The organism is Pseudomonas extremorientalis, assembly GCF_001870465.1.
GTDB classification, from domain to species: Bacteria; Pseudomonadota; Gammaproteobacteria; order Pseudomonadales; family Pseudomonadaceae; genus Aquipseudomonas; species Aquipseudomonas extremorientalis.
In genome coordinates this window covers 57048-242088 of record NZ_MDGK01000047.1, presented here as the reverse complement: position 1 = coordinate 242088, position 185041 = coordinate 57048, and the positions used below count along the sequence as shown (strand labels likewise).

Sequence of the window (185041 nt, the reverse complement as noted above, 5' to 3'; positions counted from 1 at the left end):
ACTCATTGTTTACCAAGGAGTTTTCCGTTTCGACTGCGCCGGAAGTGGGGCGAATTATAGACGTCCAGAATCTGCCGTCAACCCTTAATTTTGCTTTTCTATCAATTAGTTAGAGTTGATTAAAAAACCACCAATAAAGCGCCGCTAATGCTCTCTATATAGAAGACAGAATTCAGATGACGCCCGCAGCCTTCAATGCGACCACATTCGCCACCCCCAGCCCCAATACTTCCTGAAGCACCTTGGCCGTATGCTCTCCCAGCAGAGGAGGCGCACTACGATACTCCACCGGCGTCTTGGACAACCTTATCGGGCTGGCAACCTGAGGCACCATCCCTGCCAACGAATGAGGCAGCGCCATCGCCAGCCCACGCGCCTTCACCTGAGGATCGGCAAACACCTGCGCCAGGTCATTGATAGGTCCACAAGGCACACCCACCCGCTCCAGCTGCGACACCCACTCCGCCGTCGTCTTGAACACCGTAGCCTGACGTATCAGAGGAATCAGCTGTGCCCGATTGGCCACGCGCACCTTATTAGTAGAAAAGCGTGGATCATCTGCCCACTGTGGCTGCCCAGCCACTTCAGCAAACTTGCGGAACTGCCCGTCATTACCCACCGTCAGGATGAAGTCGCCATCGGCCGTGGGAAAGTCCTGATAAGGCACGATATTCGGATGGGCGTTACCCAGGCGCTTTGGTGGCACACCTGTCGTCAGGTAATTCATCGCCTGGTTGGCCAGGCATGCCACCTGTACATCCAGCAATGCCATATCGATATGTTGCCCGCCACCGTCATGATCCCGATGAGCCAGTGCCGCCAGTATCGCCACGGTCGAGTAGAGCCCCGTGAGAATGTCCGTCAGCGCTACGCCAACCTTCACCGGCCCAGCCCCCTCTTCTCCCTCTGGACGGCCAGTCAGACTCATAAGCCCGCCCAAACCCTGAATCATGAAGTCATAACCAGCACGCGCCGCATAGGGCCCTGTTTGCCCAAACCCCGTAATCGAGCAGTAGATCAGCTCCGGGTTGATCTCCTTGAGCGATTCATAGTCCAGCCCGTAAGCCGCGAGACCACCCACCTTGAAGTTCTCGATCAGGATGTCCGACTTGGCCGCCAGCTCACGCACCAGCGCCTGACCCTCCGGCCGCGTGAAGTCAATTGTCACCGACTCCTTATTGCGATTGGCCGACAGGTAATACGCCGCCTCACTGGTGTTCTCACCATAGGCATCCTTGAGGAAGGGTGGCCCCCAGGCGCGCGTATCGTCGCCGCTGCCCGGCCGCTCGACCTTGATCACCTCAGCCCCAAGGTCCGCAAGGATCTGCCCAGCCCAGGGGCCCGCCAGTACTCGAGATAAATCCAGCACCCGCAGGTGCGAAAGCGCGCCCATGCCGTGCTCCTATTAATAGAACGCCTGAAGACCGGTTTGCGCACGCCCCAGAATCAAGGCATGCACGTCATGAGTGCCCTCGTAGGTATTGACCACCTCAAGGTTGACCAGATGACGCGCCACTCCGAACTCGTCGGAAATCCCATTGCCACCCAACATGTCCCGGGCCATGCGTGCGATGTCCAGGGATTTGCCGCACGAGTTACGCTTCATGATCGAAGTGATCTCAACCGCCGCCGTGCCTTCATCCTTCATGCGCCCCAGACGCAGGCAACCCTGCAGAGCCAGAGTAATCTCGGTTTGCATGTCTGCCAGCTTCTTCTGGATCAACTGAGTTGCCGCCAGTGGACGGCCGAACTGATGGCGATCAAGCGTGTATTGGCGAGCGGTATGCCAGCAAAACTCGGCAGCCCCCAACGCCCCCCAGGAGATGCCATAGCGTGCAGAGTTCAAGCATGTGAAAGGCCCCTTCAAGCCACGCACATCCGGAAAGATGTTCTCTTCCGGCACGAACACGTTGTCCATCACGATTTCACCGGTGATGGAGGCGCGCAGCCCGACCTTGCCGTGAATCGCCGGAGCGCTCAAACCCTTCCAGCCTTTCTCCAGGACAAAGCCACGGATATCGCCGGCATCGTCCTTGCCCCACACAACAAACACATCCGCGATCGGGCTATTGGTGATCCACATCTTTGCGCCCGTCAGGCTGTAGCCACCTTCCACCTTGCGGGCGCGAGTAATCATCGCCCCCGGGTCGGAACCGTGGTTAGGCTCTGTCAGACCAAAACAACCGATCCACTCGCCAGAGGCCAACTTGGGCAGGTACTTCTGCTTCTGCGCCTCAGTGCCGAATTCATTGATCGGCACCATGACCAGTGACGACTGCACACTCATCATCGAACGATAGCCCGAGTCAACACGTTCCACTTCGCGTGCGATCAACCCATAGCTGACGTAATTCAAGCCACTGCCACCGTACTGCTCGGGAATCATCGCGCCGAGCAGGCCCGTCTCGCCCATCTCGCGGAAAATCGCAGGGTCTGTCTTTTCATGGCGGAAGGCCTCGAGCACACGCGGCGCCAACTTGTCCTGAGCAAATTGCTCAGCACTGTCGCGCACCATGCGCTCTTCTTCGGTGAGCTGCTGATCCAGCAGCAGTGGATCGATCCAGTTGAAGCTTGCCTTGCCAGCCATGAATAAGCCCTCGCGGAAGAAAACGGAAGTCGTGGAGCCAGCGTAGGCCCGCCATGCGCGTAGGGCAAACGAGGTTTCCGCATAGGGTTGTGCTAATTTCTCACTTCGAAGCAGCCAAAAATGGCGTATATGCGCCCTAGCAAGTGAGGACACGGTATATGCGCAGGAAAATCCCCAGTACCACCGCTTTGGTCAGTTTTGAAGCGGCAGCCCGCCACGAGAGCTTCACCAAGGCTGCGCAGGAGCTTTCGATCACTCAAGGCGCTATCTGTCGACAGATCGCCAGTCTCGAGGAGTTTTTAAGTGTCGAGCTGTTTCGCCGTTCACGGCGCGGGGTAAAGCTGACAGAGGCGGGTCTGTCGTATAGCCGTCGCGTGGCGACGCAACTGGATGCGGTGGAGCGCGATACGCTTTCCGTCATGGGCCAGCAGGGCGCCAACACCATCGAACTGGCCGTAGTCCCGACGTTCGGCACTCAATGGTTGATTCCTCGCCTCAAGGATTTCCAACGCCAGCACCCCGAGGTCACGGTCAACCTCACGAATCGAACGCGACCTTTCCTGTTTGCCGACACAGAGTTCGACGCCGCCATCTACTTCGGCGACGCCGACTGGTCCGGTACCGAATCCCACCGGCTGATGGGCGAAAATCCTGTACCCGTATGCAGCCCTCGGCTATTGGGTGACCGTGCGCAGTTCAGCGCCCAGGCGATTGCAGAACTGCCGCTCCTGCAGCAAACCACACGACCCTATGCCTGGCGCCAATGGTTCAACGCCCAACATTTGAACATCCCACGCGACATGACAGGCCCCCGTTACGAGCTATTCTCGATGTTGTCCCAAGCGGCCATGCATGACATGGGGATCGCGCTGATCCCCCCGTTCCTTATCCAGCGCGAACTGAACGATGGCCAATTGGTGATCGCAAGCCCCGAGGCGCTGAGCAGCACGAAGGCTTATTACCTGATGATTCCCGACAGAAAAGTCGAATCCGCTTCGTTGCACGCGTTCAGAGACTGGCTCATCGACCAGTCGCAACGCTACAGCTCCAATGTTTAAAGGCTAAAACCGCATTACTGACTTTGTAGTCAATCAACCTACAGTCCTACAGATGTATATATATGTCGCATTTAAACAGAGCGTATCTCAAAGGTAAAAATACAGCTGAAAGCCATTAATTACGTGGCTTAGAGCGACTATTGCAAGCCAATGACCGACCATTCACACCAACCATGCAAAAATATTGGAAAAGCGTGCAAAACCCTTTAAGCCTATGTATTTGAACAGCTTAATTCAGTGCATTGCGACAATCAGTCACAGGGTGACTTGTAGTTAATTTTTCGTCACCCGTCATAATCCCTTGAAGGCCGTAAAGTTCGCCTGCAAAATGCCGCGCCCCGCTGTCATTTCAGCGGGATCGTGCTGATCGGCCGCCCCAGTTGCGCCACTCGCGGTGCACTGGCCTTTTTACAAAAAGATCAAAAGCAAAAAGATCATGCAGGAGATTTGACGTGCACATTGGTGTTCCTCTCGAAACCCAGACCGGTGAAACGCGGGTGGCTGCCACCCCGGAAACCATCAAGAAGCTGATCGGCCAGGGCCATAAGGTCACTGTACAAAGCGGAGCAGGCATCAAGGCCAGCATCGTCGACAGTGCGTATGAAACGGCAGGCGCGACCATTGGCAGTGCCAACGATGCGTTTGGCGCAGAGCTGATTCTCAAGGTGGTAGCCCCCAGCGACAGCGAGCTGACGCTGATCAAAAGTGGCACCGTGTTGGTCGGCATGCTCAATCCGTTCAGCAACGAAACCATTGCCAAGTTGGCCGAGCGCGGTATTACAGCCTTCGCCCTGGAAGCTGCACCGCGCACCTCGCGGGCCCAGAGCCTGGACGTGCTGTCCTCCCAGGCCAACATCGCCGGCTATAAGGCGGTACTGCTCGCCGCTCATCACTATCCGCGCTTCATGCCGATGCTGATGACCGCCGCGGGCACCGTCAAGGCTGCTCGCGTGCTGATCCTCGGCGCCGGTGTGGCGGGCTTGCAGGCCATCGCCACAGCGAAACGCCTGGGTGCCGTCATCGAAGCGTCCGACGTACGCCCGGCCGTAAAAGAGCAGATCGAGTCTCTCGGTGCCAAGTTCGTCGACGTGCCTTACGAAACCGACGAAGAACGCGAATGCGCCGTCGGCGTCGGCGGTTACGCTCGCCCGATGCCCACCAGTTGGATGCAACGCCAGGCCATGGCTGTGCACGAACGCGCCAAGCAAGCTGACATCGTCATCACCACCGCCCTCATCCCAGGCCGTAAAGCTCCGACGTTGCTCAGCGCTGAAACCGTGGCACAGATGAAACCCGGCTCCGTGGTGATCGATCTCGCGGCAGCCCAAGGCGGCAACTGCCCGCTGACCGTCGCCGACCAAGTGGTAGTGGAAAATGGCGTGATCATCTGCGGCCCGACCAACCTGGCCGGTGCCGTCGCTGCCGACGCGTCAGCTTTGTATGCGCGCAACCTGCTGGACTTCCTGAAGCTGGTCTTCACCAAGGAAGGGCAGTTTGAAATCAACCTCGAAGACGACATCGTCGCCGCGTGCCTGATGTGCCGCGACGGCCAAGTCATCCGTAAAAACGCCTAGGCAGGGATTCAGACGATGGAAGAGCTTATCTCCCCCGGTATCTACAACCTGATCATCTTTGTGCTGGCGATTTATGTCGGTTACCACGTGGTCTGGAACGTCACACCCGCACTGCACACGCCGCTGATGGCGGTAACCAACGCGATTTCGGCGATTGTGATCGTCGGCGCCATGCTCGCCGCCGCACTCACCGTGACGCCCCTGGGCAAGACCATGGGCACCCTGGCCGTGGCCTTGGCAGCAGTGAACGTGTTCGGCGGTTTCCTGGTGACGCGCCGCATGCTCGAGATGTTCAAGAAGAAAGCCCCGAAAGCAAAAGAAGAGGCGCCTAAGTAATGAGCATGAATCTGGTTACGACGCTCTACTTGATCGCGTCGATCTGCTTTATCCAGGCCCTTAAAGGCCTGTCACACCCGACCACTTCGCGACGCGGCAACCTGTTCGGCATGCTCGGCATGGCGCTGGCGGTACTCACGACTGTGGGCCTCATCTATAAGCTCGGCGCTGAACTCGCCACTGCTGGTATCGGCTACGTGATTGTCGGCCTGCTGATCGGCGGCACCGCCGGTTCGATCATGGCCAAGCGCGTGGAAATGACCAAGATGCCGGAACTGGTCGCCTTCATGCACAGCATGATCGGCCTGGCTGCAGTGTTCATCGCCATTGCCGCCGTAGTCGAGCCGCAATCACTGGGCATCGTCAAACACCTGGGCGATTCGATCCCTGCCGGTAACCGCCTGGAACTGTTTCTTGGCGCAGCCATCGGTGCCATCACCTTCTCCGGTTCGGTGATTGCGTTCGGCAAGCTGTCGGGCAAGTACAAGTTCCGCCTGTTCCAGGGTGCACCGGTACAGTTCGGCGGCCAACACAAGTTGAACCTGGTGCTCGGCCTGCTGACACTGGGCTTGGGCCTGGCGTTTATGTTCACCGGCAACCTCACCGCCTTCGCGTTGATGCTGGCCCTGGCCTTCGTGCTCGGCGTGCTGATCATCATCCCGATTGGCGGCGCGGACATGCCCGTGGTTGTCTCGATGCTCAACAGCTACTCCGGCTGGGCGGCGGCGGGCATCGGTTTCTCGCTGAACAACTCGATGCTGATCATAGCCGGCTCTCTGGTGGGCTCCAGCGGCGCGATCCTGTCTTACATCATGTGCAAGGCGATGAACCGTTCCTTCTTTAATGTACTGCTCGGCGGTTTCGGCAATGCGCCGGATGCGGGTGCAGCAACGGGCTCAAAAGAAGCACGTCCGGTTAAGTCCGGCTCTGCGGACGATGCAACCTTCCTGCTGACCAACGCCGACACCGTGATCATCGTCCCGGGCTATGGCCTGGCGGTGGCGCGGGCGCAACACGCACTCAAAGAACTGACCGAGAAGCTGACCCACCACGGCGTCACCGTTAAATATGCGATCCACCCAGTGGCAGGCCGCATGCCTGGACACATGAACGTCCTGTTGGCGGAGGCCGAAGTGCCTTACGACCAGGTGTTCGAGATGGAAGACATCAACTCCGAGTTCGGCCAAGCCGACGTGGTGCTGGTGCTGGGCGCGAACGACGTGGTCAACCCGGCCGCCAAGAACGACCCGAACTCGCCGATTGCCGGCATGCCGATCCTCGAAGCGTTCAAAGCCAAGACCATCATCGTCAACAAGCGCTCGATGGCCAGTGGTTATGCTGGGCTGGATAACGAACTGTTCTACCTGGACAAGACCATGATGGTCTTCGGTGATGCCAAGAAGGTCATCGAAGACATGGTCAAAGCCGTCGAGTAACACTGCCTCAGCGCAATACTCGAAACCCCGGCCTGCGATAGGCTGGGGTTTTTTATTGCTGCATGAAACCCGACCAAAGGCTCTAAATCGCTGCCTGGCATTCGACCATGGTAGCGGGCCGAAATTTTTTGAAATCACTAAACTGCGCACCTTGCTTCCGTAGCCTGAGATAAGAATCCATGTACCGTGATCGCATCCGCTTGCCTTCGTTGTTGAACAAGGTCATGAGCGCGGCAGACGCCGCCGCACTGATCGAGGACGGCATGACCGTCGGCATGAGTGGCTTCACCCGTGCGGGTGAAGCCAAGGCCGTCCCTCACGCCCTGGCCGAACGCGCCAAGACGTCGCCGCTGAAAATCACCCTGATGACCGGCGCCAGCCTGGGCAATGACCTGGACAAGCAACTGACCGAAGCGGGCGTACTGTCACGACGCATGCCTTTCCAGGTCGACAGCACCCTGCGTAAGGCAATCAACGCCGGCGAAGTGATGTTCATCGACCAGCACTTGTCGGAAACCGTCGAACAACTGCGCAACAACCAACTCAAGTTGCCGGACATCGCGGTGATTGAAGCGGTGGCGATCACTGAACAAGGGCATATCGTGCCCACCACGTCTGTGGGCAACTCGGCCAGCTTCGCGATTTTTGCCAAACAGGTGATCGTCGAGATCAACCTGGCGCACAATCCGAACCTGGAAGGGTTGCACGACATCTATATCCCAACCTACCGGCCGACGCGCACGCCGATCCCGCTGGTCAAAGTTGATGACCGTATCGGCAGCACCGCGATCCCGATTCCACCGGAAAAGATCGTCGCCATCGTGATCACCCACCAGGCCGACTCCGCCTCCACGGTGACGCCGCCCGACAGCGACACCCAAGGCATCGCCAATCACCTGATCAACTTCCTCAAGCAGGAAGTCGACGCTGGCCGCATGACCAACAAGCTCGGCCCGCTGCAGGCCGGTATCGGCAACATTGCCAACGCGGTGATGTGCGGCTTGATCGAGTCGCCGTTCGAAGACCTGACCATGTATTCGGAAGTGTTGCAGGATTCGACCTTCGACCTGATCGACGCCGGCAAGCTCAGTTTCGCCTCGGGCAGCTCGATCACCTTGTCGGAGCGACGCAACGCCGACGTGTTCGGCAACCTGGAACACTATAAGGACAAGCTGGTACTGCGCCCGCAGGAGATCTCCAACCACCCTGAAGTGGTGCGGCGCCTGGGCATTATCGGCATCAACACCGCGCTGGAGTTCGATATCTACGGCAACGTCAATTCCACCCATGTCTGCGGCACACGGATGATGAACGGCATTGGTGGCTCCGGGGACTTCGCGCGCAATGCGCACTTGGCGATCTTCGTCACCAAGTCGATTGCCAAGGGCGGCGCAATTTCCAGCGTGGTGCCAATGGTCAGCCACGTGGACCACACCGAGCATGACGTCGACATCCTGGTGACCGAGATTGGCCTGGCCGACCTGCGTGGCCTGGCGCCACGGGAACGGGCTAGGGTAATCATCGACAACTGCGTGCACCCGGCCTACCGAGATGCCCTCAACAGTTACTTCGATGCCGCCTGCGCCATCGGCGGGCATACCCCGCACATCCTGCGCGAAGCACTGAGCTGGCACATCAACCTGGAAGAAACCGGGCACATGCTCAAGGCGTGATTGATACAGATCCGAGCTGATGCAAATACAGTTTCATCAGCTCGATGGATTCGCCCCCACTTAATGATAAAACTGTACTACTGTACCGGTCATTTCCTACCGAAATATCCTACGAACCTCACCAAAAATACCTATTTCGCACTATTTCAGTGCGGACAGGTACAGTTGCCCCATTTACGTACAGTACAGCAGCTATAAACAGTTAACTGGCCCCTCACAATACAGGTGAACTGTATCTAGAGAGTGTTGCGCCGGAAGAGGATCATTGGCATCAGTTAAACCACTACCTAATCCCGCCACAAGCGGAAGGATGTCATCATGGAACGTACACTCAGTTCCGAACTGTTCTTCGAAGAAAAAGCTGTTAACACCCAGGCCTCCCTGCCTCTGCGCGTTATCGCCAACCTGATGTTGTGGCAGCGCCGCATCTCCAGCCGCCACCAACTGGCTCGTCTGGATTCGCGTCTGCTGGCTGACGCAGGCATCAGCGAAGCTCAACGCTACGAAGAGCTGAGCAAGCCGTTCTGGCGCTGATTCAGCGCTCGCTGGCCCTGACCTGACGGGTCCACTGCCAGCAACCTGATTTGTCAAAACAAAGCCCGCCCCGGGAAACCGGAGGCGGGCTTTGTTGTTTCCAGGATTCGGATTTTTAACGGAAAACAGAAGCCTAGCGCAGCAATAGGTACAGTTAAAAATATATAACAGTTAAGCGGTACAATTTAACATTGGTGTATCTGTATCGGTCGGAAGCCGCCACCCAACATGGTGTTCCAAGACCTCATGAAAGGTACTCGCCATGAATACGTCACCCCCCCTTTATAAGCGACTGTCACTCCAGGCAGCCTCCATTCTGGCCAAGTGGCTACGCCACGCTTATGAACGACGCCAATTGTCGCAGCTTGATACCCGGGAGCTCTCCGACGTCGGCATCAGTCAGGGCGACCGAATGGCCGAGCTGTCCAAGCCGTTCTGGCGTGACTAGGCAGTCAAGGCGCTTCCCGAACGGATAAGCGGCGGCTTAATATCCATTCACAATGTGGCAAACCGCGCAGTACAGGCGTCTGATCCCCAATGGCTGCCCTGCGCCACCTTATCCGTTCATCTACTGGAGTCATCCCATGTCCCGTCTTCGCCTGCTGAGTGCTGCCACCCTGTTGGCCCTGGCTGCCAACGCCAACGCGAGCAGCTTCATCGTGACTACCGACTCCATCGTCGGCGCGCTGAAGGCCACTTCCGACGCCACCTCCGATGCCACGTCCTCCCTACGTGACAACAAGGTCGTGCGTGCAGCCCGTGACGACGCCGCCAGCTTTGTCGCCAGCGAAGGCGCCATCCGTGGCGTGAAACTGGAAAGCGCCCTGGCCCAGATCCGCCAGCAAGCGCCGCAATTGAACACTGCCACTGATGCACAACTGGCCCAAGCCATCCTGGCCATCTGACGACAAGGCGGACGCCCGGGCGCTGGCTCTCGCCCGGGCATTGCGCTAGCCTTGGCGCTCGTTTTCAGTTGTCGAGTGCCATGGTTTTTTCATACCGCCTTTTAATCGTCCCTGTGATGTTTTCGTTCGCTTGGTCGCCGATGGCTTCAGCCTTTGACCTCACCACCCAGAACACCGTCGTGAGCGCGTATGTCACCAGCAAGGTGACCTCCGCACCCTTCGACAGAAAAGTGATAATGGCCGCCCAGGATGACGCCGCTGCGTTTATCGCCACTGACGGCCAATGGCGGGGCGCGCGGCTGGAGTCGGCATTGGATTATCTGCGCCGTAGCCAACCAAAACTTAACGCCAGCGACCTTGAACTGGCGCAGGCAATTCTCGTCCAATAATCATCCTTATTTTTTGGAGTCATTCCATGCGTAGCCCGCTGATTGCTGCCACCCTGGGCCTGCTGTTGTTGGCCGACATCGCCCAGGCGCATACGCTGGTGGCCACCAGTAACATCATTGTTCGCGCCTCCGGCCGCACCATTGATTTCACCTCGGACACCACCACCTCCATCCGCGACTCCAAGGTCGTGCGCGAAGCCCACGATGACGCCGCCAGTTTCGTCGCCAGCAATGGCGAGATCCGTGGCGCCCACCTTGAGGCCGCCTTCGACGCCCTGCGCACACGCCTGCCGGAAGCCCGCGACGCCAGTGACCAGACCCTCGCCGAAGCCATCCTCGCACTGTGAGGCGAATCGTCGCCTGGCTCCTGGCCGGGGCAGTGCTGCTGTGCGCCAGCGCAGCCCAGGCCAGCCTGCAGCTGCGACTCAAGACCGAAGGTCTGAGCCCGGCTGAACAACAGGCCAGCCAGGCGTTGCTCGACGAAGCGATGCGCTCCCTGCCGCCACGCTTTGTCGAGCAGTTGGACCGGCGCATTGATGTCGGCTGGACCGACAAGATGCCCGAGAACGCCTACGGGCAAGCCTCGCTCGTGTCCGAGCTGGACCTCAACAGCAACCTGCTGGCCAGCCTGACCGACGGTAGCGCCGCCACCCAGAAAACCAATCGCCCCCACGGCACTGTGCGCCGGGAAATGCTCGCCACGGTGCTGCATGAACTGACCCACATCTATGACCGTGCGCGCCTGTGGTCCAAAGAAGACCGCACGCTGATCAATCGCTGCAGCCGCCAGAACAACCTCACCGGCCTGATCGGCCTGCCTGATCAATGCCGTGGCCAGAATGGCCGGCGCTTTACCCTGAGCGATGATCCACGCCTGCTGGACCTGGCCGGTTGGCCGCAATACGTCGGGCGCCGTGGCGAGCGTGAGCAGCACAACCATCAGGTGGCTCGCAGCCCGGACATTTACGAAACCACCAGCCCGCTGGAGTTCGTCGCGGTCAACATGGAGTATTTCCTCCTCGACCCTGGCTACGCCTGCCGCCGTCCCGCGCTGTTCCGCTATTACAAGGAACACTTCGGCTGGGCCCCGCCGCAACAAGACACCTGCGCCAGCACCTACGCGTTCCTCAATGCCGGTAACGATTTTGCCAAGACACCGCTGGGCCATGTGGACCCGGAGCGCGTCTACGAGATCGACTACCTGCTGGCCGAAGCCAACCAGAACCTGGTCAGCCGCTGGGGCCACAGCATGCTGCGCCTGGTGATCTGCGCACCGGGCCGCCCGCGTGGACCGGATTGCCGGCTGGACCTGGACCAGCATCTGGTTCTTTCCTATCGCGCGTTCGTCGGTGACGTACAGCTGTCGAGTTGGGATGGCCTGGTCGGCAAATACCCCTCGCGGCTGTTCGTGCTGCCGCTGGCGCAAGTGATCGATGAATACACCAAGACCGAGCTGCGCGGCCTGGCCTCGGTGCCGTTGAAACTGACCCGCCAGGAAATCAACGATACCGTCGAGCATGCCGCCGAAATGCATTGGAGCTACGACGGCAACTACTTCTTCATCTCCAACAACTGCGCGGTGGAAAGCCTGAAACTGCTACGCAGCGGCAGCGCCAACCCGCAATTGACCGGCCTGGACAACATCACCCCCAATGGCTTGCTCGAGGTGCTGAGCGCACGCGGCCTGGCCGACACCAGTGTGCTGCATGACAAACGCAGGGCATTGCGCCTGGGTTATCACTTCGACTCCTTCCGCGAACGCTACCAAGCCATGTTCGATGTGCTGCGCAAACACCTGCCGATCAAACAGACCCAGGTCGAAGACTGGCTATCCCTGAGCGCCGAGGAGCGTCGCCAGTGGTTCGACCAGGCCGATCTGCGCACCAGCGCCGCGTTGCTGCTGCTGGAGCAGGCGAGCTTTCGCAAGCAGTTGATGCTGGCCCAGGACGAAGTCAAACAACGCTACCTCGGCGCCCGCGAGCTGAAAAACGGTGGCATGGAGAAAGCCAACGCCACGCTGCAACAAATCCTCGCCAACAGCGGCTTCCTCAGTCGCCCGGCTGAACTGCTGGGCAGCGGCGGCTATGGCCTGCCGCAACCTTCGGAAGCCACACGCCTGGAATCGGAAAGCGCCGAACGCCAGAAGCAGCTGCAATCGCTGACCGGCGAATTGGACAAGGAGGTGAGGGCGCTGCTGGAGCCTTCCCGTTCAGCCGAGATAGCCGCCTGTGAAGCCAACCTCAAGCTGGTGGGCGAACACTTGCGCAAGCTGCACAAAGCCGCCGGCGGCCTCGAACTGCCCTAAAAACCTCAAGCAAAATATAGACAAATGTGGGAGGGGGCTTGCCCCCGATAGCGGTGTGTCAGCCTGCGCATGCAGTGACTGGCACCCTGTTATCGGGGGCAAGTCCCCTCCCACATGTTGATCTACATAAATCCAGAGACTGCGTGCATTCCCTTCGTCACCCGTTTACTCAGCGAAAGCTGGCTGAAAGCTTACCCGTCTAGGATCGCCCCCACTGCCGGCAACAGACCGGCTGTTAACAACAACAATGGTGATTCCCGATGTCCGCCCGTACCCGCCTGTTCGCCCCAACTCCACCCGTACGCCTCGTGCCTTTCGTTCTGCGCTGACCGCCACCCGGTTCGCCATTCCCTAGCCGCGCTACGCCTGGAGTATTCCTATGCTGACTTTCCTTGGCTTTGCCATGGTCATCACGTTCATGTTCCTGATCATGACCAAGCGCCTGTCCGCGCTGATCGCCCTGATCATCGTGCCGATCCTGTTCGCGCTGTTCGGTGGCTTCGCACCCGAGATCGGCCCAATGATGCTGGCCGGTATCACCAAGCTTGCGCCCACCGGCGTGATGCTGATGTTCGCCATTCTGTACTTCGCCCTGATGATTGACTCCGGCCTGTTCGACCCGGCCGTGCGCAAGATCCTCAAGATGGTCAAGGGCGACCCGCTGAAAGTCTCGGTCGGCACCGCTGTACTGGCCCTGGTCGTGTCCCTGGACGGTGACGGCGCCACCACCTACATGATCTGCGTGGCCGCCATGTTGCCGCTGTACCAGCGCATCGGCATGAGCCCCCGGATCATGGCCGGCCTGATCATTCTCGCCGGTGGCGTGATGAACATGACCCCTTGGGGTGGCCCGACCGCTCGTGCCGCCAGTGCATTGCATGTGGACCCTTCGGACATTTTCGTACCGATGATCCCGGCGATGGCCGCCGGTGTGGTCGCGATCCTGGCGATCGCCTACCTGTACGGCAAGCGCGAGCGCGCACGTCTGGGCGAACTGCACCTGCAAGGCGATGAGATCGACCACAGCGAGATCAGCGTCTCCCAATACCCGGACGCCCGTCGCCCGAAACTGATCTGGTTCAACGGCGCGCTGACCTTCGCCCTGATGTGCGCGCTGATCGCCGGCCTGCTGCCGCTGCCGGTGCTGTTCATGGTGGCGTTCAGTATCGCGATGATCGTCAACTACCCGTGCCTGCAGATGCAGAAAGACCGCGTCGCCGCCCACTCCGGCAGCGTACTGGCGGTGGTTGGGCTGATCTTCGCGGCCGGTATCTTCACTGGTATCCTGTCGGGTACCGGCATGGTCGATGCCATGTCCAAGAGCCTGCTGGCGGTCATCCCTGATGCATTGGGCCCTTACCTGGCGGTGATCACTGCACTGGTGAGCATGCCGTTCACCTTCTTCATGTCCAACGACGCGTTCTACTATGGCGTACTGCCCGTACTCGCCGAAGCCGCCAGCCACTACGGCATCACGGCTGCAGAAATGGGACGTGCGTCGATCGTCGGACAACCCGTGCACCTGTTGAGCCCACTGGTACCCTCGACCTACCTGTTGGTCGCTTTGGCAGGTATCGAATTTGGCGATCACCAGCGCTTCACCCTCAAGTGGGCAGTGCTGGTATGCCTGTGCATAATGGTCGCCGCTTTGCTGATGGGGATTATTCCGCTTTTCAGCACTCTATAATCCCAAACACCCAACCGCGCGGCGCTGCAGCTTGCGCGGTTTAACACTCGCTTAAAGGAATACACATGGAATGGCTGACCAATCCGGAAATCTGGATTGCCTTCTTCACCCTGACGGCCCTCGAGATCGTCCTGGGCATCGATAACATCATCATGATTTCGATCCTGGTCAGCCGCATGCCCAAGCACATGCAGGCACGCACCCGGATCTTCGGCCTGGCCCTGGCCATGGTCACGCGCATCCTGTTGCTGTTGTCGATCACCTGGGTGATGCAACTGACCGCCGACCTGTTCGTGGTCTTCGGCCAAGGCATCTCCGGTCGCGACCTGATCCTGTTCTTCGGTGGCCTGTTCCTGCTCTGGAAAAGCTCCCAGGAGATGTACCACGCGCTGGAAGGTGAAGACGAAACCCACGACGAGCCGAAGGGCGCCGGTGGCAAGTTCATCTACACCATCATCCAGATCGCGATCATCGACATCGTGTTCTCCCTGGACTCGGTGATCACTGCGGTCGGCATGGTCTCCCATGTACCGGTGATGGTCGCGGCGATTGTCGTGGCGGTATTGGTGATGATGCTGGCAGCCGGCACCATCAGCGAATTCATCGACAAGCACCCGTCGTTGAAGATGCTCGCGCTGTCGTTCCTGCTGGTAGTCGGTACCGTGCTGATCGCCGAATCCTTCGACGTGCACGTGCCAAAAGGCTACGTCTACTTCGCCATGGCGTTCTCGCTGGCGGTGGAAGCGGTGAACATCAAGATGCGCACCGCGATCGCGAAAAAGAAGAAACAGCAGGATCCTGTGAAACTGCGCAAAGACATTCCGGGTCAATAAACCCGAGCCAGACAATTAAGGGGCCTGCACAGGCCCCTTATTTTTATCCGCAAAAAGCTGATTTCATGACAGTTTTATTTCAATCCCCACTTTAGCTATGCGATGCTGGCGCAGAGCGCATTCGCCAACTACAGCTTAAGTACAAGACGTAGAGCGGCACGCGGCAACTTTCCTTCGCTCATTTTCGAGCGCACCCACACGGGGGGCCGAGCATGCTGACCTTGCTCAATCTGCTTTCCGCCGTGACCCTGCTTATCTGGGGCACGCATATCGTCCGTACCGGCATCCTGCGGGTCTACGGTTCCAACTTGCGCCAAGTCATCGGGCAGAACATGTCCAAGCGCTGGCTGGCGTTTATCGCCGGTATCCTGGTGACAGCCATGGTGCAGAGCAGCAACGCCACGGCAATGCTGGTCACGTCCTTTGTCGGCCAGGGCCTGATGGGGCTGATGCCCGCCCTGGCGACCATGCTCGGCGCCGACGTCGGTACCGCGCTGATGGCGCGGGTGCTGACGTTTGATTTGTCTTGGCTGTCGCCGCTGCTGATTTTTCTCGGGGTGATCTTCTTCCTGTCACGCAAACAGACGCGGGCAGGGCAGTTGGGCCGGGTGGGTATCGGTCTCGGGCTGATCATCCTCGCACTGCAATTGATTGTGGAAGCGGCCGGGCCGATTACCCATGCCCAGGGCGTCAAAGTCATCTTCGCGTCGTTGACCGGCGATATCCTGCTCGACGCCCTGGTCGGCGCCTTGTTCGCGATGATTTCCTATTCCAGCCTGGCCGCCGTCCTGCTGACGGCCACCCTGGCCGGCGCCGGTGTGATCGGCCTGCACGTGGCCATCGGCCTGGTGATCGGCGCCAACATCGGCAGCGGCGTGCTGGCGTTCCTCAGCACCAGCATGCAGAACGCTGCCGGACGCCAGGTAGCCTTGGGCAGCCTGTTGTACAAATTGATCGGCCTGCTGCTGATCATCCCGGTGCTCGACCCGCTCGTACGCTGGATGGATGGCCTGGACTACAGCGCGCAAGGCATGGTCATCACCTTCCACCTGCTCTACAACGTCAGCCGTTGCCTGATCCTGTTGCCGACCATTGGCCCGATGGCCCGCTTGTGTGCCTGGTTGCTGCCTGAGCGCGAAGAGGTGAACGGCAAGGCCAAACCACGCCATCTGGACCTGGCCGCCCTGGCCACACCCAGCCTGGCACTGGCCAACGCTGCCCGCGAGACCCTGCGCCTGGGGGACCTGATCGACAATATGCTCACCGCCATGCTCGAAGTGCTGCGCGGCAAGCAGACCGCCATCACCCAGGAAATGCGCAGCCTCAGCGATGATGTCGAAGCGCTGTACAGCGCGATCAAACTCTACCTGGCACAAATGCCCCGGGAAGATCTCAGTGAACACGACAATCGGCGCTGGGCCGAGATCATCGAACTGTCGATCAACCTTAAACTGGCCGGCGACCTGATCGAACGCATGCTGCGCAAAGTCCAGCAGCAGAAAACCTCCCAGCGTCGTCAGTTCTCCGAAGTGGGCCTGGAAGAACTCACCGGCCTGCACAGCCAGTTGATCGCCAACCTGCGCCTGGGGTTGTCGGTGTTCCTCAGCGCCGACCCGGAAAGCGCCCGCCAGTTGCTGCGCGAGAAGCGCCGCTTCCGCGCCCAGGAACGGCGCCTGGCCCACGCCCATGTCAGCCGCCTTCAGCGCAAGATCGTCCAGAGCCTGGAGACCAGCTCTCTGCACCTGGAACTGATTGCCGATATGAAACGCCTGAACTCGTTGTTTTGCAGCAGTGCTTATGTAGTGTTGGAAACGTCTGACACCGGCGCGCTCTCCGCCGAAGATATTGCCGACATCACACATTCGCCCTGAACGTACGGTGGCCCGTGAAGTCAGTTAAAAAATGACCTCACTCGCCAGGAAGCTTGTTATGCGTCGCCTGTTGTTCGCTTGCCTGCTCATGGGATCTGCCCACGCCTTTGCCTTTGACCGCCTGCAAGTCGAGGGCTACACCTTGCCCAACGGCCTGCAATTGTTGCTCAAACCCGGCACCGAACGCGGGCATGTAGCGATCCGCCTGGTGGTCGGTGTAGGCCTGGATGACTTCAACTGCGCAGACAAAGAGCTGCCGCACCTGCTCGAACACTTGCTGTTCAGCGGCATCGACGGCGGTGGCGAAGCCGAGCTGGAAGACCGTATGCAAGCCCTGGGCGGCGAGTGGAATGCCTACACCAGCAACGCCGATACCACCTTTGTGATCGAGGCGCCCGCGCAAAACCAGCGCAAAGTGCTGGACCTGCTGCTGGCGATCATCACCCGCACCGAACTGACCGACGCCAATATCAACGCCGCCAAGCGGGTAGTGGAGCGCGAAGACGGCGGCCACTACTCACACTTGCAACGCCTGTTGGACCGCCAAGACCTGGGCCACACCGCCAGCAACCAATTGGCCGTCGAACTGGGGCTCAAATGCGCCGAGCGCGCCGAAGTCGATCACCTGACCCGCGACCAGCTGGAGAACCTGCGCGCACGCTGGTACGCCCCCAACAACATGACCCTGATTATCGTCGGCGACCTCGACAAACTGCTGCCCGCCTACCTGGAACGCACCTACGGCCAACTCGATCCGGTCGACCCCACTGAGCATCCGGCGCTGCCGGAAATACAACACGCCGCTGCCAGCCATCGCGAGTTGATCCACGGCTGGGTCGGCAACAGCGCCAAATTGCACTGGTTATTTCCCGAACCGGTGCTGGACGAGGGGCATGATGAAACCTACGACCTGCTCAAGGATTACCTCGACTGGGCGCTGTACCGCCAACTGCGTCTCAAGCACGGTTTGTCCTACGGCCCCTGGAGCGAGCGCGAAGTACTCGGCGGTGTCGGGTTCCTCAGCCTGAATGCCGACTTAGAGCGGGAAAATCTTCCCGAAGCGGAACACGTACTCCAGGACCTCAAGGCCCGACTGCTCAAGGACGGCCTCGACCCAGCGGTATTTGCGCGCCTGCAACAAGCTGCCATTGCGCGCCAGGCGTGGGCCGTGCAAGGCAACAGCGCCTTGGCCGACTACTACTGGAGCGCGTCCGGCGATTACAACAACGGCCACTTCAGTGACCCGGCCAAGCGCATCAAGGCCGTGAGCCTGGACCAGACCAACCAGGCCATGCGTGAAGTGTTCAAGCAGCCCGGTTACTGGCGTATCGAAAAACCGCTGCTCAGCTACGACATGCTGAGCTGGATCGGCGCCGCAGTGCTGGGACTGATCGCCTTTGTGCTGATCGGCGTGCGGCTTTATCGCAAACGGATTGCGCAATGAGGCACCGGACAACGGCCTAAGACGTTATTCTGTCTGGGATTTTTTCCTACAAGACTGTGAACCGCCGAATGCCAAACCTGACCCACTTAATCCAGCGCATCCTCGAGCTGATCAAGCGCTACCCAGGGGTGATTGCACTCGGCGGTTTTATCTCAGGCGTGGGCAGCTTCATTCTGGTGGATCGCCAGCAGGGCATGGCCAGCTGGATTGCGGTGATCATGCTGGTGAGCTGGCTGTGGCTGATGCTGGAAAACAGCTTCACCCAGCTGTTCACCAGGATTTTCAAGCGCGAAATCCCCGAACCGCTGTTGCGCTACGCGACCCAGATGATCCACCAGGAAAGTCTGTTTTTCGTGCTGCCGTTCTTTTTCGTCACCACCGCGTGGAACAGTGGCCAATCGGTATTCACGGGCTTGCTTGGCGCCGCGGCGCTGATCTCGATCACCGACCCGCTTTACTACAAGTGGCTGGCGCCCAAGCGCTCGCTGTTCCTTGCACTGCACACCTTTACGCTGTTCGCGGCGCTGCTCACCGCGTTGCCGATCATCCTGCACCTGACCACCGCCGAGAGTTACAAACTGGCCCTCGGCGTGGCCATGGCACTGTCGATCCCCAGCCTGGCGGTAAGCCTGCCGCTGCGTAGCGTCAAAGGCTGGGCGATGCTGCTCGGGGTGACCGCCGCCATCGGCTGCGCCGGGTGGTTCCTGCGCAGTTGGGTGCCTCCGGCCACCTTGTGGATGACCGAAGTGGCCATCAGCACCCAACTGCAGGACCGCACGCCAGGCGACGACCTCAAGGAAGTCACTGCCGCCCAACTGCGCAGCGGTGGGCTGTACGCCTATACCGCGATCAATGCGCCGCGTGGACTGGATGAACGCATTTACCACGTGTGGAAATTCAATGGCCAAGAGGTCGACCGCATCGCCCTGGATATCCACGGCGGGCGCAAAGAGGGTTACCGCGCGTGGACCCACAAGCAGAACTTCCCGGCCGACGCCGTGGGCCGCTGGCAGGTACGGGTGCTGACCGAAGACGGGCAGGTGATCGGTGTGCTGCGCTTCAAGGTGACGGACTCAGCACAAACGGACAACCCAAAGTAGGCCGTATCGTGCTATTACGTAGGAATTGTGGATAGCCAAACAAGCTCGGAGCTTATGACCCCCCCTACAACGGCCGGCGCAGCCCACCTCGATACGTCCACCACCCCGCCACAACTGCGGATTACGGGGGACTGGACGCTTGCCCACTATGCCAGTCTGAAAAAGCTGTCGGACAAGCTCGACGGCCAATACGACGCCGGCGCGCGCATCGACCTCAACGGCCTCGGCGCCCTGGATACCGCGGGCGCCTCGTTGCTGGTGGAACTGCTGGGACCGACCCGCATCGAGCAGTCCGCCGAGCAGACCGATTGCAGCTTGTCTGCCGCCGACCGCGCGCTGCTCAAGACCGTCTACCGTTCCCTGAATGATTTTTGCGTGCCGGAAAAAGCCCCGGAAGAAGCGGCGGGCATTCAGGTTCTGGCACGTATCGGCCGTGCGGTGGACACGGTCTGGCAGGACACCAAGAAACTCCTGGGTTTCGTCGGCCTGATTCTCGAAACCTTCGCCCGTAGCATCTTGCGCCCCAAGCGCTGGCGCGTGACGCCCATGGTTGCGCACCTCGAACAGGTCGGACTGGATGCCGCGCCCATCGTGGCTTTGCTGACGTTCCTGGTGGGTGCGGTGGTGGCCTTCCTCGGCGCCACGGTGCTCAAGAGCTTCGGTGCGACGATCTTCACGGTAGACCTGGTGGCGTTCTCTTTCCTACGGGAATTCGGCGTCTTGCTCACCGCGATCCTGATCGCCGGCCGCACCGCCAGTGCCTTTACCGCACAGATCGGCTCGATGAAGGCCAACGAAGAAATCGACGCGATCCGCACCCTGGGCCTGGACCCGATGGAACTGCTGGTACTGCCCCGCGTGCTGGCGCTGCTGGTGGCGCTGCCGATGCTGACGTTCCTGGCAATGCTCTCAGGCATCATCGGCGGCGGCGTGGTGTGCGCGGTGGCCCTGGATATTTCGCCGGCGATGTTCCTCTCGCTGCTGCAATCGGACATCGGCGTGCAGCACTTCCTCGTGGGTATGGTGAAAGCGCCGATCTTTGCGTTCCTGATCGCTGCGATTGGTTGCCTGGAAGGCTTCAAGGTCAGCGGCAGCGCCGAATCGGTCGGTGCCCACACCACCTCCAGCGTGGTGCAATCGATCTTTGTGGTGATCGTGATGGATGCCGTGGCCGCGCTGTTTTTCATGGAGATGGGCTGGTGAGTCGTCTACACCGAGCGCCCAGTGAGGCGGTGATTGAAGTGCGCGGCCTGTGCAATCGCTTTGGCAGCCAGAGCGTGCATGAAAACCTCGACCTGGATTTGTACAAGGGCGAGATCCTCGCAGTGGTTGGCGGCTCCGGCAGCGGCAAGTCGGTGCTGTTGCGCAGCATTGTCGGCCTGCGTCGTCCCAGCGAAGGTGAGGTGCGGGTGTTCGGCAAGAACCTGCCAAGCCTGCCGGAGCACGAACGCTCTTTGGTGGAACGACGCTTTGGCGTGCTATTCCAGAAGGGCGCGTTGTTTTCCTCGCTGACCGTTACCGAAAACGTCGCGCTGCCCTTGATCGAACACGCCGGCCTCAGCCGCCGCGACGCCGAGCACTTGGCCGCCGTCAAGCTGGCCCTGGCCGGGCTGCCATTGTCGGCGGCGGACAAATATCCGGCCTCGCTGTCCGGCGGCATGATCAAGCGCGCCGCCCTGGCCCGCGCATTGGCGCTGGACCCGGACATTCTGTTCCTCGACGAACCCACGGCGGGCCTCGACCCCATCGGTGCGGCGCAATTCGACCAACTGATCCTGACCCTGCGCGATGCGCTGGGCCTGAGCGTATTCCTGGTCACCCACGACCTGGACACGCTGTACACCATTACCGACCGCGTGGCGGTGCTGGCACAGAAGAAAGTGCTGGTGGCCGATGCCATCGATGTTGTCTCGGAAACCGACGACGCGTGGATCCACGAATATTTCCACGGCCCCCGTGGCCGCGCGGCATTGGATGCCGCTCAATCGCTCAACGAGGTATGACATGGAAACCCGAGCCCATCATGTGATGATCGGTCTGTTCAGTGTGATCGTGGTGGTCGGCGCGATGCTGTTCGGCCTGTGGCTGGCCAAGTCCAGCGTCGACAGCGCCTTCCAGGACTACGAAGTGATCTTCAACGAGGCGGTCAGCGGCCTGTCCCAGGGCAGCTCGGTGCAGTACAGCGGGATCAAGGTGGGCGACGTGATCAGCCTGAGCCTGGACCCCAAGGACCCGCGCCGCGTGCTCGCGCGCATCCGCCTGGCCGGGCAGACGCCGATCAAGGAAGACACCCAGGCCAAGCTCGCCCTGACCGGTATCACCGGCACCTCGATCATCCAGCTCAGTGGCGGCACCCCGCAGAGTCCCGAGCTCAAGGGCAAGGACGGCAACCTGCCGCAGATCATAGCCTCGCCATCGCCCATCGCGCGCTTACTGAACAACAGCAACGACCTGATGACCAGCGTCAACCTGCTGTTGCACAACGCCAATCACATGTTCTCCCGCGAGAACGTCGAGCGCTTGAGCAACACCCTGGAGAACCTGCAGCAAACCACCGGCGCGATTGCCGACCAGCGCGGCGATATCAAGGTGGTGATGCAGCAACTGATGCTGGTGAGCAAGCAGGCGACTGCGGCGCTGGAACAGACCACCGTGCTCATGCGCAACGCCAATGGCTTGCTCAACGAACAAGGCAAGCAGGCCTTCGGCAGCGCCGAGCAGGCCATGAAATCCCTTGAACAAAGCACCGCGACCATCAACACCTTGTTGACCAACAACAAGGACTCGGTGAACAGCGGCATGCAAGGCCTTAACGAACTGGCGCCGGCCGTGCGCGAGCTGCGCGAAACCCTGGGTTCGCTGCGCGCCATCTCCCGCCGCCTGGAAGCCAACCCCAGCGGTTACCTGCTGGGCAGCGACAAGAACAAGGAGTTCACGCCATGAAGCGTGCTTACACAATGATCGCCCCTTTGGCCCTGGCACTGGTGAGCGCGTGTTCGATCCTGCCCAAGGCCGACCCTTCGGATGTGTATCGCCTGGCCGCGGCGCAGACCGCCAGCCAGGGCGCGCCGGTCAGCTGGTCACTGCGTGTGAACAAGCCGCAGACCAGCGAGTTTCTCGACAGCCCGCGCATTGCCGTGGTGCCCACTGGCGACCTGATCAGCAGCTATGCGAACTCGCGCTGGAGCGATCCGGCGCCGGTGCTGTTGCGCAACCGCTTCATGGACGGCTTCCAGCGTGATGGCCGGGTGACGCTGCTGAGCACCGATGACACCAACCTGCAGTCCGACTACGAACTGGGTGGGCAATTGCAGGCGTTCCAGAGTGAATATCACGGCGGTGCGGTAGAGGTGGTGATTCGCCTGGATGCGCGGCTGGTACGCGGCAGTGATCAACGGATCGTGGCCAGCCGACGGTTTGAGGTGAGGCAGCCGGTGAGCGACACCAAGGTGCCGGCAGTGGTTGCCGGGTTTGGGCAGGCGGGGGATCAATTGAATAAGCAGGTGGTAGGGTGGGTTGTTCAGCAAGGCAATAGTGCAGCTAAACACTGAGGGCCTCATCGGGGGCAAGCCCCCTCCCACAGGTTGATCTGTGAACACATTCAAATGTGGGAGGGGGCTTGCCCCCGATAGCAATCCGAGCCTTAACCAAAGAACCAATAGCACACCGCAATCGCCGCAACGACGCCGGCCAACTCCGCCAGCAACGCACAGCCCACGGCGTGCCGCGCGCGCTGGATACCCACCGAACCGAAGTACACCGCCAACACATAGAAAGTGGTCTCGGTACTGCCCTGGATCGTCGCCGCGACCAGCGCCGGGAAGCTGTCCACGCCCTGCGTCTGCATGGTCTCGATCAACATCGCCCGCGCGGCGCTGCCGGAAAACGGCTTGACCATCGCGGTCGGCAAGGCATCGACAAAGCGCGTGTCCATGCCCGTCCAGGCGACCACATGGCGTATGCCTTCAAGGCCGAAGTCCAACGCGCCCGACGCTCGCAACACCCCCACGGCGCAGAGCATCGCCACCAGGTACGGCAGCAGGTTCTTCGCCACGTCGAAGCCTTCCTTGGCGCCTTCGACAAACGCCTCGTAGACCTTGACCTTGCGCAGCGCACCGATCACCAGGAACAGCATGATCAGGCCGAACAAGGTGAGGTTGCCAAGGATCGAGGACAGCCCGGCCAGCGCCGTGGCGGAGAGGGTCGCCAACAACGCCATGAAACCACCCAAGACCAGCGCACCGGGAACCAGGTACGCCAGCACCACCGGGTCCCACAGCCGCAGGCGCTGCATGATTGCCACCGAGAGCAGCCCCACCAGCGTGGATGCACTGGTTGCGAGCAGGATCGGCAGGAACACCAGCGTCGGGTCCGCCGCGCCTTGCTGGGCGCGGTACATGAAGATGGTTACCGGCAACAGCGTCAATGAAGACGCGTTGAGCACCAGGAACAGGATCTGCGCGTTACTGGCGGTGTTGGGGATGGGGTTGAGTTCCTGCAAGGCCTTCATCGCCTTGAGCCCGATGGGGGTGGCGGCGTTATCCAGGCCCAGGCCGTTGGCGGCAAAGTTGAGGGTGATCAAGCCGATGGCCGGGTGGCCGGCGGGCACTTCCGGCATCAAACGGCGGAACAGCGGGCCGAGGGCCTTGGCCAGCCAATCGACGATCCCGGCTTTCTCTGCGATGCGCAGAAAACCCAGCCACAGCGTCAGGGTGCCGAACAACAGCACCATGACTTCCACCGACAATTTGGCCATGGCGAAAATGCTTTCGACCATTGCCGCGAATATCCCGGCGTTACCGCCGACCAGCCATTGCGCCAGTGCCGACACCATTGCCACGACAAAGAAGCCAAGCCACAGGCCATTGAGCATCAGTTGAATCCCCCGAAGAATGGGACGAATGATAGCGGGGCCGGCAGAAACGACAAACCCCGGAATTTTCCGGGGTTTGTCTTTAAGCCGTCACGCTATCAGCTGCGGGTGGCCTGGGCGACCGGTGCGGCGGTCTTGGTGCGCCAATGCGGCAGCGAGTTCCAGTAGCGCTCGCCCTTGGCGTCGTCGTACATGCCTTCCCAACGGGAGATCACCAGCACGGCCAAGGCATTGCCGATCACGTTCAGGGCAGTACGCGCCATGTCCATGATGCGGTCGACACCGGCGATGAACGCCAGGCCTTCCAGCGGAATGCCCACGCTGCCCAGGGTGGCCAGCAGCACCACGAAGGACACACCCGGCACGCCAGCGATGCCTTTGGAGGTGACCATCAGGGTCAGCACCAGCATCAGTTGCTGGCCGATCGACAGGTCGATGCCATACAGCTGGGCAATGAAGATCGCCGCGATGCTCTGGTACAGGGTCGAACCGTCGAGGTTGAACGAGTAACCGGTCGGCACCACGAAACTGCAGATGGCTTTCGGCGCGCCGTAGGCTTCCATCTTCTCGATCACACGCGGCAGCACGGTCTCGGAACTGGCGGTGGAGTAGGCCAGTACCAGCTCATCCTTGAAGATGCGCATCAGCTTGATCACCGAGAAGCCGAACAGGCGGGCAATCAGGCCGAGGATCACGAACGCGAAGAACAGGATGGCGACGTAAACCAGGATCACCAGCTTGGCCAGCGGTAGCAGCGAGGCAAAGCCGAAGTTGGCAACGGTCACCGCGATCAGTGCGAAGACCCCGATAGGGGCGTACTTCATGATCATGTGAGTGACTTTGAACATGCTCTCGGACACGCCCTGGAACATGGTGACCAGCGGCTCACGCAGCTCAGGCTTGAGGCTCGACAAGCCAAGGCCGAACAGCACCGAGAAGAAGATGATCGGCAGCATCTCGCCACGGGCGACGGCGGCAAAGATGTTCGACGGGATCAGGTTGAGGATGGTCTGGATGAACGCATGCTCATGCTGCACTTCGGCAGCAGTGGCGGTGTACTTGGAGATGTCGACGGTACCCAGGGTACTCATGTCGATACCCGCGCCCGGGTGGAACAGGTTGGCCAGCAGCAGGCCGACCACGATAGCGATGGTGGTGACGATTTCGAAGTAAAGGATGGTTTTGACGCCGATGCGCCCGAGTTTCTTCGCATCACCCACACCGGCAATGCCGACGATCAGCGAGGAAATCACAATCGGGATCACGATCATCTTGATCAGGCGGATAAAGATATCGCCCGCTGGCTGCAATACGTTGCTGATCCACCAGGCTTTTTCAGCACTGAAATGGTTAAGCACTGCACCGATTGCGATCCCCAGCACCAAACCGATGAGGATCTGCCAGGCGAGGCTTAGCTTTGCCTTCTTCATGTCATTACCCTTACTTCAAGTGAACTTAAGGCAAATGCGCCAGCCGCAACGCTCGAGAGCGAAAAAGTGTGTGCATCTGCCTCCATGGAAGGTCACCGCAGCATGGCCGAAATGGCTTACTGGCAGGCGAAAAAAGGCGCAACTATTCCCATGCAAGGGTTCGACGTCTAATGCCGTAAACGCCTACCCTATGCCGAATCGGCATGAGATTTTTTAATAATAACTGTCCGAACGGTCAGTTCAAATGTGACATTTTGTCCGACAAAAATGCCGTGAACCGGCCAAACCCGGCTCGCTCAGAGATTCGGGACGTCCTCGGGGACCTGGCGGAAATGCCTGAGAATTCCATCATTTAGTGTCGGAAATGTCCTATGGCACCCACCAAAATTTATCGATAGATGGTCTACCCGACACACTAAGTAATGTTTGGAGATGAGCAGAAAGGTGATTGGCGACTAAGGGCGGCATGAACAGCGAAAAAAGGAGCGTTAAAGCCCGCCGCAAGTTCAGCAAGCCGATGGCTTGTGAACCTGCGTCGCAGCTTTTCGCCTGACCCGGCCCTTGCGCAGGCACTCCCTGTACCCGTAGGTCGCGCCGATCGTAGGTGATCAGAGCAACCCGGCCCCTTGGTCATGCACCGCCCTTGGCAAGCGGTGCAAACAGAAAGAAGCAAGGGCTTCCTTCTATGGACGCCGGCCCCGCAGACAACACGCGTGTCAGACGGAACCTAGTACCAATTCGGATCTTTCTTCAGCTGCTCCATCAGCAGCTTCTGCATGCCTTCATCCGGTTTACCGATAAAACGGTAATCGGCGTGCCGTGTTGGAGACTTGTCCTTCGGCAGACCGGCCGGGACTTCCACCAACATGGCGTAGGCATCTTCCTTGTCGAGGCTGAAGGCAACGATCAGGCGTTTGTTCAGGCAGGTGTCCGCGGTTTCGCAGAGCGGCCCGACCAGGTACTTGTCGCCATCTTCTTCCACGGCATTCATTTGCTCAGCGGTGCCGGACAGGTTTATCACCCATTCCGGCAGGCGCTCTTCTTTCTTCACCACGCCTTGCCAGGTCTCACGGTATTGCGGGTCCGCGCTGAGCAATTCGTTGGCTCGGGACTGGCCGTCGTTGGCGGCCATCGCCAAGCCGCTGCCGCCCAGTAGCAGGGCGGCAGTAATGGCTTTGAAGGACAAAGTGGTCATTTTCAGCCTCGGCCGCGACGACCAAAGAAGAAGGAAGCGATGAACATCACCAGAAACACCACAAACAGAATTTTTGCGATACCCGTGGCAGTGCCCGCGATACCACCGAAGCCCAGGACTGCAGCCACAATGGCGATGATCAGAAATGTGATTGCCCAACTCAACATGGTGATTCTCCTTATGCTTCTTTATAGAGGTAACAGCGGTAGTGCTTTGCGGCCACGAAAGTGGCCTTTTGGTGCCTAGAACACCCAACGCTCCTGGGATGGCAGCTCACTCAGGGAAGACTCCTGGTCAACCATCCGCAGTTGCGGGGCTGTTGCATCGGCAGCAACACTGCCAACGGAACGGAAATGGGTTTGGGTCATGGACGGACGTTCAAACTGGGGGATCTGCTGCTGACTCTGCTGCCAATGTTGCAACTGCTGGCCACCGATCAGCGTGACCATCAGGGCCAAGCTGGCAAACAGACCTTGCTGCAAGCGCAGTGGCGATACACGCAGTTGGCTGAGGCTTTGGCGAGTCATGCTGTTGTTCTCCCGCATTTTGATTATTCGTTGGAAGAGCTATTGCAGAGCGCGTGCCAGTTTTTTTACAAAATAAAACTCAATAAAATCATATAGTTATGAACTAAAGACTCATGCACCCTCCAGCATCCTGCACGATGCCTCCGTGTATGCCGTGCGAAATGCACGATGGCCAGCGGTCGGGTCGAGGGATAGAAAACGAAGAGGGTGTTGCCGAAGTGGCAAGACGGCATGAAAACGCCATCAGACGGGGCTTTGTAGGAAGTGATGCAGCTACCTGCACGAGACTGCTATTTATCCATCAGAATAAACCATGCAACTTGCCCGATTATTCCGGGACTAAACACCATCATTCATAGTTTAAGGAGCGCGGGACAGATGGAATCAGCCAAGGAACTTCAAGGCCGCATTCTTTTAGTGGACGATGAGTCCGCGATCCTCCGCACCTTCCGTTATTGCCTGGAAGATGAAGGCTACACCGTCGCCACTGCGAACAGCGCGGCCCAGGCCGACGCCTTGATGCAACGCCAGGTATTCGACCTGTGCTTCCTGGACTTGCGCCTGGGCGAAGACAATGGCCTGGATGTGCTGGCCCAGATGCGAATCCAGGCGCCCTGGATGCGCGTGGTGATCGTCACCGCCCATTCGGCAGTCGATACCGCCGTCGATGCTATCCAGGCCGGCGCCGCTGACTACCTGGTAAAACCCTGCAGCCCCGATCAACTGCGCCTGGCCACCGCCAAGCAGTTGGAAGTGCGCCAACTGTCTGCGCGGCTCGAAGCCCTGGAGGGCGAAGTGCGCCAGCCGAAAGACGGCCTCGACTCTCACAGCCCATCAATGATGGTGGTGCTGGAAACGGCGCGCCAGGTGGCTGGGACAGATGCGAACATCCTGATCCTTGGCGAGTCCGGCACGGGTAAAGGCGAACTGGCCCGCGCAATTCACGGCTGGAGCAAGCGTTCGAAGAAATCCTGCGTGACCATCAACTGCCCCTCTTTGACGGCAGAACTGATGGAAAGCGAGCTGTTCGGCCATAGTCGAGGGGCGTTTACCGGCGCCAGTGAAAGCACCCTGGGCCGCGTCAACCAAGCGGACGGCGGCACGCTGTTTCTCGACGAGATCGGCGACTTTCCCCTCACCTTGCAACCCAAGTTACTGAGGTTCATCCAGGACAAGGAGTACGAGCGCGTGGGCGACCCTGTCACCCGCCGTGCCGATGTGCGCATCCTCGCCGCCACCAACCTGAACCTGGAAGACATGGTGCGTGACGGCCGCTTCCGTGAAGACTTGCTGTACCGCCTCAATGTAATCACCTTGCATCTGCCACCGTTGCGCGAGCGCAGTGAAGACATCCTGACCCTGGCCGACCGGTTCCTGGCGCGCTTCGTCAAGGAATATGCCCGACCAGCACGCGGTTTCAGCGATGAAGCGCGCGAAGCGCTGCTCAACTACCGCTGGCCGGGCAACATTCGCGAACTGCGTAACGTGGTGGAGCGCGCCAGCATCATTTGCCCGCAGGAGAAGGTGGAAATCAGCCACCTGGGCATGGCCGAACAACCTAGCAACAATGCTCCACGCATTGGCGCGGCACTCAGTCTGGACCAGTTGGAGAAAGCCCACATCGGCGCAGTGCTTGCCACCAGCGATACCCTGGACCAGGCGGCCCGCACCCTCGGCATCGACGCGTCGACCCTGTACCGCAAACGCAAACAGTACAACCTGTGAGCTGTACTCTATGAAGTTAGCGATGAAGTTGCGCACTCGATTATTCCTGAGCATCTCAGCGCTGATTACCGTTGCCCTGCTGGGTTTGATCCTGGGCCTGGTAAGTGTCATGCAAATGGCCAAGACCCAGGAGTCCCTGATTCGCAGCAATTTCGTCACTCTGGACCTGGGCCTCAAGCTACGCCAGAGCCTGGGCGATCAATTGATCATGATGCTGGAAGACCGGCCGGACCCCGAGGCGCTGCAATCCTCGGAACGGCGCTACTTCGACCTGCTGGATCAAGGCATTGCCCATGAACAGCGCGACGGTCGCGGGACGGGATTCAGCCAGGCCCGAGGCCAATATCAGGCGCTGCTGGAGGCCTTTGATGAATCCCAGCAACCGACGCCGCCGCCCGGCGCCAAGGACAAACTCACCGACACTTTCAACACGCTGCGCAATGGCCTGATCGCCGAACACAAGCAGGCTTTGGAAAACATCAGCAACAGCGAGCACAAGTCCCGCGAACGCGCGTTATTGGTCGCCGGATTACTGGGGTTGGTGGGGCTTGCCGTGCTGATCATCGGGTTTGTGACAGCCCATGGCATCGCGCGGCGTTTTGGCGGACCGATCGAAGCGCTGGCCAAAGCGGCAGACAAGATCGGACAAGGGGATTTCGAGGTGACGCTGCCAATCTCCTCGGCAGCAGAAATGAACCAGCTGACCCGCCGCTTCGGCATCATGGCCGAAGCTCTGCGCCAGCATCAGGCGACCAATGTGGATGAACTGCTGGCCGGCCAACAGCGCTTGCAGGCTGTGCTCGACAGCATCGACGATGGCTTGCTGATGATTGACCGCCAAGGCCGCCTGGAGCATCTCAACCCCGTGGCTCAGCGCCAACTGGGCTGGGACGAGGAGCGCCTCGGCCAAGGCCTGGGCGAAGCCTTGTCGCGTCCGGAGCTGGATGAGCAACTGCACCTGGTGCTGCGCGGCGGCAACCTGGAGCGGGCGCCGGAGGATCTGGAAGTGGAGGTCGAGGGCGAACTGCGCCTGCTGACCTACAGCCTGACCCCGGTCAGCCATACCCAGGGACATATTCTCGGCGCAGTGATGGTGCTGCATGACGTGACTGAACAACGCGCCTTCGAGCGGGTGCGCAGCGAGTTCGTACTGCGCGCTTCCCATGAACTGCGTACGCCGGTGACCGGCATGCATATGGCCTTCGGACTCTTCCGCGAACGTGCGAAGTTCCCGGCGGAGTCCCGCGAAGCGGACTTGCTGGATACCGTCAATGAAGAGATGCAGCGCCTGATGCAGTTGATCAACGACCTGCTCAACTTCTCACGCTACCAGAACGGCCTGCAAAAACTCACGCTGGGGCCGTGCGACGTCACCGATCTGCTCGAGCACGCCCGAGCACGCTTCGCCGAGCCCGCCAACGCGCAAAATATCGAACTGCTGGTGGAAGCCCAATCCGACCTGCCTCGGCTGTATGCAGACCAGATCCAACTGGAGCGTGTGCTCGACAATCTACTGGGCAACGCGCTGCGCCACACTCCCGCGGGCGGGCAGATACGCCTGCAGGCACGGCGCCATGGCGAGCGGGTGATCGTCAGCGTCGAGGATAACGGCGAGGGCATCGCCTACGGGCAGCAGGGGCGGATCTTCGAACCCTTTGTCCAGGTGGGCCGCAAGAAAGGCGGCGCCGGCCTGGGGCTGGCGCTGTGCAAGGAAATCGTGCAATTGCACGGTGGCCGCATGGGCGTGTACTCGCGACCGGGGCAGGGCACTCAGTTCTATATGGCGCTGCCGCTCTAGCTTCGGTTCAACGCACGCAGAATGGCTGCACTTTCTGCATCCGGCGTGCCATCGAACAGCGACGGCCGGAAATGCATCTGGAACGCCGCGATCACATGGCGCGTGGCGACATCCAACTCGCCGGTCTGGGGCGTCTGGTAGCCCAGGCGGGCCAGCTCTTCCTGGAACCAGGTGATGCTTGGCAGCTCGGCGGCGTATTGCACCTGAAACCGCGCAACGGCCTGCGCATCCGGCCAAACGCCCAACCCTTCGGCGGCCAGCCGCTTCCAGGGGAACATCGGGCCTGGGTCGAGCTTGCGCAACGGCGCGATATCGCTGTGACCAATAATATTCTTGGGGTCGATACCGTTGCGCTTGCTGATGTCCTTGAGCAACACCACCAGGGACTTCACCTGCGCCTCTGAGTAGGGGTACCACAAGCGGCCCGTAGGTGTGTCCTTGTAGCCTGGGTTCACGATCTCGATGCCAATGGAGCTGGAGTTGAGCCAGGTGCGGCCCATCCACTCGCTTTCCCCCGCGTGCCAGGCGCGCTGGCTCTCGTCCACCAGCTTGTAGATGGTGGCCGAGGCGTCGTCGCCGATCAGGTAATGGCTGCTGACCTGACCATGGGTGAGCAATGCCAGCGAGCGTTCAAGGTTGGTCGAGGTGTAATGCACGATCACGAACTGCACGCGGTTGTCGTGGTTCACCGAGGGGTGGTTGGTGTTTAGGCGAGGGCCGCTGGCACAGCCTGCGAGCACAAGGAACACAAAAGCGAAGTACAAGGATTTCATGGCGGTAGACGGTACGCAGAAGACAATAATGCAACAGTGTAACGTACCGATCGCAAGCCAGCGGTCAAATCACAAAATGGAACATCTTTCAGGCAGCCTGCACCTGGTTGCGCCCCGCGGCCTTGGCCCGATACAACGCTTCATCGGCACGCTTGAGCGCAAGATCACTGCGCTCTCCCGGCTGGAACTGCGCCACACCCATGGACACGGTGATCGTCACCGGCTCGCCCTTGAAGTGAAACGGGCACGCTTCAATCGCCGCACGCAACACCTCGCCCACGGCCAGGGCATCCGCCAGGGATGAGTCGGGCATCAGCAAGACAAACTCTTCACCACCAAAGCGCGCGATAAAGTCGGTCGGGCGCAGGCGCTTGCGCAGCACGTTGGCGATGATCTTCAGCACCTTGTCGCCGGCGAGGTGGCCGTAGCCATCGTTGATACGCTTGAAGTGATCCAGGTCCAGCATCGCCAACGACAGGTTGTTGCCGTGCTGGTGCCAGGTGTTCACCTCATAATCGAGGCGCTCGCTCCAGGCGGCACGATTGGGCAGGCCCGTGAGCGGATCGATCAACGCCTTCTGGCGCTGCACCTCCAGGTGCTCGCGATAGCCCTGGGCTTCCTGCTCCATGTTGGCAACCCGCTCAGCCAGGCCTTTGAGGCGCGCCGCCGTCTCCTGCTCGCGCAGGTCGCGCTGCTGCTGATGCTCATCCATGGTGCCGAGCAGCCCCTCAAGGTGGCTTTCCAGCACGTGCTTGAGGCTGTCCAGGTCGGCAGCTTCCTGCACGCTGCTTTGCAGGCCATCGACCTGTTCGCGGATCTGTGTGTCCAGCTCACGGGCGGCGGAGCGGCTGTCGGCATGCCCCTCGCTGGCGACTTGCAAGTGGCCCTGAAACGCCTCGAGCCGTTCGTTGAGCTGCTTGAGGTAAGCCTCGAACTCATGCTGGCCGCTGTCGGTGATCGCCAGCATCAAGACTGCCAGATCGTCGAGGATCGGCAGCAGTTCGTACCAGTTCAAACCATGGGCCAGGCGCTCGCGCATGGCCTCGGCCTGGGGTCGGTGACGTTCGGGCAACGAGAGTTCTTCGAGCAGGCCGAGCAGAGTGTCTTCGATGTGCTTGGCCACGGAGCTGTAGGACGGTTCTGGCGAGTCGGGCAGGGCATAGGTTCCATCCTCTTGCAACTCGTCAGGATCAGGCTCTTCTAGCACCGGTGGAAGCGACAAGCTGCCAATGGTGGTCTCATCCGGGGTCTCGACCTGAACTTCAGGCGTTTCGATAAAGGCGGCGAGGGCGCTCTCCGGTGCGGGTTCTTCGACTTGAGGCTTGGGCTCGACACGTGCTTCGGGTGTTTCAATAGCGGCGGCTTGAGGCGGGGCTTCATAGACGAAGGTTTCGCTGGAGGGCTCGGCCACCTGGGCGGGGGCTACGGGCTCGATGACCGGAGCGACGTTTTCTTGAGGCTGCGGCGCAAAGGCACGCAACGCTTGCGTCAGTTCCTCGGATTGCTCGGACGGCTGTGGCTCGACAGCGACTGGCTTGGTCGCCGCAGGCTGCGGGGCCGGTCGGAGGGTCGATTCGTCCGCCACCGTTTCGTTCGCAACGTCCTTGGCGCCGAACAGGCGCTGCAAAAGCCCAGGGCCTGGTCGCGCGGTTTCGCCGTCCGGCTCCAGGTTGTTCAGTGCCTGGCCCTGCAGGCCGCTCAACTCGCTGAGCAACAGCGGGATCTCTCGCGCCTGGCCGACGCGGCCGTCCAACTGCTTGGCGAACGTCTTCAGCGGCCGAGCCACCTCACGGGGCAATGGAAGTTTCTGTAGTTGCGTGACCAGGGACGTCAGCGCGGTGCTGATCTGGTCGACCCGGGTTTCGCGGCGCTGCTCCGAATCCAGCACGGCTTTTTCCAGGCGCGGCAGCAAGGCGGCGAGGGCGGCGTCCATATCATCGGTACGGACGACGTCGCGCATTTCCTTCATGCATTGGTCGACGGCGCGGTCAGTGCCCTCAGCCGCCAGCGTGCTGCGCACCAGTCCACGGCGCAGCAGGTCGAGGCGAGCGGCCCAGCGGCGTTCGAGTTTTTCCTGTTGCTCGATGCTCTTGAGGTATTTCTCTTTCCAGCGCTGGGCGTCGTCGCTCATGAAAGGGGTCCGCGGGGGCCAGGGCTCAACGCGGGTAATGCATCAGCCGTGAGCGAACCCGGCAGACGAATCTCTACCGCGACCGGCAGGTGATCGGAGATGGGCTGCGCCAGCACCTGCACACTCTCGAGTGTGAGGGTAGGACTGAGCAGGATATGGTCAAGGCAGCGTTGCGGGCGCCAACTGGGGAACGTGGCTTCGGCTTGCGGCGCCAGTAGGCCGAGGTCGCGCAACGGAGAATTCTGCAACAGGTCGCTGGCGTGGGTATTCATGTCCCCCATCAGCACCTGGTGCTTGTAATTGCCAATCAGCTCGCGGATGTAAGCCAGTTGCATCGTGCGAGTGCGGGCGCCCAGTGCCAGGTGCATCATCACGACCACCAAGGCCTCCGGGCCTTCGCCAAAGCGCACGAGGATCGCACCCCGCCCCTTGGGTCCGGGTAACGGGTGATCTTCGATGACTGAGGGCTTCAAGCGACTGAGCACACCATTGCTGTGCTGCGCCAGGCGCCCGAGGTTACGGTTGAGCTGCTGATACCAATAGGGGAAGGCACCCAGCTGGGCCAAGTGTTCCACCTGGTTTATATAGCCGGAGCGCATGCTGCCGCCATCAGCTTCCTGCAGGGCGACAAGGTCGAAGTCGTTCAGCAGGTTGCCGATCTTTTGCAGGTTGCCGGCACGTCCGTTATGGGGCAGCAGGTGCTGCCAGCCACGGGTGAGGTAGTGCCGGTACTTCTCGGTACTGATGCCTACCTGGATATTGAAGCTGAGCAGGCGCAGGCGGCTGTCTGCCGGCAGGCCCGTGGACTCCAGGTGATGTTCATTGACCTGCGGATCATGCAGGCCAACCACACGTTCGGTACCCCAGCGGCGCATGACGGGCCCCTTACTTGGCTGCGCGCTCTTTGGCGATCAGTTGGTCGGCAACATTGAGGGTCTGCTCAGGACCACCGGAAGTGCCCAGGTCGAAACGGTATTTGCCGTTGACGATCATGGTCGGTACGCCTTGCACGCCATACTTCTGCGCCAGCTCCTTGGCCTGCTTGATCTGGCCCTGGATAGCGAAGGAGTTGAAGGTGGCCAGGAACTTGTCCTTGTCGACACCTTGGGTGGCCACGAAGTCAGCCATTTCGTCCGGCTTGGTCAGGCGCTTGCCTTGCTTCTGGATCGCGTCGAATACCGCGTTGTGGACCTTGTGCTCCACACCCATGGCTTCCAGGGTCAGGAACAGTTGGCCGTGGGCATCCCATGGGCCGCCGAACATGGCTGGAATGCGCTTGAAGTTCACGTCCTTGGGCAGTTTTTCAACCCATGGGTTGATGGTCGGTTCAAAAGCGTAGCAATGCGGGCAGCCGTACCAGAACAACTCCACCACTTCGATCTTGCCGGGTTCGGAAACCGGAACCGGATTGGCCAATTCAACGTAGGTCTTACCGGCTTCAAGCGGCACGTCGGCGGCTTGTGCGGTCATGCCGAAGAGGCTGGCAGTGACGAGAGCGGCGCTGAGGATCAGATTACGCATGCTTTACTCCTGGACAAATAAAGTCGCCTCACGCGACCTTTGTTGTGACAGGCCTGCGCGGGCATGAGTTCGTTAGTGTAACGGCACCGGCCACAAAAAAGGGCGGCCTGGGCCACCCTTTTTATGCTTGCATCGCGGGATTAATCGAGTGTTAACGTTGCGTGCACCTCAGTGCAGGCCCTGGATGTAGCTGGAGACCGCCGCAATGTCCTCGTCACTCAGCTTGCGGGCGATGGTGCGCATGATCGCCGCGTCGCCATCGTTGGTGCGCCCGGCCTCTTCCTTACGGAAATCGGTCAGCTGTTTGGCAATGTAGGTGGCGTGCTGGCCACTCAAGTGCGGGAAGCCGGCGGCGGCAATGCCCGCGCCATTGGGCGAATGGCAACCGGTGCAGGCCGGCAGGCCTTTATCCAGGTCGCCACCGCGGAACAGTTTCTCGCCGCGGGCCACCAGTTTCGGATCAGCAGCTCCCACACTGCCTTTCTGGCTGGCAAAATACGCCGCGATGTCTGCCAGGTCCTGATCGCTGAGGTTGGTCAACAAGCCGGTCATTTCCAGGACCGTGCGCTTGCCGGACTTGATATCCTGCATCTGCTTGGTCAGGTAACGCTCGCCCTGGCCGGCCAGTTTGGGGAAGTTCGGTGCCGGGCTGTTACCATCCGGTCCATGGCAAGCACCACATACGGCGGCTTTCGCCTGGCCCGCTGTAGCGTCGCCTGCAGCATGGGCAACACCGGTGATGCCCAAGGTCAACAGCAGACTCACGATCAGTTTGTTCATCAGCTAATCCAACTACGGCTAAGGGGTTTAAGAGTTATCTACCGGGTTTACTCACCATCAATTCAATGATGGCCTGGTAATCCTCAGTACTGCAGTCCATGCACAAACCACGCGGCGGCATTGCCTTGAAACCCTGGGTCACGTGTAGCACCAGCGTGTCCATGCCCTGCGCCAGTCTTGGCGCCCAGGCTGCCTGGTCACCCCGTCTGGGGGCGCTGGGCAACTGGCCGGCATGGCAAGCCACGCAAACTCGGTTGTACACCGCTTCCGGATCCTGTGTAGCCTGAGCGCCGTAAAGCGGGACCAGGGCACCGATAGCGAGCAACCACTTGGTCATACGTCGACCATTACAGGGTTTGAGAGCGTTTTGCGTTCTAATGCGCAATAAAGGTCTATCGCTCCCGTGAACTTCATCCTTCGCTGGGACAAAGCACACACAAAATCTGCGGCATTATATACTGGCGCTACTGAAACGGAAACGACACCGCTTGCCGCACCCTTTCTCGGCACCGCCCACATCGGAAATCTCATGCAACTCAAGAATCCCATCCTCGGCCTGTGCCAACAGTCCACGTTCATGCTCAGCGCCGCCAAAGTTGACCAATGCCCCGATGACGAAGGCTTTGAAGTCGCCTTTGCCGGTCGTTCCAACGCCGGTAAATCCAGCGCGCTGAACACCCTGACTCACGCCAGCCTGGCGCGCACCTCGAAAACCCCGGGCCGTACGCAACTCCTCAATTTCTTCAAGCTAGACGATGATCGGCGTCTGGTCGACCTGCCGGGTTACGGTTATGCAAAAGTACCTATCCCGCTGAAGTTGCACTGGCAGCGTCACCTGGAGGCTTACCTGGGTGGCCGGGAGAGTTTGAAAGGCTTGATTCTGATGATGGACATCCGCCATCCGATGACCGATTTCGACCTGTTGATGCTCGATTGGGCAGTCGCCAGCGGCATGCCGATGCATATCCTGCTGACCAAGGCCGACAAGCTCACCTACGGCGCGGCCAAGAACACCTTGCTCAAAGTGCAGTCCGAAATCCGTAAGGGCTGGGGCGACGCGATCACGATCCAGCTGTTCTCGGCACCAAAGCGCATGGGCCTGGAAGAGGCTTACACCGTGCTGGCCGGTTGGATGGAATTGGCGGACAAAGGCGCGGAACTCGCGGAATAACTTTTCTGCGGGCAAAAAAAACCCCGGACTTCGTATGGGGAGGGGAAGTTCGGGGTTCAAGTTCCGGACCGCTAGGGCGGGGTCCAGATATCTGCCAACACTTAACACAACATAGGAGCATTGAAGGGCTTCACCACCCATTCAGTAACTCTGAGTAGCAGTTCACGGGTTAAGTTCCGACAAGTCAGAAAAACTATTTGAAATAACCAACGGCGATTTCCGCACTAAAGCACTCTGCCACCGCACAACGCGGTGGCAGCGCCCGCGCGTCAGTGCGCTTCATCCCAGTTATTGCCGACGCCCACTTCCACCAGCAGCGGCACGTCCAGCTTCGCGGCAGCACTCATATGCTCGCGAATCTTTTCGCTGACCTGCGCCACCTGATCCTCACGCACTTCCAGTACCAATTCATCGTGCACCTGCAGGATCACCTTGGCATCCAGGCCCGAATCGGTCAGCCAGTTGTCCACCAGCACCATGGCTTTCTTGATGATGTCGGCCGCCGTGCCCTGCATCGGCGCGTTGATCGCGGTGCGTTCAGCGGCCGCGCGCTCCTGGGGCTTGTTGGAGTTGATGTCGGGCAAGTACAGGCGACGGCCGAAGAAGGTTTCCACGTAGCCCTGATCAGCGGCTTGGGCGCGGGTGCGCTCCATGTACTCGCGAACCCCGGGATAACGGGCGAAATACACATCGATGTAGGCCTTGGCCGTCTTGGTATCGACACCGATGTCCTTGCCCAGCTTCTGCGCGCCCATGCCGTAGATCAGACCAAAGTTGATCGCCTTGGCACTGCGGCGCTGGTCGGAGGTGACCTCGCCCAGCTCAACCTTGAACACCTCGGCCGCCGTGGCGGTGTGCACATCCAGGTTGTGACGGAAGGCGTTCATCAAGCCTTCGTCCTTGGAAAGGTGCGCCATGATCCGCAGCTCGATCTGCGAATAGTCCGCCGCCAGCAGCTTGTAGCCCTTGGGTGCAACAAACGCCTGGCGAATCCGCCGCCCTTCGGCGGTACGCACCGGGATGTTCTGCAGGTTCGGATCACTGGAAGACAAGCGCCCGGTTGCCGCCACCGCCTGGTGATAGGAGGTATGGATACGTCCGGTACGCGGGTTGATCTGTTCCGGCAGGCGATCGGTGTAGGTGCTTTTCAGCTTGCTCATGCTGCGGTACTGCATCAGCACCTTGGGCAGCGGATAGTCATCCTCAGCCAGCTTGGCCAGCACTTCTTCGGCCGTCGACGCCTGGCCCTTGCCGGTTTTCTTCAGCACCGGCAGGCCGAGTTTTTCATAAAGAATCGCGCCGAGCTGCTTGGGCGAGCCCAGGTTGAACGCCTCGCCGGCGATCTCGAAGGCCTGGCGCTCCAGTTCGATCATCTTGTTGCCCAGCTCGATGCTCTGGATACCCAGCAGGTCCTTGTCCACCAGTGCACCCTGGCGCTCGATACGGGCCAGCACGGGCACCAATGGAATCTCGATATCCGTGAGCACGCTCGCCAGGCTCGGGATGGCGGACAATTGTGCAAACAGCGCCTGGTGCAGACGCAGGGTCACATCGGCATCTTCCGCCGCATAAGGGCCGGCCTGCTCCAGGGCGATCTGATCGAAGGTCAGCTGCTTGGCGCCCTTGCCGGCGATGTCCTGGAAAGCAACAGTGTCGTAGTCCAGGTACTTCTTGGCCAGGCTGTCCATGTCGTGACGGGTTGCCGTGGAGTTCAGCACATAGGACTCAAGCATGGTGTCGAACGCAATGCCACGCACGGTAATGCCCTGCGCCGGGTCGCCGCCGATAGCGCAGTTGGCCAGGATGTTCATATCGAACTTGGCGTGCTGGCCAACTTTGAGCTTGGTCGGGTCTTCCAGCAGCGGTTTCAGGGCCAGCAGCACGGTGTCGCGGTCCAACTGCTCCGGCGCGCCGATGTAGGAATGGGTCAACGGGATGTAGGCCGCTTCATGGGGCTGCACGGCGAAGGAGACGCCGACCAGCTGCGCCTGCTGGGCATCGATACCGGTGGTTTCGGTGTCGAAGGCAAACAACTTCGCATCGTTGAGCTTCTTCAGCCAAAGGTCGAACGTCGCCTGGTCGAGGATGGTGGTGTAGGTGGCCTCTGCCGGCGCTACTGCCTCGACGACTTGCTCGGCAACCGGCGCAGCCTTGAGTTCCACGCGTTTGGCATCGCGCTGGACCTCATCAATCCAGCTCTTGAACTCCAGCAGCGTGTACAACTCCAGCAGCTTCTCGCGATCCGGCTCGATCAGGTGCAAGTCATCCAGACCGATATCCAACGGTACATCGCACTTGATCGTCGCCAACCGGTAGGAAAGAAAAGCACTCTCCCGATGTTCTTCCAGCTTGGCCGGCAACGTCTTGGCGCCTCGGATAGGCAAGGTCGGCACAATATCCAACTGCTCATAAAGCTCTTTGATGCCGCCGTTCACGCCGACCAGCAAGCCGGAAGCGGTCTTCGGACCGATACCCGGAACACCCGGAATGTTGTCAGACGAATCGCCCATCAGCGCCAGATAGTCGATGATCTGCTCGGGAGCGACACCGAATTTCTCCTTCACGCCCTCGATGTCCATCGCGCTACCGGTCATGGTGTTGACCAAGGTAATGTGCCCGTCGACCAACTGCGCCATGTCCTTGTCACCGGTGGAGATCACCACGGGGCGGGCAGCCGCCGCACTGCTGCGCGCCAGGGTGCCGATCACATCGTCGGCCTCGACGCCTTCGACGCACAGCAACGGGAAGCCCAGCGCGATCACGCTCTGGTGCAACGGCTCGATTTGCACGCGCATGTCATCCGGCATGCTCGGGCGGTTGGCCTTGTATTCGGCGTACATGTCATCGCGAAAGGTCCCACCCTTGGCGTCGAACACCACCGCGAACGGGCTGTCCGGGTACTGCTTGCGCAGGCTCTTGAGCATGTTCAACACGCCCTTGACCGCGCCGGTGGGCAGGCCTTTGGAAGTGGTCAGCGGTGGCAATGCGTGGAAGGCACGGTACAGATACGAAGAACCGTCCACCAGGACGAGGGGTGCTTGGCTCATGAGCAGAATCAACCTTTTCGGCGGGTCAGGCGCTAGAATAGCCGGACCAATGACGACAAAGGGACAAGGTTATCATGCGTACATTCAATCGCCTGCTGTTGACTGGCTTGATTGCACTCGCTCCGATGGCTGCCGTGGCGGCAGACGATGCGCCTGGGGGCGATCCGGAAGTGACCATTCGCACGGAAGGCGACAAGACCATTCAGGAGTACCGCCAGAACGGTTTCCTGTACGCAATCAAGGTCATCCCGAAGGGCGCACCTCCTTATTTCCTGGTGCGCGCGGACGGAACCGATGCGAACTTCATCCGTTCTGACCAGCCGGATATGCTGATCCCGTCATGGAAGATCTTCGAATGGAAATGATTTCTTAACTTCAATTGGCGCCGCGCACCGCGGCGCCCGTACTGGCAGTTTTAACCATGTCTGTGTTCACCCCCCTGGCTCGGCCCGAGCTGGAAACCTTTCTCGCCCCTTACGGCCTCGGCCGCCTGATCGACTTCCAGGGGATTGCCGCCGGTAGCGAAAACACCAATTTCTTTATCAGCCTGGAGCAGGGTGAGTTTGTCCTGACCCTGGTCGAGCGTGGCCCGGTTGCGCAAATGCCGTTCTTCATCGAACTGCTCGACGTACTCCACGACGCCGACCTGCCGGTGCCCTACGCCCTGCGCACCACCGACGGCGTGGCCTTGCGTGAACTCAAAGGCAAACCGGCGCTGCTGCAGCCGCGCCTGGCCGGTAAGCACGTCAAGGACGCCAACGCCCAGCACTGCGCCCAGGTCGGTGACCTGCTGGGCCATCTGCACCTGGCGACGCAGGGCGAGAGAGTCCTCGAGCGCAAGACCGATCGAGGCCTGGACTGGATGCTCAGTGAAGGCGCGCAACTGATTTCGCACCTGAACGCCGCACAGCAACGCCTGTTGCAGGATGCTCTGACCGAGATCGCAGCGCACAAGGCCGAGATCCTCGCCCTGCCACGCGCCAACGTGCACGCCGACCTGTTCCGCGACAACGCGATGTTCGAAGGCACGCACCTCACCGGCCTGATCGACTTCTACAACGCTTGCTCCGGCCCGATGCTGTACGACGTGGCGATCGCCCTGAATGACTGGTGCTCGGACGCCGATGGCGTGCTTGATGGGCAACGCGCCAGGGCCTTGCTGGGAGCGTATGCAGGGCTGCGGCCGTTTACCGCGAAGGAAGCCGAGCTGTGGCCGACGATGTTGCGCGTGGCCTGTGTGCGGTTCTGGCTGTCACGCCTGATCGCGGCTGAATCCTTTGCGGGACAGGATGTGCTGATCCACGACCCGGCGGAGTTCGAGCATCGACTGGTGCAGCGTCAGCGGGTCACCGTGCAACTGCCATTTGCCCTCTAAAAGACCTGCGAGATCAAAAAGTGTGGGAGGGGGCTTGCCCCCTCCCACATTTGGTCGTCGTTTGCTGTCAGAGCGATTCCAGGCAACCCGCCAAGTCGTTGCCCAACTTATCCAGCACTTGCTCGTAGCCTTGAGCGGTAGCCGGGGTATAACCACCCAGCGCATCCAACTCCGCCAACTTCACCGGCAACCCGGCCACCAGGGTTTCAGCCAGGCGCGGACGCAACGGCGGTTCACTGAACACGCACGTCTTGCCCACTTCCTGCAAACGGGTGCGCATCGCCGCCACATGTTGGGCACCCGGCTGGACTTCAGCGGCCACGCTGAACACGCCGGCATGCTTGAGCCCATAAGCGTCTTCGAAGTAATCGAAGGCTTCATGGAACACGAAGTAGGGCTTGCCATCGATCGGCGCAAGACGGGCTTTCAGGCGAGCATCCAGGGCATCCAGGCGCTCGTCGAAGGCCTTCACGTTGCTCTGGTAACGCGAGGCATTAGCCGGATCGGCAGCAGCCAGATCAGTGGCCATGCGTGCAGCAATAACCCGTGCGTTGATCGTGGACAGCCACAAGTGCGCGTCCAGGCTGCCTGGACGGTGATCGTGGTCATGTTCGTCGGCTTCATCGGCGTGGGAGTGGCTATCTTCGGCAAAACGGCGCAGCTTCATGCCCGGCAGGTCCTGCACTGCTACCGTTGTTGCCGTACGACCTTTCAACACGCGCGGCAGGAAACTCTCCATGTCCGGGCCGATCCAGTACAGCAGGTCCACCGACTGCACACGCCGTACGTCGGATGGTCGCAACGCATAGTTATGCGGCGACGCGCCCGGTGGCAACAACACCTCCGGAACCGCCACGCCGTCCTGCACCGCCGCAGCAATCAACTGCAGTGGCTTGATGCTGGTTAACACCTTGACGTCGGCCTGAGCGGCGCCAGCCATGAACAAACTGGTGACAAATACGACAAAAACGGGAAAAAGTCGGGACACGATGACCACTCAATGGCGTAGGAACGGGTAACATAATAACGTCTCTATCAAATATCTGTCGCCGCTCATGCCTAAAACACCGCTTGCCAGCCGTCCCCACGACCACTCTCACTGCGTGCATACCGCGCTGTCGGAAGCCGACACCCTGTGCACACAGAAGGGTCTGCGCCTGACCGCACTGCGCCGCCGCGTGCTGGAATTGGTGTGGCAGAGCCACAAGCCGCTGGGCGCCTACGACATTCTCGGCGTGCTCAGCGAGCAGGACGGCCGCCGCGCCGCGCCGCCCACCGTGTACCGCGCACTGGACTTCCTGCTGGAAAACGGCCTGGTGCACCGCATCGCCTCGCTGAACGCCTTCGTCGGCTGCAGCCACCCGGAACACGCGCACCAGGGCCAGTTCCTGATCTGCCGCGAGTGCCACGCCGCCATCGAGCTTGAACAAAAAAGCATCAGCGACGCCATCATCAAGAGTTCTGCCGAGGTCGGCTTCCGGGTCGAAGGGCAAACGGTCGAAGTGGTCGGCCTGTGCTCGGGCTGCCAGGGGGCTTGATGAGCAACGCGTTAATCCGCCTGGAGCAGGTCGGGGTCACGTTCGCCGGGCAAAACGTGCTGGATAACATCGCACTGAGCGTGGAGCCGGGGCAGATCGTTACCCTGATCGGCCCCAACGGCGCCGGCAAGACCACCCTGGTGCGTGCCGTGCTGGGCCTGCTCAAGCCCGACACCGGCAGTGTGTGGCGCAAGCCCAAGCTGCGCGTCGGCTACATGCCGCAGAAGCTGCATGTCGATCCAACCTTGCCATTGTCAGTCCTGCGCTTCCTGCGCCTGGTACCCGGCGTAGACCGTGCCCGCGCCCAGGCGGCGCTCAGGGAAGTCGGCGCCGAACAGGTGATCGACAGCCCGGTGCAAAGCATTTCCGGCGGCGAAATGCAGCGCGTGCTGCTGGCCCGCGCCCTGTTGCGCGAGCCGGAACTGCTGGTGCTGGATGAGCCCGTGCAGGGCGTCGACGTCGCCGGCCAGGCCGAGCTGTACAGCTTGATTACCCGTCTGCGCGACCGCCATGGCTGCGGCGTATTGATGGTGTCCCACGATTTGCACCTGGTGATGAGCACCACCGACCAGGTGGTGTGCCTCAACCGCCACGTGTGCTGCTCGGGCCATCCGGAACAGGTCAGCGGCGACCCGGCGTTCGTCGAGCTGTTCGGCAAGAACGCCCAGAGCCTGGCGATCTACCACCACCATCACGACCACGCCCACGACCTGCATGGCGCCGTCGTCGATGACCCCGCCACCCCCCATACCCACGTTCATGGAGATAGCTGCAAGCATGGCTGATTTTCTGCTCTACGCCCTGCTGGCAGGCTTGGCTTTGGCGTTGGTGGCGGGCCCGTTGGGCTCGTTCGTGGTCTGGCGGCGCATGGCCTATTTTGGCGACACCTTGTCGCACGCCGCGCTGCTGGGCGTGGCCCTGGGCTTTCTGTTGGATGTGAGCCCGACCATCGCCGTGACCGTTGGGTGCCTGCTATTAGCGGTACTGCTGGTGACCCTGCAACAGCGCCAGCCCCTGGCCTCCGACACCCTATTGGGCATCCTGGCACCCAGCACCCTGTCCCTGGGCCTGGTGGTGCTGAGCTTCATGCATGAAGTGCGCATCGACTTGATGGCCTACTTGTTCGGCGACCTGCTGGCGATCAGCCCCGGCGACCTTGCGTGGATCCTCGGCGGCAGCGCGGCCGTACTGGCGCTGCTGGTCGCACTGTGGCGCCCGCTGCTGGCGATTACCGTGCACGAAGAGCTGGCCACGGTAGAAGGCTTGCCCGTGCCGGCCCTGCGCATGGCCCTGATGTTATTGATCGCCGTGGTGATCGCTGTCGCGATGAAGATTGTCGGCGTATTGTTGATCACGTCGCTGCTGATCATTCCCGCGGCCGCTGCCCAGCGCCACGCCCGCTCACCGGAGCAGATGGCGGTGGGCGCCAGCCTGCTGGGGATGCTCGCTGTGTGCGGGGGCCTGGCGTTGTCCTGGTTCAAGGACACGCCGGCCGGGCCGTCGATTGTGGTCACGGCCGCCGCCCTGTTTCTGCTGAGTTTTGTCCTGCCCCGTCGAGGGGTGTAGACTTGCTCGCTTTTTGCGCAAATAGAGAGTCGCAGGAATGAAGCCGTTCACCTCCCGTTATCTGCTCCTTGCCGCATTTTCCCTGCTGCTGGGCGCCTGTCAAAGCACACCGCCCGCCGTCCCCGAGGCCCCGGACGCACGCGCTGCGGCCATCGCACAGCTGGAACAAAACCTGGCCAGCAGCGAACTGGCCACCGCAGAAGACCAGCTAGCGGCGCTGCAAGCCCAGTCGCCCAACGACCCGGCGCTGGAAACCTACCAGCGGCAGTTGGCTGAAGCCTACTTGCAACGCAGCCAGATCGTGCTGCAAAAGGGTGATGTAAACGCCGCCGCGACCGCCCTGAGCCGTGCCCGCGCCCTGATGCCCAAGGCACCCGCGCTGACCGGTGGCGTCAACAGCGCCATCAGCCATGCGCGCAAGGCCGAACTGGACAAAGCCGAAGCCGACCTGAAAGCCGCCGAGGCCAAGCCCGCCGCCAAGGTCATCGACCCCACGGCGCCCAGCACCACCGTGGCGTTGAACCTCACCAACATCGAAGAACTGCGCCATCAGCTGGATGCGATTGCCACCGACGTGGTGAATTACCAATGCGATGTGAGCATCCAGGCGCCGCGCACAGAGGATTACCCGTGGCTGGCCACGTTGCTGACCAAACGGGTGAAGCGAATTGATTCGGGGTATGACCTGAAGATTCACCGGCAGATTCTGAAGAAGATTCCGGCGCAGGTTGTGCTGATTCCGCGCAAGGCGGAATAAAACCATCGGCGGCAAGCCCCCTCCCGCACTTTGAATGTATTCACAGCTCAAAATGTGGGAGGAGGCTTGCCCCCGATGACGATCTAACAAACAACCAAAGACTTAAGCCGGAATCGCCTTGGCCTTAGGCTCACGATCCCAGACCCGGTGCTGGGCAATCGCGGCAAAGAATGCCTTGAACGCCTTGGCATCCGAGCCGACGATCAGTCCCGCATCCGCCTCAAGCTTCAACAGATCCAGCAATGACTTAGCGTCGTTGGCGACGGTAATCGCCTTCAAGTGCTTGTACGCTTCCAACAGGAAGTGCAACGCCACGCCATCACCACTCAAGGCTTTAACAGAGTCTTTCCCGCCAGGGACAAATACCGCATCGAACGCAATCGATGGCATACCTTCCATCGAGGCATCCACCTTCAGGCTTTTACCATCAGCCGTTTTTACCGGTGCCGAGGTTGGCCCCAGCAGCTTGGCATGTGCGCCCTCGGCTTCCAGTGCCTTCTTCAACGCATCAATTGCAGCACCATCAACGCCGTTCGCGGCAAGAATCGCCACTTTTCGCGTTTTGATATCACCCGGCAGCAGGTTTGCCTGGCTCAATGCCGGCGAACGTTCCGGCTGGGTTTTACGGACAGGCACCGTGCCTTGGGTCGGCGCGGGCAGCCCCAGGTTCTGCGCCACGCGCTTGGCCAGTTCCAGGTCGATGTTGGCCAGGATCTCGTTGACCTGACGCGCGCGGATAAACTCGCGCTCGACCTTGCCCAGCTCAAAGCTGTAGGCCGCAATGATGTGCTCCTGTTCGTGCTTGCTCATGCTGTGGAAGAACAGACGCGCCTGGGAGAAGTGATCGCCGAACGACTCGCTGCGCTCACGGATCTTGTGGGCGTCGATGCGCTCAGGGTAGGACTCAAAACCACCATCCTGCGCAGCCGGTGGCGTTTCTTTCGGCCAGCCGCCATCGATTGAGTTCGGCTCATAAGAGGCTCGCCCTTTATCGATGGTGCTGCGGTGCATGGCATCGCGCTGGTTGTTATGCAGCGGCGTGACCGGCTGATTGATCGGCAACTGATGAAAGTTCGGCCCGCCGAGTCGGCTGATCTGCGTGTCGGTGTAGGAAAACAGCCGACCTTGCAGCAGTGGATCGTTGGAGAAGTCGATACCCGGCACGATATGGCCTGGGCAGAACGCGACCTGCTCGACCTCAGCGAAGAAGTTGTCCGGGTTGCGGTTGAGCACCATCTTGCCCAGCGGCGTGATCGGCACCAGCTCCTCAGGGATCAGCTTGGTCGGGTCGAGGATATCGAAGTCGAACGCATGCTCCTTGTCCTCGGGAATCACCTGCACGCCCAATTCCCACTCAGGGTAGTCGCCCATCTCAATGGCTTCCCAAAGGTCGCGGCGGTGGTAGTCGGTATCTTTACCGGCCAGCTTTTGCGCTTCGTCCCACACCAGCGAGCAAGTACCCGCCGTAGGACGCCAGTGGAATTTGACGAAGTTGGATTTCCCCTCGGCGTTCACCAGGCGGAAGGTGTGCACGCCAAAACCCTGCATGCTGCGCAGGCTCTTTGGAATGGCACGGTCAGACATCGCCCAGATCACCATGTGCGCCGATTCAGGCTGCAACGAGACGAAGTCCCAGAAGGTATCGTGCGCCGACCCGCCTGTAGGAATTTCATTGTGCGGCTCGGGCTTCACGGCGTGTACGAAGTCAGGAAACTTGATCGCGTCCTGAATGAAAAACACCGGCATGTTGTTGCCCACCAGGTCGAAGTTGCCTTCTTCGGTGAAAAACTTCACGGCAAAACCGCGCACATCACGCACCGTGTCACCCGAACCACGCGGGCCCTGCACAGTGGAAAAGCGGGTGAAGACCGGCGTTTTATGCCCAGGGTCACGCAGGAAACCAGCCTTGGTCAGCGCCGAATGGTTCTCGTAGGTCTGGAAATAGCCATGGGCACCGGTGCCACGGGCATGCACGATGCGCTCCGGGATACGCTCATGGTCAAAGTGCGTGATTTTTTCACGCATGATGAAATCTTCCAGCAGCGATGGGCCACGGGAGCCCACTTTCAGGGTGTTCTGGTTGTCGGAAATCTTGACGCCCTGATTGGTACGCAGGGCCTGACCGGTCGCATCGGAGCGGAAGGCCTCCAGGGCCTGCAGCTTGGCGTTGGTGTTACCACGATCCAGGGTGTCGGTGCCCGCTAGCTCGCTCTTTGGCTTTTTGCTACTCATCAGTCAAAACTCCTTATTCAAAGTGGCCAGAGCGGTCCCCGGCTCGTTTGAGCAAAACCCCAGGCACGGCACCTGGGAAATCGAGTTGCTTAAGTAGTGACTGACGCGGTTTTGTACCGTTCCTTTTTTATGACCTTTGATCGCGTTATTGCCAAATCGCTGGTTGAATACGAAATAAATGCTAAGAAACGCTATACAGACAGGCTAAAATGCGCGCCCGGCTAACCGCTGATCCCTTTTCCATGCGCCCCACAAGGTTCGCTACGTGATCGAGTTTCAAAACGTCCATAAAACCTACCGCGTCGCCGGTAGGGATATTCCCGCGCTGCACGCCACCAGTCTGAGTGTCGAAAACGGCCAGGTGTTCGGCCTGATCGGCCACTCCGGCGCGGGTAAAAGCACCCTGCTGCGCCTGATCAACCGCCTCGAAGAACCGAGCAGCGGCATCATCAGGGTAGATGGCGAAGAAGTCACCGCCCTGGACGCCAACGGCCTGCGCCGTTTCCGCCAGCAGGTCGGGATGATCTTCCAGCACTTCAACCTGCTGGCGTCCAAGACCGTCGCCGACAACGTGGCGCTGCCACTGACCCTGGCCGGCGAACTGTCGCGCAAGGACATCGACCTGCGCGTCGCAGAACTGCTCGCGCGCGTCGGCCTGTCGGACCACGCCAAAAAGTACCCGGCGCAGTTGTCCGGCGGCCAGAAACAACGCGTCGGCATCGCCCGCGCCCTGGCGACCAAGCCAAAGATCCTGCTGTGCGACGAAGCCACCAGCGCCCTCGACCCGCAGACCACCGCGTCGGTGCTGCAACTGTTGGCCGAGATCAACCGCGAGCTGAAGCTGACCATCGTGCTGATCACCCATGAAATGGACGTGATCCGCCGTGTCTGCGACCAGGTGGCCGTAATGGACGCCGGCGTGATCGTCGAGCAAGGCTCGGTGGCCGATGTATTCCTGCACCCCAAGCACCCAACCACGAAGCGTTTCGTGCAAGAGTCCGAGCAGGTCGACGAAAACGAGCAACGCGATGACTTCGCTCACGTACCCGGCCGCATCGTGCGCCTGACGTTCCAGGGCGAAGCGACCTACGCGCCGCTGCTGGGCACCGTCGCACGCGAAACGGGCGTGGACTACAGCATCCTCGCCGGTCGTATCGACCGCATCAAAGACATCCCTTACGGGCAATTGACCCTCGCCGTCACCGGTGGCGACATGGACGCTGCGTTTGCGCGCTTCACCGCTGCTGACGTCCACATGGAGATCCTGCGCTAATGGACGTCCTGTTGAGTTTCTTCGCCAATATTGACTGGTCCGAAATCTGGCTCGCCACCGGCGACACCATGACCATGCTGTTCGGCTCACTGTTCTTCACCGTGGTGCTGGGCCTGCCCCTGGGCGTGCTGCTGTTCCTCACCAGCCCGCGCCAACTGTTCGAACAGAAGGGCCTGTACGCGCTGCTGTCGCTGATCGTGAACATCCTGCGTTCGCTGCCGTTCATCATCCTGCTGATCGTGATGATCCCGTTCACTGTATTGATCACCGGCACTTCGCTGGGTGTGGCTGGTGCGATTCCGCCGTTGGTGGTGGGCGCGACGCCGTTCTTCGCACGCCTGGTGGAAACCGCGCTGCGTGAAGTGGACCGCGGCATTATCGAAGCCACGCAATCGATGGGCGCCAGCACGCGCCAGATCATCACCAACGCCTTGCTGCCCGAAGCGCGCCCAGGCATTTTCGCGGCGATTACGGTGACCGCGATTACACTGGTGTCCTACACGGCCATGGCCGGTGTGGTGGGTGCCGGCGGCCTGGGTGACCTGGCGATCCGTTTCGGTTACCAGCGTTTCCAGACTGACGTGATGGTGGTCACGGTGGTGATGCTGCTGATCCTGGTGCAAATTCTGCAAACCGTCGGCGACAAGCTGGTGGTGCACTTTTCTCGAAAATAACGGCCATTGCCGGTGATAAGCCGGCACATGCCCGAACAAGGAGCTTGTTGGATGAAGAAACTACTGGTTGCTTTCGCCGCCGTTGCCGCGTTTTCCGCCCACGCCGAGACCATCACGGTCGCGGCTTCGCCGGTCCCACACGCGGAAATCCTCGAATTCGTGAAACCTGCCCTCGCCAAAGAAGGCGTGGACCTGCAGGTCAAAGTCTTCACCGACTACGTGCAGCCGAACGTACAAGTCGCGGAAAAGCGCCTGGACGCCAACTTCTTCCAACACCAACCGTACCTGGATGAATTCAACAAAGCCAAGGGCACCCACCTGGTGAGCGTCGGCGCGGTGCACCTGGAACCCCTGGGCGCCTACTCCAGCAAGTACAAGAAGCTGGACGAACTGCCAAGCGGCGCCAATGTGGTGATCCCCAACGACGCCACCAACGGCGGCCGGGCCCTGTTGCTGCTGGCCAAGAACGGCCTGATCACCCTGAAGGACCCGACCAACATCCTGTCGACCATCAAGGACATCACCGCCAACCCGAAAAGCCTGAAATTCCGCGAACTGGAAGCCGCCACCTTGCCGCGCGTACTGACCCAGGTCGACCTGGCGCTGATCAACACCAACTACGCGCTGGAAGCCAAGCTGGACCCGTCCAAGGATGCGCTGGTGATCGAGGGCAGCGATTCGCCTTACGTGAACATCCTGGTGACCCGCGAAGACAACAAGGACTCGGACGCCGTGAAGAAGCTGGTTGCAGCCCTGCACACGCCTGAAGTGAAGCAATTCATCGAAGAGAAGTACAAAGGCGCGATCAAGCCGGCGTTCTGATCTGATTCGATCTCCAACACGCTGAAGATCAAAAAATGTGGGAGGGGGCTACACCCCGATTGCTGAGTGTCAGTCACTGCATCTGGTGGCAGACCCACTGCTATCGGGGGCAAGCCCCCTCCCACATTTGTTATGTGTCGCCTGTTACTGACGCTTCAACAACCCCGGCAACTGCGCCACCAGCTTCTGGTTGTTCAACGGCGCACGGATGAACCCGCGCTGAGTCCCATCCGGCCCGATCAATGCCAGGTTGCCGCTGTGGTCGACGGTGTAGTTGGGCTTGCTGGTATCCGCCGGAATGAACGGAATGCTCACCGCATTCGAGACCTTCTGCACCTCCTCCACATTCGCGCCCGTCAGGCCCTGGAACTGCGGGTCGAAGTAGCCCAGGTACTGTTTGAGCTGGGTCGACGTATCGCGGTTCGGGTCCACACTGACCAAAATCACCTGCAACTTATCCACAGCCTCTTTAGGCAGCTCGCTCTTGATCTGGCGCAGCTGGGCGAGGGTAGTCGGGCAGATGTCCGGGCAGAAGGTGTAGCCGAAGAACAACAGGCTCCACTTGCCTTTCAATTCGTTGACCAGCACCGGCTGGCCGTCCTGGTTGGTCATGGTCACCGGCGGCAACTGACGGCTTTGCGGCAACAGGATGATACCTGCGTCGATCAGCGCGGTAGGGTCGCCCTGGCCCTTGCCCGAGAGCACTTTGTTAACGGTCAGGCCCATGATCAATGCCACCAGGGCCACCAGGATGAAGACAGTCTTTTGAGTTCGAGTCATAGGTTCAACAGTAAGTAGTGGTCTACGAGCAGGGCGATAAACAGCAGCAGCAAGTACCAGATAGAGTACTTGAAGGTGTTGATCGCCGCGTGCGGCCGACCGCCACGGTACAACACCCAGGCCCATTGCAGAAAGCGCCCGCCCAATACCAGGGCGCAGCCGAGGTACAGCAGGCCGCTCATGTGGATCACATAGGGCATCAGGCTCACCGCCAGCAGGGCAAAGGTGTAGAGCAGGATATGCACCTTGGTGTAGTGCTCGCCGTGGGTTACCGGCAGCATCGGGATATCGGCCTTGGCGTATTCTTCCTTGCGATGGATGGCCAAGGCCCAGAAGTGTGGCGGAGTCCAGGCAAAGATGATCAACACAAGCAGCAGGGGCTCGGCGCTGACATGCCCGGTGACGGCGACCCAACCCAGCAAGGGCGGCGCTGCACCGGCCAAGCCGCCGATAACAATATTCTGTGGCGTCGCACGCTTGAGAAAACCGGTGTAGATCACCGCATAACCGAGCAGCGAGGCCAGCGTCAGCCAGGCTGCGAGCGGATTGGTGAATGCCAGCAGCAGGGCCAAGCCGGCAACAGCCAGAAACAAAGCAAAGGCCAACGCCGCCAGCGGTGACACCCGGCCCTCCGCCAACGGCCGCTTGTGAGTGCGCGCCATTACCGCGTCGATGCGTCGGTCCACCACATGGTTGACCGCCGCCGCGCCGCCTGCACACAGGGCAATCCCCAGGTTGCCAAACACCAGCACGGTCCACGGCACACCAGCGCGAGTCGCCAGGAACATCCCCACCAGCGAGGTGATGAGCATCAGCACCACCACCTTCGGCTTGGTCAGCTCCAGATAATCACGCCAGATGGCCTGGCCGTGACGCGCGCCGATCAAGGTCGCCATGGCATCTCTCCTTTAAGGGTAACGAGGCCCGATACGTGTTTGCGCGGAATAAAGCGCCAGCCGAACGGCAACTGGTTGCGCACCCGGACCAGACTGGTGCGCGCGTGATAGTTGACCAGTACCAGCGTCAGTAATAACGCCGCACCGCCCGCGTTATGCCCTACCGCAACCGGCAGCGGCAGGTGGAAATACACATTGCTCAGGCCCAGGCAGATTTGCGCCGCCAGGGCGATCAACAGCAAGCCGGCCAACCGCGTCATGCCGACTGCGCGCAACTGCCAGGCCAGGCCCAGCAGCACCAGGCTGACGATGACGGCGCCGATGCGGTGGGTCAGGTGGATGGCGGTGCGCGCCTCGCTGTCCAACTGCCCACCGAGGTAATTGGGGCCGATGTGTTGAGTCAGGTGGAAGCCGTTGGCAAAGTCCGCTGCCGGCCACCACTGCCCATGGCACGTTGGCAAATCGATACAGGCCACCGCCGCGTAGTTGGAACTGACCCAACCGCCCAGGGCAATCTGGCCGATCACCACCACCAGGCCTGCCGTCGCCCAATATTGCAGGCGCTTGGGCACGATCAGCGCGGGCAATACGCCGGACAAACGCAGGGTCAGCAGGAACAGCAGGCTCAAGGTCGCAAAGCCACCCAACAGATGCCCCGTCACCACCTGCGGCCACAGCTTCAATGTCACCGTCCACATGCCAAATGCCGCTTGGGCGAACACCACCGCCAGTACAAACAGCGGCAGCTTCACCGGCTGGCCCGGATCGCGCCGATGGCTCCACGAGCGCGCCGCCAGCAACACAATCAGCAAGCCCAGGGTGCCGGCGAAGTAGCGATGGGTCATCTCGGCCCAGCCCTTGTCCGCCTCCACCGGCGTATCGGGGAAGTGCAGCTCGGCGTGGGCCAGTTGGGCTTCGGTGTTGGGCACGCCGATGAAGCCATAGCAGCCGGGCCAGTCCGGGCAGCCCAGACCCGCATGGGTCAGGCGGGTATAAGCGCCGAGCAGCACAACGATCAGCGCCAGCAAGGTGGCAAACAACGCGAGGCGAAATCCAGGTTTGGCCATGACGATGCCCCTATCCGATGTTCGACAGTTTCAGCAGGTGGCGCAGGTCGTTGAGCAAGTCCTTGCCTTTGACCTTGGTGTCATAGCGCAGCACCAGGTTGCCGTGGGGGTCGACGATCCACAGCTGAGCATCCCCCGGTGCAGCGGCGTTTTTACTGAAGGTCGACAGGTCCAGCGGGTAGCGTTGCAGTTGCGGGTACTCGGCCTTGAGCTTGGCGTCATAGTCGCTGTCCAGCGGCTGCGCACTGGCCAAGGCATGGCTGGCGCGGGAGGCATCGCGCCCCAGGCCGATCTGCAATTGACGCGCGAGGTAGACCAGTTGCTGGCAATCGGCGGCGCAGGCGGCGGGCGCGGTGACCAGCAGTTGCCAGCGCTGCTCATCGGCCTGCACGCCAATGTCGGCGCGGGTCTGGCCGTTGCCGATCATCTCGCCGTGGTAGCTGCGGCTTTGCGGCACCCAGAACTGCAGCTTGTACATGAAAGTGGCCAGCGCCATCGGGCCGATCACCATCATCAGGATCAGAATCAGTTGCCAACGGCCTTTGCGCCGATCAGGCACCTCAGACATGTTGGGTGGATTCATGGCCGCTCCCATGGGGCTTCTCCTTTTTGTTGTGCCATCCGAGGTAGAGGTAAAGCGCCAGCAACGCCAGCGACATGGCGAACCACTGCACGGCATACGCCAGGTGTTTTTCCGGCCCCATGGCCACGATGGGCCAGCTGGTTTCGTAAGTGCCGGGGCCGGGCTCGGCACGTAGCTCATAGGCGAAACCGCTGCGGCCCAATTGCGCCCACAACGCGGCAGGGTGCAGCGCCGTCAGCAGGCGTGGCCATTGCGCACTGGCGGGGTCGGCGTGCAATTGGAAGGTTTCGCCAGGGGCGACGTAGACCCAGGCATCCAGATTCAAGAGCTGCTCCGGGGTACTGAATACCGGTGGCGTGCGCCGGTCCGGCCAGGGTAGCCAGCCGCGATTCAGCAACAGCCACAGGCCGCTGGCCTGATCGTGGAAGGGTTGCAGCAGCTCTACGCCGGCCTTGCCGTCGCGCATGCGGTTATCGAGAAACACGCTGTGCCCGGCATCCAACTGCCCGCGCAAGCGCACGCGGCGAAAGGCCGGGTCGGCCATGTCATTGAGTTGCGCACTGCTGATCGGCTCCGCTGCGCGCCGCTCGGCATAACTGTCCACCAGCAGCTGCTTTTCATGGCCGCGCGACAGTTGCCAGAACCCCAACCCCACCATCAGGGGCAGCAGTACCAGCACCACTAAGGTGGGTGCGATCCCTGGACGAAAGCGTTTTGCGGCGCTGGCTATACTTGTTTTCATTGCCCGCCCATCCCCGTGGAGCCCGACCATGCTCAAAGCTGCTATTGCCCTGATGCTGATCGCGACCGTCGTGAGCCTGTTCAGTGGCTTGTTCTTCCTGGTCAAGGACGAGGGCAACTCCAACCGCCTCGTCAACGCCCTGACCGTGCGTGTCGTGCTGGCCGTGATCACACTGGCCTTGATCACCTGGGGCTTTTTCAGCGGCCAACTGGTTTCTCATGCGCCGTGGTAAGTCGCCTCACAGCACGTAAACGAAGAAAAACAGCCCGATCCACACCACGTCCACAAAGTGCCAATACCAACTGGCCGCCTCGAAGCCGAACTGGTGCTCGGCATTGAAATGCCCCTTGAGGATGCGCATCAGCATCACGAACAGAATGAGGGTGCCGATGGTCACGTGGGCGCCATGGAAGCCGGTGAGCATAAAGAACGTCGCGCCATACACGCCGGAGCCCAGCGTCAGGCCCAGCTCTTTATAGGCGTGGATGTACTCCTCGGCCTGGAACCCCAGGAACGCCAGCCCCAACAGCACCGTGATCGCCAACCAGATCTTCAACGCACCGCGATGACCTTTGCGCAGGGCATGGTGGGCAATGGTAATGGTCACGCTGGAGCTCACTAGCAGGATGGTATTGACCAGCGGCAGACCCCAAGGGCTGATGGTGCCTTCAGGCGCGGGATACATTTTGGGGTCAGGGTTGTTGAGCAACGGCCAGGCAAACTCGAAGTTCGGCCACAGCATGTGCGCAATGCCCTTGTGACCCTCACCGCCCAACCACGGGCCGGACATGTGCCGCACATAAAACAGCGCACCGAAGAACGCGATAAAGAACATCACTTCGGAAAAGATGAACCAGGTCATGCCCCAACGGAACGATCGGTCCATCTGCGAACTGTACAAACCGGCGCGGCTTTCCTTGATGACCGCACCGAACCAACCGAACAGCATGTAAGCCAGCAGCAGCCCACCGACAAAAAAGATCCACGGGCCGTGGGATTCCGGGCGTGCCGCCTTGAGGTCGTTGAACCACACAGCCAGTCCATACACGGTGACCAGCATGCCAATCGTGGCAATTATCGGCCATTTGCTTTGCGCTGGTACGTAGTACGTATCATGAGTCGACATGTATTCGCTCTCCTGATTGAGGGGGCAAACAGTAGCTAGCCGCCGGTATGCACAGCCACCGGCGGTTGGCGCGCAGTGATATCGAACAGCGTGTACGCCAGAGTCAGATGCTTCACATCCTTGGGCATGTCGCGGTCGACGATGAAGCGCACCGGCATCTCGATCCGCTGGCCCGGCTGCAGCACTTGCTGGGTGAAGCAAAAGCATTCGGTCTTGTGGAAATACATCGCCGCTTCGGCCGGGGAAATGCTCGGTACGGCCTGGGCAGTCATCGGCTTGTCGGTCGGGTTGTGGGCCACGAACAGCATCTCGGTCACCGCGCCTGGGTTGACCACCACTTCGTCCGCCTTGGCATAGAAATCCCAGACCATATCGATGGCATTGGTAGACAGGAACTGCACGCGCACCTGGCGCGTCGGGTCGACAACCTGCTCGCCCTCATACTGCCCTGCGGTCTTGCCGTTGATGCCGAACGCCTTGCACATCACGTCGTAGATCGGCACCAGCGCAAAGCCGAAGGCGAACATCGCCACCACCAGGATCAGCAGCCGTGTGACCAGGCGCTTGATCGGCAAGTATTCAGCCATGACGCCCACCCAATGTGAATGAGGCCATTGTGGGAGGGGGCTTGCCCCCGATAGCTGTTTTACAGCCAATCATGATGTCGGCTGACACACCGCTATCGGGGGCAAGCCCCCTCCCACATTGGCCGTGTAAGCAGTGCCAAGGCGTGTTCATTTGACCTCCGGCGGCGTGGTGAAGGTGTGGTATGGCGCCGGCGAAGGGATGCTCCACTCCAGGCCTTCAGCGCCATCCCAGGGCTTGGCCGGCGCCAGCGGGCCGCCACGGATGCACTTGATCACGATAAACAGGAAGAAGATCTGCGTGGCGCCGAACATGAACGCGCCGATCGACGAAACCATGTTGAAGTCAGCGAACTGCAGGTTGTAGTCCGGCACCCGGCGCGGCATGCCCGCCAGCCCGACAAAATGCATCGGGAAAAACGCCATGTTCATGCCCACGAAAGACAACCAGAAGTGCAGCTTGCCCAGGGTTTCGTCGTACATGTGGCCGGTCCATTTCGGCAGCCAGTAGTAGGCCGAGGCGAAGATGCCGAAGATCGCACCGGGCACCAGTACGTAATGGAAGTGCGCCACCACGAAATAGGTGTCGTGGTACTGGAAGTCCGCCGGGGCAATCGCCAGCATCAGCCCGGAGAAACCGCCAATGGTGAACAGGATCACGAAGGCCACGGCGAACAGCATCGGCGTTTCGAAGGTCAGCGAGCCCTGCCACATGGTGCTGACCCAGTTGAACACCTTCACCCCGGTGGGCACGGCAATCAGCAGGGTGGCGTACATGAAGAACAACTCGCCCACCAGCGGGATGCCCACCACGAACATGTGGTGCGCCCACACGATGAACGACAGGAATGCAATGCTCGCCGTGGCGTAGACCATCGAGGTGTAGCCGAACAACGGCTTGCGCGAAAAGGTCGGGATGATCGAGCTGACGGCGCCGAAGGCCGGCAGGATCATGATGTACACCTCGGGGTGGCCGAAAAACCAGAACACGTGCTGGAACAGCACCGGGTCACCGCCGCCGGCCGCGCTGAAGAAGCTGGTACCGAAGTGGATGTCCATCAGCATCATGGTCACACACCCGGCCAGCACCGGCATGACCGCGATCAGCAGGAACGCGGTGATCAGCCAGGTCCACACGAACAGCGGCATTTTCATCAAGGTCATGCCCGGGGCACGCAGGTTGAGGATGGTGGCGACCACGTTGATCGCGCCCATGATCGAGCTGATACCCATCAGATGAATGGCGAAGATAAAGAACGTCACGCTTTCCGGTGCGTAGGTGGTGGAGAGCGGCGCGTAGAAGGTCCAGCCGAAGTTCGGCCCGCCTCCTGGCGTGAACAGCGTCGAGACCAGCAGCAGGAAGGCGGCCGGCAACAGCCAGAAACTGAAGTTGTTCATGCGCGGCAGGGCCATGTCGGGCGCGCCGATCATCAGCGGGATCATCCAGTTGGCCAGGCCGACAAACGCCGGCATTACCGCGCCGAACACCATGATCAGACCGTGCATGGTGGTCATCTGGTTGAAGAACGCCGGCTGCACGATCTGCAGGCCGGGCTGGAACAGCTCGGCCCGGATCACCATGGCGAACGAGCCGCCGAGCAAGAACATGGCAAAGGCGAACCACAGGTACATGGTGCCGATGTCTTTGTGGTTGGTGGTCAGCACCCAGCGCATCAGGCCCTTGGCGGGGCCGTGGGCATGGTCGGCGTGACCATGGTCGTCGATCACAGCGCTCATGGTCGTTCTCCTGCAAGCGAGTGGGCGGGGCGGGTCGCGGTCAATGCCATGAGAGAGGTCATTTGCTTTCCGCCTGCTTGATGGCCAGCACGTCTTTAGGCGTGACCATGTCGCCTTTGTTGTTACCCCAGGCATTACGCTCGTAGGTCACCACGGCGGCGATATCCACTTCCGAGAGCTGCTTGCCGAACGCCGCCATCGCGGTGCCGGGCTTGCCGTGGTACACGAGGCTCAGGTGATCGGCGGCGGGACCGGTGGCGATCTTGGAACCCTTGAGCGCCGGGAACATGGGTGGCAGGCCCTGGCCTTCGGCCTGGTGACAGGCCACGCAGGTGGTGTGGTAGACCTTGTCGCCACGGGCCACCAGCTCGTCCAGGGTCCACTCTTTGGAGGTCAGCTCCTTGAGCTTGGCGGCCTCTGCCTTGCGCTCGCCAAGCCAGGTGTCGTAGTCGGCCTTGGACTTGACCTCGACGACGATGGGCATGAAGCCGTGGTCCTTGCCGCACAGCTCGGCGCACTGGCCACGGTAGATGCCGGGCTTCTCGACACGGGTCCAGGCCTCGTTGACGAAGCCGGGAATTGCGTCGCGCTTGACCGCAAACGCCGGCACCCACCAGGAGTGGATCACATCGGCGGCGGTCACCAGGAAGCGCACCTTGGCCCCCACCGGCAACACCAGCGGCTGGTCGACTTCCAGCAGATAGTGTTCGCCCTTGGTCGCCTGGTTGTGGATCTGTTCGGCGGGCGTGGCCAGGTTGCTGAAGAACTCCACATCCTGGCCCAGGTATTTGTAATGCCATTTCCACTGGTAGCCGGTGACCTGGATATCGATATCCGACTCACTGCTGTCGTAGATATTGATCAGGGTCTTGGTGGCCGGAATGGCCATCGCGATCAGGATCAGCAAGGGCACTACGGTCCAGAGGATCTCCACGGTAGTGCTCTCGTGGAACTTGGCCGCGACCTGGCCCGTAGACCGGCGATGAACGATCATCGACCAGAACATCGCGCCAAACACGATGATGCCGATCACCACACAGATCCAGAATATGGTCATGTGCAGGTCGAACACAGCGTGACTGACTTCTGTCGCCCCTGGCGCCATATTCGTTGTCCAGGCGGCATGTGCCTGGCCGAATACCGACCACAACAGGAGGCCCATCCAAACATGTGGATGTCGCATCATTGCGGGTTCCCCTTATCGTTCTTGTTATCCCGCCGGTTTGCACCTGCGTCGAAGGGAGCGGCTTCCATACTGCTTACAACCGCCTGGCCTTGCCTGCTTATGCAGTCTGGCGTCATCAGCTAATCGCGTACAAATCCGAGTATAGACAGGCTCTGCAACCCCGCAATGTGTAGGGGCAAATGAGTAGAAATGACTGGCTGGAGTCAATAAAACCGGGCACGGAATCGTTTATCCGACGAACGATGGCAATTCGATATAACGCGGGCGCATAACCATGAAATAATTATGACAAATGCGTCTGAGGCGCTCGTATAAACGAGCTACCTTATCTTCTCCCTTTTCCTACGCCTGCATCACTGGAGCTTTCATGAACACCGCCGCATTGCGCGAGCAGATTTCCCGTGCCCATCAACACGAAGCCAGCACTGGCCAGCTTGCCCTGCAACTGGAAAAACAATTGCCGCACCTGCATTCGGCCATCTCCCTGGCTGACGGTGATCGCAACATTGTCATGACCCGCTTTGTCACCGCCTACATCGACTTGGTCCCGGACTTGCTGGACGCCGCCAACGACGTGGCCCGCGAGGCCGGTATCGAAAGCCAGATCAAACCGGTACTGAAAATCGCCGAGCACTTCTTCCTGCAACCACCTGCCATCCTGGCCGGCCATGAAGGTCTCGATGGCCTGCTGGATGAGGCCTACCTGGCTCATCGCCTGGTCGAAGAGGTCAACGATTTGTATATCAAGCACTTTGGCCAGCCGTTGATTCCGGCCGATACCACGGTGGCCAATGTCATTGCCCATCAGTTGATCGGCGAAACCTTCGCCAACCTGCTGGATGAAGCGGTACACCACGCAGTGGATGAAATGCTCAACGAAGAAAGCTTTGCGCTGGAGTCCGTGGAGGCTTATCGCGAACAGCTCAAGAGCCCCGACACGGAAGCCGCGTGGAAGCGCTGGCCATGCCTGTCGCGACAGCTGGGGGTTGAGTTGGCGCTGGATCAGCCGGCCTGATCCCGCCTTGTAGGAGCTGGCTTGCCGGCTCCTACAAGGCGTTGTTTTGCTGTTCAGGCTGGCGCGGAGCCTATCCCCGTCGTCGTCCTCACCCGGCCTTCCAGCCGACGCTTCAACCCGCGCGCCTCGATCACCAACGTCGAGCCCTTGGCCGCATTGGCCCGCCCCCATTCCTCCAGCAATTCCAGGCAGGAATGGTCGATGTAACTCAGGTTGCTCAGCGGAACATGCACGGTCGTCCCGGCAGGCACCGTCGACAAGACTTGAGTCAACGCGGGCACTTTCAGAAAGGTCGCCGCACCGGTCAGGCGCAGTTCCATCTCACCGTCCTGAGGCAGGTCGATCAGGCTGACCTTCAACCGCGAAGCCTTGAACGCCAGCTTGACCAACGTCAGCCCGAAGCCCACCAATACGCCGGTCAGCAGGTCGGTAAAGATGATCGCCAGCGCCGTGGCCGCGTAGGTAAACATCGGCATCCGCCCATAGCGCCCCAGTGCCTTGAAGGCCTTGATGTCGACCAGCTTGATACCGGTGTACACCAGCACACCCGCCAGGCTCGCCACCGGGATGCTTTGCAGCACACTCGACAGCAACAGCACGAACGCCAGCAGCCACAGGCCATGGAACATCGCCGACAAGCGCGTGGTTGCACCGGCCTGCACGTTGGCCGAGCTGCGCACAATCACGCCGGTCATCGGCAAGGCGCCGACCAGGCCGCAGAGCATGTTGCCCACCCCTTGAGCAGACAACTCCTTGTCGAAATCCGAACGCTGACCGCTGTGCATGCGGTCGACCGCCGCCGCAGACAGCAGCGTTTCAGCGCTCGCGATAAACGCCACGGCAAATGCGGCGATCAACAGTTGGGGATCGGCAAGGTTCAACAGGTCACTGGGGCGTAGCCAGTCGATGGCATCAGCAAGGTTTTCCGGGACTTCGACACGCTTGACCTGCAACGCCAGCACCAGGCTGACAACCGTGGCCAGGCCCACGCCCAGCAAAGCACCGGGCACAAAGCGCAGCTGCTGCGGGCGCAATTTGTCCCAGGCGTACATCACCAGCATCGTCGACAAACCGAGCAACCCGGCCTGCCAGCCCAGGCCACCGCCCAGGGTCGGGATTGCGTCGGCCAGCGCCGCCGGGAAGCCTGCCAGATTGTCGAGCCCCGAAGGCTTGGGCGCGCCGTCGAGCATCACGTGGATCTGCGACAGCACAATCAGCACGCCAATCCCCGCCAACATGCCGTACACCACCGCCGGTGCCGTGACGCGAAACCAGCAGCCCAGGCGCAAACGCCCGGCAACCAGTTGCAGGAATCCCGCCAGCAGCAGGATCGGCCCGAGCATCAGCATGCCGTGCTGGCGCACCAACTCGAACACCAGCACCGCCAGGCCCGCCGCCGGGCCACTGACTTGCAACGGCGAGCCCGCCAACCAGCCCACCACCAAGCCTCCGATAATCCCGGTAATCAGGCCTTTGGCCGGCGGCATGCCAGAGGCGATCGCAATCCCCATGCACAAGGGCAGGGCGACCAGAAACACAACCACGGAAGCGAGCAGCTCCCTTGGCAATACAGCTTTCAATTGAGCAGCACGCATGATGACTCTCCCGAGGCATTCGCCGGGCGCGGTAAAGCCTGGCTGCGTCCATGGCAGCCACCGCTTTACCCGGCAGGGAAGTGTGTTAGAAGCGCGCTTTAGGCGTCGCGCAAGGGATCGGTCCGTCGCCGCTCAACGGTCGGAACGTCGACTGGTCGGCATCGTAGGCGCGGATTTCGCTGGTCTCGATGTTGTAGATCCAACCGTGGATAAACAAATGACCATTGGCCATGCGCGAAGCCACGGAGGGGTGAGTGCGCAAATGTTGCAGTTGGGCGATGACGTTTTCTTCGGTGAGCACTTTCATGCTCTCGCCTTCATTGGCGCAGTCGCAGTTGTCATGCACCATGGTCTTGGCAACCTCGGCATGCCGCAGCCAGGCCTTGACCGTCGGCATCTTCTCCAGGCTGTCAGGGTTGAGCACCGCGCGCATGGCGCCACAATCGGAGTGCCCGCAGACGATGATGTGCTGCACGCCAAGGGCGAGTACCGCGTACTCGATGGCCGTGGAAACACCGCCGTTCATCTGGCCGTAAGGCGGTACGACGTTGCCGACGTTACGGGTCACGAACAGATCGCCAGGAGAGCTCTGGGTGATCAGCTCAGGCACGATGCGCGAGTCGGCGCAGGTAATGAACATCGCACGTGGGCTCTGGGCCGTGGCGAGTTTCTTGAAGAGTTCTTCCTGCTGGGGGAAGACGTCGTGATGGAAATGCAAAAAGCCGTCAACGATATGCTTTAGCGCTGCATCGGCGGTTTCAGCCACCTGAGGGGCAGAAGCCGACGCAGCCAACGGCTGTTTATCCTTGTCACTCATGGTTCATCCTCTTGATTAATGCAGGGGAGTTTTCAAGTCAGTTGGACGCTTGGCCAGTGGATTAGTTGTAAAACGCCAGGGGCCACAGTGCCGACTCATCAGTCACTCGCTGAACAAGGTAACCGCCGAAACTTAACTCAAACTGAATGAACCGCTCTAGATCGAGGGTTTCAGTGATGTCAAAACGCGACCACTCCTACGGGAACGGTGCGTTCTGCCCTGTCAGTCTACAACAATGCCATCTGTCTGCCCGGAGGACAGAACGCCGTGCAATCCAGGTCAAACCCTTCCCGCCGGTTGAGCCCCAGCCGCTTGATGGCTTTACTGAAGCGCTGCGCCAGCAAGTCGGCAAACGGCCCTTCGCCACGCATGCGTACGCCGAAGCGGCTGTCATACACCTCGCCGCCACGCACCTGGCGCACCAGGCTCATCACATGGGCCGCACGCTGTGGGTAATGCGCCGCCAGCCACTCCTCAAACAACGGCGCCACCTCCAGCGGCAGGCGCAGCATCATGTACGCCGCACTTTGCGCGCCCGCAGCGTGAGCTTCGGTCAGCAGGCTTTCCAGCTCACTGTCATTGATCATCGGAATCATCGGCGAGCACAGCACGCCCACCGGGATCCCAGCCTCACGCATCACCCGGATCGCGCGCAGGCGCGCCTTGGGCGCCGCCGTGCGTGGCTCCAGGATACGCTTGAGTTCGTCGTCCAGGCTGGTGAGGCTGATCATCACGGCGACCAGCCGCTGGCGCGCCAACTCGGTGAGCACGTCCAGATCGCGCAATATCAGCGAGCCCTTGGTGATGATGGTCACCGGATGGCGATAGCGCAGCAGCACTTGCAGGGTTTGCCGGGTGATCTTGTACTCGCGCTCGATCGGTTGGTACGGGTCGGTGTTGGACCCAAGGTTGATCGGCGCGCACACGTAACCCGGTTTCGACAACTGCTGTTCCAGCACATCGGCGGCGTTGGTCTTGGCGATCAGTCTGGTTTCGAAATCCAGCCCCGGCGACATGTCCCAATAGGCATGGCTCGGCCGTGCGTAGCAGTAGATACAGCCGTGCTCACAGCCACGGTAGGGGTTGATCGAACGATCGAACGGCAAGTCCGGCGAGTTGTTGCGGGTGATGATGGTCTTGGCCGTTTCGATGCGCACTTCAGTGCCCTGGGTCGGCGGCACTTCCTGGAACCAGCCGTCATCCTCGACCACGCTGACAGTCGGTGCGAAGCGGTTGTGCAGGTTGGTGGCCGTGCCCCGGCCACGGGGCGGCAACGGAGTAGACATGAAAACGCCTCGATACTGTTTTTATATACAGTATCGAGGCGCAGGGCTTCTGACCAGTGCCGTTTGGCGGTCAGCCAGGGATCAGTGCCGTTGCGTGACCTGGCCCAGGTCATCGCCCGAGGTGGTGCGCATATCGTTCTTGCGCAGGTCCGCCACTTCGTTGGCCTTCACCGGCGCACCTTTATTGCCCCAACTGCCCCGAATGAAACTGACCACATCCGCCACTTCCTGATCCGACAGACGCCAGGCGAACGCCGGCATGGTGAAGGTCGAGGGCGCCGCGTGGGTAGCCGGCAAGGTGCCGCCATTCAACACGATGTTGATCAACGACGTGGCATCCGCCGTCTGCACTACCGGGTTACCCGCCAGCGCCGGGAACACCCGCGTGTAGCCATGCCCGTCGGTACGGTGGCAGGCCGCGCAGTTGTCGATATATACCGACGCGCCCGGCTTGCGGTCATCGCCTTTCCACAGCGCCTCGGCCACCTGCTTGTCGTACTGATGCGCTTGGTCCTTGGGGTCTACCGCCGGCAAGCTCTTGAGGTAACGGGCGATAGCCGTCAGGTCATCCTCCGACATGTACTGCATGCTGTGGACGACAACGTCGCTCATGCCACCAAACACCGCGCTGCGATCACTGCGCCCGGTCTTGAGGAATTGCACCAACTGCTCCTCACTCCAACTGCCGAGGCCGTCCTTGTGGTCACCGCGCAGGCTTTTGGCGATCCAGCCCTCCAGCGGCGCACTGCCGGACAGGAAGGCGTTGCCGTCAGAGGCACTCAGGGCTTTTTCCTGCATGGTCAGGGCCCGTGGCGTGTGACATGCGCCGCAATGGCCAAGGCCTTCCACCAGGTAGGCGCCACGGCTGACCACCGGGTCGGCGGCGGCTTGCGCCTGATGCGCTTCGACAGCCGGCGCAAACATCCAACGCCACGCCGCCAGCGGCCAGCGCATGCTCAAGGGCCACGGAATATCGCTGTCCTTGTTCTGCTGAGCGACCGGTTCGACACCCTTCATGAAATACGCATACAACGCCTGCATATCGCTGTCGCTGACACGCGCATAAGACGGGTAGGGCATCGCCGGGTAAAGCGTACTACCGCTCTTGGCGACGCCATGGCGCACGGCCTTGTCGAAGTCTTCGAAGCTGTAGTCGCCCAGGCCGGTCTTGTCCGGGGTGATGTTGGTGGAATAGATCACGCCTATCGGCGTTTCCATCGGCAGGCCGCCGGCGAAGGGCTTGCCGCCTTTGGCGGTGTGGCAGGCCACGCAATCACCGGCGCGGGCCAGGTATTCACCCTGCTTGATCAAATCGGTTTCAGCCGCACTGACAGAGCAACTGCTGAACAGGGCGAAGGTGGCGATAACAAGTGCTTTCATGGTCGTCGCTCCTTATGCCTGAACCAGTGGGCCGGGATTTTTCAGGTATTGCTCGCGAATGGCCCGCGCCGACCAGTAGGTCAGCGCCGCCACCAGGCCGGTAGGGTTGTAGCCCAGGCCTTGTGGGAAAGCGGACGCACCTGGGACAAACACGTTGTGCACATCCCAGCACTGCAGGTAGCGGTTCAACGCGCTGGTTTTCGGGTCGGTGCCCATGATCGCGCCGCCATTGAGGTGGGTGGTCTGGTAGGACGCCGTGTCGAAATGCTCACCGACCTTTTTGCCGAGCAGGGCAATCGCCTTGGGGTTCATCGCCTCGGCGACCTTGCTCATTTTCTCGACCATGAAGCGGTTCATCTTGATGTCGTTTTCCTGCCAGTCGAACGTCATCCGCAGCAGCGGCAGGCCGTAGGCATCGCGATAAACAGGGTCCAGATCCAGGTAGTTGCCCCGGTAGGATTGATGGGCACCGTGGGCATCCATCGACACCTGGTGGGTGTAGTAATCGGCGGTGGCGCGTTTCCACGCGCTGCCCCAGGCCGGTGTGCCTGGCGGGTTGGACGTACCGGCAATCGGCCGGCTGCCGGCCTGGTTGACCCACATCGGCGAGCCCCCCACGAAGCCATGGGGGCCATGGTCGAAGTTGTCGGCGTTGAAGTCATCGATGGCCACGCCATTGCCGCCTGCACCGATGAAGTTGTTGGTATGAGTGTCTTTGTCGAAGAAGGCCTTGATGGTGGCCATGTTCTGGTAGGCGAAGTTCCTGCCCACCACGCCCTCATTGGTTATCGGGTCGTAGGGCTTGCCGATGCCCGACAACAGCATCAAACGCACGTTGTGGAACTGGAAGGCGCCGAGAATCACCAGATCTGCCGGCTGTTCGCATTCCCGGCCCTGGGCGTCGATGTAGGTCACGCCGGTGGCCTTGCTCTTGGTGCTGTCGAGGTTGACCTTGAGTACGTGGGAATTGGGCCGCAGCTCAAAGTTCGGTACCTGGCGCAACGCCGGCAGGATGTTCACGTTCGGCGAGGCCTTGGAATACATGTAGCAGACATAGCCGCTGCAGAAACCGCAGAAGTTGCACGGCCCCATCTGCGCACCGTAGGGGTTGGTATAGGGCCCCGAGGTATTGGCGGACGGCAGGTTGTAGGGTTTGTAACCCACCTCGGCAGCCGCTTTCTGAAACAGCTGTGCGGAGACCGTATTCTTCTGCGCTTCCAACGGGAACGGATTGGAACGGTCCGGTGCATACGGGTTGCCGCCACGGCCTTCGCCTACCAGCTGACCTTTTACGGTCCAGGCCTGGCCGGAGGTGCCGAAGACTTTTTCCGCGTAGTCGAAAAACGGCTCCAGCTCTTCATAGCTCACGCCGAAGTCCTGGATGGTCATGTCCTTGGGGATGAAGTTTTTGCCGTAGCGCTCCTCATAGTGGCTGCGCATGCGCAGCTCGATCGGGTCGACACGGAAATGCACCCCCGACCAATGCAGGCCCGCGCCGCCCACACCGTTGCCCGGCAGGAACGCGCCCAACTGACGGTTGGGCAGGGCGACGTCATTCACGCTATGGCGAATGGTCACGGTCTCTTTGGAAATGTCCTGGAAGAGTTTTTTACGCACGCTGTAGGTCAGTTCGTCGATGACCTGGGGATAGTTGCCGTCCGGGTAGGTGTCCTGCATCGGGCCACGCTCCAGCGCAACCACGTTGAGGCCTGCTTCCGTCAGCTCCTTGGCCATGATCGCGCCGGTCCAGCCGAAGCCTACGATCACTGCATCCACTTTCTTCATGATGGTCGCCACGTTTATGCCCTCTCACCGCGGATGGAAACTGCCGGAAAGGGGTATTGCTCGTTGCGTTCAACCCAGTCCATGAAATCGGCGCGAGCGCCGGGGAAGCCGATCATGGTCCAGCCGACCATGCCTTTGTTGCCACCGTGGATGGGGTCGCAAAAGAACCCTTCCTTGGTGTTTTGCAGCAACAGGTTGAAGAACATCTTGGGCGGCACCGCTTCAAAATGCGCCGTCACTTCACTGCCGCCAGCCTCCAGACGACGCAACATATCGTCTCGGGTAGCGCTGTCTTGCGCAGCAAAAGCTTTACCGTTGAAGGCTTTCGACCAGGCATCCGTCGCGGCAATGCCCAGGCGATAGATGTCCTTGGGCACCAGTTTGGACTGCCAGCCCATCTCTGGAGCGGCATCCGCGTTGAACGGCCCTTGCATGAACCACAGGGCGCCGCTGGCGTACGGGGTGTTCATCTGACGGTCGATATATTCCGGCGCACCGGCTTCCAGGGCGCCCGGGCCTTGCTCATCGGCGGGAATCAGGCGCTCGACGGCGGCGTTGATAAACGCCCACTCCTCAGCCGTGAAGTAAGTAGGCTCGTAGGCCTTTTCACTTACCGCAGGCTTGGCGGGAGCGGCCTGCGCCGGTTCAGGCGTTGCCATCAACATCGAGCCGCCAAGGCCAGTGCTGGCAACCGTGACCACCGGGATCAAGGTCAAGGATTTGCGCAAAAAGTCACGCCGGGGGTTGTCTTGATCTTGATCAGACATGGTGGCACCTCATCATGTGGTCACGGGAATATCGGCCGGCTTCTAGTGAGCGGCTTGGCCTTTTAGGCAATCAATAGTTACAAATGATAGCAGGCTATGAATTCACAGAACCGTTTCAGCGACTAAAGACTGAGGATTCACGATTCTTTGACGGCCTCCTCACGCCTCATTGACCCCCTCTGGACGAACCTGAGCACCACCCACTCCTTGCTCGGTTATGTCACCCATGCTCAAGAATCAATGGTTGTCGGGCCTCGGCCTCGCGATCATCGCGATGTTCACCTGCGCTTACGCTCAAGCCGACGACACCGTCTCAATCCGTTCACCGGAGTGGGCCCAACCTGTGGGTAATCAATACAACCTGCACCAGATGACGCCCACCCTCTACCGCAGCGCACTACCGGATCGCAACGCCGGGCCGCTGTTGGAACAGCTGAAGATCGGCACCGTGATCAACTTCCTGCCGGAGTCGGATGCCGACTGGCTCAAATCGCCTGGCATCCGTCAGGTTCAACTGACGTATCGCACCAACCATGTAGATGATACGGACGTGTTGGCGGCGCTGAGGGCCATCCGGGAAGCCGAAGCCAACGGCCCGGTGCTGATGCATTGCAAGCACGGCTCTGACCGCACTGGCCTGATGGCGGCGATGTATCGAGTCGTGATTCAGGGATGGAGCAAGGAAGACGCGCTGAACGAAATGACCTTGGGCGGGTTTGGCACCAGCAATGGCTTCAAGGACGGCGTTCGCTACATGATGAGGGCCGATATCGACAAGTTACGCACGGCCTTGGCGAATGGCGATTGCAGCACCAGCGCGTTCGCGTTGTGCTCGATGAAGGATTGGATCACGACGACGGGAAAAGACGAGAAATAACTGTAGGAGCCCGGCTGGCCGAACTCCTACAGAGGGCCGCCCGTCAGTCTTTTTTCAACTTCGGATTAGGAAAGAACTGCACCGCCTGCACCTTCGGATCCGCCGGTGCTTTCAACGCCGTGGTATTGACCCGCGTACCCAATTCCTTGGGCACCGACAACCCTTGATCATTCAGCGTGTCGGTATAGCCGCAGGCCACGCACTCACGGTGCGGGACGTTGTCCTCGGTCCACATCTTCAGCTTGTCCGGCTCACTGCATGCCGGGCAGACCGCCCCGGCGATAAATTGCTTTTTGGTAATCACAGGCCCTTCACTCATGCTGCCGCGTCCTCACTCAGGCCGCTGTGGCGCAAGAGTGCGTCAATCGACGGCGCACGTCCGCGGAAGTCGACGAACAGCACCATCGGCTCCTGGGAGCCGCCACGCGCCAGGATCGCTTCGCGGAAGGCACGGCCGGTCTCGGCGTTGAGCACGCCGTCTTCTTCGAACTTGGAGAAGGCATCCGCCGACAACACTTCGGCCCACTTGTAGCTGTAGTAACCCGCCGCATAACCGCCCGCGAAGATGTGCGCAAAGCTGTTGGGGAAGCGGTTGTAGGCCGGCGGACGCATCACCGACACTTCATCGCGCACTCCTTCCAGCACCTGCGCCACGCTGCGACCATCGCCGTGGGTGGCGTGCAATTCAAAGTCGAACAGCGAGAACTCCAGTTGGCGCACCATCATCAGGCCGGACTGGAAATTCTTCGCCGCGAGCATTTTTTCCAGCAGGTCCTGGGGCAACGGCTCGCCGGTTTCATAGTGGCCGGAGATCAGCGCCAGGCCTTCCGGCTCCCAGCACCAGTTCTCCATGAACTGGCTCGGCAGTTCCACCGCATCCCAGGCCACGCCATTGATGCCGGACACGCCTGCGTGTTCTACGCGGGTCAGCAGGTGATGCAAGCCGTGGCCGAATTCGTGGAACAACGTGGTGACTTCATCGTGGGTCAGCAGGGCAGGCTTGCCGCTGTCGGCCGGGGTGAAGTTGCACACCAGGTTGGCCACCGGGCTTTGCAGCACACCGTCGATGGTGCGGCGACGGTCGCGGGCACCGTCCATCCAGGCACCGCCGCGCTTGTTGGCGCGGGCATACAGGTCAAAGAAGAAGCGGCCCACGTGTTGCCCGTTTTCCTTGATTTCGAACAGGCGGACATCCGGGTGCCAGGTGTCGAAGCCTTTCTGCTCGGCGATCTCGATGCCGTACAGGCGCTGCACGATGGCGAACAGGCCGCCCAGCACTTTGTCGATCGGGAAGTAGGCGCGCAGGGCTTCCTGGGACACGCTGTAGCGCTGCTCGCGGAGTTTTTCGCCGTAGAAACCGCTGTCCCAGCTTTGCAGGTCGGCGCAGCCTTGTTCGGCGGCGTAGGCCTTGAGCTGTTGCAGGTCCTGGGCGGCAAACGGCTTGCTGCGCTTGGCCAGGTCACGCAGGAAGCTCAGCACCTGGTCACTGGACTCGGCCATCTTGGTGGCCAGGCTCAGTTCGGAGAAAGACGCATAACCCAGCAACTGGGCCAGTTCCTGGCGCAGGTCGAGGATCTGTTCCATCACCGGGCCGTTATCGTTCTGACCGGCATTCGGGCCTTGGTCCGACGCGCGGGTGCAGTAGGCCGCGTAGACTTCTTCACGCAGGGCACGGTCCTGAGCGTAAGTCATGACGGCGTAGTAGCTAGGGAATTCGAGGGTGATCAGCCAGCCGTCGAGGCCTTTGGCCTGGGCGGCGGCGGCCATTTGCGCCTTGGCCGAGTCGGTCAGCCCGGCGAGGGTGGCTTCATCGGTGACGTGCCTGGTCCAGGCCTGGGTGGCGTCCAGCAACTGGTTGGAGAACTTGCTGCCCAGCTCCGACAGCTTGCTCTGCACTTCGGCGTAGCGTTTTTGCTGCTCCGGCGGCAGGTCGATGCCCGACAGGCGGAAGTCACGCAGGGAGTGTTCCAGGATGGTTTTCTGCGCCACGTCGAAACCGGCGGCTTCCGGGCTGTTAGCCAGGGCTTCGAAGGCCTGGAACAGCGCACGGTTCTGGCCCATCTCGGTGGAGTAGGCGCTCAATGCCGGCAGGCAGCCTTCGTAGGCTTCGCGCAGTTCGGCGCTGTTGCACACGGCGTTGAGGTGGCTGACCGGGCTCCACGCGGCGCCCAGACGATCATTCAGCTCGTCCATGGCCAGCACCAGGCCGGCCCATGTCGGATTTTTGCCCTGGCTTTGCAGGATGCCTTCGATGGCAACGCGGTTGTCGGCGAGGATCTGTTCGATGGCCGGCTGGACGTGCTCGGCACGGATCGCCGAGAACGGCGGCAGGTCGTAGGACTGCAGAAGAGGGTTGTTCGCGCTCACGGTTGGCACCTTGGCTGAAGAAACATGTAAGAACAAAGATGGGGCCATCTTAATTACAATCAACGCCCACCGCAGCTATCAGCAGAAGAGAGAGAGGCTATCGTGACCCTTCGCACCTATCAGAACCACACGCCAGCCCTGGGCGTCGGGGCTTTTGTCGATATTTCGGCGGTGGTGATCGGCGATGTCGAAATCGGCGCCGACAGCTCGGTCTGGCCGCTGACCGTGATCCGCGGCGACATGCACCGTATCCGTATCGGTGCGCGCACCAGCGTGCAGGATGGCTGTGTGCTGCACATCACCCACGCCGGGCCGTTCAACCCGAACGGTTTCCCGCTGCTGATCGGCGACGACGTGACCATCGCCCACAAGGTCATGCTGCATGGTTGCACAGTCGGCAATCGCATCCTGATCGGCATGGGCAGCATCGTGATGGATGGCGCCGTGGTCGAGGACGACGTGATCATCGGCGCCGGCAGCCTGGTGCCGCCGGGCAAGAAACTTGAAAGCGGCTTCCTGTATGTCGGCAGCCCGGTCAAACAGATTCGCCCGTTGACTGACAAGGAACGCGCCTTTTTCACCTACAGCGCCGCGAACTACGTGAAGCTCAAAGACCTGCACCTGGCTGAAGGATTCGACCGATGACCCTGCCTTACCAAACCGTCCTGTTCGACCTGGACGGCACGCTCACCGACCCACGCGAGGGCATTACCCGCTCGATCCAGTATGCCCTCGGCAAGTTGGGTATCGACGAGCCGGACCTGACCAAACTCGAACACTTCATCGGCCCGCCCTTGCTGCAGGCGTTCATGCAGTTCTACGGCTTCGACGAGGCCAAGGCCTGGGAAGCGGTGAACTTCTATCGCGAGCGTTTCAAGGTCACCGGCCTGTACGAAAACCGTGTGTTCGACGGCGTGATGCCGCTGCTGGAAGCATTGAACGATCAAGGCCGCCAGCTCTACGTCGCCACTTCCAAGCCCTGGGTGTTTGCCCGCGAAATCGCCCGGCATTTCGACTTTGCCAAGCACTTCAAGGTGATCTACGGCAGCGAGCTGGACGGGACGCGCACCAACAAAGTCGAACTGATCGCCCACCTGATGAGCGAGGAAGGCCTGGACCCGGCCACCACCTTGATGATTGGTGATCGCAAGCATGACCTGATCGGCGCGCACAAGAATGGGCTGGATTCGGCGGCGGTGGGGTATGGGTTCGGCAGTTTCGAGGAGCTGAATGCCGAGGCGCCGACCTGGCATTTCGAGACGTTGGCGCAGATGCACCAGGCGTTTTTGCAGCGCACTTGAGGGCGCTATCGGGGGGCAAGCCCCCTCCCACAGTTGAGTGTGTTCACAAATTAGCATGTGGGAGGGGCTTGCCCCCGGTGAGGCCCTGAAGGCCAATACCTTGCAACTGCCTCAACGCCGCCTTGCGCTGCTCCATCGGCAATCCGCCCAGCTTCTCCACCGCCGCATAAAACCTCAGCCAATCCCCACCTTCCTGCGCAAACAACGCCGCAAACGCAGGCACCCACTGGTCATACAGCCCGAACGGTAACAACCGCGCATTGTTCATGGGTTGGTTGATCCACGCGTCATACCGTTTGTCCCCGCCCCACTGGCTGTCGCGCAGCTGCCGGTAATCGCGACGCAGACGCTCGAACTCGGCCGCCTTCGCCCGGCGCATCACATCAGCGGCCAAGGGTTGGGCATAGAGTTTTTCCAATCGTTGGCGGGTATCGAGGATCAGCTGAATGAACTCATCACGCTGCTTCGACGCCGACAGGCTCTGCGGCGCCAAGCCACGTGCAGCGCGCCACTGGCGCGTGCCTTCCTGCTCGACGAAATTGGCAAACGACTCATTGAACTCGGTGTCGTCCTTCACATAGAAACGCTGATGCGCCAGTTCGTGGAAGATCAACGTGGCCAGCCGCTCATCACCCCAGTTCATCATCGAATTCATGATCGGGTCATTGAACCAGCCCAAGGTGGAATAGGCCTCGACACCGCCGATCGACACGTCCATGCCTCGCTGCTTCAACAACGCCGCCTCACCACGCGCCGCACCCTGGTTGTAGTAGCCGCGATAGGCCACACAGCCCGCAATGGGGAAGCAATGGGTTTCAGGAGACAGGGAAAACTCCTGCGTGGCGAAGACGTTCCAGACCACATAGGGTCGGCCAATGTCGGCGTACAACCTGTAACTCTGGTTGTCAGGCAGATGCAGGTGTTCACTGGCGAACGTACGCGCCTTTTGCGATTGCGCCAGGTGTTCGCGCAACAGCGGTGGGCGGGAAGGGTCGGCGATCACCTGCGCCACCGGCTCCCGGGCCCGCAGCAATTGCCACTGACCGCTGGCCAACTGGCTGTAATAGCTGACACTGGAACAGCCGCTGAGCAGCACAACCATCAACCCTGGAAGAAAACGCCTGACCATGCCCCGACCGCTCCTGGGTAATTTGCTCGCCAGACTATCGCGCCCAGGCGGAATTTTTCCATGGCGCGACGTGTTTATACTCATAGGAAGTCTGCCGCCGTCGCAGCAGGCTCAATTCTATCTTCCCGTTGAGTGCCTGCCATGCGCCAGCTCTTGTTACCCGTCGCCGCTTTGTTCCTCAGCGCCTGCACGACAACACCCGTACCACCGATGGATCCGCAACAGGCGTGGGTCGATTTCACTACGCCGACGCCGGGTTCCAAGCTGGTCATGGCGCAGCGTCTGGACGGCAAGAACCTGGATGACGGACGTTTCTTCCAAATGCCACCCGGCCATCATGAACTGATGGTGCGCTTCGACTTTGAAGTCCCGGCCGGCGGCGGTTTGGGTGGGCTCAGCCAGATGATGTATCGCACCTGCTTCATGACCCTGGAATATGACCACTTCCAGGCTGGCCAGCGTTATGTGCTGGAAGGACGCTCGCTGGCCTTCACGCCGAATATCCGGTTGTACGATTCGGCGCGTCAGTTGCTCGCGGAGGAACGCAGCGTCAACTGCATCTGATCAGTCGTTGTTCTTCTGGTAGACAATGGCCTTGGTGCCGTTCTCACAGCTGCCGACGACCATGGCACTGTCGTGCTTGTCGGCTTCTTCCTTGCTGACAATCTCCAAAGTGTAGGACGGAACCGCGTTGGCCTGGATCTTGACCTCGATCTCCTTCCTGAGCTCTTCGCAGTCTTTTGGCGCGGCCACAGCCGATGTGGCCAATACACCGCAGATGATCGCCAAGGCAAAACGTTTCATGTGTGAAGCTCCCTGAATGCATTGCGCACGGGTGTGCGCCTAGGCTGCATGGTAATAGGACCACACTTACAAAACACGAGTTCTGATTTAACGCAGGGCTAAATGTGGAAGAGGGCTTGCCCCCTCCCACATTGGACGGGGTGTGTCAGCTGACCAAGGTGGCATCCAGGCTGATTTTTGCGTTCAGCACTTTGGACACCGGGCATCCTTCCTTGGCTTTTTTGCTCAGTTCATCGAACTGCGCCTGGCTCGCGCCCGGAATCTTGGCCTTGAGGATCAGGTGCACAGCGGTGATCGCAAAACCACCGTCAACCTGGTCCAGAGTCACTTCGGCCTGGGTATCAATGCTGTCAGCCTTGAGCCCGGCATCGCCGAGAATCATGGAAAACGCCATGGAGAAACAGCCGGCGTGGGCCGCACCGATCAGTTCTTCCGGGTTGGTGCCCTTGCCGCCCTCGAAACGGGCCTTGAAGCCGTAGGGCGCTTCACGCAGTACGCCGGTTTCCGTGGAAATGGATCCCAGGCCAGTCTTCAGGTCACCTTCCCAATGCGCGGATGCTTTTTTAACGATACTCATAGCGGTCTCCTCGAACGGTGGTTTTGCGTCAGTAAGGGTTCTGAGGATAGTCGGCCCGGCAAAGTTCATCTTGTGAGAAAAACCTAGCGATTCAGTAGGAAATTTCCTGGCCTGCTATTGAATCTCGGGTATATGCCCTCATTGCATAGAGCATGCACATGAAGCGGCAGGTTTTGGTTCGTCTAAAAAGCCTGCGGCCCCTTTGGAGAAGCAGGCTTATGAAATCGCTGTCCGACGTAAAGTTCTCGACCCTCGACCTGGTGCCCGTGCGCGCCAACGGCAGTCCGGCGCAGTCACTGCGCAATTCCCTAGACCTGGCCCAGCATGTAGAAAAGTTCGGCTACACCCGTTTCTGGGTGGCTGAACACCACAATATGGACGGTATCGCCAGTTCGGCCACCTCGGTGCTGCTGGGTTACCTGGCCGGTGGCACCTCGACGATCCGCGTCGGCTCTGGCGGCGTGATGCTGCCCAACCATGCGCCGCTGGTGATCGCCGAACAGTTCGGCACCCTGGAAAGCCTCTACCCCGGCCGTATCGACCTGGGCCTGGGCCGCGCACCCGGCTCCGACCAGATGACCGCCCGCGCCCTGCGCCGTGAGCGCTCCGGCAGTGCCGACGATTTCCCCGAAGATGTGGCGGAGCTGATGGCCTACCTCGGCCCACGCACCCCCGACCAACGGGTGATCGCCGTCCCCGGTACCGGCACCAACGTACCGGTCTGGCTGCTGGGCTCCAGCCTGTTCAGCGCGCAATTGGCAGGTGAGCGCGGTCTGCCTTACGCCTTCGCCTCGCATTTCGCACCGCGCCTGATGCATGAGGCGATTCGCGTGTATCGCAATCACTTCAAGCCTTCGGCCGTGCTGGACAAGCCTTACGTGATGCTTGGCATTCCGCTGGTCGCTGCAGATACGGATGAACAGGCTGAATACCTCGCCACCTCGGTCTACCAGCGCATCCTCGCGCTGATGCGCGGGCAAAGCCTGGTGCAGCGCCCACCGGTGAAAACCATGGACGGCCTGTGGCTGCCCCATGAAAAAGACGCGGTCGGCAGCTTCCTCGGCCTGGCCATGGTCGGTAGCCCGGCAAAGATCCGCGCCAAGCTGGAGGTGCTGATCGAACAAACCGGCGCCGATGAGCTGATCTTTACCTGCGACCTGTACGAGCACGCCGATCGGATTCATTCCTACGAACTGCTGGCGCAAGTGATGAAGGGCTAAAACCCTCAGGCGAAAAAAAACCGACGCACTCGCGTCGGTTTTTTACGTCTGCAACACGGGATTAACCGCGCTTGTAGGCGATTTCCTTGGTACCGGCTTCGCAGCTGCCGACTACCGTGTAGCCATCGGCTGCAGCGCCTTTATCCACAACTTCCAACGAATAACCCGAAGCGCCCTTGGCGTCGATTTTCGCCGCAATCTCGCTTTTCAGCTCTTCACAAGGCTTGCCCGCCGCCAGGGCTGTGCCTGCAATGCTCAACAAACCTACCGCTAACAGGAACTTCTTCATCCGTTACTTTCCTTGCGCTGATCAAAAAGAGCGTGCCGACGCTTGCGGCATCGGCACCCATTGGTTGTAGCGCAGGTTATGGCAATCGGCCAGTCAGCAAGTTCAACCGCTGCGATCAACTACTGGCAATTCGGAACCCTACCTTGAGGGTGACCTGATAGTGCGCAACCTTGCCATTCTCGATATGGCCACGTGTTTCAGTCACTTCAAACCACTCGAGATGCTTGATGCTCTTGTTGGCTTCAGCAATGGCATTGTTGATCGCGTCTTCGATGCTGGTGGTCGACGAGCCAACCAATTCGACTTTCTTGTAGGTGTGATGATCACTCATGGCAGTTCTCCTAAGGGTCGTTAAGCAAGCGTAGCAGTCAATGTTCGTACTGCTTCTGGCGACCGTTCCTACCTGAAAGTTCAGATTAACTGCACTTTCTGAAACGGCCGCAGTCGGTATCTACACACGCCACTCAATCACTTCAGGAGAGTCCACATGGCCAACACTTCTTTACGCAAAGCGTCGCTGGAAAGCATGGAAGCCGAGATTTCGAGCCTGCTCAAGTCTCTGGAAAGCCTCAAGGACGATGCGTCTGACGAATCGCGCAAAACCTTGAAGGCCCTGAAAAGCAATGCCGAGAATGCCCTCAAGCACTCCCGCCACCTGATCAGCGATGCCTACGAAGAAAGCAAAGTCAAAATTCGCGAAACCGGTGTCGCAACCCGGGACTACGCACAAGAACACCCATGGACCACAGCCGGTGTTGCCGTAGGCGCACTGGGCCTGCTGGCCGCCTACCTGCTGTGCAAGCGCGGTGACTAATCTGGCTGGCGCAACAGCTCAGCCTTGAGCCACTGCGCCAGTTGCCCGGCGCGTCCGTCTGCGGCGCGCTTGGGTAGCCACAACGCCAGGTGCGCTGGGGTTTCACTGAAACCCCACGGCGCCACCAGGCGACCCGCGCGCAAGTCTTCGACCACCAGCGGTTCTGGCGCAATCGCAACGCCCAGCCCGGCCACTGCCGCCTCCAGCAAATAATACAAATGCTCAAACCCCTGGCCGCGTTTCAACGCGCCGGGTTCGATGCCGTGTTGCCGCGCCCAACTGGGCCAGGCTTGCGGACGTGAGGTGGTGTGCAACAGCGCTTCACCACACAACGCCGACGCGGGTGCCCGGCGCAGCCGCTCGTAGCCGGCAAAACGCGGGCTCATCACCGGGCCGATGCGTTCGCTGGCCAGTTCATACACCTGCATATCCGCAGGCCAGGGTGGCTCGGCGAACACCAACAGGGCATCCAGGCCGGGGCGGCGCGGGTCGAGGTCACCGTCACCCGCCGACAGATGCAGGCGCAGGTCCGGCAGGTCCGCGTTCAAGCGACCCAGGCGCGGGATCAGCCAGCGCGCCAGCAAGCTGCCCGAGCAACCCAGCACGAACGGTGCGTCGGCACTGCTCTGGGTCAGTTCGGCGCACACGTCCCTCAGCCGCTCGAACGCCTCGGCACTGGCGTCACGTAAACGAGTACCGGCATCTGTGAGTTTAAGGCCGCGCCCCTCCTTGACGAACAAACTCACGCCCAAGTGCTCTTCCAGCACTTTCAATTGCCGGCTTACCGCACCATGGGTCACATGCAATTGCTCGGCTGCCTGGCTGACGCTGTTCAAACGGGCGGTGGCTTCAAAGGCACGCAAGGCATTGAGGGGTGGAAGGTCTCGACTCATTTGTGAGTTTTCCTGACAGGTTGCGGCGATCTTATCGGTTTTCAGCGCAGGACGTCAGGGGTAGAGTGGCCCTCATTGCTTCCTACACCCATTCTCTCCTGGAGCGTCCCATGACTCAGTCCCAGACCGATCTACGCAACGGCCCAGACGTCAACGGCCTGTTCGGCGCGTTCGGCGGCCGTTACGTCGCTGAAACCCTGATGCCGTTGATCCTCGACCTGGCCCGCGAATACGAAGCGGCCAAGATCGATCCGGCGTTCAACGAGGAATTGGCCTACTTCCAACGTGACTACGTCGGTCGTCCAAGCCCGTTGTATTTTGCCGAGCGCCTGACCGAGTTCTGCGGCGGCGCCAAGATCTACCTCAAGCGCGAAGAGCTGAACCACACCGGCGCACACAAAATCAACAACTGCATCGGCCAGATCCTGCTGGCGCGGCGCATGGGCAAGAAACGCATCATCGCCGAGACCGGCGCCGGCATGCACGGCGTGGCGACTGCCACCGTGGCTGCGCGCTTTGGCCTGCAATGCGTGATCTACATGGGCACCACTGATATCGAGCGCCAACAGGCCAACGTGTTCCGCATGAAGCTGCTGGGCGCCGAAGTGATCCCGGTGGTCGCCGGCACCGGCACCCTCAAGGACGCGATGAACGAAGCCCTGCGTGACTGGGTAACCAACGTCGACAGCACCTTCTACCTGATCGGCACCGTGGCCGGCCCGCACCCGTACCCGGCCATGGTGCGCGACTTCCAGGCCGTGATCGGCAAGGAAACCCGCGACCAACTGCAAGCCCAGGAAGGCCGCCTGCCGGACAGCCTGGTGGCGTGCATCGGCGGGGGGTCCAACGCCATGGGTCTGTTCCACCCGTTCCTGGATGACACGAGCGTGGAGATCATCGGCGTTGAAGCCGCCGGCCACGGCATCGAAACCGGCAAGCACGCCGCCAGCCTCAACGGTGGCGTACCTGGCGTACTGCACGGCAACCGTACTTTCCTGCTGCAGGACGACGATGGCCAGATCATCGACGCCCACTCCATCTCTGCCGGCCTGGATTACCCCGGCATCGGCCCGGAACACGCCTGGTTGCATGACATCGGCCGCGTCCAGTACACCTCGGTGACCGATGACGAAGCCCTCGATGCCTTCCACAAATGCTGCCGCCTGGAAGGGATCATTCCGGCCCTGGAAAGCGCCCACGCCCTGGCCGAAGTGTTCAAGCGCGCCCCGACCCTGCCGAAGGATCACCTGATGGTGATCAACCTGTCGGGTCGTGGCGATAAAGATATGCAAACCGTCATGCACCATATGGAACAGTCGCAGCAGGAGAAACACTGATGAGCCGCCTGCACACCCGCTTCGCCCAGCTGAAAGAACAGAACCGTGCCGCCCTGGTAACCTTCGTCACCGCTGGCGACCCTGGCTATGACACCTCCCTGGCGATCCTCAAAGGCCTTCCGGCCGCCGGTGCCGATGTGATCGAGCTGGGCATGCCCTTCACCGATCCGATGGCGGACGGCCCGGCCATTCAGCTGGCCAACATCCGTGCGTTGAATGCCAGACAGAACCTGGTGAAAACCCTGCAGATGGTCAGCGAGTTCCGCCAGGACAACAACGACACGCCGCTGGTGTTGATGGGCTACTTCAACCCGATCCACAAATACGGCGTGCCGAAGTTCATCGCCGACGCCAAGGAAGCCGGGGTCGACGGCCTGATCGTGGTCGACATGCCGCCCGAGCATAACGGCGAGCTGTGCGACCCGGCCCAGGCCGCAGGCATCGACTTTATCCGCCTGACCACACCGACCACCGACGACGTACGCCTGCCTACCGTGCTCAACGGCAGCTCCGGCTTCGTGTATTACGTTTCGGTCGCCGGCGTGACCGGTGCCGGTGCGGCGACCCTGGAACACGTCGAAGAAGCCGTGACCCGTCTGCGCCGCCACACCGACCTGCCGATCAGCATCGGCTTTGGTATCCGCACACCGGAACAAGCGGCGGCCATCGCCCGCCTGGCCGACGGTGTGGTGGTGGGTTCGGCGCTGATCGATCACATCGCCAATGCCAAGAACGACCAGCAAGCCATCGACGGCGTGTTGAGCCTGTGTGCGGCGCTGTCGGAAGGCGTGCGTAACGCCCGTAAGTAAGGCCCCCGTAAGCGGTAGGTAAAGTTCCTGATACAGAGGAATCAACCTGCTCGGGCACGGCCTAAACAGCAAGACCAAGGGATTTCGAACCTCGTTCGAGGTCCCTTTTTTGTTTGTGTGCCCTGAGGAAGACCCGATGAAAATGCCCAGATCCGTGATCGCAAGCCTAGGCGTGCTGGTGCTTGGCGCCAGCGCGCTGGTGCAAGCCGCGCCTTATGACCAAGGCGGCCCCGACCATGGCGGCCCGCAAGGCCAGCACGAACAACATGGCGACGACCATCGCGGCCCGCAGGACAACCGCCGCGGCGGCCCGCCCCAGGACTTCGGCCCGGTACGCCAGATCATCCATGACAACCACGGCCAGTTCGCCCGAGGCGCACCGCCACCCCCCAACGTGCGCCTGGTACGTGGCCAGCCGTTGCCCCGTGGTTACTACGGCGAACGCCTCGACAACCGTGCCCTGGCGCGCCTGCCGGTGTACCCGGGTTATGAGTGGCGCCGTTCGGGGCCGGATGTGGTGTTGATTGCGGTGGGCACGGGCATCGTCTACGAGATCCTCGACGGCGTGCTCAACTAGGCCCCAACGATAATATTGTGGCGAGCGCTTTCACCGCAGGCTATTCATTCAGCTGGATGCGCTCGACTTTACCCACCAGCAACACGTAGGAAAGCGCCCCGAGCAGGGCAAGCACCGCGATGTAGGTAATCGCCGGCGCAAACGAATCACCGCTGGCCAAAAAGCCGATCACAATCGGTGTGGCAATCGCCGACAGGTTGCCGATGAAGTTGAACACCCCACCGGTCAGCCCCAACAGGCGCGCCGGTGCCAGGGTCGACACCAGCGACCAGGTAATCGACGCCAGGCCATTGCCAAAGAACGCCACCGCCAGGAACGCAATCACCCAGGCCGTCGAGTCCACATAGTTGGCGCCGATGATCGCCGTGGAAATCAGCAGCCCGCCAATGATCGGCAACTTGCGCGCAACCCCCACCGACGCGCCGCGACGAATAAGCCAGTCGGAAAAGATCCCGGAACACAGCACGCCGACAAACGCCGCCAGGAACGGCAACGATGCCAGCAGGCCGGACTTGATGAAGTCCATCCCGCGATATTTCACCAGGTAGGTGGGGAACCACGTCAGGAAAAACCACAGCGTGGAATTCAGGCAGAACTGCCCCAGGTAGATGCCCCAGAGTTTGCGCTTGCTCAGCACGATCCCCAGGTCGACCCAACTGAACGGGGCCTTGGCGGTTTTTTCCTGCATGTCCACCAGGCCGCCGCCTTCGCGGATCAGCTCGATTTCAGCGGCGTTGGCGCCTTTGAAATCCTTCGGCTCGCGATACACCGCGTACCAGATGATCCCCCACAGGATGCCAACGCCACCGGTGACGACAAACACCATGTGCCAGCCGAAGGCGTGTTGCAGCCAGGCCAGTACCGGCGTGAGGAATGCCAGCCCGACAAACTGCCCGGAGGTGTAGAAGCCAATCGCCGTGGCGCGTTCGCGCTCGGGAAACCAGGTGGTGACCACGCGGCTGTTGATCGGATACGCCGGGGCTTCCAGGGCACCCACCGCCATGCGCAGCACGAACAACGCGATAAAGCTGGCAGCGAAGCCGAGCATCACGGTGGCGATGGACCACAAGATCAGCGCGGCGGTATAGAGAATGCGCGGCGGCACGCGGTCCACCAGCCAGCCGCCAGGGATCTGCATGGCTGCGTAGGTCCAGCCGAACGCGGAGAAAATCAGCCCGACCTGAACCGGGTCGATGCCCAGTTCGCTGGTCAGCGCCGGGGCGGCAATCGACAGGTTGCTGCGGTCGAGGTAATTGATCACCACGGTGATGAACAGCAGCACCATGATGAAAAAACGCTTTTTGGTAGGCGTGACTAAAGACGCCTGCCCGGTGAAGGATTCAGGGTGCATGGGGGTTGCCTCTTCTTATGTTTATTGAGGGCTTGCAGGAGCCGGCATCCCGGCTCCTACAGGGTGCTTACCACTCGGCGAAGCTGCCGTCGGCATGCCGCCAGATCGGGTTGCGCCAGCGGTGGCCGATGGCCGCGCGCTCGATCACGTATTCCTCATTGATCTCGATGCCCAGCCCCGGCCCGTTGGGGATCTTCACGAAGCCCTGGTCATAGTCGAACACACCGGGGTCGCGCACATAGTCGAGCAGGTCGTTGCTCTCGTTGTAGTGAATGCCCAGGCTTTGCTCCTGGATAAACGCGTTGTAGCAGACCGCATCCAGTTGCAAACACGCCGCCAGGGCAATCGGCCCCAGCGGGCAGTGCAGTGCCAGGGCCACGTCATAGGCCTCGGCCATGTTGGCGATCTTGCGGGTTTCGGTGATGCCACCCGCGTGGGAAGCATCGGGCTGGATGATGTCGACATAGCCTTCGCTGAGCACACGCTTGAAGTCCCAGCGCGAGAACAGGCGCTCGCCCAGGGCAATCGGGGTGCTGGTCAGCGGCGCAAGCTCCTTGAGCGCTTCGTAGTTTTCGCTGAGCACCGGCTCTTCGATAAACATCAGCTTGTACGGATCCAGCTCCTTCATCAGCACCTTGGCCATGGGCTTGTGCACACGGCCATGGAAGTCGACGCCGATGCCGACGTTGGGGCCGACCGCATCACGCACAGCGGCGACGTTTGCCAGGGCCAGGTCGACCTTTTCGAAGCTGTCGACGAATTGCAGTTCTTCGGTGCCATTCATCTTCACCGCGGTGAAGCCTCGAGCCACCGCCTCTTTGGCAGCGCGTGCGGTGTCGGCTGGGCGGTCACCACCGATCCACGAGTACACGCGGATCTTGTCGCGCACCTGGCCGCCGAGCAAGTCGCTGACGGACACGCCGAGGGCCTTGCCCTTGATGTCCCACAGCGCCTGGTCGATACCGGCGAGGGCGCTCATGTGCACCGCGCCGCCGCGATAGAAGCCGCCGCGATAGAGCACGGTCCAGATGTCTTCGATGTTGCGCGGGTCTTTGCCGATCAGGTAGTCGGACAGTTCTTCGACCGCTGCCGCCACGGTATGGGCGCGGCCTTCGACCACGGGCTCACCCCAGCCGGTCACGCCCTGGTCGGTCTCGACCTTGAGGAAGCACCAGCGCGGCGGGACGATAAAGGTCGTCAGTTTGGTGATTTTCATCTCTTGTCTCTCTTATTAGATGCAGCGCCAGGGGCGCGGAACTTGATGTCAGCTCAGGACTTTCCAGGCGGCGACATAAGCCTGGGCACGGCTCGCTACCTGATCCACTGTCATACCCGGTTTGAACAACCCGGAACCCAGCCCGAACCCTTTGGCGCCGGCATCGACAAACACCTGCATGTTGTCCGGGGTAATGCCGCCGACCGGCAGCAGCAAGGTGCCTGCCGGCAGTACCGCCAGCCACGCCTTGATCACCGCCGGGCCCATCTGCTCGGCGGGGAACAGCTTCAGCACGTCAGCACCTTCGGCCAGGGCGGCGAAAGCTTCGGTCGGTGTCGCCACACCTGGCGACAGGAACAGGCCTGCGGCTTTCGCCGCTCGCAGCACCTTGGCATCGCTGTGGGGCATCACGATCACCTGACCACCGGCCGCCTTCACCTGCTCGACCTGCTCAGGCAGCAACACCGTGCCGGCGCCGATCAGGCAATCGGCGGGCAGGCTGCCGCGCAGGGTGCGGATGCTGGTGTAAGGATCGGGCGAATTCAGCGGGACTTCGATCACACGAAACCCGGCCTCGTACAACACCTGGCCGACGGCCTGGGCTTCGTCCGGGCGGATGCCGCGCAGAATCGCGATCAAACCGTTTTGTGCGAGTGCGTGCTTGAGCATGTCAGGCCTCCAGTACAGGTTGAGTGAGCCCGGATGCCACCGCCAATTGCCACAGCCCGCGCTCGGTGGCTTCCTGCGCCAGGCTGACGTGGGCGAAGCCGCAGAGGGCGAGGGCGCGTTGATAGCGGGCGCAGAGGGGCGCGGCGCCGACCAGGATGATCGGCTTGTGCCGGGCACTGCCGGGCAGGCCGGCGAGTTCATGGCCGATGAGCAAGCCGGAGAGGTAATCGGGCTGCTGCTCGGCAGTGAGTTCGGCGGTGAGGCCCAGGGTGCGCGCACTGAAAAGCGTCGACAGCACGCCGCGCTCGCCGTCTTTGGACAGCGCCACCTGCACGCCGCGGTCAAAGGCGTCAGCCTGGAATTGTGCGGATTGTTGTTGGGTACGCCCGAGGATGCTGTGCTTGCTCAACACCGCAAACAGCTCGCCGGTCATGAAGGTGTCGAAGTGAGTGATGCAGCCATCGACCACCTCGACCCACTTGGAATGGCTGCCGGGCAGGCCGATCAACCCATCGGTGCCCAGCCCTTGAAGCACGCCCAGCACTTGGGTTTCTTCGCCGCGCATCACGTTGGGCAAGCCGATCTGCTCGATCACGCCCGGCACGATATGCACATCCACGCCACGCAGGCTGCGCACCTTATGCAGCGCCTGGCCAAGGCTGGCGACATCGACAGGGGTGTTGCGATAAGCCGCTTCGCTCCAGCCCTGGGCACTGCCGACCATGCCGCAGGCAATCACTGGCAAACCGGGCTCGGCGTCGAGCCAGTCACCACACGCCGCATCGAACGCCAACTCGAAGCCATCGCTGCAACGCACGCCAGCAATGTCCCGGGGTTCATTGGGCAAATGCATGATGCCCCACGCCAGCGAGCGCTGTTCCAGCACTGCGCCGGCGGGGCCGAGTTTATAAGCACGAAGGGAACTGGTACCCCAATCGAGCGCGATCAATTGCGCCTGCATCGCTTCACCTGCGTTCTGAGCGGATGCAGCGAATATAAACCTACGGCGGATGAAGTCTCAATATATAAATATCAATCCCATATTTAGGGATTTAATTTAAGAAAAAGCTGACAAGTTCAGCTCCCGCATCGCCCCCATCCAGACGGCATAGTCCGTGTGGTCCTTCAGATCATCGCCGGTATCGGGGTGCAGGAACACCACCAGGCCATTGCGATGGATCACCAGCCACGGCAGCACCACACCGATGTATTCCGGGTCGAACGCCAACTGGCAGCTCCAGTCCGGGTGCGGCCCTACAGGCCGCTCGTGCACACGGCCCATGCGCAGCGGGAACAGTTTGGCAGCGTCTTCGCACAAGGTGCGTGCCTGTTCGATAGTGTTCGCGTCGAAGTAGATATGGGCGTGATAGCCCTTGATACGTTGCATGACGGACTCCGGATCCAATATGCGCCAGATGCTAGACCGCAATCGATGGCAGGGCCAGTCCGGTCAGCGACTGCGCGCTGCTGGCTTGCTCGGCCACCAGCCAGTCGACAAACCGCTCCACCAACTGCCCTCGGCGTTTGCGCTGGGGTTGCACCACGTAATAGCCGAAACGCGAGATCACCGTGTCGTGGATCGGTCGGCACAGCCAGTTCTGCTCCAGCAGGTTATCCACCAGATGGCGCCAGCCGATGGCCACGCCCTGGCCGGCAATCGCAGCCTGGATCAACAGGGTGTAGTTATCGAAGCGCAGCTGGCCGGGAGTAGGCGCAGTGGTGATGCCCAGTTCGCGAAACACGCCACTCCAGTCGAACCACTGGCTGTTGTTTTCCTGGCGCAGGTGCAACAACGGAAAATCGTGCAAATTTTGCTTAGTCAGTGGCGTGGCCTGTTCTTTGAGCCACTGCGGGCTGCACACCGGGAACACTTCCTCGTTGAACAGCCACAGGCTATCGCCCTGCTTGAAACGGCCGTCGCCAAACAGCACCGCCACATCAATATCGCTGCGCAAGGTCGCGTGGTTGCGTTCGCTGGTCACCAGGCTGACGTCCACCTGAGGGTTGGCCTGGTGGAAGCGGTGCAAACGCGGCATCAACCAATAAGCGGCGAAGGCGAAGTCGGTCGCCACTTGCAGCACTTCATGCTGATCCTGCTGGGTGATCAGGCTCAGTCCCTGGTTGATGCCCTGCAAACCGCCCTGCACATGCTCGAACAACAGGGCGCCGGCATCGGTCAACTCAATGCCACGGTAGATGCGATCAAACAGGCGGATCGCCAGTTGTTCTTCCAGGCGCTTGATCTGCTGGCTGATCGCAGGCTGGGTGGTGCCCAGTTCCATGGCAGCGGCGGTAAAACTGCGGTGGCGCGCTGCGGCTTCGAACGCGCGCAGCAGATCGAGGGACAGGTCGCCAAGGGCTTCATACATAAGCGGTGCTTATCCTAGACATTGCTTTTCATGGGCTTTACCCCATTTTCCATGGGCTGCATGCTCATTCGCATAAACACCGCCTATGGAATGCCGATAGATCATGAAGCGCAAGAACATTCTTTTCATCATGGCCGATCAAATGGCCGCGCCGATGTTGCCGTTCTACGGACCTTCCCCCATCAAATTGCCCAACCTGAGCCGCCTCGCCGCACAGGGCGTGGTGTTCGATGCCGCGTACTGCAACAGCCCGCTGTGCGCACCGTCGCGCTTTACCTTGGTCAGCGGCCAGTTGCCGAGCAAGATCGGCGCCTACGACAACGCCGCCGATTTCCCCGCCGACGTGCCGACCTACGCTCACTACCTGCGCCGCCTCGGCTACCGCACCGCGCTGTCGGGCAAGATGCACTTCTGCGGCCCCGACCAACTGCACGGTTACGAAGAACGCCTGACCAGCGACATCTACCCCGCCGACTATGGCTGGGCGGTGAACTGGGACGAGCCGCACGTGCGCCCCACCTGGTACCACAACATGTCGTCGGTGCTGCAAGCCGGCCCGTGCGTGCGCACCAACCAGCTGGATTTCGACGAAGAGGTGGTGTTCAAGGCCCGGCAATACCTGTTCGACCATATCCGCGAAGACGGCGAACGACCGTTCTGCCTCACGGTATCGATGACCCACCCGCACGACCCGTACACCATTCCCAAGCCGTTCTGGGACCTGTACGACGACGCCGACATCCCCCTGCCTGCAACGCCTGCCCAGGCTGATCTCGACCCCCACTCCCAGCGCCTGCTCAAGGTCTACGACCTGTGGGACAAACCGCTGCCCGTGGATAAGATCCGCGATGCGCGCCGCGCCTACTTCGGCGCGTGCAGCTACATCGACAGCAATGTCGGCAAGCTGCTGCAGACCCTGGAAGACACCGGCCTGGCCGATGACACCATCATCATCTTCTCCGGCGACCACGGTGACATGCTCGGCGAGCGCGGGCTCTGGTACAAAATGCACTGGTTCGAAATGGCCGCGCGCGTACCGCTGCTGGTCAGTGCGCCGGGGCAATTCGCGGCGGGTCGAGTGACGCAAGCCGTGTCCACCGCCGACCTGCTGCCGACCCTGGTGGAACTGGCCGGCGGCGAACTGGACCCGCGCCTGCCGCTGGACGGCCGCTCGCTGGTCCCGCACTTGCAAGGGCAGGGCGGGCACGACGAAGTGTTCGGCGAATACATGGCCGAAGGCACCATCAGCCCGCTGATGATGATTCGCCGAGGCGCCTACAAATTCATCTACAGCGAAGACGACCCTTGTCTACTGTTCGATGTGCACAACGACCCGCACGAGCGGGAGAACCTCAGCCAGTCACCGGAACACCGGCCACTGTTCGAGGCGTTTTTGAGTGAGGCGCGGGCCAAATGGGACATCCCGGCGATCCACCAGCAGGTACTCGCCAGCCAACGCCGTCGTCGCCTGGTATTCGAGGCACTCACCCAGGGCAAGCTGAAGAGCTGGGATCACCAGCCACTGGTGGACGCCAGTCAGCAATACATGCGCAACCATATCGACCTCGACGACCTGGAGCGCAAGGCACGTTATCCACAACCCTGCCAAAACCAATAAATACAGAGGGAAGGCCATGCAAAAGTTGACTGTGATGTTGAGCCTGTTGGTACTGACCAGCGCCAACGTGTACGCGGACGCCAGTTGTGAAACGGTAAAAATGGCCGATCCGGGCTGGAGCGATATCGCAGCCACCAACGCCATCGCCGGTTTCCTGCTGACCGGCATGGGCTACAAACCGAAGGTGGACACCCTGGCGGTGCCGATCACCTTCGGCGGGCTCAAGGACGGCCAGGTGGACGTGTTCCTCGGCAACTGGATGCCGGCGCAGCAGGGCTTCTACGACAAGTTCGTGGCCAATGGCGATGTGGTGCAACTGGCGAAAAACCTCGACGGCACCGAGTTCACTCTCGCTGTGCCCGACTATGTGTGGGACGCCGGGGTGCATGATTTTGCCGACCTGAACAAGTTTGCCGACAAGTTCGACAAGAAGATCTACGGCATCGGCTCCGGCGCGCCGGCAAATATCTCGTTGCAGGAAATCATCAAGAAGAACGACTTCGACCTGGGCCAGTGGAAGCTGGTCGAGTCCAGCGAACAGGCGATGCTGGCCGAAGTGTCGCGAGCGGTGAAGAAACAGAAATTCGTCACCTTCCTCGGCTGGACCCCGCATCCGATGAACGTGCAGTTGAAAATGCGCTACCTCAAGGGTGGCGAGAAATACTTTGGTGACACTGGCAGCGTGTATACCTTGACCCGCAAGGGTTACGCACAGGCCTGCCCGAACGTAGGAAAACTGCTGACCAACCTGAGTTTTACCCAGGAGATGGAGAACGGCATCATGGCCGAGGTCGCCAACAACAAGGTCAGCAACGCCGATGCGGCGAAGGCGTGGATCAAGGCCAATCCGGCGGTATTGGATAAGTGGCTTGAGGGTGTAAAAACACTGGACGGCCAAGACGCACTCCCTGCAGTTAAAGCCAGACTCTGAGGCCTGATGCAATTCAAATGTGGGAGGGGGCTTGCCCCCGATAGCGGTGTCTCAGCCATGGATGTATCAACTGACACACCCTCATCGGGGGCAAGCCCCCTCCCACATAGGCCCTGTGTGTACTGATACTCTGATGCAAACCTTCCGATCCGAGTCCGCGATGCCCCGGCCCAACCGCCACACACTTTTTCCCTTCCTCAGCTGGCTCCCGCGCCAAACCCGTGCCAGCGTCGGCCGGGATGCAATCGTCGGCCTCAGTGGCGCAGTCCTCGCCCTGCCACAGTCGATTGCCTACGCGCTGATTGCCGGTCTCCCACCCGAGTACGGCCTGTACGCCGCGATCATCCCGGTACTGATCGCTTGCCTCTGGGGTTCGTCCTGGCACTTGATCTGCGGGCCCACGGCGGCGATTTCCATTGTGCTGTACGCCAGCGTCAGTCCATTGGCCGTGCCGGGGTCACAGGACTACATCACCCTGATCCTGCTACTGACCTTCCTCGCCGGCGTTTTCCAGTGGCTGTTGGGCATGCTGCGCTTCGGCGCGTTGGTAAATTTTGTATCGCACTCGGTGGTGCTCGGGTTCACCTTGGGTGCCGCCGTGGTGATCGCCCTCGGCCAGTTGCCCAACCTGATGGGGCTGGATCTGCCAAGCCAGGCCACCGCCATCAATAGCTTGTTGGCACTGATCCATCACAGCGGCGAATGGGACCACGCGTCCCTCTTACTGGGGTTTGGCACGTTGCTGGTCGGCGCGCTGCTCAAGTACCTGGTGCCTCGCTGGCCAACGCTGTTGATTGCGCTGGCACTGGGCAGCCTGGTGGCGTGGCTGTGGCCAGCGATGTTCGGGCACGTAGCGCTGGTCAGTTCGTTTGTGGGCAAACTGCCGCCGTTCAGCCCGTTGCCGATGGACCTGGACATGCTCCTGCGCCTGCTGCCGAGCGCCGTGGCGGTGGGCATGCTCGGGTTGGTGACCAGCCTGTCGATTGCCCGCTCGTTGTCGGCGCGCTCACAGCAATTGCTCGACGCTAACCAGGAAGTCCGTGCACAGGGTCTATCCAATATCGTGGGCGGATTTTTCTCCGGCTACCTGTCAGCCGGCTCGTTCACACGTTCCGGCCTCAGCTACGAGGCGGGCGCCTGCTCGCCGTTGGCCGGGGTGTTTTCCGCGTTATGGGTGGCGTTGTTCGCGTTATTTGGCGCGGCCCTGATCGCCCATATTCCGATCCCGAGCATGGCCGCGAGCATCTTGCTGATCAGTTGGGGGCTGGTGGACCGTCGCGGCATTCGTGCGCTGTTCCGCGTCAGTCGCGCCGAGTTTGTGGTGATGAGCTTGACGTGTGTGGCCACCTTGTTGCTGGAGCTGCAAACCGCCATTTATGCAGGCGTGCTGGCGTCGCTGTTTTTCTACCTCAAGCGCACCTCCCAGCCACGGGTACAACAGTGGCGAGATGGCGATGAGGATGTGCTGCGGGTGGGCGGCTCGATCTTTTTCGGCGCCAGCCATTACCTGCAAGCGCGTCTGCAAAGCCTGCAGGGCGAGCGGGTGGTGATCGAGGCGCAGCAGATCAACTTTATCGACTATTCCGGGGTGGAGATGCTGCACCAGGAAGCGCGGCGACTACGTGGATTGGGACGTAGTTTGACCTTGCGCCGGGCTCGGCCGCAGGTGATGGAAGAGTTGAGGAAACTGGAAGGGGCCGACAACTGCCCCATCCAGTTCCAAGACTGAAAACGATCAACAATGTGGGAGGGGGCTTGCCCCCGATAGCGGTGTGTCAGCCATGGATGTATCAACTGACACTCCCTCATCGGGGGCAAGCCCCCTCCCACATTCGGATCAGTGTCAGATCAACTGGCGGCGAAGTTCAGCCAATACAGGCGCCGAATCCGGGCGCACGCCGCGCCACAGGTAGAAGGCTTCCGCCGCCTGTTCCACCAGCATGCCCAGGCCATCCATCGCCACCGCTGCACCGTGCTCCGTCGCCCAACGGCAGAACGCGGTCGGTTCCTTGGCGTACATCATGTCGTAGCAAAAGGTCTTGCCCGGCTCGATCAGGCTACCCGCAATCGGCGGTACATCGCCTGACAGGCTGGCGGACGTGGCGTTGATGATCACGTCCACCGGCTCACGCAGCCAGTCGAAACCGCTGGCAGATACCGGGCCCAGGTCGTCGAACAGCTCGGCGAGCAATTCGGCCTTTTCCACGGTGCGGTTGGCGATGATCAGCGAGCCCGGCTGCTCGGCCAGCAACGGTTCCAGCGCGCCACGCACCGCACCACCCGCGCCCAGCAGCAGGATGCGTTTGCCTTGCAGGCTCAGCCCGGCGTTGATGGTGAGATCGCGCACCAGGCCGGCGCCATCGGTGTTGTCGCCCAACAGGCTGCCGTCTGCCAGCTTGCTCAAGGTGTTCACCGCGCCGGCACGTTGGGCGCGCTCGGTCAGGGTGTCGGCCAGTCGGTAGGCGTCTTCCTTGAACGGCACGGTGACGTTGGCGCCACGGCCCTGCTGAAAGAACTCACGGGCACAGCCGATGAAATCCTCCAACGGCGCCAGCAGGGTGCTGTAGTCCAGTTGCTCGCCGGTCTGCTCGGCGAACATGCGGTGGATCAGCGGCGACTTGCTGTGGCCGATGGGGTTGCCGAACACCACATAACGGTCCATCAGACAGCTGCCTTGGGCGCGTCAAGGCCCAGCCAGTCACGGTCTTGCAGGAAGTAGTCGGTGAGGCGTGCTTCTTCACTGCCGGCCTCGGCCTTCCAGTCGTAGCTCCAGCGCACTTGCGGCGGCAGCGACATCAGGATCGACTCGGTACGCCCGCCCGACTGCAACCCGAACAAGGTGCCACGGTCGTAGACCAGGTTGAATTCAACGTAGCGGCCCCGGCGAAATTCCTGGAATTCGCGCTGTTGCTCGGTGTAGGCAATGGCCTTGCGGCGCTGCACGATCGGCAGGTAGGCGTCAATGTAGGCATCACCGATGGCACGGATGAAGGCGAAGCAGGTGTCGAAGTCCCACTCGTTCAGGTCATCGAAAAACAGGCCGCCGATACCACGCGGTTCGTTGCGATGCTTGATGTGGAAGTAGGTGTCGCACCACGCTTTGTAGCGCGAATACACCTCAGGACCGAACGGCGCACAGGCCTGCTCGGCCACACGGTGCCAGTGGATGCAGTCTTCTTCGTTGCCGTAGTAAGGCGTGAGGTCGAAGCCACCGCCGAACCACCACACCGGTTCTTCGCCTTCTTTTTCAGCGATGAAAAAGCGCACGTTGGCGTGGGACGTCGGCACATGAGGGTTGTGCGGGTGGATCACCAGCGACACGCCCAGGGCCTCGAAACCACGCCCGGCCAGCTCGGGCCGATGCGCACTGGCAGACGGTGGCAGGCCGCTGCCAAACACATGGGAAAAGTTAACGCCGCCTTTTTCGATCACCGTACCGTTCTCGATCACACGGGTGCGACCGCCGCCGCCGGCAGGCCGGGTCCAGGCGTCTTCGATAAAGCGAGTGTCCGTCTCGAAGGTTTCCAGGGCGCTGCAAATGCGGTCTTGCAGGTCAAGCAGGTAGGCCTTTACAGCCTCGGTGCGGGTAGTCATGGCATCACCTTGAATCGGGCAAAGCTACGCGAAGCCATTGGGCGTCGGCGGCAAATGGGCGCACAGGATAACACCGCACCCACGTACGTCGCAGTTGACGAAGATCAAGCTTAGGAGTCCGATAGGGGGCTACGCGATTCGACCTTAAGGAGAAGTGCAGATGGCCAAACGTATCCAGTTCAGCGCCCATGGCGGTCCCGAAGTGCTTGAGTATGTGGACTACACGCCGGCCGAGCCTGGCCCACAGCAGGTTCGCGTGCGTAACGAGGCGATCGGCCTGAACTTCATCGACACCTATTTCCGCAGCGGCCTGTACGCGCCGCCGGCCTTGCCATCGGGGCTGGGCGCAGAAGGCGCCGGCGTGGTCGATGCCGTCGGCAGTGAAGTCACCCAATTCAAAGTCGGCGATCGCGTGGCCTACGGCAGTGGCCCGTTGGGCGCCTACAGCCAATTGCATGTGTTGCCCGCCGCCAACCTGGTGCACTTGCCGGACGATATCAGCTTCGAACAGGCCGCCGGCGCCATGCTCAAGGGCCTGACCGTGCAGTATCTGCTGCGACAGACCTATGAACTCAAAGGCGGTGAAACCATCTTGTTCCACGCGGCTGCCGGCGGCGTAGGCTCCCTGGCGTGCCAGTGGGCGAAGGCCCTGGGCGTCAAGCTGATCGGAACGGTGAGCTCGCCGGAAAAAGCTGCCCTGGCCAAATCCCTCGGCGCCTGGGAAACCATCGACTACAGCAAGGAAAACGTCGCCCAGCGCGTGCTGGAATTGACCGACGGCAAAAAGGTGCCGGTGGTGTATGACGGTGTTGGCAAGGACACCTGGCTGACCTCGCTGGACAGCGTGGCGCCCCGTGGGCTGGTGGTGAGCTTCGGCAATGCGTCAGGCGCGGTGGATGGGGTGAACCTGGGGATCCTGTCGGCCAAGGGCTCGCTGTACGTCACCCGGCCGACCTTGGCGACCTATGCCAACAACCCGCAGAACCTGCAGGCGATGGCCGATGACCTGTTCTCGATGATCAAGAGCGGCAAGGTGCGCATTGATATCAACCAGCGGTACTCGCTGGCAGAGGCAGCCAAGGCGCAGACTGAGTTGTCGGCACGGCGCACGACGGGGTCGACCATTCTGCTGCCGTAAGCCAATCGATATCTGGAGTCTATAAGGGCCTCATCGCGGGCAAGCCCGGCTCCCACATTTGACCGCGTTGTCATGAAAGACGCGGATCAGGGGTGGGAGCCGGGCTTGCCCGCGATGGCCGCACCTCGGTCTCAGGAAGGCCGCACAACCTCGCCGGTCACCAGGTCGCGAATCAGGCTGGGGTTCTTGCGCCCCCCCAGGGCGCCGCCCAACACCAGGTCCACCTGGCCACGGAAGTACTGCTCCACGCGAATCCGCGTACGCGCAGCCGGGCGACCCTGAGGGTTGGCCGAGGTGGAAATCAACGGCCCCACCAGCGAGCACAAGTCCCGCACCAGCGGATGGTCCGTCACCCGCAGCGCCACCGTGTCATGCACACCTGTCACCCATTCCGGCAGCAAGTCCTGATGGGGCACCAGCCAGGTATTCGGCCCGGGCCAGGTGGCGGCCATGCGGTCGATCCACTCTTGCGGGAAGTCTTCGAAGAGAAAGTCGAACTGGCGGATGCTGTCCGCCACCAGGATCAGGCCCTTGTCCACCGAGCGATTCTTGATGGCGAGCAAACGGTCCACTGCTTCTTCGTTCCACGGGTCGCAGCCCAGGCCCCAAACCGCTTCGGTTGGGTAGGCAATCACCGCGCCTGCGCGAATTTCTCGTGCGGTTTCCAGCACACGCCACCGGTTGACCATTGTTCACTCTCCAGACTAAAGCTCTGCGCAGTTTACCGATCTTCGTTACAAAACCTAGCAGCGCGCAAGCCAGCGCCCGCTTTCGCAGATGACCTGGCCTTCAAGCTCCAGCTCCGTAAGCGTCGCCAACACCTGGGACAACGGCCGCCCGCTGGCAATCGCCAGCGCTTCACTGCTGTGCGGCGCCGCGTGCAGCAGCGCTACCAGCGGATGGGTCACCGGCATCGGCGCCGGACGGGACAGCGCCTGCCAGCCGCGCAAGCCTTCAAGAATGTGCTCGATGGTTTCCACCAATACCGCACCGTCGCGAATCAACTGATGGCAACCCTTGGCGCCGGGATGATGGATGGAGCCCGGAATCGCGTACACCTCGCGTCCCTGCTCGGCCGCCAGCTTGGCCGTAATCAGCGAACCACTGGCCATGCTCGCTTCCACCACCAATACGCCAAGGGACAGGCCACTGATGATGCGGTTACGCCTGGGGAAATTGGCCGCCTGAGGCGGAGCGTCCAGCGGAAACTCGGAAACCACGGCGCTGCCCTGGTCAATCATCGCCGCCGCCAGCCGTCGGTGGCGCTGTGGATAAAAATTTTCGAGCCCGGTGCCGAGGACGCCGATTGTCTGGCCGCCCACGTCCAATGCGGCTTGATGGGCGGCGCCGTCAATACCCAAGGCCAGGCCGCTGGTGATGACAAAACCCGCGCTCGCCAGGCTGCGGGAAAACGCAGCGGCGGTGTCCATGCCAGGACGGGATGCGCGGCGGCTTCCCACCATCGCCAGTTGCGGTTTTTCCAGGATCAGAGGGTCACCCGCGACGAACAACAGCGGCGGCGCGTCGTCAATCTGGGCGAGCAGTGCGGGGTACTCCGGTTGGTCCCACATCAGCAAATGCTGGGTAGGGCACCCCAGCCAGGCCAATGCCGCGCTGGCGCCCTCGCGGATTTCATGGCTGCGCCGGGCATCGGCGCTGATGGCTGGCAACCCGAGCGAACGCCAGGCACTGGCGGGGGCACTGATGGCCTTTGACGCAGAGCCGAACGCTTCGATCAATAAGCGAAAACGCTTGGGGCCCAGTTCCGGCAGCCTGTGCAAGCGTAGTCGGGCTTCCAGTTCTGACGGGGATATTTCATGACTGTTTATCGGATTCATTTGATCATCCTTGACCGGAACAAGCTGTGGATAACTCTGTTGGTAACTTATTTAGCAACCTATTCATTGTGTTTGATGGGCAGTCTCGAAACGGTCCATCACCGCCAGCGGTCGCGAGGCATTGAGGATCAGGCCGTAACTGAGCTTTTCGTAGGTGCGAAATACCAGCAGGGTGCCGGCACGTTCATCGGGGAGTCGGGTCGGCGTGCCGGTGAGGCTGTCGCGCACGGTTGCGCCAGCCTTGATCACGCTGAGCAGTTGGCCTTCGACCAGGCCGTCACGGCGGCCTTTGTTCAGGGTGACAGCATCGAGCACGCCGATCTGGGCGACACCCTTGGGGATATCAATGATGTGCCCTTCGATGAAGGGCGCCGTTGAAATGACCTCCAGGGAGGCCGGATCGACAGGAGATTGCGCGCGTAGCAGGCGGTCACCCGGGCGCACCTCCTGGGTCACTCGCTGCACGGCCAGGGTGGTGAGGTCGCCAGCCGTGACGAAACGGGCAGTGCCGATATCGTCGGCGTTGATGCCCAGTAGTTCTTGGGTCTGCGGGTCGGTGTAGACCTTGCCGCGTCGGAATATGCCGTAATGGGGTTGGGAAGGGTCCAGGTTGCCCCTGGCATGCACCCGCTCACCGTTGCCCCCCAGCACTCGACCCGCATCAGCGGCAACAATGTACGGCGCGCTGTCCAGGTCCTGTGGCGAATCAAGAATGCGGTTGTGCAGTAAAAAGCGCTGGATGGCCTGTTGTGTCGATTGATCCAGGCGCTGGACGGGCTGGGGCAGCAGGGCCATGGCAAACGGGGCCCACAGCAGCAAGACGAGTAGCGATTTCCTCATGGGGTGAATCTCCTTTATTATGTGCGTTCGCGTGAAATGCCAGGGCCTTCGCGGCTTCGGGGCGTTTCACACCGGCTGTCTGGGTCCATCCCAACGCCGATTTGCCTTTACCTCACATGTGCAGCAATTACGCTTATGGCTATTTTGAACATCCTCGAATTTCCCGACTCGCGTTTGCGCACGATCGCCAAGCCGGTGGCCGTAGTGGACGACAAGGTTCGTCAGTTGGTCGATGACATGTTTGAAACAATGTATGAAGCCCCAGGCATCGGCCTCGCCGCGACCCAGGTCAACGTACACCTGCGTGTCGTGGTCATGGACCTGTCGGAAGATCGCAGCGAACCGATGGTGTACATCAACCCCGAGTTCGAACCGCTGACCGACGAGATGGGCGAGTACCAGGAAGGCTGCCTGTCGGTGCCCGAGTTCTACGAGAACGTCGAGCGCCCGCTGCGCGTGAAGATCAAGGCCCTGGACCGCGACGGCAAGCCGTTCGAGCTGATTGCCGAAGGCCTGCTGGCGGTGTGCATCCAGCACGAATGCGACCACCTCAACGGCAAGCTGTTTGTCGATTACCTGTCCACGCTCAAGCGCGACCGGATCAAGAAGAAGCTGGAAAAAAAGCATCGCCAGCAAGCTTGATGCCCTTCTTCCAAAGGCTTGCTGCGGCAAGCCTTTTTCTTTTGTGACTGCTTTTAACCGAGACCTCCCATGACCGAGCCACTGCGCATTGTTTTTGCCGGCACTCCAGAATTCGCCGCCGAACACCTCAAGGCCCTGCTTGCCAGCCCTTATGACATCGTCGCGGTGTACACCCAGCCGGATCGCCCGGCCGGTCGCGGGCAAAAACTGATGCCAAGCCCGGTCAAGCAGCTGGCGCTGGAGCACAATGTTCCCGTGCTGCAGCCGCCGACCCTGCGTAATACCGAAGCCCAAGCCGAGCTGGCAGCACTGAAGCCTGACCTGTTGGTGGTCGTAGCCTACGGCTTGATCCTGCCGCAAGTGGTGCTGGATATCCCGCGCCTGGGCTGCATCAACAGCCATGCCTCGCTGCTGCCACGCTGGCGCGGTGCGGCGCCGATCCAACGTGCCGTGGAAGCCGGCGACAGCGAAAGCGGCGTGACCGTGATGCGCATGGAGGCGGGCTTGGACACCGGCCCGATGCTGCTCAAGGTCACCACCCCGATCACCGGCGAAGACACCGGCGGCAGCCTGCACGACCGCCTCGCCGAACTGGGCCCGCCCGCCGTGATCCAGGCCATCGCCGGCCTGGCCGCCGGCACCCTGGAGGGCGAAGTCCAGGACGACAGCCTGGCCACCTACGCCCACAAACTGAACAAAGACGAAGCGCGTATCGACTGGAGCCGCCCGGCCGTGGAGCTGGAACGCCTGGTACGTGCCTTCAACCCCTGGCCGGTCTGCCACAGCACCCTCAATGGCGAAGCCGTAAAAGTGTTGGCCGCCAAACTCGCCGAGGGCAAAGGCGTTCCGGGTGAAATCATCGGCGCCAGCAAGGACGGCCTGCTGGTCGCATGCGGCGAGCAGGCGCTGTGCCTGACCCGTCTGCAATTGCCCGGTGGCAAGGCGCTTAATTTCAGTGATTTGTTCAACAGCCGTCGTGAAAAATTTGCCCTGGGCACCATCCTCGGGACAGCCCAATGAACCCACGTCTGGCTGCCGCCAAGGCTCTCGCCGCCGTCCTCAACGGCAAGGCGTCGCTGAACAGTTCATTGCCGACCCAGTTGGACAAGGTCGAAGACCGCGATCGCGGTTTCACCCAGGACCTGGCCTTCGGCACCGCGCGCTGGCAGCCACGCCTGTCGGCACTGGCGGCCAAGTTGCTGCAGAAGCCGTTCAAGGCCGCCGATGCCGACGTGGAAGCGCTGCTGCTGGTGGGCCTCTATCAGTTGCTCTACACCCGTGTGCCGGCCCACGCAGCCATCGGCGAGACGGTCGGTTGCGCCGACAAACTGAAAAAGCCCTGGGCCAAGGCCCTGCTCAACGCCGTGCTGCGCCGCGCCCAGCGCGAAAGCGAAGCGCTGCTGGCCGAGCTGGAACATGACCCGGTGGTGCGTACCGCTCACCCGCGCTGGCTGCAAAAATCCCTGAAGGCGTTCTGGCCCGAACAGTGGGAAGCCATCTGCGCGGCTAACAATGCGCATCCGCCGATGATCCTGCGGGTCAACCGCCGTCACCACAGCCGTGACGCCTACCTGCAATTGCTCACGACCGCCGGCATCAATGCCACGCCCTGCGTGTACAGCGTCGACGGCATCGTGCTCGAAGCGGCCACCGATGTGCGCAACCTGCCGGGCTTTGCCGAAGGCTGGATCAGCGTGCAGGACGAGGCCGCACAACTGGCTGCCGACCTGCTCGACCTGGCACCGGGCCAACGCGTCCTCGACGCCTGCTGCGCGCCAGGCGGTAAGACGTGTCACATTCTGGAGGTCGAAAAGGACTTGGCCGGTGTCGTCGCCGTCGACCTGGAAGCCAAGCGCCTGGTGCGCGTGCGTGAAAACCTGACGCGCCTGGGCCTCAGCGCCGAGCTGATTGCCGCCGACGGCCGTGACACCGCGACGTGGTGGGACGGCAAACCCTTCCAGCGCATCCTGCTCGATGCACCCTGTTCCGCCACCGGCGTAATCCGTCGCCACCCGGACATCAAGCTCACCCGCCAACCCGATGACATCGCCGCCCTGGCCGTGCTGCAGGGCGAGTTGCTCGACGCGATGTGGTCGACCCTGGAAGTCGGCGGCATCCTGCTCTACGCCACCTGCTCCACCTTGCCGACGGAAAACACCGAGGTGATCGAAGCCTTCCTCGCCCGCACCAGCGGCGCACGGGAGCTGGACCTCGCCACCGCTGCTGGCATCAAGCAGCCCCACGGTCGCCAGTTGCTCGCGCAAGAAGGCGGACACGATGGCTTCTACTACGCCAAACTGATCAAGATCGCCGCCGCGCGCGGCTGAACGGGTTAAAGGGAGTGACCGGATGAAAATCATCATCCTTGGGGCAGGGCAGGTTGGTGGCACCTTGGCCGAACATTTGGCCAGCGAAGCCAACGACATCACCGTGGTCGACACCGACAGCGAGCGCCTGCGCAACCTCGGCGACCGCCTCGACATCCGCACCGTACAAGGCCGCGCCTCGTTCCCGACCGTGCTGCGCCAGGCCGGTGCGGATGACGCCGACATGCTGGTGGCCGTGACCAACAGTGACGAAACCAACATGGTCGCCTGCCAGGTGGCCCACACCCTGTTCCACACGCCGACCAAGATCGCCCGCGTACGCGAAGCGGCCTACCTGACCCGCGCCGGGCTGTTCGACAACGACGCGATTCCGGTAGACGTACTGATCAGTCCGGAACAGGTGGTAACCCACTACATCAAGCGCCTGATCGAAATCCCGGGTGCTCTGCAAGTGATCGACTTTGCCGGCGGCAAGGCGCAACTGGTCGCGGTAAAGGCCTACTACGGCGGTCCGCTGGTGGGCCAGCAACTGCGCCAGTTGCGCGAGCATATGCCGAATGTGGAAACCCGCGTCGCGGCGATTTTCCGGCGTGACCGTCCGATCCTGCCCCAGGGCGATACGGTGATCGAGGCCGACGACGAAGTGTTTTTCATCGCCGCCAAGGCGAATATTCGCGCGGTGATGAGCGAAATGCGCCGCCTCGACGAAACCTACAAGCGCATCGTCATCGCCGGCGGTGGGCAGATCGGCGAGCGTCTGGCCGAAGCCATCGAAAGCCGCTACCAGGTCAAGATCATCGAGATGAGCCCGGCACGTTGCCGGCATTTGTCCGACACCCTGGACAGCACCGTCGTACTGCAAGGCAGCGCCTCGGACCGCGACCTGCTGATGGAAGAAAACATCGCCGACGCCGACATCTTCCTGGCACTGACCAACGATGACGAAGCCAACATCATGTCGTCGTTGCTGGCCAAGCGGCTGGGGGCAAAGAAGGTGATGACCATCATCAACAACCCGGCCTACGTGGACCTGATCCAGGGCGGTGATATCGACATCGCCATCAGCCCGCAGCTGGCTACCATCGGCACCTTGCTCGCCCACGTACGCCGGGGCGATATCGTCAGCGTGCACTCCCTGCGCCGTGGTGCGGCGGAAGCCATCGAGGCGATTGCCCATGGCGACTCCAAGTCGAGCAAGGTGATCGGCAAGGCCATCCGCGATATCGGCTTGCCGCCGGGTACTACCATTGGCGCGATCATCCGTGACGAAGAGGTGATCATTGCCCACGACGATACGGTGATCCAAACCGGGGACCATGTGATTCTGTTCCTGGTGGACAAGAAACATATCCGCGATGTGGAGAAGCTGTTCCACGTGGGGTTGAGCTTTTTCTGATCGAATGGAGTGAACGGCATGCTCGAATCCCTGGAGAAAATGCTCGCCAAGGGTGTGGATAACGCGCTGCTGCGGTTTGGCTTGGGCAAGGGTTATCTGGATCTGAAGGACAACGCCAAGGCAGCGGAGCATTTGAGCAAGTGCGTCGAGTTCGACCCGAAGTATTCGGCGGCGTGGAAGTTGTTGGGCAAGGCGCTGTTGGGGTTGGAAGATCGTGCAGCGGCGCGGCTGGCGTGGGAGAAGGGGATAGAAGCGGCGCTTGCTCACGGCGACAAGCAGGCAGAGAAAGAGATGACCGTGTTCCTGAAAAAACTCGATCGCCAAGCCTGAGCAGGACTTAAATGTGGGAGGGGGCTTGCCCCCGATGGCAGTGTGTCAGTCGATACATATTTGACTGAGCAACCGCTATCGGGGGCAAGCCCCCTCCCACATTGGTTTTGCGTTGATCTTGAATCAGTACCAGCGCTCTTCACCCGGCGGGCGTTTCTTGAAGCGCTTCATGCTCCACATGTACTGGCTCGGGTAGGCACCGACGTAACGTTCCACCACCTTGCTCATCGCCGCGCAGGACGTGGCGGTATCGGTGCTGTACATGTCTTCCGGCGCCGCTTCCAGAATCACCTTGTAGCCCGAGCCATCCGGCAGCCGCAGTGCATGCAGGAACACGCCCACCGCCTTGTGACCAGCGAGCATGTTCGGCACGAACTTGCTGGTGAGCGCCTGGGTGGCGAAGAACGGCACGAAGATCCCGGCGGATTCGGCCGGCTCCGGATCGGCGGGAATCCCCACCTGGCCGCCCTTGCGCACTTCCTTGATCACGCTGAGGATGCCTTCCTTGGTCGACGCGGCCACGCGGTTACCCAGTTGCACGCGCTGCTTGCGCAGCAGCTCATCCACCGCCTTGAGCTTGGGCGGCCGGTAGAAAATGATCGGCTTGCACTGGCTGCAATAGAAGTGGTTGAGCACTTCCCAGTTGCCCAGATGGCTGGTGATGCCGACCACGCCTTTGCCCGAGGCCAGGGCTTCGTGCAGCACTTCCAGGCCTTCGACTTCACGTACCAGGTCGATGGAGCGCTGGGCCGGCCAGATCCAGGCGCAGGCGCTTTCGGTCAGGGACTTGCCGATGTCCATCAGGCTCTGGCCGACCAGGCGCTCACGGGCAGCCGGGTCCATGTCCGGGAAGCACTTGGAGAGGTTGATCCGCACCGTGTCACGGGAGCGGTTGGGGGTTTTCCACATGATCCAGCCGATGGCCGTGCCAACCGCCTGGACAGCGCGCCAGGGCAGCAGGGCAAACAACCGCAGAGCGCCTACCAGCAAGGCGCCTTTAAACTTTTCCACAGGTCACTCCTGATCGTGTGTGGTGCGCAAAGCGCGCATTCTAACCGGCGTTTGCCAAGTCCGCGTAACGGTCGCAGTCCTGAGTGTGGTCCATGACCATGCCCGAGGCCTGCATGAAGGCGTAGCAAATGGTCGGCCCGACGAAGGTGAAACCGGCTTTTTTCAGGGCCTTGCTCATGGCTTCGGCTTCGGGCGTGATCGCCGGGACTTCGCTGCGGTCCTTGAAGTGATTGACCTTGGGTTTGCCGCCGACGAAGGACCAGAGCAAACCCACCGGGTCCTCCAGCGCCAGCCAGGCAGCGGCGTTGCGCCGAGTGGCGTTAAGCTTCAGGCGGTTGCGCACGATGCCCGGATCGAGCATCAGCGCGTCTATCTCGGCGTCGCTCAGTTGGGCCAACCGCTGCGCATCAAACCCGAACAAGACCTTCCGATAATGCTCGCGTTTGCGTAAAACGGTGATCCAGGACAGGCCCGCCTGGAACCCTTCGAGCAAAAGCAACTCGAACAAACCCTGCGCATCGCGCAGCGGCGTTCCCCACTCCTGATCGTGATAAGCCATGTACAGCGGATCTTCAGAACACCAAAAGCAGCGTGGCATAAGGCTCCAGGGAGTGGTGGCGGGGCCGAATCGGGTATACTCCCGCTCTTTAAATCGCAGCCCAAGTAACAGGTGAATTTCGTGAGCCAGCCTACGCCAGCCGTGCGTACCTTCCAAGACTTGATCCTCGCCCTCCAGCAATACTGGGCCGAGCAAGGTTGTGTGGTACTTCAGCCCTACGATATGGAAGTAGGCGCCGGCACTTTCCACACCGCAACATTCCTGCGGGCCATCGGCCCGGAAACCTGGAACGCCGCTTATGTGCAGCCCAGTCGTCGCCCGACTGACGGCCGCTACGGCGAAAACCCGAACCGTCTGCAGCACTACTACCAGTTCCAGGTGGTATTGAAGCCGAACCCGGACAACTTCCAGGAACTCTACCTGGGCTCGCTCAAGCATGTGGGCCTGGACCCATTGGTCCACGACATCCGTTTCGTCGAAGACAACTGGGAATCGCCGACCCTGGGCGCCTGGGGCCTGGGCTGGGAAGTCTGGCTCAACGGCATGGAAGTGACGCAGTTCACTTACTTCCAGCAGGCCGGTGGTATCGAGTGCTACCCGGTGACCGGCGAGATCACCTACGGTCTCGAGCGCCTGGCCATGTACCTGCAGGGCGTGGACTCGGTCTACGACCTGGTGTGGGCTGACGGCCCGTTCGGCAAGGTCACCTACGGCGACGTGTTCCACCAGAACGAAGTGGAGCAGTCCACCTACAACTTCGAACACGCCAACGTCGACAAGCTGTTCGAACTGTTCGATTTCTACGAAAGCGAAGCCAAGCGCCTGATCGAGCTCGACCAGCCGCTGCCGTTGCCAAGCTATGAAATGGTGTTGAAGGCCTCCCATACCTTCAACCTGCTGGATGCGCGCCGTGCCATCTCGGTAACCGCGCGCCAGCAATACATCCTGCGTGTACGCACCCTGGCGCGTTCCGTCGCCCAAGCCTACCTGCTGGCTCGCGCCAAGCTGGGCTTCCCGATGGCCACCCCGGACCTGCGTGATGAAGTGTTGGCTAAGCTGGAGGCTGCACAATGAGTGTTCAAGATTTCCTGGTTGAACTGGGCACCGAAGAGCTGCCACCCAAGGCACTGAACACCCTGGCCGATGCGTTCCTGGCCGGTATCGAAAAGGGCCTGCAAACCGCCGGCCTGAAGTTCGCCGCGAAAAAAGTCTACGCCGCGCCGCGCCGCCTGGCCGTGTTGCTGACCGCACTGGAAACCCAGCAGCCGGACCGCAGCATCAACCTCGACGGCCCACCGCGCCAGGCCGCTTTCGACGCCGAAGGCAACCCGACCCAGGCTGCCCTGGGTTTCGCCAAGAAGTGTGGCGTGGAACTGAGTGAGATCGACCAGAGCGGCCCGAAACTGCGGTTCAGCCAGGTCATCACGGGCAAGCCGACCGCCAGCCTGCTGCCAACCATCGTCGAAGATTCGTTGAACGACCTGCCGATCCCCAAGCGTATGCGCTGGGGTGCACGCAAGGAAGAGTTCGTACGCCCAACCCAATGGCTGGTGATGCTGCTCGGTGACCAGGTCATCGACTGCACCATCCTCGCCCAGAAGGCCGGCCGTGACTCCCGTGGCCACCGCTTCCATCATCCGCAAGCGGTACGTATCACTTCGCCGGCCAACTACCTCAACGATCTGCGCGCTGCCTATGTGCTGGCTGATGCCAACGAGCGTCGCGAGCTGATCAGCAAGCGCACCGAAGAACTGGCCCGCCTGCAGGAGGGCACCGCCATCGTGCCGCCAAGCCTGCTCGACGAAGTGACCGCGCTGGTTGAATGGCCAGTGCCGCTGGTGTGCTCGTTCGAGGAGCGTTTCCTCGACGTGCCGCAGGAAGCCCTGATCACCACCATGCAGGACAACCAGAAGTACTTCTGCCTGCTGGACGTGGACGGTAAATTGCTGCCGCGCTTTATCACCGTGGCCAACATCGAGAGCAAGGACCCGCAGCAGATCATCGCCGGTAACGAGAAAGTCGTGCGCCCGCGCCTGACCGACGCCGAGTTCTTCTTCAAGCAAGACAAGAAACAGAAGCTGGAAGACTTCAACCTGCGCCTGCAGAACGTGGTATTCCAGGAAAAACTCGGCAGCGTCTACGACAAAGCTGTGCGGGTTTCCAAGCTGGCCGCCTACATTGCGCCGCGCATTGGTGGTGACTCCGCCTGGGCTGCCCGCGCTGGCCTGCTGTCCAAGTGCGACCTGGCCACCGAGATGGTCGGCGAGTTCCCGGAGATGCAAGGCGTAGCCGGTTACTACTACGCCCTCAACGACGGCGAGCCGGACGACGTGGCACTGGCCCTGAACGAGCAGTACATGCCGCGCGGTGCCGGCGCTGAATTGCCAAGCACCCTGACCGGTGCAGCCGTGGCCATCGCCGATAAACTGGACACCCTGGTAGGTATCTTCGGTATCGGCATGTTGCCAACCGGCAGCAAAGACCCGTATGCCCTGCGCCGTGCGGCCCTGGGCGTGCTGCGTATCCTGATCGACAAAAAGCTGGACCTCGACCTGACCCAGGCCGTGGTGTTCGCGGTCGGCCAGTTCGGTGCCAAGGTCAAGCAGGCCGGCCTGGCCGAGCAAGTACTGGAGTTTGTGTTCGACCGCCTGCGTGCGCGGTACGAAGACGAAGGCGTGGACGTGTCGGTGTACCTGTCGGTACGTGCCCTGCAGCCGGGTTCGGCGCTGGACTTCGACCAGCGCGTACAAGCCGTGCAGGCGTTCCGCAAACTGCCGGAAGCCGACGCCCTGGCCGCCGTGAACAAGCGTGTGTCGAACCTGCTGAGCAAGGCCGAAGGCCTGGGCAACGCTGACGTCGACCCTGGCCTGTTTGCCGATGCCAAGGAGTTCTCGCTGAACTCGGCCATCGCCAAGGCGGAAAACGCGGTGAAGCCGCTGATCGCTGAGCGCAACTACGCCGAAGCATTGGCGCGCCTGGCCACCTTGCGTGAGCCGGTGGATGCGTTCTTCGAAGCGGTGATGATCAATGCCGACGATGCCGGCGTGCGGAAAAACCGCTACGCCATGCTGGCGCGCCTGCGTGGCTTGTTCGTCAACATCGCTGACATTTCGACGCTGAGCTGACCATGTTGAAACTGCTGATTCTCGATCGGGACGGGGTGATCAACTACGACTCCGACGCTTACATCAAGTCGGTGGCGGAATGGATTCCACTGCCCGGCTCCATCGAGGCCATCGCGCAGTTGAGCAAAGCCGGCTGGACGGTGGCGATCGCCACCAACCAGTCCGGAATTGCTCGCGGGTACTACGACATCGCCACCCTGGACGCCATGCACGCACGCCTGCGTGCACTGGTGGCCGAGCAGGGCGGTGAGGTGGGGCTGGTGGTGTACTGCCCCCACGGGCCGGATGAGGGCTGCAATTGCCGCAAACCCAAGCCTGGCATGTTGAAAACCATTGCAGAACATTACAAGGTGCCCTTGGCTGGGCTATGGTTCGTCGGGGACAGCCTCGGTGACCTGGAGGCGGCCAAAGCCGTCGACTCTCAGCCAGTTTTGGTCAAGACCGGGAAAGGCGAAAAGACCCAGGCGAAAAACCTGCCGGTAGGCACCTTGATTTTTGACGATCTGGCGGCCGTTGCCGCAGAACTTATCAACAACTAGCCGCCCTCGACTTCCTGACCAAGGACTGTTCGGGAGTGCGCTTTTAACAGGCGGGCGTTGTCCCGCAACGGTAAATGCCGCCATGTCGATTTTGCAGGCCATCAGAACCTTTTTCTTTTACCTGCTGTTGGGCACCAGTTCGTTTCTCTGGTGCACCCTGAGCTTTTTTATTGCGCCCTTCTTGCCGTTCAAGGCGCGCTATCGCTTCATCAACGTTTACTGGTGCCGTTGCGCGCTGTGGCTGACCAAGGTGTTCCTGAACATCCGCTTCGAGATCAGGGGCGCGGAAAATGTCCCGGACCAGCCGTGCGTGATTCTGTCGAACCACCAGAGCACTTGGGAGACGTTCTTTCTCTCGGCGTACTTCTCGCCGTTGAGCCAGGTGCTCAAGCGTGAGTTGCTGTATGTGCCGTTCTTCGGCTGGGCCATGGCCATGTTGCGTCCTATCGCCATCGACCGCGACAACCCCAAGGCAGCGCTCAAGCACGTGGCCAAGAAGGGCGATGAACTGCTCAAGGATAACGTGTGGGTACTGATCTTCCCGGAAGGGACTCGCGTGCCCTACGGCACCGTAGGCAAGTTCTCACGCGGGGGTACGGCTTTGGCAGTCAACGCAAACTTGCCCGTGCTGCCGATTGCCCATAACGCCGGCAAGTTCTGGCCAAAGACCGGATGGGCCAAGCGCGAAGGCATCATCACCGTGGTGATTGGCGAACCGATGTACGCAGAAGGTGAAGGCCCACGTGCCATTGCAGCGCTGAATGACCGCGCTCAGGCGTGGAATGAAGCGCAGCAACGGGCAATGGGTTCGCTGCCGCCAGAGCCTGTTGTGGTCGACACGCCGGTGATCTGAGCATCTGTGGATAACCTGTGTACGGTTTGTTGGCGAATTGCGCTTTTTTAATCATAACAGCCTGATTTTATTGCATATTTCCCAAGCTCATAAAATCTCGGAAAAGGTGCATAAGTTTTTTCCGCATAAAAAAACCGGTCCTTGCGACCGGTTTTTTATGCACAGCAGAAAAGTACGTTTTTTCAGTCTTCCAGCAGGGGTAGTTGCAGGCTGAACGTGGTGCCTTTGCCTACCACGCTTTCGCAACGGATATGTCCACCGTGGCGCTCGACTACCGCCTTGACCATGGTCAACCCCAACCCCAATCCTTCACTCCCCTGAGCGGACTCAAAGCGCCGGTATTGGCTGAATAGCTCCGGCAAATCCTCTGCCGCAATCCCCGGCCCCTGGTCGCTGATACGGCATTCCAACCAGCCCTGCGCACTGCTGTGCCGCAACCTGACGGTGGTACCGGAAGAGGAGTATTTGATCGCGTTCTCCAGCACATTGAACAACGCACGAGTGAGCAGCGACTGGTCAGCGGAGACCATGCCCTCGTCGGCCTCATCCAGATCATGAACCAGGTGGATCCCCTTGAGCTGGGCGATCAGCGCCACCTGATCAAAGGCGTCCATCACCAACATCGCAAACAGCGTCGGCTGGAACTGGTAACCGTCAGCTTCGGCCTTCGCCAGTTGCACGAAAGATTCGGTAAGGCCCAGGGCGCGGCGAACCTGTTGTTCTATCTGGGCGAAGACTGGGGACTCGCCGTTATGCACATCCAGCAGCGCGAGGATCGCCGAGTGCGGTGCACGCAAGTCATGAGAGAGGAAACGCAACATGGTTTCGCGGTGCTGTTGCGCATCACGCTCCTTGCTCAAATCCGTCAGGCTCAACAGCCAGCCCAGTGCAACATCACCTTCGGCCGGCAGCAAGGGTGCCAATTCCATGCGCAGGCTGCGTTGATGGATGTCGCGGAACTCGACCAGCTCCAGCGCCGAGAGGGCGGGGCGCACGCCATTGTGCAGCGGCGGGTAGCCCAGGTCGGCCAATTGTTCCAGCAGGTTTTCGGTGACCAGGTCATTGCCGAACACCTCGCGGGCAATGCGGTTGGCCAGCAGGATGTTACCCATGGGGTCGGTAATCAGCGTCGCTACCGGCAGGCACTCCAGGCCATCGGCCATGAAGCGCCGCGTATCCCGCGTGCGGCTTACGGCCTGCTCCAGGGCAAAGATACGCGCTTGCAGCACGTCGCCTTTGCTGGCGGGCGCACGGCGGCGTTCGGGCAGGACTTTGGGTTCGTTATCCAGGCGCGCCAACTCCCAGCCGAAGTAGGCGAGGATCACGCTCAGGCGACGCCAGTTCCAGATCAGGTAGCTGAGCAGCAAACCAATCAGACACGCGGCTGGCGACCACCAGTGGCCCAGGCGCAACAAGGCCCAGGCGCCGAGCAACGCAGCGATCATGCAGCCCAGGGTCATCCACAGTGCATAGCGCGGGCGATAGAGCAGCAGGCCCAGCAACAATGCCACCAGGGAGGTCGCCATCAGCGCCGCGAGCCAGCCCGGCAGGTCGACAATGCTGCGACCTTGCAGCAAGCCGTTGAGCACATTTGCCTGGATTTCCACACCCGCCGTTGTACCGACCGTGGAGGAGAGGGGGGTGACGAACCGATCCCCCATACCGGAAGCCGTTGAACCCACCAGGATCAGGCGGCCTCGTAGCTGCTCGGGAGGAACCTCACCGCGCAATACGCTGACGTAGGACACGCTGGGGAAATGGGTATGGGGTGCGATAAACGGGATGCGGATGGCGTGTTCACGGTGCCAGTGTTGTGCGATCGCCTGCTGCGGCTCGCCCGGCATGTCCGATAGCTCGCCGCTCATCTCATAGGCCAGCCAGGCCAGTTGCGGTGCCGTCGTCTCGGGAGGGCCTTCACGTAGATACAGGCTGCGGACCACGCCGTCGCTGTCCGCTTCGACATTGATGTGGCCCACGCCCTTGGCGCACTTATGCAACGCCAGCATCTGACCACCGGGCTGGCTATAACTTGAAGTGCCCTCACGTACCAGAGGCAGCAAGACGTTGCCTGCATTGCATACCGCTTCGGCCAAGCGTATGTCATTGGCGGGATCGCCGGGCTCACTGAAGATCACATCGAAGAGGATACCCGCCGGTTGACTGGCGCTGAGGCGGTCGATCAGGTCGGCGTGCAAGCTGCGTGGCCAGGGCCACTGGCCAAGCTTCTTCAGGCTGGCGTCATCAATGGTCACCAGCAGGATGCGCGGGTCTACAGGAAGCGGGGTAAGGCGCCGAAGGCTGTCGTACAGCGGATTATTCAACGCCAGGCCTGGGCTCAACGACAGATAGACGGTAACAGGCAGCAACAGCAACCCGATCCACAACCACTCGCGCACCAGGCCATGAAACAGGCGCTGGGCATGGGTGGGCTGGCGTTTTTCGGTCTTGCCCCAGAGCTTCATAGGTCAATGTGCCTGGGTGGTGGGTGGGTAGTAAAAGATGTCATAGACCCCGGTTTCTCCCTCCAGCCCGTTTTCATCGTAGGCCGAAAGGCGCACGTGGTAGAACGAGGCTTTGAGCCCAGTGAAGCTCATTTTCGGCGCACTGGAAAAGTTTTCCTGCTTGATGTCCATGAAGGCTTTGTCGGTAGCGACCTGTGCCCGGTATCGCTGGGCTCCGGGCAAAGGCCGGAGGTACAGGCTCCAGACCGGCGCATCGCCTTTCTGGCCGTCCTGACCCACGAGCTTCGGTGCAGCAAGTAGCTCAACCGGTTTCAGGTCTCCCTGCTTCCTGAACAGCAGACCTTGCCGGGCACCGATTTTTACCTCCTGTTCCATCGGCTGGTTTTTCGCCTCGCGGCTGACGGCAACCTGCCCATCCAACACTTCGAGCAGCGATTGCTCTGCGTCGTTACGCACCCGGAAATGCGTGCCGCGTACGCCCAACACCCCCACGGGGGTCACGATCTGAAAACGATCATGGTCGCTGGTACGCTTGATCACATACGCTTCCGCCTGACCTTGTTCGAGTACAACCTGGGGAATCGACAGCTTGCGCTCCAGATGCAATCGAACCTGTGAACTTGCGGGCAACACCACGCGGGATCCGTCACCGAGCAACAGGCTGACAAACGCCGACGCCGAGGTCTTCACGCCTTCCTGTTCATCAATGGTCATGCCTTCCAGCAAAAGGCTCGCCTGGCCCTTGGTATCAATTTTCCAGGCTTCCCCGGTGAGATGCTGAACCACCGCCGGCAGGGGCTGGGGGCGACACAGCATGTGATCATCGATATAAGGCGTGCGCGTCTTGCCAACCGCCCCTGCAGAACCGACAGCCATGATCAACAATGAGGGGAGGGCGCGGCACAGGCGGTTCGAAGAAAGGATCATGGTGCTCATCAAGATTGGGTTCCAGAAGGTATCTGACACCAGCACGCAGGAGTGTACGGCAGCGCATGCGTCGGCTGATCCTTTTCCTTATGGGCGGGAGCCGGTATCTTTCCCACATCGGTATCAAGGACTTTCAATGGGTTAATCGCACATTGATGCCAGCGTACCGAGAGATCCAAGGGGTCGACGGATCTGAACACAATTCTTCAGATTCAGAGACCGGCATCTGCGCAGTACGTGCCCATCACTAACCCGGCTGACGGCTGCCGTATTTTTCAAGAAGAAAGGACCCACCCATGCGTGTCGCAATACTGGATGACGAACCCGCGGAACTGCGACGGGTGGAACAGACACTGCGACAAATCCCCAGCACCGCCGAACAACCCTGGACCCTGCACTGCTTCGAACGCGGTGAAGACCTGCTACGCCAATTGCGCCGGGAAACCTTCGACCTGTTGATACTCGATTGGCAATTGCCGGATATCAGCGGTATTGCTCTGTTGCGCTGGACCCGTGAACACATGGAGTCGCCGCCTGCGGTCATCATGCTGACCAGCCGCGATGCAGAGAGCGATATCGTCACTGCGCTGAACAGTGGTGCCGATGATTATGTCAGCAAGCCCTTCCGTCCCAATGAACTGAAGGCGAGGGTGACGGCGGTTCTACGTCGCCACGGCCTGCAGAAATCAGCCAACCATGAAGTGCAGAGCTTCAACGACCTGACCTTTGATGATGCGGAGTTGACCGTGACCCGGGCGGGCAAACCGATCAACCTCACCGAACGCGAGTACCGTCTGGCCAGTTGCTTGTTTGCCAACCTGGCCCGACCGCTTTCCCGAGAGTATCTCTATGAGCGGTTTTGGACCCACGAAGAAATGGTGTCGTCGCGGCCGCTCGATACGCATATCTATCGACTGCGTAATAAGTTGGGACTGACCGCGGATAGGGGGTGGCAGCTGTTGACGATCTATGGGTACGGTTACCGATTGGAAAGTGTAGCGGTGCCCTCGCAACAGGGCTGAAAACCAGAATGTTCCACGTGGAGCATTCAGCAGACAGCGGATATTCACCCAATAAAAAAGGCCAACGCATAGCGTTGGCCTTTTGGGTTCAGCAGACTATCAGAATCAGAAGTCCAGGTTGGAGACCGCCAGGGCATTACTTTCAATGAAGTCACGACGAGGCTCGACCGCATCACCCATCAGGGTGTTGAAGATCTGGTCCGCGCCAATGGCGTCCTCGATGGTCACGCGCAGCATGCGACGCTGAGCAGGGTCCATGGTGGTTTCCCACAGCTGATCCGGGTTCATTTCACCCAGACCTTTGTAGCGCTGGATGGTATGGCGCTTGGTGCTTTCGGCCATCAGCCAATCGAGGGCTTCCTTGAATTCCTTGACCTGCTTCTTGCGTTCGCCACGTTGAATATAAGCGCCGTCGTCCAACAGGGTGCTCAGTTGCGCGCCCAGCGTTACTACGGTCTTGTAGTCATTGCTGCCGAAGAAGTCGCGGTTGAAGGTGACGTAGTTCGACAGGCCGTGGGAGATCAGTTCGACCTCTGGCAGCCATACGTTACGTTCACGGTCTTCACGCAGGCTGGCTTTGTACACCAGGCCGGACTTCTCGACAGTGCGCAGACGCACTTCGTACTGGGCCAGCCAATCCTGCATGTGCGCGTGGTCGCCCAGTTGCTCCAGGCTGACGGCTGGCAGGTAGATGAAGTGCTCGGTCAACTCCTGAGGGTACAGGCGCGACAGACGCTTGAGGGTCTTCATCACCATGCGGAAGTCGTTAACCAGACGCTCCAACGCTTCACCGGAGATACCCGGAGCCTCATCGTTCAAGTGCAGGCTGGCATCTTCCAGAGCCGACTGCGTCATGTACTCTTCCATGGCGTCGTCGTCTTTGATGTATTGCTCTTGCTTGCCTTTTTTGACTTTGTACAACGGCGGCTGGGCGATGTAGATGTAGCCACGCTCGATCAGCTCCGGCAACTGACGGAAGAAGAAGGTCAGCAGCAGGGTCCGGATGTGCGAACCGTCGACGTCAGCATCGGTCATGATGATGATGTTGTGGTAGCGCAGCTTGTCGATGTTGTACTCGTCGCGGCCGATACCGCAGCCCAACGCTGTGATCAAGGTGCCAACTTCCTGGGAAGAAATCATCTTGTCGAAGCGCGCCTTCTCGACGTTGAGGATCTTACCCTTCAACGGCAGGATGGCCTGGGTGCGACGGTTACGACCCTGCTTGGCGGAACCGCCAGCAGAGTCACCTTCCACCAGGTACAGTTCGGAGAGGGCAGGGTCCTTCTCCTGGCAGTCAGCCAGTTTGCCCGGCAGGCCAGCGATATCCAGCGCACCTTTACGACGGGTCATCTCACGTGCTTTACGCGCCGCTTCACGGGCACGTGCAGCGTCGATCATCTTGCCAACGACCAGCTTGGCTTCGTTCGGGTTCTCCAGCAGGAAGTCGGAGAAATACTTGCCCATTTCCTGTTCAACGGCAGTCTTCACTTCGGAAGACACCAGCTTGTCTTTGGTCTGGGAGCTGAACTTGGGATCCGGCACTTTCACCGAAATAATCGCGGTCAGGCCTTCACGCGCATCATCACCGGTGGTGGCGACTTTGTGCTTCTTGGCCAGGCCTTCGGCCTCGATATAGGTATTCAGGTTACGCGTCAGTGCGGAACGGAAACCCACCAGGTGAGTACCGCCGTCGCGCTGAGGAATGTTGTTGGTGAAGCACAACAGGTTCTCGTTGAAACTGTCGTTCCACTGAAGGGCGATTTCCACGCCAATGCCGTCTTCACGCTGGATGTTGAAGTGGAACACCTGGTTGACCGCAGTCTTGTTGGTGTTCAGGTATTCAACGAACGCACGCAAGCCGCCTTCGTACTTGAACAGCTCTTCCTTGCCGCTGCGCTCGTCCTTGAGGACGATACCCACGCCGGAGTTAAGGAACGACAGTTCACGAATCCGCTTGGCCAGGATGTCCCAGCTGAAGTGGATATTCTTGAAGGTTTCAGCCGATGGCTTGAAGTGGATCTGGGTACCGGTGGTTTCACTGTCGCCGACGATTTTCATCGGTTCTTGTGGAACACCGTGGACGTACGTCTGTTCCCAGATCTTGCCGCTACGGCGCACGGTCAGGATCAGCTCTTCGGACAGTGCGTTCACTACCGAAACGCCAACACCGTGCAAACCACCGGAGACCTTATAGGAGTTGTCGTCGAACTTACCGCCGGCGTGGAGCACGGTCATGATGACCTCCGCCGCCGAGACGCCTTCTTCTTTGTGCACGTCTACTGGAATACCGCGACCGTTGTCACGCACGGTAATAGACTCATCCGGGTGGATGATGATGCTGATGTCGTCGCAGTGACCGGCCAAAGCTTCGTCGATGGAGTTGTCGACCACCTCGAACACCATGTGGTGCAGACCGCTACCGTCATCAGTGTCGCCAATGTACATACCGGGACGTTTGCGTACGGCATCCAAACCTTTCAGCACTTTAATGCTGGTCGAGTCGTACGTGTTTTCTTCGCTCATGCCTTCACTCCCGATGGTCGTGGGTCTGGGTGATACGGCCTTGTTCCACGTGGAACAAAGCGACTGGCGTTTCCGTCTGCCAGCCTTCCCTCAATAATTCGTGGTCTACACAAGTGATAAACACCTGGCAGCGTAATTCTTCCAACAAGCGGCATAGCGCGTGGCGGTGCTGCTCGTCGAGTTCCGACGGCAAGTCGTCCACCAGATAAATACACTGACCGCGCCGGGCTTGGCTCACTAAGTGGCCCTGGGCAATACGCAGTGCGCACACCACCAACTTCTGCTGGCCACGGGACAAAATGTCCGCAGCATTGTGAGCGCCTAATCTAAGGCGCAAATCAGCCCGTTGTGGCCCGGCCTGGGTATGGCCAATTTGCTGATCCCGCTGCAGGGACGTCGCGAGCACTGCACTCAGCTCACGCTCTTTGTCCCAACCACGGTAGTAGCTCAGCGTCAGCCCTTCGAGGTCCAACAACTCACTCAAGGTCTGCTCAAAGACTGGTTTCAAGGCTTTGATATAGGCGCGGCGGTATTCATCTATTTCGTCGCTGGCCAGGCACAGTTCACGGTCCCAGGCCGCTTGCGAAGCGGCGTCAAGTGTACCATGCCGCAGCCATGAGTTCCGCTGCCGCAGGGCCTTCTGCAAGCGCTGCCACGTGGCCATGAAACGTGGTTCCACGTGGAACACTCCCCAATCGAGGAATTGCCTGCGGATTTTCGGGGCACCCTCCAACAAACGAAAGCTGTCGGGGTTGATCAATTGCAGCGGCAGAATTTCCGCCAGCTGCGCGGCACTGCGAGCATTTTGCCCGTCAATGCGGATTTGGAACTCTCCACCGCGATCTCGGGATATGCCCAGGCTGCTATGCCCACCTTCCGCCAGTTCGACCTGGCCAAACACCGTGCACGCCAATTGTTCGTACTGGATGACGGGTAACAGGCGAGCGCTGCGGAAGGAACGGGCAAGCCCCAACAGATGAATGGCTTCCAGCACGCTGGTTTTGCCACTGCCGTTAGCGCCGTGGAGGATATTGATGCGGGGAGAGGGGGAGAAGGTCACCGGGTGCAGATTGCGCACCGCGGTGACCGAGACGCGACTGAGGGACATCTAGCTTCTGCTGAGCATGGTTACAGGCGCATCGGCATGACTACGTAAGCCGAGTCATCGTTGTCGGATTCCTGCACCAGGGCGCTGCTATTGGAGTCCGACAGAATCAGACGAACCTGTTCGGTGGTCATCACACCCAGTACGTCCAACAGATAGCTCACGTTGAAGCCGATTTCCAGCGAACCGCCGTTGTAGTCAACGCCCACTTCTTCTTCCGCTTCTTCCTGCTCCGGGTTGTTCGCCTGGATTTTCAACTGACCGTTGGCCAGTTGCAGACGGATACCACGGTACTTCTCGTTGGACAGGATCGCGGTACGGCTGAACGCTTCACGCAGCGCTTGGCGATCGCCCAGCACCAGCTTGTCGCCACCTTTAGGCAACACGCGCTCGTAATCCGGGAACTTGCCGTCAACCAGCTTGGAAGTGAAAGTGAATTCGCCGGTAGTCGCGCGGATATGGTGCTGCCCCAGCACGATGCTGACGTTGCCTTCCGGCTCTGTAAGCAGACGCGCCAGCTCAAGGATACCCTTGCGCGGCACGATCACCTGGTGACGATCCGGTTGGCCGATATCGGCACGCATCGAACACATCGCCAGACGGTGACCGTCGGTGGCCACCGCGCGGATAATACCTTCCGACACTTCCAACAGCATGCCGTTGAGGTAGTAGCGTACATCCTGCTGAGCCATGGCGAAGCTGGTGCGCTCGATCAAGCGACGCAGCTTGCTCTGATCCAGGCTGCACGTCAGAGAACCCGGGCCTTCTTCAACCGTCGGGAAATCATTTGCCGGCAAGGTGGACAAGGTGAAGCGGCTGCGGCCGGCCTTGACGACCAACTTGGCTTCATCAACCTTGATGTCGATCAACGCATCGTTCGGCAGGCTTTTGCAGATGTCCATCAGCTTGCGCGCCGGCACGGTGATCTCGCCAGGCTCGGCGGGTTCTTCCAGCTGTACACGGCCGACCAGCTCGACTTCCAGGTCGGTACCGGTCAGGGACAATTGCTGGCCTTCGACGACCAGCAATACGTTAGAGAGCACCGGCAAGGTCTGTCGGCGCTCGACGACGCCTGCGACCAGTTGCAGGGGTTTCAACAGGGCTTCGCGTTGAATGGTGAAATGCATGGTCTAGTCCCTTGCCTTAATAAGCTGCGCTGGTGTCATCAAGTAGTCAGTGTACGCAGCAGGTTCTTGTAGTCCTCGCGAATATCCGCGTCGGATTCCTTAAGTTCGTTGATCTTGCGGCACGCGTGCAAGACCGTGGTGTGGTCGCGTCCGCCAAACACATCACCGATTTCCGGCAGGCTGTGGTTGGTCAACTCCTTGGAGAGCGCCATGGCCACCTGACGGGGACGTGCAACCGAGCGCGAACGGCGCTTGGACAACAGGTCGGAAATCTTGATCTTGTAGTACTCGGCCACGGTGCGCTGGATGTTATCCACACTCACCAGTTTGTCCTGCAGCGCCAACAAGTCTTTGAGGGATTCGCGAATCAGCTCGATGGTGATGTCGCGGCCCATGAAGTGTGAGTGCGCGATGACCCGCTTGAGTGCACCTTCGAGCTCACGCACGTTGGAGCGGATGCGTTGGGCGATAAAGAAGGCGGCATCGTGTGGCAGATCGACTTTGGCCTGATCGGCCTTTTTCATCAGGATCGCGACGCGGGTTTCAAGCTCCGGCGGCTCTACCGCAACAGTCAGGCCCCAGCCGAAGCGCGACTTCAGGCGTTCTTCCAGGCCTTCGATTTCCTTCGGATAACGGTCGCTGGTCAAGATGACCTGCTGGCCACCTTCGAGCAGGGCGTTGAAGGTGTGGAAAAACTCTTCCTGGGAACGCTCTTTACGGGCAAAGAATTGAATGTCATCGATCAGCAACGCATCAACCGAGCGGTAGAACCGCTTGAACTCGTTGATCGCGTTGAGCTGCAAGGCCTTGACCATGTCTGCCACGAAACGCTCCGAGTGCAGGTACACGACCTTGGCATTCGGGTTCTTCTTTAATAGGTGGTTACCCACAGCGTGCATCAAGTGAGTCTTACCCAAGCCAACGCCACCATAAAGGAAGAGCGGGTTGTAACCATGCTTGGGGTTATCGGCGACCTGCCAGGCGGCTGCGCGAGCCAACTGGTTGGATTTACCTTCGACAAAGTTCTCGAAGGTGAACGTACGGTTCAGGTAGCTGGTGTGCTTGAGCGCGCCTTCGACCTGGACGGTGCGCTGTTCGGCGCGGACCGGGGCTTGCTGGGACGCGGCGCCTGCCATCGGGTCAAAGCTGTCGCGGGACGGCTCTTCATTTTCTGGCGCGCTTTTTCTCGCAGACGATTTGGATGACGCCGGTGCAGGAGCAGGAGCAGGAGCAGGCGCACTGGCGGCCGGTGCGGCGGCTGCCTGGGCTTGCGACGCCGCAGCGGCCAATGGCGCATTCGGCGCAGCGCGAGGTGCAGAGCTGCGTTTGCTGCCTATTAATAAGGAGAGCACGGGCGCGAGGCCGTTGCCATGTTCATCGAGCAATTCCAGAACGCGGCTCAGGTACTTCTCGTTGACCCAATCGAGAACAAAACGATTGGGTGCGTAGACACGCAACTCGTCGCCTTCGGCTTCGACCTGTAGCGGACGGATCCAGGTGTTGAATTGCTGGGCAGGCAGCTCATCGCGCAAAAGCTCCACGCACTGCTGCCAAAGTTCCACTGACACGGATATCCCCTAAGTTGAAAGCCGGTGAGGCAAAAACAGCCGCCATTGTAGCGGCGAGCCGTCCACTTATCCACATGTAGCTTGATCACAGGCCAGCCAAAATCAACGTCTTAACAGCAATAAAGGCGACCAATGGTCTGTGCATAAGCTCTGTGGATAAGCGGCCCTGAGATCGTTGCACAAGTGGGGGCGAAAGTCTGTGGGTAACCAGCCTGTGGATAACAGCCCATTCCACACACAGCTTATCCGACAGCGCAGCACAGGCAGAGCACCGTTTCTCCCCCGTGTTGTCATTCTCTGTACATCACGTGGAATATGGCCTAAAGGCAGTTATCCACAGCTGAATGCGTGTCTAGCTTTTATAAGCTTTACAGAAAAGCTTTAAATAACTTCCTTCTTTATTTTTATATCTATCCCATGAGCACTGGAAGCCAAGCGAACAGAAAAGAGCCAATGGCCTGTGGAGATCTAATTAAAGGAAAAGCTGGTTGGAAATTGACCTAGAGGCTTGCTTTCACTAGAATCGCCGGTCTCTTAAAACGGGGGCCATTCCGGCCCGTTGTGGACGAACCAGGTAACAACGCCATGAAACGTACTTTCCAACCAAGCACCATCAAACGCGCCCGCACCCACGGCTTCCGTGCTCGCATGGCTACCAAGAACGGCCGTGCTGTCCTGTCGCGTCGTCGCGCCAAAGGTCGTGCGCGTCTGGCAGTTTGATAATCCGGTACTGGTGGTGAGTCAGGACTTCAGTCGGGAAAAGCGTCTGCTAACCCCCCGGCATTTCAAGGCAGTCTTTGACTCCCCCACCGGCAAGGTTCCGGGGAAAAATCTCCTGCTCCTTGCGCGTAACAACGATCTGGATCACCCCCGACTCGGGTTGGTGATCGGCAAGAAGAGCGTAAAGCTCTCCGTTGAGCGCAATCGCCTCAAGCGTCTGATGCGCGAATCGTTTCGCCTCCACCAGGACACTCTGGTTGGTTGGGATATTGTTATCGTCGCGCGCAAAGGCTTGGGGGATGTAGAAAACCCCGAATTGATTCAGCATTTCGGCAAGCTCTGGAAACGTTTGGCGCGTACCCACAAGCCAGCACCAGCAGTCAGCACCGAAACTGTAGGGGTAGACAGCCTTGATGCGTAAACTGGCCCTCGTTCCGATCCAGTTTTATCGCTATGCCATTAGTCCTCTGATGGCCAACCACTGTCGTTTCTACCCCAGTTGTTCCTGCTACGCGTTAGAGGCCATAGAAAACCATGGTCTTCTGCGCGGTGGCTGGCTGACCTTTCGTCGTTTAGGTCGCTGTCATCCGTGGAATCCCGGTGGTTATGACCCGGTTCCACCTATCCCTACCTCCCGTTCTTCTTCGATGGCCGAGTAATCATGGATATTAAACGCACGATCCTGATCGTCGCCCTGGCAATCGTGTCCTACGTCATGGTTCTTCAGTGGAACCAGGACTATGGCCAGGCTGCCCTGCCGACTCAGAATGTTGCTACCAACCAGGCTGCGCCGGCTATTCCGGACACCCCGCTGGGTAACAATGCGTCCGCGAGTGCCGATGTTCCCAGCGCGAATGGCGAGACAAGCGCCCCTTTAGAAACGCCAGTGGTCACCAACAAAGATCTCATCCACGTCAAAACGGATGTGCTCGACCTGGCTATCGACCCACAAGGTGGTGATATCGCGCAGTTGAAACTGCCGCTGTATCCACGTCGTCAAGACCATCCGGATGTTCCGTTCCAACTGTTCGATAACGGTGGTGAGCGTACTTATCTGGCGCAAAGCGGCCTGACCGGCACCAATGGTCCGGATGCACGTGCTACCGGTCGTCCGATTTACTCGACCGAGCAGAAGACTTATCAACTGGCTGATGGCCAGAACCAGTTGAACGTCGACCTGAAATTCAGCCTCGACGGCGTCAACTACATCAAGCGCTTCAGCTTCACCCGTGGTTTGTACGACTTGAAGGTCACTTACCTGATCGACAACGAAAGCGACAAACCATGGAGCGGCAACCTGTTTGCCCAGCTCAAGCGTGACGCCAGCTCCGATCCTTCTTCCAGCACTGCCACCGGCACCGCGACTTACCTGGGCGCCGCCCTGTGGACAAGTAGCGAACCGTACAAAAAAGTGTCGATGAAAGATATCGACAAGGGCTCGCTGAAGGAAACCGTGCAAGGCGGCTGGGTTGCCTGGCTGCAGCACTACTTCGTGACCGCCTGGATCCCGAACAAGGGTGAGGCCAACCTCGTTCAAACCCGCAAGGACAGCCAGGGTAACTACATCATTGGCTTCACTGGCCCGGCGTTGACCGTCGCACCCGGCGCCAAGGCTGAAACCAGCGCTATCCTGTACGCCGGCCCGAAAAGCCAGGCTGTGCTGAAAGAGTTGTCCCCAGGTCTTGAGCTGACTGTGGATTACGGCTTCCTGTGGTTCATCGCCCAGCCGATTTTCTGGTTGCTGCAACATATCCACAGCATTGTGGGTAACTGGGGCTTCTCGATCATCTTCCTGACCATGCTGATCAAGGGGATTTTCTTCCCGCTGTCGGCAGCCAGCTACAAGTCGATGGCGCGCATGCGTGCGGTGGCTCCGAAACTGGCGGCGCTGAAAGAACAACATGGCGATGACCGGCAGAAAATGTCGCAGGCCATGATGGAGCTGTACAAGAAAGAGAAGATCAACCCGCTGGGTGGATGCTTGCCGATTCTGGTGCAGATGCCGGTGTTCCTGTCGCTGTACTGGGTGCTCCTGGAAAGCGTGGAGATGCGCCAGGCGCCGTTCATCCTGTGGATAACCGACCTGTCGATCAAAGACCCGTTCTTTATCCTGCCGATCATCATGGGCGCGACCATGTTCATCCAGCAGCGCCTGAACCCGACTCCGCCGGATCCGATGCAGGCCAAGGTGATGAAAATGATGCCGATCATCTTCACCTTCTTCTTCCTGTGGTTCCCAGCTGGTCTGGTGCTGTACTGGGTGGTCAACAACGTGTTGTCTATCTCCCAACAGTGGTACATCACACGCAAGATCGAAGCGGCTACCGCAAAAGCCTCTGCGTAACTTACTCTGTGGATAACCACTCAAGACGCCCCCTAGTGGGGCGTTTTGCTTTCTGTCACTTTTGGTCTGGAACCTGTTGATGAGCGCTCCTCGTGAAACCATCGCTGCTGTCGCTACCGCTCAAGGTCGCGGCGGTGTCGGCATCGTTAGAATTTCGGGGCCGCTTGCGAGTGTGGCAGCCAAAGCCATGAGTGGCCGTGAGTTGAAGGCGCGTTATGCGCATTACGGCCCGTTCCTGGATGCTGACGGCAACGTGCTGGACGAGGGGTTGGCGCTTTATTTCCCTGGGCCGAATTCATTCACCGGGGAAGACGTCCTGGAGTTGCAGGGACACGGCGGTCCGGTTGTGTTGGATATGTTGCTGCAACGCTGCCTGCAATTGGGCTGCCGCCTGGCACGTCCAGGGGAATTCAGCGAGCGGGCATTTTTGAATGACAAGCTGGATCTGGCCCAGGCCGAAGCAATTGCCGACCTGATTGAAGCCAGTTCTGCACAAGCGGCACGTAATGCATTGCGCTCCCTGCAGGGGGCGTTCTCCCTGCGTGTGCATAACTTGACCGAGCAGTTGATCAGCCTGCGTATCTACGTCGAGGCGGCGATTGATTTTCCAGAAGAAGAAATCGACTTTCTCGCCGATGGCCACGTACTGGCGATGCTGGATAAAGTTCGCGATGAGTTATCCACAGTGCTGCGTGAAGCCGGGCAGGGGGCCTTGCTGCGAGACGGCATGACCGTTGTGATCGCGGGGCGGCCCAATGCGGGAAAATCCAGCTTGCTCAATGCTCTGGCGGGGCGTGAAGCCGCCATCGTCACTGAGATTGCCGGCACCACACGGGACATCCTGCGCGAACATATCCACATCGACGGCATGCCGTTGCACGTTGTAGACACCGCCGGTTTGCGCGACACCGACGACCAGGTGGAAAAGATCGGTGTGGAACGCGCGCTCAAAGCCATCGGCGAAGCGGATCGGGTGCTGTTGGTGGTGGACGCAACGGCGCCCGAGGCTGTGGATCCTTTCGCCCTGTGGCCGGAATTCCTCGAGCACCGGCCGGACCCGGCCAAGGTCACCTTGATTCGCAACAAGGCTGACTTGACGGGAGAGGCCATTGCGCTGGAAACCAGCGCGGATGGCCACGTCACGATCAGCCTGAGCGCGAAGTCGGCCGGTGAAGGCCTGGAACTGCTGCGCGAGCACCTCAAAGCCTGTATGGGCTACGAGCAGACCTCGGAAAGCAGCTTCAGTGCGCGCCGTCGGCATCTGGAGGCGTTGCGCCATGCGAGCGCAGCGTTGGAGCACGGTCGGGCGCAGTTGACCCTGGCGGGCGCCGGGGAGCTGCTGGCGGAAGATCTGCGTCAGGCGCAGCAGCTGTTAGGCGAAATCACCGGCGCGTTCAGCTCCGATGATTTGTTGGGGCGGATCTTTTCCAGCTTCTGCATCGGTAAATAACCGAGTTATCCACAGCGCCCTACCAATTGTAAGACACCGTACCGAGCAGGGTACGGCTGTCACCCCAATAGCAGCGGCCCGCATCGTTGCAACCAGATACATATTCCTTGTCGAACAGGTTCTTGGCGTTCACATCTACAGACCAGTGTTTGTCGATCTGATAGCCAACGGCTGCGTCCACCAAGGTGACGCTTCCTGCATCCAACTTTCCATACAGCGTGGGTGCGGTGTAGGAAAAGGTACTGTCGAAATAACGCACGCCACCGCCCAGGGACAAGCCCTTGAGTTGGCCATCGAAGAAGCGGTACTTGCCCCACACTGAGGCCTGGTTACGCGGAACCCCGGTCATCTGGTGGCCCTCGACCAACGACGTCGCCGAATCCTTGGTAATTCTCGCGTCAGTGTAGGTATAGGCTGCGGTGACATTCAGGTTAGGCGTGAGATTGCTGTTGACCTCTACCTCAGCGCCCTTGGCCCGGCTTTCGCCTACCTGGCGATAGCTATTGGTGGTGGCGTCAAGGTAAGTGTCGTCTTCCTTGCGCAAGTCATACACCGACACCGTCATTGCCGTATCCCAGCCGATCGGCTCGTACTTCACGCCCACTTCGTACTGGCTGCTGGTGATCGGTTTCAAGGGCGAGCCGGCGTTGGAGATCTGCTGCACGGGGACAAAGGCAGTGGAGTAGCTGACATACGGCGTCAGGCCGTTGTCGAACTGGTACATCACCCCGCCCTGATAGGTGAACTTGCGGTCTTCGGACCCGGTATTGCCAGCCTTGTTCACCTTGTCACGGAAATCGCTGTCGACCCAGTCCTGACGGCCGCCGAGCAGGAACAGCCAGTGATCGTATTTGCTCTGGATCTGTGCATAAACGCCTTTCATCTGCTGCTCGAGCAGGGTGTTTTGCACCGCCACCGGCGTCAACGGGTCACGCAGGTACACCGGGTTATACACATTGATAGTGCCGGCAAACCCCGCGTCCCAATCCTGATTGAACGAGGTGCGGTCATAACTGGCGCCAAACAGCACCGTGTTTTCCAGGCCACCGACCTGGAATTTGCCTTCCAACTGGTTATCCAGCGAATAGACCATCGACTTGTTGTAGCGGTCATAGGCGGTCATGTTCAGTTGAGTGCCAAAGCCGCGGTTATTCAGGGCACTGGGCCAGGTTTCATGGCGGTTGATGCGAGACTGCATGTAGCGCGAGTTCTGACGGAACTGCCAGTCATCGTTGAAGCTGTGGCTGAACTCGTAACCGGTACTCCAGGTTTCGCGTTCGAACGTATTCCAATCCGGGTCGCCGAGCATGGTGTGCTTGGAGAGCTTGCCATTGGGGTTTGCAAGCAAGGTGCCGGCAGCCGGTAGGCCGAGTTCCAAATTAGTGTGGTCTTTCTGGTAATTGGCCAACAGGGTGAGGGTGTTGTAGTCGTCGAAATTCAGGGTCAGTGATGGCGCAATGTACAGGCGATCGTCTGGCACATGGTCGGTCTGCGTATCGGATTTGCGACCGAGCATCACAACCCGGCCGAGGATATTGCCGCTGTCATTGAGCGGCCCAGAGATATCCACACCCAACTGACGCCGATTATTGGAGCCATAACCCAACTGCACTTCACCTTGTGGCGTAGCAGTAGGGTGTTTGCTTACCAGATTCACCAGACCGCCAGGCGCATTTTCACCGTAGAGCAGGGAAGAGGGGCCGCGGAAGATTTCGACACGCTCCAGGCCATAGGGCTCACTGGTAGTGTCGTACCGATTACCTTGTACGCGCAGGCCATCTCGCAGCAGGCCGTAGCCGTAATCCGTGGCATTGAAACCTCGAATGAAGAACAGATCGCCCGCCAGCCCATCACCTGCGGCAAAGGGCGGTGCAAAGATACCGGGCACGTAACCCAACACTTCGGTCAGGGTTTGCGACTTCTGGTCCTTGATACGCTGGCCGGTGACGACCGATACCGAACGTGGTGTTTCCGACAGCGGCGTACTGGTCTTTGTACCGACCCTGCTGTTCTGCGCCTTGTAGCCCACATCCCCAGCAATCTCCTGATTGAAACCGCCCTGTTGATAAGTGCTGACTGTGGTGGGCGCGAGGGTGAGTTCGCCGGTGGAAGCGGCCTGCAGGACATAACTGCCAGGCGCCTGGACTACCGCCTGTAAACCGGAGTTTTGCAGCAGCAGCGCAAAACCCTGGTCCACGGAGTAGTCACCTTCCAAGCCTGCTGTGTTTAAACGTGTGGTTTGTTGAGGTGAAAAAGACAGGATCACATTCGCCTTGGCGGCAAATTGGCTCAAGGCGTTATCCAGGGGGCCGGCCGCAATAACGTAGTGTTGCACCGCGCTGGCGGCCAGGGCGCCCGTGGATAACAACACACCGACAGTGGTGGCCGTGCCGAGCAGCAGGCTGCATGTCATACCGTGGTAGGAAAGTCGCTGGCGGAGCTTGGTGGGAACGCGCATAGGTGAGTAAGCCCTGAAGGTGGCATCGTGATTACCTGTAGGGCCGTGTCAGGTAAAAAAAAGATAACCCCGCGTGCAGATATTTTTTCGATCAACCGATTCGCTTCACCGAAACCCAATAGCGAGTGAAGTATTTCACCTGAATCGGCAGGGTGGCCTGCAAATTGGCCAGCACTGCGTCGGTGGAATCCAGGCGAAAGGTCCCGGAAACACGCAGATGTGCCGAGGCCAGGTCGCATTGCAGGACACCTGGACGATAGCGGGCGAGCTCTTCGATAACATCACCGAGGCGTGCATCCAATACGATCAGTTGGCCATCGACCCAGGCGGCCTGGGATGTGCGGTAAACGGTGTTTGGCTGCACTTTTTGGCGATCGAAGTCTGCGCTTTCGCCGGCACTGAGCAGCCGGGCCTGGAGGGGCTGGTCACCAGGCGACACATTCACCCGATCCTCCAGAACGCCGACGCGGGTTGAGTCCTGCAGCTGGCGTACGGTAAACCGAGTACCCAATGCCTGGACGCGGCCTTGGCGGGTTTCGACATAAAAGGGCGTCTGCACACCCAGCTTGCCGGTGTGAATAAGTACTTCACCTTCGCGCAAGCGGATCAAACGCTGGCGCTCATCAAATAGCACATCAATCGCCGTGCCGGTATTCAGGTCAATCCGCGTGCCGTCGGCCAATTCGATACGCCGGCGTTCACCTACGACCGTGCGGTAATCGGCCCACAGATTACCCAGGGGCGTGTGTTGCTGAACATTCCAACCCAGGTACCCGGTGCCGCCCAGCACCAACATCCACTTGAGTACCTGGCGACGTTGCTGTGTGGCCGACAATGCGCGGCGGGTGAAATCCGGAGGCAGGGCGCCGAGACTGCGCTGCAACTGTTCCATCTGATTCCATGCGGCCTGATGGGAGGGATCGCCGTTGAGCCATTGTTGCCAGGCTTGGCGCTCATCGGCGGTAGGCGTCTGGGATTGAAACTGTACGTACCAACTGGCAGCAGCCTCAAAGGTTTTGCGATCGGGCGCCGCCATTACAGGCTGGCCATGATCAGTGAGCATTCAGTCAATACACGGATCATGTGCTTCTTCACCGTGGTCAGTGAAACCTGAAGCTGATCGGCAATCTGTTGATAAGTCAGCCCCTCGACCTGGGACAGCATGAATATCCGCCGCGCTCGCTCGCCGAGTGCAGACAAGGCTTTATCCACAGCCACCAACGTCTCGATGATGATGGCTTTGTCTTCTTCACTGATGGTTATGGCTTCAGGCCGTTCGGCCAGGGTCTGTTTGTAGGCCTGTTCGATGGCGTTTCGACGGTAACGATCAATCACCAGGCCTCTGGCGATGGTCGCCAGGTAGTCACGTGGTTCAACGATCTGTGCCGCATGCCGCCCGCCCAGAATGCGCACGAACGTATCGTGCGCCACATCGGCCGCATCACAGGCGTTATGTAGCTTCCCTTTGAGCCACCCGCGCAGCCAGGAGTGGTGCTGCTCATAAATGTACTGGACCGCAGCCGTGTGTGAAGAAGAGGACATAGGGCATGACAAGGTAGGTTAATGATAATCGCTATTATTAACTGCCCCGCCGTTTTCTCACAACAGATCTCTTTTTTCTGTGCTCACCATCGAGTGAAAGGTTTCGGTTGGCGTTGTGGCGGACTGAAGACAGACAGATTTGCCGATTTCTGTGGATTAAGCTCTGTGAATAACCGTCCCTGTGCCCAGTTGATAACAGGCCCTGAAACCTGAGTAAAAATGCCTCTGTGGATAACCACCTGTTTAATCCACAGGCTTAAAGGACTTATCCAAGGGCCTCGTTGGCACATGACCACAGACTTTTGAATCTCTGTACACGCCGTAAATAAAGGCCTGTGTAGATCTATCCACAGAAAGTGTGCTCAGTAGAAATAAACATAAAAACAAAGATTTAATAAATTTCTCTCTTTTAATTTCTATTGTCTGTGATTCATCCACAGCTGGTTAAATTTTGTGCAAAGGGTTCTTTAGGAAGGGCTAAGTCCCTATACTTGCCGCCAAAGCTCTAAAACTCTTTCAACAATCAATTCCTGATTACCTACATAAGCAGGCACGAGGTGCGTGGTGGATTTCCCTTCCCGTTTTGAAGTGATCGTCATCGGCGGCGGTCATGCCGGTACCGAGGCAGCACTGGCGTCAGCACGAATGGGCGTAAAAACCCTGTTGTTGACGCATAACGTGGAAACCCTCGGCGCCATGAGTTGCAACCCCGCCATCGGTGGGATCGGTAAAAGCCATCTGGTCAAGGAAATCGACGCCCTTGGCGGCGTGATGGCCATGGCTACCGATAAAGGTGGCATCCAATTTCGCGTGCTCAACAGCCGCAAAGGCCCGGCCGTAAGGGCTACCCGGGCTCAGGCCGACCGCATCCTGTACAAGGCTGCAGTCCGCGAAACCCTGGAAAACCAACCGAACCTGTGGATATTTCAACAAGCAGCAGATGACCTGATCGTCGAACAGGACCAGGTGCGCGGAGTTGTCACCCAAATGGGTCTGCGTTTCTTCGCAGAATCCGTGGTGTTGACCACCGGTACATTCCTCGGCGGACTTATCCACATTGGCATGCAGAACTATTCCGGTGGCCGTGCCGGTGATCCGCCGTCCATTGCCCTGGCAAAGCGTCTGCGTGAACTGCCGCTGCGTGTCGGTCGGCTGAAAACCGGGACCCCGCCGCGTATTGACGGGCGTTCCGTAGATTTCTCGGTGATGACCGAGCAAGCAGGCGATACACCGATCCCGGTCATGTCGTTCATGGGCTCCAAGGAACAGCATCCGAAACAGGTGAGCTGCTGGATCACCCACACCAATGCGCGCACCCACGAAATCATTGCCGCGAACCTCGACCGTTCGCCGATGTACTCCGGGGTGATCGAAGGCATCGGCCCGCGTTATTGCCCGTCGATCGAAGACAAGATCCACCGCTTTGCCGACAAGGAAAGCCACCAGGTTTTTATCGAGCCCGAAGGCTTGACCACTCATGAGCTGTACCCGAACGGTATCTCCACTTCCCTGCCGTTTGACGTGCAAATCCAGATCGTGCAATCGATTCGCGGCATGGAAAACGCGCACATCGTGCGTCCGGGCTACGCCATCGAGTACGACTACTTCGACCCGCGTGACCTCAAGTACAGCCTGGAAACCAAAGTGATCGGCGGTTTGTTCTTTGCCGGGCAAATCAACGGCACCACCGGTTACGAAGAAGCAGGTGCCCAAGGTTTGCTGGCCGGAACCAATGCTGCACTGCGCGCGCAGGGCAAAGACAGCTGGTGCCCGCGTCGCGATGAGGCGTACATCGGTGTGTTGGTCGACGACCTGATTACCCTGGGTACCCAGGAACCGTACCGGATGTTCACATCCCGGGCGGAATACCGCTTGATCCTGCGCGAAGACAACGCCGACCTGCGTCTGACCGAAAAAGGTCGCGAACTGGGCCTGGTCGACGACGCACGGTGGGCTGCCTTCTGCAAAAAACGCGAAAGCATCGCGTTGGAAGAACAGCGGCTGAAAAGCACTTGGGTCCGCCCGGGCACCGAACAGGGCGATGCGATTGCCGAAAAATTCGGCACGCCGTTGACCCACGAATACAACTTGCTCAACCTGCTGTCGCGTCCGGAAATCGACTACGCTGGTCTGGTCGAAGTGACCGGGCAGGGTGCAGAAGACCCGCAGGTTGCCGAGCAGGTCGAAATCAAGACCAAATACGCCGGTTACATTGACCGTCAGCAGGATGAAATCGCCCGCCTGCGCGCCAGTGAAGACACCAAGCTGCCTGTGGATATCGACTACACCGGGATTTCCGGGCTGTCGAAAGAAATCCAAAGCAAGCTGGGGATAACTCGGCCAGAGACCCTGGGCCAGGCTTCACGTATCCCCGGTGTCACCCCGGCAGCGATTTCGCTGCTGATGATTCATTTGAAAAAACGCGGCGCGGGCCGTCAGTTGGAGCAAAGCGCTTGAGTTCGTTGGTCACCTCGCAACACGCCGAAGAGTTATCCACAGGTGCGCGCCAGTTGGGCGTCGACCTGACCCCGGCCCAGCACGAATTGCTGTTGGGCTACCTGGCCCTGTTGATCAAATGGAACAAGGCTTACAACCTGACCGCGGTGCGTGATCCCAACGAAATGGTGTCCCGTCACTTGCTCGACAGCTTGAGCGTGATGCCATTCATCGAAAATGGTCGCTGGCTCGACGTCGGCAGTGGGGGCGGCATGCCAGGCATCCCACTGGCCATTCTGTTTCCCGAGTCGCAAGTGACCTGCCTGGACAGCAACGGCAAGAAGACCCGCTTCCTGACCCAGGTCAAACTCGAACTCAAGCTGGATAACCTGCAAGTTATCCACAGTCGCGTCGAAGCCTTCACGCCTGAACAGCCATTCAACGGAATCGTTTCCCGGGCGTTCAGCAGCATGGAGAACTTCAGCAACTGGACCCGCCATCTGGGCGACCGCGACACCCGCTGGCTGGCAATGAAGGGCGTCCATCCAAGCGATGAGCTGTTAGCATTGCCGGCAGACTTCCACCTCGATAGCGAACACGCCTTGGCCGTACCCGGTTGCCAAGGCCAACGCCATCTGCTGATACTGCGCCGCACGGCATGATTGGGAACACAAGCAAGAATGGCTAAGGTATTCGCGATAGCGAACCAGAAAGGTGGCGTGGGCAAAACCACCACCTGCATCAACCTCGCAGCATCCCTGGTCGCAACCAAGCGCCGGGTGCTGTTGATCGATCTCGATCCACAGGGCAACGCCACCATGGGGAGCGGTGTGGATAAACACGGCCTGGAAAACTCGGTCTACGACTTGCTGATTGGCGAGTGCGACCTGGCCCAGGCCATGCACTACTCCGAACATGGTGGTTATCAACTGCTGCCGGCCAACCGCGATTTGACTGCGGCGGAAGTGGTGCTGCTGGAAATGCAGATGAAAGAAAGCCGTCTGCGCAGCGCCCTGGCGCCAATCCGCGAGAATTACGACTACATCCTGATCGACTGCCCGCCGTCGCTGTCGATGCTGACACTGAACGCGCTGGTGGCCGCCGATGGGGTGATTATCCCCATGCAGTGCGAGTACTACGCGTTGGAAGGGTTGAGCGACCTTGTGGATAACATCAAGCGCATTGCCGAATTGCTCAACCCGAACCTGCAGATCGAAGGCTTGCTGCGGACCATGTTCGATCCGCGCCTGAGCCTGATGAACGATGTATCGGCGCAGCTCAAGGAACACTTCGGTGACCAGCTGTACGACACGGTGATCCCGCGCAACATCCGTTTGGCCGAAGCCCCGAGCTACGGCATGCCGGCTTTGGCCTATGACAAACAATCCCGTGGTGCCATTGCCTACCTGGCGCTGGCCGGCGAGATGGTTCGCCGTCAGCGCCGCAATTCACGCACCGCTGCAGCCCAGCCAACTTAAGGAATCCCCATGGCCGTCAAGAAACGAGGTCTCGGACGTGGACTGGATGCACTGTTGAGTGGTCCGACCGTCACATCGCTTGAAGAACAGGCGGTGCAGGCCGACGAGCGCGAGCTGCAACACCTGCCGCTGGACCTGATCCAGCGCGGCAAATACCAGCCACGCCGGGACATGGACCCCCAGGCGCTGGAAGAACTGGCCAATTCGATCAAGGCCCAAGGTGTGATGCAACCGATCGTGGTGCGTCCGATTGGCGGCGGCCGTTTTGAAATCATCGCTGGTGAACGCCGCTGGCGCGCGAGCCAGCAGGCCGGCAAGGAAACCATCCCGGCGATGGTGCGCGATGTACCGGATGAAACCGCCATCGCCATGGCGTTGATCGAGAATATCCAGCGCGAAGACCTCAACCCGATCGAAGAAGCCATTGCCCTGCAGCGCTTGCAGCAGGAATTCCAGTTGACCCAGCAACAAGTGGCCGAGGCGGTGGGTAAATCCCGTGTGACCGTGTCCAACTTGCTGCGTCTGATCGCGTTGCCGGAAGTCATCAAGACCATGTTGTCCCACGGCGACCTGGAAATGGGTCACGCCCGTGCATTGCTCGGTTTGCCGGAAAATCAACAGGTTGAAGGGGCGCGACACGTTGTCGCACGGGGGCTCACCGTTCGTCAGACCGAGGCCCTGGTTCGCCAATGGCTCAGCGGCAAACCTGCACCGGTCGAAACGGCCAAACCTGATCCGGATATCGCCCGCCTCGAGCAGCGCCTGGCCGAGCGCCTGGGCTCTGCGGTGCAAATTCGCCACGGGAAGAAAGGCAAAGGCCAATTGGTTATCGGATATAACTCCCTCGATGAGCTTCAGGGCGTCCTTGCCCACATCCGCTGAAACATTTGCTTATGTAGCGCGTGATCGGAAATCACTACCCGGCAGTTGAATAGGGGCAGAACCGCCCCTATACTCTGCGCGCATTTTGTCGGCACAAATTATGCCAAGTTATTGATTTCCGGCAGCCGACCATTGAGGAGCAAGAGTGATGGAAACCCGCACGCCAAACACGTTGCCGTTCCATCGCTTGGCCGTTTTTCCGGTTTTATTGGCTCAATTTGTCATCTTGCTGATCGCCGCATTGGCGCTTTGGTACTGGCATGGAGTCGTAGCCGGATATTCAGGACTCTGCGGAGGCCTGATAGCCTTGCTGCCCAATATGTATTTCGCTCACAGGGCCTTTCGGTTTTCCGGCGCCCGAGCAGCCCAGGCTATCGTCCGGTCATTTTATGCCGGCGAGGCAGGGAAACTGATTTTGACGGCAGTGCTGTTTGCACTGACCTTTGCAGGTGTGAAGCCATTGGCGCCGCTGGCTGTATTCGGCGTCTTCGTGTTGACCCAACTGGTCAGCTGGTTCGCTCCCCTGCTAATGAAAACAAGACTTTCGAAACCTTAGGGCGTTTGAGGCAACCATGGCAGAAACAACCGCTTCGGGCTATATCCAGCACCACTTGCAGAACCTGACCTTCGGTCAGCTTCCTAATGGCGGCTGGGGCTTTGCCCACTCCGCAGCAGAGGCCAAAGAAATGGGCTTCTGGGCTTTCCACCTGGATACTCTGGGCTGGTCGGTCGCATTGGGTCTGATCTTCGTCCTGATTTTCCGCATGGCGGCAAAGAAGGCGACTTCCGGTCAGCCAGGTGCTTTGCAGAACTTCGTTGAAGTACTGGTCGAATTCGTCGATGGCAGCGTGAAAGACAGCTTCCATGGTCGCAGCCCGGTGATCGCACCGCTGGCACTGACTATCTTCGTCTGGGTGTTCCTGATGAACGCCGTCGACCTGATCCCGGTCGACTGGATTCCTCAGCTGGCCATCCTGATCTCCGGCGATCACCACATTCCATTCCGTGCGGTTTCCACCACGGACCCTAACGCCACCCTGGGCATGGCCCTGTCGGTGTTCGCGTTGATCATTTTCTACAGCATCAAGGTCAAGGGCATCGGCGGTTTCATCGGCGAACTGACCCTGCACCCGTTCGGCAGCAAGAACATCTTCGTTCAAGCCCTGCTGATCCCGGTGAACTTCCTGCTGGAGTTCGTGACCCTGGTCGCCAAGCCTATCTCCCTGGCCCTGCGACTGTTCGGCAACATGTATGCCGGCGAGCTGGTGTTCATTCTGATCGCTGTGATGTTCGGCAGTGGTCTGCTCTGGCTTAGCGGCCTGGGCGTGGTTCTGCAGTGGGCGTGGGCTGTGTTCCACATCCTGATCATCACCCTGCAGGCCTTCATCTTCATGATGCTGACCATCGTCTACCTGTCGATGGCGCACGAAGAGAACCATTAAGACCAGTCTCGACTAGTCTGATGTCCTTCCCGGTGAAACGGGAAGGTAGGCCCTACCGGGCTATGAAACGATTTGTTTTACCGCTTTAAAATCTAAAAAACCTAAACCATACGACGTAAAAGTCGGGAGGAAAGATGGAAACTGTAGTTGGTCTAACCGCTATCGCTGTTGCACTGTTGATCGGCCTGGGCGCCCTGGGTACTGCCATTGGTTTCGGCCTGCTGGGCGGCAAATTCCTGGAAGGCGCAGCGCGTCAGCCAGAAATGGTCCCAATGCTGCAAGTTAAAATGTTCATCGTCGCCGGCCTGCTCGACGCCGTGACCATGATCGGCGTTGGTATCGCTCTGTTCTTCACCTTCGCGAACCCCTTCGTTGGTCAACTCGCTGGCTAATCACTCGAATTTTTCGAGTTGATTGGAGTGATGGACAACGAATGAGCGAGGTGTTGGCGTGAACATTAATGCAACCCTGATTGGCCAATCCGTTGCGTTCTTCATTTTTGTAGTGTTTTGCATGAAGTTCGTGTGGCCTCCGGTCATCGCGGCTTTGCACGAACGTCAGAAGAAGATCGCTGATGGCTTGGACGCTGCCAACCGTGCAGCTCGCGACCTGGAGTTGGCCCAAGAGAAAGCGGGTCATCAACTGCGCGATGCTAAGGCACAGGCAGCTGAAATCATTGAGCAAGCCAAGAAACGCGGTAACCAGATCGTCGAAGAGGCTGTTGAAAAAGCCCGCGTCGAAGCTGACCGTGTGAAGGCTTCGGCTCATGCCGAGATCGAACAGGAACTGAACGGCGTCAAAGACGCGCTGCGTGCCCAACTGGGTGCTCTGGCGGTCGGCGGTGCTGAGAAGATCCTCGGTGCCACAATCGATCAAAACGCGCACGCGGAGCTGGTTAACAAACTGGCTGCTGAAATTTAAGCGAGGGCGATCATGGCAGAACTGACCACGTTGGCCCGACCTTACGCTAAGGCAGCCTTCGAGCACGCCCAGGCCCACCAGCAGCTGGCCTCTTGGTCAGCCATGCTCGGCCTGGCTGCAGCAGTGTCGCAAGACGACACCATGCAGCGCGTGCTCAAGGCCCCGCGCCTGACGAGCGCAGACAAGGCCGCCACTTTTATTGAAGTGTGCGGCGACAAGTTTGATGTGAAAGTGCAGAACTTCATTCACGTCATTGCCGAAAACGACCGTCTCCCGCTGTTGCCGGAGATCGCCGCTCTGTTCGACCTGTACAAGGCCGAAGCAGAGAAGTCGGTAGACGTTGAAGTGACCAGTGCTTTTGCATTGAACCAAGAACAGCAAGACAAACTCGCCAAGGTTCTCAGTGCACGACTCAATCGGGAAGTGCGCCTGCAAGCTTCGGAGGACGCATCCCTGATTGGTGGTGTTGTTATCCGTGCCGGCGACCTGGTTATCGATGGCTCGATTCGCGGAAAAATCGCGAAACTTGCCGAAGCATTGAAATCTTGAGTTTGAAGGGGCAGCAGAGCAATGCAGCAACTCAATCCTTCCGAAATAAGTGAAATTATCAAGGGCCGCATCGACAAGCTCGATGTGACCTCCCAAGCCCGTAACGAAGGCACTGTCGTCAGCGTATCTGACGGCATCGTGCGGATTCACGGTCTGGCCGACGTCATGTACGGCGAGATGATCGAGTTTCCGGGCGGCGTCTACGGTATGGCCCTCAACCTGGAGCAAGACTCCGTAGGTGCCGTTGTATTGGGCGCTTACACCAGTCTGGCTGAAGGCATGAGCGCCAAGTGCACAGGCCGCATCCTGGAAGTTCCGGTTGGTAAGGAACTGCTGGGTCGCGTAGTCGACGCACTGGGTAACCCTGTTGACGGTAAAGGTCCACTGGGCAACACCGAGACCGACGCGGTCGAGAAAGTTGCTCCAGGCGTGATCTGGCGTAAGTCGGTAGACCAGCCTGTACAGACTGGCTACAAGGCTGTCGATGCCATGATCCCAGTCGGCCGTGGCCAGCGTGAGCTGATCATCGGTGACCGTCAGATCGGTAAGACCGCTCTGGCGATCGACGCGATCATCAACCAGAAGAACAGCGGCATTTTCTGCGTCTACGTAGCTATCGGTCAGAAACAATCGACCATTGCCAACGTGGTTCGCAAGCTGGAAGAAAACGGCGCCCTGGCCAACACGATCATCGTGGCTGCCAGTGCTTCGGAATCTCCTGCGCTGCAATTCCTGGCACCGTACTCCGGTTGCACCATGGGTGAATTCTTCCGCGACCGCGGTGAAGACGCGCTGATCGTTTATGACGATCTGTCCAAGCAAGCAGTGGCTTACCGCCAGATTTCCCTGCTGCTGCGCCGTCCACCAGGCCGTGAAGCCTACCCAGGCGACGTGTTCTATCTCCACTCCCGTCTGCTGGAGCGCGCATCCCGCGTTTCGGAAGAGTACGTAGAGAAGTTCACCAACGGCGCAGTGACCGGCAAAACCGGTTCCCTGACCGCACTGCCGATCATCGAAACCCAGGCTGGCGACGTTTCCGCGTTCGTTCCGACCAACGTGATTTCCATCACCGACGGTCAGATCTTCCTGGAATCGGCCATGTTCAACTCGGGCATCCGCCCTGCAGTGAACGCCGGTGTTTCGGTATCCCGTGTGGGTGGTGCCGCTCAGACCAAGATCATCAAGAAGCTGTCCGGTGGTATCCGTACCGCTCTGGCTCAGTACCGTGAACTGGCGGCATTCGCCCAGTTCGCTTCTGACCTGGACGAAGCGACCCGTAAGCAACTTGAGCATGGTCAGCGCGTTACCGAGCTGATGAAGCAGAAGCAATACGCCCCTATGTCGATCGCTGACATGGCGTTGTCGCTGTATGCCGCTGAGCGTGGGTTCCTGACCGACGTTGAAATCGCCAAGGTCGGCAGCTTTGAACAAGCGCTGATTGCTTACTTCAACCGCGATCACGCCGAATTGATGGCGAAGATCAACGTGAAGGGTGACTTCAATGACGATATCGACGCTGGCATGAAAGCCGGTATCGAGAAGTTCAAGGCCACCCAAACCTGGTAAGCCGCAGCGGGAGCCGCAAGGCTCCCGCTTGCTAACCTGATAGGTGTTACATGGCAGGCGCAAAAGAGATTCGCAGTAAGATTGCGAGCATCAAAAGCACGCAAAAAATTACCAGCGCCATGGAAAAAGTGGCGGTCAGCAAAATGCGCAAGGCACAAATGCGCATGGCTGCTAGCCGTCCTTATGCGGAGCGTATCCGCCAGGTAATTGGGCATCTGGCCAACGCCAACCCGGAATACCGCCACCCGTTCATGATCGACCGCGCAGTCAAGCGTGTGGGTTATGTGGTTGTGAGCAGTGACCGTGGTTTGTGCGGTGGTCTGAATACCAACCTGTTCAAGGCCCTGGTCAAGGACATGGCGGTAAACCGCGAAAACGGCGTCGAGATCGATCTGTGTGTCGTTGGTAGCAAGGGTGCGGCCTTTTTCCGCAACTTCGGCGGTAACGTCGTTGCAGCTATCAGCCACCTGGGTGAAGAGCCGTCGATCAATGATTTGATCGGCAGTGTGAAGGTGATGCTGGATGCGTACCTGGAAGGCCGGATTGACCGCCTGTCCGTGGTATCCAACAAGTTCATCAACACCATGACCCAGCAGCCAACCGTGGAGCAATTGATTCCACTGGTGGCGACTCCGGATCAGGAACTCAAGCACCACTGGGACTACCTCTACGAACCGGACGCCAAAGAGCTGCTTGACGGCTTGATGGTGCGCTACGTGGAGTCGCAGGTGTACCAGGCGGTGGTCGAGAACAACGCAGCTGAACAAGCGGCGCGGATGATCGCGATGAAAAACGCTACCGATAACGCCGGTGATCTGATCAGCGATTTGCAGCTGATCTACAACAAGGCGCGTCAGGCTGCGATCACCCAAGAGATCTCGGAAATCGTCGGCGGCGCTGCCGCGGTTTAACGGTTCAAATATTCAGAGGATCCAGCTATGAGTAGCGGACGTATCGTTCAAATCATCGGCGCCGTTATCGACGTGGAATTTCCACGCGACAGCGTACCGAGCATCTACAACGCGCTGAAAGTACAAGGCGCGGAAACTACTCTGGAAGTTCAGCAGCAGCTGGGCGACGGCGTAGTTCGTACCATTGCGATGGGTTCCACCGAAGGCTTGAAGCGCGGTCTGGACGTTGTCGACACTGGCGCTGCCATCTCCGTACCGGTCGGTAAAGCGACCCTGGGCCGGATCATGGACGTACTGGGCAACCCGATTGACGAAGCTGGCCCGATCGACACCGAAGAGCGCTGGGGCATTCACCGTCCAGCACCTTCGTTCGCCGAACAAGCTGGCGGCAACGACCTGCTGGAAACCGGCATCAAGGTTATCGACCTGGTTTGCCCGTTCGCCAAGGGCGGTAAAGTGGGTCTGTTCGGTGGTGCCGGTGTAGGCAAGACCGTAAACATGATGGAACTGATCCGTAACATCGCCATCGAGCACAGCGGTTATTCCGTGTTCGCCGGTGTGGGTGAGCGTACTCGTGAGGGTAACGACTTCTACCACGAGATGAAGGACTCCAACGTTCTGGACAAAGTGGCACTGGTTTACGGTCAGATGAACGAGCCGCCGGGAAACCGTCTGCGCGTAGCACTGACTGGCCTGACCATGGCCGAGAAGTTCCGTGACGAAGGTAACGACGTTCTGCTGTTCGTCGACAACATCTACCGTTACACCCTGGCCGGTACTGAAGTATCCGCACTGCTGGGCCGTATGCCTTCGGCAGTAGGTTACCAGCCGACCCTGGCTGAAGAGATGGGCGTTCTGCAAGAACGTATCACTTCGACCAAGGAAGGTTCGATCACTTCGATCCAAGCGGTATACGTACCTGCGGATGACTTGACCGACCCGTCGCCAGCGACCACCTTCGCTCACTTGGACGCCACCGTCGTACTGTCCCGTGACATCGCTTCCCTGGGTATCTACCCAGCGGTCGATCCACTCGACTCGACTTCGCGCCAGCTGGACCCGAACGTGATCGGCCAGGAGCATTACGACACCGCTCGCGGCGTTCAGTACGTGCTGCAGCGTTACAAAGAACTGAAGGACATCATTGCGATCCTGGGTATGGACGAGCTGTCGGAAACCGACAAGCAGTTGGTATCCCGCGCTCGTAAGATCCAGCGCTTCTTGTCGCAGCCGTTCTTCGTGGCTGAAGTCTTCACCGGTGCATCGGGTAAATACGTTTCCCTGAAAGACACCATTGCTGGCTTCAAAGGCATCCTCAACGGTGACTACGACCACCTGCCAGAACAAGCGTTCTACATGGTCGGCGGCATCGAAGAAGCGATCGAGAAAGCCAAGAAACTGTAATCCAGGCGCCCGGAAATGGGCGCTCATCAGGTTGAGGCAATCAGATGGCTATGACAGTCCATTGCGATATCGTCAGCGCGGAAGGGGAAATCTTCTCCGGTCTGGTAGAGATGGTGATTGCACACGGCGAACTCGGTGACCTTGGCATTGCCATGGGCCACGCGCCGTTGATCACCAGCTTGAAGCCAGGTCCGATCACGCTGACCAAGCAGGGCGGGGAAAAGGAGGTGTTTTACATCTCTGGTGGTTTCCTCGAGGTTCAGCCGAACATGGTCAAGGTACTTGCCGACACCGTGCAACGTGCTGGCGACCTGGATGAAGCCTCCGCTCAGGAAGCCGTCAAGGCTGCCGAGAAGGCCCTGAACGAAAAGGGTGCGGACTTCGACTACAGCGCTGCTGCTGTACGTCTGGCCGAGGCTGCAGCCCAGCTGCGCACGCTCCAGCAGTTGCGCAAGAAGTAAGCGGCCTAGCCGTCGTACATCATGCGCGATTGATTAAAAAGGGTAGCCTCGGCTACCCTTTTTCTTTTTCAGCAAAACACTTCTCTGGTCTGAAGCCGGACCGCCCAGGATTGGTAGCCACTCATGTCTCTTGAAATCGTTATTCTCGCCGCAGGCCAGGGCACCCGCATGCGTTCGGCCCTGCCCAAGGTGCTGCACCCGATTGCCGGCAATTCCATGCTGGGCCATGTTATCCACAGCGCCCGGCAACTGGACCCCCAGCGCATTCACGTAGTGATCGGTCACGGTGCCGATGTGGTGCGTGAGCGTCTCGCCGCAGACGACTTGAATTTCGTTCTACAAGACAAGCAACTCGGTACCGGCCACGCCACCGCGCAGGCCGTGCCCTTCATCACGGCGGACACCGTGCTGATCCTGTATGGCGATGTGCCGCTGATCGAAGTCGAAACGCTGCAACGCCTGCTCAAGCATGTAGTCCCAGGCCAGATGGGCCTGTTGACCGTTGAACTGGAAGACCCCACTGGCTACGGACGCATTGTGCGCAACGCCGATGGCAAGGTTGCCGCTATCGTTGAACACAAGGATGCCAGCGAAGCCCAGCGCGCTATTACCGAAGGCAATACAGGGATCCTGGCAGTGCCTGCCAACAAGCTCGCCGACTGGATGAGCCGCCTGTCCAACAACAACGCCCAGGGCGAGTACTACCTCACTGACGTCATTGAAATGGCCGTGAGCGATGGCCTGCTGGTCGCCACCGAGCAGCCCCACGACCCGATGGAAGTGCAGGGCGCCAACGATCGCAAGCAACTGGCCGAGCTGGAGCGTCATTACCAACTGCGCGAAGGCCGCCGCCTGATGGCCCAGGGCGTGACCCTGCGCGACCCGGCACGCTTCGATGTACGCGGTGAGGTCACCGTCGGCCGCGACGTGCTGATCGATATCAACGTGATCCTCGAAGGCCGTGTGGTCATCGAAGATGACGTGGTGATCGGCCCGAACTGCGTGATCAAGGACAGCACCCTGCGCAAGGGCGTGGTGGTCAAGGCCAACACTCATATCGACGGTGCCGTGATGGGCGAGGGCAGTGACGCTGGCCCGTTTGCGCGGTTGCGTCCAGGTAGCGTGCTGGGCGCCAAGGCCCATGTGGGCAACTTTGTCGAATTGAAGAACGCCAAGTTGGACGCCGAAGCCAAAGTCGGCCACTTGACCTACTTGGGTGACGCCACCGTAGGCGCGCGAACCAACATCGGCGCGGGCACCATCACGTGTAACTATGACGGCGCCAATAAGCACCAGACCACCATTGGGGCGGACGTGTTTATCGGTTCCAATAATTCGTTGGTGGCCCCGGTTACCCTCGACGATGGCGCCAGCACAGCCGCCGGCTCAACCATCAACCAGGATGTGGATAAATCTCAACTGGCGGTAGCCCGCGCCCGCCAACGCAACATCGACGGCTGGAAGCGCCCGGTAAAAATCAAAAAGACCTGAGTTATCCACAGCTCTTCAGCGACAAGTATTCAATGTGGGAGGGGGCTTGCCCCCGATTGCAGACTCTCAGCCAACATCCTTGTAGCTGATAGACATCAATCGGGGGCAAGCCCCCTCCCACATTTGCTCTGTGTCGTATGAAAATTTGCTGCTTTCCGCTTGACGATGTTTCGCCAATAGGTTTTGATTGCCTTCGTTATCTTTCGAAACGAAACTTATCATCACCATGTCGAAACGAAATACACCCCAGCGGCGCCACAACATCCTGACCTTGCTCAATGAACAGGGCGAAGTCAGCGTGGACGAGTTGGCCAAGCATTTCGAAACGTCGGAAGTTACGATTCGTAAAGATCTGGCTGCCCTGGAAAGCAACGGCCTGCTGCTGCGTCGCTACGGCGGCGCGATCACCATGCCCCAGGAACTGGTGGGCGACGCCACCCAACCTATCTCGGTGTACAAGCGCGCCATCGCCCGTGCGGCTGTGATGCGCCTGCGCGAACACGCCCGCATCATCATCGACAGCGGCAGCACTACCGCCGCGATGATCCCTGAACTGGGCCACCAGCCCGGCCTGGTGGTGATGACCAACTCCCTGCACGTAGCCAGCGCCTTGAGCGAACTGGAACACGAGCCGGTGCTGCTGATGACCGGCGGCACCTGGGACCCGCATTCGGACTCGTTCCAAGGCCAGGTCGCCGAGCAAGTGCTGCGTTCCTACGACTTCGACCAGCTTTTCATTGGGGCTGATGGCATCGACCTGGAGCGCGGCACCACCACCTTCAACGAATTGCTGGGCTTGAGCCGCGTCATGGCCGAGGTCGCCCGTGAAGTGGTGGTGATGGTCGAGTCCGACAAGATTGGCCGCAAGATTCCCAACCTGGAACTGCCCTGGAGCAGCGTCCATACCCTTATTACCGATGATCGCCTGCCGCTCGAGGCCCGCGACCAGATCCAAGCCCGCGGCATTACGTTGATATGCGCGGCAATCATCTAGGAGAAACACCATGTGTGGCATCGTAGGCGCAGTCGCTGAACGCAACATCACTCCCATCCTGCTCGAAGGCCTCAAGCGCCTGGAATACCGTGGCTACGACAGCGCCGGTGTGGCCGTCTTCACCAACGCCGGCAAGCTGGAGCGCATGCGCCGCCCGGGTAAGGTCAGCGAGTTGGAACAGGCCCTGGCCGGCGAGCCGCTGGTGGGGCGTCTGGGTATCGCCCACACCCGTTGGGCCACCCACGGTGCGCCGTGCGAGCGCAACGCCCACCCACACTTCTCCGGCGATCTGGCGGTGGTGCATAACGGCATCATCGAAAACCACGAAGTGCTGCGCGAACAACTCAAAGGCCTGGGCTACGTGTTCACTTCAGACACTGACACCGAAGTCATCGCCCACCTGCTCAACCACAAACTCAAGGACCTGGGCGACCTGACTGTCGCCCTCAAGGCCACGGTCAAGGAACTGCACGGTGCCTACGGCCTGGCCGTGGTCAGCGCCAGCCAGCCCGACCGCGTGGTTGCCGCGCGCAGTGGCAGCCCGCTGGTGATCGGCCTGGGCCTGGGCGAGAACTTCCTCGCCTCCGACCAACTGGCGCTGCGCCAAGTCACCGACCGCTTCATGTACCTGGAAGAAGGCGATATTGCTGATATCCGCCGTGAAAGCGTGCAGATCTGGGACGTCAACGGTCAGTCCGTCGAGCGCGAAGCCGTGCAATACCGCGACGGTGCCGAAGCGGCCGACAAGGGCGAGTACCGCCACTTCATGCTCAAGGAAATCCACGAGCAACCCGCAGTGGTGCAACGCACCCTCGAAGGTCGCCTGAGCCAGAACCAGGTATTGGTCAATGCCTTCGGCCCACAAGCTGCCGAGCTGTTCGCCAAAGTGCGCAACGTGCAAATCGTCGCCTGCGGCACCAGCTACCACGCCGGCATGGTTGCCCGTTACTGGCTCGAAGAACTGGCCGGCATCCCGTGCCAAGTGGAAGTTGCCAGCGAGTTCCGCTACCGCAAAGTGGTGGTGCAGCCTGACACCCTGTTCGTGACCATCTCCCAGTCCGGTGAAACCGCCGACACCCTGGCCGCGCTGCGCAATGCCAAGGAGCTGGGCTTCCTCGCCAGCCTGGCCATCTGCAACGTCAGCATCAGCTCGCTGGTGCGTGAATCCGACCTGACCCTGCTGACCCAGGCCGGTCGTGAGATCGGCGTGGCGTCCACCAAAGCCTTCACCACCCAGCTGGTTGGCCTGCTGTTGCTGACCCTGTCCCTGGGCCAGGTTCGCGGCACCCTCGCCGAAGGCGTCGAATCCACGCTGGTCGAAGAACTGCGCCGCCTGCCAACCCGCCTGGGTGAAGCCCTGGCCATGGACAGCACCGTGGAAAAAGTCGCCGAGCTGTTCGCCGACAAGAACCACACTCTGTTCCTCGGCCGTGGCGCGCAATACCCGGTGGCGATGGAAGGCTCGCTCAAGCTCAAGGAAATCTCGTACATCCACGCCGAAGCCTACCCGGCCGGAGAACTCAAACACGGCCCATTGGCCCTGGTGGATGACGACATGCCGGTGGTTACCGTGGCGCCGAACAACGAACTGCTGGAGAAGCTCAAGTCCAACCTGCAGGAAGTCCGCGCCCGTGGCGGCCAACTGGTGGTGTTCGCCGACGAAAAAGCCGGCATGACCAACGGTGAAGGCACCCATGTCATCAACATGCCGCACATCCACGACACCCTGTCGCCGATTCTCTACACCATCCCGCTGCAATTGCTGTCGTACTACGTGGCCGTGCTTAAAGGCACCGATGTGGACCAGCCGCGTAACCTGGCGAAGTCGGTGACGGTGGAGTAACCCGCCACACCCTGGAGGCCCGACAGGGTCTCCAGCATCAACTCGGGGAGGTGAGGAATCAAACTACGTTAAGTGCGGCAGCCCGCCTAAGGTACAAACTCCACCTTCAACCCCCGGCTCGCACTGCGCCCCTGATCATCACTGACCCGCAACCGATACTCCCCCGACTTGCCCGGCCGCCAGTTCAGCGTGGTCTGCGGCGAACCCTGGCCGATCAAGGTTTGATCAGCAAACCAATACAGCGTCGCCGCATCGCTGGCCGCATTGGCATTCAGCGGGATGCTTTCCTGGGGTTGAGACAAGCGCAACTGGTAGCTCACCTGGGTCAGTGGCGAGCGGATCTGCGGCGCTTCACTCTGGTCACTCAGGCGGTTGGGCTGGCAGTTCTTCATCACACTGGGCGGCGTGCGCCGAGGCAGGCCGGCCGCGCGGTACAGGCGTTGCACGTCACTCGGCCAGAATTCGAAGACTTCTTCGCGGGTGTACTGCGGATCGAACGGCGGGCAGGCGGCCTTGCCGGTGCGGGTGTCGATCAGCACCGGGCGGTGCAGGTTGGACACGCGAATCGGCGAGACGCCGGGGATGTACCAGGTCTTGCGGGTTTGCGGGCACCAACGGTTGGGCAGTTCGCCGGACGCGGCGCAGACGTCGATGCGCACCAGCCCGGCGGGCGGTTTGTCAGGCTTGATGACGGTGTTGGGCAAGGCCAGGGGCAGGGCGTCGGCGATGCGGAAGAACAGCGGCGCAGCGGTCTTGGCACCGATAAACGCCGGGTTCGGGCGGCCATCGAAGTTACCCACCCACACCACCAGCACGTAAGGGCCGACCAGCCCCGCGCTCCAGGCATCGTGAAAGCCCCAGGACGTGCCGGTTTTCCAGGCAGTGCGCCAATGTCGACCGGGCAGGCCATCCGGGCGTGGGTTACGGCGCAGCATGTCGCGCACCATGAACGCGGCCTGGGGCGTGAGCAACGGCGCGCCGGTGGATTGCGGCTGTTCCTGCAAATAGCGCAACGGGCGCAGGTGCCCGTCACCGGCCAGCATCACATACAGCCGCGCCAGTTCTTCCGGGGTCATCTCGCCGCCACCGAGGGCCAGGGCCAGGCCGTAGTGGCTCTCGTCGCGCAGGCCTTTGATGCCGGCGCGTTGCAGCAATCCGTATAGAGACGGGGACTTCACTTGGCTGGCGAGCCACACCGCCGGGATGTTGCGACTGCGGATCAACGCATCTCGCGCTGTCAGCGGGCCGACAAAACTGCCGTCGAAGTTTTCCGGTTGGAAGTAGCCGAAGTTACTGGGCAAGTCTTTAAGGATGCTCATGGGGTGGATAACCCCCTGGTCCAGCGCCAGCCCATATAGAAAGGGTTTGAGCGTCGACCCCGGCGAGCGTCGCGACAGCACGCCATTCAACTGACCGTGCAGGTTTGTGGATAAGTAATCCGCCGAGCCCACCAGTGCCTTGACGCTCTGGTCGCGGCTGTCGATCAGGATCGCCGTGGCGTTTTCCACCCCTGTGCTGCGCCGCTCGGCGATAAACCCGGTGATCAGGCGTTCGAGCAATTGCTGCAACGGCAGGTTGAGGGTGCTGTTCAATTCATTGCCGGCTTGGGAAGCCAGCAGCTGTTCACTCAGGTGCGGGGCGAGGAACGGGATCTGCTGGCGGTTGCGCGCTTCCAAAGGCAAATCGAGCAGGCTGTCGTTGCGCGGGTCCTGTGGATAAGTCTGGCGCCAGTCCGCCATCAAGCGCAGTCGCGCATCTTGCAGTGAGGGCCCGAAGCGCGCCCGCCGCCCCGGCTGTTGCGGAATCACCGCCAGCGCCAGCGCTTCGGACAGCGACAGCTGCGCCGCCGACTTGCCGAAGTAGATACGGCTTGCGGCTTCAGCCCCTTCGATATTGCCGCCCATGGGCGCCAGGTTCAGGTAGGCCTCAAGGATATCGTGCTTGCTGTAGCATGCCTCCAGCCACAGCGCCAGCGCCATCTGCTGCAACTTGCCCGGCACCTGGCGGGTGTTCAGGTCCCACAGGCGCCGGGCCAGTTGCATGCTCAAGGTCGAGCCGCCCTGGCGCTGGCCACCGCTGTAGGTGGCCATGGCCGCCCGCAGCAACGCCGGGGGATTGATCCCCGGATGCCAGTAGAAATTGCGGTCTTCCTTGAGCAGCAAGGTTTCGACCAGTGACGGCGATATCCGCTCCAGAGGTAGCCACAGGCGGTATTGACCGTCATCCGCCAGCGTCATGCGCAATAGCGAACCGTCGTCGGCCAACACCACCCGCGATGAGGTGACCGCGTGTTCCAGCGGGGCATGGGGCCAGAGCCGCAGGCCCACCAGCACCGCCGCCGCTACGAGCAGCGGCGGCGCCAGGCGCTTAAGGCTTGGTAATTTCAAGCTGGCCTACTTTGCCGCGCCCTTGCAGGGTGGTCTCGTACATGCCTTCGGCGTAGGCCGGTGGCGTGTTGAAGGTGCCGGCGTTGGTGGCGCGTACACGGTAGACGAACGTGCCGACATCACGCAGCGCGGTACCGTACAACACCACGCGATCATCACGCACATCCACGTAGTCCGGCTGCCAGTTGCTCAGCTCGGTTTCGCCGATGGGGGCTTGCCAGCTCTGCTCTTCCTGGCTGTCTGCTTCCACGTACTCGGACTCTTCGCCCTCGTTTTCCTCCGTGCTGGCGGCTTCTGGCTCCGGCGGCAAGTTATACACAGGCTCGACGCCACCCGGCAGCAGGTCGACCACGGCCACTTGCTGTACCTGATCACGGTCGGTAGCACGCAGGCGCAGGCGCACCAGGAACTCATCACCCACCGCAACCTTGCTCACGGGCTCGCCTTTGAGGTCGAGGTATTCGTGGATGATGTCCAGGCCATTGTTGATCGGCTTGAGCTTGGCGCCCTTGTCGAAACCGGCTTCGCTGAGCATGTAGAACGCGGTCGGGCCGTCGGATTTTTCCATCACCAGCTTTTGCGTGTTGCCCGGCACGGCGGCGCGCGGCGGCTGGCCGGCCATCTCCAGCAATTGCTGTTGCTTGTCACCCAGCCAGGCGGTGGCCTTGAGGGTCATGTCGCTTTGCGCACGCTGGCCGTAGTTGTCCAGGGCACGCAGCAACAGGGCCGCCGACAGCGAGTTATAGCGCTGTTCGTTGAGACGTTTGCCGAGTTTATCCAACAGCGCTGCAGGCACATCGTCCATCAGCTCCGGGAAGTGTCGTGCCAATAGATGCAGGTGTTCGGCGTCGTGCACCAGCGGGTCGTAATACAGGCCGTCGCTGTCCCACTTATCCACAAGGGCGCGCCATGGCACCTTGCGGAACAGGGTATCGGCCTGGCGATCCTGCTTGAGCAGCTTGTAGCTGGCTGCCAGGTAAGCGGCGCCCAGGTCGTTCTGCCAGGTGTCCTTGAAGTAGCTTTCGTAGCGCTCGCGGATATCGCTCAGTGCACCACTCACCAGAATCCCCTGACGGCTCAGCAGGTAACTGGCGTAGGCGCGGTTGCGCAATTCCGACAGGCCTTCGCTGGGACCATTGGCCAGATCTGTCAGGTACGCATTCGAGCGCACCAGCAGGTCTTCCGGCACTGGCAGCCCGCGCTCCTTGGCTTCGATCAGAAAGTCGGTGGCGTAGAGGCTGGCGTAGGGCGCCACATCCGGGTTGGCCGCCCACAAGCCAAAGCCACCGGCCTGGTTCTGACGCTGGCGCAGCATGCGTACTGCACTGCCGAACGCTTGCTCGGCTTCCGGGGCGTTGCCGCCCCAGATCAATGCCGGCATGGCCTTGGACACCAGTTGCTCGGTGCAGGCGTAGCCGTAGTCGTCCAGGTAATGCTTGAGGCCGTTGGCCCACACCAGCGGCGAGGTGGCCACGCCCAGTTGCACATCGCGCAGTTGGCTGAACAGTTCGCGGGTCGGTTTCAGCTCTTTGCTGGCGCTGTCGAAGCGACCCAGGCTCAGGGCGACGCGATGTTCGCTCAGCGGGCGGATCGAGGTGGTTTCGGCGACCTGGATGCGCTTGCCATCCGGCAACACCGCGACAAAGCGCAAATCCGCCGAACCAAGGGTGTCGCCGACCTTGATCTTGAACTCGGCCGTGCCTTCCTTGCGCGGTTGCAGGGACAGTGTGCTGCCCTTATCGCCTTGCACCACCAGACCGTCGCTGGTCTGCACTTCAAACTTCACGTTCGCCGCCGCGTCGAGGTTGCTGAACACCCCGGCGCTGACGTTGAACACATCCCCCGGCGCCACAAAGGCCGGCACGTTCGGTGTGATCACGATCGGCCCGCGTACGTCGGTGCTGGCTTCGCTCACACCCACGCTGTCGCTGTCCACGGCCACCGCAAACAGGTGCAGCTTGCCGTTGAAGCTGTCCGGCACCTGGTAATGCAGCACGGTTTCGCCGGCCGGCAAGTCCACCAGCCCGGACCACCAGGCCACCGGCGGCTGGTGTTTACGCTTGAACGGGTTGAGGTGATTGGCCAGGGCGCCCTCCGTATCGCCACCGGGCGCCGCCCCACTGAGCAGGCGGCTGAATTCCGGCAGGATCAGGTCAAGGATCTGGCTGGTGCCGACTTCCAGCGCACGCTTCTGGAAGAAGAAGCCCAGCGGATCCGGTGTCTGATAGCGCGCTACTTGCAGGATGCCTTCATCGACGGCGTATACCACGGCGCGGCCCGGGCGATCAGCGTTGACCTTGATATCCAGCGTCTGCCCCGGCTCGATCTTCGCCGGACCCTCCACCTTCAAGGCCATGCGCCGCGCATCCAGGTTGATGCTGAACGGCACCACGCCGTAGGACAGCGGGCTCATGTACACCTCGGCCGAGCCCATGTCGCGCACAAACTGCACGTTCACGTAGGCATTGCCCTCAAGCCCTGCGGGAACACGGATATGTTGCACGCTGTTGGTGCTGTCGGCCTTGAACCACTGCTGGGTGTAGACCTTGTCCCGTTCGATAGTGATCAAGCCGGCGCCGGTGTACGGGGCACGGATGCTGATGGCGATTTCATCACCGGTGGCATAGCTGCGTTTATCCAGGCGCAGTTGCAGCTCGGCATTGCGTTCCAGGGAGCGCGAGGTGTTGCCACGCCCGGCCACGCTGTAGTCGATCTGGTTGAGCAGGTTGCCGTTGGCGTCCTTCAGCTGCAGGGTGAAATCGCCCGGTGTCGACGTGTTAAGCGTCTGCTTGGCGCCTTCTTTCGTCATCACCAACGGTGACGCGGGCTGGCTGATGTTCTTGATGCGTGACTCGTACTTGTAGGTGCCGTTGGACTGTTTCACCAGCACCGACACGTAACGGTGCTCGACCACTTCGCTGGTCAGGCCGTCCACCGCCAGTGGTGTCAGGTCCGGCGCGACGGCCAGCCATTGCACCTGGCGCGGTGCATCCTTGGCGACGTAAGACAGCGAATCCTGACTTTTCACACCCACCAGGTAGGGCGCGGACGACACCAGCAAGGCACTTTGCGCCGCCACGTTGCGACCGCCTTCGGCCTCGAACACCTGGGTCATCACCTGCAAACGATAGGTGCTGTTGGCGAAGCGTTGCAGGTTGAGGTCGAGCACGGCCTGGCCGTTGTCGTCGACGGTGGTTTCGGCCAGATCTTCGGTCGTGGCGTCTTCCAGGGAATCGTTAAGGCGGAAACGGTAGTCCGGGTAGCGATCAAACGCCGCGAGCGTCGGGCTCAGGGACATCTTCGCGGTGACACGACGGCCCGCAGCCGGAGCGCCGAACAGGTGCATGGCGGTGACCTTGGCCACCACTTGGTCCGGTGCAATCCAGCCCTGCACCGGCGTGTCATGCAGGCTCAGGCTGACTTTCATGCGGTCCGGCTCGAAGTCGCGGACCTTGAAGTTCACGCTGCCCAGGTCGGTGCGCGTCTGCTTCTGGCCGATCAACTGCAAGGTCGCGGTGTACTCCCCGGCGGGGGCGACTTCGCTGCTGGGGAAATCAAAGGTTTCAAAGCCGCTGGCGGACAGTTTCAACGGCTGGCGAATCACCTCCAGCCCACGCGGGTCGGTGATTTGCAGCTCCACCGGCAGGCCTTGCAGCATGCCCTTCCAGTTGCCACTGCGCACGATCATGCCCAGGTGCGCGGTTTCACCGGGCCGGTACAGGCCGCGGTCAGTAAACAGGTAGGCGCTGAGACGATCACTCGCACCGTCTTCTTCCAGGCCGCCTACGTCGAAACGCGACAAATCCAACTGCTGGGACTGGCGGGCGATCGGCAGGAACGACTGGTCATTGCCACGCGTGACCACATACATCAATGGCGTTTTCTCACGACGCAGTTCATCCAGCTTGGCGAAGTGCGCGTGGCCTTCGGCGTCGGTGCGGCCACTGCTCACCGGCAAACCGTTACGCCCGATGATGTCGACTTGCGCGTCGGACACTGGTGAACCATTGCCGATGGATTGCACGTACACGTCATGGCTGCCATCACTGGAACGCTTGGCGATGATGCCCAGGTCTGTCACCACGATGAAACGCAGGTCGCTGGTGCTGCTGCGCTCGTACTCGAATGTGCGCGTGGCGGGGTCGTCCTGGGGGCTGAGCTTGAGCACGAAAATGCCGCGCCGACCGCCGTTGGCGGTGAGGTAGTGGCTGAGGTCGACATTGTCGTAGACGGTTTTCGCCGGGTCATTGGAGGACAGCGGGATATCCAACGCCTGACGCTCGACCATGCGATCGAAATACTCATTGCCGAAATTCGGCCGGGCAAAGCTGCCGCTGCTCTGGTCCACCAGGTGTTGCAATTGGTTGGGCAGCAGGCGGGCGATTTCCACATGGGCGCCGGGCACGCCACGGGCCATGAAGCCCAGGCGTTTTTCGCCGTTGAGGCTGAGCAAGGCGCCGTCGGACAGGAACTGCAAGGTACGCGGATACGTCGGCATGCTGATCAGCGACGCCGTAGGATTTTTTGCCAGGTAGCCGCCGATGGCTTCCAGGTTGGCGGGCACTCGCACATACAGGGCGCGACCGGCCGGAGCCTTGAATTTGAAGGCGTGCAGGGTGTTCAGCGGCTCGACGCTGGGCACGTGGGTCAGGTTGACCTTGGTGCTGCGGGCGAGCAGGGCGTCATCGATGTCGTTGCTGCTATAGGGGCGCGTGTCGTCCTGGGCTTTTTCCGGCAGGAGCCAGGCCTGTACCTTGCCAGCGATGGTCTCATCGGCCACGGCGCTGGAACTGCTGAACATCAGCACGGGCTCCGGCTCACCACGTTGGTTGTCGACAAAGCTGACTTCGGCCCCGGTGAAGGTCAGGCGATAGCGACCGGGCACGGTGACTTCCGCCACCAGCGGCGCAGTGCTGGCGTTGCCGCCGTCGCGGGCCTTGATGCCTTCGTCGAGCCGGGCGCTGACTGGCGTGCTTTCCAGTGGCGTGGCCAGGGCGGCGGAGCGTACGTAGGCGTTGAGTTTCTTCTCGTCGAAGGTAATTTCCGGGCGGTTGGGCAACTGGGCGTCGCGGTAGGCCAGGCCTTTGCCGAGGGTCACGCTCACCCGCTTGCGTAGGGTGTCTTCATCCACCGGGTGGGAAAAATGGAAGGTCGCCACCAGCTGTTTCAGCGTCGGGTTGGACGGGTCCTGATACAGCTCGTTTTGCGCCAGGGTGGCGCGGAACGGTTGGGTGGAAAACTGCGTGCTGTATTGGTCCAGCAACACGCCGTCGGCCAGCAGGTTTTTCTTCGCCAGGTCGAGGGTGTAATGGGCGTCGATGGGCCAGTCTTTTTCCGGGACGAACAACAGGCTGCGGTCGTCCGCCCAGCGCCAGGTGCCTGCGACCGCAGGTTTCAGGGTGATACCCTCAGTGACCGGCTTGCCGATGGCCGCCAGCGGGGCCACGGATTCGCCGAAGCGCACCTGCAAGTTATCCACAACCGGCGTGGGCTGGGTGTAGTCGGTGAGGTTCGGTTTGTGCAGCGAATAGCTCGCGGTATGTGGTTGCGGCAGGTTGGAATACCAGTGCCAGCCATAGAAACCAGCGGCCGCCAGCAACGCCAGGCCTACTACGCCGGCACCGGTTTGACGTGGATAAGCGCGGGCTTGGCTGCCCAGGTTAGCCAGCCCACGGCCAACGGCACGCAGCCAGACCGGCGGATGCCACTGGCCAAAGACGGCCCCCACCACAGTCAATAACGCACCGAGAATACGGCGGCTGATCGCTTTGAACGAATCGAACATGGTGAGCATCCCTGGCTAAGTGCGGCGTATCTTACACGCGTCTTTGATACAAAAGATGACGTCGATACACCGTCCCGCCAGGCGTGTTGCACAAAAGTGAGGCGCACCTCACAACTGATACGCCGCGCCGCCGAGGCGCGGTTTGTCATGGGGCTGCTGCGCAGCCCAACTCACCACCTGCCAGATCGTTATCTGGCTTTAGAGCGGACCTCAGGTCCACCAGTAGCGCACAAGATGAAAGAAGATCGGCGCCGCAAAGCACACCGAATCCAACCGATCCAGCATCCCGCCGTGCCCTTCGATCATATGCCCCCAGTCCTTCACGCCCCGGTCGCGCTTGATCGCCGACATCACGATGCCGCCGGCAAAGCCGAGCAGGTTGATCAGCAGCGCAATCAGGAACGACTGCCACGGGTTGAACGGCGTGGTCCACCACAGGGCTGCGCCGATCAGGGATGACAGGAGAATCCCGCCGACGAAGCCTTCAACGGTTTTGGAGGGCGACAGGTTGGGTGCGATCTTGTGCTTCCCGAACAACTTCCCACACACGTACTGCAGCACGTCCGACAGTTGCACCACGATCACCAGGTAGGCAATCAGCAACAGGTTGCGGCCTTCGTAGCCAGGGATGTCGAGGGTGAGCAGGGCGGGCACGAAGGATACGCAGAACACTGCGATCATCAGGCCCCATTGCACTTTCGAGGCACGTTCGAGGAAGTGCGTGCTGTCGCCACCCAGGGAGGCGAGGATCGGCAGCAGCAGGAACACGTACACCGGGATGAAAATCGAGAACAGCCCGTACCAGTCCGAATAGATCAGCAGGTATTGCAGCGGCAGCGCCAGGTAGAACGCGGCGACCAGCGCGGGATAGTCGCTGCGGCGGGTGGGGGTGAGCGTGAGGAATTCGCGCAGGGCGTAGAACGAGACGGCGTAGAACAGCAAGATCACCGCGCCGGTGCCGAGCCAGAAGGCGATGCCGATGACCACCACCATCACCCACCAGGCGTTGATGCGGGCGTTGAGGTTGTCGATCACCGCGTTGGGCGTACCACGGGTGCGCAGTTTGAGGATCAGGCCGATCAGCGAGGCCAGCACCAGAATCGCGCCGATACCGCCGAACAACATCAGGGTTTGGCTATCCATGTCAGACGTGCTCCGGAGCAAGGGCGAGCAGAGCATCGCGGGTACGGGCCAGGAAGGCGGCTTTGTCTTCGCCGTCTTCCAATTGCAGCGGGGCGCCGAAGCTGGTGGTGCACAACAAAGGCAGCGGCAGCACGCGGCCCTTGGGCATGACGCGGTTGAGGTTAGCGATCCACACGGGGATCAACTCGGCCTGTGGGTAACTTTTCGCCAGGTGATAAAGGCCGCTTTTGAACGGCAGCAGGCCGTCTTCGAGGTTGCGCGTGCCTTCCGGGAAGATGATCAGCGAGTCGCCGCCTTCCAGGGCGTCGAGCATCGGCTGTAGAGGGTTATCCACAGGGTCCTTGCGTTCGCGGTCGATCAACACGCCGTTGAACACCCGGTTGATGATGTAGCGGCGCAGGGCGCTTTTGTTCCAGTAATCACTGCCGGCCACCGGGCGCGTGAATTTGCGCAGGTTTTGCGGCAATGACGCCCAGAGCAACACAAAGTCGCCGTGGCTGCTGTGGTTGGCGAAGTAGATGCGTTGCACCGGCACCGGCGCGCACCCAAGCCACAGGCTGCGGGCGCCGGTGACGGTGCGGGCCATGGAGGTAATCAGCGTGGCGACCACGGGTTCGAACATGGGGATTCCTTATCCGGCGAAAGGCAGCCAAGGGCTGGCGAGGATCACGCCCAGGGTCAGCAGCGCTTGCGCGCCGAGCAGCCAGGCTTGTTTGCGCAACAGTTTGAGCGCGCCGCGACGGCGTTCGGCCCAGGGCCGGCCAATGCGCTTGGCCGATTGCAGGCCGAGCGTCACCAGGGCCTGGTCGAGGTCCGGCGTGCGCTCGATGTCGCGAGCCAGCAGGGCGAACAGGTCGGCGTCGAACGCCACGCGCAGCGCCCAGTACTTTTGCAGCAGCCCGAGGATAATCATCCACAGGCTGAGCAGCAGGCAGATGATCGAAATACTCGCCATCAACAACTGCGCCATGCCGAACAGCACACCGGCCAGGGTCAGGCCTGTGGATAACTGATCCAGCGAACGGCCACGACGCAGCAGGCTGGCGACCACCTGCAGTTCCATATCAGCGGGCATGGGGCAAACCCTCCAACGCTTCTCGGTGTGCGGGGCACAGGACCACATCGGTCCGTGCTGTACGAATGATAGACAGCGCTTGCTCTACCGTCGCAGCGCGCCGGGTATGCAGCAACCAGGCGGCGACGGCGGTAGCGCTGCGCGAGTAGCCGAGGGCGCAGCACACCAGCACGGGGCCGCTGGCGCGCAGACGCTCGATGGCTTGGGCGGCTTGCAGGCATTCGGCAGGCGTGGGCGCGATCAGGTCCAGTACCGGGATGGATTGATAGGCCCGCCCCTGTGGATTAATCGGTAATTCGGCACACAGATCGACGATGGCCTTGAAGGGCACTTGCTCGCTTGTGGCAGGAATACGCCCCAGCCAGATGTTATCCACAATCAGGTCGGGCTGTGGATGCTTGCGTGTCCACAGGCGCGAGTTGATCCAGGCGGCGGCCAGATAGGGTGCATATAGCCAGCGTGCGGCGGGCGTCTGTTGGCCGTCAGTGCGTTTCTGGAAGCCCGAGGCCCCCAGCACCAAGTAATTGGCCTTGATCAAGGCGAGGGAAACCGCCGGCCACAGTAGCCACAGCCACCAACCGCCCAGTACAAACGCTGGAATCGCCAACAGTACCGCGCCAAGCCCATAGCGCACGCCCAACCGCCAGCGCTTGGGATCTCGCGTCAGCCGTGCACTCAACAACGGGCTCGGATGTTCCACCGGCCACAGCCACACACAAATCCACCCGGCGAGGGCGCCTGTGGGTAAGTCGATAAAGTGGTGTTGATAAGTGGTCAGCACCGAAATGCCGATCAACGCGAACCAGCCATGCACCAGCCAACGCCATACGCCTTGGGTGTGGCGCTGGTACATGACCCATAGGATCACCAGCAGTGCGATGTGCAGCGAGGGCGCCTGGTTGAACGGTTTGTCGAACCCGGCCAACACCGCAAACAGCCAGCCAAACACACCATCCAGTTCCGGCCGTTCGAAGGTAAAGCGCAACGGCCAAAGCAGGAAGCAGCTCACGGCAATCACCTGGGCACTCAGCAAGCGCAGTGCATGTTGCTTCAACTCATGCCGGGTGTTGGGCAACAACAACGAAAAACCATAAAGCAGGTCGATGGACCAGTAAGGCACGATCGTCCATGCCCAGAACGGCATATGGGTTTCCCAGCCGAACACCAGCGTGCCGACGTCGCTGCGCTGGCTGGTGACCCAGGTGGCAAAGCCGTAGGTGCTGAAGAACAGCGGCGCCAACAGCAGCAGCCACAGCACCGCGGGTTTCAATAAACCGGGTTCGCGCATGTTCAGATCTTCTGTGCCAGGGACACGGTGAAAATGCCCCACTCATCCACACGCTGGGTGATTTTGCGGAAACCGGCCGCCTCCACCAGTTGATCCATTTCCGCCTGGCTGCGCCGGCGCATCACCCAAGCCTGGCCCTGGCGGTGGCTGGTCAGGGCTCGGGCGATCAATTCCAACTGCGGGTGCCACGGTTGGCCGGTGTAGACCAGGTAACCGCCGGGCTCCACCGCTTCGGCCAGCCCGGCCAGCGAACCGCCGACCATGCCGTTATCGGCAAACAATTCATACAGCCCGGACACCACCGCCAGGGTCGGCTTGGGGTCGAGTGCCGCCAGGTCCAGGCGATCAAACGCATCACCTTTGACGAACTGCGCGATATCCCCCAAACCCTTCTCGCGAATCAACGCGCCACCGTCGCGCACGTTGATGTCGCTGTAGTCGCGCAGCAGGATCGATTCCGGCAGCGGCGACACGCCCTGCAAGGCTTCCAGGATGTAGCGACCGTGGCCGGCGGCGATATCCACGATGCGCACTTCACGATCTTCACCGCGCAACTTGGCCATGGCCAGGCGCAGCAGTTCCTCCACATTCAGCTTGCGCTGGCGAATACCACGCCAGCCGATGGAGTTGAGGTAATTGGTGTCGATCATCCGCCCCAGCCCGCCTTTGCCGGTAGGCGTGTTGCGGTATACGTAGTCCAGGGTGCTGCCGGAGTCGAAACCGGTATCGAAGCCCAGTTTCACCCCGTCCGACAGGTTCTTGCCCAGGCCCATGCTGGCGCGGGTCATGCGCCAGTACAGGTCGCGCAGGGAGTTGCGCGGCAGCGGTGCGGCCAGGGCTTCGGATTCGGCGCAGGTGGCGCCGAGTTTGTCGGCGTCCAGCAGCGAAGCGCGATCCAGCGGGTGTTCGAAGTTCTGCAGGATGAAGCGCCGGGCGCTGCTCACAGCGGTGGCGCGATCACGTTCGCCGAGGGTGTCGTGGAAGAAACCGGGGAGAATGTGCAGCTCTTTTTTCAGGCTGCCCAGGCGGTCGAAGAACTGTTGCTGGGGCTTGCGGTGCACCACAAAGTCGGAGCCGGAGACCAGCAACTGGGTCGGCACCTGGATCGCCTGGGCATCGGCTACGACCCGGTCGGCGGCTTCGTACAGGCCCAGCAGCACATTGACCGAAATGGCCTTGGTGATCAGTGGGTCGCTGTCGTAGGACGCCACGCGTTCCGGGTCATGGCTGAGGAACCTGGCCTTCACGTAGCTGTTGACGAAAAAGTTGCCGCGAAACTTGCGCATCAACGCCAGGCCCGGCCGGGCGAAGGGCACGTAGAGCTTGACCTTGAACGCCGGGGAGGCAAGCACCAGCGCGCGGATTTTCGGTGCGTAATCATGCACCCAGGTCGCGGCAATCACCGCGCCGACGCTTTGCGCGACGACGGCAAAATTTTCTTCCTCGATGGCGTAAGTGGCGCCGATGTGGTCGCAGAAGGTCTGCACATCACGGGCGCTGGTGGCGAAGCTGGGGCTGTCGCCGCGCTCGCCGGGGGATTGGCCGTGGCCGCGGGCGTCCCAGGCGAAGAAGTCGAATTGCGGCAGGTTCAGCTCATCCACCAGGTGGGCGATACGCCCGGAATGCTCGTGGCCGCGATGGAACAGCACGATGGCCTGGCGCTGACCGGTGGTTTCCGTGGCCGGCCAGTGCCGATAAAAAAGCTCGACGCCATCATGGGTACTGAAGGTGTGCTCTTGCTGTTCGCGCATCGCAAAAATCCTTATGCAATCGGTGAGGTTTCTTGTTGTTCTTTAAGGCCCTGGCGCACCCGGTTGACCAGGGTGTAGGCGAGCAGGGCGGCCACCAGCCACATCACCGCGTCGACCCAACCGACGCCCAGCCAGCCCAGCGCCACGCCGGTGGCCAGTACGCCGAGCACAAAGGCACGATCACTCTTGCCCATCGGCCCGTCATAGCGGCGCGAAGCACCGACCATCGGACCGAGCACACCGGCGTACTCGCTGAACACCGCCAGCAGCGCCACCAGCAGCACCGGCACCAGGCTCACACCTGGGATCAGCGCGAATGGCAGGATCAGCGCGCTGTCGGCGATTACATCGCACAGCTCATTCAGGTAGGCGCCCAGGCGCGATTGCTGGCCGAATTCCCGGGCGAGCATGCCGTCGATGGCGTTGAGCGCCATGCGCAGGATCATCCACAGCGGGATCAGCGCGAACAGCCACAGGTGGGTGGCGAAGCTGGCGATCAGCAGGCCGACCAGCAGCGAAATCACGCCGGCCAAAACGGTGATCTGATTGGCGGTGGTGCCGTTGTCGTAGAGGCGCTGCACCAGTGGACGCAGCAGGTTTTGAAAACGCGGCTTGAGCTGATAGATCGAAATCATGTGGGGTGACGCTTCCTTGTCCGTGAGCCCGCGAAAAACTGTTCTGGAGTGTGACGATAATTCGTTGCCGGCACTAGTGATGGCTCGCGTTTATGGGGGGTTAATCACGATCTTGACGGTGCGGTAGATCAAATGTGGGAGGGGGCTTGCCCCCGATGGCGGTGGGCCAGTTGATACCGGTGTTGGATGACACACCGCTGTCGGGGACAAGCCCCCTCCCACACGGGAACGGTGTACCGCTTAAAGCAATGTTTTTCGAACAAAAATTTCACGCTCCGTGTTATATCGTAACGAATTATGTACACGTGAGCGTTGAGTGGATGCAAGTGGATCTGGAAGCTGACGGCGCTTCGGTGGAAGGCCTTCCGCGTTTTCAACAAGGGTCGTTTCATGCCCGTCGATTGCGCCAGGCTGGTATCAGCCTGACGGTGCTGGCCGTTGCCGGTTGGGTGCTGGCGCTGTTTGTCGCGCTGTTTGCGCCGCTGTCGATCTGGCCGGTTGTGTTGATCAACTGTGCGTCGGCGTTGCTGCTGCTGGTGGCCGGATTGCAATCGGCGTGGTGGGTGGCGGACTGGCGCGCCCAGGCGATGGAGCAACCCGCGGCTGAAGTGCCGCTTGAAGACCCCGGCCGCTATGCACGGCTGATGCAGCGTTTTGGCACGCAGATCGGCACACCCGTGTTGTGGCTTGGCGGCTGGGCGTTGCTGGCGTTGATCAGCATTGTCGAGTTCTGGAACCTGGGGTTGCCCGCTGCACCGGTCGGCCAGTCGGCCAGCATCGGCGCCGCGCTGGCGTTGGCCCTGGCGTTTGGCTTGCTGGTGTTCGAACGTCGCCTGGCCCAGGAAACCGCCGCGCAATGGCCGGAAGCCGGGCAGCTCGCGCAGTTGAGTCGGGTGGCGATTGTGTGCCTGGTAGTCAGCGCGATTTGCCTGCTGTTCGCTGGTGCCGAGTCCATCTGGCCATTGCGCCTGGCGGTGTTGATCGGCCTGCTGCCGGCACTGGTCTCGCTGGAGTTTCTACTGAGGGCCGTGTTGTCGCTGTTCAGCCCACGCCAGCCCCGCCTTGAGCCCCGCCTGATGGCGCACAGTTTCATCGCCGGGCTGCTGCGCTGGCCGCCTCAACCCTTGCTCGCCTTGCAGCACGAATTGCACAACCGCTTCGGCATCGACCTGCGCCAGATCTGGGCGTTCACCTACATGCGCCGGGCGTTCCTGCCAGTGCTGCTGGTGGTGCTGGCGGTAGGTTGGGCACTGACCGGCGTGCATGAAGTGCCGCTGCAAGGCCGTGGGATTTATGAACGCTTCGGTAAACCCATCCAGGTATTCGGCCCCGGTTTGCATGCCGGCCTGCCCTGGCCGTTGGGCCGCGTGATCAGCGTCGAAAACGGCGTGGTGCACGAGCTGGCCACCAGTGTCAGCGACGCCGCCGCGCCGGAGTTGACGCCCGCCGAAGGCCCGGCGCCGCTGATCGCCAACCGCTTGTGGGACGCCAGCCATGTGAACGACAAGTCCCAGGTGATCGCCAGCAGCAGCGGCGACAAGCAGGGCTTCCAGATCGTCAACATGGACGTGCGTTTCGTCTACCGCATCGGCCTCAGCGGCCAGGCCGCGCTCGCCGCCACCTATAACAGCGCCAATGTGCCGACCCTGATCCGCAGCACCGCCAGCCGCATCCTCGTACATGACTTCGCATCGCGCACTCTCGACGAATTGCTCGGCGAGCAACGTACAAGTCTCGCTGACGAAATCGGCCGTGCCGTGCAGGCCGACCTGCAAAAGCTCGACAGTGGCGTGGAAATCCTCGCCACGGTGGTCGAGGCGATCCACCCGCCGGCCGGTGCCGCCAACGCCTACCACGGCGTGCAAGCCGCGCAGATCGGCGCCCAGGCGCTGATCTCCCGCGAGCGCGGCGCGGCCAGCGAGCAAACCAACCAGGCCTTGTTGCAAGCCAGCACCGCCCGCGACCAGGCCACGGCCAGCGCCCGCGAAGTGAACGCTGGCGCCCAGGCGGCCGACCTGCGTTTTGCCGCTGAACAAAAGGCCTATGCCACCGCCGGGCAGGCGTTCGTGCTGGAACAGTACCTCGGCCTACTCAGCCAGGGCCTGGCCCACGCCAAGCTGCTTATCCTGGATCACCGCCTGGGCGCCGATGGCGCGCCGACGATCGATCTGCGTTCTTTTACCTTGCCGGCCGATCCTTCGCTGCCGCGTAAAGCCGTTCAATAAGGAGTCGGTCCGTTGAGCGCTCATTCCCACGATCACGGTCATCATCATGGCCATCACCACCATCATCATCACGGTGACGAGCACGCTGCCGGCCCATTCCCCTGGCGGCGCATGGCCTGGGCGGCGTTGCTGGTGCTGTTTGCAGTTGCAGCCGCCAGCCTGGTGCAGGTGCGGTCCGGCGAGGCCACGGTGATTACCCGGTTCGGCAACCCGGCGCGGGTGCTGCTGGAGCCCGGCCTGGGCTGGCGTTGGCCGGCTCCGTTCGAAGCGGCGATCCCGGTGGATTTGCGCCTGCGCACCACCTCCAGCGGTCTGCAGGATGTGGGCACCCGCGATGGCCTGCGCATCATCGTGCAGGCCTACGTGGCGTGGCAGGTACAGGGCGATGCGGACAATGTGCAGCGCTTCATGCGTGCGGTGCAGAACCAGCCTGATGAAGCGGCGCGGCAGATCCGCACCTTCGTCGGCTCGGCGCTGGAAACCACGGCGGCCAGCTTCGACCTGTCGAGCCTGATCAACACCGACGCCAGCCAGGTGCGCATCGCTGATTTCGAAGCACAACTGCGCCAGCAGATTGATCAACAATTGCTCAATACTTACGGGGTGCGTGTGGTACAGGTCGGTATCGAACGGCTGACGCTGCCGTCGGTCACCCTGACGGCCACCGTCGACCGCATGCGTGCCGAGCGTGAAACCATCGCCACCGAACGCACCGCCGTGGGCAAGCGCGAGGCGGCGCAGATCCGCTCTGCCGCCGAGCGTGATGCGCGCATCATGCAGGCCGATGCCACGGTGAAAGCCGCCGATATCGAAGCGCAATCCCGGGTCGAAGCCGCGCAGATCTACGGCCGTGCCTACGCCGGCAATCCACAGCTGTATAACCTGCTGCGCTCGCTGGATACCCTGGGCACCGTGGTCACGCCGGGCACCAAGATCATCCTGCGCACCGACGCTGCGCCGTTCCGTGCCTTGGTAGACGGGCCGAAGGACATCCAGCCATGACCGAGCGTGAGAGCCCGGACAGCCCATGGATCCAGGCCGGGCGCCTGACGTTCCTGGCGCTGTACGCAGTGACGGTGCTGGCGGCACTGGCCTGGGCGTTTTCCAATGTGCGCCAGATCGACCCGCAGAACCGCGCCGTGGTGCTGCACTTCGGCGCCCTCGATCGCATCCAGAATGCCGGGCTGTTGCTGGCGTGGCCGCAGCCGTTCGAGCAGGTGGTGCTGTTGCCGGCGGCTGACCGGGTGATCGAGCGTCGGGTGGAGAACCTGTTGCGCTCCGATGCGGCGACCCAGGCCGACCGCGTAGCCAGTTTCGCCACGCCGCTGAGTGATGCACTGGCCGGCTCCGGGTACCTGCTGACCGGCGATGCCGGCGTGGTGCAACTGGATGTGCGGGTGTTCTACAAAGTCACCGAGCCTTACGCCTTTGTGTTGCAGGGTGAGCATGTGCTGCCGGCCCTGGATCGACTGGTGACCCGCAGCGCCGTGGCCCTGGCCGCCGCACGTGACCTGGACACGATCCTGGTGGCTCGCCCCGAACTGATCGGCACCGACAACGGCGCCGCCGAACGTCGCGAACGGCTGCGCGGCGACCTGGTGCAAGGCATCAACAAGCGCCTCGTGGAGCTAGCGTCCACAGGCTTGGGGTTGGGCATCGAAGTGACTCGCGTCGACGTGCAGTCGAGCCTGCCGGGCCCGGCGGTGAATGCCTTCAATGCGGTACTCACCGCCAGCCAGCAGGCCGACAAGGCGGTGGCCAATGCGCGCACCGACGCCGAGAAACTCACCCAGACCGCGACCCAGCAGGCCGACCGCCTGGTGCAAGTCGCCCATGCCCAGGCCAGTGAACGCCTGGCCAATGCCCAGGCGCAAACCGCCACCGTCGCCAGCCTGGCCCAGGTGAAAGACCCGGGCTTGCTGCTGCGCCTGTACCGCGAGCGCCTGCCGAAGATTCTCGGCCAGGCTGGTTCCGTGACCACGGTCGATCCGAAAGACGACGCCCGCTTGATCATCCAGGGAACCGAACAATGAGCGCACCCATGCTGACCTCTGCAGAACAGCGCAGCGCTGCCCGGCAATTGACCCTGGCCATGCTGGCCCTGGGGTTGCTGGTGCTGGGCCTGGTGTGGCGCTGGCTGGCGCCGGACCAGAGCGGTGTGAGCCAGTTGCTGCTGGGTGTCGCATCGCTGTTGGTGGCAGTGCCGGTGATGCGTTCGGCGTGGTACAGCCTGCGATTCCCCAGCCTGCATGGCATCACCGACCAACTGATCGCCCTGGCCATGCTCGGCGCCTGGGCCACGGGTGACCTGCTGACCGCCGCGTTGCTGCCGATCATCATGATTTTTGGTCATGTGCTGGAAGAGCGCAGCGTGATCGGCTCCCAGGAGGCGATCCATGCCCTGGGCAAGCTGACCCGCAGCCATGCGCGTTTGGTGCAGGCCGATGGCAGCATCCGGGAAGTAGACAATGGCACGCTGAATACCGGTGACATCGTCGAGGTGCGTGCTGGCGACCGAGTGCCGGCGGATGGCGTGGTGCTGTCAGGCCAGGCGAGCCTGGACACGGCGCCGATTACCGGTGAGTCGGTGCCGTTGGAAGCCAGCGTGGGTGTGCAGGTGTTTGGCGGGGCGATCAACCTCGATGGGTTGCTGCGCCTGCAGGTGACCCGCACCGGTAACGAGTCCACCTTGGGCAAAGTCATCGCACTGATGCAGAACGCCGAGCGTTCCAAGCCGCCGATCACGCGGTTGCTGGAGCGGTACGCCGGCAGCTATATGGTGTTGGTGCTGCTGCTGGCGGCGGTGACCTGGTTTGTGACCAATGATGCCCAGGCGATGCTTGCCGTGCTGGTGGCGGCGTGTCCGTGTGCGTTGGTGCTGTCGGCGCCGGCCACGGCGATTGCCGGGATCGCCGTGGCGGCACGGCATGGGATTCTGATTCGCAGCTCGGCGTTCCTCGAAGAACTGGCGGACCTGACCTCCCTGGTGGTCGACAAGACCGGCACCCTGACCTATGGCACTCTGCGTCTGCACGCCATCGACACCACGGCGCCGGACCGGCAGGTGTTGTTGAACCTGGCGGCGAGCCTGGGTTCGGCCAGCAGCCACCCGGTCAGCCGGGCGTTGGCGGGGTTGGCGACGCAGGAACAGATGCTGGCGTTGACGGACATCCGCGAACGCCAGGGCCTCGGCGTGGTGGCGCAGACCGATCAGGGCGAAGCGGCTCTGGGCCGCCCGGAATTGTTCGAGCAGTTGGGCATCGCGACCACGCCGGTGCCGAACCACGATGGGCCCATCGCCGGGCTGGCGTTGGACGGTCAGTTTCTGGCCTGGCTGTTGCTGGCCGATAGCGTCAAGCCGGAGGCCCGCCAGGCCCTGCAAGAGCTGCGCGACCTTGGCCTCGGTCGTCAACTGTTGCTCACCGGCGACCGCCAGAACGTCGCCGACAGCCTCGCGCTGGATGTGGGCATCAGTGACGTCGAAGCCCAGGCCCTGCCGGAAGACAAGCTCAACCGCGTGCTGGGTGAAATCGGCAGCGGTTTCCGGCCGATGGTAGTGGGGGATGGCATCAATGATTCGCTGGCGCTCAAGGCCGGTGTGGTCGGCGTGGCCATGGGCGCGGGCGGGGCGGATATCGCCCTGGCATCGGCGGATGTGGTGTTGATCGGCAGCGACCTGCGGCGCCTGGGGACGTGCGTGCGCTTGAGCCGCCAGTGCCGGCAGACGTTGCAGGTCAACGTGATTATCGGTCTGGGCTGGACCTTGGCGATCGTTATATTCGCCGCGTTTGGCTGGTTGGGCGCTGCCGGGGCGATGATTGCTGCGGTGTTGCATAACCTCAGCACCTTGCTGGTCCTGGGTAATGCCGGGCGCTTGCTGCGCTTCCAGGAGCCCCTTTTGAAGCTTGAAGAATAATTTCAGAAATTTTTGCGCACCCCTGTAACGCGGATGAGGGGCCTCACTCTAGTGGTGTGTCGAGACTGAACAATCCGTTCAGCCCGACACCCCTACTGATCGTTGAGGAATACAAAAAATGAACATCAAAAATGCCGTTTCCGGTGCTGCCCTGGCTATCGCTGCCGCCACCATGTTCGCCGGTGTCGCTACCCAGGCACAGGCCGCCGACGCTACTGTTCATTGCTACGGCGTCACCTCCTGCAAAGGCATGAACGATTGCAAGACCGCTGAAAACGCTTGTAAAGGCCAGGCTGTCTGCAAAGGTCACGGTTTCAAGGCCATGACCAAGGCCGCCTGCGACGCTGCCGGCGGTAAGGTCGGCGAGTAATCGCAAGCCGAGTGCAACCGCAGCGAGCCTTCAAGCCGCTGCGGACACTTTTCCAGGAGTCCGCAATGGCCATGTCTCTTCCCTTCCTGGGTTACGGCCTGGGTTTACGCAACGAATACTACGAACAGATCCTTGAACAATCGCCGGCTGTGGATTGGTTCGAAGTGATCTCCGAGAATTACCTGGTCCAGGGCGGTAAAGCCTTGTACTACCTGGACGCGATAGCCGAGCGTTATCCGCTGGTGATGCATGGGGTGTCCCTGTCCATCGGCGGGCCCCATGCCCTCGACACCGACTATCTTAAGCAGATCAGACAGCTCGCCGAGCGTATCCAGCCGGCGTGGGTGTCCGATCATCTGTGCTGGAGCCGCGGCAGCGCCCACCAGTTGCACGACCTGCTGCCGTTGCCTTACACCGAAGAAAGCCTCTACCACGTGGCCGCCCGCGTGCGCCAAGTGCAGGACGTGTTGGAGCGCCCGCTGGTGCTGGAAAACGTCTCCAGTTACGTACGTTCCAAGGCCGATGAGTTCACCGAGTGGGAATTCCTCAACGCCCTGGCCCACCTGTCGGGGTGCCAGTTGTTGCTGGACGTCAACAATGTGTACGTCAGCTCGCGCAATCATGGCTTCGATGCCTGGACGTTTATCCGCAACCTGCCGCCGCAGAGCATCCGCCAGTTGCACCTGGCCGGGCACATGGACTACGGCGACTACGTGGTCGATACCCATGACCATCCGGTGTGTGACCCGGTGTGGGACCTCTATCAACAGACGCTGGAGCACCTGGGGCCGGTGTCGACCCTACTGGAGCGGGACGACCATTTCCCACCCTTCGAAGAGTTGCTTACCGAGCTCAGCAAGGCCCGTGAACTGGGCGCCATGGCGTTGGCCAGGAGATCGTTATGCGCCTGACCGATTGGCAGTTGGCCTTCGAACAGCACCTGTTATCCGAAACACCTGTAGCCAACAGTGGCTTCGCTGCGACCCTGCTGGGCGGGCCGACGCTGGATGTGGACACGGGCCTGGCGATTTATCACAACGCCTATATCTCGCGGTTGCAGGACGTCTTGCGGCATGACTTCAGCGCCATTCTCTATTGGCTGGGGGATGACGAGTTTGCCGCGCTGACCGAAGCCTATGTGCGCCGCTACCCCTCGGCCCATTACAGCCTGCGCTGGCTGGGCGAGCGTTTCCCGACGTTTATCCTTGAGCATCTGGTAGCGGAGCAAGGTGTGCCGCTGGCGGAGCTGGCGCGGTTGGAGTGGGCGTTTACCCTGGCATTCGATGCGCCGCAGGGCGAACCGCTGACCCTTCACGACATGGCAAGCCTGGCGCCTGAAGACTGGCCGGGCCTGCAGGTGACGCTGGCGCCCTCCGTGCAACAGGTCTTCTGCCGCTTCAATACCGTGGCGATCTGGCGAGCCAGCAAGGATGAGTCAGACTTCCCCCATAGCCAGGCCCTGGATCCGGTGCAGATCTGTCTGGTATGGCGGCACCAGAATGTGTGCCACTACCGCAGCCTGGAACCTGCAGAAATCTGCGCCCTGGCAGGCATGGTGACCACCGGCTGGCGTTTTTCAGAACTGTGCGCGGAACTGGCAGTCACTTATGCAGAGGGTGCTCCACTGCAAGCCGTGACGTGGCTGAAACAGTGGGTCCAGGATGGTTTGCTCGAGCGCCGAGCCCCATAGAGGACCGCTATCAAATCGATAGCCTCCTACTTTGTCTTCGGATGGTCTACCCTCACAGCAGACGTCTGAAACAAGGGGGGACTACTCATGCTCGCGCAACTTCCACCGGCCTTACAGAATCTTCAGCTACCGCTGCGTCTTCGACTCTGGGATGGCCATGAATTCAACTTGGGCCCCGAGCCCAGTGTGACCATCGTGGTGAAGGACCCCACGGTCGTTAACAAACTGACCCATCCCACGCTCGATTCACTGGGCGAAGCCTTCGTCGAGGGTAAATTGGAGCTGGAAGGCTCCATCTCCGAGGTCATCCGGGTTTGTGACGAATTGAGTCACGCCCTGATCGAAGACGACGAGGGGAGTCGTCCGGTGCGCTCGATCCACGACAAGGCCACTGACGCAGCGGCTATTTCCTACCATTACGACCTGTCCAACGAGTTCTACCAGCTGTGGCTGGACCAGGACATGGCGTACTCCTGCGGTTATTTCGAAACCGGCAGCGAATCCATCGACCAGGCGCAACAAGACAAATTCCGCCATCTGTGCCGCAAGCTGCGGCTGCAGCCGGGCGAGTATTTGCTCGACGTAGGTTGTGGTTGGGGTGGGTTGGCGCGGTTTGCTGCGCGGGAGTTCGGGGTCAAGGTGTTTGGTATCACCCTGAGCAAGGAGCAGTTGGCTCTGGCCCGGGAACGGGTGAAGGCCGAGGGCCTCGAAGACCAGGTGGACCTGCAATTGCTCGACTACCGCGATCTGCCGCAAGACGGCCGTTTTGACAAAGTGGTGAGCGTGGGCATGTTCGAACACGTCGGCCACGCCAACCTGGCGCAGTACTGCAAGACCCTGTTCGGCGCCGTGCGCGAAGGCGGCCTGGTGATGAACCACGGCATTACCGCCAAGCACACCGATGGCCGCCCGGTCGGTCGTGGCGCCGGGGAGTTCATCGAGCGTTATGTGTTCCCCAACGGTGAGCTGCCGCACCTGGCGATGATGACCGCCGAGATCAGTGAAGTCGGGCTGGAAGTGGTCGACGTCGAGAGCCTGCGCCTGCACTACGCGCGTACCCTGGACCATTGGAGCGAGCGCCTGGAAGACAACCTGGAGGCGGCGGCGAAGATGGTGCCGGAGCAGGCGCTACGCATCTGGCGCCTGTACCTGGCCGGTTGCGCCTATGCGTTTGCCCGGGGCTGGATCAACCTGCACCAGATCCTGGCGGTGAAACCCCATGCCGATGGCAGCCATGACCTGCCGTGGACGCGGGAAGATATCTACCGCTAACCCCGTTTCTGCGAAAAATGAAGGTCCAAGTGTGGGAGGGGGCAAGCCCCTCCCACAGGGTTCACCGCAGTGTGTTAAAGAATCGGTGAAATAAGCCGCGCGACTCGCATGCCCAGTTGTTGCAGGCGGCGCGTCTCGCGGCTCTCTTGCTGGCTGACCTCATGGGCCAGGGCAAAGTCGTCCAGCAGCATCAGCTCCACTTCCCGGGCGAAGGCTTCGTCGACCGTCAGCAACATCACTTCGAAATTCAGCCGGAACGAGCGGTTGTCCATGTTCGCACTGCCGATGGCGCTGATTTCGCTGTCCACCAGTACGACTTTCTGATGCAGGAAGCCCGGCGTGTAGCGGAACACCCGTACACCGGCGCGCACGGCTTCGATCGCGTAAAGGCTCGATGCCGCGTAGACGATGCGATGGTCGGGCCGTGAGGGCAGCAACAGGCGTACATCGACCCCGCGCAGCACTGCCAGGCGCAGGGCGGCGAACACCGCTTCGTCGGGGATGAAGTACGGGCTGGTGATCCATACGCGTTCGGTCGCCGCATGAATGGCCTCGACAAAAAACAATGAGCAGGTTTCATACGGGTCGGCGGGACCGCTGGCGAGCAATTGGCAGAGCACGCCGTCTTCCGGGTAGGCGTCCGGCAGGATCAGCGGCGGCAGCTCGCGTGCAGCCCAGAACCAGTCTTCGGCAAACGACTCTTGCAAACACGCCACCACCGGGCCGGTTACCTGCACATGCGTATCGCGCCACGGCGCCAGCGGTGGTTTCTTGCCCAGGTATTCATCGCCGACGTTATGCCCGCCGACAAACCCGGTGATGCCATCCACCACCACGATCTTGCGGTGGTTGCGGAAATTGACCTGGAAGCGATTGAGCCAGCCGCCGCGGGTGGCGAACGCTTTGACTTTCACCCCGGCGTCCCGCAGCGATTGCACATATCGGTGGGGCAGGGCGTGGCTGCCGATGCGGTCATAGAGCACGTGGATGTCTATGCCTTCAGCCGCTTTTTCCTTCAACAGCGCGTGCAATTGGCGGCCAAGCTCGTCGTCATGAATGATGAAGAACTGGAACAGCACCGCCGTCCTGGCGTTGCGAATGGCCTCGAAGATTGCGCTGAACGTGGCCTCGCCATTGATCAACAAGCGCACTTCATTATTGGCCAGGCACGGCATGCGGCCCAGCTTGGGCATGGCGCGCAAAGAGGTGTACGCGCTGGAGTTGCGCGCCGCGAGGGCTTCCTCGACCCAGGGGCGCCAGTTCAGCGCGGTGATCGCGGTGTGCATTTCCTGGTTGGCCTGGCGGCGGGCCTGGATGTAGGCGTCGAACGTGCTGCGGCCGAAGATCAGGTAGGGGATCAACGTGAGGTAGGGCATGAACATCAGCGACAAGGCCCAGGCGATCGAGCCTTGGGCGGTTCTGACGGTCAGCACCGCGTGGATCGCGGCGAGAGTCCCGAGAAAGTGCAGCGTGGCGATGAAGTAGGCGAGCAGGTGCGGGCCAAAGAAATCCATGGACGACGGTACTCCAGGCAATCCAAGTGCCTAACAGACCATGTCTGCTTACGAATGTCGCTATTTTATTTGCCGTGCAACACTGGCGCCCTGGCGGCGTCTAACGCCCAACATCAACCAGGAGTTACCCGATGAATGCACGTCTGCTGTCTTTAGCCATGGTTATGGGGTTGTCGCTGCCGGTGGCCGCACAGGCGCAGATGCTGGCGCCGGGCTTGTGGGAATTGACCACCAGCAATATGAAAGTCGATAACCAGGACCTGCCGGACCTGTCGCTGATCCTTGGTCAACTCAAGCAACAAATGACCCCCGAACAGCGCGCCATGCTGGAAAAACAAGGCATCACCATGGCCGGCAAAGGCGTGCAGGTGTGCCTGACACCGGCGCAGGTCGCCTCTGATTCTATCCCGTTGACCGACCCGCAATCGGGCTGCAAACAGCAAGTGACGGACAAGACCGGCAACCAGTGGAAATTCCGCTTCAGTTGCCCGAAAGCCCAGGGCACGGGCGTGGCGACCTTCCAGAGTCAGAAGGAATTCACCACCACCGTCAACGGCACCTTCAATGCCACTGGTATCCAGCAAAAGGGCAGCCTCGACAGTCACGCCCAGTGGCTGGGCAACGATTGCGGTACGGTCAAGCCTCGCGCTTAACGCAGGAAATGCAATGGCAGGCCCTGGCAACTGTCGACTACCTGACCGTTGTGCCAGGCCAAGTGGCCGGAGACCAGCGTGGTGCTGACGCTATGACGAAAGCTGCGCTCGGCGAAGGGTGTCCAACCGCAGCGGGCCAGGATCGGCTCGCTGCTCACCGGCTTGCCGTGGGGCTCGGGTTTGATCAGCACCAGGTCGGCCCAATAGCCTTCGCGTAGGTAACCCCGATCCGGGATGGCGAACAGGTCGGCCACGCGATGACTGGTCTTCGCCACCAGCGTGGTCAGCGGCAGATGCCCGTCAGCCACCAGTTCCAACAGCGCCGGCAGCGCGTGTTGCACCAGCGGCAGTCCGGACGGCGCCTCTCGGTAACCCAATTGTTTTTGCCCCCAGGTGTGCGGCGCATGGTCGCTGCCAATCACGTCCAATCGATCACTCAGCAAGGCCTGGCGCAAGGCGTCGCGGTCGGTACGACTCTTGATCGCCGGATTGCATTTGATCTGGTGGCCGAGGCGGTGATAGTCGCGGTCGTCGAACAGCAGGTGGTGCAGGCAGACTTCGGCGGTGATGCGTTTTTCGGCCAGGGGCTTGTCGTCGAACAGCGCCAGTTCGCGGGCGCTGGTCAGGTGCAGCACATGCAGGCGCGTGCCATGGCGCCTGGCCAACTCCACGGCAAAAGATGAGGAGCGATAGCACGCCTCGGCATCGCGGATCAGTGGGTGCGCGACGGCGGGAATATTGTCGCCGAAGCGCTCGCGCAGACGTTGTTCGTTGGCCTGGATACTCGGCGTGTGTTCGCAATGGGCCAGCAGGATGGTTGGCACTTCGGCGAACAGGCGCTCCAGGATCCGCGGGTCATCCACCAGCATATTGCCGGTGGACGCTCCCATGAATACTTTCACCCCGGCGACTTCACGCGGGTCGAGGGCGGCGACGGTGTCGAGATTTTCGTTGCTGACACCAAAGTGAAAGCCGTAGTTGGCCACCGAGTGCAGGGCGGCACGGCGTTTCTTGTCGGCCAGCGCTTGCAGGTTCAAGGTGGCCGGGTTGGTGTTGGGCATGTCCATGAAGCTGGTGATGCCGCCGGCCACCGCGGCGCGGGATTCGCTGTAGAAGCTGCCTTTGTCCGGCGCGCCGGGTTCGCGAAAGTGCACCTGGTCATCGATCATGCCCGGCAGCAGCCACTGGCCTTTAGCGTCGATTTCCACCGGTTCGTTATAGCCGTCAAGGCTGGCGGCGATCTTCTCGATACGGCCATTGGCGACCAGTACATCGGCGTCGAACTCCTGGCCTTCATTCACCAGACGGGCATTGCGAATCAGCACGCGACTCATGGCTCAGAACTCGTTTTGCAAGGCTTTGTAGCCACGCACCAGATCGACGTTGGTACGCGCCACGTCTTCGGAAAACTCCGAGGCGCTCACGCTGACCGGCGGGAATTGCGACAGGTCGGTGGCAGGCCCGATGCGGGTGGTGGAGGGCACGTAGAAGGCGGCGGGCAAATCGCGACCGTCGACCACCGAGTTGTGACGCACCACGCAGCCATCACCCACGGCGCAGTTGAACAGCACACTGTTGAAGCCGATGAACACACGGTCGCCGACGCTGCAGGGGCCGTGGACGATGGAGCGGTGGGCGATGGAAGTGAACTCGCCGATGGTCACCGCCGCGCCGGATTTGGAGTGGATAACCACGCCGTCCTGGATGTTGGAGTTGGCGCCGATGGTGATCGGGTCCATGTCCCCACTGGCGTCGACTTCATCGGCGCGGATCACCGCGTAGGGGCCGACGAAGACGTTCTCGCCGATGATGACCTTGCCGCAGATGATTGCGGTCTTGTCGACGTAGGCTGATTCGGCAATGACGGGAAGATCGCCGGATGGGTTCTTGCGGATCATGCTGAGGGCTCCGTGAGGATGTGAACGTAGTCGCCATCGATAGCGTTGTAGAAGCAGGTCGGTCGACCGGTGTGGCAGGCCGGGCCCTGCTGGTCGACGATCAGCAACACTGCGTCGCCGTCGCAATCCAGGCGGGCTTCGATCAGTTGTTGCCAATGGCCGGAGCTTTCGCCTTTACGCCATAGCTGCCGACGCGAGCGTGACCAGTAGCAGACTTGCCCGGTGGCCAGGGTTTCGTTTAGGGCCGTGCGGTTCATCCAGGCCAACATCAACACTTCACCGCTGCCGTGTTGCTGGGCGATGGCGGCGATCAGGCCGTCGCTGTTCCAGGGCAGGGCGTCGAGCACCTGTCCGAGTGGAAAGCGGCTGCCCACGGCAGCCCCTTCCAGATCGAGCATGCTCAGGGTCATGGCTTGCCCAGGGCCGCGCACAAGGTGTTGAGGTTGTATTCGAACAGCCCGGTAAAGGTGCTGGCCGGACCTTGCGCGGCGAGGGCGTCGGAGTACAGCGTGCCGCCGATCTGCGCGCCACTTTCGTCTGCGATCTGCTTGAGCAGGCGCGAGTCCTTGATGTTTTCCATGAACACCGCTTTGACCTTGTCTTTGCGGATCTGGGTGATCAGCGCGGCGACCTCGGCGGCGGACGGTTCACGTTCGGTGGACAGCCCCTGGGGCGCAAGGAACTCAATGCCGTAGGCCTGGCCCAGGTAGCCGAAGGCGTCATGGGAGGTGACGATGCGGCGGTTGCCTGCTGGCAGCGCACCGAACTTGGCCTTGGCTTCGGCCAGCAGGCGGTAGATTTCTTTCAGGTAGGCCTGGCTGTTGCGCAGGTAGTCAGCCTTGTTCGCCGGGTCGGCGGCGACCAGCGCCTTGGTGATGTTGTTCACGTAGATTTCGGCGTTGGCCAGGTTGTGCCAGGCGTGGGGGTCGGGGATCGTTTCGCCGTCCTCTTCCATGGTGTGGGAAATCACGCCTTTGCTGGCGGTGACCACGGTCGCCTTGGTTTCAGTGCTGGCCACCAGCCGGTCCAGCCACGGCTCGAAGCCCAGGCCGTTCTTGATGATCAGCTTGGCCTTGAGCAGCGCCTTCGCGTCGTCCGGCGTTGGTTCGTAGGTATGGGCGTCGGCGTCAGGGCCGACCATGTTGCTGATCTGGATGTGATCGCCACCGATCTGGTGGGTGATGTCATCGAGAATACTGAAACTGGTCACCACCTGGAGTTTGTCGGCGGCCTGGGCCATCGACAACGGCAGCAGCAGACTGAACAGCACGAGTAAAGCGCGCATCGGGAAACACCTCATTGGGATGTAAGGGAGGGCGGGCGGCGCAGCAAGCCGTGCACCGGACCGAAGACCACGGACAGCAGATACCCGGCACCCGCCACCAGCACGATGGCCGGGCCGCTGGGCAACGAGTAGTAGAACGACAACAACAAACCCAGCCACACCGACAGGCTTCCCAGCACCGCCGATACCGCGATCAACACCGGCAGGCGCCGGCTCCAGAAACGTGAAGCGATGGCCGGCAACATCATCAAGCCCACCACCATCAAGGCGCCGATGGCCTGGAAACCGATCACTAGGTTCAGCACCACCAGGGTCAGGAACAACCCGTGGGCCAGTGGGCCGAGGCGGCTGACGGTTTGCAGGAACAGCGGATCGAGAGTGTCCAGCAGCAACGGTCTGTAGATCACCGCCATGGCGATCAGGCTGAACCCGGAGACCCAGAGCATGCCGGTGAGGGTGGTTTCATCCACCGCCAGGGCCGAGCCGAACAGCAGATGCAGCAAGTCCAGGCGCTTGCCGGCGATGCCGAGGATCAACACGCCGGCGGCGAGGGAGATGGGGTAGATGGCGGCGAGGCTGGCGTCTTCACGCAGGCCGGTGCGACGGGTGATCCACGCGGACAGGCCGGCCATGCTCAAGCCGGCGCCGAGGCCGCCGATGGTAAGAGCCGGCAGGCTGAGGCCGGCAAACCAGAAACCGAGTGCGGCGCCGGGCAGGATGCCGTGGGCCACGGCGTCACCGATCAGGCTCATGCGTCGCAGGATCAGGAACACACCCAGCGGTGCAGTGCTGCAGGCAAGTACCAGTCCGCCGATCAACGCACGACGCATGAACACGAAGTCGAGGAAGGGCATCCACAGGTGGGCGGCGAAGTGCATCAGGCCACCTGCATTTGGGGCTGTGGGCGGATCAGCTCTTTGCTGGGGCCGAACAGGCAGCCGGTATTCTTGATCTGCACCACGTGCTGGGTGTGATGGCGCACGGAGGCAAGGTCATGGCAGACCACGATCAGCGTACGGCCTTGATCGTGCCAGGCGTGGATGTGTTTCCAGCACAGCGCCTGGCCTTCTTCATCGAGGGCGGCGTGGGGTTCATCGAGCAGCAGCACCGGCGCTTCGGCCAGGCTCATGCGGGCGAGCAGGGCGCGTTGCAGCTCGCCGCCGGAGAGAGCCATCAGCGGGCGATGTTCCAGGCCGCTGAGGCACCAGTCTTCCAGCACGGCTTCAAGGCGCTGGCTGCGTTGTTGCGGGGAGAGCTGGGTGCCCCAGAAGCCGGCGGCGACCAGCTCTTGCAGGCTGATGGGGAACTGGCGGTCCAGGTGCTGTTGCTGCGGCAGAAACGACAGACCGCCACGGCGTGGAACCGCCACCGTGACTTTGCCCGCCAAGGGCTTTTGCAGGCCGGCGATGACCTTGAGCAGGCTGCTTTTGCCGGTGCCATTGGCGCCGATGATGCCGGTGAGGCTGCCTTTTTCCAGAGTGAGGTCGAGGGCGGGCGTCAGTGGTTGGCCCGGGGCGCCCCAGCGTAAGGCGGTGCAGGTGATCATGCAGGGTTTCTCGTCCAGCGGCTTTCCGCCACGGCATCGTGCGCGTGCAGGCTTTCGGCGTGGATCACTTTCAGGTGGAAGGCGTTGACCGCATCCGAGCGTTTCAAGGCGAGGTTCAGGCGGCGGGCGGCGTCTTCGCAGAACATCAGGTTCTGCCCATTGGCCAGGGCGAAGGCTTGTTCGTCCGCGCGTTTTACAGCGGTTTGTACGGCGGTGCCGAGGGCGGCTTCGACGTTATCGATCAGTTCGGTGATGGGCAGGCTGGGTTGGTCGCCGTCCAGCTCGATCAGCAACTGCGCGCTGCTGCGCTGGCTGTGAGGTGTGGCGACGATGCCATTGGCGCTGCCGAGCCAGGTCAATACGTCTTCATGCTGCAGCGGGGTGTTGCCGAAGTCTTCAAGAAATTGCTGCTGAATCAATTGCCTGGCGAGGGCGGCGGAGCACGGGCAGGTTGAGGAATAGGTAACGTCAATTTTTAGTTCCACGTGGAACATCTGGTTTTCCAGGCGCGCCTGGATGCTCACCGGGTAGCCTTTCCAGCCGGCCAACGGGCTGACCAGCGCCGAGCGCTTGAGCAGCAGATCGGTATGGATACGCAGGTAGGCGTTATTAGATAAACCTTCATGACTGTCGAGAAAACGCTGCAGTACATTACGCAGACGTGCAGGTGTAAGCGGCTGCTGGTCGAGCATCTCCAGCGCCAGGTACAGGCGTGACATATGAATGCCACGGGCGGCGCCATCATCCAGGCTTACGCCGGCATCGGCAGTAGCGGCAAGACGCTCGCCGTCGATGAGGATCGGCAGGGCGATGCCGCACATGCCTACCCAGTCGAGTGGCAAAGCTTGGCGTGAAGCCTGCGCGGCGATATCCGGCAGAGTCAGCGCATTCATGAGCAGGTCCATCGTTAGCGATAATTAGACATGTTATAGTATAACAATTAGATCAACGATGAATATTCTGCTCCAACCTTTTTTCAGTCATGTCGAGTAAGGACGCTCCTTCATTCGCGGTGTTTTTTCATGTACAGACGTCAGCTTCTTAACCTGCTTCTGGCCAGTCCGCTGTTCCCTTTGCCGTTTGCCGCCCATGCCACACAGATTCGCAATGCCCGCCTGTGGCGCTCGGACGACAAGCTGCGGTTGGTGTTCGACCTCAGCGGCCCGGTGCAATACAAGACCTTCACCCTGAGCGCGCCGGAGCGCCTGATCATTGACCTGAGCGGGGCCGGGCTCAGCGGTGATTTCTCTCAGTTGGCGTTGAAGAACAGCGGCATCACCTCGATTCGCTCGGGGCATTTTGGTAAAGGTGATACGCGCATCGTGCTGGACCTGGTCGCACCGATGCAGCTCAACAGCTTTCTATTGCCGCCTCAGGACGGCCAGGGTCATCGCCTGGTGCTGGACCTGACCAGCGCCACCCAGGTGCCTCGCCAGATGGCCGCTGAACCTGCGCCGCGCGTGGACAAGGCCCACCCCAAGCGCGACATCATCGTGGTGGTGGATCCCGGCCACGGCGGCAAGGACCCGGGTGCAGTCGGCTCCAAGGGCCAGCGCGAAAAAGACGTGGTGCTGTCCATTGCGCAACTGTTGGCCAAACGCTTGAAGCGCGAGAAAGGTTTTGACGTGAAGTTGGTGCGCAACGACGATTTCTTCGTACCGCTGCGCAAACGGGTGGAGATCGCCCACAAGCACAATGCCGACATGTTCATCTCCGTGCATGCGGACGCGGCACCACGCATCACCGCCTCGGGCGCGTCGGTGTATGCCCTGTCCGAAGGCGGCGCGACGTCCGCCACGGCGCGGTTCATGGCGCAACGGGAAAACGGTGCCGACTTGCTCGGCGCCACCAGCCTGCTGAATCTGAAGGACAAGGACCCGATGCTGGCCGGGGTAATCCTGGACATGTCGATGAACGCTACCATCGCCTCCAGCCTGCAACTGGGCCACTCGATCCTGGGCAGCCTGGAAGGCATCACCAGCCTGCATCAGAAACGCGTGGAACAGGCGGGATTCGCGGTGCTCAAGTCACCCGATGTGCCGTCTATCCTGGTGGAAACCGGGTTTATCTCCAATGCGCGTGACAGTGCGCGGCTGGTTACCGCGCGGCATCAACAAGCGGTTGCCGATGGGTTGTTCGAAGGCTTGAAAAAGTATTTCCAGAAGAACCCACCGATGAACAGCTACATGGCGTGGGTGCAGGAACAGAAGAACGCCCAGGTCTAGCAACCCGTTATACGGCTGCAGGTGAATTTTGCGCTGGCACCACCCGAACTGGAAAACCGGTTGAGGGTGGTCCAGCCCACGCGCCGCGTGTAGCCGACCCACGCCTCACCGTCCGACGCCAACCCGGTAAAAAAGGTCAGCTGCCCGTAGCGGCTGTTGGTCTGTGCCCAGTGGCGCTTGCCGATCACCTCGTACCCGCGCAGATACGTGGTACTGCCGACCGTCGCCACGCTGTAGGCATTGCCCAACGGGTCAACACAAGCCAGCAGGTTGGCGCTGCGCGTGCAGTGGGCCAACAGGTTGGGGGCCTGGGCGCAGGCAGGTCCGGCCGCAGCCAAAAACAGGGCGCACACCAGGTATTTCATCAGGTTTCTCGTGGCAGGGAAGTGTTCAAGCATTGCGCCCTTCGTCGTGGTGAGCAAGAGGGGATTGGCTTATTTGTATTGTTATACTATAACATTAAAGCACAGCCTGACCCGTGAACCGCTCTCCATGACCGAACAAGACCTGCTGGCCCAACCGCCCGCCGACTATATGAATGAAGCCCAGCAAGGCTTCTTCCGTGAGTTGCTGCTGGCGCAACGCAATGAGCTGCAAGCGCGTATCGACGCCGAATTCCTGCTGCTGCGCGAGCAGGAAACCAACAGCGACCCTGCCGATGTGGGCAGCGCCGAAGAACAGCGCCAATGGCAACTGCGCCTGCTGGAGCGGGAAAAGAAGCTGTTGGACAAGATCGACGACGCCCTCGAATTGCTGGCACGCGGCGAGTACGGCTGGTGCCGCGAGACCGGCGAGCCCATCGGCCTGCAGCGCTTGTTGCTGCGTCCTACCGCCACCCTGTGTATCGAAGCCAAAGAACGTGAAGAGCTGCGCGAACGCCATAAACGGGCGATTTGACCGGCCAACCCTGATGAGGAATACCTGATGCCCAATCGCCTCCCCGTTACTGTGTTGTCCGGCTTTCTCGGCGCCGGTAAAAGCACGCTGCTCAACTACGTCCTGCGCAACCGCGAAAGTCTGCGGGTGGCGGTGATCGTCAACGATATGAGCGAAATCAATATCGATGGCAGCGAAGTCCAGCGCGACGTCACCCTCAACCGTGCCGAAGAAAAACTGGTGGAGATGAGCAACGGCTGCATCTGCTGCACCTTGCGCGAGGACTTGCTGGAAGAAGTCGGAAAACTCGCCAAGGAAGGTCGCTTCGATTACCTGCTGATCGAATCCACCGGCATCTCCGAGCCCTTGCCGGTGGCCGAGACCTTCACCTTTCGTGATGAAAACGAGCAAAGCCTGGCCGATATCGCCCGCCTGGACACCATGGTCACCGTGGTCGATGGCATGAACTTCCTGCTCGACTACCAGGCCGCCGAAAGCCTGGCCTCGCGCGGTGAAACCCTCGGTGAAGAAGACGAGCGCTCCATCACCGACCTGTTGATCGAGCAGATCGAATTCGCTGACGTGATCCTCATCAGCAAGATCGACCTGATCAGCAGTCGCGAACGTGAAGAGTTGATGGCAATCCTCGAACGCCTCAACGCCCAGGCAGAAATCATCCCTATGGTCATGGGGGAGGTGCCGCTGAACAAGATCCTCAACACCGGCCGTTTCGACTTCGAGCGCGCCGCCCAGGCGCCGGGCTGGCTGCAGGAATTGCGCGGTGAACATGTGCCGGAAACCGAAGAGTACGGCATTGCCTCCACCGCTTATCGAGCTCGCCGCCCGTTTCATCCGCAGCGCTTTTTCGACTTTATCGACCGCCCGTGGGTCAACGGCAAACTGCTGCGTTCCAAGGGTTTTTTCTGGCTGGCCAGCAAACACCGGGATGCGGGCAGTTGGTCCCAGGCCGGTGGCCTGATGCGTCATGGGTTTGCCGGCCGCTGGTGGCGCTTTGTGCCCAAAAGCCAATGGCCTCAGGACGAAGAGAGCATCGCGGCGATCATGGGCAACTGGCAACTGAGCACTGGCGACTGCCGCCAGGAGCTGGTGTTTATCGGCCAGAACATCGACTTCACCCGCATGCGCGCCGAGTTGGATGCGTGCTTGCTCACCGATGAAGAAATGGCCCTGGGCGTCGAAGGCTGGCGCCTGCTGGCTGACCCTTTTGGCCCCTGGTATGAGGAGGCAGCCGCCTGATGCTGGCCCCGGTGATTCCCCTGCGTCCCGTGATTCGCCAGACCTGCGGTGACACCCCGCTGGCGCTGTCCGACATCCTCGAAGACGGCGTCAACCTGGCGCTGTGGCAGCGCCAGCTGCCGCTGCACATCGCCGAGTTCGGCGCCTTGCTGGTGGCGCTCAACGAGCCGTTGGCCGACTCCATGGTCATCGAGCTCAACAACGACGACGCCGAGCCAAACTTGCAGGGTTTGGCGTCGAGTTGTCGTGATCTTGAGGGCTACGAAGGCTTCATCGCCGATGTGTCGTGGCTGGTCAGCGCGTTCGCCTGTCTGCTTGGTGCCAAGCGTATCGGCGTGCGCCTGCGTCTGTTGGATAAAGCCATGTGCCCGCGTTTTCACGTCGACCACGTGCCGGTGCGCCTGATCACCACCTATGCCGGGGTCGGCAGCCAGTGGTTGCGTGAAGGCGTGATGGACCGTCGCAAGCTCAGCCAGCCGGATGCCGAACCCACCGAGCGTATCGAGCAGATCCACTGCGGCGAAGTCGCCTTGCTCAAGGGCACCAAATGGCATGGCAATGAAGGCCATGGCCTGATTCACCGTTCACCCGCACTGAGGGCCGACGAGCGCCGCTTGATCCTGACACTGGATTGGCTCGCATAACCGCGTAGGATCAGACGCTCTACACGGTCCGAACGATGCCCCTCATGTTGCAGAACATTCCTACCCACGTGATTGCCGGGCCCCTGGGCGCCGGCAAGACCAGCCTCATCCAGCACCTGCTTGCCCAGCGCCCGGCCAACGAGCGCTGGGCCGTGCTGATCAACGAGTTCGGGCAGATCGGCCTGGATGCCGCCTTGCTCACTCAGGATGACGACGGCATTGCCCTCGGCGAAGTCGCCGGAGGCTGCCTGTGTTGTGTGAATGGTGCCCCGTTCCAGGTCGGCCTGGGTCGCTTGTTGCGTAAGGCCAAGCCTGATCGGCTGTTTATCGAGCCCTCGGGCCTGGGTCATCCGGCGCAGTTGCTCGGGCAGTTGCGCGAAGCGCCGTGTCAGAACGTGCTGGCCGTCCAGCCGTGCGTGATGGTGCTGGATGCGCAAGCGTTGGCGGCGGGCAAGCCCTTGCCCCAAGCACAACATGAGGCATTGGCGAATGCCGGTTTGCTGGTATTGAACAAGGATGAAGCGCTGGATGCAGCGCAGCGCGAGGTGATCGAGCGGCAGTTACCCGACTGCCCGCTTTACTGGACCCGTCAGGCGTATTTGCCGCTGGCGCATTTACCTGGCCTTGACGCGCGGGCTGCTGCGGCTGTGGACAACTTCGCCGTACCCAAAGGCCTGGCGCAAATGCCGGCCATCTGGACCGATCCTGACCAGCCCATTTGCCTGAGCCAGGCTCAAGAGGGCGGCTGGAGCATTGGCTGGCGCTGGCACCCCGGCCAGCAGTTCGACACCCAGCGGCTGCATAACTGGCTTGCAAGCCTTGATTGGCGCCGCGTCAAACTGGTTATCCACAGTGCCGAAGGCTGGGTGTCCTCCAATGCTGTGGATAACGGCCCGCTCACCTGGCAACCCAGCGAATGGCGGCGCGATTCGCGTATCGAATTGATCTTCAGCGAGCCACAGGACGTGGACGTGTTACAGCGTGCGCTGGCCGCCAGCCGTCAGTGACGGTTCTTGGACGCGTGGTCCTGGCGCCACTGGCTCAGCTCGATCACCTCGGCACTGGGCAACGGCGTCTTGATCTCGAACGGGTAGGGCGCCAGTTCGATCTGTGCGCTGTGGGCACCGAACTGGGTGATGGTCCCCGGATGGCGGGTTTCGCCGGTCACGGTGAACTCGAAGTTGTAGATGCGCGCCAGGCGCCGCCGACCGTTGGCATCCTTTACAAAACCGATGCGCTTGAGTGCCACCGCACCGTCCAGCAGTTCGATGTCGAGCTTGGCGCAATGCTGCTTGACCCGCTCCAGCGCCCGCTCGCGCAGGCCATGGTTGTGCCAAACCCAGGCGGCACCGGTCGCCAGTAGCATCAACACGAACATGTTTCCCAGGGTCAGCATGCGAAAAACTCCAACAAAGTGAGGGCAGCTTAACTGTGTCGCCGGTCTGTCGTACAGGCTGCGTTTAGTCGCATACTGCGCGGCCAGAATTTCATTGGTTTTACGGAAATCTCCCGCATGAAACGCACACCTCATCTGCTTGCGATCCAGTCTCATGTGGTCTTTGGCCACGCCGGAAACAGCGCCGCCGTGTTCCCCATGCAGCGCGTTGGGGTGAACGTGTGGCCGCTGAACACGGTGCAGTTCTCCAACCACACCCAGTATGGCCAATGGGCGGGAGAAGTGTTGGCGCCACAGCAGATTCCCGCGTTGGTGGAAGGCATTGCCGCCATCGGCGAGCTGGGCAATTGCGATGCGATTCTGTCCGGCTACCTGGGCAGCGCCGATCAGGGCAGGGCGATCCTGACTGGCGTGGCGCGCATCAAGGCCATCAACCCCAAGGCCCTGTATCTGTGCGACCCGGTGATGGGGCATCCGGAAAAAGGCTGCATCGTTCCCCAGGAAGTCAGCGATTTCCTGCTGGACGAAGCCGCGGCCATGGCCGACTTCCTGTGCCCCAACCAACTGGAACTGGACAGCTTTGCCGGGCGCAAGCCGCAATCGCTGTTCGATTGCCTGGCCATGGCCAAGGCGTTGCTGGCGCGTGGGCCGAAGGCCGTATTGGTCAAACACCTGGATTATCCGGGCAAGTTGCCGGACGGTTTCGAGATGCTGCTGGTGACCCCCGAAGGCAGTTGGCACCTGCGACGGCCGCTGCTGGCGTTCCCACGTCAGCCGGTCGGGGTGGGCGATTTGACCTCGGGGCTGTTCCTGGCACGTGTTCTGTTGGGCGATAGCCTGCTGGCCGCCTTCGAATTCACCGCTGCAGCGGTCCACGAAGTGTTGTTGGAAACCCAGGCCTGCGCCAGTTACGAGTTGGAGCTGGTGCGCGCCCAGGATCGTATTGCCCATCCTCGCGTGCGTTTCGAAGCCACTCCCATTGGATTGTAGGAATATTCCTGATTGAGTCAGGCAAAGAGCGTCCGGTACTATCGGGCGCCTCTTAGTCCCCTGTGCTTTTCAAGGAAGAACCATGTCTCCCGTATTCCCTTCGCCACGGGCGTTGACCGCTCTGGTGCTGACGTCGTTGCTGGGCGGTTGCAGTGTGAACGGCACTTACCCTGACGCCACCGAGCCGGACGCTGCGAAACTGCGCTTCATCTCCAATACGTCCAACACCACCATCGACGTCTACGATGCGCAACATTGCATGGGCCAGACCACCGGCATGCTCAATAATATTTTCCTGGTCGATACCCGGCGGCGTGTCGGCATGTCGGTGCCCCCTCCGGCCAAGGCCAGGGGCTTGCTGGAGTTCAAGCTGGCTCCCGGCAAGGAAACCATGCTGATGATCAACACCAATGGCGGCAGCTATGTCTGCGGCAAATCAATGAGTATCACGCCAAAGGCCGGGGAAGAGTACGAAGTGACCTTCGATATGGCGCGGGGCATCTGCACGACCTCGTTGCAGCGCCTGACGCGCTCCGATGGCAAGGACGTGCGCATTCCACAGCCGATATTCGAGAACGGCATCCCATCGTGCGCGGGCAAAAGCCCGATATTCGGCAAGGTGATCCCGGATACGCCACACCGAACTGCGTTGATCAACGCAATCGTTGAAACCCATATGCAACTCATCACGTTGATGGAGCCTGACACGGCGCAGCGCCCGCAAGCCGTCGAGGAGGCAATCGCCGAGCGCAAGGCGCGGTTCGCCCAGTTCACTCCGCCTGAGGCCTATTGGACTCAATACCGTGAGAACTACGCACGGGTAAATCAGGAAATGGCCGGCCGCAAGGCGCGTACCCTCGAGCTGTATGAGCGGGTTTACCGCATGCGCCTGAGCGGCACCGAAGATGCGATCCTGGAGCAATGGCAGAACCCGACGGACGCCGCCGTGGTCGAGCGCGTCAAGGCGAACGACAAGTTGATGGCGCAGTACTACAAGAACACCAGCAAAGCGGTGATGGTGGACATCGTGAATCATCATATGGAGCGCATGAGCCAGTTGGACCAGCGCTTTGATGTCTGTGCCCACGATGATCAGTGCTGGCGGCTGTAGGAGCGCAGCTGCTCGCTCCTAAAGGCGGGAAATGGCCTACAGTGCGTCTGCCTTGATTTCCTGGTAGCGCTTCTCCAGTTCCTGTCGGATCTGTCGACGCTGCTGAGCCTGTACGAATCGGCGCTTGTCCTCGCTGTTCTGCGGTTGCAGCGGGGGCACGGCGGCCGGTTTGCGCTGGTCGTCCACGGCGACCATGGTGAAGAAGCAGCTGTTGGTATGGCGCACGGAGCGTTCGCGGATGTTCTCGGTCACTACCTTGATGCCCACCTCCATCGAGGTGTTGCCGGTGTAGTTGACCGACGCGAGGAAGGTCACCAGCTCGCCGACATGGATCGGCTCGCGAAAGATCACCTGGTCCACCGACAGCGTGACCACATAGCGGCCGGCATAGCGGCTCGCGCAGGCGTAGGCCACTTCGTCGAGGTACTTGAGCAGGGTGCCACCGTGGACATTGCCTGAGAAGTTGGCCATGTCAGGGGTCATCAATACCGTCATCGACAGCTGGGCGTTTCCGGGTTCCATAGCACACTCACGGGTTGTAGGCATTGGTTGGGGGGCACCTCTGCGGGTGCTGGAATCTTTGCAGGGCCATCCATAACGGGACGCCGGTGGGCGGCTAGCCGTCACGCGCGAACCGATCTGTTTCCATATATTGCACCGGCTTTCCGGCGGAAGTCGCGGTGTTAACCTTCAAAAGCCCATCTCAGGGCATTTCTTACGATCAAGGCAGACTTTTCCTTCCGCACTTTGCGACATTTCAAAGGCGCGCGCGGAAGTGGGAAAAGCGCCAGTACCCTCAAGGAGCCCCTCGCCATGCACGCCATCAGCTTTATCCAGGACTTGGCCGTGATCATGCTGGTGGCAGGGGTTGTCACCATCCTGTTTCACCGCCTCAAGCAGCCGGTGGTGCTGGGCTACATCGTCGCCGGGTTCATCATCGGCCCCCACACCCCGCCGTTCGGCCTGATCCACGACGAAGACACCATCAAGACCCTCGCCGAGCTCGGGGTGATCTTCCTGATGTTCTGCCTGGGCCTGGAGTTCAGCCTGCGCAAGTTGTTCAAGGTCGGCGCCACGGCGTTTATCGCGGCCTTCCTGGAAATCATCCTGATGATCTGGATCGGCTACGAAATCGGCCGCTGGTTCGACTGGAACATCATGGACTCACTGTTCCTCGGCGCGATCCTGGCGATTTCTTCGACCACCATCATCGTCAAGGCGCTCAATGACCTGAAGATGAAGAACCAGCGTTTTGCCCAATTGATTTTCGGCGTGCTGATCGTCGAGGACATCCTCGGCATTGGCATCATCGCCTTGCTGTCGAGCATCGCCGTCAGCGGTACGGTCAGCTCCGGCGAAGTGTTCTCCACCGTCGGCAAGCTCTCGCTGTTCATGATTGTCGCGCTGGTCATCGGCATTTTGCTGGTGCCGCGCTTGCTGGCGTATGTGGCCAAGTTCGAAAGCAACGAGATGTTGCTGATCACCGTACTGGGCCTGTGTTTCGGTTTCTGCCTGCTGGTGGTCAAGCTGGAATACAGCATGGTGCTGGGCGCGTTTCTGATCGGCGCAATCATGGCCGAATCCCGGCAGTTGATTAAGATCGAGCGCCTGATCGAGCCGGTTCGCGACATGTTCAGCGCCATCTTCTTTGTGGCCATTGGCTTGATGATCGACCCGCAGATCCTGCTGCAATACGCCTGGCCGATTGCGGTGATCACCGTGGCCGTGGTGTTGGGCAAGATGCTGTCCTGCGGCCTGGGCGCGTTTATCGCCGGCAACGATGGCCGTACCTCACTGCGCGTGGGCATGGGGCTGTCACAGATTGGCGAGTTTTCCTTCATCATCGCGGCGCTGGGGATGACGCTGCAGGTGACCAGTGATTTCCTCTACCCCGTCGCGGTAGCGGTTTCGGCCATCACCACACTGCTCACGCCGTACCTGATTCGCGGCGCCGATCCACTGTCCTTGAAGATCGCCGCGGTCATGCCCAAGCGGTTGAGCCGGGTTTTTGGCATGTACGGCGAATGGTTGCGCAGCATTCAGCCCCAAGGCGAGGGTGCGATGCTCGCTTCGATGATCCGAAAGATCATTCTGCAAGTCGGGGTCAACCTGGCGCTGGTAATCGCGATCTTCTTTGCCGGCAGCTTTTTCGCGGCGCGCATCGGTGAGTATCTGGAAGGCTGGATCGGCGATCCAAGCTGGCAGAAGGCGTTGATCTGGGGCGGGGCGTTGCTGTTGTCGCTGCCATTCTTGATTGCCGCGTATCGCAAGCTCAAGGCGCTGTCGATGCTGCTGGCGGAGATGAGCGTGAAGCCAGAAATGGCCGGGCGGCATACCCAGCGGGTGCGGAGGGTGATCGCAGAACTGATCCCGATCCTCTCGTTGCTGGTGATCTTCCTGCTCTTGGCAGCCTTGTCGGCCAGTATTTTGCCGACCAACAAGTTGCTGGTGCTGATTGCCGTGGTCACGGCTGCGGTGGCGGCGGTGCTCTGGCGGTGGTTCATCCGCGTGCATACGCGGATGCAGGTCGCCTTGTTGGAGACGCTGGATAACCATAAGGATACGCCGGAGCATTGAGGGGCTTGGGAGGGCTGCTTCGCAGCCCGACGCGGGGCAAGTCCGCTCGCCACAGCAAGCCCGGTTAGCCAGAGAGCTTTGTCAGCTTTCCAGCCAGACGTCCCGCGCCCAGTGCCACACCGATTCCCAGGTTTCTTCGGTGACGATTTCTTCTTCGCCGGACCACAGCACCACGGTGCCGTCTTCTTCGACGCAGTAGTAGTCGTCGCCGTCCTGGCAGATCGGGATCAGGCTGCGGTCGACACCGGCATCCCAGGCGTTGGCGGCCACGTCCGGCAGG

Annotated in this window: 175 protein-coding genes and 1 pseudogene (1 of these 176 running past the window's edge); 95 read left to right on the top strand and 81 right to left on the bottom strand. The window is 60.8% G+C overall.

All coding sequences use genetic code 11. The features are described 5' to 3' along the window. Window positions 1-172: 172 nt before the first annotated feature. Entirely contained in the window at window positions 173-1393 is a 1221-nt protein-coding gene (locus BFN10_RS19085; RefSeq protein ID WP_071490973.1) for a CaiB/BaiF CoA transferase family protein, read from the bottom strand. A 12-nt stretch (window positions 1394-1405) separates the two neighbouring features. Continuing rightward, the gene (locus tag BFN10_RS19080) at window positions 1406-2587 is read right to left on the bottom strand and encodes an acyl-CoA dehydrogenase (RefSeq protein ID WP_003170842.1); all 1182 of its coding nucleotides are present in this window, start codon (window positions 2585-2587) and stop codon (window positions 1406-1408) included. Between the two features lie 158 nt (window positions 2588-2745). On the opposite strand from BFN10_RS19080, the gene BFN10_RS19075 reads away from it, so the two are divergent. The 20 genes from BFN10_RS19075 to BFN10_RS18980 all read left to right on the top strand — a co-directional run bounded on the left by BFN10_RS19075 (window position 2746) and on the right by BFN10_RS18980 (window position 23283). Beyond that, on the top strand, window positions 2746-3645 hold the full coding sequence (locus BFN10_RS19075) for a LysR family transcriptional regulator (RefSeq protein ID WP_071490972.1): 900 nt from the start codon (window positions 2746-2748) through the stop codon (window positions 3643-3645). A 452-nt stretch (window positions 3646-4097) separates the two neighbouring features. Further along, a complete protein-coding gene (locus BFN10_RS19070) occupies window positions 4098-5219 on the top strand; it encodes a Re/Si-specific NAD(P)(+) transhydrogenase subunit alpha (RefSeq protein ID WP_071490971.1) in 1122 nt (373 codons plus the stop codon). Between the two features lie 15 nt (window positions 5220-5234). After that, window positions 5235-5555 carry an NAD(P) transhydrogenase subunit alpha part 2 gene (locus BFN10_RS19065; RefSeq protein WP_003220416.1) on the top strand — a complete coding sequence of 107 codons (321 nt, stop codon included), beginning with the start codon at window positions 5235-5237 and terminating at the stop codon, window positions 5553-5555. Then, window positions 5555-6991: an NAD(P)(+) transhydrogenase (Re/Si-specific) subunit beta gene (locus BFN10_RS19060; RefSeq protein ID WP_071490970.1), complete on the top strand. Its 1437-nt coding sequence runs from the start codon at window positions 5555-5557 to the stop codon at window positions 6989-6991. Before BFN10_RS19065 ends, BFN10_RS19060 begins: the two co-directional genes overlap by 1 nt. A gap of 179 nt (window positions 6992-7170) precedes the next feature. Continuing rightward, the gene (locus BFN10_RS19055) at window positions 7171-8664 is read left to right on the top strand and encodes an acetyl-CoA hydrolase/transferase family protein (protein WP_071490969.1); all 1494 of its coding nucleotides are present in this window, start codon (window positions 7171-7173) and stop codon (window positions 8662-8664) included. A 318-nt stretch (window positions 8665-8982) separates the two neighbouring features. Next, the gene (locus BFN10_RS19050; RefSeq protein ID WP_012721550.1) at window positions 8983-9198 is read left to right on the top strand and encodes a DUF1127 domain-containing protein; all 216 of its coding nucleotides are present in this window, start codon (window positions 8983-8985) and stop codon (window positions 9196-9198) included. 262 nt (window positions 9199-9460) lie between these two features. Next, window positions 9461-9646, top strand: a complete 186-nt coding sequence (locus BFN10_RS19045) for a DUF1127 domain-containing protein (protein ID WP_071490968.1) — start codon at window positions 9461-9463, stop codon at window positions 9644-9646. 136 nt (window positions 9647-9782) lie between these two features. Beyond that, on the top strand, window positions 9783-10103 hold the full coding sequence (locus BFN10_RS19040) for a DUF2388 domain-containing protein (RefSeq protein ID WP_071490967.1): 321 nt from the start codon (window positions 9783-9785) through the stop codon (window positions 10101-10103). Between the two features lie 80 nt (window positions 10104-10183). After that, window positions 10184-10492, top strand: coding sequence for a DUF2388 domain-containing protein (locus BFN10_RS19035; RefSeq protein WP_071490966.1), 309 nt, complete (start codon window positions 10184-10186; stop codon window positions 10490-10492). Between the two features lie 26 nt (window positions 10493-10518). Further along, window positions 10519-10839, top strand: coding sequence for a DUF2388 domain-containing protein (locus BFN10_RS19030; RefSeq protein WP_071490965.1), 321 nt, complete (start codon window positions 10519-10521; stop codon window positions 10837-10839). After that, window positions 10836-12797, top strand: a complete 1962-nt coding sequence (locus BFN10_RS19025; protein ID WP_071490964.1) for a DUF7844 domain-containing protein — start codon at window positions 10836-10838, stop codon at window positions 12795-12797. Before BFN10_RS19030 ends, BFN10_RS19025 begins: the two co-directional genes overlap by 4 nt. A gap of 379 nt (window positions 12798-13176) precedes the next feature. After that, a complete protein-coding gene (locus tag BFN10_RS19020) occupies window positions 13177-14484 on the top strand; it encodes a CitMHS family transporter (protein ID WP_071490963.1) in 1308 nt (435 codons plus the stop codon). A gap of 65 nt (window positions 14485-14549) precedes the next feature. Then, complete coding sequence (locus tag BFN10_RS19015) at window positions 14550-15317, top strand: TerC family protein (RefSeq protein WP_014716354.1); 768 nt, start codon at window positions 14550-14552, stop codon at window positions 15315-15317. Window positions 15318-15529: 212 nt separating this feature from the next. Beyond that, window positions 15530-17188: a Na/Pi cotransporter family protein gene (locus BFN10_RS19010; protein ID WP_058424447.1), complete on the top strand. Its 1659-nt coding sequence runs from the start codon at window positions 15530-15532 to the stop codon at window positions 17186-17188. Between the two features lie 58 nt (window positions 17189-17246). Continuing rightward, window positions 17247-18632, top strand: coding sequence for a M16 family metallopeptidase (locus BFN10_RS19005; RefSeq protein ID WP_071490962.1), 1386 nt, complete (start codon window positions 17247-17249; stop codon window positions 18630-18632). A 68-nt stretch (window positions 18633-18700) separates the two neighbouring features. Then, the gene (locus BFN10_RS19000) at window positions 18701-19732 is read left to right on the top strand and encodes a DUF5924 family protein (RefSeq protein ID WP_071490961.1); all 1032 of its coding nucleotides are present in this window, start codon (window positions 18701-18703) and stop codon (window positions 19730-19732) included. A gap of 54 nt (window positions 19733-19786) precedes the next feature. Continuing rightward, window positions 19787-20935 carry an ABC transporter permease gene (locus BFN10_RS18995; protein ID WP_071490960.1) on the top strand — a complete coding sequence of 383 codons (1149 nt, stop codon included), beginning with the start codon at window positions 19787-19789 and terminating at the stop codon, window positions 20933-20935. After that, the gene (locus tag BFN10_RS18990) at window positions 20932-21735 is read left to right on the top strand and encodes an ABC transporter ATP-binding protein (protein ID WP_071490959.1); all 804 of its coding nucleotides are present in this window, start codon (window positions 20932-20934) and stop codon (window positions 21733-21735) included. The genes BFN10_RS18995 and BFN10_RS18990 overlap by 4 nt, the downstream gene beginning before the upstream one ends. Window position 21736: 1 nt before the next feature. Then, window positions 21737-22675 (top strand): MlaD family protein, encoded by a 939-nt coding sequence (locus BFN10_RS18985; RefSeq protein WP_071490958.1) that lies wholly within the window; start codon window positions 21737-21739, stop codon window positions 22673-22675. Further along, on the top strand, window positions 22672-23283 hold the full coding sequence (locus BFN10_RS18980) for an ABC-type transport auxiliary lipoprotein family protein (RefSeq protein ID WP_071490957.1): 612 nt from the start codon (window positions 22672-22674) through the stop codon (window positions 23281-23283). Before BFN10_RS18985 ends, BFN10_RS18980 begins: the two co-directional genes overlap by 4 nt. A 92-nt stretch (window positions 23284-23375) precedes the next feature. Here BFN10_RS18980 and BFN10_RS18975 read toward each other — a convergent pair whose 3' ends face one another. The 5 genes from BFN10_RS18975 to BFN10_RS18955 form a co-directional block, all read right to left on the bottom strand. Beyond that, window positions 23376-24605, bottom strand: a complete 1230-nt coding sequence (locus BFN10_RS18975; protein ID WP_071490956.1) for a nucleoside recognition domain-containing protein — start codon at window positions 24603-24605, stop codon at window positions 23376-23378. A gap of 98 nt (window positions 24606-24703) precedes the next feature. Further along, the gene (gene gltP / locus BFN10_RS18970) at window positions 24704-26035 is read right to left on the bottom strand and encodes a glutamate/aspartate:proton symporter GltP (RefSeq protein ID WP_058424440.1); all 1332 of its coding nucleotides are present in this window, start codon (window positions 26033-26035) and stop codon (window positions 24704-24706) included. Window positions 26036-26762: 727 nt separating this feature from the next. Further along, window positions 26763-27230 (bottom strand): inhibitor of vertebrate lysozyme family protein, encoded by a 468-nt coding sequence (locus BFN10_RS18965; protein ID WP_071490955.1) that lies wholly within the window; start codon window positions 27228-27230, stop codon window positions 26763-26765. A gap of 2 nt (window positions 27231-27232) precedes the next feature. Further along, on the bottom strand, window positions 27233-27397 hold the full coding sequence (locus BFN10_RS18960) for a DUF1328 domain-containing protein (RefSeq protein WP_003170804.1): 165 nt from the start codon (window positions 27395-27397) through the stop codon (window positions 27233-27235). Window positions 27398-27472: 75 nt separating this feature from the next. Further along, window positions 27473-27757: a hypothetical protein gene (locus BFN10_RS18955; protein WP_071490977.1), complete on the bottom strand. Its 285-nt coding sequence runs from the start codon at window positions 27755-27757 to the stop codon at window positions 27473-27475. 378 nt (window positions 27758-28135) lie between these two features. Between BFN10_RS18955 and algB the strand changes: the two genes are divergently transcribed. Both algB and BFN10_RS18945 read left to right on the top strand, forming a co-directional pair. Beyond that, window positions 28136-29482, top strand: coding sequence for a sigma-54-dependent response regulator transcription factor AlgB (gene algB / locus BFN10_RS18950; RefSeq protein WP_058424438.1), 1347 nt, complete (start codon window positions 28136-28138; stop codon window positions 29480-29482). Window positions 29483-29492: 10 nt separating this feature from the next. After that, window positions 29493-31280 (top strand): KinB sensor domain-containing domain, encoded by a 1788-nt coding sequence (locus tag BFN10_RS18945; RefSeq protein WP_071490954.1) that lies wholly within the window; start codon window positions 29493-29495, stop codon window positions 31278-31280. Here the strand turns inward: BFN10_RS18945 and BFN10_RS18940 are convergent. From BFN10_RS18940 to BFN10_RS18915, 6 genes are all read right to left on the bottom strand, one after another. Continuing rightward, window positions 31277-32053 carry an N-acetylmuramoyl-L-alanine amidase gene (locus BFN10_RS18940; RefSeq protein WP_071490953.1) on the bottom strand — a complete coding sequence of 259 codons (777 nt, stop codon included), beginning with the start codon at window positions 32051-32053 and terminating at the stop codon, window positions 31277-31279. The two genes, BFN10_RS18945 and BFN10_RS18940, sit on opposite strands and share 4 nt — an antisense overlap. Window positions 32054-32141: 88 nt before the next feature. Then, entirely contained in the window at window positions 32142-34184 is a 2043-nt protein-coding gene (locus BFN10_RS18935) for a GGDEF domain-containing protein (protein ID WP_071490952.1), read from the bottom strand. Further along, entirely contained in the window at window positions 34181-35059 is an 879-nt protein-coding gene (locus tag BFN10_RS18930; RefSeq protein WP_071490951.1) for an endonuclease/exonuclease/phosphatase family protein, read from the bottom strand. The genes BFN10_RS18935 and BFN10_RS18930 overlap by 4 nt, the downstream gene beginning before the upstream one ends. Window positions 35060-35069: 10 nt before the next feature. Beyond that, window positions 35070-35705 (bottom strand): thiol:disulfide interchange protein DsbA, encoded by a 636-nt coding sequence (dsbA, locus tag BFN10_RS18925; RefSeq protein ID WP_033899253.1) that lies wholly within the window; start codon window positions 35703-35705, stop codon window positions 35070-35072. A gap of 168 nt (window positions 35706-35873) precedes the next feature. Next, window positions 35874-36485, bottom strand: coding sequence for a c-type cytochrome (locus BFN10_RS18920; protein WP_058424433.1), 612 nt, complete (start codon window positions 36483-36485; stop codon window positions 35874-35876). Window positions 36486-36519: 34 nt separating this feature from the next. Next, entirely contained in the window at window positions 36520-36822 is a 303-nt protein-coding gene (locus BFN10_RS18915) for a c-type cytochrome (RefSeq protein ID WP_071490950.1), read from the bottom strand. Between the two features lie 192 nt (window positions 36823-37014). Between BFN10_RS18915 and yihA the strand changes: the two genes are divergently transcribed. Next, entirely contained in the window at window positions 37015-37656 is a 642-nt protein-coding gene (gene yihA, locus BFN10_RS18910) for a ribosome biogenesis GTP-binding protein YihA/YsxC (protein ID WP_010207832.1), read from the top strand. 269 nt (window positions 37657-37925) lie between these two features. On the opposite strand, the gene polA is transcribed toward yihA, so the two are convergent. After that, a complete protein-coding gene (gene polA / locus BFN10_RS18905) occupies window positions 37926-40703 on the bottom strand; it encodes a DNA polymerase I (RefSeq protein ID WP_071490949.1) in 2778 nt (925 codons plus the stop codon). A gap of 74 nt (window positions 40704-40777) precedes the next feature. Here polA and BFN10_RS18900 point away from each other — a divergent pair, with 74 nt between their 5' ends. Both BFN10_RS18900 and BFN10_RS18895 read left to right on the top strand, forming a co-directional pair. Beyond that, on the top strand, window positions 40778-41068 hold the full coding sequence (locus BFN10_RS18900; RefSeq protein WP_071490948.1) for a DUF2782 domain-containing protein: 291 nt from the start codon (window positions 40778-40780) through the stop codon (window positions 41066-41068). 56 nt (window positions 41069-41124) lie between these two features. Next, a complete protein-coding gene (locus tag BFN10_RS18895) occupies window positions 41125-42078 on the top strand; it encodes a homoserine kinase (RefSeq protein ID WP_071490947.1) in 954 nt (317 codons plus the stop codon). A 67-nt stretch (window positions 42079-42145) separates the two neighbouring features. Here BFN10_RS18895 and BFN10_RS18890 read toward each other — a convergent pair whose 3' ends face one another. Next, window positions 42146-43075: a zinc ABC transporter substrate-binding protein ZnuA gene (locus BFN10_RS18890; RefSeq protein ID WP_071490946.1), complete on the bottom strand. Its 930-nt coding sequence runs from the start codon at window positions 43073-43075 to the stop codon at window positions 42146-42148. Window positions 43076-43133: 58 nt separating this feature from the next. Between BFN10_RS18890 and BFN10_RS18885 the strand changes: the two genes are divergently transcribed. The 4 genes from BFN10_RS18885 to BFN10_RS18870 are packed head-to-tail and all read left to right on the top strand — an operon-like array spanning window position 43134 to window position 45939. Continuing rightward, complete coding sequence (locus BFN10_RS18885) at window positions 43134-43616, top strand: Fur family transcriptional regulator (protein WP_025854323.1); 483 nt, start codon at window positions 43134-43136, stop codon at window positions 43614-43616. Beyond that, window positions 43616-44401, top strand: coding sequence for a zinc ABC transporter ATP-binding protein ZnuC (znuC, locus tag BFN10_RS18880; protein ID WP_071490945.1), 786 nt, complete (start codon window positions 43616-43618; stop codon window positions 44399-44401). Before BFN10_RS18885 ends, znuC begins: the two co-directional genes overlap by 1 nt. Then, the gene (znuB, locus tag BFN10_RS18875; protein ID WP_071490944.1) at window positions 44394-45182 is read left to right on the top strand and encodes a zinc ABC transporter permease subunit ZnuB; all 789 of its coding nucleotides are present in this window, start codon (window positions 44394-44396) and stop codon (window positions 45180-45182) included. The genes znuC and znuB overlap by 8 nt, the downstream gene beginning before the upstream one ends. A gap of 37 nt (window positions 45183-45219) precedes the next feature. Next, window positions 45220-45939 (top strand): PA5502 family lipoprotein, encoded by a 720-nt coding sequence (locus BFN10_RS18870; RefSeq protein WP_071490943.1) that lies wholly within the window; start codon window positions 45220-45222, stop codon window positions 45937-45939. Window positions 45940-46041: 102 nt separating this feature from the next. Here BFN10_RS18870 and katE read toward each other — a convergent pair whose 3' ends face one another. Further along, window positions 46042-48171 (bottom strand): catalase HPII, encoded by a 2130-nt coding sequence (gene katE / locus BFN10_RS18865; protein WP_071490942.1) that lies wholly within the window; start codon window positions 48169-48171, stop codon window positions 46042-46044. Between the two features lie 265 nt (window positions 48172-48436). Between katE and BFN10_RS18860 the strand changes: the two genes are divergently transcribed. The 3 genes from BFN10_RS18860 to BFN10_RS18850 are packed head-to-tail and all read left to right on the top strand — an operon-like array spanning window position 48437 to window position 50940. After that, on the top strand, window positions 48437-49444 hold the full coding sequence (locus BFN10_RS18860) for a methionine ABC transporter ATP-binding protein (RefSeq protein WP_071490941.1): 1008 nt from the start codon (window positions 48437-48439) through the stop codon (window positions 49442-49444). After that, the gene (locus tag BFN10_RS18855; RefSeq protein ID WP_010207814.1) at window positions 49444-50118 is read left to right on the top strand and encodes a methionine ABC transporter permease; all 675 of its coding nucleotides are present in this window, start codon (window positions 49444-49446) and stop codon (window positions 50116-50118) included. Before BFN10_RS18860 ends, BFN10_RS18855 begins: the two co-directional genes overlap by 1 nt. 51 nt (window positions 50119-50169) lie before the next feature. Continuing rightward, a complete protein-coding gene (locus tag BFN10_RS18850) occupies window positions 50170-50940 on the top strand; it encodes a MetQ/NlpA family ABC transporter substrate-binding protein (RefSeq protein ID WP_071490940.1) in 771 nt (256 codons plus the stop codon). Window positions 50941-51084: 144 nt separating this feature from the next. Here the strand turns inward: BFN10_RS18850 and BFN10_RS18845 are convergent, their stop codons facing one another. The 5 genes from BFN10_RS18845 to BFN10_RS18825 are packed head-to-tail and all read right to left on the bottom strand — an operon-like array spanning window position 51085 to window position 55008. After that, complete coding sequence (locus tag BFN10_RS18845; protein ID WP_071490939.1) at window positions 51085-51720, bottom strand: SCO family protein; 636 nt, start codon at window positions 51718-51720, stop codon at window positions 51085-51087. Further along, a complete protein-coding gene (cyoE, locus tag BFN10_RS18840) occupies window positions 51717-52616 on the bottom strand; it encodes a heme o synthase (RefSeq protein WP_071490938.1) in 900 nt (299 codons plus the stop codon). The genes BFN10_RS18845 and cyoE overlap by 4 nt, the downstream gene beginning before the upstream one ends. After that, window positions 52604-53683, bottom strand: coding sequence for a COX15/CtaA family protein (locus BFN10_RS18835; protein ID WP_071490937.1), 1080 nt, complete (start codon window positions 53681-53683; stop codon window positions 52604-52606). Before BFN10_RS18835 ends, cyoE begins: the two co-directional genes overlap by 13 nt. A 10-nt stretch (window positions 53684-53693) precedes the next feature. Then, on the bottom strand, window positions 53694-54278 hold the full coding sequence (locus BFN10_RS18830; RefSeq protein ID WP_071490976.1) for a hypothetical protein: 585 nt from the start codon (window positions 54276-54278) through the stop codon (window positions 53694-53696). Further along, window positions 54244-55008 (bottom strand): SURF1 family protein, encoded by a 765-nt coding sequence (locus BFN10_RS18825; RefSeq protein ID WP_071490936.1) that lies wholly within the window; start codon window positions 55006-55008, stop codon window positions 54244-54246. The genes BFN10_RS18830 and BFN10_RS18825 overlap by 35 nt, the downstream gene beginning before the upstream one ends. Window positions 55009-55036: 28 nt before the next feature. Here BFN10_RS18825 and BFN10_RS18820 point away from each other — a divergent pair, with 28 nt between their 5' ends. Beyond that, entirely contained in the window at window positions 55037-55240 is a 204-nt protein-coding gene (locus tag BFN10_RS18820; protein WP_058424417.1) for a twin transmembrane helix small protein, read from the top strand. A gap of 6 nt (window positions 55241-55246) precedes the next feature. On the opposite strand, the gene BFN10_RS18815 is transcribed toward BFN10_RS18820, so the two are convergent. From BFN10_RS18815 to coxB, 4 genes are all read right to left on the bottom strand, one after another. Continuing rightward, entirely contained in the window at window positions 55247-56134 is an 888-nt protein-coding gene (locus tag BFN10_RS18815; RefSeq protein ID WP_071490935.1) for a cytochrome c oxidase subunit 3, read from the bottom strand. Window positions 56135-56169: 35 nt separating this feature from the next. After that, window positions 56170-56721 carry a cytochrome c oxidase assembly protein gene (locus tag BFN10_RS18810; RefSeq protein WP_071490934.1) on the bottom strand — a complete coding sequence of 184 codons (552 nt, stop codon included), beginning with the start codon at window positions 56719-56721 and terminating at the stop codon, window positions 56170-56172. 147 nt (window positions 56722-56868) lie between these two features. Beyond that, the gene (ctaD, locus tag BFN10_RS18805) at window positions 56869-58455 is read right to left on the bottom strand and encodes a cytochrome c oxidase subunit I (RefSeq protein ID WP_071490933.1); all 1587 of its coding nucleotides are present in this window, start codon (window positions 58453-58455) and stop codon (window positions 56869-56871) included. 58 nt (window positions 58456-58513) lie between these two features. After that, window positions 58514-59641, bottom strand: a complete 1128-nt coding sequence (gene coxB / locus BFN10_RS18800) for a cytochrome c oxidase subunit II (protein WP_071490932.1) — start codon at window positions 59639-59641, stop codon at window positions 58514-58516. Between the two features lie 367 nt (window positions 59642-60008). Here coxB and BFN10_RS18795 point away from each other — a divergent pair, with 367 nt between their 5' ends. Beyond that, a complete protein-coding gene (locus BFN10_RS18795) occupies window positions 60009-60656 on the top strand; it encodes a hypothetical protein (protein ID WP_071490931.1) in 648 nt (215 codons plus the stop codon). Between the two features lie 53 nt (window positions 60657-60709). On the opposite strand, the gene BFN10_RS18790 is transcribed toward BFN10_RS18795, so the two are convergent. From BFN10_RS18790 to BFN10_RS18765, 6 genes and pseudogenes are all read right to left on the bottom strand, one after another. Then, window positions 60710-62251, bottom strand: a complete 1542-nt coding sequence (locus BFN10_RS18790) for a SulP family inorganic anion transporter (RefSeq protein ID WP_071490930.1) — start codon at window positions 62249-62251, stop codon at window positions 60710-60712. An 85-nt stretch (window positions 62252-62336) separates the two neighbouring features. Continuing rightward, the gene (locus BFN10_RS18785) at window positions 62337-63068 is read right to left on the bottom strand and encodes a carbonic anhydrase (RefSeq protein WP_071490929.1); all 732 of its coding nucleotides are present in this window, start codon (window positions 63066-63068) and stop codon (window positions 62337-62339) included. A 227-nt stretch (window positions 63069-63295) separates the two neighbouring features. Next, the gene (locus tag BFN10_RS18780) at window positions 63296-64354 is read right to left on the bottom strand and encodes a PA0069 family radical SAM protein (RefSeq protein WP_071490928.1); all 1059 of its coding nucleotides are present in this window, start codon (window positions 64352-64354) and stop codon (window positions 63296-63298) included. A 70-nt stretch (window positions 64355-64424) separates the two neighbouring features. Then, window positions 64425-65734, bottom strand: a pseudogene (locus BFN10_RS18775) (c-type cytochrome). A 12-nt stretch (window positions 65735-65746) separates the two neighbouring features. After that, entirely contained in the window at window positions 65747-67531 is a 1785-nt protein-coding gene (locus BFN10_RS18770; protein ID WP_071490926.1) for a GMC family oxidoreductase, read from the bottom strand. Between the two features lie 2 nt (window positions 67532-67533). Then, window positions 67534-68286: a gluconate 2-dehydrogenase subunit 3 family protein gene (locus BFN10_RS18765; protein ID WP_071490925.1), complete on the bottom strand. Its 753-nt coding sequence runs from the start codon at window positions 68284-68286 to the stop codon at window positions 67534-67536. Window positions 68287-68512: 226 nt separating this feature from the next. On the opposite strand from BFN10_RS18765, the gene BFN10_RS18760 reads away from it, so the two are divergent. Then, window positions 68513-69163: a phosphatase domain-containing protein gene (locus BFN10_RS18760; RefSeq protein ID WP_071490924.1), complete on the top strand. Its 651-nt coding sequence runs from the start codon at window positions 68513-68515 to the stop codon at window positions 69161-69163. A gap of 43 nt (window positions 69164-69206) precedes the next feature. Here BFN10_RS18760 and BFN10_RS18755 read toward each other — a convergent pair whose 3' ends face one another. Then, complete coding sequence (locus BFN10_RS18755; protein ID WP_003187322.1) at window positions 69207-69482, bottom strand: YheV family putative zinc ribbon protein; 276 nt, start codon at window positions 69480-69482, stop codon at window positions 69207-69209. Continuing rightward, window positions 69479-71578, bottom strand: coding sequence for an oligopeptidase A (gene prlC / locus BFN10_RS18750; protein WP_170856038.1), 2100 nt, complete (start codon window positions 71576-71578; stop codon window positions 69479-69481). Before prlC ends, BFN10_RS18755 begins: the two co-directional genes overlap by 4 nt. Before the next feature lie 54 nt (window positions 71579-71632). Here prlC and BFN10_RS18745 point away from each other — a divergent pair, with 54 nt between their 5' ends. Beyond that, window positions 71633-72175 carry a gamma carbonic anhydrase family protein gene (locus BFN10_RS18745; RefSeq protein ID WP_071490922.1) on the top strand — a complete coding sequence of 181 codons (543 nt, stop codon included), beginning with the start codon at window positions 71633-71635 and terminating at the stop codon, window positions 72173-72175. After that, complete coding sequence (locus BFN10_RS18740; protein ID WP_071490921.1) at window positions 72172-72831, top strand: HAD family hydrolase; 660 nt, start codon at window positions 72172-72174, stop codon at window positions 72829-72831. The genes BFN10_RS18745 and BFN10_RS18740 overlap by 4 nt, the downstream gene beginning before the upstream one ends. A gap of 43 nt (window positions 72832-72874) precedes the next feature. On the opposite strand, the gene BFN10_RS18735 is transcribed toward BFN10_RS18740, so the two are convergent. Continuing rightward, the gene (locus tag BFN10_RS18735) at window positions 72875-73960 is read right to left on the bottom strand and encodes an aminopeptidase (RefSeq protein WP_071490920.1); all 1086 of its coding nucleotides are present in this window, start codon (window positions 73958-73960) and stop codon (window positions 72875-72877) included. 141 nt (window positions 73961-74101) lie between these two features. Between BFN10_RS18735 and BFN10_RS18730 the strand changes: the two genes are divergently transcribed. Beyond that, the gene (locus tag BFN10_RS18730) at window positions 74102-74524 is read left to right on the top strand and encodes a PA0061/PA0062 family lipoprotein (RefSeq protein WP_071490919.1); all 423 of its coding nucleotides are present in this window, start codon (window positions 74102-74104) and stop codon (window positions 74522-74524) included. Here the strand turns inward: BFN10_RS18730 and BFN10_RS18725 are convergent, their stop codons facing one another. Both BFN10_RS18725 and BFN10_RS18720 read right to left on the bottom strand, forming a co-directional pair. Further along, window positions 74525-74764 (bottom strand): DUF1161 domain-containing protein, encoded by a 240-nt coding sequence (locus tag BFN10_RS18725; protein WP_010207769.1) that lies wholly within the window; start codon window positions 74762-74764, stop codon window positions 74525-74527. It lies immediately after the preceding gene. A gap of 145 nt (window positions 74765-74909) precedes the next feature. Next, window positions 74910-75341: an OsmC family protein gene (locus BFN10_RS18720; protein WP_017253980.1), complete on the bottom strand. Its 432-nt coding sequence runs from the start codon at window positions 75339-75341 to the stop codon at window positions 74910-74912. Between the two features lie 218 nt (window positions 75342-75559). On the opposite strand from BFN10_RS18720, the gene BFN10_RS18715 reads away from it, so the two are divergent. Further along, window positions 75560-76561, top strand: coding sequence for an LLM class flavin-dependent oxidoreductase (locus tag BFN10_RS18715; protein ID WP_071490918.1), 1002 nt, complete (start codon window positions 75560-75562; stop codon window positions 76559-76561). A 61-nt stretch (window positions 76562-76622) separates the two neighbouring features. Here BFN10_RS18715 and BFN10_RS18710 read toward each other — a convergent pair whose 3' ends face one another. Together BFN10_RS18710 and BFN10_RS18705 are read right to left on the bottom strand one after the other, a co-directional pair. After that, the gene (locus tag BFN10_RS18710; protein ID WP_012721486.1) at window positions 76623-76850 is read right to left on the bottom strand and encodes a DUF1161 domain-containing protein; all 228 of its coding nucleotides are present in this window, start codon (window positions 76848-76850) and stop codon (window positions 76623-76625) included. 115 nt (window positions 76851-76965) lie between these two features. Continuing rightward, window positions 76966-77181, bottom strand: coding sequence for a dodecin (locus tag BFN10_RS18705; RefSeq protein ID WP_032885105.1), 216 nt, complete (start codon window positions 77179-77181; stop codon window positions 76966-76968). A 156-nt stretch (window positions 77182-77337) separates the two neighbouring features. Between BFN10_RS18705 and BFN10_RS18700 the strand changes: the two genes are divergently transcribed. After that, window positions 77338-77664 carry an ElaB/YgaM/YqjD family protein gene (locus BFN10_RS18700; protein ID WP_003170746.1) on the top strand — a complete coding sequence of 109 codons (327 nt, stop codon included), beginning with the start codon at window positions 77338-77340 and terminating at the stop codon, window positions 77662-77664. Here BFN10_RS18700 and BFN10_RS18695 read toward each other — a convergent pair. Then, the gene (locus tag BFN10_RS18695; RefSeq protein ID WP_071490917.1) at window positions 77661-78557 is read right to left on the bottom strand and encodes a LysR family transcriptional regulator; all 897 of its coding nucleotides are present in this window, start codon (window positions 78555-78557) and stop codon (window positions 77661-77663) included. The two genes, BFN10_RS18700 and BFN10_RS18695, sit on opposite strands and share 4 nt — an antisense overlap. Window positions 78558-78667: 110 nt before the next feature. Here BFN10_RS18695 and trpB point away from each other — a divergent pair, with 110 nt between their 5' ends. From trpB to BFN10_RS18680, 3 genes are all read left to right on the top strand, one after another. Further along, entirely contained in the window at window positions 78668-79894 is a 1227-nt protein-coding gene (trpB, locus tag BFN10_RS18690; protein ID WP_071490916.1) for a tryptophan synthase subunit beta, read from the top strand. Continuing rightward, window positions 79894-80703, top strand: a complete 810-nt coding sequence (trpA, locus tag BFN10_RS18685) for a tryptophan synthase subunit alpha (protein WP_071490915.1) — start codon at window positions 79894-79896, stop codon at window positions 80701-80703. The genes trpB and trpA overlap by 1 nt, the downstream gene beginning before the upstream one ends. A 136-nt stretch (window positions 80704-80839) precedes the next feature. Beyond that, window positions 80840-81280 (top strand): anti-virulence regulator CigR family protein, encoded by a 441-nt coding sequence (locus BFN10_RS18680; RefSeq protein WP_071490914.1) that lies wholly within the window; start codon window positions 80840-80842, stop codon window positions 81278-81280. Window positions 81281-81320: 40 nt separating this feature from the next. On the opposite strand, the gene BFN10_RS18675 is transcribed toward BFN10_RS18680, so the two are convergent. From BFN10_RS18675 to BFN10_RS18650, 6 genes are all read right to left on the bottom strand, one after another. Next, window positions 81321-82631 carry an MFS transporter gene (locus tag BFN10_RS18675; protein WP_071490913.1) on the bottom strand — a complete coding sequence of 437 codons (1311 nt, stop codon included), beginning with the start codon at window positions 82629-82631 and terminating at the stop codon, window positions 81321-81323. 67 nt (window positions 82632-82698) lie between these two features. Then, window positions 82699-83847, bottom strand: a complete 1149-nt coding sequence (dgoD, locus tag BFN10_RS18670; RefSeq protein WP_003170741.1) for a galactonate dehydratase — start codon at window positions 83845-83847, stop codon at window positions 82699-82701. Window positions 83848-83895: 48 nt separating this feature from the next. Beyond that, entirely contained in the window at window positions 83896-84516 is a 621-nt protein-coding gene (locus BFN10_RS18665) for a 2-dehydro-3-deoxy-6-phosphogalactonate aldolase (protein ID WP_071490912.1), read from the bottom strand. Window position 84517: 1 nt separating this feature from the next. Beyond that, the gene (locus BFN10_RS18660; RefSeq protein WP_071490911.1) at window positions 84518-85477 is read right to left on the bottom strand and encodes a 2-dehydro-3-deoxygalactonokinase; all 960 of its coding nucleotides are present in this window, start codon (window positions 85475-85477) and stop codon (window positions 84518-84520) included. Between the two features lie 96 nt (window positions 85478-85573). After that, window positions 85574-85903, bottom strand: coding sequence for a DOPA 4,5-dioxygenase family protein (locus tag BFN10_RS18655; RefSeq protein ID WP_058424390.1), 330 nt, complete (start codon window positions 85901-85903; stop codon window positions 85574-85576). Window positions 85904-85934: 31 nt separating this feature from the next. Continuing rightward, window positions 85935-86885: a choline sulfate utilization transcriptional regulator gene (locus BFN10_RS18650; RefSeq protein ID WP_071490910.1), complete on the bottom strand. Its 951-nt coding sequence runs from the start codon at window positions 86883-86885 to the stop codon at window positions 85935-85937. A 103-nt stretch (window positions 86886-86988) separates the two neighbouring features. Here BFN10_RS18650 and betC point away from each other — a divergent pair, with 103 nt between their 5' ends. From betC to BFN10_RS18635, 3 genes are all read left to right on the top strand, one after another. Then, window positions 86989-88503, top strand: coding sequence for a choline-sulfatase (gene betC / locus BFN10_RS18645; RefSeq protein ID WP_071490909.1), 1515 nt, complete (start codon window positions 86989-86991; stop codon window positions 88501-88503). Window positions 88504-88519: 16 nt separating this feature from the next. Further along, on the top strand, window positions 88520-89434 hold the full coding sequence (choX, locus tag BFN10_RS18640; protein ID WP_071490908.1) for a choline ABC transporter substrate-binding protein: 915 nt from the start codon (window positions 88520-88522) through the stop codon (window positions 89432-89434). A 160-nt stretch (window positions 89435-89594) separates the two neighbouring features. Then, window positions 89595-91163, top strand: coding sequence for a SulP family inorganic anion transporter (locus BFN10_RS18635; protein ID WP_071490975.1), 1569 nt, complete (start codon window positions 89595-89597; stop codon window positions 91161-91163). Between the two features lie 114 nt (window positions 91164-91277). Here BFN10_RS18635 and aroE read toward each other — a convergent pair whose 3' ends face one another. Both aroE and hemF read right to left on the bottom strand, forming a co-directional pair. Beyond that, on the bottom strand, window positions 91278-92096 hold the full coding sequence (gene aroE, locus BFN10_RS18630) for a shikimate dehydrogenase (protein ID WP_071490907.1): 819 nt from the start codon (window positions 92094-92096) through the stop codon (window positions 91278-91280). Then, entirely contained in the window at window positions 92096-93028 is a 933-nt protein-coding gene (hemF, locus tag BFN10_RS18625; protein WP_071490906.1) for an oxygen-dependent coproporphyrinogen oxidase, read from the bottom strand. The genes aroE and hemF overlap by 1 nt, the downstream gene beginning before the upstream one ends. Window positions 93029-93188: 160 nt before the next feature. Between hemF and BFN10_RS18620 the strand changes: the two genes are divergently transcribed. Beyond that, window positions 93189-94166, top strand: coding sequence for a quinone oxidoreductase family protein (locus BFN10_RS18620; protein ID WP_071490905.1), 978 nt, complete (start codon window positions 93189-93191; stop codon window positions 94164-94166). Between the two features lie 131 nt (window positions 94167-94297). Here the strand turns inward: BFN10_RS18620 and tsaC are convergent, their stop codons facing one another. From tsaC to BFN10_RS18605, 3 genes are all read right to left on the bottom strand, one after another. Continuing rightward, window positions 94298-94855 (bottom strand): L-threonylcarbamoyladenylate synthase type 1 TsaC, encoded by a 558-nt coding sequence (gene tsaC, locus BFN10_RS18615; protein ID WP_071490904.1) that lies wholly within the window; start codon window positions 94853-94855, stop codon window positions 94298-94300. A gap of 54 nt (window positions 94856-94909) precedes the next feature. After that, window positions 94910-96004 (bottom strand): DNA-processing protein DprA, encoded by a 1095-nt coding sequence (gene dprA / locus BFN10_RS18610; protein ID WP_071490903.1) that lies wholly within the window; start codon window positions 96002-96004, stop codon window positions 94910-94912. Between the two features lie 63 nt (window positions 96005-96067). Further along, window positions 96068-96844: a peptidoglycan-binding protein gene (locus BFN10_RS18605; RefSeq protein ID WP_071490902.1), complete on the bottom strand. Its 777-nt coding sequence runs from the start codon at window positions 96842-96844 to the stop codon at window positions 96068-96070. A gap of 135 nt (window positions 96845-96979) precedes the next feature. Here BFN10_RS18605 and def point away from each other — a divergent pair, with 135 nt between their 5' ends. From def to BFN10_RS18580, 5 genes are all read left to right on the top strand, one after another. Then, window positions 96980-97486: a peptide deformylase gene (def, locus tag BFN10_RS18600; RefSeq protein WP_029290229.1), complete on the top strand. Its 507-nt coding sequence runs from the start codon at window positions 96980-96982 to the stop codon at window positions 97484-97486. Between the two features lie 69 nt (window positions 97487-97555). Next, window positions 97556-98506: a methionyl-tRNA formyltransferase gene (fmt, locus tag BFN10_RS18595; RefSeq protein ID WP_071490901.1), complete on the top strand. Its 951-nt coding sequence runs from the start codon at window positions 97556-97558 to the stop codon at window positions 98504-98506. Continuing rightward, window positions 98503-99813, top strand: coding sequence for a 16S rRNA (cytosine(967)-C(5))-methyltransferase RsmB (rsmB, locus tag BFN10_RS18590; protein ID WP_071490900.1), 1311 nt, complete (start codon window positions 98503-98505; stop codon window positions 99811-99813). Before fmt ends, rsmB begins: the two co-directional genes overlap by 4 nt. A gap of 22 nt (window positions 99814-99835) precedes the next feature. Continuing rightward, window positions 99836-101209, top strand: a complete 1374-nt coding sequence (gene trkA / locus BFN10_RS18585; RefSeq protein WP_071490899.1) for a Trk system potassium transporter TrkA — start codon at window positions 99836-99838, stop codon at window positions 101207-101209. 18 nt (window positions 101210-101227) lie between these two features. Further along, complete coding sequence (locus BFN10_RS18580) at window positions 101228-101539, top strand: hypothetical protein (protein WP_071490898.1); 312 nt, start codon at window positions 101228-101230, stop codon at window positions 101537-101539. A 123-nt stretch (window positions 101540-101662) separates the two neighbouring features. On the opposite strand, the gene BFN10_RS18575 is transcribed toward BFN10_RS18580, so the two are convergent. Both BFN10_RS18575 and BFN10_RS18570 read right to left on the bottom strand, forming a co-directional pair. Continuing rightward, window positions 101663-102550, bottom strand: a complete 888-nt coding sequence (locus tag BFN10_RS18575; protein WP_071490897.1) for a lysophospholipid acyltransferase — start codon at window positions 102548-102550, stop codon at window positions 101663-101665. 40 nt (window positions 102551-102590) lie between these two features. Next, the gene (locus BFN10_RS18570; RefSeq protein WP_071490896.1) at window positions 102591-103148 is read right to left on the bottom strand and encodes a DNA-3-methyladenine glycosylase I; all 558 of its coding nucleotides are present in this window, start codon (window positions 103146-103148) and stop codon (window positions 102591-102593) included. Between the two features lie 81 nt (window positions 103149-103229). Here BFN10_RS18570 and glyQ point away from each other — a divergent pair, with 81 nt between their 5' ends. The 4 genes from glyQ to BFN10_RS18550 all read left to right on the top strand — a co-directional run bounded on the left by glyQ (window position 103230) and on the right by BFN10_RS18550 (window position 107626). Further along, window positions 103230-104183 carry a glycine--tRNA ligase subunit alpha gene (gene glyQ, locus BFN10_RS18565; RefSeq protein WP_003187265.1) on the top strand — a complete coding sequence of 318 codons (954 nt, stop codon included), beginning with the start codon at window positions 103230-103232 and terminating at the stop codon, window positions 104181-104183. Continuing rightward, on the top strand, window positions 104180-106234 hold the full coding sequence (gene glyS, locus BFN10_RS18560; protein ID WP_071490895.1) for a glycine--tRNA ligase subunit beta: 2055 nt from the start codon (window positions 104180-104182) through the stop codon (window positions 106232-106234). The genes glyQ and glyS overlap by 4 nt, the downstream gene beginning before the upstream one ends. A 2-nt stretch (window positions 106235-106236) precedes the next feature. Next, on the top strand, window positions 106237-106773 hold the full coding sequence (gene gmhB, locus BFN10_RS18555) for a D-glycero-beta-D-manno-heptose 1,7-bisphosphate 7-phosphatase (RefSeq protein ID WP_162276392.1): 537 nt from the start codon (window positions 106237-106239) through the stop codon (window positions 106771-106773). 82 nt (window positions 106774-106855) lie between these two features. After that, window positions 106856-107626 carry a lysophospholipid acyltransferase family protein gene (locus tag BFN10_RS18550; protein WP_071490894.1) on the top strand — a complete coding sequence of 257 codons (771 nt, stop codon included), beginning with the start codon at window positions 106856-106858 and terminating at the stop codon, window positions 107624-107626. Between the two features lie 182 nt (window positions 107627-107808). Here the strand turns inward: BFN10_RS18550 and BFN10_RS18545 are convergent, their stop codons facing one another. Next, on the bottom strand, window positions 107809-110088 hold the full coding sequence (locus BFN10_RS18545; protein WP_071490893.1) for a CHASE2 domain-containing protein: 2280 nt from the start codon (window positions 110086-110088) through the stop codon (window positions 107809-107811). Between the two features lie 3 nt (window positions 110089-110091). Further along, window positions 110092-111024 carry a FecR family protein gene (locus BFN10_RS18540; protein ID WP_071490892.1) on the bottom strand — a complete coding sequence of 311 codons (933 nt, stop codon included), beginning with the start codon at window positions 111022-111024 and terminating at the stop codon, window positions 110092-110094. A gap of 287 nt (window positions 111025-111311) precedes the next feature. Between BFN10_RS18540 and BFN10_RS18535 the strand changes: the two genes are divergently transcribed. After that, window positions 111312-112037, top strand: a complete 726-nt coding sequence (locus tag BFN10_RS18535) for a response regulator transcription factor (RefSeq protein ID WP_071490891.1) — start codon at window positions 111312-111314, stop codon at window positions 112035-112037. A 105-nt stretch (window positions 112038-112142) separates the two neighbouring features. Here BFN10_RS18535 and gyrB read toward each other — a convergent pair whose 3' ends face one another. Genes gyrB through dnaA form a run of 4 tightly spaced genes read right to left on the bottom strand, consistent with a single transcriptional unit; the run spans window position 112143 to window position 118360 of the window. Next, on the bottom strand, window positions 112143-114560 hold the full coding sequence (gene gyrB / locus BFN10_RS18530) for a DNA topoisomerase (ATP-hydrolyzing) subunit B (RefSeq protein WP_025854386.1): 2418 nt from the start codon (window positions 114558-114560) through the stop codon (window positions 112143-112145). Between the two features lie 4 nt (window positions 114561-114564). Continuing rightward, the gene (recF, locus tag BFN10_RS18525; protein ID WP_058424369.1) at window positions 114565-115668 is read right to left on the bottom strand and encodes a DNA replication/repair protein RecF; all 1104 of its coding nucleotides are present in this window, start codon (window positions 115666-115668) and stop codon (window positions 114565-114567) included. Window positions 115669-115688: 20 nt separating this feature from the next. Then, complete coding sequence (dnaN, locus tag BFN10_RS18520; RefSeq protein ID WP_058424368.1) at window positions 115689-116792, bottom strand: DNA polymerase III subunit beta; 1104 nt, start codon at window positions 116790-116792, stop codon at window positions 115689-115691. 38 nt (window positions 116793-116830) lie between these two features. After that, window positions 116831-118360 (bottom strand): chromosomal replication initiator protein DnaA, encoded by a 1530-nt coding sequence (gene dnaA / locus BFN10_RS18515; protein WP_071490890.1) that lies wholly within the window; start codon window positions 118358-118360, stop codon window positions 116831-116833. Window positions 118361-118945: 585 nt separating this feature from the next. Here dnaA and rpmH point away from each other — a divergent pair. From rpmH to mnmE, 5 genes are all read left to right on the top strand, one after another. Continuing rightward, on the top strand, window positions 118946-119080 hold the full coding sequence (rpmH, locus tag BFN10_RS28910) for a 50S ribosomal protein L34 (protein WP_003213577.1): 135 nt from the start codon (window positions 118946-118948) through the stop codon (window positions 119078-119080). 13 nt (window positions 119081-119093) lie between these two features. After that, the gene (gene rnpA, locus BFN10_RS28905) at window positions 119094-119501 is read left to right on the top strand and encodes a ribonuclease P protein component (RefSeq protein ID WP_020302575.1); all 408 of its coding nucleotides are present in this window, start codon (window positions 119094-119096) and stop codon (window positions 119499-119501) included. Further along, window positions 119494-119739: a membrane protein insertion efficiency factor YidD gene (gene yidD, locus BFN10_RS28900; RefSeq protein WP_003213574.1), complete on the top strand. Its 246-nt coding sequence runs from the start codon at window positions 119494-119496 to the stop codon at window positions 119737-119739. Before rnpA ends, yidD begins: the two co-directional genes overlap by 8 nt. Window positions 119740-119741: 2 nt before the next feature. Then, a complete protein-coding gene (gene yidC / locus BFN10_RS18505; RefSeq protein WP_071490889.1) occupies window positions 119742-121424 on the top strand; it encodes a membrane protein insertase YidC in 1683 nt (560 codons plus the stop codon). 79 nt (window positions 121425-121503) lie between these two features. Further along, on the top strand, window positions 121504-122874 hold the full coding sequence (mnmE, locus tag BFN10_RS18500; RefSeq protein WP_071490888.1) for a tRNA uridine-5-carboxymethylaminomethyl(34) synthesis GTPase MnmE: 1371 nt from the start codon (window positions 121504-121506) through the stop codon (window positions 122872-122874). 19 nt (window positions 122875-122893) lie between these two features. On the opposite strand, the gene BFN10_RS18495 is transcribed toward mnmE, so the two are convergent. The 3 genes from BFN10_RS18495 to BFN10_RS18485 all read right to left on the bottom strand — a co-directional run bounded on the left by BFN10_RS18495 (window position 122894) and on the right by BFN10_RS18485 (window position 126874). Next, the gene (locus tag BFN10_RS18495) at window positions 122894-125332 is read right to left on the bottom strand and encodes a TonB-dependent siderophore receptor (protein WP_071490887.1); all 2439 of its coding nucleotides are present in this window, start codon (window positions 125330-125332) and stop codon (window positions 122894-122896) included. A gap of 91 nt (window positions 125333-125423) precedes the next feature. Then, complete coding sequence (locus tag BFN10_RS18490) at window positions 125424-126368, bottom strand: FecR domain-containing protein (RefSeq protein ID WP_071490886.1); 945 nt, start codon at window positions 126366-126368, stop codon at window positions 125424-125426. Continuing rightward, window positions 126368-126874: a sigma-70 family RNA polymerase sigma factor gene (locus BFN10_RS18485; protein ID WP_071490885.1), complete on the bottom strand. Its 507-nt coding sequence runs from the start codon at window positions 126872-126874 to the stop codon at window positions 126368-126370. Before BFN10_RS18485 ends, BFN10_RS18490 begins: the two co-directional genes overlap by 1 nt. Window positions 126875-127438: 564 nt before the next feature. Here BFN10_RS18485 and mnmG point away from each other — a divergent pair. From mnmG to glmS, 16 genes are all read left to right on the top strand, one after another. Next, window positions 127439-129331 (top strand): tRNA uridine-5-carboxymethylaminomethyl(34) synthesis enzyme MnmG, encoded by a 1893-nt coding sequence (gene mnmG, locus BFN10_RS18480; RefSeq protein WP_025854394.1) that lies wholly within the window; start codon window positions 127439-127441, stop codon window positions 129329-129331. Continuing rightward, on the top strand, window positions 129328-129972 hold the full coding sequence (gene rsmG / locus BFN10_RS18475) for a 16S rRNA (guanine(527)-N(7))-methyltransferase RsmG (protein ID WP_071490884.1): 645 nt from the start codon (window positions 129328-129330) through the stop codon (window positions 129970-129972). The genes mnmG and rsmG overlap by 4 nt, the downstream gene beginning before the upstream one ends. An 18-nt stretch (window positions 129973-129990) precedes the next feature. After that, window positions 129991-130788: a ParA family protein gene (locus BFN10_RS18470; RefSeq protein WP_010207696.1), complete on the top strand. Its 798-nt coding sequence runs from the start codon at window positions 129991-129993 to the stop codon at window positions 130786-130788. A gap of 9 nt (window positions 130789-130797) precedes the next feature. Further along, entirely contained in the window at window positions 130798-131670 is an 873-nt protein-coding gene (locus tag BFN10_RS18465) for a ParB/RepB/Spo0J family partition protein (protein ID WP_016970690.1), read from the top strand. Between the two features lie 148 nt (window positions 131671-131818). Next, window positions 131819-132226 carry a F0F1 ATP synthase subunit I gene (locus tag BFN10_RS18460; RefSeq protein ID WP_010565865.1) on the top strand — a complete coding sequence of 136 codons (408 nt, stop codon included), beginning with the start codon at window positions 131819-131821 and terminating at the stop codon, window positions 132224-132226. A gap of 16 nt (window positions 132227-132242) precedes the next feature. Next, window positions 132243-133112, top strand: coding sequence for a F0F1 ATP synthase subunit A (gene atpB, locus BFN10_RS18455; RefSeq protein ID WP_016970691.1), 870 nt, complete (start codon window positions 132243-132245; stop codon window positions 133110-133112). Between the two features lie 134 nt (window positions 133113-133246). Next, on the top strand, window positions 133247-133504 hold the full coding sequence (atpE, locus tag BFN10_RS18450) for a F0F1 ATP synthase subunit C (protein WP_002555987.1): 258 nt from the start codon (window positions 133247-133249) through the stop codon (window positions 133502-133504). A 58-nt stretch (window positions 133505-133562) separates the two neighbouring features. Next, a complete protein-coding gene (locus tag BFN10_RS18445; RefSeq protein ID WP_071490883.1) occupies window positions 133563-134033 on the top strand; it encodes a F0F1 ATP synthase subunit B in 471 nt (156 codons plus the stop codon). 12 nt (window positions 134034-134045) lie between these two features. After that, window positions 134046-134582 (top strand): F0F1 ATP synthase subunit delta, encoded by a 537-nt coding sequence (locus BFN10_RS18440; protein WP_003195833.1) that lies wholly within the window; start codon window positions 134046-134048, stop codon window positions 134580-134582. Window positions 134583-134603: 21 nt separating this feature from the next. Next, a complete protein-coding gene (gene atpA, locus BFN10_RS18435) occupies window positions 134604-136148 on the top strand; it encodes a F0F1 ATP synthase subunit alpha (RefSeq protein WP_003177064.1) in 1545 nt (514 codons plus the stop codon). Between the two features lie 50 nt (window positions 136149-136198). Continuing rightward, on the top strand, window positions 136199-137059 hold the full coding sequence (atpG, locus tag BFN10_RS18430; protein WP_003233565.1) for a F0F1 ATP synthase subunit gamma: 861 nt from the start codon (window positions 136199-136201) through the stop codon (window positions 137057-137059). 27 nt (window positions 137060-137086) lie between these two features. After that, window positions 137087-138463, top strand: coding sequence for a F0F1 ATP synthase subunit beta (gene atpD / locus BFN10_RS18425; RefSeq protein WP_015886645.1), 1377 nt, complete (start codon window positions 137087-137089; stop codon window positions 138461-138463). Window positions 138464-138507: 44 nt separating this feature from the next. Beyond that, on the top strand, window positions 138508-138924 hold the full coding sequence (locus tag BFN10_RS18420; protein ID WP_058424358.1) for a F0F1 ATP synthase subunit epsilon: 417 nt from the start codon (window positions 138508-138510) through the stop codon (window positions 138922-138924). Between the two features lie 123 nt (window positions 138925-139047). After that, window positions 139048-140415: a bifunctional UDP-N-acetylglucosamine diphosphorylase/glucosamine-1-phosphate N-acetyltransferase GlmU gene (gene glmU, locus BFN10_RS18415; protein WP_071490882.1), complete on the top strand. Its 1368-nt coding sequence runs from the start codon at window positions 139048-139050 to the stop codon at window positions 140413-140415. A gap of 226 nt (window positions 140416-140641) precedes the next feature. Further along, window positions 140642-141409 (top strand): DeoR/GlpR family DNA-binding transcription regulator, encoded by a 768-nt coding sequence (locus BFN10_RS18410; RefSeq protein ID WP_071490881.1) that lies wholly within the window; start codon window positions 140642-140644, stop codon window positions 141407-141409. A gap of 10 nt (window positions 141410-141419) precedes the next feature. Continuing rightward, window positions 141420-143252, top strand: a complete 1833-nt coding sequence (gene glmS / locus BFN10_RS18405; RefSeq protein WP_071490880.1) for a glutamine--fructose-6-phosphate transaminase (isomerizing) — start codon at window positions 141420-141422, stop codon at window positions 143250-143252. Between the two features lie 86 nt (window positions 143253-143338). Here the strand turns inward: glmS and pbpC are convergent, their stop codons facing one another. From pbpC to BFN10_RS18365, 8 genes are all read right to left on the bottom strand, one after another. Continuing rightward, window positions 143339-145639 carry a penicillin-binding protein 1C gene (gene pbpC, locus BFN10_RS18400; RefSeq protein WP_071490879.1) on the bottom strand — a complete coding sequence of 767 codons (2301 nt, stop codon included), beginning with the start codon at window positions 145637-145639 and terminating at the stop codon, window positions 143339-143341. Then, window positions 145620-151424 carry an MG2 domain-containing protein gene (locus tag BFN10_RS18395; RefSeq protein ID WP_071490878.1) on the bottom strand — a complete coding sequence of 1935 codons (5805 nt, stop codon included), beginning with the start codon at window positions 151422-151424 and terminating at the stop codon, window positions 145620-145622. Before BFN10_RS18395 ends, pbpC begins: the two co-directional genes overlap by 20 nt. Window positions 151425-151634: 210 nt before the next feature. Next, entirely contained in the window at window positions 151635-152567 is a 933-nt protein-coding gene (locus tag BFN10_RS18390) for a phosphatidate cytidylyltransferase (RefSeq protein WP_017528659.1), read from the bottom strand. A 1-nt stretch (window position 152568) separates the two neighbouring features. Continuing rightward, complete coding sequence (locus tag BFN10_RS18385; protein ID WP_071490877.1) at window positions 152569-153189, bottom strand: lysophospholipid acyltransferase family protein; 621 nt, start codon at window positions 153187-153189, stop codon at window positions 152569-152571. Between the two features lie 9 nt (window positions 153190-153198). After that, window positions 153199-153642 (bottom strand): hypothetical protein, encoded by a 444-nt coding sequence (locus BFN10_RS18380; protein WP_071490876.1) that lies wholly within the window; start codon window positions 153640-153642, stop codon window positions 153199-153201. Further along, the gene (locus BFN10_RS18375) at window positions 153632-154930 is read right to left on the bottom strand and encodes a phosphatase PAP2/dual specificity phosphatase family protein (protein WP_071490875.1); all 1299 of its coding nucleotides are present in this window, start codon (window positions 154928-154930) and stop codon (window positions 153632-153634) included. Before BFN10_RS18375 ends, BFN10_RS18380 begins: the two co-directional genes overlap by 11 nt. Before the next feature lie 2 nt (window positions 154931-154932). Beyond that, window positions 154933-156681, bottom strand: a complete 1749-nt coding sequence (locus BFN10_RS18370) for a bifunctional alpha/beta hydrolase/class I SAM-dependent methyltransferase (protein ID WP_071490874.1) — start codon at window positions 156679-156681, stop codon at window positions 154933-154935. A gap of 11 nt (window positions 156682-156692) precedes the next feature. Next, on the bottom strand, window positions 156693-157316 hold the full coding sequence (locus tag BFN10_RS18365; RefSeq protein ID WP_071490873.1) for a CDP-alcohol phosphatidyltransferase family protein: 624 nt from the start codon (window positions 157314-157316) through the stop codon (window positions 156693-156695). Window positions 157317-157636: 320 nt separating this feature from the next. Between BFN10_RS18365 and hflK (BFN10_RS18360) the strand changes: the two genes are divergently transcribed. The 8 genes from hflK (BFN10_RS18360) (at window position 157637) to cfaB (ending at window position 166789) form a co-directional block, all read left to right on the top strand. After that, window positions 157637-159541 (top strand): protease modulator HflK, encoded by a 1905-nt coding sequence (gene hflK / locus BFN10_RS18360; RefSeq protein WP_071490872.1) that lies wholly within the window; start codon window positions 157637-157639, stop codon window positions 159539-159541. A 12-nt stretch (window positions 159542-159553) separates the two neighbouring features. Continuing rightward, a complete protein-coding gene (hflC, locus tag BFN10_RS18355) occupies window positions 159554-160543 on the top strand; it encodes a protease modulator HflC (RefSeq protein WP_071490871.1) in 990 nt (329 codons plus the stop codon). Beyond that, a complete protein-coding gene (hflK, locus tag BFN10_RS18350) occupies window positions 160540-161574 on the top strand; it encodes a protease modulator HflK (RefSeq protein WP_071490870.1) in 1035 nt (344 codons plus the stop codon). The genes hflC and hflK (BFN10_RS18350) overlap by 4 nt, the downstream gene beginning before the upstream one ends. After that, entirely contained in the window at window positions 161571-163457 is a 1887-nt protein-coding gene (locus BFN10_RS18345; protein WP_071490869.1) for a cation-translocating P-type ATPase, read from the top strand. The genes hflK (BFN10_RS18350) and BFN10_RS18345 overlap by 4 nt, the downstream gene beginning before the upstream one ends. A 118-nt stretch (window positions 163458-163575) precedes the next feature. Continuing rightward, on the top strand, window positions 163576-163827 hold the full coding sequence (gene bufA2 / locus BFN10_RS18340; RefSeq protein WP_071490868.1) for a BufA2 family periplasmic bufferin-type metallophore: 252 nt from the start codon (window positions 163576-163578) through the stop codon (window positions 163825-163827). 65 nt (window positions 163828-163892) lie between these two features. Continuing rightward, complete coding sequence (gene bufB / locus BFN10_RS18335) at window positions 163893-164738, top strand: MNIO family bufferin maturase (RefSeq protein WP_071490867.1); 846 nt, start codon at window positions 163893-163895, stop codon at window positions 164736-164738. After that, window positions 164729-165517, top strand: a complete 789-nt coding sequence (locus tag BFN10_RS18330) for an HvfC/BufC N-terminal domain-containing protein (RefSeq protein ID WP_071490866.1) — start codon at window positions 164729-164731, stop codon at window positions 165515-165517. The genes bufB and BFN10_RS18330 overlap by 10 nt, the downstream gene beginning before the upstream one ends. A gap of 87 nt (window positions 165518-165604) precedes the next feature. Next, window positions 165605-166789 carry a C17 cyclopropane fatty acid synthase CfaB gene (cfaB, locus tag BFN10_RS18325; protein WP_071490865.1) on the top strand — a complete coding sequence of 395 codons (1185 nt, stop codon included), beginning with the start codon at window positions 165605-165607 and terminating at the stop codon, window positions 166787-166789. A gap of 74 nt (window positions 166790-166863) precedes the next feature. Here cfaB and cls read toward each other — a convergent pair whose 3' ends face one another. Further along, window positions 166864-168303 (bottom strand): cardiolipin synthase, encoded by a 1440-nt coding sequence (cls, locus tag BFN10_RS18320; RefSeq protein ID WP_071490864.1) that lies wholly within the window; start codon window positions 168301-168303, stop codon window positions 166864-166866. A 131-nt stretch (window positions 168304-168434) separates the two neighbouring features. Here cls and BFN10_RS18315 point away from each other — a divergent pair, with 131 nt between their 5' ends. Beyond that, window positions 168435-168956, top strand: a complete 522-nt coding sequence (locus BFN10_RS18315; RefSeq protein WP_071490863.1) for a DUF3617 domain-containing protein — start codon at window positions 168435-168437, stop codon at window positions 168954-168956. On the opposite strand, the gene BFN10_RS18310 is transcribed toward BFN10_RS18315, so the two are convergent. The 7 genes from BFN10_RS18310 to folE2 are packed head-to-tail and all read right to left on the bottom strand — an operon-like array spanning window position 168953 to window position 174578. After that, window positions 168953-170290: a dihydroorotase gene (locus BFN10_RS18310; RefSeq protein WP_071490862.1), complete on the bottom strand. Its 1338-nt coding sequence runs from the start codon at window positions 170288-170290 to the stop codon at window positions 168953-168955. The two genes, BFN10_RS18315 and BFN10_RS18310, sit on opposite strands and share 4 nt — an antisense overlap. A gap of 3 nt (window positions 170291-170293) precedes the next feature. Further along, a complete protein-coding gene (locus tag BFN10_RS18305; protein ID WP_071490861.1) occupies window positions 170294-170854 on the bottom strand; it encodes a gamma carbonic anhydrase family protein in 561 nt (186 codons plus the stop codon). After that, complete coding sequence (gene hisI / locus BFN10_RS18300) at window positions 170851-171264, bottom strand: phosphoribosyl-AMP cyclohydrolase (RefSeq protein WP_071490860.1); 414 nt, start codon at window positions 171262-171264, stop codon at window positions 170851-170853. The genes BFN10_RS18305 and hisI overlap by 4 nt, the downstream gene beginning before the upstream one ends. Continuing rightward, window positions 171261-172139, bottom strand: a complete 879-nt coding sequence (locus tag BFN10_RS18295; protein ID WP_071490859.1) for a metal ABC transporter substrate-binding protein — start codon at window positions 172137-172139, stop codon at window positions 171261-171263. The genes hisI and BFN10_RS18295 overlap by 4 nt, the downstream gene beginning before the upstream one ends. Window positions 172140-172150: 11 nt before the next feature. Further along, the gene (locus tag BFN10_RS18290) at window positions 172151-173017 is read right to left on the bottom strand and encodes a metal ABC transporter permease (RefSeq protein ID WP_071490858.1); all 867 of its coding nucleotides are present in this window, start codon (window positions 173015-173017) and stop codon (window positions 172151-172153) included. Beyond that, window positions 173017-173685 carry a metal ABC transporter ATP-binding protein gene (locus BFN10_RS18285; protein ID WP_071490857.1) on the bottom strand — a complete coding sequence of 223 codons (669 nt, stop codon included), beginning with the start codon at window positions 173683-173685 and terminating at the stop codon, window positions 173017-173019. Before BFN10_RS18285 ends, BFN10_RS18290 begins: the two co-directional genes overlap by 1 nt. Then, window positions 173682-174578 carry a GTP cyclohydrolase FolE2 gene (folE2, locus tag BFN10_RS18280; RefSeq protein WP_071490856.1) on the bottom strand — a complete coding sequence of 299 codons (897 nt, stop codon included), beginning with the start codon at window positions 174576-174578 and terminating at the stop codon, window positions 173682-173684. The genes BFN10_RS18285 and folE2 overlap by 4 nt, the downstream gene beginning before the upstream one ends. A gap of 129 nt (window positions 174579-174707) precedes the next feature. On the opposite strand from folE2, the gene BFN10_RS18275 reads away from it, so the two are divergent. After that, window positions 174708-175910: an N-acetylmuramoyl-L-alanine amidase gene (locus BFN10_RS18275; protein ID WP_071490855.1), complete on the top strand. Its 1203-nt coding sequence runs from the start codon at window positions 174708-174710 to the stop codon at window positions 175908-175910. Here the strand turns inward: BFN10_RS18275 and BFN10_RS18270 are convergent. After that, entirely contained in the window at window positions 175907-176275 is a 369-nt protein-coding gene (locus BFN10_RS18270; protein WP_071490854.1) for a glutamine synthetase, read from the bottom strand. The genes BFN10_RS18275 and BFN10_RS18270 overlap by 4 nt on opposite strands. Before the next feature lie 127 nt (window positions 176276-176402). Here BFN10_RS18270 and dksA point away from each other — a divergent pair, with 127 nt between their 5' ends. From dksA to BFN10_RS18250, 4 genes are read left to right on the top strand one after another with little or no spacing between them, the layout of a single operon-like run. Then, complete coding sequence (gene dksA / locus BFN10_RS18265) at window positions 176403-176807, top strand: RNA polymerase-binding protein DksA (protein WP_058424325.1); 405 nt, start codon at window positions 176403-176405, stop codon at window positions 176805-176807. Window positions 176808-176834: 27 nt separating this feature from the next. Beyond that, window positions 176835-178043 carry a zinc metallochaperone GTPase ZigA gene (gene zigA / locus BFN10_RS18260; RefSeq protein ID WP_071490853.1) on the top strand — a complete coding sequence of 403 codons (1209 nt, stop codon included), beginning with the start codon at window positions 176835-176837 and terminating at the stop codon, window positions 178041-178043. Further along, window positions 178043-178687 (top strand): DUF1826 domain-containing protein, encoded by a 645-nt coding sequence (locus tag BFN10_RS18255; protein WP_071490852.1) that lies wholly within the window; start codon window positions 178043-178045, stop codon window positions 178685-178687. The genes zigA and BFN10_RS18255 overlap by 1 nt, the downstream gene beginning before the upstream one ends. Window positions 178688-178731: 44 nt before the next feature. Next, a complete protein-coding gene (locus BFN10_RS18250) occupies window positions 178732-179694 on the top strand; it encodes a CobW family GTP-binding protein (protein WP_071490851.1) in 963 nt (320 codons plus the stop codon). Here BFN10_RS18250 and BFN10_RS18245 read toward each other — a convergent pair. Beyond that, a complete protein-coding gene (locus BFN10_RS18245; protein WP_058424321.1) occupies window positions 179688-180083 on the bottom strand; it encodes a DUF3301 domain-containing protein in 396 nt (131 codons plus the stop codon). The genes BFN10_RS18250 and BFN10_RS18245 overlap by 7 nt on opposite strands. 117 nt (window positions 180084-180200) lie before the next feature. Here BFN10_RS18245 and pdxY point away from each other — a divergent pair, with 117 nt between their 5' ends. Both pdxY and BFN10_RS18235 read left to right on the top strand, forming a co-directional pair. Further along, window positions 180201-181073 carry a pyridoxal kinase PdxY gene (gene pdxY / locus BFN10_RS18240; protein ID WP_071490850.1) on the top strand — a complete coding sequence of 291 codons (873 nt, stop codon included), beginning with the start codon at window positions 180201-180203 and terminating at the stop codon, window positions 181071-181073. Window positions 181074-181155: 82 nt separating this feature from the next. Continuing rightward, on the top strand, window positions 181156-182184 hold the full coding sequence (locus BFN10_RS18235) for a hypothetical protein (RefSeq protein WP_071490849.1): 1029 nt from the start codon (window positions 181156-181158) through the stop codon (window positions 182182-182184). Window positions 182185-182220: 36 nt separating this feature from the next. On the opposite strand, the gene BFN10_RS18230 is transcribed toward BFN10_RS18235, so the two are convergent. Further along, complete coding sequence (locus BFN10_RS18230; RefSeq protein ID WP_033897247.1) at window positions 182221-182706, bottom strand: acyl-CoA thioesterase; 486 nt, start codon at window positions 182704-182706, stop codon at window positions 182221-182223. Window positions 182707-182997: 291 nt separating this feature from the next. Here BFN10_RS18230 and BFN10_RS18225 point away from each other — a divergent pair, with 291 nt between their 5' ends. After that, the gene (locus tag BFN10_RS18225) at window positions 182998-184761 is read left to right on the top strand and encodes a cation:proton antiporter (protein WP_071490848.1); all 1764 of its coding nucleotides are present in this window, start codon (window positions 182998-183000) and stop codon (window positions 184759-184761) included. 81 nt (window positions 184762-184842) lie between these two features. Here BFN10_RS18225 and BFN10_RS18220 read toward each other — a convergent pair whose 3' ends face one another. Further along, a protein-coding gene (locus BFN10_RS18220; RefSeq protein WP_028618538.1) for an SMI1/KNR4 family protein crosses the window boundary here: on the bottom strand, window positions 184843-185041 show its final stretch. 209 nt of this gene lie beyond the right edge of the window; the window shows 199 of its 408 coding nt (coding positions 210-408); its start codon lies beyond the right edge, outside the window; it ends in the stop codon at window positions 184843-184845.

What these genes read in the sequence shown, in the direction of transcription:
- BFN10_RS18885 (WP_025854323.1), top strand. Translation starts at nt 43,134, where the DNA reads ATGCCTAAAACACCGCTTGCCAGCCGTCCCCACGACCACTCTCACTGC.
- BFN10_RS18975 (WP_071490956.1), bottom strand. Translation starts at nt 24,605, where the DNA reads ATGCTCAATGGCCTGTGGCTTGGCTTCTTTGTCGTGGCAATGGTGTCG.
- rsmB (WP_071490900.1), top strand. Translation starts at nt 98,503, where the DNA reads ATGAACCCACGTCTGGCTGCCGCCAAGGCTCTCGCCGCCGTCCTCAAC.
- BFN10_RS19055 (WP_071490969.1), top strand. Translation starts at nt 7,171, where the DNA reads ATGTACCGTGATCGCATCCGCTTGCCTTCGTTGTTGAACAAGGTCATG.
- pdxY (WP_071490850.1), top strand. Translation starts at nt 180,201, where the DNA reads ATGAAACGCACACCTCATCTGCTTGCGATCCAGTCTCATGTGGTCTTT.
- BFN10_RS18810 (WP_071490934.1), bottom strand. Translation starts at nt 56,721, where the DNA reads ATGGCTGAATACTTGCCGATCAAGCGCCTGGTCACACGGCTGCTGATC.
- BFN10_RS18250 (WP_071490851.1), top strand. Translation starts at nt 178,732, where the DNA reads ATGTTGCAGAACATTCCTACCCACGTGATTGCCGGGCCCCTGGGCGCC.
- cls (WP_071490864.1), bottom strand. Translation starts at nt 168,303, where the DNA reads ATGGATTTCTTTGGCCCGCACCTGCTCGCCTACTTCATCGCCACGCTG.
- BFN10_RS18275 (WP_071490855.1), top strand. Translation starts at nt 174,708, where the DNA reads ATGTACAGACGTCAGCTTCTTAACCTGCTTCTGGCCAGTCCGCTGTTC.
- atpA (WP_003177064.1), top strand. Translation starts at nt 134,604, where the DNA reads ATGCAGCAACTCAATCCTTCCGAAATAAGTGAAATTATCAAGGGCCGC.
- BFN10_RS18580 (WP_071490898.1), top strand. Translation starts at nt 101,228, where the DNA reads ATGCTCGAATCCCTGGAGAAAATGCTCGCCAAGGGTGTGGATAACGCG.
- atpB (WP_016970691.1), top strand. Translation starts at nt 132,243, where the DNA reads ATGGCAGAAACAACCGCTTCGGGCTATATCCAGCACCACTTGCAGAAC.
- BFN10_RS18965 (WP_071490955.1), bottom strand. Translation starts at nt 27,230, where the DNA reads ATGACCACTTTGTCCTTCAAAGCCATTACTGCCGCCCTGCTACTGGGC.
- BFN10_RS18225 (WP_071490848.1), top strand. Translation starts at nt 182,998, where the DNA reads ATGCACGCCATCAGCTTTATCCAGGACTTGGCCGTGATCATGCTGGTG.
- BFN10_RS18820 (WP_058424417.1), top strand. Translation starts at nt 55,037, where the DNA reads ATGCTCAAAGCTGCTATTGCCCTGATGCTGATCGCGACCGTCGTGAGC.
- BFN10_RS18295 (WP_071490859.1), bottom strand. Translation starts at nt 172,139, where the DNA reads ATGCGCGCTTTACTCGTGCTGTTCAGTCTGCTGCTGCCGTTGTCGATG.
- hemF (WP_071490906.1), bottom strand. Translation starts at nt 93,028, where the DNA reads ATGACTACCCGCACCGAGGCTGTAAAGGCCTACCTGCTTGACCTGCAA.
- tsaC (WP_071490904.1), bottom strand. Translation starts at nt 94,855, where the DNA reads ATGGTCAACCGGTGGCGTGTGCTGGAAACCGCACGAGAAATTCGCGCA.
- BFN10_RS19020 (WP_071490963.1), top strand. Translation starts at nt 13,177, where the DNA reads ATGCTGACTTTCCTTGGCTTTGCCATGGTCATCACGTTCATGTTCCTG.
- BFN10_RS18620 (WP_071490905.1), top strand. Translation starts at nt 93,189, where the DNA reads ATGGCCAAACGTATCCAGTTCAGCGCCCATGGCGGTCCCGAAGTGCTT.
- BFN10_RS18705 (WP_032885105.1), bottom strand. Translation starts at nt 77,181, where the DNA reads ATGAGTGATCATCACACCTACAAGAAAGTCGAATTGGTTGGCTCGTCG.
- BFN10_RS18995 (WP_071490960.1), top strand. Translation starts at nt 19,787, where the DNA reads ATGACCCCCCCTACAACGGCCGGCGCAGCCCACCTCGATACGTCCACC.
- BFN10_RS18395 (WP_071490878.1), bottom strand. Translation starts at nt 151,424, where the DNA reads ATGTTCGATTCGTTCAAAGCGATCAGCCGCCGTATTCTCGGTGCGTTA.
- algB (WP_058424438.1), top strand. Translation starts at nt 28,136, where the DNA reads ATGGAATCAGCCAAGGAACTTCAAGGCCGCATTCTTTTAGTGGACGAT.
- cyoE (WP_071490938.1), bottom strand. Translation starts at nt 52,616, where the DNA reads ATGGCGACCTTGATCGGCGCGCGTCACGGCCAGGCCATCTGGCGTGAT.
- BFN10_RS18385 (WP_071490877.1), bottom strand. Translation starts at nt 153,189, where the DNA reads ATGTTCGAACCCGTGGTCGCCACGCTGATTACCTCCATGGCCCGCACC.
- BFN10_RS18755 (WP_003187322.1), bottom strand. Translation starts at nt 69,482, where the DNA reads ATGAGTGAAGGGCCTGTGATTACCAAAAAGCAATTTATCGCCGGGGCG.
- BFN10_RS19045 (WP_071490968.1), top strand. Translation starts at nt 9,461, where the DNA reads ATGAATACGTCACCCCCCCTTTATAAGCGACTGTCACTCCAGGCAGCC.
- BFN10_RS18365 (WP_071490873.1), bottom strand. Translation starts at nt 157,316, where the DNA reads ATGATTTCGATCTATCAGCTCAAGCCGCGTTTTCAAAACCTGCTGCGT.
- BFN10_RS18535 (WP_071490891.1), top strand. Translation starts at nt 111,312, where the DNA reads ATGCGTGTCGCAATACTGGATGACGAACCCGCGGAACTGCGACGGGTG.
- BFN10_RS19000 (WP_071490961.1), top strand. Translation starts at nt 18,701, where the DNA reads ATGCCAAACCTGACCCACTTAATCCAGCGCATCCTCGAGCTGATCAAG.
- BFN10_RS18495 (WP_071490887.1), bottom strand. Translation starts at nt 125,332, where the DNA reads ATGCGCGTTCCCACCAAGCTCCGCCAGCGACTTTCCTACCACGGTATG.
- BFN10_RS18735 (WP_071490920.1), bottom strand. Translation starts at nt 73,960, where the DNA reads ATGGTCAGGCGTTTTCTTCCAGGGTTGATGGTTGTGCTGCTCAGCGGC.
- BFN10_RS18460 (WP_010565865.1), top strand. Translation starts at nt 131,819, where the DNA reads ATGGAAACCCGCACGCCAAACACGTTGCCGTTCCATCGCTTGGCCGTT.
- BFN10_RS18490 (WP_071490886.1), bottom strand. Translation starts at nt 126,368, where the DNA reads ATGGCGGCGCCCGATCGCAAAACCTTTGAGGCTGCTGCCAGTTGGTAC.
- BFN10_RS18780 (WP_071490928.1), bottom strand. Translation starts at nt 64,354, where the DNA reads ATGTCTACTCCGTTGCCGCCCCGTGGCCGGGGCACGGCCACCAACCTG.
- hflK (WP_071490870.1), top strand. Translation starts at nt 160,540, where the DNA reads ATGACCGAGCGTGAGAGCCCGGACAGCCCATGGATCCAGGCCGGGCGC.
- BFN10_RS18465 (WP_016970690.1), top strand. Translation starts at nt 130,798, where the DNA reads ATGGCCGTCAAGAAACGAGGTCTCGGACGTGGACTGGATGCACTGTTG.
- zigA (WP_071490853.1), top strand. Translation starts at nt 176,835, where the DNA reads ATGCCCAATCGCCTCCCCGTTACTGTGTTGTCCGGCTTTCTCGGCGCC.
- BFN10_RS18410 (WP_071490881.1), top strand. Translation starts at nt 140,642, where the DNA reads ATGTCGAAACGAAATACACCCCAGCGGCGCCACAACATCCTGACCTTG.
- coxB (WP_071490932.1), bottom strand. Translation starts at nt 59,641, where the DNA reads ATGATGCGACATCCACATGTTTGGATGGGCCTCCTGTTGTGGTCGGTA.
- polA (WP_071490949.1), bottom strand. Translation starts at nt 40,703, where the DNA reads ATGAGCCAAGCACCCCTCGTCCTGGTGGACGGTTCTTCGTATCTGTAC.
- BFN10_RS18540 (WP_071490892.1), bottom strand. Translation starts at nt 111,024, where the DNA reads ATGAGCACCATGATCCTTTCTTCGAACCGCCTGTGCCGCGCCCTCCCC.
- ctaD (WP_071490933.1), bottom strand. Translation starts at nt 58,455, where the DNA reads ATGAGCGCTGTGATCGACGACCATGGTCACGCCGACCATGCCCACGGC.
- BFN10_RS18380 (WP_071490876.1), bottom strand. Translation starts at nt 153,642, where the DNA reads ATGCCCGCTGATATGGAACTGCAGGTGGTCGCCAGCCTGCTGCGTCGT.
- BFN10_RS19085 (WP_071490973.1), bottom strand. Translation starts at nt 1,393, where the DNA reads ATGGGCGCGCTTTCGCACCTGCGGGTGCTGGATTTATCTCGAGTACTG.
- BFN10_RS18635 (WP_071490975.1), top strand. Translation starts at nt 89,595, where the DNA reads ATGCCCCGGCCCAACCGCCACACACTTTTTCCCTTCCTCAGCTGGCTC.
- BFN10_RS19075 (WP_071490972.1), top strand. Translation starts at nt 2,746, where the DNA reads ATGCGCAGGAAAATCCCCAGTACCACCGCTTTGGTCAGTTTTGAAGCG.
- BFN10_RS18390 (WP_017528659.1), bottom strand. Translation starts at nt 152,567, where the DNA reads ATGGATAGCCAAACCCTGATGTTGTTCGGCGGTATCGGCGCGATTCTG.
- BFN10_RS18940 (WP_071490953.1), bottom strand. Translation starts at nt 32,053, where the DNA reads ATGAAATCCTTGTACTTCGCTTTTGTGTTCCTTGTGCTCGCAGGCTGT.
- BFN10_RS18710 (WP_012721486.1), bottom strand. Translation starts at nt 76,850, where the DNA reads ATGAAGAAGTTCCTGTTAGCGGTAGGTTTGTTGAGCATTGCAGGCACA.
- BFN10_RS18315 (WP_071490863.1), top strand. Translation starts at nt 168,435, where the DNA reads ATGAATGCACGTCTGCTGTCTTTAGCCATGGTTATGGGGTTGTCGCTG.
- glmS (WP_071490880.1), top strand. Translation starts at nt 141,420, where the DNA reads ATGTGTGGCATCGTAGGCGCAGTCGCTGAACGCAACATCACTCCCATC.
- gltP (WP_058424440.1), bottom strand. Translation starts at nt 26,035, where the DNA reads ATGAAGAAGGCAAAGCTAAGCCTCGCCTGGCAGATCCTCATCGGTTTG.
- yihA (WP_010207832.1), top strand. Translation starts at nt 37,015, where the DNA reads ATGCAACTCAAGAATCCCATCCTCGGCCTGTGCCAACAGTCCACGTTC.
- BFN10_RS18345 (WP_071490869.1), top strand. Translation starts at nt 161,571, where the DNA reads ATGAGCGCACCCATGCTGACCTCTGCAGAACAGCGCAGCGCTGCCCGG.
- hisI (WP_071490860.1), bottom strand. Translation starts at nt 171,264, where the DNA reads ATGACCCTGAGCATGCTCGATCTGGAAGGGGCTGCCGTGGGCAGCCGC.
- BFN10_RS18920 (WP_058424433.1), bottom strand. Translation starts at nt 36,485, where the DNA reads ATGAACAAACTGATCGTGAGTCTGCTGTTGACCTTGGGCATCACCGGT.
- BFN10_RS18440 (WP_003195833.1), top strand. Translation starts at nt 134,046, where the DNA reads ATGGCAGAACTGACCACGTTGGCCCGACCTTACGCTAAGGCAGCCTTC.
- BFN10_RS18290 (WP_071490858.1), bottom strand. Translation starts at nt 173,017, where the DNA reads ATGCACTTCGCCGCCCACCTGTGGATGCCCTTCCTCGACTTCGTGTTC.
- atpG (WP_003233565.1), top strand. Translation starts at nt 136,199, where the DNA reads ATGGCAGGCGCAAAAGAGATTCGCAGTAAGATTGCGAGCATCAAAAGC.
- BFN10_RS18605 (WP_071490902.1), bottom strand. Translation starts at nt 96,844, where the DNA reads ATGAGGAAATCGCTACTCGTCTTGCTGCTGTGGGCCCCGTTTGCCATG.
- bufA2 (WP_071490868.1), top strand. Translation starts at nt 163,576, where the DNA reads ATGAACATCAAAAATGCCGTTTCCGGTGCTGCCCTGGCTATCGCTGCC.
- BFN10_RS18790 (WP_071490930.1), bottom strand. Translation starts at nt 62,251, where the DNA reads ATGCGTGCTGCTCAATTGAAAGCTGTATTGCCAAGGGAGCTGCTCGCT.
- BFN10_RS18330 (WP_071490866.1), top strand. Translation starts at nt 164,729, where the DNA reads ATGCGCCTGACCGATTGGCAGTTGGCCTTCGAACAGCACCTGTTATCC.
- BFN10_RS18915 (WP_071490950.1), bottom strand. Translation starts at nt 36,822, where the DNA reads ATGACCAAGTGGTTGCTCGCTATCGGTGCCCTGGTCCCGCTTTACGGC.
- BFN10_RS18245 (WP_058424321.1), bottom strand. Translation starts at nt 180,083, where the DNA reads ATGCTGACCCTGGGAAACATGTTCGTGTTGATGCTACTGGCGACCGGT.
- BFN10_RS18985 (WP_071490958.1), top strand. Translation starts at nt 21,737, where the DNA reads ATGGAAACCCGAGCCCATCATGTGATGATCGGTCTGTTCAGTGTGATC.
- BFN10_RS18725 (WP_010207769.1), bottom strand. Translation starts at nt 74,764, where the DNA reads ATGAAACGTTTTGCCTTGGCGATCATCTGCGGTGTATTGGCCACATCG.
- BFN10_RS18650 (WP_071490910.1), bottom strand. Translation starts at nt 86,885, where the DNA reads ATGTATGAAGCCCTTGGCGACCTGTCCCTCGATCTGCTGCGCGCGTTC.
- BFN10_RS18900 (WP_071490948.1), top strand. Translation starts at nt 40,778, where the DNA reads ATGCGTACATTCAATCGCCTGCTGTTGACTGGCTTGATTGCACTCGCT.
- BFN10_RS18550 (WP_071490894.1), top strand. Translation starts at nt 106,856, where the DNA reads ATGTCGATTTTGCAGGCCATCAGAACCTTTTTCTTTTACCTGCTGTTG.
- BFN10_RS18765 (WP_071490925.1), bottom strand. Translation starts at nt 68,286, where the DNA reads ATGTCTGATCAAGATCAAGACAACCCCCGGCGTGACTTTTTGCGCAAA.
- betC (WP_071490909.1), top strand. Translation starts at nt 86,989, where the DNA reads ATGAAGCGCAAGAACATTCTTTTCATCATGGCCGATCAAATGGCCGCG.
- BFN10_RS18660 (WP_071490911.1), bottom strand. Translation starts at nt 85,477, where the DNA reads ATGCAGGCGCAATTGATCGCGCTCGATTGGGGTACCAGTTCCCTTCGT.
- BFN10_RS18695 (WP_071490917.1), bottom strand. Translation starts at nt 78,557, where the DNA reads ATGAGTCGAGACCTTCCACCCCTCAATGCCTTGCGTGCCTTTGAAGCC.
- BFN10_RS18930 (WP_071490951.1), bottom strand. Translation starts at nt 35,059, where the DNA reads ATGCGCCGCTGGGGTACCGAACGTGTGGTTGGCCTGCATGATCCGCAG.
- BFN10_RS18310 (WP_071490862.1), bottom strand. Translation starts at nt 170,290, where the DNA reads ATGAGTCGCGTGCTGATTCGCAATGCCCGTCTGGTGAATGAAGGCCAG.
- gmhB (WP_162276392.1), top strand. Translation starts at nt 106,237, where the DNA reads ATGTTGAAACTGCTGATTCTCGATCGGGACGGGGTGATCAACTACGAC.
- BFN10_RS18935 (WP_071490952.1), bottom strand. Translation starts at nt 34,184, where the DNA reads ATGAGCGACGACGCCCAGCGCTGGAAAGAGAAATACCTCAAGAGCATC.
- BFN10_RS18255 (WP_071490852.1), top strand. Translation starts at nt 178,043, where the DNA reads ATGCTGGCCCCGGTGATTCCCCTGCGTCCCGTGATTCGCCAGACCTGC.
- BFN10_RS18655 (WP_058424390.1), bottom strand. Translation starts at nt 85,903, where the DNA reads ATGCAACGTATCAAGGGCTATCACGCCCATATCTACTTCGACGCGAAC.
- BFN10_RS19005 (WP_071490962.1), top strand. Translation starts at nt 17,247, where the DNA reads ATGCGTCGCCTGTTGTTCGCTTGCCTGCTCATGGGATCTGCCCACGCC.
- BFN10_RS19050 (WP_012721550.1), top strand. Translation starts at nt 8,983, where the DNA reads ATGGAACGTACACTCAGTTCCGAACTGTTCTTCGAAGAAAAAGCTGTT.
- katE (WP_071490942.1), bottom strand. Translation starts at nt 48,171, where the DNA reads ATGAGTAGCAAAAAGCCAAAGAGCGAGCTAGCGGGCACCGACACCCTG.
- BFN10_RS18895 (WP_071490947.1), top strand. Translation starts at nt 41,125, where the DNA reads ATGTCTGTGTTCACCCCCCTGGCTCGGCCCGAGCTGGAAACCTTTCTC.
- yidC (WP_071490889.1), top strand. Translation starts at nt 119,742, where the DNA reads ATGGATATTAAACGCACGATCCTGATCGTCGCCCTGGCAATCGTGTCC.
- BFN10_RS18795 (WP_071490931.1), top strand. Translation starts at nt 60,009, where the DNA reads ATGAACACCGCCGCATTGCGCGAGCAGATTTCCCGTGCCCATCAACAC.
- yidD (WP_003213574.1), top strand. Translation starts at nt 119,494, where the DNA reads ATGCGTAAACTGGCCCTCGTTCCGATCCAGTTTTATCGCTATGCCATT.
- BFN10_RS18715 (WP_071490918.1), top strand. Translation starts at nt 75,560, where the DNA reads ATGAAATCGCTGTCCGACGTAAAGTTCTCGACCCTCGACCTGGTGCCC.
- BFN10_RS19060 (WP_071490970.1), top strand. Translation starts at nt 5,555, where the DNA reads ATGAGCATGAATCTGGTTACGACGCTCTACTTGATCGCGTCGATCTGC.
- folE2 (WP_071490856.1), bottom strand. Translation starts at nt 174,578, where the DNA reads ATGAATGCGCTGACTCTGCCGGATATCGCCGCGCAGGCTTCACGCCAA.
- BFN10_RS18230 (WP_033897247.1), bottom strand. Translation starts at nt 182,706, where the DNA reads ATGGAACCCGGAAACGCCCAGCTGTCGATGACGGTATTGATGACCCCT.
- dgoD (WP_003170741.1), bottom strand. Translation starts at nt 83,847, where the DNA reads ATGAAAATCACCAAACTGACGACCTTTATCGTCCCGCCGCGCTGGTGC.
- bufB (WP_071490867.1), top strand. Translation starts at nt 163,893, where the DNA reads ATGGCCATGTCTCTTCCCTTCCTGGGTTACGGCCTGGGTTTACGCAAC.
- BFN10_RS18570 (WP_071490896.1), bottom strand. Translation starts at nt 103,148, where the DNA reads ATGCCACGCTGCTTTTGGTGTTCTGAAGATCCGCTGTACATGGCTTAT.
- choX (WP_071490908.1), top strand. Translation starts at nt 88,520, where the DNA reads ATGCAAAAGTTGACTGTGATGTTGAGCCTGTTGGTACTGACCAGCGCC.
- aroE (WP_071490907.1), bottom strand. Translation starts at nt 92,096, where the DNA reads ATGGACCGTTATGTGGTGTTCGGCAACCCCATCGGCCACAGCAAGTCG.
- BFN10_RS18285 (WP_071490857.1), bottom strand. Translation starts at nt 173,685, where the DNA reads ATGATCACCTGCACCGCCTTACGCTGGGGCGCCCCGGGCCAACCACTG.
- dksA (WP_058424325.1), top strand. Translation starts at nt 176,403, where the DNA reads ATGACCGAACAAGACCTGCTGGCCCAACCGCCCGCCGACTATATGAAT.
- BFN10_RS19035 (WP_071490966.1), top strand. Translation starts at nt 10,184, where the DNA reads ATGGTTTTTTCATACCGCCTTTTAATCGTCCCTGTGATGTTTTCGTTC.
- BFN10_RS18305 (WP_071490861.1), bottom strand. Translation starts at nt 170,854, where the DNA reads ATGATCCGCAAGAACCCATCCGGCGATCTTCCCGTCATTGCCGAATCA.
- trpB (WP_071490916.1), top strand. Translation starts at nt 78,668, where the DNA reads ATGACTCAGTCCCAGACCGATCTACGCAACGGCCCAGACGTCAACGGC.
- BFN10_RS19040 (WP_071490967.1), top strand. Translation starts at nt 9,783, where the DNA reads ATGTCCCGTCTTCGCCTGCTGAGTGCTGCCACCCTGTTGGCCCTGGCT.
- rpmH (WP_003213577.1), top strand. Translation starts at nt 118,946, where the DNA reads ATGAAACGTACTTTCCAACCAAGCACCATCAAACGCGCCCGCACCCAC.
- BFN10_RS18700 (WP_003170746.1), top strand. Translation starts at nt 77,338, where the DNA reads ATGGCCAACACTTCTTTACGCAAAGCGTCGCTGGAAAGCATGGAAGCC.
- atpD (WP_015886645.1), top strand. Translation starts at nt 137,087, where the DNA reads ATGAGTAGCGGACGTATCGTTCAAATCATCGGCGCCGTTATCGACGTG.
- BFN10_RS18830 (WP_071490976.1), bottom strand. Translation starts at nt 54,278, where the DNA reads ATGGGAGCGGCCATGAATCCACCCAACATGTCTGAGGTGCCTGATCGG.
- BFN10_RS18730 (WP_071490919.1), top strand. Translation starts at nt 74,102, where the DNA reads ATGCGCCAGCTCTTGTTACCCGTCGCCGCTTTGTTCCTCAGCGCCTGC.
- trkA (WP_071490899.1), top strand. Translation starts at nt 99,836, where the DNA reads ATGAAAATCATCATCCTTGGGGCAGGGCAGGTTGGTGGCACCTTGGCC.
- BFN10_RS18680 (WP_071490914.1), top strand. Translation starts at nt 80,840, where the DNA reads ATGAAAATGCCCAGATCCGTGATCGCAAGCCTAGGCGTGCTGGTGCTT.
- cfaB (WP_071490865.1), top strand. Translation starts at nt 165,605, where the DNA reads ATGCTCGCGCAACTTCCACCGGCCTTACAGAATCTTCAGCTACCGCTG.
- BFN10_RS19015 (WP_014716354.1), top strand. Translation starts at nt 14,550, where the DNA reads ATGGAATGGCTGACCAATCCGGAAATCTGGATTGCCTTCTTCACCCTG.
- BFN10_RS18370 (WP_071490874.1), bottom strand. Translation starts at nt 156,681, where the DNA reads ATGCGCGAACAGCAAGAGCACACCTTCAGTACCCATGATGGCGTCGAG.
- fmt (WP_071490901.1), top strand. Translation starts at nt 97,556, where the DNA reads ATGACCGAGCCACTGCGCATTGTTTTTGCCGGCACTCCAGAATTCGCC.
- BFN10_RS18470 (WP_010207696.1), top strand. Translation starts at nt 129,991, where the DNA reads ATGGCTAAGGTATTCGCGATAGCGAACCAGAAAGGTGGCGTGGGCAAA.
- BFN10_RS18835 (WP_071490937.1), bottom strand. Translation starts at nt 53,683, where the DNA reads ATGGCCAAACCTGGATTTCGCCTCGCGTTGTTTGCCACCTTGCTGGCG.
- znuC (WP_071490945.1), top strand. Translation starts at nt 43,616, where the DNA reads ATGAGCAACGCGTTAATCCGCCTGGAGCAGGTCGGGGTCACGTTCGCC.
- BFN10_RS18760 (WP_071490924.1), top strand. Translation starts at nt 68,513, where the DNA reads ATGCTCAAGAATCAATGGTTGTCGGGCCTCGGCCTCGCGATCATCGCG.
- hflK (WP_071490872.1), top strand. Translation starts at nt 157,637, where the DNA reads ATGCAAGTGGATCTGGAAGCTGACGGCGCTTCGGTGGAAGGCCTTCCG.
- BFN10_RS18945 (WP_071490954.1), top strand. Translation starts at nt 29,493, where the DNA reads ATGAAGTTAGCGATGAAGTTGCGCACTCGATTATTCCTGAGCATCTCA.
- glmU (WP_071490882.1), top strand. Translation starts at nt 139,048, where the DNA reads ATGTCTCTTGAAATCGTTATTCTCGCCGCAGGCCAGGGCACCCGCATG.
- dnaN (WP_058424368.1), bottom strand. Translation starts at nt 116,792, where the DNA reads ATGCATTTCACCATTCAACGCGAAGCCCTGTTGAAACCCCTGCAACTG.
- BFN10_RS18235 (WP_071490849.1), top strand. Translation starts at nt 181,156, where the DNA reads ATGTCTCCCGTATTCCCTTCGCCACGGGCGTTGACCGCTCTGGTGCTG.
- BFN10_RS18485 (WP_071490885.1), bottom strand. Translation starts at nt 126,874, where the DNA reads ATGTCCTCTTCTTCACACACGGCTGCGGTCCAGTACATTTATGAGCAG.
- dsbA (WP_033899253.1), bottom strand. Translation starts at nt 35,705, where the DNA reads ATGCGTAATCTGATCCTCAGCGCCGCTCTCGTCACTGCCAGCCTCTTC.
- BFN10_RS18870 (WP_071490943.1), top strand. Translation starts at nt 45,220, where the DNA reads ATGAAGCCGTTCACCTCCCGTTATCTGCTCCTTGCCGCATTTTCCCTG.
- BFN10_RS18420 (WP_058424358.1), top strand. Translation starts at nt 138,508, where the DNA reads ATGGCTATGACAGTCCATTGCGATATCGTCAGCGCGGAAGGGGAAATC.
- BFN10_RS19065 (WP_003220416.1), top strand. Translation starts at nt 5,235, where the DNA reads ATGGAAGAGCTTATCTCCCCCGGTATCTACAACCTGATCATCTTTGTG.
- gyrB (WP_025854386.1), bottom strand. Translation starts at nt 114,560, where the DNA reads ATGAGCGAAGAAAACACGTACGACTCGACCAGCATTAAAGTGCTGAAA.
- BFN10_RS18375 (WP_071490875.1), bottom strand. Translation starts at nt 154,930, where the DNA reads ATGCGCGAACCCGGTTTATTGAAACCCGCGGTGCTGTGGCTGCTGCTG.
- BFN10_RS18845 (WP_071490939.1), bottom strand. Translation starts at nt 51,720, where the DNA reads ATGACTCGAACTCAAAAGACTGTCTTCATCCTGGTGGCCCTGGTGGCA.
- prlC (WP_170856038.1), bottom strand. Translation starts at nt 71,578, where the DNA reads ATGGCCCCATCTTTGTTCTTACATGTTTCTTCAGCCAAGGTGCCAACC.
- znuB (WP_071490944.1), top strand. Translation starts at nt 44,394, where the DNA reads ATGGCTGATTTTCTGCTCTACGCCCTGCTGGCAGGCTTGGCTTTGGCG.
- recF (WP_058424369.1), bottom strand. Translation starts at nt 115,668, where the DNA reads ATGTCCCTCAGTCGCGTCTCGGTCACCGCGGTGCGCAATCTGCACCCG.
- BFN10_RS18855 (WP_010207814.1), top strand. Translation starts at nt 49,444, where the DNA reads ATGGACGTCCTGTTGAGTTTCTTCGCCAATATTGACTGGTCCGAAATC.
- BFN10_RS19080 (WP_003170842.1), bottom strand. Translation starts at nt 2,587, where the DNA reads ATGGCTGGCAAGGCAAGCTTCAACTGGATCGATCCACTGCTGCTGGAT.
- dprA (WP_071490903.1), bottom strand. Translation starts at nt 96,004, where the DNA reads ATGAATCCGATAAACAGTCATGAAATATCCCCGTCAGAACTGGAAGCC.
- BFN10_RS18980 (WP_071490957.1), top strand. Translation starts at nt 22,672, where the DNA reads ATGAAGCGTGCTTACACAATGATCGCCCCTTTGGCCCTGGCACTGGTG.
- BFN10_RS18850 (WP_071490940.1), top strand. Translation starts at nt 50,170, where the DNA reads ATGAAGAAACTACTGGTTGCTTTCGCCGCCGTTGCCGCGTTTTCCGCC.
- trpA (WP_071490915.1), top strand. Translation starts at nt 79,894, where the DNA reads ATGAGCCGCCTGCACACCCGCTTCGCCCAGCTGAAAGAACAGAACCGT.
- BFN10_RS19030 (WP_071490965.1), top strand. Translation starts at nt 10,519, where the DNA reads ATGCGTAGCCCGCTGATTGCTGCCACCCTGGGCCTGCTGTTGTTGGCC.
- mnmE (WP_071490888.1), top strand. Translation starts at nt 121,504, where the DNA reads ATGAGCGCTCCTCGTGAAACCATCGCTGCTGTCGCTACCGCTCAAGGT.
- atpE (WP_002555987.1), top strand. Translation starts at nt 133,247, where the DNA reads ATGGAAACTGTAGTTGGTCTAACCGCTATCGCTGTTGCACTGTTGATC.
- BFN10_RS18545 (WP_071490893.1), bottom strand. Translation starts at nt 110,088, where the DNA reads ATGAAGCTCTGGGGCAAGACCGAAAAACGCCAGCCCACCCATGCCCAG.
- BFN10_RS19010 (WP_058424447.1), top strand. Translation starts at nt 15,530, where the DNA reads ATGCTGACCTTGCTCAATCTGCTTTCCGCCGTGACCCTGCTTATCTGG.
- glyS (WP_071490895.1), top strand. Translation starts at nt 104,180, where the DNA reads ATGAGTGTTCAAGATTTCCTGGTTGAACTGGGCACCGAAGAGCTGCCA.
- BFN10_RS18740 (WP_071490921.1), top strand. Translation starts at nt 72,172, where the DNA reads ATGACCCTGCCTTACCAAACCGTCCTGTTCGACCTGGACGGCACGCTC.
- BFN10_RS18825 (WP_071490936.1), bottom strand. Translation starts at nt 55,008, where the DNA reads ATGAAAACAAGTATAGCCAGCGCCGCAAAACGCTTTCGTCCAGGGATC.
- def (WP_029290229.1), top strand. Translation starts at nt 96,980, where the DNA reads ATGGCTATTTTGAACATCCTCGAATTTCCCGACTCGCGTTTGCGCACG.
- BFN10_RS18665 (WP_071490912.1), bottom strand. Translation starts at nt 84,516, where the DNA reads ATGCTCAAGCACGCACTCGCACAAAACGGTTTGATCGCGATTCTGCGC.
- BFN10_RS18675 (WP_071490913.1), bottom strand. Translation starts at nt 82,631, where the DNA reads ATGCACCCTGAATCCTTCACCGGGCAGGCGTCTTTAGTCACGCCTACC.
- BFN10_RS18785 (WP_071490929.1), bottom strand. Translation starts at nt 63,068, where the DNA reads ATGAGTGACAAGGATAAACAGCCGTTGGCTGCGTCGGCTTCTGCCCCT.
- BFN10_RS18815 (WP_071490935.1), bottom strand. Translation starts at nt 56,134, where the DNA reads ATGTCGACTCATGATACGTACTACGTACCAGCGCAAAGCAAATGGCCG.
- BFN10_RS18955 (WP_071490977.1), bottom strand. Translation starts at nt 27,757, where the DNA reads ATGACTCGCCAAAGCCTCAGCCAACTGCGTGTATCGCCACTGCGCTTG.
- BFN10_RS18270 (WP_071490854.1), bottom strand. Translation starts at nt 176,275, where the DNA reads ATGAAATACCTGGTGTGCGCCCTGTTTTTGGCTGCGGCCGGACCTGCC.
- BFN10_RS18960 (WP_003170804.1), bottom strand. Translation starts at nt 27,397, where the DNA reads ATGTTGAGTTGGGCAATCACATTTCTGATCATCGCCATTGTGGCTGCA.
- BFN10_RS18720 (WP_017253980.1), bottom strand. Translation starts at nt 75,341, where the DNA reads ATGAGTATCGTTAAAAAAGCATCCGCGCATTGGGAAGGTGACCTGAAG.